Source organism: Azospirillum argentinense, assembly GCF_000632475.1.
Classification (GTDB): Bacteria; Pseudomonadota; Alphaproteobacteria; order Azospirillales; family Azospirillaceae; genus Azospirillum; species Azospirillum baldaniorum.
Genome location: NZ_CP007793.1, coordinates 2,846,282 through 3,064,393, shown reverse-complemented (window position 1 = coordinate 3,064,393; position 218,112 = coordinate 2,846,282). Strand labels below are relative to the sequence as shown.

At 69.3% G+C, this 218,112-nt stretch carries 209 protein-coding genes, 1 pseudogene and 1 riboswitch; of the genes and pseudogenes, 104 read left to right on the top strand and 106 right to left on the bottom strand.

What is annotated here, in order from left to right; translation table 11 throughout:
- Positions 1-633: 633 nt before the first annotated feature.
- From rpsT to ABAZ39_RS36155, 6 genes are all read right to left on the bottom strand, one after another.
- A complete protein-coding gene (gene rpsT, locus ABAZ39_RS14270; protein WP_014238814.1) occupies positions 634-894 on the bottom strand; it encodes a 30S ribosomal protein S20 in 261 nt (86 codons plus the stop codon).
- Between the two features lie 173 nt (positions 895-1,067).
- A complete protein-coding gene (locus ABAZ39_RS14265; RefSeq protein WP_038530361.1) occupies positions 1,068-1,844 on the bottom strand; it encodes an enoyl-CoA hydratase in 777 nt (258 codons plus the stop codon).
- 80 nt (positions 1,845-1,924) lie between these two features.
- Complete coding sequence (locus ABAZ39_RS14260; RefSeq protein ID WP_038530359.1) at positions 1,925-2,383, bottom strand: hypothetical protein; 459 nt, start codon at positions 2,381-2,383, stop codon at positions 1,925-1,927.
- A gap of 14 nt (positions 2,384-2,397) precedes the next feature.
- Complete coding sequence (gene mutM, locus ABAZ39_RS14255) at positions 2,398-3,240, bottom strand: bifunctional DNA-formamidopyrimidine glycosylase/DNA-(apurinic or apyrimidinic site) lyase (protein ID WP_038531621.1); 843 nt, start codon at positions 3,238-3,240, stop codon at positions 2,398-2,400.
- A gap of 48 nt (positions 3,241-3,288) precedes the next feature.
- On the bottom strand, positions 3,289-5,316 hold the full coding sequence (locus ABAZ39_RS14250; RefSeq protein ID WP_051658037.1) for a tetratricopeptide repeat protein: 2,028 nt from the start codon (positions 5,314-5,316) through the stop codon (positions 3,289-3,291).
- A 51-nt stretch (positions 5,317-5,367) separates the two neighbouring features.
- On the bottom strand, positions 5,368-5,505 hold the full coding sequence (locus ABAZ39_RS36155; RefSeq protein ID WP_160174827.1) for a hypothetical protein: 138 nt from the start codon (positions 5,503-5,505) through the stop codon (positions 5,368-5,370).
- Positions 5,506-5,889: 384 nt separating this feature from the next.
- On the opposite strand from ABAZ39_RS36155, the gene ABAZ39_RS14245 reads away from it, so the two are divergent.
- The 3 genes from ABAZ39_RS14245 to ABAZ39_RS14235 all read left to right on the top strand — a co-directional run bounded on the left by ABAZ39_RS14245 (position 5,890) and on the right by ABAZ39_RS14235 (position 9,113).
- Positions 5,890-6,699 (top strand): class I SAM-dependent methyltransferase, encoded by an 810-nt coding sequence (locus tag ABAZ39_RS14245; RefSeq protein ID WP_081863051.1) that lies wholly within the window; start codon positions 5,890-5,892, stop codon positions 6,697-6,699.
- A gap of 4 nt (positions 6,700-6,703) precedes the next feature.
- The gene (gene ubiB / locus ABAZ39_RS14240) at positions 6,704-8,245 is read left to right on the top strand and encodes a 2-polyprenylphenol 6-hydroxylase (protein ID WP_247881596.1); all 1,542 of its coding nucleotides are present in this window, start codon (positions 6,704-6,706) and stop codon (positions 8,243-8,245) included.
- Between the two features lie 121 nt (positions 8,246-8,366).
- A complete protein-coding gene (locus ABAZ39_RS14235) occupies positions 8,367-9,113 on the top strand; it encodes a cytidylate kinase-like family protein (RefSeq protein WP_038530356.1) in 747 nt (248 codons plus the stop codon).
- Here the strand turns inward: ABAZ39_RS14235 and ABAZ39_RS14230 are convergent.
- On the bottom strand, positions 9,068-10,876 hold the full coding sequence (locus ABAZ39_RS14230) for an extracellular solute-binding protein (protein ID WP_038530353.1): 1,809 nt from the start codon (positions 10,874-10,876) through the stop codon (positions 9,068-9,070). The two genes, ABAZ39_RS14235 and ABAZ39_RS14230, sit on opposite strands and share 46 nt — an antisense overlap.
- A 148-nt stretch (positions 10,877-11,024) precedes the next feature.
- On the opposite strand from ABAZ39_RS14230, the gene ppa reads away from it, so the two are divergent.
- Positions 11,025-11,582, top strand: coding sequence for an inorganic diphosphatase (ppa, locus tag ABAZ39_RS14225; protein WP_035670072.1), 558 nt, complete (start codon positions 11,025-11,027; stop codon positions 11,580-11,582).
- 93 nt (positions 11,583-11,675) lie between these two features.
- Here ppa and ABAZ39_RS14220 read toward each other — a convergent pair whose 3' ends face one another.
- Entirely contained in the window at positions 11,676-12,617 is a 942-nt protein-coding gene (locus tag ABAZ39_RS14220) for an L-lactate dehydrogenase (protein ID WP_038530350.1), read from the bottom strand.
- 298 nt (positions 12,618-12,915) lie between these two features.
- Here ABAZ39_RS14220 and ABAZ39_RS14215 point away from each other — a divergent pair, with 298 nt between their 5' ends.
- Together ABAZ39_RS14215 and ABAZ39_RS14210 are read left to right on the top strand one after the other, a co-directional pair.
- The gene (locus ABAZ39_RS14215) at positions 12,916-15,600 is read left to right on the top strand and encodes a bifunctional acetate--CoA ligase family protein/GNAT family N-acetyltransferase (protein ID WP_038530347.1); all 2,685 of its coding nucleotides are present in this window, start codon (positions 12,916-12,918) and stop codon (positions 15,598-15,600) included.
- A 58-nt stretch (positions 15,601-15,658) separates the two neighbouring features.
- Positions 15,659-16,213: a Uma2 family endonuclease gene (locus ABAZ39_RS14210; RefSeq protein WP_038530344.1), complete on the top strand. Its 555-nt coding sequence runs from the start codon at positions 15,659-15,661 to the stop codon at positions 16,211-16,213.
- A 23-nt stretch (positions 16,214-16,236) separates the two neighbouring features.
- Here ABAZ39_RS14210 and ABAZ39_RS14205 read toward each other — a convergent pair whose 3' ends face one another.
- Positions 16,237-17,226 (bottom strand): 2-hydroxyacid dehydrogenase, encoded by a 990-nt coding sequence (locus tag ABAZ39_RS14205; RefSeq protein WP_038530341.1) that lies wholly within the window; start codon positions 17,224-17,226, stop codon positions 16,237-16,239.
- Positions 17,227-17,456: 230 nt separating this feature from the next.
- Between ABAZ39_RS14205 and ABAZ39_RS14200 the strand changes: the two genes are divergently transcribed.
- The gene (locus tag ABAZ39_RS14200; protein WP_038530340.1) at positions 17,457-18,011 is read left to right on the top strand and encodes an SH3 domain-containing protein; all 555 of its coding nucleotides are present in this window, start codon (positions 17,457-17,459) and stop codon (positions 18,009-18,011) included.
- A 134-nt stretch (positions 18,012-18,145) separates the two neighbouring features.
- On the opposite strand, the gene ABAZ39_RS14195 is transcribed toward ABAZ39_RS14200, so the two are convergent.
- From ABAZ39_RS14195 to ABAZ39_RS14175, 5 genes are all read right to left on the bottom strand, one after another.
- Positions 18,146-18,739 carry a DUF3501 family protein gene (locus tag ABAZ39_RS14195; protein WP_038530338.1) on the bottom strand — a complete coding sequence of 198 codons (594 nt, stop codon included), beginning with the start codon at positions 18,737-18,739 and terminating at the stop codon, positions 18,146-18,148.
- Complete coding sequence (locus ABAZ39_RS14190) at positions 18,736-19,155, bottom strand: rubrerythrin family protein (RefSeq protein WP_014238831.1); 420 nt, start codon at positions 19,153-19,155, stop codon at positions 18,736-18,738. The genes ABAZ39_RS14195 and ABAZ39_RS14190 overlap by 4 nt, the downstream gene beginning before the upstream one ends.
- 185 nt (positions 19,156-19,340) lie before the next feature.
- On the bottom strand, positions 19,341-19,772 hold the full coding sequence (irrA, locus tag ABAZ39_RS14185) for an iron response transcriptional regulator IrrA (RefSeq protein WP_038531609.1): 432 nt from the start codon (positions 19,770-19,772) through the stop codon (positions 19,341-19,343).
- 137 nt (positions 19,773-19,909) lie between these two features.
- The gene (locus ABAZ39_RS14180; protein ID WP_038531606.1) at positions 19,910-21,307 is read right to left on the bottom strand and encodes an NAD(P)H-dependent flavin oxidoreductase; all 1,398 of its coding nucleotides are present in this window, start codon (positions 21,305-21,307) and stop codon (positions 19,910-19,912) included.
- 229 nt (positions 21,308-21,536) lie between these two features.
- On the bottom strand, positions 21,537-22,286 hold the full coding sequence (locus ABAZ39_RS14175) for a glycerophosphoryl diester phosphodiesterase (protein ID WP_038530335.1): 750 nt from the start codon (positions 22,284-22,286) through the stop codon (positions 21,537-21,539).
- 65 nt (positions 22,287-22,351) lie between these two features.
- On the opposite strand from ABAZ39_RS14175, the gene ABAZ39_RS14170 reads away from it, so the two are divergent.
- A complete protein-coding gene (locus ABAZ39_RS14170) occupies positions 22,352-23,386 on the top strand; it encodes a lysine-2,3-aminomutase-like protein (RefSeq protein ID WP_038530332.1) in 1,035 nt (344 codons plus the stop codon).
- On the opposite strand, the gene ABAZ39_RS14165 is transcribed toward ABAZ39_RS14170, so the two are convergent.
- The gene (locus ABAZ39_RS14165) at positions 23,387-23,941 is read right to left on the bottom strand and encodes a TspO/MBR family protein (protein WP_038530330.1); all 555 of its coding nucleotides are present in this window, start codon (positions 23,939-23,941) and stop codon (positions 23,387-23,389) included.
- Positions 23,942-24,066: 125 nt separating this feature from the next.
- Here ABAZ39_RS14165 and ypfJ point away from each other — a divergent pair, with 125 nt between their 5' ends.
- Entirely contained in the window at positions 24,067-24,972 is a 906-nt protein-coding gene (gene ypfJ, locus ABAZ39_RS14160) for a KPN_02809 family neutral zinc metallopeptidase (RefSeq protein ID WP_038530326.1), read from the top strand.
- Between the two features lie 92 nt (positions 24,973-25,064).
- Here ypfJ and pnp read toward each other — a convergent pair whose 3' ends face one another.
- From pnp to rimP, 8 genes are all read right to left on the bottom strand, one after another.
- Positions 25,065-27,185: a polyribonucleotide nucleotidyltransferase gene (gene pnp, locus ABAZ39_RS14155; protein ID WP_038530324.1), complete on the bottom strand. Its 2,121-nt coding sequence runs from the start codon at positions 27,183-27,185 to the stop codon at positions 25,065-25,067.
- Positions 27,186-27,481: 296 nt separating this feature from the next.
- Positions 27,482-27,751 (bottom strand): 30S ribosomal protein S15, encoded by a 270-nt coding sequence (rpsO, locus tag ABAZ39_RS14150; RefSeq protein ID WP_035670129.1) that lies wholly within the window; start codon positions 27,749-27,751, stop codon positions 27,482-27,484.
- 15 nt (positions 27,752-27,766) lie between these two features.
- On the bottom strand, positions 27,767-28,705 hold the full coding sequence (gene truB / locus ABAZ39_RS14145) for a tRNA pseudouridine(55) synthase TruB (protein WP_038530322.1): 939 nt from the start codon (positions 28,703-28,705) through the stop codon (positions 27,767-27,769).
- A complete protein-coding gene (gene rbfA, locus ABAZ39_RS14140; RefSeq protein WP_038530319.1) occupies positions 28,695-29,279 on the bottom strand; it encodes a 30S ribosome-binding factor RbfA in 585 nt (194 codons plus the stop codon). Before rbfA ends, truB begins: the two co-directional genes overlap by 11 nt.
- A 129-nt stretch (positions 29,280-29,408) precedes the next feature.
- The gene (infB, locus tag ABAZ39_RS14135; protein ID WP_038530317.1) at positions 29,409-32,141 is read right to left on the bottom strand and encodes a translation initiation factor IF-2; all 2,733 of its coding nucleotides are present in this window, start codon (positions 32,139-32,141) and stop codon (positions 29,409-29,411) included.
- A 14-nt stretch (positions 32,142-32,155) separates the two neighbouring features.
- Positions 32,156-32,875, bottom strand: a complete 720-nt coding sequence (locus ABAZ39_RS14130; protein WP_051658036.1) for an RNA-binding protein — start codon at positions 32,873-32,875, stop codon at positions 32,156-32,158.
- Positions 32,876-32,905: 30 nt separating this feature from the next.
- On the bottom strand, positions 32,906-34,441 hold the full coding sequence (nusA, locus tag ABAZ39_RS14125) for a transcription termination factor NusA (RefSeq protein ID WP_014238848.1): 1,536 nt from the start codon (positions 34,439-34,441) through the stop codon (positions 32,906-32,908).
- A gap of 54 nt (positions 34,442-34,495) precedes the next feature.
- Positions 34,496-34,981: a ribosome maturation factor RimP gene (rimP, locus tag ABAZ39_RS14120; protein WP_014238849.1), complete on the bottom strand. Its 486-nt coding sequence runs from the start codon at positions 34,979-34,981 to the stop codon at positions 34,496-34,498.
- 304 nt (positions 34,982-35,285) lie between these two features.
- Between rimP and ABAZ39_RS14115 the strand changes: the two genes are divergently transcribed.
- Positions 35,286-35,600, top strand: a complete 315-nt coding sequence (locus ABAZ39_RS14115; RefSeq protein WP_038530314.1) for an antibiotic biosynthesis monooxygenase family protein — start codon at positions 35,286-35,288, stop codon at positions 35,598-35,600.
- On the opposite strand, the gene trmB is transcribed toward ABAZ39_RS14115, so the two are convergent.
- The 11 genes from trmB to ABAZ39_RS14060 form a co-directional block, all read right to left on the bottom strand.
- A complete protein-coding gene (gene trmB / locus ABAZ39_RS14110) occupies positions 35,578-36,288 on the bottom strand; it encodes a tRNA (guanine(46)-N(7))-methyltransferase TrmB (protein WP_038530311.1) in 711 nt (236 codons plus the stop codon). The genes ABAZ39_RS14115 and trmB overlap by 23 nt on opposite strands.
- Positions 36,289-36,376: 88 nt before the next feature.
- Positions 36,377-37,546 (bottom strand): methionine adenosyltransferase, encoded by a 1,170-nt coding sequence (gene metK, locus ABAZ39_RS14105; RefSeq protein ID WP_038530307.1) that lies wholly within the window; start codon positions 37,544-37,546, stop codon positions 36,377-36,379.
- 253 nt (positions 37,547-37,799) lie between these two features.
- Positions 37,800-38,288, bottom strand: coding sequence for a helix-turn-helix domain-containing protein (locus tag ABAZ39_RS14100; RefSeq protein ID WP_038530305.1), 489 nt, complete (start codon positions 38,286-38,288; stop codon positions 37,800-37,802).
- A 113-nt stretch (positions 38,289-38,401) separates the two neighbouring features.
- Positions 38,402-40,003, bottom strand: a complete 1,602-nt coding sequence (gene lnt, locus ABAZ39_RS14095) for an apolipoprotein N-acyltransferase (RefSeq protein ID WP_051658035.1) — start codon at positions 40,001-40,003, stop codon at positions 38,402-38,404.
- Between the two features lie 206 nt (positions 40,004-40,209).
- Complete coding sequence (locus ABAZ39_RS14090) at positions 40,210-41,127, bottom strand: hemolysin family protein (RefSeq protein WP_038530302.1); 918 nt, start codon at positions 41,125-41,127, stop codon at positions 40,210-40,212.
- A complete protein-coding gene (gene ybeY / locus ABAZ39_RS14085; protein ID WP_014238860.1) occupies positions 41,124-41,654 on the bottom strand; it encodes an rRNA maturation RNase YbeY in 531 nt (176 codons plus the stop codon). The genes ABAZ39_RS14090 and ybeY overlap by 4 nt, the downstream gene beginning before the upstream one ends.
- Positions 41,654-42,757 carry a PhoH family protein gene (locus tag ABAZ39_RS14080; protein WP_038531595.1) on the bottom strand — a complete coding sequence of 368 codons (1,104 nt, stop codon included), beginning with the start codon at positions 42,755-42,757 and terminating at the stop codon, positions 41,654-41,656. The genes ybeY and ABAZ39_RS14080 overlap by 1 nt, the downstream gene beginning before the upstream one ends.
- A gap of 5 nt (positions 42,758-42,762) precedes the next feature.
- The gene (gene miaB / locus ABAZ39_RS14075; RefSeq protein WP_038530299.1) at positions 42,763-44,151 is read right to left on the bottom strand and encodes a tRNA (N6-isopentenyl adenosine(37)-C2)-methylthiotransferase MiaB; all 1,389 of its coding nucleotides are present in this window, start codon (positions 44,149-44,151) and stop codon (positions 42,763-42,765) included.
- 270 nt (positions 44,152-44,421) lie between these two features.
- Positions 44,422-45,255, bottom strand: coding sequence for a lysophospholipid acyltransferase family protein (locus tag ABAZ39_RS14070; protein WP_038530296.1), 834 nt, complete (start codon positions 45,253-45,255; stop codon positions 44,422-44,424).
- A 28-nt stretch (positions 45,256-45,283) separates the two neighbouring features.
- A complete protein-coding gene (locus ABAZ39_RS14065; RefSeq protein WP_014238865.1) occupies positions 45,284-46,108 on the bottom strand; it encodes a GNAT family N-acetyltransferase in 825 nt (274 codons plus the stop codon).
- Positions 46,109-46,418: 310 nt separating this feature from the next.
- Positions 46,419-46,835, bottom strand: a complete 417-nt coding sequence (locus ABAZ39_RS14060; RefSeq protein ID WP_014238866.1) for a Ros/MucR family transcriptional regulator — start codon at positions 46,833-46,835, stop codon at positions 46,419-46,421.
- Between the two features lie 55 nt (positions 46,836-46,890).
- Here ABAZ39_RS14060 and ABAZ39_RS14055 point away from each other — a divergent pair, with 55 nt between their 5' ends.
- Entirely contained in the window at positions 46,891-47,181 is a 291-nt protein-coding gene (locus tag ABAZ39_RS14055; RefSeq protein WP_014238868.1) for a sulfurtransferase TusA family protein, read from the top strand.
- A 3-nt stretch (positions 47,182-47,184) separates the two neighbouring features.
- Here the strand turns inward: ABAZ39_RS14055 and ABAZ39_RS14050 are convergent, their stop codons facing one another.
- Together ABAZ39_RS14050 and tsaB are read right to left on the bottom strand one after the other, a co-directional pair.
- Complete coding sequence (locus ABAZ39_RS14050; RefSeq protein WP_051658034.1) at positions 47,185-47,697, bottom strand: GNAT family N-acetyltransferase; 513 nt, start codon at positions 47,695-47,697, stop codon at positions 47,185-47,187.
- The gene (tsaB, locus tag ABAZ39_RS14045) at positions 47,694-48,380 is read right to left on the bottom strand and encodes a tRNA (adenosine(37)-N6)-threonylcarbamoyltransferase complex dimerization subunit type 1 TsaB (protein ID WP_038530287.1); all 687 of its coding nucleotides are present in this window, start codon (positions 48,378-48,380) and stop codon (positions 47,694-47,696) included. The genes ABAZ39_RS14050 and tsaB overlap by 4 nt, the downstream gene beginning before the upstream one ends.
- A gap of 101 nt (positions 48,381-48,481) precedes the next feature.
- On the opposite strand from tsaB, the gene ddpX reads away from it, so the two are divergent.
- Both ddpX and ABAZ39_RS14035 read left to right on the top strand, forming a co-directional pair.
- Positions 48,482-49,033 (top strand): D-alanyl-D-alanine dipeptidase, encoded by a 552-nt coding sequence (ddpX, locus tag ABAZ39_RS14040; protein WP_038530284.1) that lies wholly within the window; start codon positions 48,482-48,484, stop codon positions 49,031-49,033.
- 231 nt (positions 49,034-49,264) lie between these two features.
- Positions 49,265-50,305, top strand: coding sequence for a polysaccharide deacetylase family protein (locus tag ABAZ39_RS14035; RefSeq protein ID WP_038530280.1), 1,041 nt, complete (start codon positions 49,265-49,267; stop codon positions 50,303-50,305).
- A gap of 87 nt (positions 50,306-50,392) precedes the next feature.
- Here ABAZ39_RS14035 and ABAZ39_RS14030 read toward each other — a convergent pair whose 3' ends face one another.
- Positions 50,393-50,947, bottom strand: a complete 555-nt coding sequence (locus ABAZ39_RS14030; RefSeq protein ID WP_038530278.1) for a NifU family protein — start codon at positions 50,945-50,947, stop codon at positions 50,393-50,395.
- A 108-nt stretch (positions 50,948-51,055) separates the two neighbouring features.
- On the opposite strand from ABAZ39_RS14030, the gene ABAZ39_RS14025 reads away from it, so the two are divergent.
- Both ABAZ39_RS14025 and ABAZ39_RS14020 read left to right on the top strand, forming a co-directional pair.
- Positions 51,056-52,324, top strand: coding sequence for an adenylate/guanylate cyclase domain-containing protein (locus tag ABAZ39_RS14025; protein ID WP_038530276.1), 1,269 nt, complete (start codon positions 51,056-51,058; stop codon positions 52,322-52,324).
- A gap of 30 nt (positions 52,325-52,354) precedes the next feature.
- Positions 52,355-53,821 carry a fused MFS/spermidine synthase gene (locus ABAZ39_RS14020; RefSeq protein ID WP_038530274.1) on the top strand — a complete coding sequence of 489 codons (1,467 nt, stop codon included), beginning with the start codon at positions 52,355-52,357 and terminating at the stop codon, positions 53,819-53,821.
- Positions 53,822-53,842: 21 nt separating this feature from the next.
- Here the strand turns inward: ABAZ39_RS14020 and ABAZ39_RS14015 are convergent, their stop codons facing one another.
- The 4 genes from ABAZ39_RS14015 to ABAZ39_RS14000 all read right to left on the bottom strand — a co-directional run bounded on the left by ABAZ39_RS14015 (position 53,843) and on the right by ABAZ39_RS14000 (position 57,150).
- Entirely contained in the window at positions 53,843-54,379 is a 537-nt protein-coding gene (locus ABAZ39_RS14015; protein WP_038530273.1) for a universal stress protein, read from the bottom strand.
- Between the two features lie 3 nt (positions 54,380-54,382).
- On the bottom strand, positions 54,383-55,162 hold the full coding sequence (locus ABAZ39_RS14010) for a TIGR02186 family protein (protein WP_038530271.1): 780 nt from the start codon (positions 55,160-55,162) through the stop codon (positions 54,383-54,385).
- Positions 55,159-56,076, bottom strand: a complete 918-nt coding sequence (locus ABAZ39_RS14005; protein ID WP_014238878.1) for a sulfite exporter TauE/SafE family protein — start codon at positions 56,074-56,076, stop codon at positions 55,159-55,161. The genes ABAZ39_RS14010 and ABAZ39_RS14005 overlap by 4 nt, the downstream gene beginning before the upstream one ends.
- Positions 56,077-56,139: 63 nt before the next feature.
- Positions 56,140-57,150, bottom strand: coding sequence for an adenosine kinase (locus ABAZ39_RS14000; protein WP_038530269.1), 1,011 nt, complete (start codon positions 57,148-57,150; stop codon positions 56,140-56,142).
- 179 nt (positions 57,151-57,329) lie between these two features.
- On the opposite strand from ABAZ39_RS14000, the gene ABAZ39_RS13995 reads away from it, so the two are divergent.
- Together ABAZ39_RS13995 and ABAZ39_RS13990 are read left to right on the top strand one after the other, a co-directional pair.
- On the top strand, positions 57,330-58,022 hold the full coding sequence (locus ABAZ39_RS13995; RefSeq protein WP_038530267.1) for an EI24 domain-containing protein: 693 nt from the start codon (positions 57,330-57,332) through the stop codon (positions 58,020-58,022).
- A 192-nt stretch (positions 58,023-58,214) separates the two neighbouring features.
- On the top strand, positions 58,215-59,042 hold the full coding sequence (locus ABAZ39_RS13990; RefSeq protein ID WP_038530265.1) for a bactofilin family protein: 828 nt from the start codon (positions 58,215-58,217) through the stop codon (positions 59,040-59,042).
- A gap of 110 nt (positions 59,043-59,152) precedes the next feature.
- On the opposite strand, the gene nth is transcribed toward ABAZ39_RS13990, so the two are convergent.
- Positions 59,153-59,800 carry an endonuclease III gene (nth, locus tag ABAZ39_RS13985; protein ID WP_038531590.1) on the bottom strand — a complete coding sequence of 216 codons (648 nt, stop codon included), beginning with the start codon at positions 59,798-59,800 and terminating at the stop codon, positions 59,153-59,155.
- Positions 59,801-59,888: 88 nt separating this feature from the next.
- Between nth and ABAZ39_RS13980 the strand changes: the two genes are divergently transcribed.
- Both ABAZ39_RS13980 and ABAZ39_RS13975 read left to right on the top strand, forming a co-directional pair.
- Positions 59,889-60,401, top strand: coding sequence for a DUF2244 domain-containing protein (locus ABAZ39_RS13980; protein ID WP_247881594.1), 513 nt, complete (start codon positions 59,889-59,891; stop codon positions 60,399-60,401).
- Positions 60,402-60,489: 88 nt separating this feature from the next.
- The gene (locus tag ABAZ39_RS13975; RefSeq protein ID WP_038530261.1) at positions 60,490-61,377 is read left to right on the top strand and encodes a bifunctional transcriptional activator/DNA repair enzyme AdaA; all 888 of its coding nucleotides are present in this window, start codon (positions 60,490-60,492) and stop codon (positions 61,375-61,377) included.
- 16 nt (positions 61,378-61,393) lie between these two features.
- Here the strand turns inward: ABAZ39_RS13975 and dapB are convergent, their stop codons facing one another.
- Positions 61,394-62,191, bottom strand: a complete 798-nt coding sequence (gene dapB, locus ABAZ39_RS13970) for a 4-hydroxy-tetrahydrodipicolinate reductase (protein WP_014238885.1) — start codon at positions 62,189-62,191, stop codon at positions 61,394-61,396.
- A gap of 71 nt (positions 62,192-62,262) precedes the next feature.
- Entirely contained in the window at positions 62,263-63,255 is a 993-nt protein-coding gene (gene znuA / locus ABAZ39_RS13965; protein WP_103039962.1) for a zinc ABC transporter substrate-binding protein ZnuA, read from the bottom strand.
- 89 nt (positions 63,256-63,344) lie between these two features.
- On the opposite strand from znuA, the gene znuC reads away from it, so the two are divergent.
- Both znuC and znuB read left to right on the top strand, forming a co-directional pair.
- Positions 63,345-64,175: a zinc ABC transporter ATP-binding protein ZnuC gene (znuC, locus tag ABAZ39_RS13960; RefSeq protein ID WP_198824881.1), complete on the top strand. Its 831-nt coding sequence runs from the start codon at positions 63,345-63,347 to the stop codon at positions 64,173-64,175.
- Positions 64,168-64,956 carry a zinc ABC transporter permease subunit ZnuB gene (gene znuB / locus ABAZ39_RS13955; protein WP_038530258.1) on the top strand — a complete coding sequence of 263 codons (789 nt, stop codon included), beginning with the start codon at positions 64,168-64,170 and terminating at the stop codon, positions 64,954-64,956. The genes znuC and znuB overlap by 8 nt, the downstream gene beginning before the upstream one ends.
- A 117-nt stretch (positions 64,957-65,073) precedes the next feature.
- Here znuB and ABAZ39_RS13950 read toward each other — a convergent pair whose 3' ends face one another.
- On the bottom strand, positions 65,074-65,958 hold the full coding sequence (locus ABAZ39_RS13950; RefSeq protein WP_038530255.1) for a LysR family transcriptional regulator ArgP: 885 nt from the start codon (positions 65,956-65,958) through the stop codon (positions 65,074-65,076).
- Positions 65,959-66,064: 106 nt separating this feature from the next.
- Between ABAZ39_RS13950 and ABAZ39_RS13945 the strand changes: the two genes are divergently transcribed.
- Positions 66,065-66,664 (top strand): LysE/ArgO family amino acid transporter, encoded by a 600-nt coding sequence (locus ABAZ39_RS13945; protein WP_038530252.1) that lies wholly within the window; start codon positions 66,065-66,067, stop codon positions 66,662-66,664.
- 60 nt (positions 66,665-66,724) lie between these two features.
- On the opposite strand, the gene ABAZ39_RS37510 is transcribed toward ABAZ39_RS13945, so the two are convergent.
- Entirely contained in the window at positions 66,725-68,038 is a 1,314-nt protein-coding gene (locus ABAZ39_RS37510) for a methyl-accepting chemotaxis protein (protein ID WP_103039963.1), read from the bottom strand.
- A gap of 338 nt (positions 68,039-68,376) precedes the next feature.
- Here ABAZ39_RS37510 and ABAZ39_RS13935 point away from each other — a divergent pair, with 338 nt between their 5' ends.
- The 6 genes from ABAZ39_RS13935 (at position 68,377) to ABAZ39_RS13910 (ending at position 74,098) form a co-directional block, all read left to right on the top strand.
- Positions 68,377-69,147, top strand: coding sequence for a (Fe-S)-binding protein (locus ABAZ39_RS13935; protein WP_038530250.1), 771 nt, complete (start codon positions 68,377-68,379; stop codon positions 69,145-69,147).
- Positions 69,148-69,152: 5 nt separating this feature from the next.
- A complete protein-coding gene (locus tag ABAZ39_RS13930; protein ID WP_038530248.1) occupies positions 69,153-70,589 on the top strand; it encodes a LutB/LldF family L-lactate oxidation iron-sulfur protein in 1,437 nt (478 codons plus the stop codon).
- A gap of 2 nt (positions 70,590-70,591) precedes the next feature.
- The gene (locus tag ABAZ39_RS13925) at positions 70,592-71,278 is read left to right on the top strand and encodes a LutC/YkgG family protein (protein ID WP_038530245.1); all 687 of its coding nucleotides are present in this window, start codon (positions 70,592-70,594) and stop codon (positions 71,276-71,278) included.
- A gap of 122 nt (positions 71,279-71,400) precedes the next feature.
- Entirely contained in the window at positions 71,401-71,973 is a 573-nt protein-coding gene (locus tag ABAZ39_RS13920) for a Smr/MutS family protein (RefSeq protein ID WP_038530243.1), read from the top strand.
- 12 nt (positions 71,974-71,985) lie between these two features.
- Positions 71,986-72,390 (top strand): helix-turn-helix domain-containing protein, encoded by a 405-nt coding sequence (locus tag ABAZ39_RS13915; RefSeq protein ID WP_038530241.1) that lies wholly within the window; start codon positions 71,986-71,988, stop codon positions 72,388-72,390.
- Between the two features lie 166 nt (positions 72,391-72,556).
- Positions 72,557-74,098 (top strand): sensor histidine kinase, encoded by a 1,542-nt coding sequence (locus ABAZ39_RS13910; protein ID WP_051658033.1) that lies wholly within the window; start codon positions 72,557-72,559, stop codon positions 74,096-74,098.
- On the opposite strand, the gene ABAZ39_RS13905 is transcribed toward ABAZ39_RS13910, so the two are convergent.
- The 4 genes from ABAZ39_RS13905 to ABAZ39_RS13890 form a co-directional block, all read right to left on the bottom strand.
- A complete protein-coding gene (locus tag ABAZ39_RS13905; protein WP_038530238.1) occupies positions 74,058-75,686 on the bottom strand; it encodes an ABC-F family ATP-binding cassette domain-containing protein in 1,629 nt (542 codons plus the stop codon). The genes ABAZ39_RS13910 and ABAZ39_RS13905 overlap by 41 nt on opposite strands.
- Before the next feature lie 173 nt (positions 75,687-75,859).
- Positions 75,860-77,197 carry an ATP-dependent protease ATPase subunit HslU gene (hslU, locus tag ABAZ39_RS13900; RefSeq protein WP_038530235.1) on the bottom strand — a complete coding sequence of 446 codons (1,338 nt, stop codon included), beginning with the start codon at positions 77,195-77,197 and terminating at the stop codon, positions 75,860-75,862.
- 22 nt (positions 77,198-77,219) lie between these two features.
- Positions 77,220-77,768 carry an ATP-dependent protease subunit HslV gene (gene hslV / locus ABAZ39_RS13895; protein ID WP_014238902.1) on the bottom strand — a complete coding sequence of 183 codons (549 nt, stop codon included), beginning with the start codon at positions 77,766-77,768 and terminating at the stop codon, positions 77,220-77,222.
- Positions 77,769-77,852: 84 nt separating this feature from the next.
- On the bottom strand, positions 77,853-79,424 hold the full coding sequence (locus ABAZ39_RS13890; RefSeq protein ID WP_051658032.1) for a serine protease family protein: 1,572 nt from the start codon (positions 79,422-79,424) through the stop codon (positions 77,853-77,855).
- A 148-nt stretch (positions 79,425-79,572) separates the two neighbouring features.
- Between ABAZ39_RS13890 and hisB the strand changes: the two genes are divergently transcribed.
- Genes hisB through ABAZ39_RS13855 form a run of 7 tightly spaced genes read left to right on the top strand, consistent with a single transcriptional unit; the run spans position 79,573 to position 83,732 of the window.
- Complete coding sequence (gene hisB, locus ABAZ39_RS13885) at positions 79,573-80,196, top strand: imidazoleglycerol-phosphate dehydratase HisB (protein ID WP_038530232.1); 624 nt, start codon at positions 79,573-79,575, stop codon at positions 80,194-80,196.
- 52 nt (positions 80,197-80,248) lie between these two features.
- Positions 80,249-80,893 carry an imidazole glycerol phosphate synthase subunit HisH gene (gene hisH, locus ABAZ39_RS13880; protein WP_038530230.1) on the top strand — a complete coding sequence of 215 codons (645 nt, stop codon included), beginning with the start codon at positions 80,249-80,251 and terminating at the stop codon, positions 80,891-80,893.
- A 2-nt stretch (positions 80,894-80,895) separates the two neighbouring features.
- Positions 80,896-81,438, top strand: coding sequence for a GNAT family N-acetyltransferase (locus ABAZ39_RS13875; RefSeq protein WP_038530228.1), 543 nt, complete (start codon positions 80,896-80,898; stop codon positions 81,436-81,438).
- 14 nt (positions 81,439-81,452) lie between these two features.
- Complete coding sequence (gene hisA, locus ABAZ39_RS13870) at positions 81,453-82,202, top strand: 1-(5-phosphoribosyl)-5-[(5-phosphoribosylamino)methylideneamino]imidazole-4-carboxamide isomerase (RefSeq protein WP_038530226.1); 750 nt, start codon at positions 81,453-81,455, stop codon at positions 82,200-82,202.
- Complete coding sequence (gene hisF, locus ABAZ39_RS13865; RefSeq protein WP_014238908.1) at positions 82,202-82,999, top strand: imidazole glycerol phosphate synthase subunit HisF; 798 nt, start codon at positions 82,202-82,204, stop codon at positions 82,997-82,999. The genes hisA and hisF overlap by 1 nt, the downstream gene beginning before the upstream one ends.
- Entirely contained in the window at positions 82,992-83,333 is a 342-nt protein-coding gene (locus tag ABAZ39_RS13860) for a phosphoribosyl-ATP diphosphatase (RefSeq protein WP_038530223.1), read from the top strand. The genes hisF and ABAZ39_RS13860 overlap by 8 nt, the downstream gene beginning before the upstream one ends.
- Before the next feature lie 30 nt (positions 83,334-83,363).
- A complete protein-coding gene (locus tag ABAZ39_RS13855; protein WP_014238910.1) occupies positions 83,364-83,732 on the top strand; it encodes a histidine triad nucleotide-binding protein in 369 nt (122 codons plus the stop codon).
- Between the two features lie 108 nt (positions 83,733-83,840).
- Here ABAZ39_RS13855 and ABAZ39_RS13850 read toward each other — a convergent pair whose 3' ends face one another.
- The 3 genes from ABAZ39_RS13850 to ABAZ39_RS13840 form a co-directional block, all read right to left on the bottom strand.
- Positions 83,841-84,683, bottom strand: coding sequence for a DUF1206 domain-containing protein (locus ABAZ39_RS13850; RefSeq protein ID WP_051658031.1), 843 nt, complete (start codon positions 84,681-84,683; stop codon positions 83,841-83,843).
- Between the two features lie 121 nt (positions 84,684-84,804).
- Positions 84,805-86,010 (bottom strand): murein transglycosylase A, encoded by a 1,206-nt coding sequence (mltA, locus tag ABAZ39_RS13845; protein ID WP_038530220.1) that lies wholly within the window; start codon positions 86,008-86,010, stop codon positions 84,805-84,807.
- Positions 86,011-86,023: 13 nt separating this feature from the next.
- Positions 86,024-86,698 carry a Tim44/TimA family putative adaptor protein gene (locus ABAZ39_RS13840; RefSeq protein WP_038531572.1) on the bottom strand — a complete coding sequence of 225 codons (675 nt, stop codon included), beginning with the start codon at positions 86,696-86,698 and terminating at the stop codon, positions 86,024-86,026.
- 242 nt (positions 86,699-86,940) lie between these two features.
- Between ABAZ39_RS13840 and ABAZ39_RS13835 the strand changes: the two genes are divergently transcribed.
- Positions 86,941-87,558 carry an FxsA family protein gene (locus tag ABAZ39_RS13835; protein WP_051658030.1) on the top strand — a complete coding sequence of 206 codons (618 nt, stop codon included), beginning with the start codon at positions 86,941-86,943 and terminating at the stop codon, positions 87,556-87,558.
- Positions 87,559-87,658: 100 nt separating this feature from the next.
- The gene (gene secB / locus ABAZ39_RS13830) at positions 87,659-88,156 is read left to right on the top strand and encodes a protein-export chaperone SecB (RefSeq protein ID WP_035670309.1); all 498 of its coding nucleotides are present in this window, start codon (positions 87,659-87,661) and stop codon (positions 88,154-88,156) included.
- Positions 88,157-88,296: 140 nt separating this feature from the next.
- Here secB and rho read toward each other — a convergent pair whose 3' ends face one another.
- Positions 88,297-89,553: a transcription termination factor Rho gene (rho, locus tag ABAZ39_RS13825; RefSeq protein WP_014238917.1), complete on the bottom strand. Its 1,257-nt coding sequence runs from the start codon at positions 89,551-89,553 to the stop codon at positions 88,297-88,299.
- A 379-nt stretch (positions 89,554-89,932) separates the two neighbouring features.
- On the opposite strand from rho, the gene ABAZ39_RS13820 reads away from it, so the two are divergent.
- Positions 89,933-92,674 carry a cation-transporting P-type ATPase gene (locus tag ABAZ39_RS13820; RefSeq protein WP_081863011.1) on the top strand — a complete coding sequence of 914 codons (2,742 nt, stop codon included), beginning with the start codon at positions 89,933-89,935 and terminating at the stop codon, positions 92,672-92,674.
- A 16-nt stretch (positions 92,675-92,690) separates the two neighbouring features.
- On the opposite strand, the gene hemJ is transcribed toward ABAZ39_RS13820, so the two are convergent.
- Complete coding sequence (hemJ, locus tag ABAZ39_RS13815) at positions 92,691-93,119, bottom strand: protoporphyrinogen oxidase HemJ (protein WP_038530217.1); 429 nt, start codon at positions 93,117-93,119, stop codon at positions 92,691-92,693.
- A 48-nt stretch (positions 93,120-93,167) separates the two neighbouring features.
- Positions 93,168-94,193, bottom strand: a complete 1,026-nt coding sequence (hemE, locus tag ABAZ39_RS13810; RefSeq protein WP_103039976.1) for a uroporphyrinogen decarboxylase — start codon at positions 94,191-94,193, stop codon at positions 93,168-93,170.
- Between the two features lie 448 nt (positions 94,194-94,641).
- Here hemE and ABAZ39_RS13805 point away from each other — a divergent pair, with 448 nt between their 5' ends.
- The 5 genes from ABAZ39_RS13805 to dnaQ are packed head-to-tail and all read left to right on the top strand — an operon-like array spanning position 94,642 to position 98,255.
- Entirely contained in the window at positions 94,642-95,490 is an 849-nt protein-coding gene (locus ABAZ39_RS13805; RefSeq protein WP_038530215.1) for a pyruvate, water dikinase regulatory protein, read from the top strand.
- Positions 95,487-96,095, top strand: a complete 609-nt coding sequence (locus tag ABAZ39_RS13800; protein WP_038530212.1) for a Maf family protein — start codon at positions 95,487-95,489, stop codon at positions 96,093-96,095. Before ABAZ39_RS13805 ends, ABAZ39_RS13800 begins: the two co-directional genes overlap by 4 nt.
- Positions 96,092-96,931 (top strand): shikimate dehydrogenase, encoded by an 840-nt coding sequence (locus tag ABAZ39_RS13795; protein WP_038530210.1) that lies wholly within the window; start codon positions 96,092-96,094, stop codon positions 96,929-96,931. The genes ABAZ39_RS13800 and ABAZ39_RS13795 overlap by 4 nt, the downstream gene beginning before the upstream one ends.
- A gap of 9 nt (positions 96,932-96,940) precedes the next feature.
- On the top strand, positions 96,941-97,585 hold the full coding sequence (coaE, locus tag ABAZ39_RS13790; RefSeq protein WP_038530208.1) for a dephospho-CoA kinase: 645 nt from the start codon (positions 96,941-96,943) through the stop codon (positions 97,583-97,585).
- A complete protein-coding gene (dnaQ, locus tag ABAZ39_RS13785; RefSeq protein WP_038530206.1) occupies positions 97,578-98,255 on the top strand; it encodes a DNA polymerase III subunit epsilon in 678 nt (225 codons plus the stop codon). The genes coaE and dnaQ overlap by 8 nt, the downstream gene beginning before the upstream one ends.
- A gap of 41 nt (positions 98,256-98,296) precedes the next feature.
- On the opposite strand, the gene ABAZ39_RS13780 is transcribed toward dnaQ, so the two are convergent.
- The 3 genes from ABAZ39_RS13780 to ABAZ39_RS13770 are packed head-to-tail and all read right to left on the bottom strand — an operon-like array spanning position 98,297 to position 101,837.
- The gene (locus ABAZ39_RS13780; RefSeq protein ID WP_038530204.1) at positions 98,297-99,271 is read right to left on the bottom strand and encodes a quinone oxidoreductase family protein; all 975 of its coding nucleotides are present in this window, start codon (positions 99,269-99,271) and stop codon (positions 98,297-98,299) included.
- 21 nt (positions 99,272-99,292) lie between these two features.
- A complete protein-coding gene (locus tag ABAZ39_RS13775; protein WP_051658029.1) occupies positions 99,293-99,814 on the bottom strand; it encodes a methylated-DNA--[protein]-cysteine S-methyltransferase in 522 nt (173 codons plus the stop codon).
- 4 nt (positions 99,815-99,818) lie between these two features.
- The gene (locus ABAZ39_RS13770; RefSeq protein ID WP_038530202.1) at positions 99,819-101,837 is read right to left on the bottom strand and encodes a thioredoxin domain-containing protein; all 2,019 of its coding nucleotides are present in this window, start codon (positions 101,835-101,837) and stop codon (positions 99,819-99,821) included.
- A gap of 154 nt (positions 101,838-101,991) precedes the next feature.
- Between ABAZ39_RS13770 and ABAZ39_RS13765 the strand changes: the two genes are divergently transcribed.
- The 8 genes from ABAZ39_RS13765 to ABAZ39_RS13730 all read left to right on the top strand — a co-directional run bounded on the left by ABAZ39_RS13765 (position 101,992) and on the right by ABAZ39_RS13730 (position 109,805).
- A complete protein-coding gene (locus tag ABAZ39_RS13765; protein WP_014238933.1) occupies positions 101,992-102,243 on the top strand; it encodes a DUF6489 family protein in 252 nt (83 codons plus the stop codon).
- Positions 102,240-102,599 (top strand): (2Fe-2S) ferredoxin domain-containing protein, encoded by a 360-nt coding sequence (locus ABAZ39_RS13760; RefSeq protein ID WP_038530197.1) that lies wholly within the window; start codon positions 102,240-102,242, stop codon positions 102,597-102,599. The genes ABAZ39_RS13765 and ABAZ39_RS13760 overlap by 4 nt, the downstream gene beginning before the upstream one ends.
- A 48-nt stretch (positions 102,600-102,647) precedes the next feature.
- On the top strand, positions 102,648-103,979 hold the full coding sequence (gene mnmE, locus ABAZ39_RS13755; protein WP_038530195.1) for a tRNA uridine-5-carboxymethylaminomethyl(34) synthesis GTPase MnmE: 1,332 nt from the start codon (positions 102,648-102,650) through the stop codon (positions 103,977-103,979).
- 109 nt (positions 103,980-104,088) lie between these two features.
- Positions 104,089-105,957 (top strand): tRNA uridine-5-carboxymethylaminomethyl(34) synthesis enzyme MnmG, encoded by a 1,869-nt coding sequence (gene mnmG, locus ABAZ39_RS13750; protein WP_038530192.1) that lies wholly within the window; start codon positions 104,089-104,091, stop codon positions 105,955-105,957.
- The gene (gene rsmG, locus ABAZ39_RS13745; RefSeq protein WP_038530190.1) at positions 105,957-106,571 is read left to right on the top strand and encodes a 16S rRNA (guanine(527)-N(7))-methyltransferase RsmG; all 615 of its coding nucleotides are present in this window, start codon (positions 105,957-105,959) and stop codon (positions 106,569-106,571) included. The genes mnmG and rsmG overlap by 1 nt, the downstream gene beginning before the upstream one ends.
- 49 nt (positions 106,572-106,620) lie before the next feature.
- Positions 106,621-107,415 carry a ParA family protein gene (locus tag ABAZ39_RS13740; RefSeq protein WP_103039972.1) on the top strand — a complete coding sequence of 265 codons (795 nt, stop codon included), beginning with the start codon at positions 106,621-106,623 and terminating at the stop codon, positions 107,413-107,415.
- Positions 107,415-108,326 carry a ParB/RepB/Spo0J family partition protein gene (locus ABAZ39_RS13735; RefSeq protein ID WP_176025314.1) on the top strand — a complete coding sequence of 304 codons (912 nt, stop codon included), beginning with the start codon at positions 107,415-107,417 and terminating at the stop codon, positions 108,324-108,326. Before ABAZ39_RS13740 ends, ABAZ39_RS13735 begins: the two co-directional genes overlap by 1 nt.
- A 114-nt stretch (positions 108,327-108,440) precedes the next feature.
- Complete coding sequence (locus ABAZ39_RS13730; protein WP_038530183.1) at positions 108,441-109,805, top strand: esterase-like activity of phytase family protein; 1,365 nt, start codon at positions 108,441-108,443, stop codon at positions 109,803-109,805.
- A 26-nt stretch (positions 109,806-109,831) separates the two neighbouring features.
- On the opposite strand, the gene holA is transcribed toward ABAZ39_RS13730, so the two are convergent.
- The 4 genes from holA to ABAZ39_RS13710 all read right to left on the bottom strand — a co-directional run bounded on the left by holA (position 109,832) and on the right by ABAZ39_RS13710 (position 114,660).
- Positions 109,832-110,854: a DNA polymerase III subunit delta gene (gene holA, locus ABAZ39_RS13725; protein WP_038530181.1), complete on the bottom strand. Its 1,023-nt coding sequence runs from the start codon at positions 110,852-110,854 to the stop codon at positions 109,832-109,834.
- 48 nt (positions 110,855-110,902) lie between these two features.
- Positions 110,903-111,451, bottom strand: coding sequence for an LPS assembly lipoprotein LptE (gene lptE, locus ABAZ39_RS13720; protein WP_038530179.1), 549 nt, complete (start codon positions 111,449-111,451; stop codon positions 110,903-110,905).
- A complete protein-coding gene (gene leuS / locus ABAZ39_RS13715; protein WP_038530177.1) occupies positions 111,438-114,008 on the bottom strand; it encodes a leucine--tRNA ligase in 2,571 nt (856 codons plus the stop codon). The genes lptE and leuS overlap by 14 nt, the downstream gene beginning before the upstream one ends.
- Positions 114,009-114,120: 112 nt before the next feature.
- Positions 114,121-114,660 carry a DUF3576 domain-containing protein gene (locus ABAZ39_RS13710; protein ID WP_038531557.1) on the bottom strand — a complete coding sequence of 180 codons (540 nt, stop codon included), beginning with the start codon at positions 114,658-114,660 and terminating at the stop codon, positions 114,121-114,123.
- A gap of 343 nt (positions 114,661-115,003) precedes the next feature.
- Between ABAZ39_RS13710 and ABAZ39_RS13705 the strand changes: the two genes are divergently transcribed.
- Positions 115,004-116,173, top strand: coding sequence for a porin (locus ABAZ39_RS13705; RefSeq protein WP_038530175.1), 1,170 nt, complete (start codon positions 115,004-115,006; stop codon positions 116,171-116,173).
- Between the two features lie 374 nt (positions 116,174-116,547).
- Positions 116,548-117,675, top strand: a complete 1,128-nt coding sequence (locus ABAZ39_RS13700) for a porin (RefSeq protein WP_038530172.1) — start codon at positions 116,548-116,550, stop codon at positions 117,673-117,675.
- A 74-nt stretch (positions 117,676-117,749) separates the two neighbouring features.
- Here the strand turns inward: ABAZ39_RS13700 and ABAZ39_RS13695 are convergent, their stop codons facing one another.
- Positions 117,750-118,298: a hypothetical protein gene (locus tag ABAZ39_RS13695; protein WP_038530169.1), complete on the bottom strand. Its 549-nt coding sequence runs from the start codon at positions 118,296-118,298 to the stop codon at positions 117,750-117,752.
- Positions 118,299-118,421: 123 nt separating this feature from the next.
- On the opposite strand from ABAZ39_RS13695, the gene ABAZ39_RS13690 reads away from it, so the two are divergent.
- Entirely contained in the window at positions 118,422-119,129 is a 708-nt protein-coding gene (locus ABAZ39_RS13690) for a YggS family pyridoxal phosphate-dependent enzyme (protein ID WP_038530167.1), read from the top strand.
- A 19-nt stretch (positions 119,130-119,148) separates the two neighbouring features.
- Here ABAZ39_RS13690 and ABAZ39_RS13685 read toward each other — a convergent pair whose 3' ends face one another.
- The 3 genes from ABAZ39_RS13685 to ribA form a co-directional block, all read right to left on the bottom strand.
- Positions 119,149-119,670 (bottom strand): L,D-transpeptidase family protein, encoded by a 522-nt coding sequence (locus ABAZ39_RS13685; RefSeq protein WP_038530165.1) that lies wholly within the window; start codon positions 119,668-119,670, stop codon positions 119,149-119,151.
- 52 nt (positions 119,671-119,722) lie between these two features.
- On the bottom strand, positions 119,723-120,718 hold the full coding sequence (locus ABAZ39_RS13680; protein ID WP_038530163.1) for a hypothetical protein: 996 nt from the start codon (positions 120,716-120,718) through the stop codon (positions 119,723-119,725).
- Between the two features lie 165 nt (positions 120,719-120,883).
- Positions 120,884-122,056, bottom strand: a complete 1,173-nt coding sequence (ribA, locus tag ABAZ39_RS13675) for a GTP cyclohydrolase II (RefSeq protein WP_175428644.1) — start codon at positions 122,054-122,056, stop codon at positions 120,884-120,886.
- A gap of 265 nt (positions 122,057-122,321) precedes the next feature.
- Between ribA and ABAZ39_RS13670 the strand changes: the two genes are divergently transcribed.
- From ABAZ39_RS13670 to ABAZ39_RS13660, 3 genes are all read left to right on the top strand, one after another.
- A complete protein-coding gene (locus tag ABAZ39_RS13670; protein ID WP_038530160.1) occupies positions 122,322-123,011 on the top strand; it encodes a response regulator transcription factor in 690 nt (229 codons plus the stop codon).
- 119 nt (positions 123,012-123,130) lie between these two features.
- Positions 123,131-123,574 carry a DUF2231 domain-containing protein gene (locus ABAZ39_RS13665; protein WP_038530158.1) on the top strand — a complete coding sequence of 148 codons (444 nt, stop codon included), beginning with the start codon at positions 123,131-123,133 and terminating at the stop codon, positions 123,572-123,574.
- Complete coding sequence (locus ABAZ39_RS13660) at positions 123,571-124,932, top strand: PQQ-dependent sugar dehydrogenase (protein ID WP_038530156.1); 1,362 nt, start codon at positions 123,571-123,573, stop codon at positions 124,930-124,932. Before ABAZ39_RS13665 ends, ABAZ39_RS13660 begins: the two co-directional genes overlap by 4 nt.
- A 57-nt stretch (positions 124,933-124,989) precedes the next feature.
- On the opposite strand, the gene ABAZ39_RS13655 is transcribed toward ABAZ39_RS13660, so the two are convergent.
- Complete coding sequence (locus tag ABAZ39_RS13655) at positions 124,990-125,721, bottom strand: hypothetical protein (RefSeq protein ID WP_247881593.1); 732 nt, start codon at positions 125,719-125,721, stop codon at positions 124,990-124,992.
- Positions 125,722-125,989: 268 nt separating this feature from the next.
- Between ABAZ39_RS13655 and ABAZ39_RS13650 the strand changes: the two genes are divergently transcribed.
- Positions 125,990-126,865, top strand: coding sequence for an MBL fold metallo-hydrolase (locus ABAZ39_RS13650; RefSeq protein ID WP_038530154.1), 876 nt, complete (start codon positions 125,990-125,992; stop codon positions 126,863-126,865).
- A gap of 146 nt (positions 126,866-127,011) precedes the next feature.
- A complete protein-coding gene (locus ABAZ39_RS13645; RefSeq protein WP_038530151.1) occupies positions 127,012-127,827 on the top strand; it encodes a YcbK family protein in 816 nt (271 codons plus the stop codon).
- A gap of 3 nt (positions 127,828-127,830) precedes the next feature.
- Here ABAZ39_RS13645 and ABAZ39_RS13640 read toward each other — a convergent pair whose 3' ends face one another.
- The 9 genes from ABAZ39_RS13640 to ABAZ39_RS13600 all read right to left on the bottom strand — a co-directional run bounded on the left by ABAZ39_RS13640 (position 127,831) and on the right by ABAZ39_RS13600 (position 139,692).
- Positions 127,831-129,003, bottom strand: coding sequence for an ABC transporter permease (locus tag ABAZ39_RS13640; RefSeq protein ID WP_038530148.1), 1,173 nt, complete (start codon positions 129,001-129,003; stop codon positions 127,831-127,833).
- Positions 129,000-129,998, bottom strand: a complete 999-nt coding sequence (locus ABAZ39_RS13635) for an ABC transporter permease (protein ID WP_014238963.1) — start codon at positions 129,996-129,998, stop codon at positions 129,000-129,002. Before ABAZ39_RS13635 ends, ABAZ39_RS13640 begins: the two co-directional genes overlap by 4 nt.
- 4 nt (positions 129,999-130,002) lie before the next feature.
- On the bottom strand, positions 130,003-131,895 hold the full coding sequence (locus tag ABAZ39_RS13630; protein WP_038530145.1) for an ABC transporter substrate-binding protein: 1,893 nt from the start codon (positions 131,893-131,895) through the stop codon (positions 130,003-130,005).
- Positions 131,895-133,793 carry an ABC transporter ATP-binding protein gene (locus ABAZ39_RS13625; protein WP_038530143.1) on the bottom strand — a complete coding sequence of 633 codons (1,899 nt, stop codon included), beginning with the start codon at positions 133,791-133,793 and terminating at the stop codon, positions 131,895-131,897. The genes ABAZ39_RS13630 and ABAZ39_RS13625 overlap by 1 nt, the downstream gene beginning before the upstream one ends.
- Positions 133,790-134,362, bottom strand: coding sequence for a hypothetical protein (locus ABAZ39_RS13620; protein WP_038530141.1), 573 nt, complete (start codon positions 134,360-134,362; stop codon positions 133,790-133,792). The genes ABAZ39_RS13625 and ABAZ39_RS13620 overlap by 4 nt, the downstream gene beginning before the upstream one ends.
- 3 nt (positions 134,363-134,365) lie before the next feature.
- Positions 134,366-135,166 carry a polysaccharide deacetylase family protein gene (locus ABAZ39_RS13615; protein WP_051658028.1) on the bottom strand — a complete coding sequence of 267 codons (801 nt, stop codon included), beginning with the start codon at positions 135,164-135,166 and terminating at the stop codon, positions 134,366-134,368.
- A gap of 191 nt (positions 135,167-135,357) precedes the next feature.
- Entirely contained in the window at positions 135,358-136,515 is a 1,158-nt protein-coding gene (locus ABAZ39_RS13610) for a glycosyltransferase family protein (protein ID WP_038530139.1), read from the bottom strand.
- A gap of 53 nt (positions 136,516-136,568) precedes the next feature.
- Positions 136,569-137,024 carry a cyclic nucleotide-binding domain-containing protein gene (locus ABAZ39_RS13605; RefSeq protein ID WP_038530137.1) on the bottom strand — a complete coding sequence of 152 codons (456 nt, stop codon included), beginning with the start codon at positions 137,022-137,024 and terminating at the stop codon, positions 136,569-136,571.
- Between the two features lie 28 nt (positions 137,025-137,052).
- Entirely contained in the window at positions 137,053-139,692 is a 2,640-nt protein-coding gene (locus tag ABAZ39_RS13600; RefSeq protein ID WP_038530135.1) for an ABC transporter ATP-binding protein, read from the bottom strand.
- 193 nt (positions 139,693-139,885) lie between these two features.
- Here ABAZ39_RS13600 and ABAZ39_RS13595 point away from each other — a divergent pair, with 193 nt between their 5' ends.
- From ABAZ39_RS13595 to ABAZ39_RS13575, 6 genes and pseudogenes are all read left to right on the top strand, one after another.
- On the top strand, positions 139,886-141,142 hold the full coding sequence (locus tag ABAZ39_RS13595; RefSeq protein ID WP_038530133.1) for a glycosyltransferase family protein: 1,257 nt from the start codon (positions 139,886-139,888) through the stop codon (positions 141,140-141,142).
- A complete protein-coding gene (locus tag ABAZ39_RS36865; protein ID WP_247881592.1) occupies positions 141,139-141,423 on the top strand; it encodes a hypothetical protein in 285 nt (94 codons plus the stop codon). Before ABAZ39_RS13595 ends, ABAZ39_RS36865 begins: the two co-directional genes overlap by 4 nt.
- Positions 141,399-141,989, top strand: a pseudogene (locus ABAZ39_RS37505) (glycosyltransferase); the annotation flags it as partial. The gene ABAZ39_RS36865 and the pseudogene ABAZ39_RS37505, both read left to right, overlap by 25 nt.
- A 328-nt stretch (positions 141,990-142,317) precedes the next feature.
- On the top strand, positions 142,318-143,298 hold the full coding sequence (locus tag ABAZ39_RS33030; protein WP_051658027.1) for a GGDEF domain-containing protein: 981 nt from the start codon (positions 142,318-142,320) through the stop codon (positions 143,296-143,298).
- 31 nt (positions 143,299-143,329) lie between these two features.
- Complete coding sequence (locus ABAZ39_RS13580; protein WP_038530131.1) at positions 143,330-144,592, top strand: glycosyltransferase family 4 protein; 1,263 nt, start codon at positions 143,330-143,332, stop codon at positions 144,590-144,592.
- Positions 144,589-145,173, top strand: a complete 585-nt coding sequence (locus ABAZ39_RS13575; protein WP_038530129.1) for a histidine phosphatase family protein — start codon at positions 144,589-144,591, stop codon at positions 145,171-145,173. Before ABAZ39_RS13580 ends, ABAZ39_RS13575 begins: the two co-directional genes overlap by 4 nt.
- Positions 145,174-145,208: 35 nt before the next feature.
- Here ABAZ39_RS13575 and xth read toward each other — a convergent pair whose 3' ends face one another.
- Positions 145,209-146,003, bottom strand: a complete 795-nt coding sequence (xth, locus tag ABAZ39_RS13570; RefSeq protein ID WP_035670492.1) for an exodeoxyribonuclease III — start codon at positions 146,001-146,003, stop codon at positions 145,209-145,211.
- 25 nt (positions 146,004-146,028) lie between these two features.
- Positions 146,029-146,712, bottom strand: a complete 684-nt coding sequence (locus ABAZ39_RS13565) for a fumarylacetoacetate hydrolase family protein (RefSeq protein WP_038530126.1) — start codon at positions 146,710-146,712, stop codon at positions 146,029-146,031.
- A 397-nt stretch (positions 146,713-147,109) separates the two neighbouring features.
- Here ABAZ39_RS13565 and ABAZ39_RS13560 point away from each other — a divergent pair, with 397 nt between their 5' ends.
- Positions 147,110-147,604: a MarR family winged helix-turn-helix transcriptional regulator gene (locus tag ABAZ39_RS13560; RefSeq protein ID WP_051658026.1), complete on the top strand. Its 495-nt coding sequence runs from the start codon at positions 147,110-147,112 to the stop codon at positions 147,602-147,604.
- Positions 147,605-147,692: 88 nt separating this feature from the next.
- On the opposite strand, the gene ABAZ39_RS13555 is transcribed toward ABAZ39_RS13560, so the two are convergent.
- Positions 147,693-148,454, bottom strand: a complete 762-nt coding sequence (locus tag ABAZ39_RS13555) for a gamma-glutamyl-gamma-aminobutyrate hydrolase family protein (RefSeq protein WP_038530122.1) — start codon at positions 148,452-148,454, stop codon at positions 147,693-147,695.
- 304 nt (positions 148,455-148,758) lie between these two features.
- Here ABAZ39_RS13555 and speD point away from each other — a divergent pair, with 304 nt between their 5' ends.
- Together speD and speE are read left to right on the top strand one after the other, a co-directional pair.
- Positions 148,759-149,172: an adenosylmethionine decarboxylase gene (gene speD / locus ABAZ39_RS13550; RefSeq protein ID WP_236778146.1), complete on the top strand. Its 414-nt coding sequence runs from the start codon at positions 148,759-148,761 to the stop codon at positions 149,170-149,172.
- Complete coding sequence (speE, locus tag ABAZ39_RS13545; RefSeq protein WP_038530120.1) at positions 149,169-150,044, top strand: polyamine aminopropyltransferase; 876 nt, start codon at positions 149,169-149,171, stop codon at positions 150,042-150,044. The genes speD and speE overlap by 4 nt, the downstream gene beginning before the upstream one ends.
- A gap of 2 nt (positions 150,045-150,046) precedes the next feature.
- Here the strand turns inward: speE and ABAZ39_RS13540 are convergent, their stop codons facing one another.
- The 3 genes from ABAZ39_RS13540 to ABAZ39_RS13530 all read right to left on the bottom strand — a co-directional run bounded on the left by ABAZ39_RS13540 (position 150,047) and on the right by ABAZ39_RS13530 (position 153,888).
- Positions 150,047-151,564, bottom strand: coding sequence for an alpha/beta hydrolase (locus ABAZ39_RS13540; protein WP_038530118.1), 1,518 nt, complete (start codon positions 151,562-151,564; stop codon positions 150,047-150,049).
- A gap of 156 nt (positions 151,565-151,720) precedes the next feature.
- Entirely contained in the window at positions 151,721-152,926 is a 1,206-nt protein-coding gene (locus tag ABAZ39_RS13535) for an OpgC family protein (protein WP_051658025.1), read from the bottom strand.
- A gap of 209 nt (positions 152,927-153,135) precedes the next feature.
- The gene (locus ABAZ39_RS13530) at positions 153,136-153,888 is read right to left on the bottom strand and encodes an SDR family NAD(P)-dependent oxidoreductase (RefSeq protein WP_038530116.1); all 753 of its coding nucleotides are present in this window, start codon (positions 153,886-153,888) and stop codon (positions 153,136-153,138) included.
- Between the two features lie 148 nt (positions 153,889-154,036).
- On the opposite strand from ABAZ39_RS13530, the gene ABAZ39_RS13525 reads away from it, so the two are divergent.
- Positions 154,037-154,723, top strand: coding sequence for a TetR/AcrR family transcriptional regulator (locus ABAZ39_RS13525; protein ID WP_038530114.1), 687 nt, complete (start codon positions 154,037-154,039; stop codon positions 154,721-154,723).
- A 79-nt stretch (positions 154,724-154,802) separates the two neighbouring features.
- Here the strand turns inward: ABAZ39_RS13525 and catB are convergent, their stop codons facing one another.
- Positions 154,803-155,438 carry a type B chloramphenicol O-acetyltransferase gene (catB, locus tag ABAZ39_RS13520; protein WP_038530111.1) on the bottom strand — a complete coding sequence of 212 codons (636 nt, stop codon included), beginning with the start codon at positions 155,436-155,438 and terminating at the stop codon, positions 154,803-154,805.
- A 304-nt stretch (positions 155,439-155,742) separates the two neighbouring features.
- Between catB and ABAZ39_RS13515 the strand changes: the two genes are divergently transcribed.
- The 4 genes from ABAZ39_RS13515 (at position 155,743) to ABAZ39_RS13500 (ending at position 158,078) form a co-directional block, all read left to right on the top strand.
- Positions 155,743-155,943 carry a hypothetical protein gene (locus ABAZ39_RS13515; RefSeq protein ID WP_038530109.1) on the top strand — a complete coding sequence of 67 codons (201 nt, stop codon included), beginning with the start codon at positions 155,743-155,745 and terminating at the stop codon, positions 155,941-155,943.
- Positions 155,944-156,337: 394 nt separating this feature from the next.
- Positions 156,338-156,724: a MarR family winged helix-turn-helix transcriptional regulator gene (locus ABAZ39_RS13510; RefSeq protein ID WP_014238989.1), complete on the top strand. Its 387-nt coding sequence runs from the start codon at positions 156,338-156,340 to the stop codon at positions 156,722-156,724.
- A gap of 97 nt (positions 156,725-156,821) precedes the next feature.
- Positions 156,822-157,301 (top strand): YchJ family protein, encoded by a 480-nt coding sequence (locus ABAZ39_RS13505; protein WP_014238990.1) that lies wholly within the window; start codon positions 156,822-156,824, stop codon positions 157,299-157,301.
- Between the two features lie 15 nt (positions 157,302-157,316).
- Positions 157,317-158,078 (top strand): YkgJ family cysteine cluster protein, encoded by a 762-nt coding sequence (locus ABAZ39_RS13500; protein WP_038530107.1) that lies wholly within the window; start codon positions 157,317-157,319, stop codon positions 158,076-158,078.
- Positions 158,079-158,111: 33 nt separating this feature from the next.
- Here ABAZ39_RS13500 and ABAZ39_RS13495 read toward each other — a convergent pair whose 3' ends face one another.
- From ABAZ39_RS13495 to murJ, 3 genes are all read right to left on the bottom strand, one after another.
- Entirely contained in the window at positions 158,112-158,729 is a 618-nt protein-coding gene (locus ABAZ39_RS13495) for a pyroglutamyl-peptidase I (protein WP_038530104.1), read from the bottom strand.
- A gap of 200 nt (positions 158,730-158,929) precedes the next feature.
- Positions 158,930-159,928, bottom strand: coding sequence for a tryptophan--tRNA ligase (trpS, locus tag ABAZ39_RS13490; RefSeq protein ID WP_038530102.1), 999 nt, complete (start codon positions 159,926-159,928; stop codon positions 158,930-158,932).
- A gap of 61 nt (positions 159,929-159,989) precedes the next feature.
- A complete protein-coding gene (murJ, locus tag ABAZ39_RS13485; protein ID WP_038530099.1) occupies positions 159,990-161,564 on the bottom strand; it encodes a murein biosynthesis integral membrane protein MurJ in 1,575 nt (524 codons plus the stop codon).
- 209 nt (positions 161,565-161,773) lie between these two features.
- Here murJ and ABAZ39_RS13480 point away from each other — a divergent pair, with 209 nt between their 5' ends.
- From ABAZ39_RS13480 to ABAZ39_RS13470, 3 genes are all read left to right on the top strand, one after another.
- Positions 161,774-164,275 (top strand): ATP-binding protein, encoded by a 2,502-nt coding sequence (locus tag ABAZ39_RS13480; RefSeq protein WP_247881591.1) that lies wholly within the window; start codon positions 161,774-161,776, stop codon positions 164,273-164,275.
- A 195-nt stretch (positions 164,276-164,470) separates the two neighbouring features.
- Positions 164,471-165,583, top strand: a complete 1,113-nt coding sequence (locus ABAZ39_RS13475; RefSeq protein ID WP_038530094.1) for an ABC transporter substrate-binding protein — start codon at positions 164,471-164,473, stop codon at positions 165,581-165,583.
- A 271-nt stretch (positions 165,584-165,854) separates the two neighbouring features.
- Entirely contained in the window at positions 165,855-166,256 is a 402-nt protein-coding gene (locus tag ABAZ39_RS13470; protein ID WP_051658024.1) for a hypothetical protein, read from the top strand.
- A 111-nt stretch (positions 166,257-166,367) separates the two neighbouring features.
- On the opposite strand, the gene ABAZ39_RS13465 is transcribed toward ABAZ39_RS13470, so the two are convergent.
- The gene (locus tag ABAZ39_RS13465) at positions 166,368-167,300 is read right to left on the bottom strand and encodes a replication protein RepA (RefSeq protein ID WP_014238998.1); all 933 of its coding nucleotides are present in this window, start codon (positions 167,298-167,300) and stop codon (positions 166,368-166,370) included.
- Positions 167,301-167,852: 552 nt separating this feature from the next.
- On the opposite strand from ABAZ39_RS13465, the gene ABAZ39_RS36150 reads away from it, so the two are divergent.
- Complete coding sequence (locus ABAZ39_RS36150; protein WP_038530091.1) at positions 167,853-168,431, top strand: phosphatase PAP2 family protein; 579 nt, start codon at positions 167,853-167,855, stop codon at positions 168,429-168,431.
- Between the two features lie 10 nt (positions 168,432-168,441).
- Here the strand turns inward: ABAZ39_RS36150 and ABAZ39_RS13455 are convergent, their stop codons facing one another.
- Positions 168,442-171,243: a [protein-PII] uridylyltransferase gene (locus tag ABAZ39_RS13455; protein WP_038530088.1), complete on the bottom strand. Its 2,802-nt coding sequence runs from the start codon at positions 171,241-171,243 to the stop codon at positions 168,442-168,444.
- A 266-nt stretch (positions 171,244-171,509) separates the two neighbouring features.
- On the opposite strand from ABAZ39_RS13455, the gene ABAZ39_RS13450 reads away from it, so the two are divergent.
- Entirely contained in the window at positions 171,510-171,830 is a 321-nt protein-coding gene (locus tag ABAZ39_RS13450; protein WP_051658023.1) for a hypothetical protein, read from the top strand.
- Between the two features lie 22 nt (positions 171,831-171,852).
- Here ABAZ39_RS13450 and ABAZ39_RS13445 read toward each other — a convergent pair whose 3' ends face one another.
- Complete coding sequence (locus ABAZ39_RS13445; protein ID WP_051658022.1) at positions 171,853-172,389, bottom strand: hypothetical protein; 537 nt, start codon at positions 172,387-172,389, stop codon at positions 171,853-171,855.
- A gap of 171 nt (positions 172,390-172,560) precedes the next feature.
- Between ABAZ39_RS13445 and mutS the strand changes: the two genes are divergently transcribed.
- Positions 172,561-175,242: a DNA mismatch repair protein MutS gene (mutS, locus tag ABAZ39_RS13440; protein ID WP_051658110.1), complete on the top strand. Its 2,682-nt coding sequence runs from the start codon at positions 172,561-172,563 to the stop codon at positions 175,240-175,242.
- A gap of 376 nt (positions 175,243-175,618) precedes the next feature.
- Here the strand turns inward: mutS and ABAZ39_RS13435 are convergent, their stop codons facing one another.
- Together ABAZ39_RS13435 and ABAZ39_RS33025 are read right to left on the bottom strand one after the other, a co-directional pair.
- Complete coding sequence (locus ABAZ39_RS13435) at positions 175,619-175,816, bottom strand: hypothetical protein (RefSeq protein WP_038530083.1); 198 nt, start codon at positions 175,814-175,816, stop codon at positions 175,619-175,621.
- A gap of 77 nt (positions 175,817-175,893) precedes the next feature.
- On the bottom strand, positions 175,894-176,406 hold the full coding sequence (locus ABAZ39_RS33025; protein WP_051658021.1) for an STAS domain-containing protein: 513 nt from the start codon (positions 176,404-176,406) through the stop codon (positions 175,894-175,896).
- 126 nt (positions 176,407-176,532) lie between these two features.
- A riboswitch (SAM riboswitch) is annotated at positions 176,533-176,612 on the top strand.
- Between the two features lie 76 nt (positions 176,613-176,688).
- On the opposite strand from ABAZ39_RS33025, the gene metZ reads away from it, so the two are divergent.
- Positions 176,689-177,897 (top strand): O-succinylhomoserine sulfhydrylase, encoded by a 1,209-nt coding sequence (metZ, locus tag ABAZ39_RS13425; protein ID WP_038530080.1) that lies wholly within the window; start codon positions 176,689-176,691, stop codon positions 177,895-177,897.
- 112 nt (positions 177,898-178,009) lie between these two features.
- Complete coding sequence (locus tag ABAZ39_RS13420; RefSeq protein ID WP_014239009.1) at positions 178,010-178,525, top strand: phasin family protein; 516 nt, start codon at positions 178,010-178,012, stop codon at positions 178,523-178,525.
- Positions 178,526-178,612: 87 nt separating this feature from the next.
- Here the strand turns inward: ABAZ39_RS13420 and ABAZ39_RS13415 are convergent, their stop codons facing one another.
- Positions 178,613-179,803, bottom strand: coding sequence for a penicillin-binding protein activator (locus tag ABAZ39_RS13415; RefSeq protein WP_051658109.1), 1,191 nt, complete (start codon positions 179,801-179,803; stop codon positions 178,613-178,615).
- Between ABAZ39_RS13415 and rsmI the strand changes: the two genes are divergently transcribed.
- The 4 genes from rsmI to gshB are packed head-to-tail and all read left to right on the top strand — an operon-like array spanning position 179,797 to position 182,962.
- Positions 179,797-180,738, top strand: coding sequence for a 16S rRNA (cytidine(1402)-2'-O)-methyltransferase (gene rsmI, locus ABAZ39_RS13410; protein ID WP_372684152.1), 942 nt, complete (start codon positions 179,797-179,799; stop codon positions 180,736-180,738). The genes ABAZ39_RS13415 and rsmI overlap by 7 nt on opposite strands.
- Positions 180,735-181,103 (top strand): YraN family protein, encoded by a 369-nt coding sequence (locus ABAZ39_RS13405; protein ID WP_038530073.1) that lies wholly within the window; start codon positions 180,735-180,737, stop codon positions 181,101-181,103. The genes rsmI and ABAZ39_RS13405 overlap by 4 nt, the downstream gene beginning before the upstream one ends.
- Before the next feature lie 33 nt (positions 181,104-181,136).
- Positions 181,137-181,970: a SirB1 family protein gene (locus ABAZ39_RS13400; RefSeq protein WP_038530071.1), complete on the top strand. Its 834-nt coding sequence runs from the start codon at positions 181,137-181,139 to the stop codon at positions 181,968-181,970.
- A 35-nt stretch (positions 181,971-182,005) separates the two neighbouring features.
- Complete coding sequence (gene gshB, locus ABAZ39_RS13395) at positions 182,006-182,962, top strand: glutathione synthase (RefSeq protein WP_038530069.1); 957 nt, start codon at positions 182,006-182,008, stop codon at positions 182,960-182,962.
- A 187-nt stretch (positions 182,963-183,149) separates the two neighbouring features.
- Here the strand turns inward: gshB and ABAZ39_RS13390 are convergent, their stop codons facing one another.
- A complete protein-coding gene (locus tag ABAZ39_RS13390; protein WP_038530068.1) occupies positions 183,150-183,488 on the bottom strand; it encodes a helix-turn-helix domain-containing protein in 339 nt (112 codons plus the stop codon).
- 92 nt (positions 183,489-183,580) lie between these two features.
- On the opposite strand from ABAZ39_RS13390, the gene ABAZ39_RS13385 reads away from it, so the two are divergent.
- Positions 183,581-183,823 carry a hypothetical protein gene (locus ABAZ39_RS13385; RefSeq protein ID WP_038530066.1) on the top strand — a complete coding sequence of 81 codons (243 nt, stop codon included), beginning with the start codon at positions 183,581-183,583 and terminating at the stop codon, positions 183,821-183,823.
- Here the strand turns inward: ABAZ39_RS13385 and ABAZ39_RS13380 are convergent.
- From ABAZ39_RS13380 to rph, 5 genes are all read right to left on the bottom strand, one after another.
- Positions 183,807-184,313: a dihydrofolate reductase gene (locus ABAZ39_RS13380; protein ID WP_038530064.1), complete on the bottom strand. Its 507-nt coding sequence runs from the start codon at positions 184,311-184,313 to the stop codon at positions 183,807-183,809. The genes ABAZ39_RS13385 and ABAZ39_RS13380 overlap by 17 nt on opposite strands.
- 33 nt (positions 184,314-184,346) lie before the next feature.
- On the bottom strand, positions 184,347-186,038 hold the full coding sequence (locus ABAZ39_RS13375; protein ID WP_038530062.1) for a methyl-accepting chemotaxis protein: 1,692 nt from the start codon (positions 186,036-186,038) through the stop codon (positions 184,347-184,349).
- Positions 186,039-186,226: 188 nt separating this feature from the next.
- A complete protein-coding gene (gene hemW, locus ABAZ39_RS13370) occupies positions 186,227-187,393 on the bottom strand; it encodes a radical SAM family heme chaperone HemW (protein WP_038530060.1) in 1,167 nt (388 codons plus the stop codon).
- The gene (gene rdgB / locus ABAZ39_RS13365; RefSeq protein WP_038530057.1) at positions 187,381-187,983 is read right to left on the bottom strand and encodes an RdgB/HAM1 family non-canonical purine NTP pyrophosphatase; all 603 of its coding nucleotides are present in this window, start codon (positions 187,981-187,983) and stop codon (positions 187,381-187,383) included. The genes hemW and rdgB overlap by 13 nt, the downstream gene beginning before the upstream one ends.
- A gap of 148 nt (positions 187,984-188,131) precedes the next feature.
- Positions 188,132-188,851: a ribonuclease PH gene (gene rph, locus ABAZ39_RS13360; protein WP_035670630.1), complete on the bottom strand. Its 720-nt coding sequence runs from the start codon at positions 188,849-188,851 to the stop codon at positions 188,132-188,134.
- Between the two features lie 165 nt (positions 188,852-189,016).
- Between rph and hrcA the strand changes: the two genes are divergently transcribed.
- The 3 genes from hrcA (at position 189,017) to ABAZ39_RS13345 (ending at position 191,418) form a co-directional block, all read left to right on the top strand.
- A complete protein-coding gene (gene hrcA / locus ABAZ39_RS13355) occupies positions 189,017-190,057 on the top strand; it encodes a heat-inducible transcriptional repressor HrcA (protein ID WP_035670634.1) in 1,041 nt (346 codons plus the stop codon).
- Between the two features lie 78 nt (positions 190,058-190,135).
- Positions 190,136-190,759: a nucleotide exchange factor GrpE gene (grpE, locus tag ABAZ39_RS13350; RefSeq protein WP_038530053.1), complete on the top strand. Its 624-nt coding sequence runs from the start codon at positions 190,136-190,138 to the stop codon at positions 190,757-190,759.
- Positions 190,760-191,052: 293 nt separating this feature from the next.
- A complete protein-coding gene (locus tag ABAZ39_RS13345) occupies positions 191,053-191,418 on the top strand; it encodes a response regulator (protein WP_014239024.1) in 366 nt (121 codons plus the stop codon).
- A 33-nt stretch (positions 191,419-191,451) separates the two neighbouring features.
- Here the strand turns inward: ABAZ39_RS13345 and ABAZ39_RS13340 are convergent, their stop codons facing one another.
- Positions 191,452-192,333, bottom strand: coding sequence for a DUF1848 domain-containing protein (locus ABAZ39_RS13340; protein ID WP_038530050.1), 882 nt, complete (start codon positions 192,331-192,333; stop codon positions 191,452-191,454).
- 107 nt (positions 192,334-192,440) lie between these two features.
- Here ABAZ39_RS13340 and ABAZ39_RS13335 point away from each other — a divergent pair, with 107 nt between their 5' ends.
- Positions 192,441-192,956, top strand: coding sequence for a hypothetical protein (locus ABAZ39_RS13335; protein WP_038530048.1), 516 nt, complete (start codon positions 192,441-192,443; stop codon positions 192,954-192,956).
- A 204-nt stretch (positions 192,957-193,160) separates the two neighbouring features.
- Here ABAZ39_RS13335 and ABAZ39_RS13330 read toward each other — a convergent pair whose 3' ends face one another.
- Positions 193,161-193,364, bottom strand: a complete 204-nt coding sequence (locus ABAZ39_RS13330) for a hypothetical protein (protein WP_014239027.1) — start codon at positions 193,362-193,364, stop codon at positions 193,161-193,163.
- 298 nt (positions 193,365-193,662) lie between these two features.
- On the opposite strand from ABAZ39_RS13330, the gene dnaK reads away from it, so the two are divergent.
- The 3 genes from dnaK (at position 193,663) to ABAZ39_RS13315 (ending at position 198,557) form a co-directional block, all read left to right on the top strand.
- On the top strand, positions 193,663-195,834 hold the full coding sequence (gene dnaK, locus ABAZ39_RS13325; protein ID WP_257722215.1) for a molecular chaperone DnaK: 2,172 nt from the start codon (positions 193,663-193,665) through the stop codon (positions 195,832-195,834).
- Positions 195,835-195,995: 161 nt separating this feature from the next.
- Positions 195,996-197,138, top strand: coding sequence for a molecular chaperone DnaJ (gene dnaJ / locus ABAZ39_RS13320; RefSeq protein ID WP_014239029.1), 1,143 nt, complete (start codon positions 195,996-195,998; stop codon positions 197,136-197,138).
- A 291-nt stretch (positions 197,139-197,429) separates the two neighbouring features.
- The gene (locus tag ABAZ39_RS13315) at positions 197,430-198,557 is read left to right on the top strand and encodes a diguanylate cyclase (RefSeq protein WP_038530041.1); all 1,128 of its coding nucleotides are present in this window, start codon (positions 197,430-197,432) and stop codon (positions 198,555-198,557) included.
- A gap of 10 nt (positions 198,558-198,567) precedes the next feature.
- Here ABAZ39_RS13315 and ABAZ39_RS13310 read toward each other — a convergent pair whose 3' ends face one another.
- Both ABAZ39_RS13310 and ABAZ39_RS13305 read right to left on the bottom strand, forming a co-directional pair.
- Positions 198,568-201,093, bottom strand: coding sequence for an ABC transporter permease (locus tag ABAZ39_RS13310; protein WP_038530039.1), 2,526 nt, complete (start codon positions 201,091-201,093; stop codon positions 198,568-198,570).
- Positions 201,094-201,257: 164 nt separating this feature from the next.
- A complete protein-coding gene (locus ABAZ39_RS13305) occupies positions 201,258-201,992 on the bottom strand; it encodes an ABC transporter ATP-binding protein (protein WP_038530037.1) in 735 nt (244 codons plus the stop codon).
- A 79-nt stretch (positions 201,993-202,071) separates the two neighbouring features.
- Between ABAZ39_RS13305 and ABAZ39_RS13300 the strand changes: the two genes are divergently transcribed.
- From ABAZ39_RS13300 to thpR, 4 genes are read left to right on the top strand one after another with little or no spacing between them, the layout of a single operon-like run.
- Positions 202,072-202,734, top strand: coding sequence for an arylesterase (locus ABAZ39_RS13300; RefSeq protein WP_247881590.1), 663 nt, complete (start codon positions 202,072-202,074; stop codon positions 202,732-202,734).
- Positions 202,735-202,740: 6 nt separating this feature from the next.
- Positions 202,741-203,916, top strand: a complete 1,176-nt coding sequence (locus ABAZ39_RS13295) for an FIST signal transduction protein (RefSeq protein WP_038530032.1) — start codon at positions 202,741-202,743, stop codon at positions 203,914-203,916.
- A gap of 13 nt (positions 203,917-203,929) precedes the next feature.
- Positions 203,930-204,973 carry an NADP(H)-dependent aldo-keto reductase gene (locus tag ABAZ39_RS13290; protein WP_038530030.1) on the top strand — a complete coding sequence of 348 codons (1,044 nt, stop codon included), beginning with the start codon at positions 203,930-203,932 and terminating at the stop codon, positions 204,971-204,973.
- 16 nt (positions 204,974-204,989) lie between these two features.
- Complete coding sequence (gene thpR / locus ABAZ39_RS13285; protein ID WP_038530028.1) at positions 204,990-205,526, top strand: RNA 2',3'-cyclic phosphodiesterase; 537 nt, start codon at positions 204,990-204,992, stop codon at positions 205,524-205,526.
- A 15-nt stretch (positions 205,527-205,541) separates the two neighbouring features.
- On the opposite strand, the gene ABAZ39_RS13280 is transcribed toward thpR, so the two are convergent.
- The gene (locus ABAZ39_RS13280; protein WP_038530025.1) at positions 205,542-206,792 is read right to left on the bottom strand and encodes a UbiH/UbiF/VisC/COQ6 family ubiquinone biosynthesis hydroxylase; all 1,251 of its coding nucleotides are present in this window, start codon (positions 206,790-206,792) and stop codon (positions 205,542-205,544) included.
- A gap of 318 nt (positions 206,793-207,110) precedes the next feature.
- On the opposite strand from ABAZ39_RS13280, the gene glnK reads away from it, so the two are divergent.
- The 5 genes from glnK to ABAZ39_RS13255 all read left to right on the top strand — a co-directional run bounded on the left by glnK (position 207,111) and on the right by ABAZ39_RS13255 (position 213,282).
- Positions 207,111-207,449 (top strand): P-II family nitrogen regulator, encoded by a 339-nt coding sequence (gene glnK / locus ABAZ39_RS13275; protein ID WP_035670687.1) that lies wholly within the window; start codon positions 207,111-207,113, stop codon positions 207,447-207,449.
- A gap of 351 nt (positions 207,450-207,800) precedes the next feature.
- Positions 207,801-209,033 (top strand): aminotransferase class I/II-fold pyridoxal phosphate-dependent enzyme, encoded by a 1,233-nt coding sequence (locus ABAZ39_RS13270; protein WP_038530023.1) that lies wholly within the window; start codon positions 207,801-207,803, stop codon positions 209,031-209,033.
- A 100-nt stretch (positions 209,034-209,133) separates the two neighbouring features.
- A complete protein-coding gene (locus ABAZ39_RS13265; RefSeq protein ID WP_038530021.1) occupies positions 209,134-211,659 on the top strand; it encodes a DNA translocase FtsK in 2,526 nt (841 codons plus the stop codon).
- Between the two features lie 188 nt (positions 211,660-211,847).
- Positions 211,848-212,510, top strand: coding sequence for a LolA family protein (locus ABAZ39_RS13260; RefSeq protein WP_038530018.1), 663 nt, complete (start codon positions 211,848-211,850; stop codon positions 212,508-212,510).
- Between the two features lie 151 nt (positions 212,511-212,661).
- Complete coding sequence (locus tag ABAZ39_RS13255; RefSeq protein ID WP_038530016.1) at positions 212,662-213,282, top strand: HdeD family acid-resistance protein; 621 nt, start codon at positions 212,662-212,664, stop codon at positions 213,280-213,282.
- A gap of 4 nt (positions 213,283-213,286) precedes the next feature.
- Here the strand turns inward: ABAZ39_RS13255 and ABAZ39_RS13250 are convergent, their stop codons facing one another.
- Both ABAZ39_RS13250 and ABAZ39_RS35605 read right to left on the bottom strand, forming a co-directional pair.
- Positions 213,287-214,819, bottom strand: a complete 1,533-nt coding sequence (locus tag ABAZ39_RS13250) for a YifB family Mg chelatase-like AAA ATPase (RefSeq protein ID WP_038530014.1) — start codon at positions 214,817-214,819, stop codon at positions 213,287-213,289.
- Positions 214,820-214,935: 116 nt separating this feature from the next.
- Positions 214,936-215,466, bottom strand: a complete 531-nt coding sequence (locus ABAZ39_RS35605) for a hypothetical protein (RefSeq protein WP_144243544.1) — start codon at positions 215,464-215,466, stop codon at positions 214,936-214,938.
- 261 nt (positions 215,467-215,727) lie between these two features.
- Between ABAZ39_RS35605 and ABAZ39_RS13245 the strand changes: the two genes are divergently transcribed.
- On the top strand, positions 215,728-216,474 hold the full coding sequence (locus ABAZ39_RS13245) for a creatininase family protein (protein ID WP_038530012.1): 747 nt from the start codon (positions 215,728-215,730) through the stop codon (positions 216,472-216,474).
- An 88-nt stretch (positions 216,475-216,562) separates the two neighbouring features.
- A complete protein-coding gene (locus ABAZ39_RS13240; RefSeq protein ID WP_038530010.1) occupies positions 216,563-218,074 on the top strand; it encodes an ABC transporter substrate-binding protein in 1,512 nt (503 codons plus the stop codon).
- Positions 218,075-218,112 lie beyond the last annotated feature (38 nt).

The window sequence follows — 218,112 nt, the reverse complement described above, 5'->3', positions numbered from 1 at the left end:
GCTTCCCCTACCCCGCTCCCTTCCCCCCGGACGGCCCCGCGCCGCAGGGGGCACCATCCCGCCCGACCGAACCCGGACCCCTTAACGCAGGTCCTTTAACTTAGGCTTCCTGCCTTCAAAACGTTCCTCTCCTGAAGACTCCAACGGTGGATGCCTCCCAACTGGACGGCAATACTATCCCTTCGGCGAAGTTGGACTCCGCCTTTGCCACGTCGAGTTTTAAGAAAAGCATCGCTCCAGGAGCAACGGGTTGAGTCGAGCTTCTTGAGCGTCCCGCAACCTTGCCCGCGGCTTTGAACGTCTCCGTCCCTCAGCGAACGGCGCGTGACGTCAAAGACGACATCGGTGCGTCATTCCCAACGGAAGGAAAGTCTAATCAGCCGCCCTCGCCGTGGCAATAGGACAGAAAGCGAACGGTCCGGACTGCGGCAAAAATCACGCAGCGTTTCCGAAACCCGCCCCTGCCTTTGCCAAAGACCAGGACCACCGGAGGCGACTCGCCGTCCAGCAGCCGCGATCCCCTGCCCCACCGGAGTTCTGCCGGAGGACTCGGAAAGAACGGAGACTGTACTTACCAAAAACGCAAAAAGCCGCGCCCAGACCTGGTGCGCGGCTTTATAACGCCGAGTAAACTCAGAGAGCCTTGATGCGGGCCGACAGGCGCGACAGCTTGCGCGACACGGTGTTCTTGTGCAGAACGCCCTTGGAGGCTCCACGCATCATTTCCGGCTGCGCGGCCTTGAAAGCCTCAGCGGCTTCAGCCTTGTTGCCGGACGAGATCGCCGTCTCGACCTTCTTCACGAAGGTGCGGATACGGCTGACGCGGTTACGGTTGATCTCCGTACGACGCGCGGTTTGACGAATGCGCTTTTCAGCAGACTTATGATTGGCCATGAAAACCCTACTCCGGACGACACGCCTGTCCCAGTGCGAGGGGGCCTTATACGCTCCAGCCGAATGGGAGTCAAGGCACCGTCCAACACTGTTTTTTGGCAAAGGAAAGATTACGAGATCTTGACGGATTTCTGGTCCTCCCCCGCTAGATACGGGGGAGGAGTCGGGGGATGTCAGCGATGCTTCCAATCCGGCTGACGCTTTTCGGCGAAGGCGGCCATGCCTTCCTTCTGGTCTTCGACGGCAAAAGTGGCGTGGAAGATTCGGCGCTCGACCCGGATGCCCTCGGACATGGTGGTCTCGTAGGCGGCGTTTACGGCGTCCTTGGCCATCATGACGACCGGGCGCGAGAGCTTGGCGATCTTCTCGGCGACCTTCACCGCCTCGTCCACCAGCTCCGCCGCCGGCACGACGCGGCTGACGAGGCCGGCGCGCTCGGCCTCGGCGGCGTCCATCAGGCGGCCGGTCAGGCACATCTCCATGGCCTTGGACTTGCCGACGAAGCGGGTCAGGCGCTGCGTGCCGCCGGCGCCGGGGATGGTGCCGATGGTGATCTCCGGCTGGCCGAACTTGGCGGTGTCGGCGGCCAGGATGAAGTCGGCCATCATCGCCAACTCGCAGCCGCCGCCCAGCGCGTAGCCGGCGACCGCGGCGATGGTCGGCTTGCGGCACTTGGCCAGCCGCTCCCACTTGGCGGTGATGAAGTTGGCCTTGTAGACGTCCATGTAGGAGAAGTTCTGCATCTCCTTGATGTCGGCGCCGGCGGCGAAGGCCTTCTCCGAACCCGTGACCACGATGGCGCCGACGGAGTCGTCGGCCTCCAGCGCGTCCAGCGCCTGGCCCAGCTCGGTCACCAGCAGGTCGGACAGCGCGTTCAACGCCTTGGGCCGGTTCAGCGTGACGAGCCCGACCGGTCCGCGGGTTTCGACGAGAATGGTTTCGTACGGCATGATGCAGCAGGCTCCCGTGGTTTGCCCCCTCGCTCCGGGCGGGGGTGCTTCTGGTTTGCTCTTGGTCTCTTATTGGAGGATCAGCGCGGAATCAGCGAGAAGCGGACCACCGTGGCCGCCGCCTTCTGGACGGCGGGGGCCGGCTCGACGAATTCCAGGCGCAGCTCCTCGCCCTCCCGCAGGAAACTGGCGCTTCCGCCCGCCCGTTGCGGGGCGCGGCTCCAGCCGAGCTGCGGCATGGTCTGGTTGTAGAAGGACAGGACCGCGTTGCGGTCCATGGCCCCCGCCATGACGGACTGCGCGATGCGTCCGGCGGGCTTGTCGAAGACCAGCGGCGCCTCCTCGGCGGGGGCGAGGCCCGGCATGACCGGCACGTCCCCCATGCCTTCGACGTAACGGGCGGAGTCGGCTGCCCAAGCGGGGGCCGCCCAGGCGGACAAGGTTGCGGGCAAAGGAACCCCGGCCAGACCCGCAAGGGCGGGGCCGGCGAGGAGGAGGGCGGCGAGCGTCGCCCTCACGGTGGCCGATGGAGCCGTCATACCTTCCACCTATATCAACGCTGGCGTTGCGGACAATAGAAAGTCGAACGACCCGCCTGAACGATCCGGCGGACGCCCCCGGTCTTCGCCACGTCGCAGGTGCAGCCCGGACAGGGCGCGCCCTCGCGGTCGTAGACCGAGAACTGATGCTGGAAATAGCCGAGTTCCCCCGACGCCTGCCGGTAATCGCGCAAGGACGATCCCCCCGCGGCGATGGCCCGCTCCAGAACCGCGCGGATCGCCGTGGCCAGCCGCTCCGCCTTCGCGCCGGTCACCGTGGCGGCGATGCGCGTGGGGCTGAGGCGGGCGAGGAACAGCGCCTCCGACACGTAGATGTTGCCGAGCCCGGCGACCACGCTCTGGTCCAGCAGGGCGGCCTTGATGCTGGTCATCCGCCCGGCCAGCCGTGCGGCCAGCACCGGTCCGGAGAATTCGTTGCCCAGCGGCTCCGGCCCCAGCGCGCGCAGCAGCGGGTGCTCGGCGAGCGTCTCCGCCATGGCGAGGTCCATCAGGCCGAAGCGGCGGGCGTCGTTGAAGGTCACCACCGTCCCGACGTCGGTCTCCAGCACGACATGGTCGTGGGCGCCCCAGGCGTCGGGGCGCTCCGGTGTGATGATCATGCGGCCCGACATGCCGAGATGGGCGATCAGCACCGTCCCGTCGTCGAGATGGACCAGGATGTATTTGGCGCGGCGGCGCACCGACTCGACGCGGCGGCCGGTCAGCCGCTCGCAGAAGCCGTCCGGAAAGGGAACGCGCAGGTTGGCGCGGCGCTGGAGCACCTGGACCAGGGTCCGCCCCTCCAGATGCGGGGCGAGGCCGCGGCAGACGGTTTCGACTTCGGGAAGTTCGGGCATGATGGCAAGGAGGATGGTGGGAAGCGCCGGTTGACGCAAGGGGCGCCTTCAGCCCTCCAAACCGTCCACCAGCCTCCGCAGGGCCCGCGCCACCGCCTCCGCCGGGCCGGACCAGTCGCCGCTCCGGGTCTGGCGGAACAGCCGGGCGGTGGGGTACCAGGGGCTGTCGTCCCGTTCCATCAGCCAGCGCCAGTCCGGCGGGTGCGAAAGCACCACCCAGACCGGCACGCCCAGCGCCCCGGCCAGATGGGCCGGACCGGTGCAGGAGGAAATGACGAGGTCCAGGTTGGCCATGATCGCCGCGGTGTCGGCGACATCGGCGATGTCCGGCCCCAGGTCGGTGAAGGAGGGCGGCAGGTCCATCCCCTCCAGATCCTCCCGCCCCGGCCCCTTCTGCAGACCGAAGAAACGCACGCCCGGCACATCCAGCACCGGCCGCAGCCCGGCCAGCCGTGGCGAGCGCTGGGCGTCGCCGTGAAAGGACGGGTTGCCCGCCCAGACCAGCCCGACCCGCAGCCCACCCGTCGGTTGCCCGTCCGCCAGCCGCTCGCTCCAGGCGGCGGCGCGCCGCGGATCGGGGCGCAGATAGGGCACGCGGGCGGGGATCGCCTCCAGGCTCGGGCAGAACAGGCCGGCCAGGCTCATCAGCGGGATCTGGACGTCGGTGTCGGGCAACCCGCCCACCCCCGGAAAGTCGGAGGCCCGCGGGATCACCGTCACCCGCGCCGGGACGGTGTTGCGCTCCAGCAGGGACAGCAGCGGGCCATGCGCCTCCAGATAGACGCGCCCCGGTCCGGCCCGCAGAACCGCGTCGAGGAAGCGGACGAACTGGATGGTGTCGCCCAGCCCCTGTTCCGCGTGGATCAGGATGGTCCGCCCCGCCAGATCCGTGCCGTCCCACAGCGGTTGGCGGAAGGGCCGGCGCTGCCCGGCCAGGGCCTCGCTGCGCCAGCGCCACTCGTACTCCGCCCAGCCGGCGGCGTAATCACCCAGCCGCAGCAGCAGATGGGACAGATTCCAATGGGCGACGACCAGTTGCGGCGCCACGCGCAGAGCGCCGCGGAAGGCCTCCTCCGCGTCCCGCGGACGGTCGAGATGCACCAGGGCATCGCCGCGGACCACCTGGGCTTCGGCCAGATCCGGGGCCAGCCGCAGCGCCCGGTCGGCCAGCCGCAGGGCCTGCCCGCACTCCGTCCGGACGATCAGGGCGCCGAGGTTGGACAGGGACGGCGCATGCGCCGGATCGCAGGCCAGCGCCGCGCGCGCGGCCACCGCCGCCGCCGCCCGCCGCCCCTGGACGGCCAGCGCCAGCCCCAGCTTGGCGTGGGCCTCCGCCTCCTGCGGGGCCAAAGCGCGGGCGCGGCGGGCCAGCCGCTCCGCCGCCGCCGCGTCACCGCCGTCGAGTCGGCCCAGCGACAGGTTCCACAGCGCCATGGCCTCCGCCGGCAGAACGGCGAGCATCCCGCGCAGCAGCCGGGCGGCCTCCCCCATCCGGCCATCGCGGTAGAGGGCGGCGGCGTGGGCGGAGAGGATCGGCACGCCCACCGCCTCCGCCACCGGGCGGGTGAGCCGCGCCACCGCCCGCCCGATCTCCCCACGCTCCAGAAGCGCCCGTCCCTCCCGCTCCACCGCGCGGTCGGCGAGGTAGCGCGCCTCCAGGCTGTCGGGCTGGAGCGTCAGGAGGCGTTCCAGCACCCGCAGCGACTCGCCGTGCCGCCCGACGCTGCGGCAGGCCAGGGCGAGCTGGAACAGCGCCGCCGCGTGGTCGGGTTGAAGCGCCAGCGTCCGCCGCAGGGCGGCCACCGCCCCCTCCCCGTCCTCCAGGATCAGCCGGACGCGGGCGAGGTCGTAGCGCAGGCCCGGATTGTCGGGGACCAGCCCGATGGCCCCGACGAACAGCGCCGCGGCCAGTTTCGGCCGGTCCGTCTGGCCGTAGAGCACGCCCAGCAGATGCAGCGCGCTCGCCTGATGGGGATCGGCGTCGAGGATGCGGCCATAGAGGATCTCGGCCTCGGCCAGACGGCCGGACTCGTGATGGTCGAAGGCGATGGCCAGGGCTTCCGCGATTGTCGCCATGTGTCCGCGTGTGTCCGCGCTGGATGGTGAAAGGTGCGAAGGGTAGCAGACCTACGGGAAAAGCGCGCGCAGCCGGGCGTCGCATTCCAGCAGGCAGCCCTCCAACGCCCCTATTGATGATTGCGTCTTATCTGTTGACGATTGCGTCAACAACAGGAGCAGCGTGGCGAACATCAGCTCGTCGCCCATCCCCTGCACTCCCCAGACGAACAGCCGCCCGCCGCCCAGCGGCTGCCCGCTCCACCGCGGCTGCGGGAAGCGCCCGACGGAGCGGCACAGGGGTTCGGCGAAGCGCCCGCGACCCCGCCTCGGCCAGAGTCGCCGCAGAGCGCGTGGCCGTCGGCGAGATTGTTGCGGATGGCCGCCGACTCCGGCTGAAGCGCCCCTCCCGCTGGAGGTCGCAAGCGATCAGCTGGGCTTCCTGCAGCGTGGCCATGGTCTCCCCGTCGTGCACCTGCGGCACGATGGCGAAGGCCGGGTGCGGGGTCAAGCCCGCAAAAACCGCGCGCCGGGGGTGCGTCACGGCAACGCCCCGGCTGGCGCAAGCCCAGACCGCGCGCTATGTTGCGCGCCATGACCGATCCGCGCACCCCCTCCGCCCCGTCCCAGCCCGCAGCTCCGGCCCAGGCCACCGGCGTGTCCGCCGGGGCCGAAGGGAACTGGTTCGGCTACCGCCCCGTCGACCCCGACGCCAAGTCCGGCCTCGTCCGCGCCGTCTTCGACAGCGTGGCCGGGCGCTACGACCTGATGAACGACCTGATGTCGGGCGGCATCCACCGGCTGTGGAAGGACACGCTGATGGAGATGGTCGCCCCGCGCGCCGACATGACGCTGCTCGACGTGGCGGGCGGCACCGGCGACATCGCCTTCCGCTTCCTGGAGCGCGGGGGCGGGCGGGCCGTGGTCTGCGACATCACCGAGTCGATGGTCCGCGTCGGGCGCGACCGCTCCTACGACCGCAATCGGCTGACCGGCGTGGACTGGACGGTCGGCGACGCGGAGAAGCTGCCCATCGCCTCCCGTTCGGTGGACGCCTATACGATTGCGTTCGGCCTGCGCAACGTCACGCGCATCGACGCCGCGCTTTCCGAGGCGCGCCGCGTGTTGAAGCCCGGCGGAAAGTTCTTCTGCCTGGAGTTCAGCCACGTGGTCCTTCCGGTCCTGCGCGAGATCTACGACGTCTATTCCTTCCAGGTCCTGCCGCGGCTCGGCCGCATGGTGGCCGGGGACGAGGACAGCTACCGCTATCTGGCGGAGAGCATCCGCCGCTTCCCCGAGCAGCAGGCCATGGTCAAGCGCATCGAGGCCGCGGGCTTCGGCGCGGTGCGCGTGCGCAACCTGACGGGCGGCATCGCCGCCATCCATTCCGGCTGGCGGATCTGACCGGATGCTGTTCCGGACCGCCCGAAACATCGGCCGCCTCTTCGTGATCGGCCGCACGCTGGCGCGCTACAACGCGCTGCCGGAAACGCTGCCGCAGACCGCCCCCGGCTTCGCGCTGTTCTGGCGCTGGGTCGGCAACGCCAAGGAGCCGGGCCGCGTCGGCCAGCGGCTGGCCCGCGCGCTGGCCGACCTGGGGCCGACCTACATCAAGCTGGGGCAGTTGCTGTCCACCCGCTCCGACCTCGTCGGCGAGCGGATGGCGCTGGATCTGGCCGAGCTTCAGGACAAGCTGCCGCCCTTCCCCGGCGCCCAGGCCCGCGCCATCGTCGAGGAGGAGCTGGGCGCCCCCATCGGCAAGCTGTTCCGCAGCTTCGACGAGGTGCCGGTCGCCGCCGCCTCCATCGCGCAGGTGCATTTCGCCGTCACCGCCGACGGGCGGGAGGTCGCGGTGAAGGTGCTGCGGCCGGGCATCGAGAACGCCTTCGAGCGGGACATCGACCTGTTCTACTGGCTGGCCGAGCTGGCCGTCGCGGTCATGCCCAAGCTGAAGCGGCTGCGCCCGCGCGAGGTGGTGGACACCTTCGCCCGCACCTCCCGCCTGGAGATGGAGCTGCGGATGGAAGCCGCAGCGGCGTCGGAGCTGGGCGACAACTTCAAGGACGACCCCACCTTCAACGTCCCGGCCATCGACTGGGACCGCACGGCGCGCCGCGTCCTGACGCTGGAGCGCATCCGCGGCTTCAAGGTGGACGAGTCGGAAAGGCTCGACGCCGCCGGCTTCGACCGCGACGAGATCCTGGCCAAGGCTTCGGCCAGCTTCTTCAACCAGGTGTTCCGCGACGGCTTCTTCCACGCCGACCTGCATCCGGGCAACCTGTTCGTCACCCAGGACGGCAACATCACCGCCGTCGATTTCGGCATCATGGGCCGGCTGGACCGGGCGACGCGGACCTACCTCGCCGACATGCTCATCGGCTTCCTGACCGGCGACTACCGCCGCGTCGCGGTGGTGCATTTCGAGGCGGGCTATGTCCCCCGCCACCAGTCGATCGAGGTCTTCACCCAGGCCTGCCGCGCCATCGGCGAGCCGTTGCAGAACAAGCCGCTGAGCGAGATTTCCGTCGGCCGGCTGCTCGCCCAGCTCTTCGCGGTGACCGAGCAGTTCGAGATGGAGACCCAGCCGCAGCTCCTCCTGCTCCAGAAGAGCATGCTGACGGCGGAGGGGGTGGGCCGCATCCTGAACCCCGACATCAACATGTGGGAGCTGGCGCGCCCGCTGATCGAAGACTGGATGCGCGAGAACCGCGGGCCGGAAGCCCAGGTTCTCGACGATCTGGAGGCCGTGGTCTCGACGTTCCGCCGCCTGCCCCGTCTGGTGAACCAGGCCGAACGCGCGGCCTCCCAGCTCGCCGACGGCGGCCTGCGCCTGCACCCGCATTCGGTCAAGCACATGCTCGACCGCTGGGTGGAACGCCGGATCAGCGAGCGCATCGCCCTGTGGATCATCGTCGTCCTGCTGACGGTGATCGCGGTCCGGGTGCTGTAGGGTCTCTTTCGGCGGCGCGCGGAAGGGGTGCGACGGCGTGCCCCTCCCCCTTGGGCGCCGTTGACCCCGCCGCCGCCCGGTCGGACACTGGAACCGTCGCAACCGTTCGCGGAGGGAAGCCATGGCCCGCGACGACTTCCAGGCGCTTCTGACCTACATCCGAACCGACCAGCTCCAGCCGCACCGGCCCCGCTCCGGCCCGCTGGAGTCGCCGCCCCCCGTCGTCACCATCGCCCGCGAGCACGGCACCGGCGGCGAGGCGATCGCGGCGAAGCTCGCCAAGTCGCTGGGGGTGTCCTGCTTCGACAAGGAGATCCTCGACGCCGTGGTGGCGACGGCCACCTCCGACCCCGCGCTGATGCGCCAGCTCGACGAGAAGCTGCCGGGGCGGACGGGGATGTTCCTCTACGCCAGCCTGATGGGGCTGCACGACCCGCTGACCGAGTATCAGCGGCTGCTGACCCGCGTGGTCAACGGCATCGCCTTCCGCGGCGGGGTGATCGTCGGGCGTGGGGCGCATCTGCTGCTGCGCGGGGCGCCGCGCTTCCGCGTCCGCATCGTCGGCTCGGACGAGGTCTGCGCCGCGCGGCTGGCCGGCGGCGATCCCGCCAAGGTCGCCGACGCGCTGCATGAGGTGCAGCGGGTCAACGCCGCCCGCGCCAAGTATTTCAAGGAGTTCTTCAAGGTCTCCAACGGCGATCCGCTGCAGTACGACCTGATCGTCAACACCGACCGCTTCACCGACCTGGACGCCGTGGTCGATGTGATCCTGCACGCCCACCGGGTCCATGGCGGGCAGAATCATGGTGGACATGCGGAGGCTCAGCCGCCCTCCTCGATCCACCAGGATTCGACCAGCGGGCCGTAGAGGGGCGTCGCCTCCGGGTGCTTCAGCCGCGACCAGCGGGCCATGCGGTCCGCCGGGCTGTGGAACAGCGGCACCATGTAGTGGCCCCACAGCAGCACCCGGTCGAGCGCGCGGACGCGGGCCACGAGGTCGGCGCGCGTCCGCGCCTCGGCGATGGAGGCGGCGATGGCGTCCACCACCGGGTCGCGGATGCCGGGGTAGTTGCGGCTGCCCGGCTGGTCCGCCGCCTCGGACCCGTAATAATAAAGCTGCTCGTTGCCGGGCGAGAGGCTGGAAACCCACCAGCGCAGGGTCATGTCGAAATCGAAATGATCAAGCCGCCCCTGATACTGCGCGTTGTCCACCGTGCGCACCGTGGCGGCGATGCCCAGCCGCTCCAGCGAACGGGCGTACTCGAGCGCCACCCGCTCGTCCGCCGGGTTGCCCAGCAGGATCTCGAAGGCGAAGGGACGCCCCGCCCCGTCGGTCAGCCGCCCGCCGCTCACCCGCCAGCCGGCGTCGGCCAGCAGGCGCAGCGCCTCGCGCAGGTTGCCCCGCGCCCCCGCCGGGCCGCTGCCGTCGGTGTGCGGCAGGGTGAAGGGCTCGGTGAACAGCGCCGGCGGCAGGAGGTCGCGGAAGGGTTCCAGCACCGACAATTCCTCCGGCCCCGGCAGTCCCTCCGCCGCCAGTTCGGAGTTCGGGTAGTAGCTCGCGGTGCGGACCAGCGCGCCGTGGAACAGGGTCTTGCCGATCCAGGCGAAATCGGTGGCGAGGCCGAGCGCCCGCCGCACCCGGATGTCGTGGAACAGGGGACGCCGCGTGTTGAAGATCAGGCCGCGGGCGAACTCCGGGCGGCGGTGCGGCAATTCCTCCAGCACGATCCGCCCCGTGCGGACCGCCGGGCCGTCGTAGCCGGTGGCCCATTTGGCGGGATCGGATTCGCGCCGCACGTCGCCCTGCCCGGCCAGGAACGCCTCCAGAGCCACCGAGTCGTCGCGGTAGTAGGTGAAATCCAGCGTGTCGGCGTTGAACAGCCCGCGCCGCGCCGGCAGGTCCCGCCCCCAGTAGTCGGCCACCCGCTCGTAGACGATGCGCCGTCCGGCCTCCGCCTGTTTGACCTGGTAGGGGCCGCTGCCCAGCGGCGGGTCGAGCGTCGTCGCGGCGAAGTCCCGCCCCGCCCACCACGCCTGGGCATGGATCGGCATCAACCCCATCAGCAGCGGCATCTCGCGGTCGAAACGCCCATCCGGGCCGGGGGCGAAGATAAAGCGGACGGTGCGCTCGCCCAGTGCCGCGGCGCTCGCCACCTTGGCGTAGAACTGGCGGCGGTTCGGCGTGCCGTGAGCGCGCTGGACCTCCAGCGAGAACAGCACGTCGGCGGCGGTCACCGGCGTCCCATCGTGCCAGCGCGCGGCGGGGTTCAGGTGGAAGACGGCGGCGCCGCGGTCCTCCGGCACCTCCAGGCTCTCGGCCAGCAGACCGTAGAGCGAGAAGGGCTCGTCCCACGAGCGGGCCAGCATCGTTTCGAAGACGAAACCAAGCCCCAGCGCCGGCACGCCCTTGACCACATGGGGGTTCAGCGTGTCGAAGCCGCCGGTCACCGCCTGGCGCAGCGTGCCGCCTTTCGGTGCGTCGGGATTGACGTAGGCGAAATGCGCAAAATCCGGCGGATAGGCGGGGTCGCCATGCATGGCGATGGCGTGGACAGCCTTCGCGGGGGGGTCGGCCCGCGCCGCAAGGGGAAAAAAGGCGAGACAGAGCAGCGCAAAGAGGATGCAGGGCATGGCGAAGGCTCGTCCCTTTGCCGCACCTGCGCAAGTGGCTTTGACTTATGCCCGCATCTGCCTAAACTCCGCGCGCGCGGCGCCGGGAGCTTTGGCCCGCGTCCACAACCAAGCGCAACCCGCTTTTGCAGTCGAAGGATGGTTTTCCATGGATCTCAGCAAGGTTCCGGTCGGCAAGAACGCCCCGTGGGACGTGAACGTGGTCATCGAGATCCCGTTGCGCGGCGAGCCGGTGAAGTACGAGATCGACAAGGAGTCGGGCGCGATGTTCGTCGACCGCTTCCTGCACACCGCCATGTACTACCCCTGCAACTACGGCTTCATCCCGCACACCCTGTCGGGTGACGGCGACCCGGTGGACGTCTGCGTGGTCGGCCGCCATTCGGTCATCCCGGGCGCCGTCCTGCGCTCGCGCCCGATCGGCGTGCTGTTCATGGAGGACGAGGGCGGCGAGGACGAGAAGCTGCTGGCCGTTCCGGTCGACAAGCTGCACCCGTTCTACAGCAGCGTGAAGTCCTACAAGGACCTGCCGGAGATCACCACCGAGCAGATCGCCCACTTCTTCCAGCACTACAAGGATCTGGAAAAGGGCAAGTGGGTGAAGATCCTGCGCTGGGGCGACGAGCAGGAAGCCGCCAAGAAGATCCAGGAAGGCATGGAGCGCGCCGCTGCCGCCACCAAGGGCCAGCTCGGCCCGGTGGTCTGACGCGCCTGTCGACTGGACGGGTTGCAAGGGCCGGCTCCGCAGCGCGGGGCCGGTCCTGCAACGCGGACCGGCCCCGCTTTTTCCCTCACCCGGTCAGGGCAGCGACTTCTCCACCGAGGTCACCGCCTCCTTCAGGATGTCCGCGCTGCGCTTCAGCGCCGCCGCCTCCTCCTCCGACAGGTCGGGCATCACCGTCTCCAGGACGCCGCCCGCCCCGATCACCCGCGGCAGCGACAGCGCCACGTCCGGCACCCCCAGAACCTCGTCGTTGAGGATGGAGCAGGTCAGCACCGCCCGCTCGTCCCCGGCAATGGCCGCCACGATGCGCGACAGGCCGCCGGCGATGCCGAAGGCGGTGTGGCCCTTGCCGTCGATGATGTGATAGGCGGCCCGGCGCACGCCCTCGTCGATGGCGGCGCGGTCCTCGGCGGTCAGGGGGCGCTTCAGCCGCTCGGCGCCGCGGTCCACCGGCAGGCAGGCCACGGTGGCGCCGGACCACAGCAGGACTTCCGAATCGCCATGCTCGCCCACCACATGGGCGTGCACCGACTTCGGCGTCACCCCCAGCCGGTCGGCCAACAGCGCGCGGAACCGCGCGGTGTCGAGGATCGTGCCGGAGCCGATCACCCGCGACGGCGGCAGGCCGGAAATGCGGGTGGCGATCTGCGTCATCACGTCCAGCGGGTTGGTCGCCACCAGCAGGATGGCGTCGGGCGCCGCCGCCAGGACCGCCGGGATGATGGCGCCGAAGACGGCCGCGTTGCGCTCCAGCAGCTGCAGGCGCGTCTCGCCGGGGCGCTGCGCCACGCCGGCGGCCAGCACCACTACGCCGGCCCCGGCCAGCGCCGCGTAACCGCCGTGGCGCACCTGGGCGGCGCGGGCGAAGGGCACGGCGTGGGCGATGTCCTGCGCCTGGGCCGCCGCCAGCTTCTCGTTCATGTCGACCAGCACGACCTCGCTGGCCGCACCGCTCATCACCATGGCGAATCCCGCCGTGGCGCCCACCGCGCCGGCCCCGACGATCCCGACCTTCATGGCTCCCGCTCCCAGTTTTTTCCGTTGAAGGTCAACAGGGTGGAGCATCGCGCCCGCCCGCTCAAGCCCCGATGCGCGGCGGGGATATCCGTTCCGGAGGGGGGCGCGACAAAGGGCGCCTGTACAAAGGTATGACCAAAGTGTATGTTGCACCGCAACATGAGCGGCGATCGGTCGCGTTCCCGTCCTGCGATTGCCTCCTTACCGCTGATTGCAAGTCGATGGCCCTGGTCCGATCTTTAGCGGAATGGCGGCTGTTCGAGCCTTGCTGTGTGAGACGAACCCCCGGAACCCGGCCATGACCGTTCGCAACCTCGACCGCCTGTTCAAGCCCGCCTCCATCGCCCTGATCGGGGCGACCCGAAAGCCGAACACCATCGGCGCCGTGGTGGCCCGCAACCTGTTCAACGCCGGGTTCGACGGCCCGATCATGCCGGTGACCGGCGAGCGCGCGGTCGAGGGGGTGCTGACCTACAAGTCGGTGGACGATCTGCCGGTCACGCCGGACCTGGCGGTGATCTGCACCCCGGCCGCCACGGTGCCCGCCACCGTCGAGGCGCTGGGCAAGCGCGGGACCAAGGCGGCCATCGTCATCTCCAGCGGCTTTTCCAAGGAGCAGACCCAGACCCTGCGCGAGGCGGCGAAGCCCCACCTGATGCGCGTCCTGGGTCCCAACAGCCTGGGCATCATGGTGCCGGGCCGCGGGCTCAACGCCAGCTTCGGCCACGTCACGCCGAAGAAGGGTGACGTGGCGCTGGTGGCGCAGTCGTCCATGGTGGTGACGTCGATCGCCGACTGGGCGACGGCGCGGGGGATCGGCTTCTCCCACCTGATCTCGATGGGCGACAAGGCGGACGTCGATTTCGGCGACCTGCTGGACTATCTGGCCAGCGACGCCACCGTGCGCGCCATCCTGCTCTACATCGAGAGCATCAGCGACGCGCGGAAGTTCATGTCGGCGGCGCGCTCCGCCGCCCGCCAGAAGCCGGTGATCGTCATCAAGTCCGGCCGCACCGACGAGGCGCTGGAGGCTTCGACCTCCCACACCGGGGCGCTGGCGGTGTCCGACGCCGTCTACGACGCCGCCTTCCGCCGCGCCGGCATCCTGCGCGTCACCGGGCTGGACGAGCTGTTCGACGCGGTGGGCACGCTGGGCACCGGGTCGCCGATCACCGGCGACCGGCTGGCCATCCTGACCAACGGCGGCGGCATGGGGGTGATGGCGACCGACAGCCTGATCCTCTCCGGCGGGCGGCTGGCCCAGTTCGCGCCGGAGACGATGGACGCGCTGGAGAAGGCGCTGGGCGCCGGCAGCGCCCGCAACCCGCTGCGCATCGGCGGCGACGCCCCGCCCAAGCGCTACGCCGACGCGCTGAACGCGCTGATGGCCGACCCGAACAACGACGCCGTGCTGGTGCTGAACTGCCCGACCGCGGTGACCGACGGGCGGGCCGCGGCGCAGGCGGTGGTCGACACCATGATCGCCAACAAGACGCGCAAGCACCCGGTGCTGACGAGCTGGCTGGGCGACAACACCGCGGCGGAGGCTCGCAAGCTGTTCGCCGCCAACCGCGTCCCCACCTACGACACGCCCAGCCACGCGGTGCGCGCCTTCCTGCATCTGGTGGAATACCGCCGGAACCAGGAGCTGCTGATGGAGACGCCGCCGTCGGTGCCGGAGGATTTCCAGCCCGACGGCATCACGGTGCGCAAGATCATCTCCCGCGCCATCGCCGAGAAGCGCGACTGGCTGAGCGAGTATGAGGCCAAGCGCGTGCTCGCCGCCTACGGCGTCCCGGTGGTGGACACCCGCCGCGCCGACACGCCGGAGGAGGCCGCCCACTGCGCCGAGATGATCGGCGGGCCGCTGGCGCTGAAGATCCTGTCGCCGGACATCACCCACAAGTCGGACGTCGGCGGCGTCGCTCTGCACCTGACCGAGCCGGCGGAGGTCAAGGCCGAGGCCGAGGCCATGCTGGCCCGCGTGCGCGAGGCGGTGCCCGACGCCCGCATCGAGGGTTTCACCGTCCAGGAGATGGCGGTGCGCGCCGACGCCTACGAGCTGATCGTCGGCATGACCGAGAACGAGCTGTTCGGCCCCGTCCTGCTGTTCGGCGAGGGCGGCATCGGGGTGGAGGTGGTGGAGGACTACGCGCTCGCCCTGCCGCCACTGAACATGAAGCTGGCGACCGAGCTGATGGGCCGCACCCGCATCTGGCGCCAGCTGCAGGGCTACCGCTCGCGCGCCGCGGTCGATCTGGAGGCGGTGGCACTGACGCTGAACAAGATTTCCCAGCTCATCGTTGATTTCCCGGAGGTCGCCGAGCTGGACGTCAACCCGCTGCTCGCCGACGCGGAGGGCGTGCTGGCTCTGGACGCCCGCATCAAGGTCGGCGTCCCGGCCCTGCCCGGCGCCAAGCGTCTGGCCATCCGCCCCTATCCCAAGGGGCTGGAGGACCGGATCACCATCAAGGACGGCCGCCAGTTCCTCGTCCGCCCCATCCTGCCGGAGGACGAGCCGCTGGTACACCACATGGTGGCCAACCAGACGCAGGAAGACTTGCGACTGCGCTTCTTCGCGCCGCTGAAGCGGCTGTCGCACCAGGCCGCCGCCCGCCTGACCCAGATGGACTACGATCGCGAGATGGGTCTGGTCGCCGTCGGACCGGACCCGGAGACCGGCGACACCATCATGTACGGCGTGGTGCGCATCACCGCCGATCCCGACAATCTGCGCGCCGAATACGCCGTGATGGTGCGGTCGGACATGAAGGGCCAAGGGCTGGGCTACCAGCTGATGAACAAGATCCTGGACTACGCCCGCTCCCGCGGGATCAAGGAGGTCTACGGCGAGGTCCTGCGCGAGAACACCAGCATGCTCGGCATGTGCCGCGCGCTCGGCTTCATCCGCAAGGAGAACCTGGACGAACCCGGCGTGGTCGAGGTGCGGATCGAGCTGGGCGGCGGGCTGGCCGCGGAATAACCGCGGCGGCCCCTTGGACGGCGCCCACTTGGAAGCGACGAGGGAGAGGGCCATACTCATGGGCATGAGCGATCCGGCACCCCGCCCGATGACCGTGGATGAGTTCCTCGTCTGGAATGACGGAACGGACACCCGCTATGAACTGGACGGCGGCCAACCCGTCGCCATGGCGCCGCCGTCCGACGCGCACGCTCTTCTCGCGGCCAACATCGTCGTCGAGTTCGGGAAACGTCTCCACCTGCCCTGCCGGGCGCGGGTCGAAGCCGGCATCCACCTGCCCGATCGTGACGATGCCTGGTTCCAGGCCGATGTCGCCGTTGCGTGTGGACCGACGTCGAGCAAGCCGGGGACGGTGGACCCGACGATCATCGTTGAGATCCTGTCGCCCTCCACCGCCCAGTTCGACCGTGGCCGGAAGCTGGCAATCTATCGGGAAATCCCGTCGGTGCAGGAAATCCTGCTGCTCGACTCGACGAAGCGCCGCGCCGAGCTGTGGCACCGCGAGGATGAGCGGAGCTGGGTGGTCCGCGACGTCATCGGGGATGGAACGCTGCGCTTCCCCTCGGTCGGGATCGAGATCCCCATGGCCGTGCTGTATGAGGGCGTCCTGTAGACGCCCTCATCGACACTCCACCTTTACAGCAGCGTTTCCAGGACGCGGTCGGGCGGGGCGTGGCCGTCCGCGAAGGTCTTGATGTTGATGATGACCTTCTCGCCCATGTCGATGCGGCCCTCGATGGTGGCGGAGCCCATGTGCGGCAGCAGGACCACGTTGTCGAGCCGCAGCAGCTTCGGGTTCACCGCCGGCTCATGCTCGAACACGTCCAGGCCGGCCCCGGCGATCTCGCCCTTCGACAGCATCCGGGTCAGCGCCGTCTCGTCGATGACCTCGCCGCGCGAGGTGTTGACGATGAAGCAGTGCGGGCGCAGCAGCTTCAGCCGGCGCTCCGACAGCAGGTGGTAGGTGGCCGGGGTGTGCGGGCAGTTGATGGACACCACGTCCATGCGCGCCAGCATCTGGTCCAGGCTCTCCCAATAGGTGGCCTCAAGCTCCTGCTCGACGTCGGGATAGACGCGGCGGCGGTTGTGGTAGTGGATCGACATGCCGAAGGCGCGCGCCCGGCGCGCCAGCGCCTGCCCGATGCGGCCCATGCCGAGGATGCCCAGCCGCTTGCCCTGGATGCGGTGGCCGAGCATCGTCGTCGGCCCCCAGCCCTTCCACTGGCCGGAACGGACCAGCCGCTCGCCTTCCGCCACCCGGCGGCCGACCGCCAGCAGCAGGGCCATGGTCATGTCCGCCGTGTCCTCGGTCAGAACGCCCGGCGTGTTGGTGACGCTGATGCCGCGCTCCCGCGCCGCCTTCAGGTCGATGTGGTCGACGCCCGTGCCGAAGGAGGCGATGAGGCGGAGCTGCGGCCCGGCCTTCTCGATCACCTCGCGGTCGATCCGGTCGGTGACGGTGGGAACCAGCACGTCGGCCGTCTGCGCCACGTCGATGAGCTGCGCGTGGGTCAAGGGTTCGTCATCGGAGTTCAGCCGTGCGTCGAACAGCTCCATCATCCGCGTCTCGATGACGTCGGGCAGTTTCCGGGTGACGACGACGAGCGGCTTCTTCTTTTCGGTCATAGACGGTGCCTCCCCCATTCCGGGCCGACGCTTGTCCTATCAAGCGGTTGGTAAGCTGTCCAGATGGCAGTGACGATTCGGCGCGGCGGCCAGCCCGATGAGCCGCCCCGCCATGTGACAAGAACCGATGCCGCGCCCCGGCCCGCGCCTTGCGCTTGCTCCCGGCGGCTACCCCTAATTATAGTGCGTCCGATTCAAATCCTTCCGATCTCCACAGCACGGGGCTGCCGGTGTTGCCGTTGCCGACGACGTCTGCCATCCGCCGCGCTCTCGCCGTTCTGGCGCTGGCCATCGCAGCCTTGGCGCCGGTCACGCCGTCCACCGCCGACGCGTCGGACGGCGGGCGGCGCGAGAAGGACCCGACCCACGCCTCGGGCCTGCCGATCCCCCGCTTCGTGTCGCTGCGCTCGGGCGAGGTGAACGCGCGCACCGGCCCCAACGTGCGCTACCCCATCGAATGGGTGTTCACCCGCAAGGAAATGCCGGTGGAGATCACCCAGGAATTCGACACTTGGCGCCGCATCCGCGACTGGGAAGGCAGCGAGGGCTGGGTGCATCAGAGCATGCTGTCGGGCAAGCGCAGCATCGTCATCACCGGCGACATCCGCACCGTCCGCAAGGAGCCGCGCGGCGACGCCGCCGTCGTGGCCCGCGCCCAGCCGGGGGTGATCGGCTGGCTGCGCAAGTGCAAGGGCGAGTGGTGCGAGGTGGACCTGAAGGGCTATCGCGGCTGGATGAGCCGCGGGGAGTTCTGGGGCGCCTACAAGGACGAGACGTTCGAGTAACGGGCGGGCCGTTTGCCCCCACCCTTCCCACGGCTGGCGCCGCAGGCCCCTTCCCTCCCCCGCTTCGCAGGAGAGGGAGACAGTTCCCTCCCCTGCGAAGCGGGGAAGGGTCAGGGAGGGGGCAAGGGTCTCCCCTATCCGAAATCCCCCGCAAGCTCCGCCCGCACCGCCTCCGGCATCACCGCCATGTGGCCGTAGTGGGGATGGCCGATGCCGAGGATCACCTCCGTGCCGGGGGTGCGGAAGGCGGCGATCTGCTCCGGCGTGAAGTCGAAATGCAGGAAATGGACGGCGGACGCCTTGCCGGCCTCGTTCGTGCGCGCCACGTCCTCCTCCGGCCGGCCGGTCACCGTGTGTCCGGCGAAGCGCAGAGTCACCGTGCGCTCCACCCCTCCCAGCCGGCCGAGTTCGGCGCCGCGCCGCGCCGGGTCGGCAATCTCGAACATCACCGTGGCGACCAGTTCCGTCCCTTGCGGAATCAGGCCGTTGTAGGCGCGCAGCTCACCGGCAATCTGGTCTTCGCCGCCCCGCTCGATGAACAGCATCTCGTGGACCTGCTGCCACATCGTCTCGTAATTCTCGAAATGGACGAGGGCGTAGGGGCCGACCGCAACGCGGCGCTTTTTCTTCACGGCGACCAGCGCGCTGCGGCGGGCGGCGCGTTCGCGGGCGTAGCGGTCCAGGGGAAGGATGTCGGCGCGGGTGATCGCGATCCGGCGCGCCGTCATGACGACAGCTGGTCCAGCATCCTCTGGAACCGCCCGGCATGGCTCCGCTCGGCCTTGGCCAGCGTTTCGAACCAGTCCGCGACCTCCTCGAAGCCTTCCTCGCGGGCGGTGCGGGCCATGCCCGGGTACATGTCGGTGTATTCGTGGGTCTCGCCGGCGATGGCGGCCTTCAGGTTGCTCACCGTGTCGCCGATGGGCAGGCCGGTGATCGGGTCGCCGGCCTCCTCCAGGAATTCCAGATGGCCGTGGGCGTGGCCGGTTTCGCCCTCCGCCGTGGAGCGGAAGACGGCGGCGACCTCGTTGTGGCCTTCCACGTCGGCCTTCTGGGCGAAATAGAGATAGCGGCGGTTGGCTTGGCTCTCACCCGCGAAGGCCGCCTTGAGGTTCTGCTCGGTCTTCGTGCCCTTCAGCGACATGGCGGCGTTCTCCAGACGGGGTTCTGTCCGGCCCGGCCGCGCGCGGGCGTGGGGCCTCCGGCGGCCGAGCCTCGGCTACGGCTTATGCCATTGCTCCCAAAACGCGTCAATGTTCCGGAAATTCCCCGAAGACCCGGTCGGGAGACGGATTTTTTCCAGCAGCATCCATGAGCCGCCCGCCCCCCTCAGCGCTCCTCGCTCTGCTCCGCGCTCAGCCGGACGATCACGTCCACCCGCGCGATGCGCGTGCCCGGCGGGGCCGGCGGCAGATGCTGCACCACCACGTCGTCGCCGGGGATGTCCTCCAGCCGGCCCGTCCCTTCCAGGAAGAAATGGTGATGGTCGCTGGTGTTGGTGTCGAAATAGGATTTGCCCGCCTCCACCACCACCTCGCGCAGCAGGCCGGCGGCGGTGAACTGGTTCAGCGTGTTGTAGACCGTGGCCAGCGACACCCGCAGGTCCGCCCCCATCGCCTCGGTGTGGAGTTGCTCGGCGGTGACGTGGCGGTGCTCCCCTTCGAACAGCAGGCGGGCCAGCCCCAGACGCTGGCGCGTCGGGCGGAAGCCTGCCGTCTGCAGGCGGTCGAGGGCGCGCTTGAAGGGTCGGGTGCCGGTCATCGTCGTCTGTTCGCCGTGGTTCAGGTCACAAAGTCGGAACGCGAAACGGACCGCGGCGATCTGCCGCAGCCCGCTCACTTTAGAACGATTTCAGGTCAGGGGGCAAGTGCCCCCCGCAAAGCCGCGAACCGCCGGCGTCAGTAGCCGGTGGCGATCCGCTCGACCAGCTGCTTCACGGTCGGGATGAACCCGTCCTTGTAGTAAGGGTCCGACGCGAAGCGGAAGGCGTTGTGACCGGCGAACATGAGCTGGTTTTCGCAGTCGTCGGTGTGGCTGACCGCCTGCAGGGTCTTCTGGATGCAGTAGGAGCGCGGATCGGCGCGCTTGCCGTTCGTGCCTTCCTCGTTCTGCGCCCAGTTGGAGAAGTTGCAGGCCGACAGGCAGCCCATGCAGTCCACCTGATCGCGGTGGATGCGCTCCGCCTGCTCCGGCGTGACGAAGATGACCGTGCTGTCCGGCGTCTTCAGGCCGCTGGTGAAGCCCTGGGACAGCCAGCCCTCGGCGCGGGCCTTGTCCGTCTCGGTCACATAGACCGGGCGGCCGCGCGGGCCCAGCGGCAGCTCGGCGGAATGCTCGCCCACCGGTTTGGGCAGATAGGCCACCTGACGCTCCGAGCGGGCCATCAGGTCCATCAGGAACGGGTTCTTGACGGCGGAGGAGTAGAAGCCCGTCGGCGAGAAGCGGTTCAGGAAGACGTCGCCTTCCTTCAGTGTCAGCAGACGGTGCTTCCAGGCGTTGGAAATCGGGCTTTCCTGGGTCAGCAGCGGGCGCGTGCCGAACTGGAAGGCCACCGGGCCAAGGTCGGGGTTGTCGATCCAGTCTTCCCAGTCCGACAGCCACCAGACGCCACCAGCCATGACGATGGGGGTGTCGTTCAGGCCGAAGCTGTTCATCATCTGGCGCAGCGCCAGGACGCGGGGGAACGGGTCCTCCGGCTTCAGCGGGTCCTCGGAGTTGGACAGGCCGTTGTGGCCGCCGGCCAGCCACGGGTCCTCGTAGACCACGCCGCCCAGGTTCTCGCGGAACTTGTGATAGGCGCGCAGCCACAGGGCGCGGAAGGCGCGGGCCGAGGAGACGATGGGGTAGTAGTGCACGCCGTAGTGAACAGCGATCTCCGCCACGCGGTAGGGCATGCCGGCGCCGCAGGTGACGCCGTGGATCAGACCCTGGGAGCCTTCCAGCACGCCGTGCAGGATGTGCTCGGCGCCGCCCATCTCCCAGAGGACGTTCATGTGGATGCGGCCTTGGCCGTTCGACGCCTCGTGCGCGATGCGCGCCTGCGCGATGCCGCCCTGGATGCCGAACTTGATCAGCTCGTCGTGACGCTCGCGGCGGGTTTTGCCGTGATAGACCTGCGGCAGGAGATTCCCGTTCTCGTCGTAGCTGTCGGCGTTCACGCCCGAGAATGTTCCGATACCCCCGGCCGCCGCCCAGGCGCCCGAGCTTTCCCCGTTGGAGACGGCAATTCCCTTGCCACCCTCGACGAGCGGCAGAACCTCCCGGCCAGACATCAGCAACGGCTTAAGCGCCTTCAACGAAACCTCCAAGACCATGAGAGCGCCCGCGTGCGGGCACCCGGACAGCGCGACCCGAAAGACGACGAAAAACGCCGCCGGGAGTCGTGCCCCCGACGGCCCATGCCGCCATGAGCGATCTATATATGAGGAAATTTCCGTGCGGACGAGCGGATTCGCGGTGTTAGAAAAAAATCTGTCACGGCGACATGTCCCCAAACGTCAACCGGTGGTCCCTGGGAGAACCGCCTCACGGGGTCGTCGCGGCGGCCAGTTCCGCCGCCAGCCGGCCCGGTGCGTCGGTGAAGACACCGGCCACGCCCCAGCCGAACAGCGTCCGCGCCCGCGCCGCGTCGTTGACGGTGTAGGCCAGCACCGGACGCCCGGTGGCGCGGTAGGCGGCGACGCTCTCCGCCGTCTGGGGATCCTGATGGACGTTCAGCGTGGCCGCGCCGATGCGGTCGGCGATGGCCGCCCAGTCGGCGGGCGGGTCCCACAACAGGTAGCCGCGCGGAATCTCCGGCGCACGGTCGCGCGCCACCTCCAGGCAGGGCACCTCGAAGCTGGACACCAGCAGGGGCAGTCCGGCGGGCCACAGCCGCGTCAGCAGATCCAGCGCAACGTCTGCCGTCACCACCTCCTGGCCGGGATAGGGTTTGATCTCCAGATTCAGGCCCAGGCCCAACTTGCGGATCACGCCCAGCGCCTCTTCCAGGGTCGGCACCGTTTCGCCGGCGAAACGGGTGTCGAACCAGGAACCGGCGTCCAGCGCCTTCAGCTCCGCCAGGGTCAGGGCCGGCACCGGCCCGGCGCCGTTGGTGGTGCGCTCCAGCGTGTCGTCGTGGATCAGCACCGGCACGCGGTCGCGGGTGAGCATCACGTCCACCTCGACCCAGGCGGCACCCTGGCGGGCGGCCTCGCGCAGGCTGGCGAGGGTGTTTTCCGGCGCGCTTTCCTTGGCGCCGCGGTGGCCGATCAGGCGGGGAAGAGTCGACAGCATGGGTCCTGCGGGAGTAAGAGCGGGCCTCTCATATTAGGCGCAAAGCGGCGGATCGGGAACGAGCGATGAAGGCAGCCCACAGCGTGACCGATCTGGTGGCCGCCGGGCTGATGACGCCCGCGGCGGGCGAGGCCGTGGCCGCCGTGGCCGACCGCTACGCCATCGCCCTGACCCCGTACCTGCTGGAGACGCTGGCGGATGCCGCGCCCGGCGATCCCCTGTACGCGCAGTACGTCCCCTCTCCCAAGGAAGCGTACACCGCGCCGGAGGAGCGCGAGGACCCCATCGGCGATGTGGTGCGCAGCCCGGTGAAGGGCATCGTCCACCGCTACCCCGACCGGGTCCTGCTGAAGCCGCTGCACGCCTGCGCGGTCTATTGCCGTTTCTGCTTCCGGCGGGAAATGGTCGGTCCGGGCGGCGAGGCCCTGTCGCCCGAGGAGCTGGACGCCGCCCTGGCGTACGTGCGTGCGCATCCCGAGGTGTGGGAGGTGGTGGTGACCGGCGGCGATCCGCTGCTGCTGTCGCCGCGGCGCCTGTCGCACATCGTCCGCAGCCTGTCGGACATTCCCCATGTCGGGGTGGTCCGGCTGCACACCCGCATCCCCGTCGCCGACCCGGCGCGCGTCACCGCGGAGCTGGTCGAGGCGCTGAAGGCGCCGGAGCTGGCGACCTGGATGGCTGTCCACATCAACCACGCCGACGAATTGACGGAGCCGGCGCGCGGCGCCATCGCCCGGCTGGCCGACGCCGGCATTCCCCTGCTGGGCCAGACGGTGCTGCTGAAAGGCATCAACGACGACGCGGCGGCGCTGGAGGCGCTGTTCCGGGGATTGGTGCGCAACCGGATCAAGCCCTATTACCTGCACCATCCCGACCTTGCCGCCGGCACCAGCCATTTCCGCCCGACCCTGGCCGAGGGGCAGGCGCTGGTGAAGGGGCTGCGCGGGCGCGTCTCCGGCCTCTGCCAGCCGACCTATGTGCTGGACATCCCCGGCGGGCACGGCAAGGCCCCCGCCGCGCCGGGCTGGGTGCGGCCCGACGGGGAAGGCGGTTATGTGGCGGAGGACTTCACCGGGGCGACGCACCGCTACCGCGGCTGATCAGCGCGTCCCCAGCCCCGGCCCCAGCCCGAACAGCGGGTCCGGGTTCAGGACGACGCCATGGACGGCGACGATGGAGGCGAAGCCGGTCCACAGCACCAGCGGCAGCCAACTCGCCGCGATGGCGCGGTCGTCCGGCCAGACCAGCAGAACGCAGGTCGAGGCGATGATGAAGTAGGCGATGGTCCAGGCCGCCGCCAGGATCGGGCTGCCCATCGTGAAATAGGCGAAGCCGAAGCTGGCGTAGAGCAGCCACAGCGCCCCCTGCATGCCGATCAGCGCCGGGCGCCAGCGGATCGTCCAGGGCGCGTTCAGCAGCCGCACGCAGCCCCAGAGCTGGATCAGGCTGATGCTGAACCAGACGACGGGAAAGGCCCAACCCGCCGGCTGCAGCGGCGAGGGCTGATAGCCGGGAAACGGCTCCCCGCCCCGGTCGAATACGCCATAGGTGTTGGTGAGCAGCCAAAAGACCAGAGCCTGCCACCAATACACGCGGAAGGGCAGCGGGCCGGTGTCGGTTGCGGGTTCCGTCGGGACGAAGGAGCGGTGGTTCATGCCTTAGGAAATGGCACGGCTCCGCTTGCGGTCAAGCGCGTGTTTGGCTCATCCGGCGGAGCGCCGGAACAGCCGCGCCCCCTCGCTGGTTTTCCTCTGGCAATGCGTCGGGGGAGGATCGGGCGATGCGGTGGCAGGACGGTCGCGAGAGCGAGAATGTCGAGGACCGGCGCGGCGCGCCCGGAAGCGGCGGGTTCCGCACCGGCGGGATCGGCATTCCCATCGGGCGCGGCGGGATCGGCATCGGCGGGCTGGCGGTGATCGTCGTGGTCTCGCTCCTGCTCGGCATCAACCCGCTGGATCTTCTGCAGGGCACGGCGCCGCAGGATCAGGCCCGTTACGAGCAATCCGACGCTCCGCGCGGCGGTGGCCCGGACAACAGGGACGACGAGCTGAAGCGCTTCGTCTCGGTCGTGCTCGCCGACACGGAGGACACCTGGGCCGCGCAGTTCCAGCAGTTGGGCCGCACCTACCAGGACCCGGCGCTGGTCCTGTTCTCCGGCACGGTGGATTCGGGCTGCGGCTTCGCCCAAGCGGCGATGGGTCCCTTCTACTGCCCGCAGGACCGCAAGGTGTACATCGACCTCAGCTTCTACCGCGACCTGCGCGACCGCTTCCGCGCGCCGGGCGACTTCGCCCAGGCCTATGTGATCGCCCACGAGGTCGGCCACCATGTGCAGAACCTGCTGGGCATCTCCGACCGGGTGCAGCAGGCCCAGCGGCAAACCGGGTCCCAGGCCGAGGCCAACGGGCTGTCGGTGCGTCTGGAGCTTCAGGCCGACTGCTTCGCCGGCCTGTGGGCCAACCACGCCAACCGCGAGCGCCAGATCATCGAGCCCGGCGACGTCGAGGAGGCGCTGACGGCGGCCAGCGCCATCGGCGACGACCGTCTGCAGCGCCAGTCCCGCGGCACGGTGACGCCGGACAGCTTCACCCACGGCAGCTCCACCCAACGGGTGCAATGGTTCCGCACCGGTCTGGAGCGTGGCGAGCTGAACGCCTGCGACACGTTCCGGGCGGATCGGCTGTAGGGGGCCAGACAAAGAAAAAGGCGCCTTTCGGCGCCTTGCCCCCCGACCCTCCCCCGCTGTCGCAGGGAAGGGAGGAAGAAAAAACCTGATCGTCAGGCGGCGGGGCCGTCCTTCTTGGTCAGGTCTTCGCCGGTGGCCTGATCGACCTGCTTCATCGACAGCTTCACCTTGCCGCGGTCGTCGAAGCCGATGACCTTCACCTTCACCGAGTCACCCTGCGACACCACGTCCGACACCTTGCCGACGCGCTGCTGCGCCAGCTCGGAAATGTGGACGAGGCCGTCGCGGGAGCCCAGGAAGTTCACGAAGGCGCCGAAATCGACGACCTTCACGACCTTGCCGGTGTAGACCACGTTCATTTCCGGCTCGGCGACGATGCCCTTGATCCAGTCGATGGCGGCCTGGGCGGCCTTGGTGTCCACCGCGGCGACCTTGACCGTGCCGTCGTCCTCGATGTCGATCTTGGCGCCGGTCTGCTCCACGATCTCGCGGATCACCTTGCCGCCGGAGCCGATCACGTCGCGGATCTTCTCCTTCGGGATGTTGATCACGGTGATGCGCGGGGCGTTCTCGTTCACCGCCTCGCGGGCGCCGGTCAGGGCCTTGGACATCTCGCCCAGGATGTGCAGGCGGCCGTCCTTGGCCTGGCCCAGGGCGATCTTCATGATCTCCTCGGTGATCGAGGTGATCTTGATGTCCATCTGCAGCGCGGTGATGCCCGCGTCGGTGCCGGCCACCTTGAAGTCCATGTCGCCCAGGTGATCCTCGTCACCCAGGATGTCCGACAGGACCGCGAAGCCGTCGTCTTCCTTGATCAGGCCCATGGCGATGCCGGCCACCGGGCGCGCCAGCGGAGCGCCGGCGTCCATCAGCGACAGCGAGGTGCCGCAGACCGTCGCCATCGACGACGAGCCGTTGGACTCGGTCACTTCCGACACCACGCGCAGCGTGTAGGGGAAGTCTTCCTTCTTCGGCAGCAGCGGGTGGATGGCGCGCCACGCCAGCTTGCCGTGGCCGATCTCGCGGCGGCCCGGCGAGCCCATGCGGCCGGCCTCGCCCACCGAGTACGGAGGGAAGTTGTAGTGGAGCATGAAGTGCTCCCGGTACTCGCCCTGCAGCGCGTCGATGATCTGCTCGTCCTGGCTGGTGCCCAGCGTGGTGACGACCAGCGCCTGCGTCTCGCCGCGGGTGAACAGCGCCGAACCGTGGGCGCGCGGCAGCACGCCGACCTCCGACACGATCGGGCGGACCGTCTTGGTGTCGCGGCCGTCGATGCGGCGGCCGGTCTTCAGGACGGCGCCGCGCAGGATGTCGGCCTCCAGCTCCTTGAACTCGGTCACGATGGCCTGGGTCTCATGGGCCTCGGCCAGAGCCTCCAGCGCCTTCGCCTTGGCGGCGCCGATCTTCTCGTAGCGGACCTGCTTCACCGTCTCGGTGTAGGCGGCCTCCACGTCGGCGCCGACGGTCGCGCGCAGCTTCGCCTTCAGGGCGGCGCGGTCGTAGGCCGGCTCCGGCAGGTCCCACGGCTCCTTGGCGCACTCTTCGGCCAGATCGATGATGGCGTCGATGACCGGCTGGAAGCCGCTGTGGCCGAACATCACGGCGCCCAGCATGACCTCCTCGGACAGCTCCTTGGCTTCCGATTCGACCATCAGCACGCCGTCCTGGGTACCGGCGACCACGAGGTCGAGCGCGGAACCGTCCACGGCGTCCATGGTCGGGTTCAGGACATACTGGCCGTCGACGTAGCCGACGCGGGCCGCGCCGATCGGACCGAGGAACGGAATGCCGGAGATCGTCAGCGCAGCCGAGGTGCCGACCATCGCGACGATGTCCGGATCGTTCTCCAGATCGTGGCTCAGCACAGTGCAGATGACCTGCGTCTCGTTGCGGAAGCCATCGGCGAACAGCGGACGGATGGGACGGTCGATCAGGCGGCTGACCAGCGTCTCCTTCTCCGTCGGGCGGCCTTCACGCTTGAAGAAGCCGCCGGGAATCTTGCCGGCTGCGAAGGACTTTTCCTGGTAATTGACCGTCAGCGGAAAGAAATCGACGCCCGGCTTCGGCGACTTGGCGCCGACGACCGTGCAGAGGACCGTGGTCTCACCATAGGTGACCAGCACCGCGCCGTCGGCCTGACGGGCGATCTTGCCCGTCTCGAACGTCAGCTTGCGTCCACCCCATTCGATTTCTTTGCGGAAAACTTTGAACATGGATTCTTCCTTCCATCCGACACCTAGGCCCGCCGGATTGCTGGCCTAAGCCGGGGTCATCGGTCGTCGGACCCCGCATGTGAAAACCCAACAAAGGGCAAAACCCGAAAAGGGCTAAAAAAATCAAACGGCCGGTCCCGGAAGGTCCGGGCCGGCCGTCTGACTAGAACATACCTTCGCGAACAACCGAACGTCCCGACCGGCGCGACGCTCCTCGGTGCACCGGAACGCGGTGCGGCGGGTCGAGCGCTGATCGGGACGGATGTTCGGTCACCAGCACGGACGCCTTTTGGAAATCAGCGACGCAGGCCCAGACGCTCGATGAGCGTGGCGTAGCGGCTGTTGTCCTTCTTCTTGAGATAGTCGAGAAGACGGCGGCGCTGGCCGACCATCACCAGCAGACCACGACGGGAGTGGAAGTCCTTCTTGTGGCCCTGCAGATGCTCGGTCAGATTCCGGATGCGCTCGGACAGGATCGCGACCTGGACCTCGGGCGAACCGGTGTCGTTGGTGCCGCGCGAATAGTCCTTAATGAGTTCCTGCTTGCGATCGGGCGTGATCGACATCGGGGTCTCCATCGTTCATAGGTTGAGAACGCGCACCGGACGGACCTCCGCCCCCTCCACACGCGCCAGCGCCACCGGCTTGCCGCCGAAAAGCGCAATGACGGTGCCATCCCCACCAACATCGCCGCGCAGCGCCGTGAGGCGTTCGCGGTCCTGCCGGGTGAGGAGTGCCACCGTCTGGCCGTGCTTCAGTCGGTGCGCTTCCGCGTCCGTCAGGGCCAGCGCCGGGATGTCGTCCAGCGCGGTCTCGATCGGAAGCAGAAGTCTTTCGACCGCGGCACCTTGCTCCATCGCGGTCAGATCGTCCAGGGAAATCGCCCCGTCCAGCGTGAAGGACCCGACGCGCAGACGTCGCAAATCGCGGATGTGCCCCACCGTCCCCAACCGTTCGGCGAGGTCGCGGGCGATGGAACGGACATAGGTGCCCTTGCCGCAATCCACCTCCAGCACCGCGTGGTCGGCGTCCGGAATCTCGATCAGCTCCAGCCGGTCGATGCGCACGGTGCGCGGGGCGATGTCCACCACCTCGCCCTCGCGCGCCATGTCGTAGGCGCGCTCGCCGTTGATCTTCAGAGCGCAGTATTGCGGCGGGATCTGCTCGACGAAACCCAGAAAGCCGGGCAGAGCGGCGCGGATCGCCTCGGCGTCGGGACGCACCGCGGAGGTCTCCACCGCCGTGCCCTCGCGGTCGTCGGTGGTGGTGCGGGTGCCCCAGGCCACGGTGAAGCGGTAGGTCTTCTCGCCGTCCATGGCGTAGGAGACGGTCTTGGTCGCCTCGCCCAGCGCGATGGGCAGGATGCCCGTGGCGATGGGATCCAGCGTGCCGCCGTGCCCGGCCTTCTCCGCGTTCAGATGGCGCCGCACCTTGGACAGCGCCTGCGTCGAGGTCATCCCCGCCGGCTTGTCCAGCACGACCCAGCCGTGGATCGGCTCACCCTTGCGCTTACGAGCCACGGCGCCCCTCGCCCTCGCCGCCGTTGCCCTCATCCCCGTCGTCTTCGTCCTCGTCGTCATCCTCGTCGTCGATGTCGTCATCGCCGTCGAGGTCGTCCGTCTCGGTCTCGTCCTCCTCGTCCCAGCCGTCGTCCTCGTCGTCATGGTCGTCGTCGCCGTTCACGCGGTCGGCGAGCGTGCGGTAGCCGACGTCGCGGGCGACCGCCGGGCTGTGCAGGATATCGTCGATGCGACCGGCGTAGTCGAAGGAGGTGTCGGCCTCGAAGCTCAGCGTCGGGGCGTGGCGCAGGTTGATGGCGCGGGCGACCTGGCCGCGCAGGAAAGGGGCGGCGCGGCGCAGGGCCGACAGCGTCTCGTCCATCGGGCCGCCACCCAGCGGCGTGACGAAGGCGGTGGCGTTGCGCAGGTCCGGGCTGATCCGCACCTCGGTCACCGTGACGTTCAGTTCCGCCAGTTCGGGGTCGTGGAAGTCGCCGCGCCGGAACAGGTCCGCCAGGGCATGGCGGATTTCCTCGCCGATGCGGAGCTGGCGCTGGGACGGCGGCTTTCCGGCCAGATCGTGTTTCTTTCTCATGCTGTCGATCCCGAATGCGGTGCGGGAGGGGTCTGTCCCTCCGCGAAAACGCGACAAGGGCGCACGGGCGCCCTTGTCATCTGCAATGTCATCTGTGGCCGGTCCGAGAGCCGGGGTGCGGCGGCGGGCTTACAGCTCGCGCGCCACCTCCTCGATCTCGAAGGCTTCGATGATGTCGCCGGCCAGAATGTTGTCGTAATTCTCGAAGGCCATACCGCACTCGTAACCCTCGCGCACTTCCTTGACCTCGTCCTTGAAGCGCTTGAGCGTCTTGAGCGTGCCCTCGTGGATGACGACGTTGTCGCGCAGCAGGCGGCAGCCGGCGCCGCGCTTGACGGTGCCCTGCGTGACCATGCAACCGGCGACCTTGCCGACCTTGGTGATGTTGAACACCTCGCGGATTTCGGCGTAGCCGATGAAACGCTCGCGCAGGGTCGGCGACAGCATACCGGTGAGGGCCGCCTTCACGTCGTCGATCACGTTGTAGATGATCGAGTAGTAGCGGATCTCGACGCCGTCGCGCTTGGCCATGTCGCGGGCCTGCGGGTTGGCGCGGACGTTGAAGCCGAAGACCATCGCGTTGGAGGCGTTCGCCAGCGTGATGTCGGACTCGTTGATCGCACCCACCGACGCGTGCAGCACGCGAACCTTGACCTCGGTGTTCTCCGCCGTGAGCTTCTCCAGGGCGTTGGAGATCGCCTCGATGGAGCCCTGCACGTCGCCCTTGATGACGACCGGCAGTTCCTTGGCCTCGCCGGCCTGGATGCGGCTGAACATGTCCTGCAGCGAGCCGCGGGCCGACGCCGCGTTGGCGGCTTCGCGCTTCTTGCGCTGGCGGAACTCGGCGATCTCACGGGCGCGGGCTTCCGACTCGACGACGGTGAAGTCGTCGCCGGCGAGCGGCGTGCCGTTGAGACCGAGCACCTCGACCGGGCTGGCCGGGGCGGCCTGCTCGACGCTCTGGCCGCGGTCGTTGACCAGGGCGCGGACGCGGCCCCACTCCGACCCGGTGACGAACACGTCGCCGACCTTCAGCGTGCCGCGCTGGACCAGCACGGTGGCGACCGAACCGCGGCCGCGCTCCAGCTTGGCCTCGACCACGACACCTTCGGCGGTGCGCTCCGGGTTGGCCTTCAGCTCCAGGATTTCCGCCTGCAGGAGGATGGCCTCCTCCAGCTTGTCCAGGTTGCGCTTGGCCTTGGCCGACACTTCCACGGTCTGGATGTCGCCGCCCAGCTCTTCCACGACCAGCTCGTGCTGGAGCAGTTCCTGGCGGACGCGGTCCGGCTTGGCGTCGGGCAGGTCGATCTTATTGATGGCGACGATGATCGGAACCTTCGCGGCCTTGGCGTGATGGATCGCCTCGATCGTCTGCGGCATGACGCCGTCGTTCGCGGCGACGACCAGCACCACCACGTCCGTGACGTTGGCGCCGCGGGCGCGCATCTCGGTGAAGGCGGCGTGGCCCGGCGTGTCGATGAAGGTGATCTTCGCACCCGACTCCAGCTGCACCTGATAGGCGCCGATGTGCTGGGTGATGCCGCCGGCCTCGCGGCTGACCACGTCGGTCTGGCGCAGGGCGTCGAGCAGCGAGGTCTTGCCGTGGTCGACGTGGCCCATGATCGTGACGACCGGGGGACGCGGCACCAGCGCCGTTTCCGCATCGTCGTTGAGGCGCAGGCCGACCTCGACGTCCGCCTCCGACACACGGCGCACGCGGTGGCCGAACTCGGCGATGATCAGCTCCGCCGTGTCGGCGTCGATGGTCTGGTTGATGGTGGCCATCACGCCCATGCGCATGAGCTGCTTGATCACGTCCGCGCCGCGTTCCGCCATGCGGTTCGCCAGCTCCTGGACGGTGATGACCTCGGGCAGCACGACGTCGCGGGTCACTTTCTGCGTCTCCTGACGGCTCATCTGACGGAGCCGCTCGCGCTCACGGGCACGGCGGACGGCGGCCAGCGAGCGCGTGCGCTCACCACCCTCGTCGCTCAGCGCCTGCGAGACGGTCATCTTGGAGCCCTTGCGGCGGTCGGCGCCCGGAGCGGCCTTGCGGACCGGAGCCGGAGCCGGAGCCTTCTTGTTCCCGGGCTTGCCGCGGCGGTCGTCCTCTTCCTCGCCGAAGCGCGGAGCGGCCGGAGCCCCCGGACCACGGGCGGCCGGAGCCTCCGTGGTGGCCGCGGTGCGCGCACCAGCGCCACCGGCGGCGGGACGGGCGCCCGCGCCCTGCGGGCGGGCCTGCTCGGTGTCCTTGCGCTTGGCCTCGTCGGCCTCCTTGCGCTTGGCTTCCTCTTCCTGGCGGCGGCGCTCGGCCTCCTGGGCCTTGGCGCGCTCCGCCTCCTCGATGCCGCGCAGCTCGGCCAGCTCGCGCTGGCGCAGAGTCTCGGCGTCGAGAATCTCCGGCTCCTCCTCGACCACCTGGGCCGGCTGGGACGCCGCCTCCTCGGCGGCGCGGGCGGCGGCCTCGGCGGCCAGGACGGCGGCCTCGGCCTCCTCCTCGGCGCGGCGGCGGTTGTCTTCAGCCGCCCCCTGCAGGGCGCGGATGCGCGCCTCGCGTTCCTGGTTGGTCAGTTGACGGACGGCACCGCCGCCACCGCCGCGCTGGCGCTGGCCCGGCCCACCCCGGACGGGGATGCCCTGGGCGGCCTGACGCGCGGCGGCGCCACCGTCGGCCACGCCCGGCAGGGCGCCCTTCTCCACGGCCCGCTTACGCTTGACCTCCACGGTCACGGGCTTCGACCGGCCATGGGAGAAGCTCTGCCGGACCTGGGTCTCGACCGGCTTCTTCAGCTCCAGCTTCCCTTTGCCGGAGCCGGAGAGGTGCAAGACTTTCTTTTGGTCCTGGTCGTTGCTGTCGGTCATCGGTTCCCGAATGGTCAGACGTTGCTTACGTGGCCGGCCGGCGCAGAGCCGGCGACAAAGCCTTTGATACCCTTGAGACGCGCGGAGTCGCGTGCCAATCCCTTGGCCAGCTTCCCGCGCGCCACCACCGCGTGCACGGCGTTTTCCCGTCCCAGGGCCGCGGCCATCGCCGCGGCGTCGAACAGGTCCACGACCGGCATATCCGGCGCCAGCGCTGTGATCTTGCCCCGCTGGTCGGGCGAACCGTCGCTGGCCTCGACCAGCAGATAGGGCGGTCCGGCGCGTCCGACCTGGTTGGTCTTCAGCGCCTCGCGCACCTTTTCGTATCCGGCCAGAGCCTGCCCGGCCCGGCGCGCCAGCCCGAAGGCATCCAGGCACCGCCGCTCCAGCAGCTTCTCCAGCCGTTCCACCAGATCGGGCGGGACGCGCACCGCGCGCCGCGCCGCCTTGGCGAACATGTTCTTGGCAATGGCCTTCGTGAAGGCCGCCTTGTCCCCCGACAGCCAGAGGCCGCGGCCCGGAAGCCGTTCCTCCAGATCGGGCACGATCTCGCCGTCGGGTGATACCACGAAACGGATCATGCCGTCCTTCGACTGCACGGTGCCGGTGGCGATGCAGCGGCGCAGCGGACCCTTTTCTAGGTCCGCCGGCAGCAGCGCCTCCCCTTCGGCCGCAAGGCCGTCCGGTTCACCGTCCGCCGGAGTCTGTTCGTTCCTGTCGCTCAGCCCAACCATCCGTACCGTTTGTGCGTCCTAAGTCCCGGCTCAGCTCTGCGCCGCCTGGTCGTCCGCCGAGGGTTGCGCCGCGGTGGGCGCGCCTTCCTCGCCGTCGAACCAGTGGGCACGGGCGGCCATGATGATCTCGTTGGCCTCGTCTTCCGTCGGGGCCTCCTTGCCGAGAATGTCGCGCAGTTCGTCCGCGGCGAGGTCGGCGAGGTCGTCCATCGTCTTCACGCCGTTCTCACCCAGCTTCACCAGCAGGGTCGGGCTGAAGCCGGTGACTTCCGCCACCGCGTCCTCGACGCCGAGCGCCTGGCGCTTCTCGGTCATGCGGACGTCCTGCTCGTCGAGGAAGTTGAGGGCGCGCTGCTTCAGCTCCTCCGCCACATCCTCGTCGAAGCCTTCGATCTCGGCCAGTTCCTCGGTCTCGACGTAGGCGATCTCCTCCACGGAGGTGAAGCCTTCGGCGACCAGGAGATGGGCGATCACATCGTCCACGTCCAGCGCTTCCATGAAGAGCTGCGAGCGGGTGCGGAATTCGTCCGAGCGGCGCTCCGACTCCTCCTGCTCGGTCAGGATGTCGATGTCCCAGCCGGTGAGCTGGGTGGCGAGGCGCACGTTCTGGCCGCGGCGGCCGATGGCCAGCGACAGCTGGTCGTCGGGCACCACCACCTCGATGCGGCTGTTGTCCTCGTCCATCACGACCTTGGCGACCTCGGCCGGGGCCAGGGCGTTGACGATGAAGGTCGCCGGCTCCTGGTTCCACTGGATGATGTCGATCTTCTCGCCCTGCAGCTCGCCGACGACCGCCTGGACGCGGCTGCCGCGCATGCCAACGCAGGCGCCGACCGGGTCGATGGAGCTGTCGTTGCTGATCACCGCGATCTTGGCGCGCGAGCCCGGGTCGCGGGCGACCGCCTTGATCTCGATGATGCCGTCGTAGATCTCCGGCACTTCCTGGGCGAACAGCTTCGCCATGAACATCGGATGGGTGCGCGACAGGAAGATCTGCGGGCCGCGCGCTTCCTCGCGCACGTCGAAGATGTAGGCGCGCACACGGTCGCCGTTCTTGAAGTGCTCGCGCGGCAGCAGCTCGTCGCGGCGCAGGATCGCTTCGGCGCGGCCCAGGTCGACGGTGACGTTGCCGTATTCGACGCGCTTGACCAGACCGTTGACGATCTCGCCGGTGCGGTCCTTGTATTCGTTGAACTGGCGCTTGCGCTCCGCGTCGCGGACCTTCTGGACGATGACCTGCTTGGCCGTCTGGGCGGCGATGCGGCCGAAGTCGATGGGCGGCAGCGGATCGACCAGGAAGTCGCCGACCTGGGCGCCGGGCTTGCGGCGCTGGGCGTAGGCGAGGGTCACCTGGGTCGCCTCGTTCTCCACCGCCTCGACCACCTCCAGGTGGCGGGTCAGGTGGATGTCGCCCGTCTTGCGGTCGATGCGGGCGCGGATGTCGTGCTCGTGGCCGTACTTGGAGCGCCCGGCCTTCTGAATCGCCTGCTCCATCGCCTCCAGGACCTCGTCCCGGTCGATGTTCTTTTCGCGGGCAACCGCGTCAGCGACTTGCAGCAGTTCCATCCGTCACACTTCCTGGACTGGCGTTTGTTCTTCGAGTGAAGCCCGGAGCGGCCGTCAACCCTGGCCCTGGCTGGCGCGGATCAGTTCATCCGTCAAGACCAGCTTGGCGCGCAGGATGTTGTCGAACTCCAGCCGGGCGGCTCCCTGTTCCGATTCGATGCACACGAGGCCGTCGTCGACGCCCTTCAGCATGCCCTTGAAGCGCTTGCGGCCATCGACGGCGAGCCGGGTCTCCAGCTTGGCCTCGAAACCGGCGAAACGCTCAAAATCCTTCAGACGGGTCAGCGGCCGGTCGATGCCGGGCGAACTGACCTCCAGCGTGTAGGCGCTCTTGATCGGATCTTCAACGTCGAGCACCGCGGAGATCGCGCGGCTGATGTCGGCGCAGTCTTCGACCGTCATGGGCGCGCCGTCGGCGCGTTCCGCCATGACCTGCAGAACCATGCGCTGCCCACCGGTCAACTGCACACGCACGAGTTCGTAGCCCATGGCCTCGACCGACGGCGTGATGATCTGCTCGATACGACCGGTTGCTTCCATTCCACCTGACCCGCCCCCGCGGTCTCCCCTGGCACAGCGCCCTGGGACCAACACGGGGATTCCATACGCTGATAAAAAAATAAGTGGGCCAAGGCCCACCCGCAAAGCGTCCCGCCGGCCCGGTTTCCCGAGCCGCCGATCCGTATGGGTTCATGCGGTGAATATAGACATTCCGGAGCAGGCCGCAAGCGCTTTTCCGCAAGGTCCTATGCCCGGCGCTTGGTGAGCGGGTCCGACCCGGGTAAAGTCAAGCCCTCGGCGGCCGTCGCACCGCGCGGAAAACGCCTCCAGGAGGGAGTTCACCGTGATCCTCGAAACGGCCCTGCTGACCGTCAGACCCGGCCAGGGCCCGGCCTTCGAACGGGCGATGACCGAGGCTCAGCCCCTCATCGCCGCAACTCCGGGCTTCCTCGGGCTGGAGCTGCGGCCCTGCCTGGAGGCGCCGGACCGCTACCTTCTGCTCGTCCGCTGGGAGCGGCTGGAGGACCACACCGAAGGTTTCCGCGGGTCCGGCCGCTACGCCCGCTGGAAGTCCCTGCTCCACCACTTCTACGACCCGTTCCCGGTGGTGGAGCATTATGGAGAGTCGGTGGTGTCTACCCCCGCGCCTTGCGGATGAAGCGCATGAAGACCGGCTTTCGCCCGGCCTCGATGGCCTTCTCCTCGTAGCGGGTGGGCGGCCAGTCCGCGATGCGGTGGCGCCAGTCGGACGGGCCGCGGGCGGTCCATTCGAAATCGGGGTGCCGGACCGTGTGCTCCAGCATCCAGCGCACCAGCCCCATATCGTCGCTGGCCAGACGCAGCTCCGCCCCATCCTTCAGCACGCGCGCGAGACGCGGCAGGTTGTCCGGACCGATGAAGCGGCGTTCCCAGTGGCGCTTCTTCGGCCAGGGATCGGCGAACAGCACGAAGGCGCGCCCGATGGAGGCGTCCGGCAGGGCGTCGAGCAGCGGGCGGGCGTCGTCCGGAAGGACACGGACGTTGTCCTGAACCTTCTCGTCATCGACCAGCTTGAGCAGGCCAGCCACGCCGTTGATGAAGGGTTCGGCGCCGATCACCCCGACGTCGCGGTTGTTCGCCGCCTGCCACGCCATGTGGTGTCCGCTGCCGAAGCCGACCTCCAGCCAGACGTCGCGCATGGGTTTGGCAAACAGGGCGTGGGGGTCGATCCGGTCGCCCGGCTGCGGCACCGGGATTTCCAGCGACGGCAGGAGTCCGTCGAGCAGTTCGGTCTTGCGCTTGCGGAGCGGACGCCCCTTGCGCCGCCCGTAGAGCCTCTTGGACGAGTCCAGGAAGGAGTCGGTCATTGTGACAGCAGGGTCCCAAAACGAACGCAGGGGCCGTGTGGCCCCTGCATCCCGGACGAACGGGTCCGGTCTTGGAAGAAGCCGCTTCTTAGAAGAAAGCGGTGCGCAGGTCGTTGACGAGGTCGGTCTTCTCCCAGGAGAAGCCGCCGTCAGCCTCCGCCTCGCGGCCGAAATGGCCGTAGGCGGCGGTGCGCGCGTAAACCGGACGGTTCAGGCCCAGATGCGTGCGGATGCCGCGCGGGCTGAGGTCCACCAGCTTCTGCAGCACCTCCGACAGCTTGTCCTCGTCCACCGTGCCGGTGCCGTGGGTGTCGACATAGACCGACAGCGGCTTGGACACGCCGATGGCGTAGGAGAGCTGGATCGTGCAACGCTCGGCCAGGCCGGCGGCGACCACGTTCTTGGCGAGGTAACGCGCGGCGTAGGCGGCGGAACGGTCGACCTTGGTCGGGTCCTTGCCGGAGAAGGCGCCGCCGCCGTGCGGGGCGGCACCGCCGTAGGTGTCCACGATGATCTTGCGACCGGTCAGGCCGGCGTCGCCGTCCGGGCCGCCGATGACGAAGCGGCCGGTCGGGTTGACGTAGAAGCTCGCCTCGTCGCACATCCAGCCCGCCGGCAGGCAGTTGATGACGTGCGGACGGACGATCTCGCGCACCTCCTCCTGGGTCAGGCCGTCGGCGTGCTGGGTGGAGACGACCACCGCGGTGGCGCGCACCGGCTTGCCGTTCTCGTACTGCAGCGTCACCTGGCTCTTGGCGTCGGGGCCGAGCTGCGGGGCGGCGCCGGAGTGGCGGGCCTCGGCCAGCGACTTCAGGATGGCGTGGCTGTAGTAGATCGGCGCCGGCATCAGGGCCGGGGTCTCGTTGCAGGCGTAGCCGAACATGATGCCCTGGTCGCCGGCCCCCTCGTCCTTCTCACCGGCGGCGTCGACACCGACCGCGATGTCGGCGGACTGCGAATGGACGAAGCACTTGACGTCCATCTTCTCCCAATGGAAGCCGTCCTGCTCGTATCCGATGTCCTTCACCGCGGCGCGGGCCACCTGGACCAGCATGTCGGGGGTGATGCTTTCCGGCCCGCGCACCTCACCGGCCAGAACGATCTGGTTGGTGGTCGCCAGCGTCTCCACCGCCACGCGGGCGTAGGGATCGTGCGACAGGTACAGATCGACGATCGCGTCGGAGATGCGGTCACACACCTTGTCCGGATGGCCTTCGGACACGGACTCGCTGGTGAACACGTAGTTGAGCTTGGCCACGACGAACCTCGGCAATGGACGGGGGCTATTTTACAGAATTATAAGGGGAGACCAGCGCAGCACCCACGGAAAGCCAGTCATTTGTCGTATGTGACAAGGTTTGCGTTCCAGGTCAAGCGATCTCCCCGTGGTTGGGCAAGGGCAACAGAAATTCGCCTAAAAAAAACATCGGGGAACGGGCCGGAGGGCCACGTTCCCCAATCATCCTGCCGTCCGGATTGCTTCCGGTTGCTCGGCTCGGGTCTCTCAACCTTTATTCGGCGGCTTCGACCATGCCGGAATTGGCAACGGCCTTGGTCAGCTCGAACAGGCGCTTGCGCACCGACGGGTCGTTGATGCGGTAGTAGGCGCGCACCAGCTCCAGCGTCTCGCGCTTGGCCATCGGGTCCGGCTCGTAGCCGCCCGAACGCTCCTCGAAACCGGCGGCGGCGCCGTCCTCGTCGTCGACCGGAGCCGCGGCGGCTTCCGCCGGCATGTCGTCGAAGAAGAAGGACACCGGCACGTCCAGGACGCGGCTGAGGTCGAACAGACGCGACGCGCCGATGCGGTTGGCGCCGCGCTCGTACTTCTGCACCTGCTGGAAGGTCAGGCCGATGGCCTCACCCAGCTTTTCCTGGCTCATGCCCAGAAGGGTCCGGCGCAACCGGACGCGGGAGCCGACGTGAACGTCGATCGGGTTCGGCTTTCCCGTCTTGGGACGGCCGGCAGTGGCCCGGCGGCCCCGCGCTGGCGTTGCTTGCATTGCTCTAATTCCCTGAAACAGTTGTGCAACCTTGATACGACATATCCATGTATGCAGTCAAGGGCGCCCGAGCGCTCCCGATGCGCGTGATTGAAAAAAGAGTCTCGGATGCGCTAACTGCGATGTCGTGCGCGCAGGCCCACCGCGAAACAGGTCAAAAGAAGCAACCCAAACGCGCCATCGCCCACCCGTCCGTAGAGAGTGGGGGCGGGCAGCGCTTCCGGCAAGGCCGCATCGACCACACCCCTGTAACCAAGAGGAAGCATGGCTGTGACGCGGCCGTGGGAGTCCACCACGCCGGAGATGCCGGTGTTGGCGACACGGACCAGCGGCATCCCCTCCTCCACCGCGCGGGTCCGGGCGATGGCGAAATGCTGGTGCGGGCCGGCGGTGTTGCCGTACCAGGCGTCGTTGGTCAGGTTGAGCATCCAGCGCGGCCGTGCCGCGCCGTCCTGCGCGGCGGGCAGCACGGCGCCGGGGAAGATCACCTCGTAGCAGATCAGCGGGCTGACCGGCGGCAGGCCCTTGAGATCGAGCGACACCGGCCCCGGTCCGGCGGAGAACTCCGCCCCGTTGCCGGCGATGGCTCCGACCGGCAGCCAGCGGCGCAGCGGCATGTATTCGCCGAAGGGCACGAGGTGGAACTTGTCGAAGCGCCCCGTCACGGCGCCGCTGCCGTCCACCGCCGCCAAGCTGTTGTAATAGAGCGGCTCGCCCTCCGGCCCGGCCTCCATGCGCGGCACCCCGGTGACGAGCAGCCCGCCGGGCGGGGTGACCGACCCGAGAGCCTGACGCAGGCGGGCGTCCTGGTCGAGGAACAGGGGCACCGCGGTCTCCGCCCAGATCACATGGGTGATGGGTTCGGTGGAAGGTGCGGCGGAGAGTTCCATCTGCTGCTGGACGTTGCGCACCCGCTCGCCCGCCGCCCATTTCAGCCGCTGGTCGATGGCCGGCTGGACGAGCCGAAGCCGCACGCCGGGCACCGCCGCGTCCGACGCCCCGGCCAGCCGCAGACCGCCCCAGGCGCCCAGCGCGGCGAACAGCGCCAGCCCGATGGCCAGCGCCCCCCAGGCGCGACGGCGCGGCACCGCCGCGTCGGCCAGCACCGCCGGCAGCGACGCCACCAGCACGGTCAGCAGGCTGAGGCCATAGATGCCGATCAGCGAGACGCCCTGAAGGACCGGCAGGACGCCCGTCCAGCCATAGCCGACGAGGTTCCACGGGAAGCCGGTGAAGACATGGCCGCGCAGCCATTCGAACAGCGCCCAGGAGGCGGCGAACAGGAACACCCGGCCCAGCCCTTGGCCCAGCCCCCTTCCTTTCAGCGTCCAGACCAGCAGCGTGGCGAAGCCGGTGAACATCGCCAGCAGGATCGGCAGCCCCGCCGCGGACAGCGGCAGCGCCCACCAGAAGCGTTCGATGTCGGTGAACAGCGCCGCGCTGATCCAGTAGAGGCCGAGCAGGTGATGGCCGAAGCCGAAGAACCAGCCCACCGCGAAGGCCTGCCGCTTGGTCCGCGCCCCGTCGAGCAGCCAGAGCAGCCCCGGAAAGGCGATCAGCAGCACCGGCACCGCGTCGGCCGGCGGCAAGGCCAGCGTCGCCAGCCCGCCGAACCCCGCCGTTGCCAGCAGCCGGCGCCAACCGGTCAGCCCGGCCAGACCCGCGGACAGGCGGCCCAGCCGGGCCGGGGTGGTCGTCATGTCGGTGGCGGTCAAGGGAAGGACACTCCGGATGCGGGTGGGCCGGTAACGGCTGTCGAGACAAGCGCCGGTCTGGAAACCGATTCACCACGAAGGCACGGCGACACGAAGAGCGTCACGAAGAGGCCCCCCGCTCCGCCCGTGATTTCAGGGATGCGGTAGAGCCTCTTTGTGCCGTCTTTGTGTCCTTCGTGCCTTCGCGGTGAAAATCCCTGCCGGGCTTACCCGACCTCGGCCAGGGCGGAGTTCTCGGCGGGGGCGGTGCGGACGCGCAGCCGCTTGATGCGGCGGGGGTCGGCCTCGACGATCTCGAACTCCAGTCCGGAGGGATGGGTCAGCATTTCCCCGCGACCGGGCACGCGTCCGGCCAGCGAAACGACGAGACCGCCGAGCGTGTCGACCTCCTCGCGCTCCTCCTCGGTCAGGAAGGCGCCGACGCGGTCCTCGAAATCCTCGATGGAGACGCGGGCATCGGCGAGGATCGTGCCGTCGGGGCGCTCCACGAAATGGGGAGTCGCCTCCTCGTCGTGCTCGTCCTCGATCTCGCCGACGATCTCCTCGACGAGATCCTCGATGGTGACGAGGCCGTCGATGCCGCCGAACTCGTCGACCACCAGCGCCATGTGCTGGCGCTTCTGGCGCATCTGCACCAGCAGGTCGACCACCGGCATGCTGGGCGCGACGATGCTGAGATCGCGCACGATGTCCTTGAGTTCGACTGGCGTCCGGCTGGCCATGGCCACGAGCACGTCCTTGATGTGGACCATGCCGACGACGTCGTCGAGCGTTTCACGGAACACCGGCAGGCGGGAATGGGCTTCCTCCGCCATGCGCTGGACCAGGGCTGGGAACGGCGTGTCCACATCGACCGCCACGATGTCCGCGCGGGGCACCATCACGTCGTCGACGGTGCGATCGCGCAGCTTCAGGATGTTGGCGAGCAGGGCACGTTCGCCCGCCCCCAGCGATCCCTCGCCGCTGTCCTGATCCTCGATCAGGTCTTCGATCGTGGCGCGCAGGGTGGCGTCGTCGCGCCCCCCCAAAACGGTCCTCATCCACCCGCGAAACAGGTGGCCCAAGGATTGCTGATCTTCGGCCCCGTCTTCACGGGGCGTTCGACTGTCGGAAATCTCGCTCATCGGTCCGGCGGTTGTTCGTCCAAATTCGGCTCTCCGGGCGGAGAGCGCGTGGCAGCGTACGGATCGGCGATTCCGAGGGTCGCGAGCACGTCGGTTTCGAGCTGCTCCATCTCCTCGGCCTCGTCATCCGTCTCGTGATCATACCCGAGCAAATGAAGAACGCCATGCACCACAAGGTGGGTCATATGGTCCGAAGGTGTTTTACCCTGCTCGGCGGCTTCACGGGCGACGGTCTCCCAGGCCAGGATCACGTCGCCCAGCATGACCGGCGCGTCCTCGCCCAGTTCGGGCTCCTCCGCTTCGGTCAGGGCGAAGGACAGCACGTTGGTCGGCTTGTCCTTGCCGCGGTATTCTCGGTTCAGGCGGTGCACCAGCGCGTCGTCGGCCAGCACGACGGACAGTTCCGCCGGCCCCTCATCCTCGTCGTAGGTGACCGACAGGGCGGCGAGCGCCGCGCGTTCGCACAGCCATTCGGCGTTGTCCGCCCAATCGCCCGCTTCACGTGAAACGACGACGTCGACGGCCATCACGGTGTTCCCTCCCCGTCCGGGGCGGGCTTGCGCCGGCCGTCGGCGCGGGTGGCCCGGGCACGATCCTCCCCAGCGCGGTCGTTCTCGGCGCGGGCGCCCTCGACACGGTCATAGGCGCGGATGATGCGCGCGACCAGCGGGTGGCGCACCACGTCGGCGGCGGTGAAATGAACGAAGCGGATGCCCTCCACCCCCTCCAGGATGTCCAGCGCCTCGCGCAGGCCGGACTTGGCGCCGGCCGGCAGGTCGGTCTGGGAGATGTCGCCGGTGACCGCCATGCGGCCCCCCTCGCCCAGGCGGGTGAGGAACATCTTCATCTGCATGGGCGTGGTGTTCTGCGCCTCGTCCAGGATGACGAAGGCGTTGGCGAGCGTGCGGCCGCGCATGAAGGCGAGCGGCGCGATCTCGATCTCGCCGGACTCCAGCCGCTTCTTCACCTGCTCCGCCGGCAGCATGTCGTGCAGCGCGTCGTAGAGCGGGCGCAGATAGGGGTCCACCTTCTCCTTGAGGTCGCCGGGCAGGAAGCCCAGCCGCTCCCCCGCCTCGACGGCGGGACGCGACAGGATGATGCGGTCCACCTGGCCGGTGGTCAGCAGCGCCACCGCCTGCGCGACGGCGAGGTAGGTCTTGCCGGTGCCGGCCGGGCCGAGCCCGAAGACCATCTCGCTTTCCGCCAGCGCCTGGAGATAGGCCGCCTGCATGGGGGAACGCGGGGTGATGGCGCCCTTGCGGCGGGTGCGCACCGCGACCTCGCCCCGGCTGAGCGTCGCCAGATTCTGGTCGCGCACCGCACCGCCCACGCCGGTCGCCATGCGGACGGCGGCATCCACCTCGCCGGTGCCGACGGTCATGCCGCGCTTGAGGCGCTCATAGAGGGCGTCGATGGCCGAACGGGCGGCTTCCGACGATTCCGCCGGACCGGCGATGGTCAGCGTGTTGCCGCGGGAGATCAGGGAGACGCCGAGCTGGTTCTCGATGCGGGCGAGGTGGCGGTCATGCTCCCCGTACAGCATCGGCAGCAGCCGGTTGTCGTCGAAGTTCAGATCAATGCGTTGATCGGGACGTTGATCGGAGCGCGGGTCAGGGCGCTGATCGGGCAAGCCGTTCAAACGGTCGCCTCCACGGGTTGCGTGCCGGTGGCGGAGCTGCGGTATTCACCGGTCGCCACGCTGCCGGCAAGGCTGTTCGGATGGGCGGCGTCGACGCGCACCTCGACGATGCGGCCGAGCAGCCGCTCGCTGGCGTCGGCGTGCACCGACTGCAGATAGGGGCTCTTGCCCAGGAGCTGGCCGGCGCGCTTGCCGACGCGGTCGAACAGGACCGGCACGGTGCGCCCGACGAAGCTCTGGTTGAAGGCCTGCTGCTGCGCGTTCAGCAATTGCTGGAGCGCGGCGAGACGGGCGTCCTTGACGTCCTCCGGCAGCTGGCCATGCTCCAGCGCCGCCGGGGTGCCGGGACGCGCGCTGTACTTGAACGAATAGGCCTGGGCATAGCCGACGTCGGTGACGAGGCGCAGGGTCGCCGCGAAGTCGGCGTCGCTCTCGCCGGGGAAGCCGACGATGAAGTCGCCCGACAGCGCCAGGTCCGGCTTGGCGGCGCGCAGCCGGTCGACGATGCGGCGGTAGTCGTCCGCCGTGTGCTTGCGGTTCATCGCCGCCAGCACGCGGTCCGACCCGGCCTGCACCGGAAGATGCAGGTAGGGCATGAGCTGCGGCACCTCGGCGTGGGCGCGGATGAGGTCGTCCTCCATGTCGCGCGGGTGCGAGGTGGTGTAGCGGATGCGCTCCAGCCCGTCGATGTCCGCCAGTTCGCGGACCAGCCGCCCGAGGCCCCAGCTGGTGCCGTCCGGCCCCTCCCCATGCCAGGCGTTGACGTTCTGGCCGAGCAGGTTGATCTCGCGCGTGCCGCCGGCGACGAGGCGCCGGGCCTCCGCCACGATCTGGGCGCCGGGCCGCGAGAACTCGGCGCCGCGGGTGTAGGGCACCACGCAGAAGGTGCAGAACTTGTCGCAACCCTCCTGCACCGCCAGGAAGGCGGAAACGCCCTGGCTGGCGCTCTCGTCCGGCAGGAAGTCGAACTTGGACTCCACGGGGAAGTCGGTGTTCAGCACGCTGCCCGCCTTGCGGCTGGCCTTGGCCACCATTTCCGGCAGGGTGTGATAGGTCTGCGGCCCGAACACCATGTCCACGAAGGGGGCGCGGGCGACGATCTCCTCGCCCTCGGCCTGGGCGACGCAGCCGGCCACGGCGAGGATCATCCGGCCATCGCCGACCTCGGCCTTGACGTCCTTGAGCTGGCGCAGGCGGCCCAGTTCCGAGAACACCTTCTCGGAGGCCTTTTCGCGGATGTGGCAGGTGTTGAGGATCACCATGTCGGCGCCGTCCGGCTCGTCCACCGGCCGGTATCCCAGGGGTGCCAGGACATCCGCCATGCGGGCGGAGTCATAGACATTCATCTGGCAACCCCAGGTCTTGATGAAGAGCTTCTTACTCAACGATCCCTTCCACAGCGCTGAACGATCCGGACCAAACGTGAATTCGGCCAAATGTGTCTTGGCCAGCCGCGATCGCGACCAATGCAAAAACGCGCGCCTGGACGGCACCGGCCAAGCGGCGCAATCCGGCGCGCGACCCGCCGCGTCGCGGCATCGCACCTTGCCGATATGGTAGCACGACTGCGGGAAAACGAGTCAATCGTGCCCGCAGGCCGATCATTCATTTCGCGGCCCATTTCGCAGCCCATTTCGCGGTGTGGAACGTTTCCGTCACGCTGCGGCGGGGGGCGGCGGCTTTCCGGACACCGCGCGCTCCACGCCCCGCGCCACGGCGCGCTGGCAATGATCGGCCAGGGCCTTGCGGCTGGAGAAGCCGTCGATGGTCACCGGGGGATGGAACTCCACCTCCACCGTCATGCGGCCCAGCGTGAAGACCGTCCACAGATGGGGGGCGAGATCCATGTCGCCATACCACGCGTAACAGGGACGGAAGGCGATCCCCATCGGGATGCCGTCCAGCCGCGTCGGCGCGATGCTGACCGGCTGCACGGTCAGCGGCCGGTCCCCGATGCGCCGGGCGGCCACCGCGAACAGCGCCGTCTTGAAGGGGAGCGTGCGGTTGCCGTCGCTGGAGGTGCCCTCGGGGAACAGGATCAGGCTGTCGCCGGCGTCCAGGCGGGCGCCCAATTCGTCCCGCTGCTTCTCCACCCCGGAGCGGGCCTTGCGCTCCACGAAGACGGTCTGCTGCAGCTTCGCCAGCGCCCCGAAGAAGGGCCAGCCGGCGACCTCGCTCTTCGCCACGAAGGAGCCTGGAATGACCGACCCCAGCACCGTGATGTCGAGGTAGGAGGAATGGTTGGAAACGAACAGCACCGGCCCGTCCATGGCGCGCTCGCCGCGCACCACGACGCCGATGCCCAGGATGGCGGCGCAGACCCGGTGGTAGAACCGCGGTATCCGGAAGCGCAGCGGCGAGCGCACAGCGACGGCCAGCGCCTGCACCGGGACCAGCAGGAGCGTCCACAGCAGATAGACCGCCAGACGCAGGCCGCCGCGCACCGGCGATCCCAGGGCGCGCGCACCGGTTGCATCCACCGCCGTCATGCCACCCGTCTCCTGATGCAATCGCGGATCACGCGATCTGGGCGTCGCGGCTGCGCCGCTCGTAATGCTTGGAATACTTGTTGGTGATCAGGTCGGTCTTCACCACGATCGACACGTCGGTGGTGTTGAACTGGTGATCGATCACCGCGCCGTCGCCGATGAAGCCGCCCAGCCGCAGATAGCCCTTGATCAGCGGCGGCAGAACGGTCAGCGCGCGCTTCGGATCGATCTGCTCGCGGGGCATCAGATCCATGCCGATATAGCGTTCCGGCAGCGCCACCGGGCGCAGCTCCTCGGGGGCCAGATGGAAATGATGAAGATAGGCGAGCGGCTCGGCCATCGCCACCGGATCGGTGCCCGGCAGGCTGGCGCAGCCGAACATCACCGCGATGTCGTGGTGGAAGACATAGGCCGCGATGCCGCGCCACAGCAGCTGCATGCTGCTGCCGCGCGTGCGGTAGGCGGCGTCGACGCAGGACCGTCCCAGCTCTAGGATCTCCCCCGGATAGCTGAGCAGCCTCCCGATGTCGTACTCGTCGCTGGAATAGAAGCGCCCGGCCTTCGCCGCCGCCGGGCGGCGGATCAGCCGGTAGGTGCCGACCACGGAGTCCGGGCCGTCGCCGCGGGCGTGGTCGATAACCAGCAGATGATCGCAGATGGTGTCGAAATCGTCGAAGTCGCGATGGCGCGCGGCCATGTCCGGCGACGGCACCGCCGACATCTCCTCATAGAAGACGCGGTAGCGCAGCGCCTGCGCCCAATCGATCTCGGCGGCGCTTTCGGCCAGCCGCACTTCGAGGGAGCCCATGCGCAGATCCGAAGAGCTGCCCTGGTCCGTGCCTGTATCAGCCATACTCGACGCTTCGCTGGCGTTGTTCGGGTCGCGGCAACCGCCGGTTCTCCTTCCGGAGCCCGGTCGGGCACGGAACAGGGATAACACGAATGGCCGGTTGCCGGTCAACCGCGACGTGACGAACCCGTCCCCGGCAAGCCCGGACTCCGGGCAAGCCACAAGGTCCGGCCCCGGCGAACGGGGACGGCGGCAAGGCGGGACGGCAATGATCACGCGGGAAGGAAGAAAAGATCACATCCGGGCGATGGGGTTCCGGGGCGGACCGAACAGCGGCGGTCCGCCGGACACCAACGCGCAAGCCCGATGGATCTTAGGCCGCGCCGCGGCGGGCGCGGGTGCCGAGACCGATCTGCTTGGCCAGCGAGCTGCGCTGGCGGGCGTAGTTCGGGGCGACCATCGGATAGTCGGCCGGCAGGCCCCAGCGGTCGCGGTATTCCTCCGGCGACATGTCGTAGGCCGTCTTCAGATGGCGCTTCAGCATCTTCAGCTTCTTGCCATCCTCCAGGCATACAATGTAGTCGGGAGTGACGGACTTCTTGATGGGCACCGCGGGCTGCGGACGCTCCTCAGTCGCAACCGGCTCGGTCCCGACATTCGCGAGTGACTTGTACACCTGCTCAATCAGCGTCGGAAGATCGCCGAGAGCGACTGTATTGTTCGAGACATGCGCCGCCACGATCTCCGTGGTCAGAGACAACAGCGCGTTGGAAGGGTTACCATTGCTCATGTAAGCTTGCTCCGCAGCTTGGCGTTCCTCTCCATATAAAGAGGTTTGTGGCCGCGTGCAATATCCATCCTTTGCTCTTAAAGAGGAAGCAGTGTACGAAAAAAAATCTCCGGATTTGTTTTTGGACATCACCAGCGAGGTGTGCCCGTTAACCTTCGTCAAGACCAAGTTGTCGGTGGAGCGCATGGCGGCCGGGCAGACGCTTGAAGTCCGGCTGAACGCTGGCGAACCCTTGGAGAATGTACCCCGATCCTTAGCCGAACTGGGTCACTCCATTCTCGCCGTAACGCCCGAAAATCCGGATGAGCCGGACGGGGTGCACCGTTTGTGGATTCAGAAAGGTTAAGGTTTATTTGTCGGTGTACGAATACCGCAACACCAGGGCGGCAACCCTTCCGTCCGCCCTGCGGTAATAGCCGGGACGACGGCCAACGGCAAAGAAACCACAAGATTTATACAGGGATTGCGCCATACCATTGTCTTCGGCGACTTCAAGGAACAGCGCCGTGGCGCCCAGCGCCCGGGCGCCGTCCAGCGCCGCCGCGACCAGCCGCCGCCCGGTGCCCTGCCCCCGCGCGTCGGCCCGGACGCCGACGGCGATGATCTCGCCATCCTCCGCGGCCACCCGCGCCAGCAGGAAGCCGACCGGATCGTCGCCCTCCGCGCCCTCCCGCAAGGCCAGCGCGGCGAAGAAGCCGGGCTGGCCGATCAGGCTGGCGACCGCCTCGCCGCTCCAGGGATCGTCGGGAAAGCAGACTTGCTGCAAGGCCGCGATCACCGCGGCGTCGGCAAGGCCGGCGGCCTGAAGCCGCACCGGATGGGACGTCCGGGGGCTGGACAGCTCGGGCGGGGCCGCCGTCATGCCGTCTTCCGCGGCAGGGAGACGTCGGGCGCGCGCAGATAGAAGGGCTGGGCCGGCAGACCGACCTCCCGCCGGGCGCCCAGGGCGGCGACCACGGCGGCATCGGGCGTGCCCGGCCCGGCGGCGAAAATGGTGTCGGCACGCCCTTCCAGAAGCGGGCGCAGCGCGGCCGCCCCGTCCCCGGCGATCAGCAATGGCACGGCACCGGCTTCACCGGCGAGCAATCCGTCCAGCCAGCCCGGCACCGCGGCGGGCTCCAGCATCGCCGGTTCGCCGAACGGCGTCAGGTCCGGGTGGAAGAGTTGCAGGAACGGCTCGCTGCGGCGGGAATCCACGGCAACCAGCACCGCGCGGCCGTCCCGCTCCGCGTCCGGCAACCCATGAACGACCGCGTCGAAGCTGGTGATCCCGACCACCGGCAGCCCGGCGGCCAGGGCGAAGCCGCGCGCCGCCGCCAGCGCGATGCGCAGGCCGGTGAAGGCACCCGGCCCGACGGTCACGGCGATGCGGTCCAGCGCGTCGAAGGCGCAGCCGGCCTCCGTCATCACCGCTTGCGCCAGGGGCACCAGCGCTTCCGCCTGCCCACGCGCCATCGGCTCGCGCCGCCGCACGGTGACGGCGCCGTCGTCCCACAGCGCGGCGGAACAGCCAGAGGTCGCCGTGTCCAGTCCCAGAACTCTCATCGCCTCACACGCGTCGTCAGATCCGCCATCTTCAAAGCCCCACTTCAAGCCTGGGTCAAGAGCGTGATAGACAGCCCCGACCTTCCCTGACGGCATGGATCATGCTCACACCCATCGCACCACCGGACTTCGACGTCGACATCGAGCTGCTGTACGCCACGCCGGACAACCTGACCGGGGTCCCCATCTACCGGCACCCGCATTGCCTGCTGCACCCCGACGCGGCGGCGGCGCTGCGCGCGGCGATCCGGCTGGCCCGCGGCATCGGCTGCCGGTTGCGGCTGTACGATGCCTTCCGCCCGGTCGAGGCGCAATGGGCCTTGTGGCGGGCGCTGCCCAATCCGTCCTACATCGCCGATCCGTCGAGCGGCTCCACCCATTCCCGCGGCGTCGCGGTGGATCTGACGCTGGCCGACGGCTCCGGGCGCCCGCTGGACATGGGCACCGGCTTCGACGACATGACCGAGCAGTCCCACCATGGCCGCACCGACCTGACCACGGAGCAGCAGCGCAACCGCGCCGCCCTTCTCGGCGTCATGACGGCGGCGGGCTGGCGGCATTACAGCTGCGAGTGGTGGCACTATCAACTGCCGGACGAGCAGCGCTACCCCCTGCTGACCGACGCGGCCCTGGGCGGGCTGATGATGGGCTGATCCCTGTCGATCCGGCCCCTGGCGATCCGGCTGCGGGCACCGGCTCCGCGGCCGGACGCCATAAGGCCTAGTGTCATAGGGGTTGTTGCAAGGCTGCATCACGAAAGCACGCGAAGCACAGAGTATGTGTTGCGGACTTGTTCCCGGCGGCGTGCCTGTGCCACACCAGCCGTGGCGCAGCCCGGACCCTCGTCCGGCCGCGCGACCGTTCCGGACCCACGACAGGCCGCCATGCCGTTCCGCCGCGCCGCCACCCTCTTCGCCGTGGCCGCCGCCTGGGCCTTCCAGGCCCTGGCGGGAAGCCCCGGCGTTGCGGCAGACGGAACCGCGAACACCGCCGTCGTCTTCGCCTACGACCGGTTCGGCGAGGACCAGACCCCGTCCATCAGCATCCGGATCGACCAGTTCGAAGCCCATCTGGACGAGCTTCAGGACGGCGACTATCAGGTCCTGCCCCTGCCCCGCATCCTGGACGCGCTGCGCAGCGGCGCGCCGCTGCCCGACCGGGCGGTGGCGATCACCATCGACGAGGCCAGCCGCTCCGCCTTCCGCGAGGCGTGGCCGCGGCTGAAGGCAGCGGGTCTTCCCTTCACCCTGTTCGTGGCGACCGACGCCATCGACCGCGGGTCGCCCGCCCACATGAGCTGGGCGGAGGTGCGGCAGCTCGCCGCCGCCGGGGTCACGCTCGGTGGGCTCGGCGCCTCCACCCAGTCGCTGGTGTCCCGCCCCGCCGAGGAGGTGAAGGCGGAGCTGCGCCGCATGGCCGACCGGCTGCAGGCGGAGACCGGCCAGCGCCCCACCCTGTTCGCCTACCCGCAGGGCGAGGTGTCGTCGGCGCTGCGGACCATCGTGACGGAGCAGGGCTTCGCCGCCGCCTTCGGCCAGCAGTCGGGCGTCCTGCACCCGCAGGCCGACCGGGCGACCCTGCCCCGCTTCGTGATGAACGAGAGTTTCGGCAGCGTCGACCGCTTCCGGCTGGCCGCCAACGCGCTGCCGCTGCCGGTGACCGACCTGACGCCCGACGATCCACTGCTGACCGTCAACCCGCCGTCGATCGGCTTCACCGTGTCGGACGAGATCGGCGACATCGCGCGGCTGGCCTGCTTCGCCGCCGGCCAGGGCCGGACGGCGCTGGAGCGCGTGACGGAGGACCGGGTGGAGGTGCGCATCCGCGACCCCTTCCCGCCGGGCCGCACGCGCGTGAACTGCACCCTGCCCGCCCCCGAGGGACGATGGCGCTGGCTGGGCATGCAGTTCGTCGTTCCGGAATAAAACGGCCGGAATAAAACGGCCGGAGTAAGCGGAGAGACACGCCGGCGGGCGCGGCCTGTGCCGGCCACGCCCGTCCGGTGGACGCCGTCAGCGGACGGCGCGAACCTCGACCACCTCGGGGATGTAGTGGCGCAGCATGTTCTCGATGCCGGCCTTCAGCGTGGCGGTGGAGCTGGGGCAGCCGGAGCAGGCCCCCTTCATCTCCAGATACACCACGCCTTCCTCGAAGCCGTAGAAGGTGATGTCGCCGCCGTCCTGGGCCACCGCGGGACGCACGCGGGTGTCCAGCAGTTCCTTGATCTGGGTGACGATCTCGTCGTCGTCCGCGCTGGTGGCGTGGCCGTCTCCGGCCGCCTCTTCCAGAAGCACCGGGCGGTTGGCGGTGAAATGCTCCATGATGACGCCGAGGATCGACGGCTTCAGCAGGAACCACTCCTTGTCGCCGGCCTTGGTGATGGTCACGAAGTCGGCGCCCAGGAACACGCCCTGGACCCCGTCGATCTCGAACAGCCGCTGGGCCAGCGGCGAAGCGGCGGCACCATCGCGGGACGGGAAGTCCGCGGTGCCGCGTCCGAGCACGTCACGCCCCGGCAGGAACTTGAGAGTCGCCGGGTTGGGCGTCTGCTCGGTCTGAATGAACATGGTGATATCCTCCATCGGCGCCGAACAACACTGGCGGCGTAGGCGAAACTTGGGCAGAATCCGCCGACAGATCAAGCATCGCATCTTTATGGTTATCGATCCGTGAGCATGGCACCGCCCGTGGCCACCGCACCGGCAACCCCCTCGGCCATCCCTGGGGCCCCATCCATCGACGACGCCGCGCGGGAGGTCGTCGAATGGCTGTTGCTCGAAGGCCGGCACGCCCCCGGCTTCGAGCCGATGATGGACCGGTTCTGCCGGCGACTGATGGCGTCCGGCGTCCCGCTGCTGCGCGCGGTCTGCGCCCTGCCCCTGCTGCACCCGCAGATCCGCACCATCGCCTTCTTCTGGCGCCGCAACGCCGAGCAGGTGGAGATCGCCACCCGCGCCCACGGCACCGAGACCAGCGACGAATATCTGACCAGCCCCTTCGCCACCCTGATCGAGGACGGCGCCGACGGCTTGCGCTACCGGCTGGAGCAGATGGAGCCGCCCTACCCATACCCGGTCTTCGCCGAGCTGAAAGCGCAGGGGGCGACGGACTATGTCGCCATGACCGTGCTGTTCGCCGGGGGACGGCGCAACGTGCTGAGCTTCACCACCGACCGGCCCGGCGGCTTCTCCACCGCCGATCTGGCGCTGGTCGACGCCGTGCTGCCGGCGCTGGGCGCGGTGCTGGAGACGCTGGCGCTGCGGCGGCTGGCGACGACGGTGCTGGACACCTATGTCGGCCACCGCACCGGCGCGCGCATCCTGTCCGGCGACATCCGCCGCGGCACCGGCGCCAACGTCCGCGCCGTGCTGTGGTACTGCGACCTGCGCGGCTTCACCTCGCTGGCCGACCGGCTGCCGCGCGAGGAGCTGATCGCCCTGCTGAACGGCTATTTCGAGATCATGGGCGGCGCCGTGGAGAGCCGCGGCGGCGAGATCATGAAGTTCATCGGCGACGCCATGCTGGCCATCTTCCCGCTGGAGGAGAGCGACCCGACCGGGGCCGCCGCCTGCACCAAGGCGCTGGACGCCGCGCAGGAGGCCCTGACCGACATGGCCGCCCGCAACGCCGAACGCTCCGCCTGGGGCCAGCCGACCCTGCGCTGCGGCATCGCGCTGCACATGGGCGAGGTCATGTACGGCAACATCGGCTCCGCCAACCGGCTGGACTTCACCGTCATCGGCCCGGCGGTCAATCTTGTCAGCCGGATCGAGGGGCTGTGCAGCCGCCTGGAGCGCAACGTCCTGACCTCCGCCGAGGTGGCCGAGGCCTGCGCCAGCCGTCTCGTCTCGGTCGGCTGGCACCCGGTGAAGGGGCTGAACGACCCGATCGAGGTCTATGGGCTGAAGGAGAAGACAGGGACCAATGAAGGGACCAATGAATAGGGCGCTGCAACGAACCCCCGGTCGCCGGCCTTGAGCGGTCGCGATCCCTCCCCCGCCCGCCCGTCCCTCCACTCCTTCGCGCTGGCCGCCGCCGCCTTCTCGGCGGGCTGGTCGCTGATGATGATGGAAATCCTCGGCGGACGGCTGATGGCGCCGCATTTCGGCTACTCGGTCTATCAGTGGGGCGCCGTCATCGGCGTGGTGATGACCTTCATGGCCGCCGGCTACTGGACCGGCGGGCAGCTCGGCGACGGGCCGAAGGCGGTGCCGGCGCTGCGCGCCGCCCTGCTGGCCGGGGTCGCCGCGGCGGCGCTGACGCCCTGGCTGGGCAAGCCGATGCTGGCCGACGCCGCGGGCCGCTTCAACGCGGTCGAGGGGTCGGTCGTCGGGGCGGCGCTGATCCTCGGGCTGCCGTCCTTCGCGCTGGCCATGGTGTCGCCGATCTGCGCGGGCTTGAGCAGCCTGACCGGTGCGGCGGCGGCGGGGCGGATCTACGCGGTCGGCACGCTGGGCAGCATCGGCGGCACCTTCTTCGCCTCCTTCTACGCGATCCCGCAGGTCGGGGTGTCGGCGGGCTACGCGCTGGCGGCGGTCCTGCCGGCGCTCGCCTGCCTGTTCGTTCCGGGTGGGAAACGGGTGGCCGCCGCCGCGGCCTTGGCGGTTCCCCTGGCCTGGGCCGCCGGCCATGGCGAGGGGCAGGGCTTCGCCCTTTACCGCGAGACGCCGCACAACACGATCATGGTGCAGGAGGACGCCGAGCAGATCCGCCTGCATCTGAACGTGGCCTGGGCGACCCAGTCGCGGCTGCGCAAGGACGGCGGCCCGACCGGCCTCTATTACGACCTGTTCGCCGCCGTTCCGGCCCTGGGAAACGGCACGCGCGTCCTGGTGCTGGGGCTGGCCGGCGGGGCCGCCGCCAAGGAGATCCTCGACAGCTGGCCCGGCGCCGACATCCTGGGGGTTGAGCTGGACCCCGCGGTGGTCGAGGTGGCGCGCGAGAGGTTCGGCCTGCGGCCCGAGGTGCGCGTCGCCGTGGAGGACGCCCGCCGCCACGTCGAGCGGTCGCCGGAGCAGCACGACGTGGTGATCGTCGATCTCTATTCAACCGCGCTGATCCCCTTCTTCACGGCGACCAGGGAGTTCTTCGCGGCGGTGGAGCGGCGGGTGGCGCCGGGCGGCGTGCTGGTCATGAACGTCGCCTCTCCCATGGACCGCGACGCTCTGGTCGGGCCGCTGGCGGCGACGCAGGGGGCGGTCTTCCCGTCGGTGTACGTCGCCGACGCCGGGCGCGGGAACTATCTGCTGATCGCCACGAAGGAGGAGCGTACGCTCGAGGAGCTGAGCGTACGCCTGCGCGCCGCTCCGCCGGGTGCGGCGTACGCCGCCTCGCGCATCCTGGAGACGCTGGCCCCCGCCGAACTGGCCGGCCACCCGGTGCTGACCGACGACCGGTCCGACATCGACCAGCGCAGCCTCACCGCTCTCTACGGCCGGTGAGATGCCTCAGGTTGAGACGCCTTAGGTGATGGCGTCCAGCGCGTCGATGCCGATGCCGCCCGGCACGATGGTCAGCGGAATGCGCATCTTCGCAAGGCCGCGGTTGGTGAAGTAGGAGATCAGCGGCCCCGGCCCTTCCGGTTCGACGCCGGCGGCCAGCACGAGGATGGAGATGCTCGGCTCCTCGTCGATCAGGGCCAGCACCTCGTCGCGGCGGTTGCCTTCGCGCACGTACAGGGCCGGCAGGGTGCCGGTCAGGCGGTTGACGTCGCGGGCCAGCTTCTGCAGCTTCTGCTCCGCCTCCGCGCGCTGCTCCTCGCGCATCAGGTTCTCCAGGGCCAGCCACTGCTGCACCTCGCCCGGCTCGATGACGTAGAGCAGCGCCACCTTGCCCCCCGACTTGCGGGCGCGCAGGCAGGCGTAGCGCAGGGCGAGCTGAAGCTCCGGGCTCTCGTCCACCACGACCAGGAAGATGCGGACCGGCGGCTTGGCCGTAACCTCCGGTTCGGAAACGGCCGGATCGGACGCAGTCGGAATGGACGCAATCGGATCGGACATGGGTCACACCCTCCGGAAGATGGCGCCGGCCAGCCAGCCGGCGGCGATGGCGCCAATCACCGCGGCAACACCGTAAATCATCGGCTGGTTGCGCGCAAAGTCGTAGATTTCCGCGCTGAAGCCGACCTTGGACACCACCAGCGGCGTGGTCTGGGCGCTGACCACCTCGCCGTCGCGGATCAGCAGCGCTTCCACATTGTACAGGCCCGTCGGCACGTTGGCCGGGAAATAGATGTTGGTCCGGAACAGCCGCTCGCCGAGAAAGGCCACCTGCCCCAGCGTGATGCCGTAGAGCCCGGCCCGCTGCTTGTTGCGGATCAGGGCGGAGCGGAACAGGGCGAGCTGGTCCGGAGCCAGCTGCTCGCGCGGGCCGAGCTGGAGGTTGGGCAGGCCGATCTGGTGGCGCTCCAGCACCGGACGGCCGACGAACTGGTCCAGCGGGCGGTTCGTCGCGACCATGTAGTAACCGGGCACCTGCTCGAACCGCACGCTGCGCGCGTTGATCCAGATGCCGGCGATGCGCTCCTTGCGGCGCACCGTGACCGGGGTGCGCGGGCCGGTCACCACGATGGCGACGTCGCCCGCCCCGTCGGTGGTGCCGAACAGCACGACCTCCGTCCCGGTGAAGCCGGTGGTGATGGCGATCAGGTGGCTGGACAGGTCGGCGACGAGCTGCTGCGCCCACACCGTGGCGGCGAGGAACACCCCCGCCAGAAGCCCCACCACCCCGCCGGCGATCCGGACGGACCACAGCCGCCCGGTGCCCTTGCGGACAGCGCTCACGACATCCTCGTCGAGATGGTGAAGACGTCGTTCGGCTCGACCACCAGATCGAAAGCGAGCTTCAGCGCCACCGCGACGACCAGCGAGGCCAGCAGAAGGCGCGCCTGCTCGCCGCGCAGCCGGCCGCCGGCCTTGGTGCCGAACTGCGCGCCGACCACCCCGCCGATCAGCAGCAGCAGCGCCAGCATCACGTCCACCGTCTGGTTGGTCGCCGCCTGGAGCAGCGTCGCCATGGCCGTGGTGAAGATGATCTGGAACAGCGAGGTGCCGGCCACGAGACCGGTCGGCATGTTCAGCAGATAGATCATCGCCGGCACCAGCATGAAGCCGCCGCCGATGCCCATGATCGCCACCAGCATCCCGCCGACCGCCCCAATCCCGGCCGGCAGCAGGGCGGAGATGTAGAGCTTGGAGCGCTGGAACCGCATCTTCAGCGGCAGGCCGTGCAGCCACATGTGGCGGTGCAGCTTGCCCCGCTTGGCGGTGGGGGCGCGGCGGCGGATCAGCGCGCGGCTGGCCTCCACCATCATCATCGTGCCGATGGTGCCGAGGAAGAAGACGTAGGACAGCGTGATCGCCGCGTCGATCTGGCCGATCCGCTGCAATATGGAGAAGATCCAGACGCCGACCACCGTGCCGACCATGCCGCCCAGCAGCATGACGACGCCGAGCTTGACGTCCACGTTGCCGCGCCGCCAGTGGGCGAGCACGCCCGAGACGCTGGCGGCGACGAGCTGGTTGGCCTGGGTGCCCACCGCGATGGCGGGCGGAACGCCGATGAAGATCAGCAGCGGCGTCATCAGGAAGCCGCCGCCCACCCCGAACATGCCGGACAGAAAGCCGACGAGCCCCCCCATGCCGAGCACGAGCAGGGCGTTGACCGACATCTCGGCGATCGGCAGATAGACTTGCATGGGGGCGGAGCCGGCGGACGGGAAGGTCCGCCAGCTTATACCTCACAGGCCGTCTTGCGGCAATCAGGCCGGAACGCCTGCATCCTTCAGCAGATCCGGCAACAGATCGGCCAGCACGACGTCCGGGCGGGCGCCGACATGGCTGATGATCTCCGCAGCGGCCAGCGCGCCGATGCGGCCGCACACCGCCGGGGCCATCCCGCGGGTGAAACCGTAGAGGAAGCCGGCGGCGTAGAGGTCGCCGGCCCCCGTGGTGTCGACCACGCGGGCGACCGGAGCGGCCGGGATCTCGACCACCGCGCCGCCGGAGACGATGACGGCGCCCTTCTCGCTGCGCGTCAGGGCGGCGGTCTTGCCGAGACGCTTCACCGCTTCCAGCGCGTCCTCGAAGCGGTCGGTCTTGTAGAGGGCGGTGATCTCATGCTCGTTGGCGAACAGGATGTCGACATGGCCCTCGACGAGGTCCAGGAACTCCGCGTGGTGGCGGTGGACGCAGAAGCTGTCGGACAGCGAGAGCGACACCTTGCGCCCGGCGCCGTGGGCGGCGGACGCCGCCTTGCGGAAGGCCTCCTTGGCGCGGGGCGGGTCCCACAGATAGCCTTCCAGGTAGGTGACCTGCGAGTTGGCGATCAGCGCCTCGTCGATGTCCTCCGGCCCCAGCTCCACGCAGGCGCCGAGGAAGGTGTTCATGGAACGCTGGGCGTCCGGCGTCACCAGGATCAGGCAGCGCGCCGTCGGGGCGCCGCCATGGCCGGCCGCCGTCTCGAAATGCACGCCGGCGGCGCGGATGTCGTGGCGGAAGACCTGGCCGAGCTGGTCGCCGTGGACCTTGCCGATGTAGGCGCCTTTGCCGCCCAGCGAGGCGATGCCGGCCATGGTGTTGCCGGCGGAGCCGCCCGACACCTCGATGCCCGGACCCATGCGGCCGTACAGCTCCTCGGCGCGGGCGGCGTCGATCAGCGTCATGGCCCCCTTCTCGATGCCGTTGGCCGTGAGAAAGGCGTCGTCGGCATGGGCAATCACGTCGACGATGGCGTTGCCGATGCCGGTGACGTCGAATTCGGCCGTGGCCATGGGCGCTCCTTGAGCTGCTGGTGAAATGCGGTGTCTGGACCGCGAAGGAAAACCGGGCGCGAGTATAGCGGTCCGCCTTCACATCTCAAGCGCGGCGCAAGGCCCCCTGGAATGGAACGGCCCGCCGTCGTAGATAAGCGTCGCTTGGCCGCAACGGCCCTATCGTAGAGAGAGTCCGGATGATCCGCGCCCTGCTTCTCGCCATCGGACAGCTTTCCGACCCGGCGTCCCGCCGCGTCGTGTGGATCGGCGTGCTGTCCGCCATCGCGGCCTTCGCCCTGTTGGCCGGGGCCGTGTGGTGGGCGCTGTTCCACACGGCGCTGACCGGCTACGCCTGGGTGGACGGGGTTCTGGACGTGCTGGGCGGGCTGGCCGTGCTGGTGCTGGCCTGGGTGCTGTTTCCCGCCACGGTCGGCATGGTGTCCAGCTTCTTCCTGGACGAGGTGGTGCAGGCGGTGGAGCGTCGCCACTATCCCCAGTTGCCGCCACCCCGCCAGACCGGCCTTGGCGAAGAACTGCTGACCGCGCTGCGCTTTTTCGCCATCGTCCTGCTGGTCAATCTGTTCGCCCTGCCCCTGTATCTGATGGTGCCGGGGTTGAACCTGCTGATCTTCTACACCGCCAACGGCTATCTTCTCGGCCGCGAATATTTCGAGATGGTGGCGATCCGGCGGATGGGACGGAAGGAGGCGGGGTTTCTGCGGCGCTCCAATCCGTTGAAACCATTTTTGGCTGGTGCGGTAATTGCCTTTCTTTCGACAATTCCTTTCGTCAACCTGCTGGTGCCGGTGATCGCGAGCGCCTTCATGGTCCACATCTACCATTCCATGACGGGGTCCATGACCGGCCTTTCCCGCCGGGAAGGGCCGTGACGGACCGCGGTGCGGTGCGGCCCCGACCGTGCACCAAAGCCCACTTGCGGCCGGCCGGATGACCGTGTTACCCCGGCGGGGTGGTCTTTTGGCTGCTGTCGGTCGGGCCCGGTCATGCGACACCGCCTCCGATGACCCGACCTCGACGACCTGCCAACCTTCACGACCTGACTGACCTGGGGATCAACGTTCATGCTGTTCGGACGAAAGAATCCGCCCGTCGGTGCGCCGAAGACCCAAAGCGCCGACCCGGCCACCCCGGCCGCACCGCAGGCGGGCGCCGCCGAACCCACGGCGGCGGTGTCGCCGCTCGCCTCCCTGAGCAACCCGTCCGCGACGAATCCGCCGACCGGCCCCGCCCCGGCCGGCCGCACGCCGCAACCCGAGCCGTTTTCCTCCAAGGGACCCGAGATGAACACGAGCACCCCGAAGCCGCCGGCCGGCGCCCCGATCCCCGGTTCGAGCTACAAGCCGACGGACATTCCGCGCCGCACCGTCGACCTGCCGGGTGCCGCGCCGCGCCGTCCCGACGGGTACGGCGCCCCGGCTTCGGCGCCCGCCGCCGCCCCCGCGCCGGTCGCTCCGGCCCCGGCGCCCACCGCTCCGCTCGCCAGTGACCAGCGCCGCCTGATCGTCGGCCGCGACATCTCCCTGAACGGCGAGATCGGGTCCTGTGACGTGCTGGTCGTGGAAGGCACGGTGGAGGCCAAGCTGCGCGACGGCCGGTCCATCGAGATCGCCGAAACCGGCCTGTTCAAGGGCGCCGTGGAGATCGACGAGGCCGACATCGGCGGCCGCTTCGAGGGCGACATCATCGTGCGCGGCCGCCTGACCGTGCGCTCCACCGGCAAGATCAACGGCTCGATCAAGTATGGCGAGCTGGCGGTCGAGGCCGGCGCCCTGCTGAACGGCGAGATCGGCAAATACACCCCGGCGGCCAAGCCGGCCGCGGCCCCCGCCGTCCCGGCGGAAGCGGCCCCGGCGCCGGCTGCGCTCGACCCCATCGTGGTCGACGGCTAAACGCCGTTAAACGCGGTTTCGCGATCAAGCCCGGCGGGGATCGATCCCTCGCCGGGCTTTTTCTTTTTGCGGGGATTTCCGGCGTTTCACGGGAAACATCGCGCCGCGCCTCACACCACGGCGGCCGGCAGGACCTTGTCCTTGAAGCCGCACAGGTCGCTGACCGGGCAGACGAGGCAGTCGGGCTTGCGGGCCTTGCAGACGTAGCGGCCGTGCAGGATCAGCCAGTGGTGGGCGTGCCGGCGGTAGGCTTTGGGAACCACCTTCAGCAGCTTGGCCTCCACCGCGTCGGGCGTCTTGCCGGGGGCAAGGCCGGTGCGGTTGCCGACGCGGAAGATGTGGGTGTCCACCGCGATGGTCTCCTCGCCGAAGGCGACGTTCAGCACCACGTTGGCGGTCTTGCGCCCGACCCCGGGCAGGGTTTCCAGCGCCTCGCGGTCGCGCGGCACCTCGCCGCCATACTGGGCGATCAGGATTTCCGACAGCCGGATGACGTTCTTGGCCTTGGTGTTGAACAGGCCGATGGTCTTGATGTAGCCGCGCAGCCGCTCCTCCCCCAAATCGACCATCTGCTGCGGCGTGGTGACGATTTGGAACAGCGGGCCGGTGGCCTTGTTGACGCCGACATCGGTGGCCTGCGCCGACAGCACGACGGCGACCAGCAGGGTGTAGGGATTGATGTATTCCAGCTCGCTCTTCGGCTCCGGGTTGGCGGCGCTGAGGCGGCGGAAGAATTCCTGGACGGCGGCGGGCTTCATGGCGCGCAGCATAGCGGGACCCTGGCCGTCCATGCAAACAGGACGGCTGGAACCCGCGCCCAAGCCACACCAGTTTGTGTGCATGACCATGGCCCGTCATAATCTGCCCCCGGCTTCCCGCGTCTTCTTCGACGCGATCCTGCACCCGCACCGCAGTCTGGGTCGGCACGGGTTCCGTGTCCTGATGGGCGTGGTGATTCTCGTCAACCTGCTGATCGCCGGCATCTTCGCCGCCAACGGGGCGTGGCCGGTGGTGCCCTTCTGCGGGCTGGACGTGTTGATCCTCTGGCTGGCCTTCCGCGTCAACAACCGTGCCGCCCAACTGTACGAGCGGGTGCGCCTGACCGACGCCGACCTGACCGTCCAGCGCGTCGTCTGGAACAAGCCGGAGCGGCGCTGGAGCCTTCAGCCCAACTGGCTGCGCGTCACCCTGGACGGCCCACCCCGGCACGGCGGCCGGGTGACCCTCACCTCGCACGGGCAGTCGGTGACCGTCGGCGCCTTCCTGACGCCGGACGAGCGGGCGGACTTCGCCAAGGCGCTGCGTGGCGCGCTGGCCCTGTGGCGCCGTGCCCCCTGCCATCCCGAACCGGTGCCCTGACCGCGAGGCGCGTTGCGCAAGAAACGGGTTGGTCGGCCCGCTCCGACGGCGCATCCTGCGCCGGTCATGGAGCCTGGGAGAGAACGCCATGCCGTGCCTGAACCCCGCCGAAGACCCAGTCGACGCGCGGCGCCACCGTGCCATCGCCACCGCCATCCGCCATCTCGTGGACCACTGGCAGGACCAGCCGGGGCTGGACGAGCTGGCCGCGGTCGCCGGCATGAGCCCCTTCCATTTCCAGCGGCTGTTCACCCAATGGGCGGGGATCAGCCCGAAGCGCTTCCTGCAGTTCCTGACGCTGGACAACGCCAAGCGTCTGCTCGCCGCGAACCAGAGCGTGCTGGACGTGGCGCTGGACGTCGGCCTGTCCGGCCCGTCGCGGTTGCACGACCTGTTCGTCGCCTGCGAGGCGATGACGCCGGGCGAGTACAAGGCGCTGGGCGGCGGACTGACCATCCGCTGGGGCCTGCACCCGACCCCCTTCGGCCCGTCGCTGGTCGCCGCCACCGAGCGCGGCGTCTGCTGGCTGAGCTTCGCCGAGGAGGAGGACGGGCGCGACGCGCTGGCCGAGATGGCCGCCGCCTGGCCGGCCGCCCGTCTGGTCGAGGACGCCGACGCCACCCGCCCGGTCGCCGCCCGCGCCTTCCGCTGGGACGGTTCCGCAGGAGGCGAGCCTATGCGCCTGCTGATGAAGGGCACCAATTTCCAGATCAAGGTGTGGGAGGCGCTGCTGCGCATCCCCTCCGGCGCCGTCGTGTCCTATGAGGACGTGGCCCGCGCCATCGGCCAGCCGACCGCCATGCGGGCGGTGGGGGCCGCGGTGGGGCGCAACCCGGTCTGCGTGCTGATCCCCTGCCACCGGGTGATCCAGAAGTCGGGGATCATCCACAACTACCGCTACGGCGTCCCCCGCAAGCGCGCCCTGCTCGCCTGGGAGCAGGGGCACGCCATGCCGGAGGACGAGGCGGCCGCTTGAGGGGCAGCCTGACCGGTCAGAGACCCAGCACGTCCTTCATGCTGTAGAGGCCCGGCTGCTTGTCGTTGGCCCACAGCGCCGCGCGGACGGCGCCCTTGGCGTAGATCTGGCGGCCCGACGCCTTGTGGGTCAGCTCGACCCGCTCGCCTTCGGCGGCGAAAACCACGGTGTGGTCGCCGATCACGTCGCCGCCGCGCAACGTGGCGAAGCCGATCTCGCCGCGCGGGCGGACACCGGTGTGGCCGTCGCGGACCTTCTGCCAGACATCCTCCAGCGCCACCCCGCGCCCCGCCGCCGCCGCCCGGCCGAGGCCGAGCGCGGTGCCCGAGGGCGCGTCCACCTTGTTGCGGTGGTGCATCTCCAGGATGTCGATGTCGTAGTCGTCGCCCAGCGCCCGGCCGACCTGCTCGACCAGCGCCAGCAGCAGGTTGACGCCCAGCGACATGTTCGGCGACTGGACGATGGGAGTGTGGGTGGCGGCCTGGGCGATGGCCTCCTGCTGGGCCGGGCCGATGCCGGTCGTGCCGATGACCAGCACCGTTTCCGACTGGGCGGCCAGCGCCGCGTGCCGGACGCTGGCGTCGGGGCTGGTGAAGTCGATCACCGCATCGGCCTCAGCGAACAGCGCCGCCGTGTCCTCAATGGCGACGACGCCCAGCGGTTCGAGGCCGGCGAGGACACCGATGTCCTTGCCGAGCGCGGGGCCGCCCACCCGCTCCGTGCCGCCGGCCAGCGTGCAGCCCGGCGTGGCGGCGATCTCGCGCACCAGCATCTGCCCCATGCGCCCCGCGCACCCGACGACCCCGATCTTCATGCCTGCCTCCCTGGGAGAATTCCGACACGGGTCTAGCACAGCCGGGGGCAAGGCTTAAGCGCCGAGACGCGTCAGGACCCCAGGCAATCCTTCAGCGAGGCGGCGATGTTGCGCATCAGCGCGGGGTAGAGGCCGGGGCCGTCCTTCAGGTCCGCCCCTTCGGGGTCGAGCACGCCCTTCTTCGCCGGGGTGCCCTCGACGATGGTGTTGACCAGCGCCGGCTCGAACTGCGGTTCGGCGAAGACACAGGCGGCGCCGAGGCCGCCGATCTTGGCGCGGATCTCCGACAGCCGCTTGGCTGAGGGGCGGCGTTCCGGGTTGACGGTGATGGCGCCGACGCCGTTCAGGCCGTACTGCGCCTCGAAATACTGATAGGCGTCGTGGAAGACGACGAAGGGCTTGCCGGCCACCGGAGCCAGCGTTGCCTTCAGCTCCGCGTCGAGCGCGTCGATGGAGCGGGTGGTGCGCTCGGCGTTGGCGGTGTAGGCGGCGGCGTTGGCCGGGTCCTTGGCCGCCAGAGCCTCGGCGATCGCCGCGACCATGGCGCGGGCGTTGGCGGGGGAAAGCCAGATGTGGGTGTTCACCTCGTCATGCCCGTGCTCGTCCTCATGGTCGTGCTTGTCGTCATGCTTATGGTCGTGCCCGTGATCGTGCTTGTGCTCATGCCCATGGTCGTGGGCCTCCCAGGCGCCGCCCTCGCGGGCGTCGAGCAGGGTGACGCCCGGCGCCTCCAGAAGCGTAACGGACGTGGCCTTCTTCGCGGTCGCCGTCACCGGCTTGTCGAGGAATCCCTCCAGCTCCGGCCCGATCCAGAAGACGAGGTCGGCGGCGGCCAGCGCCTTCGCGTCCGACGGCTTCATGGCGTAGGTGTGGGGGGACGCCGCGCCACGCACGATCAGCGTCGGCTCCGCCACCCCCTCCATCACCGCGGCGACCAGGGAATGGACCGGCTTGATCGAGGCGACGACCTTCGGCGCTTCGGCCAGCGCCGGGCTGGCGGAAAGGGCGGCGGCGAGGGTTGCAGCAAGGGCAAGGAGCGGCAGGGGGCGCATCGCGGCACGCATGGGTGGGTTCCTCATCGTCTGACTGGACAGCCGGGTCTTTCCGGCGCATAGCTGTCTTCGTTTCCAGCAATGTCACGTTATAACATAACATGTCAATCCATCATGGAGCCCATCACGCGGCCCCCCACGCGGCGCGTTCGTCAGTCTCGTCCCCGGCCCTGGCCCCTCCCCTGGTCGACACCAAGGGCCTGACGGTGCGGCTGGGCGGGCGGACGATCCTCGACCGCGTGGATCTGGAGGTGCGGCCCGGTGAGATCGTCACGCTGATTGGCCCCAACGGCGCCGGCAAGACGACGCTGGTGCGCGCCGTGCTGGGCCTCGTCCGCGCCTCGTCCGGGGTGGTGGAGCGCCGCCGGGGCCTGCGCATCGGCTACATGCCGCAGCGCCTGACCGTCGACGCGACCCTGCCGCTGACCGTCCGCCGCTTCCTGGCGCTGTGGCGCCCGGTGACCGAGGCGCGCATCACCGCGGCGCTGGAGGAGGCCGGCGTCTCCCATCTCGCCGCCAGCCCGGTCCAGACGGTGTCCGGCGGGGAGATGCAGCGGGTGCTGCTGGCCCGCGCCCTGCTGGGCGATCCCGAGCTTCTCGTCCTCGACGAGCCCGACCAGGCGGTGGACGTCCATGGGCAGGCCGAGCTGTTCGGGCGCATCGAGACGCTGCGCCGCACCCGCGGCTGCGGCGTGCTGTTGGTCAGCCACGACCTGCACACGGTGATGGCCCGCACCGACCGCGTGCTCTGCCTCAACGGCCATGTCTGCTGCCAGGGCGCGCCGGAGGATGTGCGGCGCCACCCGGAATACCGCGCGCTGTTCGGCGGCCACGCCGACGCGCTGGCCGTCTATGTCCACCACCACGACCACGCGCACGCCAGCGACGGCGCCGTGGTGCCCGGCCATGACGGGGATTGCTGCCATGGATGATTTCGTTCTGCGCGCGCTGGCCGCCGGCTGCGGCATCGCGCTGGTCGCCGGCCCGCTGGGGTCCTTCGTGGTGTGGCGGCGCATGGCCTATTTCGGCGACACGCTGGCCCATTCCGCCCTGCTGGGGGTGGCGCTGGGCTTCCTGCTGGGCGTCAACCCGCTGATCGGCGTGGTCGGCGTCTGCGTCGCGCTGGCGCTGGCGCTGGTCGGGCTGCAGCGGCGCCGCGCGCTGGCCACGGACACCGTGCTGGGCATCCTGTCGCATTCGTCGCTGTCGCTGGGCCTCGTCGCCATCGCCTTCCTGGAGACGCTGCGCGTCGATCTGGTCGCCTATCTGTTCGGCGACATCCTGAGCGTCACCACCGGCGATCTGGCCTGGATCTACACCGGCGGCGCGGCGGCGCTGGGCGGGCTGCTGCTGCTGTGGCGGCGGCTGCTGGCGGTGACGGTGGACGAGGATCTGGCGCGGGTCGAGGGCATGCCGGTGGAGGCGCTGCGGCTGGCCTTCATGCTGCTGATCGCGCTGGTCATCGCGGCGGCGATGAAGATCGTCGGCATCCTGCTGATCACCTCGCTCCTCATCATCCCGGCGGCGGCGGCCCGGCGCTTCTCCCGCACGCCGGAGGCGATGGCCGCCCTGGCCTCGGTCTTTGGGATCGCCGCGGTGCTGGGCGGCCTGCTCTCCTCGCTGAACTGGGACCTGCCGGGCGGGCCGAGCATCGTGGTCGCCGCCGCCGCCCTCTTCCTGGCGAGCATGATGGTGCCGGCGGCGAACCGCTAAAGCGAACTTCCGTTCGCTTTAGCGGTTCACATCGCCTCATTCGCCGGCGGGCTCCGGTCGCATGTGCGACCGGGACCGCAGTCGCGGTCCAAAGCGGATCGCAATCCGCTTCAGGCGTCACACTTGCGTCAACTGGGCGCGCGCCGTCGTCAACACCGAGCGCGTGATGTCGGCCAGGGTGCGGCTGGCGATGCGGCTGCGCTGCCAGAACAGCGGCACGTCGAGCGGCTGGTCGGGCACCAGCGCCACCAGCCGCCCGTCGCGCAGAGCCTCGGCGACCAGCGGCTCCGGATTCATGCCCCAGCCGAGCCCGGCCAGCGCCGCGTCCACGAAGGCGTGGGTGGAGGGCATCCAGTGGGTCGGCGAGGCGATCTCCACCCCGAAGGCCTGCCGGGTCCACTGCGTCTGCAGCCGGTCCTTGCTGTTGTAGGTCAGACGCGGCGCGCGCGCCAAAGCCGCCGCCTCCACCCCGTCCGGGAAATGCCGGCGCAGGAAGTCCGGGCTGGCCGTCGCCACGTAGCGCAAGGCACCCAGCGGGGTGCTGTCGCAGCCCTGCACCGGCTGGGCGCCGGACGTCACCGCCGCCAGCACCTCCCCCCGGCGCAGCCAGTCGGCGCTGTGCTCCTGGTCGTCGAGGACGAGGTCGAACAGCACGTCCGGCGTCCCGGCCATGGCGGCGACGAACCACGTGGCGAGGCTGTCGGCGTTGACCGCCATGCGCACGGTGACCGCCGGCCCGTCCTGCGGCACGCCGGGAAGCCCGTCGCGCAGCTCGCTCTCCAGCAGGGCCACCCGCTCCGCGTGCTGGCTCAGCCGCAGGCCGGCGGGGGTGCCGGTGCAGGGCGATCCGCGCACCACCAGAATCGTCCCCATCCGCTCCTCCAGCAGCTTCACCCGCTGCGACACGGCGGAGGGGGTAACGTGGAGCTGCTGCGCCGCCCGCTCGAAACTGCCGGTGCGAACCACCGCGGCCAGCGCGGCGAGCAGGGCGTAGTCCAGCAAGATTAGCGTTCCTTAATCAGGATAAGGGACTTTAGTTATTCTAATCCGGGCGGCGATGGTAGGGGAACGGCCTCCACCACCGATATCGCCAACGAATGGGGCCGCCATGCTCACCGCCTTCCTTCCCGGCCTTCTGCTGGGTCTCAGCCTGATCGTCGCCATCGGCGCGCAGAACGCCTTCGTGCTGCGCCAGGGCCTGCGCGGGGAGCATGTGCTGGCCGTCTGCGCGACCTGCGCGGTCTCGGACGCCCTGCTGATCCTGGCCGGGGTCGGCGGCTTCGCCCAGGCCGCCCAGTGGCTGCCCTGGCTGGAGACGGCGACCCGCTACGCCGGGGCGGCCTTCCTGCTGGTCTACGGGCTGCGCAGCTTCCGCTCGGCTTGGCGGGCGGGCGGCGCGCTGGACCCGGCTTCGGCGGTTCCGGCGGGGTTCGGCGCGACACTGGCGACCTGCCTTGCGCTGACCTGGCTGAACCCGCACGTCTATCTGGACACGGTGGTGCTGGTCGGGTCGGTGTCCACCCAGTTCGCCGAGGGCAAGCACGCCTTCGCGCTGGGGGCGATGACCGCGTCCCTCCTGTTCTTCTTCGCGCTGGGTTTTGGTGCGCGCCTGCTGCGGCCCGTCTTCGCCCGGCCCGGCGCGTGGCGGGCGCTCGACACCGGCATCGGCGTCGTCATGTGCACGATTGCGGTGACCCTGGTGGCCTGAACAATGGGACGTCGATAGAGGGCCGGCGCAGGGAACCCCCTTCCCCGCGCCGGCTGTCCGTCAGGACGCCTTCAGCGCCTGCAGGAAGGTCTCGACCTGATGCTTCAGGCTGTCGGACTGGCCGGACAAATCGGAGGAGGAGCGGATGACGAGGGTGGAGGCCTGCGCCGTCTCGTTCGCCGCCACGCTCACCGCCTCGATGCTGCGGGCGATCTCGTCGGTGCCGCGGGCGGCCTGGGCGACGTTGTTGGAGATCTCCTGGGTCGCCGCCGCCTGCTCCTGCACGGCCGAGGCGATGGTGGTGGAGATCTCGTTGATCGACCGGATCGTCTCGCCGATGCCCTGGATGGCGCCGATCGTCTGGTTGGTCGCCGCCTGGATGCCGGCGATCTGGGCGGAGATGTCCTCGGTCGCCTTGGCGGTCTGGTTGGCGAGGCTCTTCACTTCGCTCGCCACCACGGCGAAGCCCTTGCCGGCCTCGCCGGCCCGCGCCGCCTCGATGGTGGCGTTCAGCGCCAGCAGGTTGGTCTGGCCGGCGATGCCCTGGATCAGCTTGACCACGTCGCCGATGAGCTGCGCCGACTGGGCGAGGCTGTCGGCGGTGCCGCCGATCTGCTCGGTGCGCGACACCGCCTCGCGGGCGATGGCGACCGACCGCTCGACCTGCTGGCCGATTTCCCCGATGGAGGCGGAGAGCTGCTCGGCGGCGGCCGCCACCGCCTGGACGTTGGACGCCGCCTGGGCGGTGGCGGCAGCGGCCTCCGCGCTCTGGCGGGTCGACCGTTCCGACAGGGCGCCGAGCTGGCGCGACACGCCCTGCATGTCGGCCGAGCTGCCGGACACCGCCTGCACCACGCTCTTGACCTTCACGTCGAAGTCGGCGGCGAGGGAGCCGGCGCGCTGGCGCATCTCCTCCTCCTCCTGGACGTCGATCAGCGAGCCGCAGGCGCGCAGCGCCACGCCGGCCGCGTTGCGCCGACAGCCGCCGATGGCGCGGAACCAGCGGTAGGAGCCGTCGCGCATCTTGACGCGGTAGCGCACGTTGAAGGGCGTGCGGCCGCTGGCGTCGGCCAGGAAGGCGCCGAAGGAGGCGAAGGTGCGGGCGCTGTCGTCCGGGTGCAGGCGGTCCGACCAGGAGGTCATCAGGTTCGGGAAATCCTGCTCGCCCTCGAAGCCGAGCAGGCGGCGGAACTGCCCGGACCAGGTCCAGCGGCTCTGCGGATGCGCCGGGTCGCCGTTGTGGAACACCGCGTCCCACAGGCCGACGCCGGCGTGGTTGCCGTAGAGGTCGAGCGCTTCGGTCAGCTCGGCCAGTTCAGCGCCGCGCCCGTTGCCGTCCTTGGACCCACCCCGGAAAAATCCCATCAGACTCATCGACTTCCCCCTCCCCTCACACGATAATCGCTACAACTTCCAGACGATCCCCATGACCGAATTGATCGGCCGGTCTGTTTTCGTATACGGATGATATGTGAATTTAGATTTCATTTTGGTAAAAACGTTTTCCATCTTTTTGAAACAGAAAGCATGCCTGCCCCATTGTTTGTTTCGCTTTCTGTATGTTCGACCGTTTTACTTTTGGTTGTGCAGAGGCCCTTCGACCAGCGGCGTACCGCGACCGGACGCCGCCGGTCCGGCCCGTTGCCATCCCCAACAGGACGACCTACAGTCGCCAGCGTGAGGGGATAAGCACACAAGAAGAACAGGACACCATGGCCGACACCCGCCCCGCCCCCCGAGTGGGGCTGTTCGTCACCTGCCTCGTCGATGTCTACCGCCCGACGGTCGGCTTCGCCGCGGTGAAGCTGCTGGAGGACGCCGGCTGCACGGTCGAGGTGCCCGCGTCCCAGACCTGCTGCGGCCAGCCCGCCTTCAACGCCGGCGACCGCGCCACCGCCCGCGACCTCGCCCGCAGCACCATCGCCGCCTTCGAGGGGTTCGATCACGTGGTCGTCCCCTCCGGCTCCTGCGCCGGGCAGATCCGCAAGCATTACCCGGAGCTTCTGGCCGACGATCCGGCCTGGGCGGGGCGGGCGCAGCACCTGTCGGCACGCACGCACGAGCTGGTGTCCTTCCTGACCGACGTGCTGGGGGTGACGGACACCGGCGCGCGCTACGACGGCACGATCACCTACCACGACAGCTGCTCCGGCCTGCGCGAGCTGGGCGTCAAGGAGCAGCCGCGCCGCCTGCTGGCCAAGGTCGAGGGGCTGACGCTGAACGAGCTTCCGGGGGCGGAGGTCTGCTGCGGCTTCGGCGGCACCTTCTGCGTCAAGTACCCGGACATCTCCAACCGCATGGTCGAGGCCAAGACCGCGGACATCAAGGAGACGAAGGCCGACACGCTGCTGGCCGGCGACATGGGCTGCCTGCTGAACATGGCGGGCAAGCTGAAGCGCGAAGGCTCCGCCATCCGCGTCCGCCATGTCGCGGAGGTGCTGGCCGGCGTCACCGACACCCCTCCCATCGGCGAGAAGGCGTGAAGAGGATGCAACCGACCACCCACGCCTTCCCCGAGAACGCCCGCAAGGCGCTGAGCGACGAGCGGCTTCAGAAGGTCCTGGCCATCGCGCCGGCCGGTTTCGTCAACCGCCGCAAACAGGCCGCCGACCGGCTGCCGGAGTTCGAGGCGCTGCGCGACCAGGGCCGCGACCTGAAGAACCATGTCCTGGCCAACCTCGACACCTATCTGGAGGCCTTCGAGGGCAAGGTCATCGAGCAGGGCGGCCATGTGCACTGGTGCCGCACCGACCAGGAGGCGCGCGACGCCATCCTGGGCATCTGCCGCAAGGTCGGGGCGAAGACCGTCACCAAGGGCAAGTCGATGATCTCGGAGGAGATCGGGATCAACGACTATCTGGAAGCCAACGGCCTGACCCCCATCGAGACGGATCTGGGCGAATACATCATCCAGCTCCGCCGCGAGCCGCCCAGCCACATCATCGCCCCGGCCTTCCACCTGTCCAAGGCGGACGTGGAGGGCACCTTCCGCCAGGCCCACACCGACCTGCCGGCGGACCGCGTCTTGGACGAGCCCAAGGTGCTGATCGCCGAAGCGCGGCAGGTGCTGCGCCGCAAGTTCCAGCAGGCCGACGTCGGCATCACCGGCGCCAACATCATGGTGGCGGAGACCGGCTCGACCGTCATCGTCACCAACGAGGGCAACGGCGACCTGACCCAGATCCTGCCGCGCGTCCATGTGGTGATCGCCACCATCGACAAGGTGGTGCCGACGCTGGAGGACGCGGCGCTGGTGCTGCGCCTGCTGGCGCGCTCCGCGACGGGCCAAGAGGCGTCGGCCTACACCACCTTCTCCACCGGGCCGCGCCGCCCCGGCGACCTCGACGGGCCGGAGGAGTTCCACGTCGTGCTGCTCGACAACGGGCGGTCGGCGCTGCTCGGCACCGAGTTCCAGGACGTGCTGCGCTGCATCCGCTGCGGCGCCTGCATGAACCACTGTCCGGTCTACGGCGCGGTCGGCGGCCACGCCTACGGCTGGGTCTATCCGGGACCGATCGGGTCGGTGATGCAGCCGGCGTTGCTGGGGGTGAAGGAAGCCGGGCATTTGCCCAACGCCTCCACCTTCTGCGGGCGGTGCGAGGCGGTCTGCCCGATGCGCATCCCCCTGCCCAAGATGATGCGCCACTGGCGGGAAAAGGAGTTCGAACAGAATCTCCAGCCCGCCGCCATGCGCCGGGGGTTGGCCCTGTGGGGCTGGTTCGCCCGGCGCCCGGCGCTGTACCACGCCGCCACTCGTATGGCGGTGCGGGCGTTGGGGATGCTGGGCCGCGGCAAGGGACGCTTCGCCCGCCTGCCGCTGGCCCAGGGCTGGACGCAGCACCGCGACATGCCGGCGCCGGAGGGCAGGACCTTCCAGCAGATGTGGGCCGAAAGGAAAGCGGCCGAAAAGAAGGGGATGCGCTGACCATGGCCGACACCGGCTCCGCCCGCGCCCAGATCCTGGGCGGCATCCGCAAGGCGCTGAACTCCGCCGAGGGGTCGGAGGAGGCGCGCCAGAGGCTCGCCACCCACCCGCGCAACCTGATCCCGGCCCGCGCCCAGCGTCCCCACGACGAGCAGGTCGAGCTGTTCGCCGCCATGGCGACGGAAGTGTCCGCCACCGTCGAGCTTCTGGGCGGAATGGCCGAGGTGCCGGGGGCGGTGGCCGACTATCTGGCCGGGCTGAATCTGCCCGCCGAGGTCCGCGTCGCCCCGGACGCCGCCCTGGACGCCATCCCCTGGGACCAGCGCCCGACCCTGACCGTGACCAAGGGGCGGGCCCGCGACAGCGACGGGGCGTCGCTGACCGGCGCCTTCGCCGGGGTGGCGGAAACCGGCACGCTGATGCTGCTGTCCGGGGCCGAGCGGCCGACCACGCTGAACTTCCTGCCCGACACCCACATCGTCGTGCTGCGGCGCGGCCAGATCGTCGGCACCATGGAGGACGCCTGGGACCGGCTGCGCGCCGCCGGGGCGACGGATGGCGGAAAGGGCGCCCTGCCCCGCACCGTCAACTTCATCACCGGCCCGTCGCGGACCGGCGACATCGAGATGCGGATCGAGCTGGGCGCCCACGGGCCGCGGCGCCTTCACATTCTGCTGGTGGAGGATTGACACGGCTGAGCGTTCAAGGGTTTATCGGAGCGTTGTCCGTGCCGGAACCCGTGTTTCACCGTGTTTGATCCGCCCTGCCCTTCGACCCGCGCGCCCGGACGGGCCGCGCCGAGGTCCCCGTCATGAGCCGCCGCCGCTCGGTCTCCACCGAGGAACGGCGGTTGTGGCGGATCGCCATGCGCGACGCGGAGCCGATGCCGGGCCGGACCGTCGAGGACCCCGATCCTCCCGCCGCCCCCACGGGCGAGCCGGAACCGGTCGCCACCACCGCCTCCCCACCCCCCACCCTGCCGCCACGCGGCGGTGTGCCGAAGGGCGGGCGCCCGTCGCAGCCGCCGCTGAAGGTCGGCAATCTCGACAACATCGACCGCCGCACCGCCGACCGCTTCGCGCGCGGCGAGATGGAGATCGACGGGCGGATCGACCTGCACGGGATGAGTCAGGACCAGGCCCACGGCGCGCTGTCCGGCTTCGTCCGCCGCGCCTGGCACGAGGGGCGGCGCTGCGTGCTGGTCATCACCGGCAAGGGGACCTACACCGGCGGGGTCGGCGTGCTGCGCCAGTCGGTGCCGCGCTGGCTGGCCGACGCCTCCCTGCGCCCGATGGTGCTGGCGGTGCGCCCGGCGCAGCCCCGGCACGGCGGCGAAGGGGCGCTGTACGTCCTCGTCAAACGGCGGCGCGACCATCATCGGTAGGACGGGGCCGCGATGACACCCTTCGGCGAACGGGTCCGCGCCCTGCGCGAGGGCAAGAGCGTGACGCTCAAGCAGATGGCGGCCGACCTGCACATCTCCTCGGCCTATCTGTCGGCGCTGGAGCATGGCAAGCGCGGCCAGCCCTCCGCCCAGCTCGTCCGGCAGATCTGCGCCTATTTCGGCATCATCTGGGACGAGGCGGAGGAGCTGGAACGGCTGGCCGACCTGTCGCACCCGCGGGTGACGGTGGACACCGCCGGGCTCAACCCGAAAGCGACCGAGCTGGCGAACCGGCTGGCCGAACGCATCCACGACCTGGACGACGGCACGCTGGACCGGCTGCTCCTTCTGCTGGACGAGGCGCCGGCCCGCGGCGGTGCGGCGGTGCGGCGGCGGGTGGCTCCCCGGCGGCGGTAGAACGGTCGGCAGAAGCGTCGCAACGTCCTGATTTGCCTTGTGGGTTAATCGGTCGCACCTTCGGCTTCGGCAACCGGACGTTTCGCGTTCGCTTTCGCCACGCCGAATCCCTTACCATCCAGCCTGGGTTGCCCCGAAGCCAGGCTTGACCAGACGGGATTATCGTATGACCGCCGAGGTCGGGTCCGTGATGCCCCAGGATGGCGTGACGGACGCCCTGTTCCGCACCATCTTCGACAGCGCGTCGGTCGGCATGGTCGTGGCCGCACCGGACGGGCGCATTCTGGCCGCCAACCCCGCCTTCGCCCGCAGCCTGGGATACAGCCCGCAGGACATGGCCGGCCGGCATCTGGCCGACGTCACCCACCCGGAGGACTGGGCCTGGGAAAGCCTGCGCTTCGGCCGGGTGATGCGGGGGGAAGCGGCGCCGGACCCCTTCGAAAAGCGCTTCCTGCGCGCCGACGGCGGGGTGATGCGCGCCGCCATGCGCCCGTCCTGCCTGCACGGCCCCGACGGGCGGGTGCGCGCTCTCGCCGCGGTGATCGAGGATGTGACGACCGCCCGCGCCGCCGATGAGGAACTCCAGCGCAGCGAGGCGCGCAACCGCGCCATCGTGGAGCAGGCGGTCGAAACCATCCTGACCGTGGACGCCCGCGGCATCATCCTGGCCGCCAACCAAGCGGCGGAACTGCTCCTCGGCTACAGCCCGGACGAGCTGACCGGCCGGCACATCACCATCCTGATGCCGCCGGAGGAGGCCGCGCAGCACGCCTCCTACATGCGCCGTTACAAGGAGACGGGGGTGCGGCAGGTCATCGGCGTCGGACGGGAGGTGACGGCGATCCGGCGGGACGGCACCGTCATCGTCGTCTGGCTGTCCCTGTCGGAGATCGACCTGCCGGGATTCCACGTCTTCGTCGCGATGCTGCGCGACCTCAGCGCCTTCAAGGCCGCCGAGCAGGCGCTGATCGAGGCCAAGGAGGCGGCGGAGCTGGCCAACCGCGCCAAGACCGCCTTCCTCGCCAACATGAGCCACGAGCTGCGCACGCCGCTGAATGGAATCCTGGGCTTCGCCGACGTGATCCACCAGCAGATGCTGGGGTCGCTGGAAAACCCCATGTACGTCAACTTCGCGGCGGAGATCAAACGGTCGGGCGAGCTGCTGCTTGCCAACATCAACGACCTGCTGGAGATGGCCACCATCGAGGCCGGCCAGGTCGGTCTGGAGGAGTCGCTCTGCGACTTCCGCGACGTGGTGGTGTCCTGCGTCCGTCTCGTCGCCAAGCGGGCGGAGCGCGGCAAGCTGCAGGTCGAAGCCGACATCGCCAGCGAGCTGCCGCCCCTGCTCGCCGACCCGCGGGCGCTGAAGCAGGTGTTGCTGCACCTCCTGTCCAACGCCATCAAGTTCACGCCGGAAGGCGGGCGCATCGGCGTGTCGGCCCGCGTCGATTCCGCGGGCGCCCTGGTGGCCGAGGTGTTCGACAGCGGCGTCGGCATCCCGGAGGACCGCTTGGAAACCGTTTTCCAACCCTTCTTCCAGGGCGATTCCTCGCTGGCCCGCCGGTTCGAGGGGATCGGGCTCGGCCTGTCCATCGCCAAGTCCCTGGTGGAACGCCACGGCGGCCGGCTGGAGATCCGCTCGCTGGAGGGGACCGGCACGTCGGTGGTCATCCACCTGCCGAAGGAGCGTTTCCTGACGGACTGGTGAGGTCCAGCCGGCGCGTGAGTCCGATGGCGTCGAGGAAGGCCTCGTCGTGGCTGACCACCAGCAGCGCCCCGTCATAGGCGCGCAGCCCGGCTTCCACCGCTTCGATGGACTCGATGTCCAGGTGGTTGGTCGGCTCGTCCAGGATCAGCAGGGGCGGCGGAACGGCGCCGCCGAGGACGCAGGCGAGGCCGGCGCGCAGCGTCTGCCCGCCGCTGAGGGTCGACACGCGCTGTAAGGCGGCGTCGGCGCGGAACATGAAGCGGGCCAGCGACGCCCGGCAGGCGTTCTCCCCTTCCCGCGGGTTGAGGCGCCGGAAATTGTCCAGGATCGTTTCCGACGGATCGAGCAGGCTCACCCGCTGGTCGAGCATCACCGCACCGGCAACGACGCGGACCGTCCCCGACCAGGGGGCGCGATGGCCGGCGACGAGCGCCAGCAGCGTCGTCTTGCCGGACCCGTTGGGTCCGGTGACGGCGACGCGCTCCGGCCCGGTGATGGTGAGGGACAGGTCGCGGACGACCGGCCTTCCCGGTTCATAGCCGGCGGTGACGGCGTCGAGCGTCAGCACGGTCCGGCCGGGCGGAAGGCCGGTGGGCGGCAGCACGACCGACAGAGGCTGAAGGACTTCGATGCGCGCGCGGGCGGTGGTCACGGCGCCGAGCGCGTCGGACTTCTGCTGGGCCGCGCGGCGGGCGTTGTCGCCGCCAGTGGCCTCACTGCGCTCTTTCCGTCCGCCGAGGAGGATGCGCGGCAGATCGCCTTTCGCCGCCTTCCGCTGGCCCGCCCGGTCCTTGCGCGCCTTCCGTTCGGCGGTGGCCTGCGCCGTCCGGGCCGCCTCCGCCACGCGTTTCTCGGCATCCGCCAGATCGTGGCGGGCGGCGTCGAGGGCCAGCGCCCGGGCGGCGCGGTAATGGCTCCAGTTTCCGCCGTAGCGGGTGGCGCCGAGGGTGGTCAGCTCGACGATGGCGTCCATGCGGTCGAGCAGGTCGCGGTCGTGGCTGACCACCACCGCCCCGGCCCGCCAGGCGGCCAGCAACCCGACGACCGCCTCCCGCCCCTCGCGGTCGAGATCGTTGGTCGGCTCGTCCAGCAGCAGGACATCGGGCTCCGGAAAGATCGCCGCCGCCAGGGCGGCGCGCGTGCGCTGCCCGCCCGACAGGCATGTCAGCGGCGTCTCCGGCTCCGCCTCCAGCCCCACCCGGCCGAGCGCCGACCGGATGCGGCCTTCCAGCGTCCAATCCACCTCGGCCAGCGCGTCGGCGTCCGCATCGCCCCGTTCGGCGCGGCGCAGCAGGTCCAGCATGGCGGCCGCGCCGAACAGCCCGGCCACCGTGTCGTCCGGTCTCACCGACAGGTTCTGATTCAGGATTCCCAGGCTGCCGCGGACGGACACCGTCCCGGATTGCGGGCTCAGCGCGCCCGTCATCAGCTTGAGAAGGGTCGATTTCCCGGTGCCGTTGCGTCCGACGAGCCCGGTCCGTTCAAGGCCGAACCCGAGGCTGATGTCGGAAAGGACGGAACGCCCGTCAGGCGTGGACCAGGACAGGTTCGCCAGGGTGATGGCGGGCAGTGTGATGGAAGCAGGCATGGACGCGGATTTCCCCGAAGACGAAACGAACGGACGTTGCGGTCGGGTTGAAATCCATCGTTCTGCGCATCCTGCTGTGGTGAGACGCCGGCCATCCTAAGGCCAGCCGGGCCGCCGATCAAGGCGGGCGAGGAAAAGCGCCGCGGGGGACCCCCGCGGCACCGTATGGCGGTTTACAGAATGAACTTCGACAGGTCGGCATTCTTGGCAAGGCCGCCCACCTGGGCGCGGACAGTCTCCGCGTCGATGGTGACGGTCTGGCCGGCCTTGTCGCTGGCGGTGAAGCTGATGTCCTCCAGCAGCCTTTCCAGGACGGTGTGCAGGCGCCGCGCCCCGATGTTCTCCACCGTGGCGTTGATTTCGGTGGCGAGGCGGGCCAGCTCGTCGATGGCGTCGTCGGTGAAGACGAGATCGACCTCCTCGGTCTTCAGCAGCGCCTTGTACTGCTTGATCAGGCTGGCTTCCGGCTCGGTCAGGATGCGGCGGAAATCCTCCTGCTCCAGCGCCTTCAGCTCGACGCGGATCGGCAGGCGGCCCTGCAGCTCCGGCAGAAGGTCCGACGGCTTGGACAGGTGGAAGGCGCCCGACGCGATGAACAGGATATGGTCGGTCTTCACCGCGCCATGCTTGGTGCTGACGGTCGTGCCCTCAATCAGCGGCAGCAGGTCGCGCTGCACGCCCTCGCGGCTGACATCGGCGCCGCCCTTGTAGTCGGAGCGGGCGGAAATCTTGTCGATCTCGTCGAGGAAGACGATGCCGTTCTGCTCGACCGCCTGGATCGCTTCCGAAACGACCTTCTCCTGGTCCAGCAGCTTGTCCGACTCTTCCGCCATCAGGACGGTGTAGCTTTCGGCGACGGACATGCGTCGGGACTTGGTGCGCCCGCCCATCGCCTTGCCGAAGAGGTCGTTCAGGTTCAGCATGCCCATCTGGGCACCCGGCATGCCGGGGATGTCGAAGGTCGGCAGGCCGCCGGCGGTGTCGGCCACCTGGATTTCGATCTCGCGGTCGTTCAGCGTGCCCTCGCGCAGCATCTTGCGGAACTTCTGCCGCGTCTCCGGGCTGGCGTTCTCGCCGCACAGCGCATCGACCACGCGCTCCTCGGCGCGCAGCTCGGCCTTGGCGGCGACCTCCTTGCGCAGCCGCTCCTTGGTCAGGCCGATGGCGGCCTCCACCAGATCGCGGACGATCTGCTCGACGTCGCGGCCAACATAGCCGACCTCGGTGAACTTGGTCGCCTCGACCTTCAGGAAGGGCGCCTGGGCCAGCTTCGCCAGACGGCGGGCGATCTCCGTCTTGCCGACGCCGGTCGGGCCGATCATCAGGATGTTCTTGGGCAGAACCTCCTCGCGCAGCCCCTCGGGGAGCTGCTGGCGGCGCCAGCGGTTGCGCAACGCGATGGCGACCGCGCGCTTGGCCTCATGCTGGCCGACGATGTAGCGGTCGAGTTCGGAGACGATCTCGCGCGGGCTGAAGGCGGCGGTGGCGGCGGCGATGCTGGGGGCAGTCATGGTGGCGGACCCGGTCTGAGGGTTAGAGCTTTTCGAGCGTGACGTTCTCGTTGGTGTAGACGCAGATGCCGGCGGCGATCTTCATCGCCTTGCGGGCCACGGCCTCCGCGTCCAGACCATCGACGTCGACCAGCGCGCGTGCCGCCGACAGGGCGTAGGCGCCGCCGGAGCCGATGCCGATCAGCCCGTCCTCCGGCTCCAGCACGTCGCCGTTGCCGGTCAGGATCAGGCTGACGTTGCGGTCGGCCACGGCCATCATGGCCTCCAGCCGGCGCAGATAGCGGTCGGTGCGCCAGTCCTTGGCCATCTCCACGCAGGCGCGCAGCAGCTGGCCCGGGTGCTTCTCCAGCTTGGTCTCCAGCCGCTCGAACAGGGTCAGCGCGTCGGCGGTGGCGCCGGCGAAGCCGCCCATCACCGTGCCGCCGGCGAGCCAGCGCACCTTGCGGGCGTTCGATTTCATGACCGTCTGGCCGACGGACACCTGGCCGTCGCCGGCAATCACCACCTGTCCGTTCTTGCGGACCGAGAGGATGGTGGTGCCGTGCCACTGGATGGGATCGTGGGAAGTCATCGGGACCGTGGTCTAAGGAAGAGGCGCCCGTGCCCGAACGGCCCGGCGCGACGCCGGCCGACATAGGCACATCGGAACACGGGTCTATGTGGGGGGACGGCGGGTCCCGTCAAGTCTGGCGTCATGGGCGGGTCTGCCACGTGACGGAATTGGCCGGGGGGCGAGCTGCGTCACCTCCACCCCCAGGCGGGCCAGCGCCTCCATCACCGGGACGAAGGCGGACAGGCCGTGCCCGCCGCTCGGCAGCGGACCGGAACGGGCGATGCCCAGCAGATTGCCCGCCTCGTCCACCAGCGGGTCGCCCGGCGCCGGGTCCGGCCCGGCCAAATCGGCCTGGAGCAGCGTTGCCTCCACCTCCGGCGCGGCTTGCAGATCGGCGCGCCGGGCCGCCAGGATTCCCGGCGCCGTGTCGTCGCCCCGCTCCAGAACCGCCATCACCGGCTCGCTGACCGCCGGAACGTCCAGACGCAGCGGCGCCGCGCGCAGCCGGGCCGGCACGCGGACCAGGGCGATCCCGCCGGAGCGGTCCCGCGCCATCACCGTTCCGTCCAGCGACACCCCACGGGACGGCGCGACGGTGACAGTGACGTCCAGCCCGGCGTCGAGCGTCAGCAGAAGCGATTGGCCGTCCAGTTCGCCCAGCACGATCCCCCGGCCTTTGCGCTCGTCCGGTCCGACGCGAACCGTGGCGGCGGACACACGGGCGGCGGGATCGTCGGCGTAGCCCTGGAGCGGGTCGGCGATGCGCAAGATCAAGGTCGGGGAGCGGGCCTCCTCCAGGAAGGGAGCCGGTCCGGCGGAGGCACCGCCGGGATCGACCGTCGCCGTTTCGACCGCCGCGGTTGACACCACGGCCGGGCCACTTGACGCACCCAGGGGCGCACTTGACACTCCCGCCACCCCACTTGACACTACCGGGGCCGCACTTGACGCTCCCAGGGGGGCGGTTGACACTCCTCCCCGGCCACTTGACACTATGGCGGAGCCACTTGACGCTATCGCCCCGCCCCGCGACACCGCGGCGCGGAAGCCGGGGTCGGCGCCCAGCGCCTCCACCGCCGTGGCGAAGGCCTCCTCGATCAGCAGAACGTCGCCCTGCGGCACGCCGCTGTCCTTGCGGGCCACCCCCGTGGTGGTGACGCGGTGGACGAGCCGGCCCGTCACGGCGTCGTAGACCGCCCAGTCAACCCGCAGGCTGCCGATGCCGGACACCCCCTCGCTGCCGCCCGTCAGCCAGCTTCGGCGGCGGCACAGGTCGCTGTTCACCGCGCGCAGGTCGCCGCGCAGGATGTAGCGGGCGCGCTTGCGGTCGAACTCCGCCTCGTAGTCGCTGCCCTGGACGCCCGCCACGTCGTAGCCGGCGTCGGCCAGAACCTCGGCGAAGCGTTCCTGAAAGGTGGAGTTCTCGTGCAGGCTGCGCCCGCTGGTCCAATAGACGTCCTCGTAGGGCGGCCAGCACTCCAGCGCCCAGACATAGCGCCCCGTCACCATGCCCCGCCGCATCGAGCCCAGCGACAGGCCGTCGAAGCGGATCGGCTCCGTCGAACCGCGGGCGACGGGCGGGGATTTGCGGGTCTGCGGCAGGTCTCCGCCCATGCAGGCGGCCAGCGCCAGCAGGGCCGCGAGGGCCAGGAAGAGGCGTCCGGGCGTCGGCATGTCCGGTGGCATATCCCATTATGCTCGTTGAGCGTGCGCACGACCATGCACACACACGCATTATGAGGCATCGCGGCCGACGGTCATAGGCGTTTTCGGAGGCTGCGCCTCTGGCGCGCCCGCGCGCTTCCTGATAAAACCCGGACTCATGGACCAGAGCCTTGCCAATGGCGTCCGCCGCGCCTCGATCGAGCGGAACACCACCGAAACCCGGATCCGGGTCGCCGTGAATCTGGACGGCACCGGCGTCTATGACGTGAAGACCGGCGTCGGCTTCCTCGACCACATGCTGGAGCAGCTGTCGCGCCACAGCCTGATGGACCTGTCGGTGGCGGCGGAGGGCGATCTGCACATCGACGCCCACCACACGACCGAGGACAGCGGCATCGCCATCGGCCAAGCGGTGGCGAAGGCGCTGGGCGACCGCAAGGGCATCCAGCGCTACGGCCACGCCTACATCCCGATGGACGAAACGCTGACCCGCGTCGCGCTGGACTTCTCCAACCGGCCCTACCTGATCTGGAAAGTGTCCTTCAGCCGCGACAAGATCGGCGACATGGACACCGAGCTGTTCCGCGAGTGGTTCCAGGCCTTCGCCATGGCCGCGGGCGTGACGCTGCACGTCGAATGCCTCTATGGCGAGAACAACCACCACATCGTGGAAAGCTGCTACAAGGCGCTTGCCCGCGCGCTGCGGGCCGGGATCGAAATCGACCCGCGCAAGCGCGATGCCGTGCCCTCCACCAAGGGGACGCTGGGCGGCTCCCTCTAAAAAAACCGGCGGCTTCGACAAGGCCGGCGCTCTGTCACAAGGTCCTCGTTTCATGGAAACCGTTGCGCTGATCGATTACGGCTCCGGCAACCTGCGTTCCGCCGCCAAGGCTCTGGAGCGCGCGGCGGCGGGGTGCCACGCCTCCTTCCAGGTCCTGGTGACCTCCGACGCCGACGCCGTGCGCAAGGCCGACCGCATCGTCCTGCCGGGCGTGGGCGCCTTCGCCGACTGCAAGCGCGGCCTGTCGGAGGTTCCCGGCATGCTCGACGCGCTGGACGAGGTGGTGCACGGCAAGGGCCGCCCCTTCCTGGGCATCTGCGTCGGCATGCAGCTGATGGCGGAGCGCGGGCGCGAATACGGCGTGACCGAGGGGCTGGGCTGGATCAAGGGCGAGGTGGTGAAGCTGGAGCCCGCCGATCCCACCCTGAAGATCCCGCACATGGGGTGGAACGAGCTGGACGTGCGCCGGGAGCATCCGGTGCTGGCCGGCCTGCCGGAGCGGGCGCACGCGTATTTCGTCCACTCCTACCGCTTCGCCGTGGAGCGGCCGGAGGACGTGATCGCCAGCGCCGATTACGGCGGCGCCTTCGCCGCGGTGGTTGGGCGGGACAATCTGGTCGGCACCCAGTTCCACCCGGAAAAGAGCCAGGAGACCGGGCTCGCCCTGGTCGCCAACTTCCTGACCTGGCGGGTCTGACGATGACCGACGTCACGGTCGAGCGCATCGACGCACTGAAGACCGGCGACCTGCACGACCTGTGCGACGCCGCCGACGACGCCGTAAAGGCCGGCGGCGGCTTCGGCTGGGTCGCGCCGCCCGCCCGCGAGATCATGGAACGCTACTGGAAGGGCGTTCTGGTGGTGCCGGAGCGCATCCTGTTCGTCGGCCGGCTGGACGGCGTCATCGCCGGCTCCGCCCAGCTGGTGAAGCCGGCCCGCAACAACGAGGCGCAGGCCCACGCCGCCACCCTGACCACCAGCTTCGTCGCCCCCTGGGCGCGCGGCCATGGCCTCGCCCGCCGCCTGACCGTGGCGGTCGAGGAGGAGGCGCGGGCGTCCGGCTTCCGCGTGCTGAACCTCGACGTGCGCGAGACGCAGACCGCGGCCATCGCGCTCTACGAGGACCTCGGCTTCCGCCGCTGGGGCACGCATCCCTTCTATGCGCTGGTGGACGGCAAAAGGCTGGCCGGACATTTCTATGTGAAAGACCTCACCCCCGACACGCTTCACGACACGCCATAGGACGAGACACCGCGATGATCATCTATCCCGCCATCGACCTCAAAGACGGTGCCTGCGTTCGGCTGCTGCGCGGCGAGATGAGCCAGGCGACCGTCTTCAACACCGAACCCGCCGACCAGGCCCGCCTGTTCGAAAGCCAGGGCTTCGAATGGCTGCATCTGGTCGATCTGAACGGCGCCTTCGAGGGCAAGCCGGTCAACGGCAAGGCGGTCGAGAGCATCCTGGGCGCCGTGACCATTCCGGTGCAGCTGGGCGGCGGCATCCGCGACCTGAAGACCATCGCCCACTGGCTTGAGAAGGGCGTCAGCCGGGTCATCCTCGGCACCGTCGCCCTGCGCGAGCCGGAGCTGGTCCGTGAAGCCTGCCGCGAGTTCCCCGGCAAGGTCGCCGTCGGCATCGACGCGCGCGAGGGTTACGTGGCCGTTGCCGGCTGGGCCGAGACCTCGACCATCAAGGCGCTGGATCTGGCGCTGAAGTTCGAGGACAGCGGCGTGGCCGCGATCATCTACACCGACATCAACCGCGACGGCGCCATGGGCGGCGTGAACGTCGAGGCGACCTCCGACCTCGCCTTCCACCTGACCACCCCGGTGATCGCGTCGGGCGGCGTCTCCTCCATCGACGATCTGATCGCGTTGAAGAAGGAGGAGGACACCGGCATCGAGGGCGTCATCTGCGGCCGTGCGCTCTACGACGGGCGCATCGACCCGAAGACGGCCTTGGACCTGCTCTCCCCCGCTCCCGTCACCGGAAAGGCCGGCTGATGCTCAAGATGCGCGTCATCCCCTGCCTGGACGTCAAGGATGGGCGGGTCGTCAAGGGGGTCAACTTCGTCGATCTGATCGACGCCGGCGACCCCGTGGAGCAGGCCCGCGTCTATGACCGGGAGGGGGCGGACGAGCTGACCTTCCTCGACATCACGGCCAGCCACGAGAACCGCGACACCATCTACGACGTGGTGCGCCGCACCGCCGAGCAGGTGTTCATGCCGCTGACCGTCGGCGGCGGCGTGCGCACGGTCGAGGACATCCGCAAGCTGCTGCTGGCCGGCGCCGACAAGGTGTCGATCAACACCGCGGCCATCCACCGTCCGGAGTTCGTGCAAGAGGCGGCGGAAAAGTTCGGCGCCCAGTGCATCGTCGTCGCCATCGACGCCAAGCAGGTCGAGCCGGGCCGCTGGGAGATCTTCACCCACGGCGGGCGCAAGGCGACGGGCATCGACGCCATCGAGTGGGCCAAGCGCATGGAGTCCTACGGGGCCGGCGAGATCCTGCTGACCTCGATGGACCGCGACGGCACCAAGAGCGGCTTCGACCTCGCCCTGACCCGCAAGGTGGCCGATGGCCTGCGCATCCCGGTCATCGCCTCGGGCGGCGTCGGCACGCTGGACCATCTGGTGGAGGGCATCCGCGAGGGCCACGCCACGGCGGTGCTGGCGGCCTCCATCTTCCATTTCGGCACCTACACCATCGGGCAGGCCAAGGCGGCGCTCGCCGACGCCGGCATCCCGGTGCGCCCGGCGCGGCCAGTGTCTTCCACGGCGGAGGCCGCTCATGTCTGACGATAAGGCGGCCGCCACCGCCGCGGTGCTGGACCGGCTCTACGCCACTGTGCAGGCGCGCAAGGGCGCCGATCCGGAGACCTCCTATACCGCCAAGCTGTTCCACCGCGGCACCGCCAAGATCGCCCAGAAGGTCGGCGAGGAGGCGGTGGAGACGGTCATCGAGGCGGTGCGTGGCGACAAGGCGGCGGTGGCCTCGGAATCGGCGGACCTGCTCTATCACCTGATGGTGCTGTGGGCCGACGCCGGGCTGGAGCCCGCCGCGGTGTGGGAGAAGCTGGCCCAGCGCGAGGGCACCAGCGGCATCGCTGAGAAGAACGCGCGCAAGGCTTGAATCGATAAAGGTGGAAGGGGAAACGACGCGATGGCCAAGACCTACGATCCGAACAACGTCTTCGCCCGCATCCTGCGCGGCGAAATCCCGTGCAAGAAGGTTCTGGAGACCGAGCACGCGCTGGCCTTCCACGACATCAACCCGCAGGCCCCGACGCACATCCTGGTGATCCCGAAGGGCGCCTACGTCGACATGGACGATTTCAGCGCCCGCGCGACGGAGGCTGAGATCGCCGGCCTGTTCCGCGCGGTCGGCGAGGTGGCGCGCGGCGCCGGAGCCGCCGAGCCCGGTTACCGCATCCTGTCCAACTGCGGCGAGGACGCGAACCAGGAGGTTCCGCACCTGCACATCCACGTCTTCGCCGGCCGCCGCCTGGGCCCGATGATTACCAAGGGGTGATCACCAAAGGGTGAGCCTCGGCGTGGCGATCCACGTGAAACATTGTCTCGAATGGAAAGGGCGCCGGGGAAACCCTCGGCGCCCTTTTCTTTCGGTCCCGTGCCGCGCTCACACCATGGCGCGGATCTGCCGCTCCGCCGCTTCGCCGTCAATGCGGCAGTAGACGGCCTGGACGACGCTGAAGGCGCCGAAGGCGAACAGCCCGGCGGCCACCACCCCGAGCAGCCAGGGGCCGTAGGGCTGCTGCTGGAGGAACTGCAGCGCCTTGAGCAGCCCGCCGGACTCCGACGAGTCCGACTGCCACGCCGCGACCATGAAGAAGCTGCCGACCACCGCGAAGACCAGACCCTTGGCGGCGAAGCCGAAGCGGCCGATCGGGCAGATCACCTTCATGGTGTTCGGATCGGCGTCCAGCTCACGGCGGAAGCTGGCCTTGTAGGCCTTGACGGCGTGGGCGATGGCTGCGCCGATGATGGCGACCCCGACCGCGGCGACCAGGACGCGGCCCATCGGCTTGGTGAGCAGCCACGCCGTCCAGTCATGCGCCGCGGCCTCGCCATCGCCGCTGCCTCCGCCGCGCCCGGCCAGGAGCTTGATGGCGAAGACCGCCAGACCGGCGTGGATCACCCCGGCGACGATGAAGCCGGCGCGGACCACCAGCCCCTTGGGCGAGGTTCCGACATGGTCGACGTCCAGCACCGCCTGCATGACCCGCCACAGCGCGTATCCGGCCAGACCGAGCGCGGTCAGCGCCAGCAGGACCGAGCCGAAGGGGTTCTGGAACAGTTCGATCAGCGCGCCCTTGGTGTCGGTCGGCCGGTTGCTGCCATAGGCCGCCGTGACGGCGAACCAGCCGACGATCAGATAAACGAGGCCGCGCGCGGCGTAGCCGAGCCGCGCCAGCCCTTCGATTTCGTTGAGCCTGTCGATTTGCCGTTGCAGCGGGGTCATGGCCCCCTCCCCCCGTGTGTCAACCAAAGCCGCCGTTGGCCAGAACGACCAGGATCGGCGGTGGTTGACACAACCAAAGCCGCTGCGCTTCGGTTCCTCGACGGGGGGAAAGAGGCGGTGGTCAGCTCGCCGGGGCGACGGTCTTCGGCAGCAGGACGTAATACTCCCCGGCGCTCTTCATCACGCCGGCCTTCTCCTCCGCCTCCGGACCGTGGCCCCAGAAGACGTCGCCGCGGACTGGGCCGCGGATGGCCCCGCCGGTGTCCTGGGCGATCAGCAGGCGGCGCAGCCGCGCCTGGGCATCCAGCGGGTCCTCGGCGTCCAGCCAGACCGGCACGCCGTAGGGCAGGAACTTGGAATCGACGGCGAGGCTGCGCCCCGGCGTCAGGGCGACGTTCTGGGCGCCGTTCGGCCCCTCCCCCTTCAGCTCCTGGAAGAAGACGTAGGAGGGGTTCTTGTTCATCAGCGCCGCCGCCTCGCCGGGGTTGGCCTGCAGCCAGGCGCGGATGGTCTGGAGCGACACCTCCTCGCGCTTCAGGGCGCCGCGGTCGATCAGCTCGCGCCCGATGGCGACGTATTTGTGGCCGTTCTGGGCGGCGTAGCCGACGCGCGTCTCCGTTCCGTCGGGGAAGCTGACCCGGCCCGACCCCTGAATGTGCAGGAAGAAGGTGGCGATGGGGTCCTGCAGCCAGACCAGCTCCAGCCCCTTGCCGCTCAGCGCCCCGGCCTCGATGGCCGCGCGGTCCTCGAAGGGCTTCAGCCGGCCGGCGGTGACGCGCCCGGCGATGCGCTCACCCCTCCAGCGGTCGGCGAACTCGCCGAGGTCGACCATCACCAGATCGGCGGGACGCTTGTAGAGCGGCACCGGAAAGGCCGGGTCCGGCGTCCGGCTGCCCTTCAGCTCGACCTCGTAATAGCCGGTGAAGAGGCCGCGCCGCTCGGCGTTGTTGGCCGCGGCGTAGGGGGTGAACCACGTCTCGAAATAGGCGCGGGCCGCCATGTCGTCGCCGGGTGGCAGCTTGGCCAGCTCGGCGCAGGGGCCCTGCCAGTCGGCCGCCTTGCCGCCGACCCCGTCCGGGCCGATGGAGCGGTCGGCGGCCAGCGCCTTGACCTTCGCGCAGGAACGCTGGAAGGCCGGGACGGCCTCCGCCACGCGGTCGGCGCTCCAGCCGGGCAGCGCCGTGAAGGCGACGGGGGTGAGGACCAGCTTCTCGGGCGGCGGAGGCGGCGGCGCCTTGGCCTCCTCCTCCTTCCGCTCGCAGCCAATGAGAAACGCCGCGGCAAGGACTGCCGCGGCGCTGAGACGAACAACCGGATGAGAGAGCATCAGAACCGATCGGTCATTGGGGGGTGCGGGTTTCGACGAGCGCCCAGTTCGGGTCGCCGGCGCGCGTGTTGCGGGCGAAGGTCCAGACGTCCACGGCCTCGACCACGCTGTTCGGATCGCCGTCCACCACGGCACCGGCGCTGTTGCGCACGACGTTCATCTGCTCCGAGACGAACTTCACGGTGACCAGGGCGGTGCGGCCGTCCATGCGGGCCTCCACCACGTCGGCGTCGGTGATCGTCTCGATGCGGGTCTCCAGCGTCTCGCCGGCCGCTTGGCGCTCACGCACCGCCCGGGCGAAGTTATCGTAGACCTCGTCCGACAGCAGGGGGCGCAGCGTGGCCGTGTCGCCCTTGGCGAAGGCCTCCACGATCATCTGGAAGGCGCCGCGGGCACCCTGAAGGAAATACTTCTCGTCGAAGCTGGGGTCGGCGGCCTTGATCTGTTCCAGCGCGGTGGCCAGCGACACCGGCTCGTCGGGCGACGGCGCGGCGTTCGGCACGGGCCGCTCGCGGTTGGGCATCGCCACCACGTTGTCCGGCTGGTTGTTGGGGCGGGCCGTGAAGGGGTTCGGCCGCTGGCGTTCCTCACCGGTGCGGCGGCCGAGCACGCTGCGCAGCCGGTACACGAGAAACGCCGCGATCATCGCGAAGATCAGGATCTCGACGAACACAAACCCATCTCCCATCATCCATCCTTCCGGGTGACTGAAGGCCGGCCCCGAAATCACCGGCCCCGCTTGATCCACTACTGGACCCTCCGGCGGGTGAGCATTAAGTGTACCGGAACGGTGCCGGGACCAAGTCCCTGCTCGCTCTCTCCGCCGAGGATTCCACCCGATGACCCGTGCCGGAGCTGTTCTTCCAACCAAAGATCGGGTGCGTACCCTGGTGTAGATAGGCCCTTGGGGTTGAAAGAGCAAGGACGGCCATGAATCCACTGTTGCTGTTGTTCCTTCTGCTGCCGATCGCGGAAATCGCAACCTTCATCGAGGTCGGCGACTGGATCGGCGCCGGCCCGACGGTCGGGCTGGTCATCCTGTCCGCCATCCTCGGGTCCGTCCTGATCCGCTGGCAGGGCCTGTCCGTGCTGAAGCGCGCGCAGCAGGCGGCGGAGCGCGGCGAGAGCCCGGTCGGGGCCGTGTTCGAGGGATTCTGCGTCGTCGTCGCCGGCCTGCTGCTGATCATCCCCGGCTTCCTCACGGACTTCGTCGGAATCCTTCTGTTCGTGCGCCCGGTCCGCAACGCTCTGGGCCGCTGGCTGTTCGACCGTATGAAGGGCGCCGCCTCCTTCCAGATGCACGGCCGCATGGGCGGTCAGACGGGCAATCGGAGTTGGAGCGCCGGCGATCCGAACGGCCCCCATGGTGGGCCGGGCAACCGCCCGCCGCCGGGGGTGATCGACGTCGATTACCAGGAGGTCGACCCCGACGGCGGCCGTCCGGGAAATGCCGGTCCGGCGGACCGCGACGGGCCGGACGACATGCCCAAGCTCGGTGACTCCCGCTGGGCGCCGCCCGGTTCGCCCCACCGCAACGACCGCGGGTGAAACGCACCGGTTTCACTTTGTGGAGCCAGCGGTTCCGTGCTAGCCAGCGGGTCTTGAAGACCTTTCCATCGTGATGCCGCCCCGCGGCCAGGAGTTGTCCATGTCCGATCAGCAGATCAACGGTCAAGATCAGGAAGCCGCCTCGTCGCTGCCGATGCATGTGCTGGCGCAGTATGTGAAGGACCTGTCCTTCGAGAACCCCAACGCCCCGCAGAGCCTGCTGCCCGGCCAGCCGCAGCCGCAGGTCAACATCGGCGTGGACGTGCAGGTTCAGCCGATGGGCGAGGACGTCTACGAGGTCGTGCTGAAGCTGCATTGCGAGGCCAAGCAGGCCGAGGCGACCGCCTTCCTGGTCGAGGTGGCCTATGGCGGCCTGTTCCAGCTTCCGGGCCTGCCGCAGGAGCATCACCGCCCGGTGCTGCTGATCGAGGCGCCGCGGATGCTGTTCCCGTTCGCCCGCGCCATCGTGGCCGGCTGCACCCAGGACGGCGGCTTCCCGCCGCTGATGATCAACCCGATCGACTTCGTCGACCTGTACCGCCGCCAGACCGCCGGCCAGCAGGCCCAGGCCGAAGAGGCGCCGCAGTCGCCGTTCTGATACGGCGGTTCTGACGGCAGCGTTCTGATCCGGGCAATCGGTTTCGGACAAACAAAAAGGCGGGAGGCTCCACCGGGGCCTCCCGCCTTTTTTGTGCCCTCCCCCGCCCTTCGATCGGACGGGGCAGGCGCGGTTCCGAACTATTGGTTCATGGACTCGAAGAATTCCGAGTTCGACTTGGTGTGCTTCAGCTTGTCGACCAGGAAGTCCACCGCGTCGGTCACGCCCATCGGCATCAGGATGCGGCGCAGAATCCACATCTTGGAGATGGTGCCCTTGTCGACCAGCAGCTCCTCCTTGCGGGTGCCCGACTTGGAGATGTCGATGGCCGGGAAGGTGCGCTTGTCGGAGAGCTTGCGGTCCAGCACGATCTCCGAGTTGCCGGTGCCCTTGAACTCTTCGAAGATCACCTCGTCCATGCGGCTGCCGGTGTCGATCAGCGCGGTCGCGATGATGGTCAGCGAGCCACCCTCCTCGATGTTGCGGGCCGCACCGAAGAAGCGCTTCGGGCGTTGCAGCGCGTTGGCGTCGACGCCGCCGGTCAGCACCTTGCCCGAGGAGGGAACGACGGTGTTGTAGGCGCGGGCCAGACGGGTGATGGAGTCCAGCAGGATGACCACGTCGCGCTTGTGCTCGACCAGCCGCTTGGCCTTCTCGATGACCATCTCGGCGACCTGGACGTGGCGCGTCGCCGGCTCGTCGAAGGTGGAGCTGATGACCTCGCCCCGCACGGAGCGGGCCATGTCGGTCACCTCTTCCGGACGCTCGTCGATCAGCAGGACGATCAGATAGGCTTCCGGGTGGTTCGTCGCGATGGAATGGGCGATGTTCTGCAGCATCACGGTCTTGCCCGTGCGCGGCGGGGCGACGATCAGCCCGCGCTGGCCCTTGCCCAGCGGCGCCACGAGGTCGATGATGCGGCCGGTGTAGTTCTTCTTGGTCGGGTCGTCGACTTCCATGCGCAGCCGCTCTTCCGGGTAGAGCGGGGTCAGGTTGTCGAAGTTGATGCGGTGGCGGACCTTGTCCGGCGCATCGAAGTTGATCGTGTTGACCTTGAGAAGGGCGAAGTAGCGCTCGCCGTCCTTGGGCGCGCGGATCTGCCCCTCGACCGTGTCGCCGGTGCGCAGGCTGAAGCGGCGCACCTGGCTGGGGCTGACGTAGATGTCGTCGGGGCCGGGAAGATAGTTGGCCTCCGGCGAGCGCAGGAATCCGAAGCCGTCCTGAAGAACCTCGAGCACGCCGTCGCCGTAGATCGGAACATCGTTTTCCGCCAACTGCTTGAGGATGGCGAACATCATGTCCTGCTTGCGCAGCGTGCTGGCGTTCTCGATCTGCAGTTCCTCCGCGAACGCCAGCAGTTCGGCGGGGCTCTTGCACTTCAGCTCTTGGAGATGCATGGGGGTGCCTTAAGGGAATCGGTCATGCGAGGGGGAGTGCCAGAGGTCCCGGGCCGGCGCAGGGTGCGTCGGTTGAGCGTCGAACGGCGCTGAAGGCTGGGAATGCCTGTCGGACGTCGCGCCCAGATCGTTGGGGAGGGACGGAACGGCGGATGTGGGATGGGTGCCCGCGAGGCTTGCCGCCCCGTGGTGGGAAAGATGGTTAGCGGAACGCCGTCTGCAAGTCAAATGAAAGCGAATTCTTGGAAACGGAGTGGATTCTTGCGCGTCTTCGTCCGGGTCACGATGCCGCATCCCCTGTTATCCAGGCCACCGGGCCACGACCTGGACGTTCAGGACAGAAGCGGTTTGGCAGGACAGAAACGGTTAGATTGACATCATGAGCCCGCATGACCGTTCCGGACCCGGAACCATCGTTGCTCCCGAAGCTTCCACCGACCCCCTGCCCTGGCACGCCCAGCCCCCGGACCAAGCCTTGGCCGCGCTGGACAGCCCCGACGACGGGCTGACGCCCGATGAGGCGGCGGAGCGCCGGCGGCGGTACGGCCCCAACCGGCTGACCCCGCCGCCCCGCCGGTCGGCGCTGATGCGCTTTCTGGCGCAGTTCGACAATCTGCTGATCTACGTGCTGATCGGCGCGGGAGTCGTCACGGTCTTGCTCGGCGAGTTCGTAGACGCCGCGGTGATCGCCGGCGTCGTGCTGATCAACGCCGCCATCGGCTATGTCCAGGAAGGCAAGGCAGAGCAGGCGCTGGACGCCATCCGCAGCATGCTGTCGCCGCAGGCGGTGGTTCTGCGCGGCGGCCATCAGGTCACCGTTCCGGCGGAGGAGCTGGTGCCCGGCGACCGCGTCCTGCTGGCCTCGGGCGACAAGGTTCCGGCGGACCTGCGGCTGGTCCGCGTCAAGGGCCTGCGCGTGCAAGAGGCGGCGCTGACCGGGGAATCCATGCCGGTCGCCAAGAGCGCCGACGCCGTGGCGGCGGACGCTCCCCTGGCGGAGCGCGGCGGCATGGCCTATTCCGGCACGCTGGTGGCCCAGGGACAGGCCACCGGCGTCGTGGTGGCCACGGGGGACCGGACGGAGCTGGGCCGCATCGGCACGCTCCTGGCGGGCGTGGAGGAGCTGACCACGCCGCTGCTCGCCCAGATGGCCGTCTTCGGGCGCTGGCTGACCATCGGCATCCTGGCGCTGACCGCGCTGACCTTCCTCTACGGTTCGCTGGTCCAGGGGGAGCCGTGGCCGGAGATGGTCATGGCCGCGGTCGGTCTGGCGGTGGCGGCGATTCCGGAAGGGCTGCCGGCGGTGATGACGATCACGCTGGCCATCGGCGTCACCCGCATGGCCCGGCGCAATGCCATCATCCGCCGCCTGCCGGCGGTGGAGACGCTGGGTTCGGTCGGGATCATCTGCTCTGACAAGACCGGCACGCTGACCCGCAACGAACTGGTCGTGCAGACCGTGGTGACCACGGCGGGTGATTGCGCGGTGACCGGCACCGGCTACCGCCCCGAGGGCGAGTTCCGCCGCGACGGCAAGGCCCTGGACCCCTCCGCCAACCCCTTGCTGACCGAGCTGGCCCGCGCCGCCCTGCTGTGCAACGACGCCGAGCTTCAGCGCGGTGAGGAGGGCTGGACGGTGGCCGGCGACCCGACCGACGGCGCCCTGCTGGCGCTCGGCATGAAGGCCGGGCTGGACGCGCGGGAGGAGGCCGTCCGTCGCCCACGTACGGACGTCATCCCCTTCGAATCCGAACACAAGTACATGGCCACCCTGCACCACGACCATGAGGGGCACGGGCTGCTGTACGTCAAGGGCGCGCCGGAGCGTGTGCTGTCCATGTGCGCGCACGTACGGGCCGCGGACGGTGGCAGCGCGCCGCTCGACGCCGCCCACTGGCTGGCGCGGGTGGAGGAACTGGCGGCGCGCGGCCAGCGCGTCCTGGCGCTCGCCGCCCGCCCCGCTTTGCCCGGCCAGACCATGCTGGACATGGACGACGTGCAGGAGGGGCTGACCCTGCTCGGCCTGTGCGGCTTCATCGATCCGGCGCGCGAGGAGGCCGTGGCGGCGGTGGCCGAGTGCCAGGCGGCGGGAATCCGGGTGAAGATGATCACCGGTGACCACGCCGGCACCGCCCAGGCCATCGGGCGGCAATTCAACCTGTCGGGCGACGCGGTGTCGGGCACCGAGCTGGACCGGCTGGACGACGCGGCGCTGGTCGCCGTGGCACGCGACGCCGACGTCTTCGCCCGCACCACGCCGGAGCACAAGCTGCGCCTCGTCCGCGCGCTCCAGACGGCGGGCTACACGGTCGCGATGACCGGCGACGGGGTGAACGACGCGCCCGCCCTGAAGCGCGCCGACGTCGGCGTCGCCATGGGCTGCAAGGGCACGGAGGCCGCGAAGGAAGCCGCCAGCATGGTGCTGGCCGACGACAACTTCGCCTCCATCGCCCACGCCGTGGAGGAAGGGCGGACCGTCTACGACAATCTGCGCAAGACGATCCTGTTCATGCTGCCGACCAACGGCGCCCAGGCGCTGGTGATCCTGGTCGCCGTGCTGGCCGGCTACACGCTGCCGATCACCCCGGTCCAGATTCTCTGGGTCAACATGGTGACCGCGGTGACGCTGGGCCTGGCGCTGGCCTTCGAGCCGCCGGAGGCCGCGGTGATGAAGCGCCCGCCCCGCCCGCAGGACGAACCGATCCTGCCCGGCTTCCTGATCGGGCGCATGGTGCTGGTGATGGCGCTCCTGGTCGCCACCAGCTTCGGTTTCTTCCTGCTGCACGAGGGCCACGGCGACCCGACGCCGGTCGCCCGCACCATGGCCGTCAACGCGCTGGTGATGGGGGAGATCTTCTTCCTGCTGAACGCCCGGTCGGTCACCGCCTCGGTGATGAACCGGCGGGGGCTGTTCGGCAGCCGCCCGGTGTGGATCTCCATCGGGCTGATGCTGGTCTTCCAGCTCGCCTTCACCTACGCCCCGCCCCTGCAGAGCCTGTTCGGCACGGCGGCGGTGGACTGGACCCAGTGGGTGGCCATGACGGCGGCCGGTCTGGCGATCTTCCTGGCGGTGGAGGCGGAGAAGGCGGTCACCCGCCGGGTGATGGGACGGCGGGGCTGACCGCCGCCCCGTCCCCTCAGAACGGCTTAACGATCACGAAGATGACGATGCCGATCATCAGCAGGGTCGGCGCCTCGTTCCACATGCGGAAGAAGCGCTGCGGGCGGGTGTTGCGGTCCGCCTCGAAGTCCTTGCGCCAGCGCGCCATCATCATGTGCGTGCCAGTCAAAGCGAGGACGAACAGCAGCTTGGCGTGCAGCCAGCCCTGCTTCATCCAGGCCGGCTCCATCACGATCATCGCGATTCCGAACAGATAAGCGGCGCCCATCGCCGGATTCATGATGGCGCGCAGCAGGCGGCGCTCCATCACCTTGAACCGCTCCGAGGATTCGGAGCCCGGCGCCGTCTCGCAATGATAGACGAACAGCCGCGGCAGATACAGAAGCCCGGCCATCCAGGCGATGATGCTGATGACGTGCAGAGCCTTGACCCAGAGATAAAGCACTGGAATCCCCTTCCCTTCCCGTTGCGCGTTTTTTTACCGTCCGGTGTCTCAGCCGCGGTTCGGCCAGTCCTTGATCAGACGGGCCAGCTCGGCGACGTGGTCTGGCGGCGTGGTCTGGATCACCCCATGGCCCAGGTTGAAGATGAAGGGCTTGCCGGCGAGCGTCTCCAGAATCTCCGACGCGGCGGTGCGCAGGGCATCGCCACCGGCGGCGAGCATGATCGGGTCGAGGTTGCCCTGCACCGGCAATCTGGATTGCAGATTCCCGGCCGCCCAAGCCACCGGGACAGTGGTGTCGAGCCCGACGGCATCCACCCCACTGCCCACCACGTACTCCTCATAGGAGAGGCCCGCACCGCGCGGGAAACCGATGACCGGAATCGCGGGGTGGCGCGCCTTGATGAGATCCACGATCCGCCGCGTCGGCTCGATCACCCAGCGGCGGAATTCCCCAGCCGGCAGAACACCCGCCCAGCTGTCGAACAGCTGCACCACCTCGGCCCCGGCCTCGATCTGGGTGCACAGGTAATCGGCGGTCACCTCGACCAGCAGATCCATCAGCGCGCCGAACCCGGCGGGATCGCCGTAGGCCCAGCGCTTGACGTGCGCGTACTCCTTGGACCCCGCCCCCTCGACCATGTAGCAGGCAATGGTCCAGGGCGCCCCGGCAAAGCCGATCAGCGTGGTGTGCGCCGGAATCGCGCTGGAGAGACGGCGGACGGTCTCGTAGACCGGTTCCAGCCGCTCGTGGAAGCGGTCGCGGGAGAGGCGCTTGAGGTCTTCCACGCTTCTCACAGGGTCGAGCTTCGGCCCCTCGCCCTCCAGGAAGGCCAATGGCTGGCCCAGGGCGTGCGGCACCACCAGGATGTCGGAGAACAGAATCGCCGCGTCCATGTCGTAGCGGCGCAGCGGCTGCAGGGTCACCTCGACCGCGTGATCGGGGTTGTAGCACATGTCCAGGAAGCTGCCGGCCTTGGCGCGCAATTCCCGATATTCCGGCAGGTAACGGCCGGCCTGGCGCATGAGCCAGAAGGGCGGGCGCGGACGCACCTCGCCGGCAAGGGCGGCGAGCATCGGCTTGGCAATCTTGGACACGGCCTCGGACACGGCGGATCGTTCCCCTATGAGTGAATCGGGTCTGCGGGTTGTCTCCCCTCTACTCAGTATTCTTTTTAAAGAGAGAAAGGAAGAAGGGGTGGTGGGTGCCTGTGGAAAACGGGAATCCCCGCTTTGCGCAGAATCGTCCACAGGCTGGACGGCGTGCTGTGGACGAAAATCGGATTCTGTGGACGACTCCGGACGCTTTCGCCGGAAACGGCGGAAATGCTATATCGGGAAGTCTGGGAATCCCGTGGATAACATGGTCCGCGGGAGTCATTGTACCCATGTTCCGGAGAGGGCGCGCGGATTGTCCCGAAGGGGGCGCCAGCGGGGGCGACGAGTCCCGCCCGGAGGGACAGAATCCAGGAGATCCCCGTTGTCCACAGATTCGGACGGGTTCTCCACAACACGTTGGGGACGGATGAGACAGTTCCACCTGCATCTTGTGTCGGACGCGACCGGCGAGACGATCAACAGCGTCGCCCGCGCCTGCGTCATCCAGTTCGACGATGTTCGCCCGGTCGAGCATTTCTGGAATCTCGTGCGGACCGAGCGTCAGCTCGACATGGTTCTGGAGGGCGTCCAGGAGAATCGTGGCCTCGTCATGTTCACGCTGGTCGACGAGAAGCTGCGCCGCCGCCTCCAGGACTTCTGCCGCGAGGTGCAGGTTCCCTGCATCCCGGTGCTCGACCCGCTGATCAACGCGCTGGCCGCCTTCCTCGGCGTGGAATCGCAGCGCCAGCCCGGCCGCCAGCACGCTTTGGACGCCGAGTATTTCGGGCGCATGGACGCGATGGACTTCGCGCTGGCGCACGACGACGGCCAGTCGAGCTGGGACCTGCACGAGGCCGACGTGATCCTGATGGGGGTGTCGCGCACGTCGAAGACGCCGACCTGCATCTATCTGGCGAACCGCGGCATCAAGGCGGCGAACATCCCAATCGTTCCCGGATGCCCGATGCCGCCAGAGATCGAGAAGCTGACCCGGCCGCTGGTCGTTGGCCTGACCAAGGACCCGGACCGTCTGGTGCAGATCCGCCGCAACCGGCTGAAGCTGCTGAACCAGAACGAGTCCTCGACCTACGTCGATCCCGAGGTGGTGCGCGCCGAGGTCACCGACGCGCGGCGCATGTTCACCCGCCGCGGCTGGCCGGTGATCGACGTGTCGCGCCGCTCCATCGAGGAGACGGCGGCGGAAATCATGATGCTGCTCGCCCGCCGTCAGACCGGCGGCCTGCCCGGCCTTCCGCCCGAAGGATCGATCACGTGAGCGCAGCGGTTCCCACGGTCGTCCTCGCCTCCGGCTCCCGCACGCGGGCGGAGATGCTGGAGCGCGCCGGGGTGCGCGTCACGCTTGCCCCCGCCGCGGTGGACGAGGAGGAGATCAAGCTGGCCGCCCGTGCCGAGGGCGCCCCGGTCGAGGACGTGGCCGAGACGCTGGCCGAGCTGAAGGCGCAACGCGTCACCCGCAAGCATCCCGGCGCCCTGGTGATCGGCGCCGACCAGATGCTGGAGTGCGAGGGCCGGTGGTTCGACAAGCCGGCGGACCGCGACGCCGCCCGTGCCCAGTTGCAGGACCTGCGCGGCAAGACACACCGGCTGGTGAGCTGCGCCGTGGTGATCCGTGACGGCGAGCGGCTGTGGCACCATGTGGACCGCGCCCGGCTGACCATGCGCCCCTTCAGCGACGCCTTCCTCGACTCCTACCTGAACGCGGCGGGCGACGACGTGTTGGGGTCGGTCGGCGCCTATCATCTCGAAGGCTTGGGCGCGCAGCTCTTCCACCGGGTGGACGGCGACTTCTTCACGATCCTCGGGCTGCCGCTGCTGCCGCTGCTCGGGTTCCTGCGGGTGCATGGGGTGATTGCGGAATGACGATCAGCGGCAAGGCGAGGCTGGCCGGTGTGATGGGCTGGCCGATCGGCCATTCGCGCTCGCCCCGGCTGCACGGCTATTGGCTGGAGCAGTATGGCATCGACGGCGCCTATGTGCCGCTGGCCGTGCCGCCCGACCGCATCGAGCAGGCCATGCGTGCCCTGCCCGCGCTCGGCTTCCGCGGCTGCAACGTCACGGTGCCGCACAAGGAGGCCGCCTACCGCACGGTCGATCGGCTGGACGCCACCGCCAAGCGGATGGGCGCCGTCAACACCATCGTGGTGGGGGAGGACGGGTCTCTGGAGGGCCGCAACACCGACGGCTTCGGCTTCATCGAGAACCTGAGGAGCGGCGCACCGGGCTGGTCTGCTGCGGACGGTCCGGCGCTGGTCATCGGGGCCGGTGGCGCGGCGCGGGCCGTCGTCGCCTCGCTCCTCGACGAAGGGGCGCCGCGGGTTTGGCTGGTCAACCGCACGCGGGCGCGGGCGGACGAGTTGGCAGCCGACATCGGAGGCGCCATCGAGACCGCCGATTGGGTTTCACGTGAAACGCTTCTCGAAGGCGTGGCGCTGGTGGTGAACACGACGACACAGGGCATGGCGGGCCAGCCGCCGCTGGAGCTGGACCTGCGCGCCCTGCCCGGTTCGGCCGTCGTCACCGACATCGTCTACACGCCCCTGATGACCCCGCTGCTGGCCGCGGCGCAGGCCCGCGGCAACCGCGTGGTGGACGGCGTCGGCATGCTGCTCCACCAGGCCCGCCCCGGCTTCGCCGCCTGGTTCGGCCGGGAGCCGGAGGTGACCGAGGGGCTGAAGGCCGCCGTTCTCCAGGGCTGAGGTCGTGCGATGATCGTCTTGGGATTGACCGGCTCCATCGGCATGGGCAAGAGCACGGCGGCGCGCATGCTGAAGCGCATGGGCGCGCCGGTCTGCGACAGCGACGCCGTGGTGCATGGTCTGCTGGGGCGTCACGGCGCCGCGGTGCCGGCTATCGACGAGGCCTTCCCCGGCGTGGTCGTGGACGGTGCGGTGGACCGGCGGGCGCTGGGTGCTGCGGTCTTCGGCAACCCGGCGGCGCTGAAGCGGCTGGAGGCGATCCTCCACCCGGCGGTGCAGGCGGCACAGCGGCGCTTCCTGAAGCAGGCGGCGCGCCGCCGCGTCCGGGTGGCGGTGCTGGACATCCCCCTGCTGTTCGAGACCGGCGGGGAGCGCAAGGTGGACCGCAGCGTGGTGGTCACCGCCCCCTTCCTGGTGCAGAAGTCACGGGTGCTGGCACGGCCGGGCATGACGCCGGACAAGTTCGCCGCTATTCTGGCCCGGCAGATGCCCGACGCAGAGAAGCGGCGGCGCGCCGACCACGTCGTCAACACCGGCGACGGACGGCGGGCCACCCGGCGGGCGCTGCGCAACATCCTCGCCGACGTGAAGCGGCGCCGCGGACGGCAATGGCCGCCGCGGGGATATCAGCCCGGACAGGTGGTTCATGCGTGAGATCGTCCTCGATACGGAAACGACCGGCTTCAAGCCCGAGGAAGGGCACCGGCTGATCGAAATCGGCTGCGTCGAGCTGCACAACCACGTCGCCACCGGCAAGACCTTCCATTGCTACGTGAACCCGGAGCGCGACGTGCCGCCGGACGCCGTGGCGGTGCACGGGCTGACGACGGAGTTCCTGGCGGATAAGCCGCTGTTCAACGACGTGGTGGCGGAATTCGTGGCCTTCATCGGCGACGCGCCGCTGGTGATCCATAACGCGGCCTTCGACATGCACTTCCTGAACTGGGAGCTGCGGATCGCCGGCTATCCGGTGATGCCGAAGGACCGGGCCATCGACACGCTGCTGATGGCGCGGCAGAAGTTCCCCGGTGCGCCGGCCACCCTGGACGCGCTCTGCAAGCGCTTCGGCGTCGACAATTCCAGCCGCACCTACCACGGCGCGCTTCTCGATGCTCAGCTTCTGGCCGAGGTGTATCTGGAGCTGCGCGGCGGGCGGCAGGCCGGTCTGGCGCTGGCCTCCGGCCCGGCAACGGGCGGCCCCGCGGCGATCCGCATCGACCGCCCCTACCGCGCCCCGCGCGCCCACGCCCCGAGCGAGGAGGAGCTGGCGGCCCATGCGGAGCTTCTCAAGAAGCTGAAGAACCCGCTCTGGGCCGCCGAGTGAGCTGTCATTCCCTCTCCCGTCCCGGGAGAGGGCTTTGAACCTTACGGCAGCAGCACGGTGGACCCGGTCGTGGCGCGGGACTCCAGCGCCCGGTGGGCCTCGGCCGCGTCGCGCAGCGCGAAGGCCTGGCCGACGTTGATGGTCACCCCGCCGGTATGCACCACCTCGAACAGGTCGGCGGCGCTGGCCATCAGGTCGTCGCGCTTGGAAACGTAGCTGAACAGGGTCGGGCGCGTGACGTAGAGCGAGCCTTTGGCTGCCAGCACCTGGAGATCCAGTGGCGGGACCGGCCCGGACGCCGCGCCGAACAGCACCATGAAGCCGCGGGGACGCAGGCAGTCCAGGCTGTCCATGAAGGTCGTCTTGCCGACGCCGTCATAGACCACCGGCACGCCCTGTCCGTCGGTCAGGTCCTTCACGCGGTTCACGAAATTCTCGCGCGTGTAGACGATGGGATGGTCGCAGCCGGCAGCGCGGGCCAGTTCCGCCTTCTCGTCGCTGCTGACCGTGCCGATCACGGTGGCGCCCAGATGCTTCGCCCACTGGCAGAGGATCTGGCCGACGCCACCCGCGGCGGCCTGGACCAGGATGGTGTCGCCCGGCTGCACCGCGTAGGTGGAGCGCAGGAGGAACTGCGCGGTCATGCCCTGGAGCAGCATGGCGGCGGCCTGCCGGTCCTCGATCCAGCTCGGCAGCGGAATCAGCCGGTCGGCGGGGGCGAGGCGGGATTCGGCGTAGGCGCCGATCAGCGGCGCGTAGCCGACCCGGTCGCCGGGCTTCAGCGTCGTCACGTCCGGCCCCACGGCCTCGACCACGCCGGCGCCCTCGGTCCCGATGATGGCGGGAAGCTGCGGCAGCTTGTAGGCGCCGGAGCGATGGTAGGTGTCGATGTAGTTCAGCCCGACGGCGGTCTGGCGCAGCCGCACCTGACCGGGGCCGGGGTCGCCCACCTCGATCTCGTCCCAGCGCAGCGCTTCGGGTCCGCCGTAGTCGTGGATGCGGATCGCGTGAACCATGGTGGTTGGTCCCTTCCCTTTTTATAGAAGCTGAAGCTCCAGCGTATCGCCGGCCTGTTCCGCTGTCACCCGGTACCGCCGCTCGTGGCGGAGCAGCCAATCCTTGGTCCGCAGGCCGCCCATGCCGGAATAGCCGCCGGGCGCCCCGCCGCCCCCGACGATGCGGTGACAGGGGATGATCACCGGGATCGGGTTGGCCCCGCAGGCCCCGCCGACGGCCCGCGGCGCCGTGTCCAGCAGCCGCGCGACGTCGCCGTAGGTCAGGACGCCGCCGTAGGGAATGGCCTGCATCGCCGCCCAGACCTTCTGCCGGAAGGCCGTCCCGCGGGGGGACAGCGGCAGGTCGAAATCCAACCGCGTCCCGGCGAAATAGTCGCGGAGCTGGCGCGCCGCCTCCTCCAGCACAGGGTCCGGCCGGTCGTCGCCCAGCCTGCCCCAGTCGAGCGCCACGATGGCGCCGGCGGCGCTGGTCAGGGTCAGCAGACCCAGCGGGCTGTCGACGGTCAGGCTGCCGGTGGCCGGGTTTTTGAGGGTCTGCGTCATGAAGTCATCTCCGGGTCAGAGCGGCGGCCAGCGCGTCGGGCGTGGTCACCGGGGGGGAGCAGGTCATGCCGGTGCAGACATAGGCGGTCGCCACCCCGCCCTGCATGCCCTTGCCGTGCGCCGGGTGCCCGGTGGGCAGATCGGTCCCCGGCGGCAGGACGCTGAGGATGCGGTCGGGAATCGGTCGGTCGAGCACCGTCCGGCGCAGCGCCGCGGTGTCCGACGCCTGCGGGTCGCCGACGATGACGATCTGCTGGGCCTTCTGGAGAAGCTCCGCCGCGTTCAGATAGGTCGGCAGCGGGAAGAAATTGCGGCTCAGCTCGCCGGAGAAGGCGGCGGCCAACGCGTCCGCCCGCTCGCGGTAGGCGGCCTCGCCGGTGCGGTGGTGCAGGGTTGCCAGGACGGCCAGCATGGTGCCGTTGCCGCTGGGCGTCGCCGCGTCGCCGGCCGACTTGGTGCGGACGATCAGGTCGTCGGCGTCGTCCGCCGTGTAGAAATAGCCGCCGGCCTGGGCGTCCCAGAAATGCGCGTCGAGCACCCGCACCCAGGCCCGCGCCTGTTCCAGCGCGCCGGCGTCGCCGGTCGCCTCGTGCAAGGCGAGCGCCGCGCGCGCCATGTGGGCGTAGTCGTCCAGCGTCGCCCGGTGCTTGAGCTGCCCGGCCCGCCAGCTGTGCAGCAGACGCCCGCCCTCGGTCATGCGGTCGCGGACAAAGGCGTAGGCGCGCCGCGCGGCCGCGATCCACGCCGGCTCGTCGAAGACCATGCCGGCCTGGGCGAGGGCCGCGATCATCAGGCCGTTCCAGTCGGCCAGCACCTTGTCGTCCCAGCCCGGCTTGATCCGCTTCTCGCGTTCCCGCCAGAGGACCGCCCGCTGTTCGGCCAGCACCGCCTCGGTCTCGGCGTCCAGCGCCTCGATGCGGTGCAGCCGGTTGAGGATGGTCGCCCCCTCCCAGTTGCCCTGCGGCGTGACGCCGTAGGCGCGCTTGAAGACCTCCGCGCCGGGGCCGAGGAGCCGGTCGATCTCCTCCTCGTTCCAGATGTAGAAGAGGCCCTCCTCGCCCTCGCTGTCGGCGTCCTGGGTAGCGGCGAAGCCGCCGCCCTCGGCGATCATCTCGCGCAGCACCCACCCCACCGTTTCACGGATGCGCGTCTCGAACAGCGGCTCCCGCTCCGCCTGCCAGACCAGCGTCATCAGGTCGAGGAGCTGGGCGTTGTCGTAGAGCATCTTCTCGAAATGCGGCACCAGCCACATCTCGTCCACCGAGTAGCGGGCGAAGCCGCCGCCCAGATGGTCGTAGATGCCGCCCTGGCTCATATGGGCCAGCGTGTTGGTGACCGCCTCGCGGTAGGGCTCCTTGCCGGTGCGCAGCCAGGCCCGCCACAGCAAGGTGAAGATCGGCACCTGGGGGAATTTCGGGGCGTGGCCGATGCCGCCGTGGAAGGGATCGACCTCGCGGACCAGCCGGTCGGCGATCTGGTCCAGCATGGCGAGGTCGACTTCCCCCGCCGCCCGGTTCTCGGCCAGCTTGCCCAGCGCGTCCTTCAGCGCGGCGACGTTGCGGGTCACGTTCTCCGGCTTGTTGCGGTAGGTTTCCGCCACGCCGCGCAGCACGTCGGGAAAGCCGGGACGCCCGTAGCGCGAGGCCGGCGGGAAGTAGGTGCCGCCCCAGAAGGGCTCGGCCTCCGGCGTCAGGAACATGGTCAGCGGCCAGCCGCCCTGCTGCCCCAGCATGGCCAGGGCCGACTGGTAGATCTGGTCGACGTCGGGCCGCTCCTCCCGGTCCACCTTGATGTTGACGAACAGCTCGTTCATCAGCCCGGCGATCTCCGGGTTCTCGAAGCTCTCGTGCGCCATCACGTGGCACCAGTGGCAGGCGGCGTAGCCGACCGACAGCAGCACCGGCTTGTTCTCGCGCTTGGCCCGTTCGAAGGCGTCGCGGCCCCAGGCCATCCAATGGACGGGGTTGTCCTTGTGCTGAAGCAGGTAGGGGCTGGTCTCCCGGCCAAGCAGGTTCGCGGGCATGGCAGGCGTTTCCGGTCTGTGGCGTGGTTGGGAATAAACTGGCGCGGCGGTGCCGTTGCGCCAGGGCTTCCTATCTGTATAGTGGGGCATGAGCCGAAGCGGCGCTCAACCCTTAATTTCCCGCGCACCGCGCGCCTTCCAAGGAAATGGGGCCATGAAGATCACCATCGACATCGACTGCACACCCGAGGAGGCGCGCCACTTCCTGGGCCTTCCCGACGTGAAGCCCATGCAGGACGCCATGATGCAGGAGATCCAGGACCGGATGCAGGCCTCCCTGCTCGCCATGGACCCGGAGACGATGATGAAGACGTGGCTGCCGGCGGGAATTCAGGGCATGGAGCAGCTTCAGAAAATGTTTTGGTCCCAGATGGCCGCCGCCATGGGACAGGATGGACGCAAGTGACCGATCCGAAGCCCTACTTCGAAGCCCATGTTTTCTCCTGCACCAACCGCCGCCCCGACGGCAACAAGCGCGGCTCCTGCGCCGCCCGTGGTTCCGAAAAGCTCCGCGACTACATGAAGGCGCGTGCCCGCGAACTGGGTCTGGACGGCCGTGTGCGCATCAACGCCGCCGGTTGCCTGGACCGCTGCGAGCTGGGTCCGGTGCTGGTCGTCTATCCGGAGGGCGTCTGGTACACCTACCACTCCTTCGCCGATGTCGACGCGATCCTGGAAACGCATGTGATCGGTGGTGGCCGTGTGGAGCGGCTCATGCTGAAGCCGGAACAAAAAGAATTGCTGCCGGAACAGGTCGGCTGATCGTTCCGGAACCGGCACGATAATATTGGCACGATGACATTTGGCACGATGATCCCGACCATCTTCGCCCTCGCCACCGCCCCCGGCCGCGCCGGTGTGGCGGTGGTTCGCGTTTCGGGCCCGGCTTCCGGCGACGCCCTCGCCGCCTTGACCGGCAAGCCGCTGCCCGAACCCCGCATGGCCACACTCGTCCGGCTGCGCGATCCCAAGACCGGGGAGGCGCTGGACGATGCCCTCGTGCTGCGCTTCACCGCCCCCCGCAGCTTCACCGGCGAGGACGTTGTCGAGCTGCACCTGCATGGCGGGCGCGCCGTGGTGGCCGGCGTGGCGGAGGCGCTGTCCGCCCTGCCCGATCTGCGCGTCGCCGAGCCCGGCGAGTTCACCCGCCGCGCCTTCGAGAACGGCAAGCTCGACCTGACCGAGGCCGAGGCGGTCGCCGACCTTGTGGACGCCGAGACCTCCGCCCAGCGCCGTCAGGCCCTGCGCCAGATGGAAGGCGCGCTCGGTAAACTCTATGACGGTTGGCGGGAGCGGCTGACCCGGTCGCTCGCCCACATCGAAGCCGACATCGACTTTCCCGACGAGGATCTGCCCTCCGGTGTGTCCGATGCCGCGCGTCCTGTGCTGGACACCCTCGCCGCCGAGATCGACGACCATCTCGACGACCGCGGCCGTGGGGAACGGCTGCGCGAGGGTCTTCACATCGCCATCGTCGGCGCGCCCAACGCCGGCAAGTCGAGCCTGCTGAACGCCCTCGCCCGCCGTGAGGCCGCCATCGTCTCGGCCCGCGCCGGCACCACCCGTGACGTGATCGAAGTCCATCTTGACCTCGGCGGCTACCCGGTGGTGCTGGCCGACACGGCGGGCCTGCGCGAGGCGGCCGCCGACGAGGTCGAGGAGGAAGGCATCCGCCGCGCCCTCGACCGCGCCGCCCGCGCCGACGTGAAGGTCGCCGTGTTCGATGCCACCGCCCTACCCACACTCGATCCGGCGACGGTCGCCTTGCTCGACAAGGACACGGTGGTGGTCCTGAACAAGACGGACGTGGTCGATGCCGCGGTGCCGACGGTCGGCGGCTGGGAGGCGGTTGCCGTCTCGGCCCGGACCGGTGTCGGCCTGCCCGAGTTGGAGCGGCGTTTGACGGCGTTTACCGCCGACCGGCTGGCCGGAAGCGGTGCGCCAGCCCTGACCCGTGCCCGCCACCGCTCCGCCTTGGAGGAGTGCCGGGATGCCCTGTGCCGCGCCTTGATTGCCCCCCTGCCGGAGCTGATGGCCGAAGACGTGCGTCTGGCGAGCCGCGCTCTTGGCCGCATCACCGGGCGTGTCGATGTCGAAGACCTGCTGGACGTGATCTTCCGGGATTTCTGCATCGGCAAGTGAGCCGAGGATGGCGTGACAAAGGCGCCGCGCCGCTCTGTTTCACGTGAAACACGGGCTTTGCTGCGTCGCCGCGCTTGGCGTCCGACGCTGACTCGGCTATGGTCCGGCCATGCGAACGTTCGACGTCATTGTTGTCGGCGGAGGCCACGCCGGTTGCGAGGCTGCCGCCGCTGCGGCGCGCATGGGTGCGCGCACCCTGCTGCTCACCCACAAGCTGGACACCATCGGTGAGATGTCCTGCAACCCGGCCATCGGCGGGTTGGCAAAAGGGCATCTGGTGCGCGAGATCGACGCGCTCGATGGCGTCATGGCCCGCGCCATCGACCGGGGCGGCATCCAGTTCCGCATCCTGAACCGCAGCAAGGGACCGGCCGTCCGCGGCCCGCGCGCCCAGGCCGACCGCAAGCTCTATCGGCAGGCGGTGCAGGCGATCCTCGCGGAGCAGCCGAACCTGTCCATCGAGGCCGGCGGCGCCGAGGACTTGACCATCAGCGAGGATGGACGGGTCACCGGTGTTGTGACCGGTTCTGGCGAGACCCTCGCGGCGGGAAGCGTGGTGCTGACCACGGGCACCTTCCTGCGCGGCCTGATCCACATCGGCGAGGAAACCACCCCGGCGGGCCGCGTCGGCGAGGCGCCGTCCATTGGCCTGTCCGACACGCTGGCGCGTCTGGGCTTCCCGCTTGGCCGTTTGAAGACCGGCACCCCGCCGCGGCTCGATGGCAAGACCATCGATTGGGCCGCTCTGGAGAAGCAGCCGGGCGACACCCCGCCCCCGCCCTTCTCCTACCTGACCGACCGCATCGACACCCCGCAGATCGACTGCGCGATCACCTGGACGACGCCGGAGATGCACGCGCTGATCCGCGGCAACCTCCACCGCGCGCCGATGTACTCCGGCCAAATCCAGAGCACCGGCCCGCGCTATTGCCCGTCCATCGAGGACAAGGTGGTGCGCTTCGCCGACAAGGAGCGCCACCAGATCTTCCTGGAGCCGGAGGGGCTGGACGACGACACGGTCTACCCGAATGGCATCTCGACCTCCCTGCCCCGCGACGTTCAGCTTGGCTTCCTGAAGACCATGCCGGGCCTGGAGCGTGCGGTGATGATCCGCCCCGGCTACGCCATCGAGTATGACTTCGTGGACCCGCGGGAGCTGAAGCCGACGTTGGAGACCCGCCGGACCCCCGGCCTGTTCTTCGCCGGCCAGATCAACGGCACCACCGGCTACGAGGAAGCGGCAGCGCAGGGCTTAATGGCCGGCATCAACGCTGCTCTGTTGGCTGGCGGCTCGGCGGAGGGCTTCGTGCTCGACCGTGCCGACGCCTACATCGGGGTTCTGGTCGATGACCTGATCACCCGCGGGACCAACGAGCCCTACCGGATGTTCACCTCGCGCGCCGAGTATCGGTTGATTCTGCGCGCCGACAACGCCGACCAGCGGCTGACGCCGAAGGGCCTCGCGATCGGCTGCGTCGGGTCGGCGCGGCGCGACGCCTTCACGGCGAAGGCTGAGGCGCTGTCCGCCGGTCGCACTCTGGTGCACGCCCTCCAGGCCACCCCGGCGGAGCTGCAGCGGCAGGGCATTGCGGTCAACCAGGACGGTGTGCGCCGGACCGCTGCCGACCTGCTGCGCTACCCGGACCTCGACCTTGCCACCCTTGCCCGGCTGTGGCCAGAGCTGTCGACGATCCCCGCCGATGTTGTCGAGCAGCTGGAGATCGATGGGAAATACGCTGGCTATCTCGACCGGCAGGAGGCTGACATCCGCGCCTTCCGTAAGGATGAGGCGCTGGAGCTTCCTGATGATCTTGATCCCGACACCATCGGCAGTCTGTCCGCGGAGATCCGGCAGAAGCTGCGGCAGGCCCGTCCAGCGACCTTGGGGGCAGCGGCCCGCATTCCCGGCATGACCCCGGCGGCGCTGGTCGCCCTGCTCCGCCACGTGAAACGGCGCGACGTGAAGGTGGCCGTCTGATGAGCCTGTTCGATGCCGCGGCCTTCCAGGCGGAGACCGGTGTTTCACGTGAAACGCTGGACCGACTTGCCGCTTACGAGGCGACGCTGCGCAAGTGGCAACCGAAGATCAACCTCGTCGGCCCCTCCACCCTGCCCGACGCTTGGCGCCGGCACTTCCTCGACTCCGCCCAACTTTTCCCGCTGCTGCCCGAAGGCGCTCGGGTGCTGGTCGATCTCGGCAGCGGCGCCGGCTTCCCCGGCTTGGTCCTCGCCATCATGGGCGTGCCGGAGGTGCATCTGGTCGAGAGCGACTCCCGCAAATGCGCCTTCCTGCGCGAGGCGGCGCGGGTGGCCGGAGCGCCGGTCACCGTGCACAACAAGCGGATCGAAGCGGTGCCGCCGATCGCCGCCGACGTGGTAACCGCCCGCGCCCTGGCGCCGCTGAACGATCTGCTGAATTGGGCCCACCCCTTCCTCCAGGATCGGGGTGCGGCACTGTTTCCCAAGGGGCAAAATGTGGCGGACGAATTGACCGATACCACCAAATATTGGAAGATACGGATCGAGCGCTTCGACAGCCGCACCGACCCCACCGGAACCATCCTGCGTGTGAGTGGTATCGCCCGTGTCTAAGACCGCGACCCTGATGCATTCCCGTTCCGAGGCTTCCCGCGAGGCTGACATGCCCTCCGCCCTTCCCTCTGCTCGCGTCATATCGATTGCCAATCAGAAAGGCGGCGTGGGCAAGACCACGACCACCATCAATCTGGCAACCGCTCTGGCGGCCATCGGCAAGCGCGTCCTGGTGATCGATCTCGATCCCCAGGGCAACGCCTCCACCGGTCTCGGCATCCCACGTGCCGAGCGTCGTGTCGGCATCTACGACGTGCTGTTCGACGGCATGCCGCTGGAGGATGCCGCGACGGTGTCGACGGTGCCGAACCTGTCGATCATCACCTCTTCCGTCGATCTCTCCGGCGCCGAGGTCGAGCTGGTCACTTCAGAGCGGCGCGAGTTCCGGCTGCGCGAGGCGGTGGACAAGAGCGCGCTGGAATACGACTACGTGCTGATCGATTGCCCGCCGGCGCTCGGCCTGCTGACGCTGAACGCGCTGGTCGCCTCCCACGCCGTGATGGTGCCGCTGCAGTGCGAGTTCTACGCGCTGGAGGGTCTCAGCCACCTCGTCCGCACCATCGAGCGGGTGAAGCGCGCCTTCAACCCCGACCTCGACATCCACGGCGTCGTGCTGACCATGTTCGACAAGCGCAACAACCTGTCCGACATGGTGGCCGCCGACGTCCGCGGCTTCTTCGGGGAGAAGGTCTACGACACCGTCATCCCGCGGAACGTGAAGGTGTCGGAGGCGCCGTCCCACGGCAAGCCGGTGCTGATCTACGACATGCGCTGCCCTGGGTCGCAGGCATACATCCATCTGGCGGGCGAGGTGCTGCGCCGTGAGAAGAGGCTGAGCGCGTGATGGAGGATACCAAACGTTCGGACGGCGGTGCCCGCCGCGCCAGCCTCGGCCGCGGCTTGTCCGCCCTGTTCGGCGAGGCGGCGGAGGACTATTCGGCGCTCGACAAGGTGCGCCAGTCCAAGCAGGTGCCCATCGAGTTCATCCATCCCGGCAAGTACCAGCCGCGCCGCACCTTCGATGACGAGGCGCTGCAGGGGCTGGTCGAGTCGATCCGCGACAAGGGCATCCTTCAGCCCCTGCTCGTCCGCCGGGACCCGGAGACGACCAACTCCTATGAGCTGATCGCTGGCGAGCGCCGCTGGCGTGCCGCGCAGATCGCCGGCCTGCACGAGGTGCCGGTCGTCATCCGCGAACTGTCGGACCGTGAGGCGCTGGAAATCGCGCTGATCGAGAACATCCAGCGCCAGGACCTGACGCCGCTCGAAGAGGCCGAAGGCTACAAGCGCCTGATGGAGGAGTTCGAGCACACGCAGGAGGATCTGGCGCGCTCGGTCGGCAAAAGCCGCAGCCACGTCGCCAACATGATGCGCCTGCTCGCCCTGCCCGACCCGGTCAAGGGCATGGTGCAGGAGGGGGCGCTCAGCGCCGGCCATGCCCGCGCGCTGCTCACCTCCTCCGATCCGGTGTCGGTGGCGCGCGAGGTGGTCAAGCGTGGGCTGAACGTCCGCCAGACCGAAGACCTGATGCGCGGCAGCGCGCCGGTCAAGGCCAAGAAGGCCGGCGGGCGTGGTGGTGCCGCCACCGACCCGACGCTCAAGGACGTCGATCTGGTGAATCTGGAGGAAGAGATCTCCGCCCGCATTGGGCTGAAGGTTGCCATCACGCCGCAGGGCAAGGGCGGCTCCATCACCATCCATTACCAGACGCTCGACCAGCTTGACGACGTGCTGCGCCGGCTTGGTGGAGAGTAGGACGTCGCGGAACCAAACTGTCACTTTAGTGAAACGGCACTAACATGATCTCCCCCTAAACAGGGTCGTCCGGCCGCAGCGACGCGGCCGGAGCCGACACAGAGGGGGAAATTTATGAAGCCCATCCACGGCCTGTGCCTCGCCGGCCTCACCGCGGCCCTGATTGCTGGGCCGGCTCTCGCAGACCAGAAATTCCCGGCGGAGCTGGCCGGGCACGGCGTCATCGAGGCGGCGACCTTCGTGGCGCCGCCCGCCGATGCGCCGGATCTCTTCCGCACCTCCGGCAAGTTTACGGCCGCCGACCGCAAGCGCGTCGACCAGCCCCGCAGCATCGACGGCACGTCCTTCCTGTCGGCGCCCAACGCGCCGCGCGCCACCGGCATGGCGTTGCCTTTCGAGGGCCAGCCGGTCCAGGGCTTCTCCGGCATCAAGGCGCTGGGCGACGGAAGCTTCCTGGTGCTGACCGACAACGGTTTCGGCAGCAAGGGCAACTCCGCCGACGCGATGCTGACGGTGCACCGGCTGACCATCAATTGGAAGACCGGCGCGGCGGCGGTGGCCGAGACGCTGTTCCTGCGCGATCCCGACCGCAAGGTGCCCTTCCCCATCGTCACCGAGGCGACCAGGGAACGCTACCTGACGGGTGCCGACTTCGACGTCGAGAGCGTGCAGATCATTGGCGACCGGATGTATTTCGGCGACGAGTTCGGCCCCTACATCCTGGTGACCGACCGGACCGGCAAACTGCTGTCCCTGCATGAAAGCACGGTGGACGGCAAGCCCGTGCGCTCTCCCGACCATTACGCGGTGTCCACCCCGGCGGTGCCGGGCGCCGTCGGCTTCGAGGTGCGGCGCTCGCGTGGTTTTGAAGGGATGGCGGCATCGAAAGACGGCCGGTTCCTCTACCCACTGTTCGAAGGTCCGCTGTGGACGGGGAGTGCCTGGGAGACCAAGGACGGGCGGGAGTATCTGCGCATCGCCGAATTCGATGTCGCTAAGGGCGACTTTACCGGCCGCAGCTTCGAGTACCTGCTGGAGGCCAACGGGAACAACATCGGCGACTTCAACATGATCGACGCCACCACCGGCCTGATCATCGAGCGCGACAACGGCGAGGGCAACCCGGCCCAGGGCTGCGCCGGCCAACCCACCCCGGACTGCTTCAACGTCCCGGCCCAGTTCAAGCGCGTTTACAAGATCGACCTCGCCCAGGCCGACGCGGAGGGCTTCGTGAAGAAGGTGGGTTATGTCGACCTGATGGACATCGACGATCCGAAGGGCGTTGCCCGGCTCGGCGGCGACAAGGGCAAGTTCACCTTTCCCTTCGTGACCATCGAGAATGTCGATGTGGTCGATGCCGAACACATCGTCGTTGGCAACGACAACAACCTACCCTACTCGTCGGGCCGCGCGCTGGGCAAGCAGGACCACAACGAGCTGATCCTGCTCCGCGTGCCGCAGTTCCTGGCCGCGAAATAAGGGGGCCGCGAAGTAAGGAGAAACGGTCAGCGCCGCGCCAGCGAGGCGAGCTGGAAGAGGACGCGGGCGCAGAGCGTCTGGTCGGGCATGTTGGTGCGCTTGCAGTCCGCCTCGGCCTCGACCAGACGTTCCAGCGCCTGCCGCACCAGCGGCGCCGGCCAGCGGCGGGCCTGACCGGTCAGCCGCGGCTTCATCTTGAAGAACACCGGCGGGCGCAGCGCCTCCACCGCGGCGTCCGCCGACTTGCCCGCCGCCACCTGCCCGGCGACCAGTTGCAGACGCTGGAAATGGCGCTGGGCGGCGCGCAGGATCGGCACCGGGGACATGCCTTCGGCGAACAAGCGGGCCAGCGACCGGTCGAGCGTCGCGAAGTCGCCTTCGGCCGCCGCCCAGATCGGCTCGTCGAGTGACAGGGCCGCGCTGTCGCCCACGCAGGCCTGGGCGTCCTCCAGCCGGACGCGCGTCTCCGCTCCCATGTAGAGCGCCAGCTTCTCCATCTCGCCGCGCGCCACCATGCGGTCCCCGACCAGGTTGCCGGCGAGGAAGGTCAGCGCGTCGGGGTCGGCGGTCAGGCCATGACCATGCAGGATGTCGGCGATGACCCGGCCGAGCGCCGCCTCCTCCTCCACATAGCAGGGAATGGCGACGGCGCCGTCCGCCCCCTCGAACAGGGTGCGCAGCTTCGACCGGTTGCCGAGATCGCCCGCTTCGATGACGACCAAGCTGTCGCCGGGCGTCCGGTTGGCCAGGAAGGCGGTGAAGGCGGCGGTGACGTTGTCCTCCGCCTCGCGCACGCGGATCAGGCGGCGGCCCCCGGTGAAGGACAGGGCGGCGGCCTCGTCGGCCAGACGCGCCGGATCGTCGGCGACGGCGCGGCCCAGCATCTCGGTCACCCGGAAGGGGTCCGACAGGTCGGCGACCACGGTGCGGCCCAGGCCCATGGCGCGGTCGCGCACCAGACCGGTGTCCGGACCGTAGAGCAGGACCGCGCGGATCTTGGGATCGGGGCTGCGCAGGAAGCCGTCGATCGCCCGGGCTTGCAGCTTCACGAAGACACCGTCGGTGGCGGAGGCATGGCCTCCGTTATCCAGTGTGAATCAGGTCTTGCGACCGAGTTCGGCGGCCACGCGGATCGTCATCTCGTTGGAGATTTCCAGAATGGCGCGGTCGTAGGCGTTCTCGACCGCGGCCAGCGCGCCGTATTGCTGCTCCAGCACGTTGTAGCTGATAAAGGAGCGCGCGTTGGCTTGGAACAGGATCTTTCCCGTCGTCGCGTCGATCAGCCGGTAAGGGGCGAGCACGACGAGCTGGGCGCGGGTGGCGGTCGCGTCCTTCTGGATGGACAGTTTCTGCTCCGACGCGGTCAGCGTGGTCTCCAGCCGGTAGAGCGTGGCGGCCGGCCGGCCGTCGGCATAGAAGCGGTCGATCAGGAGGTTGCGCAGCTTCTGGCCGTAGCGGTCCGGGATGACCCCGATGTCCACCTGCTGAAGCTGGGCGGTGCCGATGCTGTTGGTCCCGAGGTTCCCATACATCGGCTGGAAACCGCAGGCCGCCGTGGCCAGCACCGCCGGCGCCAGCAGGGCGAGGGCGACAAGCCCCCGCCGCCGGACGCCGGCTTTGCCGTTGTGATGCTCAGACGACGACATTGATCACCCGGTTCGGGACGACGATGACCTTGCGCACCGGCTTACCCTCCAGGGCGCGCTGGACGTTGGGATCGGCCAGGGCGGCCTGCTCCGCGGCGTCCTTCGCCATGTCGCGCGGCAGCTCCAGCGTGGCGCGCAGCTTGCCGTTGACCTGGACCGCCATGGTGACCGAGTCCTCGACCACCAGGGCCGCGTCGGCCTGCGGCCAGGGCTGGTTCACCAGCAGCGTGGCGTGGCCAAGCTGCGCCCACAGCTCCTCGGCCAGATGGGGCATCATCGGGGCGATCAGGCGGACGGTGGCCTCGAAGCCTTCGCGCAGCACCCAGGCTTCGCCCTCGCCCGTGCCGTCCAGCTCGGCCAGGGCGTTGGACAGTTCGCGCACGCGGGCCACCGCCTTGTTGAAGCGGAACTTCTCCAGGTCTTCCGAGATGCCGGCGATGGCCTTGTGGACCATCCGGCGGGTGGCTTCGGCCTTGGCGCCAAGGGCGTCCGGCTTCGGCGCGCCGGCGGGCGGCAGCGCGACGGGCGATTCCGTCACCATCCGCCACAGGCGGTTGATGTAGCGCCAGGCGCCGTCGATGCCGGCTTCCGTCCATTCCAGGTCGCGTTCCGGCGGGCTGTCGGACAGCATGAACAGGCGGGCGGCGTCGGCGCCGTAGGTGCCGATGATGTGCGCCGGGTCCACCACGTTCTTCTTGGACTTGGACATCTTCTCGACACGGCCGACCGTCACCGGGCCGTCGTTGTCGTTGCGGATGTAGTCGCCGAGATCGTTCTTGCGGATGTCGGTCGGGGCCAGCCAGGCGCCGGTGCCGGAGTCCTTGTAGGTCTCGTGGTTGACCATGCCCTGGGTGAAGAGGCCGGCGAAGGGCTCCTCCACGTTCAGGTAGCCGCACTGCTTCATCGCCCGCGTCCAGAAGCGGGAATAGAGCAGATGCAGCACGGCATGCTCGATGCCGCCGATGTACTGGTCCACGGCCAGCCAATAGTCCACCGCCTCGCGCGTGAAGGCGATGTCCTCGGCCTTGGGCGAGCAGAAGCGGGCGAAATACCAGCTCGACTCGATGAAGGTGTCGAAGGTGTCGGTCTCGCGCACCGCCGGCTTGCCGCAGTTCGGGCAGCTCGTGTGCTTCCAGGTCGGGTGGTGGTCCAGCGGGTTGCCGGGCTTGTCGAAGGTCACGTCCTCCGGCAGAACGACCGGCAGATCCTGCTCCGGCACCGGAACGATGCCGCAGCTCTCGCAATGGACGACCGGGATCGGGCAGCCCCAGTAACGCTGGCGGGAGACGCCCCAGTCGCGCAGGCGGTACTGGGTGGTGCGCTCGCCCTGCCCCTGCTCCTCCAGACGCTTGCCGACCTCCTGCTTGGCCGGCTCGACCTCCAGCCCGTCGAGAAAGCGGGAATTGCGCAGCAGGCCGGGGCCGGTGTAGGCCTCGTCGCCGACGGTGAAGGTGGCGGGATCGGCGTCCGCCGGAACGACCACCGGCGTGACCGGCAGGCCGTACTTGCGGGCGAAGTCCAGGTCGCGCTGGTCATGGGCCGGGCAGCCGAAGATGGCGCCGGTGCCGTAGTCCATCAGCACGAAGTTGGCGACGTAGACCGGCAGTTCCCAGGACGGGTCGAAGGGATGCGCCACCCGCAGCCCGGTGTCGAAGCCGCGCTTCTCGGCGGTCTCGATCGCCTCCTCGCTGGTGCCCAGGCGGTTGCACTCGGCGATGAACTCGGCCAGCGCGGGGTTGCCGGCGGCCAGCTCGGCGGCCAGCGGGTGGTTGGCGGAGATCGCCGCGAAGGAAGCGCCGAACAGCGTGTCGGGCCGGGTCGTGAAGACCTCCAGCTTGTCCGCCCGCCCGACGAGGTCGAAGCGGAAGCGCACGCCGGTGGACTTGCCGATCCAGTTCTCCTGCATCAGACGCACGCGTTCCGGCCAGCGGTCCAGCGTGTCCAGCCCCTTCAGCAGCTCGTCGGCGTAGGCGGTGATCTTGAGGAACCACTGCGACAGCTTGCGCTTCTCGACCAGCGCGCCGGTGCGCCAGCCGCGGCCGTCGATCACCTGCTCGTTGGCGAGGACCGTGTTGTCGACCGGGTCCCAGTTGACCCAGGACTCCTTGCGGTAGGCCAGGCCTTCCTTGAGGAAATCCAGGAACATCTTCTGCTCGTGGCGGTAATACTCCACGTCGCAGGTGGCGATTTCGCGGTCCCAGTCGATGGACAGGCCCATGGTCTTCAGCTGGGCGCGCATGGCCGCGATGTTCTCGCGGGTCCATGTCGCCGGGTGGGTCTTCTTCTCCAGCGCGGCGTTCTCCGCCGGCAGGCCGAAGGCGTCCCAACCCATCGGGTGCAGCACGTTGAAGCCGCGGGCGCGCTTGTAGCGCGCGATCACGTCGCCGATGGTGTAGTTGCGGACGTGCCCCATGTGGATGCGCCCCGACGGGTAGGGGAACATCTCCAGCACGTAATACTTCTCACGGGAAGCGTCCTCGCGCGCGGTGAAGCAGCCCTGCCGCTCCCACTCGCCCTGCCACTTCGCTTCGGTTTCCTTGACATTGTAACGCGACATGACCGCAGACGCCGTTCCGTGAATTTCGTGGATCCAGACACATAAGGCGCCGATGGCGGGGTTAACAGGCGGCGGACCGATGCCCGCGCCCCACCCCGCCCGGCGCCTGCGCTCAGCGCGCCGCGGCCTGCTGGGCGACGCGGATCTGGCGGGCGCGGGTCAGCACCGCGTCCTCCAGCGTCGACGCCGTCTCCGGCCCGACCGCGCTGTCGCGCCAGTCCGACCCGGCGCGCTGCTGCTTGAACACCGATACCCGCACGCCGTCGGCGCGGAGCTGGCGGTCCATGATGTACAGGTTGACCTTGAAGCGCTCGTTCGGGGTGTCCGGCGGCGTGTACCAGTCGGTCAGGATGACGCCGCCGAACGGGTCGGCGGAGACGATCGGCATGAAGGACAGCGTGTCCAGCGAGGCGCGCCACAGGAAGCTGTTGACGCCGATGCCGTTGGGGTCGCCCTGCTCGGCGCCGTTGCGCTTGTTCTTGCCGAACAGGCTGAAGCCGCCGTCGGTGCCGAGAAGGCTGCCGAACTTGTATTCCTTCTTGATCTGCTCATCGACGGTTTCCGTCTGGCCGCCCCAGCTGGAGCAACCGGCCACGGCGAGCGACGCCGCGAGCACGACGGGGGCAAGGCGAAGGACACGGGAACGGCGCATGGTCGGAACCTGGATCAATAAATTCGGGGTACCGCGCACGATACCGCGGCGGATGCGGCTGAAAAGACCATAAAAGCCCGCCCGCGGCAACAGCCGATGCGGGGCTCCGCCTGTGCCTTTGCTGTGTTCGGGTCCGGGACCGGAACGCTGCAACGGGTCTGTGTGCACCGCGGAATCCCGACGGCGGCGCACAATCAAGGTGTGTTCCGTCGGACACACTGTTCCTTCATTGCTGCAACTTTTCGATTTCCGGCTTGCTGGCGTCCCTGCATCTGCGTACCACAGAGCCAGCCAGGACGTTAACCGGGCTGAAAATTCTGCTGCCAGGATGGAGGCAACAATCATGAACCGTTATCTGCTCGCGGGCTGCGCCGCTGCCGCTCTGGCTCTGGGTGCCGGCGCCGCCAACGCCCAGGCCAAGTTTGAAGTCAAGGTCGGCGGCGACGCCTACTTCGAAGGCGGCTGGGTCGACCAGGACCGTGACACCAACCTGCGTTCGGTTGAGTTCCGCAACCGCTTCCGCGTCATCGTGACCCCGACCGCCAAGGCGGACAACGGTCTGGAGTACGGCGGTCGCATCCGCATGCGCGCCAATGCCGGTTCCGCTGCCTCTGGCCGCACGATGGACGCCGACCGCGGCTACATCTTCGCGCAGGGCGCCTTCGGTCAGGTCCAGATGGGCGTGACCAACTCCTTCAACGACGCCACCTACGTCACCGCCCCGCAGGATTACCTGCCGCTGGCGATCTATGACGGCGTGACCGCTTGGATCGGTGGCAACGCTGTTGCCGGTGCGGACATCGGCGGTGGTCTGGCTGGCCTGAACGGCTCGATCCTGAACCAGTCGCTGGTCGTCGAGAACAACTCGACCAAGATCGTGTACTTCTCGCCGCGCTTCGCCGGCCTGCAGCTCGGTGCCAGCTACACCCCGCGCAACGACAGCTCGGCTGGCGATGTCAATCGCATTGAGCCGACCGCTGGTGTTGCCGGCAGCTTCTCCACCACGTTCCAGGACATGGTCGAAGTTGGCGCCAACTACAGCAACACCTTCGGTGGCGTTGCTGTGAAGGCCAGCGCCGGCTACTACTGGGGTGATGCCGCCAACGCCACTGTTGCCGGCACCAGCGTCGAAGACCTGAACGCTTGGCAGGTCGGTGCGCAGGTCGGCTACGCCGGCTTCGCGATCGGTGGTTCGTACACCGACTTCGGCGAGTCGGGCCAGGTCCAGGGCCTCGGTACGAACAACGACAAGAGCCGCGTGTGGGTTGTCGGCGCTCAGTACACCGCGGGCCCGATCGTGGTCGGCGCGAACTACAAGAACGGCCAGGACGCCGGCTCTCTCCTCACCCCGGGCAAGCGTAAGCTCGAGGTCTACGAGGTTGGCGCGGGCTACACCGTTGCTCCGGGCCTGACCCTGCAGGCTCAGTACGACTACTTCGAGGCCAAGTCCGACCTGGTCAACCGCGACGACGAAGGTCACGTGGTCCTGGTCCGTACGGTCCTGGCGTTCTAATCTGCGGTCATCCGTGGATGAAGGGGGCGGTGGCTTCGGCCACCGCCCTTTTTCTTTGTTCATTTTTCCGTGTCCATAATGCTGCATCATTCACCTTCCAGCGCGCTGTCGAGAGGACGCATTTTCGTGCGCAAAGTTTGTTCACTGCGCTCAAAATCTGGCCAAGTAATGTGCTATTTTTGCGGCATACGGGAAAAACCATTTCCCTTCAATTACTTATGACTGTGTCGGAATAGCAACTGTGTTACAGTTGAACCGGTTTCCCTGTTGAATCACCCTTGCCGGGTAAGAGAACGGGTGGCTTAGTAGTTGGTGGGAAGCACAACCGCACGGCTCCAGTCTCTTTGGGGGCCTGCTAGAAGGATGGACCATCAATGAAGCGTTCTCTTGTTACGGGCTGCGCAGCCATCGCGATCATCGCCTGCAGCGGCGTGGCTTCCGCCCAGACCAAGTTCGAGGTCAAGATCGGCGGCGACGCGTTCTTCCAGGGCGCCTACGTTGAACAGGATCGTGACCAGGACACCCGCTCGACGGAGTTCGCCAACCGCTTCCGCGTGATCGTCACGCCGGTCGCCACGGCCGACAACGGGCTGGAGTATGGTGGCCGCATCCGCATGCGCGCCTTCAACGGTGCTGGCAACGTCCGCACCATGGACGCCGACCGCGCCTTCATCTTCGTGAACAGCAGCTTCGGCACGCTGCAGGCCGGCACGATCAACGGTCTGTCGGACGAGTTCGGCATCATCGGCCCGAACGTCGAAGGCATCGCCGGCGGTCCGGACAACAACACGGTCGAGTTCCTCAACGGCTCTTCGACCTACGACCTGCTGCCGAGCACCACCAACAACTTCCGTGCCCTCGCCTCGGGCGATGTCGGCACCAAGATCATCTACCTGACCCCGACCATCGCGGGCTTCCAGGGCGGCGTCTCCTACATGCCGCGCAGCGGCGACTCGCACACCTCGATCAACCGTCGTCAGGACAACGGCGGCTTCCAGGATGTCGTCGAGGTCGGCGGCACCTACACCAACGAGTTCGGCGGCTTCAGCGTCGCGGCCAGCGCTTTCTACCAGTTCGGCGATGCCGTTGATGACGGCGTCGGCGCCGCGGCCACCCGCTTCGAAAAGCTGAGCTCGGTTCACGCCGGCCTGAACCTCGGTTACGGCAACTTCAAGATCGGCGGCAGCTACGCCTACAGCGGTGATAGCGGCTACGACAAGTCGGTCACGACGAAGGAAAAGCAGGACATCTGGATCGTCGGCGCCCAGTACACCGCCGGTCCGCTCATCCTGGCCGCCAACTACTCGCATTCGCGCGGCAACGACGTTGCGACCGGCACGACTCCGGCCAAGGCTGACCTCTATCAGGGCGGCGTGACCTACACCGTCGCGCCGGGTCTGACGACGGGCCTGGAGTACAGCTATCTCGATCTGAAGACCGACGCTGTCGGGCTCGACGACCGTGCCCACATCATCATGATCGACACCCGTCTGGCCTTCTGATCGGCCTTGCGGCAAATCTAACGGAAACGGCGGCGGATACCCATCCGCCGCCGTTTTCCTTTGGGCATTGCCCCTTACTTCTTGGTGGCTTGCGCCGCTTCGGTCTCGCAAAGCAGCAGGATCGCCGCATCCTCCATCGGCGTCCAGACCGCGAGCAGGCGCTGTTTGGCCTTCTCCGCCATGTAGGCGGTGGTTCCCGGATCGCGAATGGAGCGAACCTTCACTTCGCCCAGCTTCCAACCAGCCTTTCGGAAGCCGCCCAGGGTGGATTCCAGGATCTGGTCGCGGCGGGCGTCGTCGTCCTTTTTGAACACCCAACCATAATTCTCCTGCTTGGTGCAGCGCCGGTTGAGGTCGGCGGCGGCGGCGCCCAGGAACTCCTTGTAGGTGCCGTCGTCCTGCAACGGGAACGGCTGTTCGGCGAAGGGCGCCTGGGCGATGGCCGATCCCGCCGCCGTCTTGGGGGCCTCCTTCGGGGCTTCCTTTCCCGCCGCTTCCTTGCCGGCGGCGGGCTTCCCGCCATTCTGGCTTCCGGCGTTCTGGGCGAGGGCGCTGCCGGCCGTGAACGGCGCGGCCCCCAGAATCAGCGCCGACAGGATCAGGGGACGCATCCAACCACGCATGCCGTGTTCTCCTCGGGGTGCTTGCGTTTCGTCGGTCCGTCCGTTACCACGCCCTCCGGTTCCTGTACAGGCAGGCACCGCAGAAGGGGCCGCACAAGGGGGCCGCAAAGGGGGAGAACCGGCATGTCCGCTTCGCACACCGACACATCAGACGGCAGCGTCACGACCCGGCTGGAGGCCGTCCGCCGGTCCATCCAGGACGGCTGCGCCGCCGGCGGGCGGGCTCCCGGCGCGGTGACGCTGGTCGCCGTCTCCAAGACCCACCCGGTGGAGGCGATCGAGGAAGCCCTGGCCGCCGGCCAGCGCGTCTTTGGCGAGAACCGCGTGCAGGAGGCCAAGGCGAAGTTCCCCGCGTTGCGCGAGCGCTTCCCGGACCTGGAACTGCACCTGATCGGCCCGCTCCAGACCAACAAGGTCAAGGACGCGGTGGCCCTGTTCGACGTGATCCAGACGGTGGACCGGCCCAAGCTGGCCGAGGCGCTCGCCGAGGAGATGGCGCGCAGCGGGCGCCGCCCGCGCTGCCTGATCGAGGTCAACACCGGCGAGGAGCCGCAGAAGGCCGGCATTCCCCCGGCGGAGCTGGACGCCTTCCTGGCCGCTTGCCGCGACACCTGGAACCTGCCGGTGGCCGGCCTGATGTGCATCCCGCCGGTGGACGAGGAGCCGGCGATGCATTTCGCCCTGCTCGCCGACATGGCGCGCCGCGCCGGCCTGCCCGAGGTCAGCATGGGGATGAGCGGCGATTACGAGACGGCCATCCGCTTCGGCGCCACCCACGTACGCGTCGGCACGGCGATCTTCGGCGCGCGCCCCACCCCCGCCGCCGGATAACAGCGGTCAAGCCGCAGCGCTATTCCGCGGGCACCGAGACGGTCAGCGCGGTGCCCGGCGCGCAATCCTTGAGAAGCCGCAGAAGGTCCGGCAGGGGCAGCGCGACGCAGCCCGCCGTCGGCGCCCGGTCGGGCCGCGCCACATGCATGAACACGGCGCTGCCCAGACCCGGCACCACCGGATCGTCGTTGTGCCCCATCACCACGATGACGTCATAGACATGGTCCTCGCGCCACAGCTCCTCGTGGCTGGCGGCGTAGGGGCGCTTGACCGGGCGGTTGTAGGCGGGGTCCGTAGGATCGTCGCACCAGCCGTCGTCGGGCGCGATGGGGGACGCCGGCAGGACGGTTTCGGGCTGCGGCAGCCGGTCGGCGCGCCACAGGACGCGGCGCAGCGCAAAGCGGCCGACCGGGGTGGCGCCGTCGCCCTCCCGCTTGTCGGAACGGATGCCGCCGCGGCCCAGCACGCAGCGGAACGACCCGCCCGGCCAGTCGAGGCGGCCTTCGGACGGCGGGTCCTCAAGACGAACCGTGATCTCCATCGCCCCTACCCTCACCCGCATCCGCGCCGCCCATGTCCCGGGTCACCGGCGTTCAGCCCGACACCCTCAGGCTGGGCGCGGGGGCCTGCGCGGCCCGCCGGCCCTGCTCGTACTTGGCCAGATTGCGCATCATCGTCTCAGACAGCATGTCCGGTGTCACGGGCGCGAAGGCGTTGCTGTTGGCGGCGGCCGGGGTGGCGTTCGCCTGCGCGGATGCGTTGGTCGACGCATTCGCGGCCCCGGCTGCGGCCCCGGTTGCAGCGGCCGGTTGGGCCGTGGTCGCCTGGGCTTCTCCGGCCTTCGGCGCGCCGGAGGGAGCCGCCGTGGCGGCGAAACCGACGGTGGAGGGATGCGGCTTGGCGGCGGCGTATCTGGCCATCATGCTGTTCGCCAGCGGGGTGTCGCGCGCCGGCATCCGCGAGGGGTGCGGCGTGTCCGTCAGGCCGTCGCGCCCGGACCCGCTCACCGGTCCGCCCCCACCCCATGGGGACGGCGCTGTGGGCCGCTTGGCGTCGGGCAACTCCGCCGTGACGGTGCGGGCCGGCTGGGCGGACGGCGCCGCAGCGGCCGCAGCGGCCGCAGCTGGCGCGGAGGTGCCGGCGGCGGAGTCCGGCAGGGCGGCGACCGCGGTGGCTCCGGAGGTGCCGGCAGGCGGATGGCCGGCGGCGGCGTCCCCGTCGAAGCCGAGCGAGGCCATGATCTGCCCGCCGATGTCCTTGCCCTGGGCCTGTTCCACCACCGCGTTGGCGATGGACGCCATGCCGCCCAGTGGGCCGCCGAACAGGATGCCGCCGATGACCTTGGACGACGGCTTGATCGTGTCGCCGGTGATCTCGCGATAGATGGTGTTGACGATGGGGATGTGCTGAAGCGGGTTGATGATGTCCAGGAAGTCGCCGAAGGACATTTCGGCCTCGGCCTCGTAGCGGTCGGGGCTGTCCCGGCTTTCCATGGCCGTCAAGGGGGGCGCCGCTTGGGCCGGTGACCGCTCGCGCTGCACCGGCCGCGAAGCGGCGGCGGCGTCGATGGTGGTGGCGTCGATGGCCATGGGCGGTCTCCCGTCGCGGTGTCCAGCCCTACCCTAAGCAACCGGCGTGCCAGTCCCTCGGGCTGAAATCCCGCCCCCTCGGGCGCGTTCGGTCTCGGATGCGACCCGCGACCCGGCAAGAGCTGCCGGGCAAGAGGCGTTTCCTGCCTCCCGAAGAATCGACTCTCAGAACATGTGACCGCTGCGCTCCGCCTTGGTGCGCAGATAGCCTTCGTTGTGGCCGTTGGACGGGAAGATGTGGGGAACGCGCTCGACCACCTCGATCCCGCAGCGGGCGAGCTGACGCAGCTTTTCCGGGTTGTTGGTCATCAGCCGCACGGCGGTGAAGCCCAATTGCCGCAGCATCTCCGCCGCCGGCAGATAGACCCGCTCGTCCGCCTCGAATCCCAGGATCTCGTTGGCGTCCACCGTGTCGAAGCCGCGGTCCTGGATGCGGTAGGCGCGCAGCTTGTTGACGAGGCCGATCCCCCGCCCTTCCTGCGCCAGATAGAGCAGAACGCCGCTGCCCTGCCGGGCGATCTCGGCGATGGCGCCGCGCAGCTGCTGGCCGCAGTCGCAGCGCAAGCTGCCCAGCAGGTCGCCGGTGAAGCATTCCGAATGCAGGCGGGCCAGCACCGGCTCGCCGGCCACCGGGTTGCCGACGATGATCGCCAGATGCTCCGGCCCGCCGTCGATGGGGCGGAAGGCGGCGATGCTGGTGTTCTCGGCGCCGGACAGCGGGACGCGGGCCTCGGCCACCCGGCGCAGCGTGCGCACCACATGGACGCGGTAATCGGCGATGTCGCGGGCGCGGACCAGAAGAAGGTCGTGCTTCGCCGCCCATTCCGCGGCGCTGCCGCTGTGGCCGGCAGTCGTGTGTCCCGTAGCGGGGGCGACGATGGCCGCCGGCAGCAGCCGCGCCAGCCGGGCGAGGTCCACCGCCGCGGTCTCGCGCGAGCCGGGATCCATGGCCGTGGCGGTCAGGCCCTCCGGCATCGCTCCGTCCGGGCGGTGTTCGGGGTCGGCCAGCGCGTGGGCCTCGTCCGCGGTCAGGCAGCGGGGAAGCGACAGGGCGACGACGCCCGTCCCCTCGCCCATCAGCTTCAGCACGGTGGCGCGGCGGCGGGTGACGGCCAGGACCGGCGCGGCGCCGGTCAGCTGCACCAGCCGCTGCACGGCGTCGATCGCCACGGATTCCACCGACACCGCGGCGCCGACGCTGCCGTCGGCGGTCTCGATGGCGACGGCCTCGCCCCGGCGCAGGGCGGCCGTGGCCCGGTCCACCGCGCGCATGGCGGCTTCGTCCATGGGCAGGACGGCTTCGGGCGGGGCGGAGTCGGAAGGGGCGTCGGCGTACATAACGGAGGCTTCGCGTGCTGCGCCCCGAAGGGCGAAAGATCCCGACATGGGTCGGAGAGCGCGGGAAGCAAAGCGCAGGTGGCGCACCCCTGTCCAGCAAATCCCGCGCGCCACACCGTTGCCGGCGGTGCAACGGTGGTGCAAACCGCTGCCGGTGCGGGCGAATCCGGGTTGCGCTATGCTCAGGTCCTTCCGATAAGTCTAGGGCAATCCCGCGCGGGCCATGATAAGTTCCGCGCCCGGAGCCACCGGTGAACGCCCCCGAATGACGCTTGCGAAACGCATCCTTCTGATTGACGACGACACCGCCCTCCGGCAGTCCCTCGCCGAGCAGCTCCAGCTCTTGGAGGAATTCGAGACGGTGGAGGCCGGGGACGGCGCCTCGGCGCTGGCCGTGGCGCGGGAGGGCGGCTTCGCCGCCATCCTGCTCGACGTCGGGTTGCCGGACATGGACGGGCGCGACCTCTGCCGCCTGCTGCGGCGCGAGGGGGTGCGCTGCCCGATCATCATGCTGACTGCGGCGGCGTCCGACGCCGACACCATCCTCGGGCTCGATTCCGGGGCCAGCGACTATGTCACCAAGCCCTTCCGCATGGGGGTGCTGCTGGCCCGGCTGCGCGCCCAGCTCCGCGTCCACGAGCAGAGCGAGGACGCTGTCTTCGTTATCGGCCCCTACAGCTTCCGCCCGGCGGGCAAGCTGCTCCTGGCCGACGGCGGCGCCCGGAAGATCCGCCTGACCGAGAAGGAGACGGCGATCCTGAAATACCTGTACCGGGCCGGCGGTGCGGTGATCGGGCGGGAGACGCTGCTCGGCGAAGTGTGGGGCTACAACGCCGGGGTCACCACCCACACGCTGGAAACCCACGTCTACCGCCTGCGCCAGAAGATCGAGCGCGACCCGTCCAACGCCGAAATCCTGGTGACGGAGCCCGGCGGCTACCGGCTGGTGCCCTGATCCCCGGCCGGCGGCTGCCAGCCCACCGCAGCGCGGAACCATCCTCATCCCTGCCCATTGAAAAGATTGATTTCCGCGCCGCGTCGGCACGGACCCCCGTCGGGCAAGGAGATGACGTCTTGGTAGCCATCGTCGATCACGGCAGACCGGCAAGGGCCATCCATCCCTTGCACGCGGTGCTGCTTGCCGCCTCCCTTCCGCTGTTCCTGGGCGGCCTGCTCTGCGACATCGCCTATTCCAGGAGCTTCGAAATCCAGTGGAGCAACTTCGCCGCCTGGCTGATCGCCGGCGGCATGGTCTTCGCCGGCTTCTCGCTCCTCTGGGCCTTCATCGACCTGTTCCGCGCCGGCCGGCGCCGTGGCCGCGGGCTCGTCTACTTCGTCCTGCTGCTCGTCACCGTCGCGCTTGGCCTCGTCAATGCCTTCGTGCATGCGCGGGATGCGTGGGGAATCATGCCCGAGGGCATGATCCTGTCGGCGGCCGTCGCCGTGACCGCCCTCCTGGCGACTTGGTTCGGCTTCTCCAGCTTCGGCATGAGCCGCCGGATGGGAGAGACGCGATGACACGCTCCAGCCTGCTGGCCGCCGCAGCACTCGTCGCCCTGCTGACCGCCTGCGACGACAACAACCCGTCGCAGCCCGTGTACGGCGCCAACCCGCCTCTGCCGGAACAGCAGTACGGCCTGCTGCCCAGCATGAAGATCGCCAACCCCGCCTCCTGGGGCGACCGGAAACCGACCGTTCCGGAGGGCTTCACCGTCACGGCGATCGCCACCGACCTCGGCATCCCGCGCCAGACCCTCGTCCTTCCCAACGGCGACATCCTGGTCGCCGAAGGCCGGGGCGGTTCGGCCCCGCCGCTGCGGCCCAAGGATTTCATTGCGGGCATCATCAAGGCCAAGGGCACGACCTCGGTCCCCAGCGGCAACCGCATCACCCTGCTGCGCGACGCCGACGGCGACGGGAAGTACGAGGAGCGCACGGTCTTCGCCGACCAGCTGAACGCCCCCTACGGGCTGGCCTTCGTGAACGGCCAGATCTACGTCGCGAACCAGGACGCGCTGGTGCGCTTCCCCTACCGCGAGGGCCAGACCCGCGCCGAGGGGCCGCCGGAGAAGGTCGCCGACCTGCCCTCCTACATCAACCATCACTGGACCAAGTCGCTGGCCGCCAGCCCGGACGGGCGCTTCCTCTATGTCGGCATCGGCTCCAACAGCAACATCACCGAACGCGGGATGCCCGCCGAGGCCGACCGCGCGATGGTCTGGGAGATCGACGCGCAGACGGGCGCGCACCGACCCTACGCCACAGGCTTGCGCAACCCCACCGCGCTCGCCATCCAGCCGGGAACCGGCACGCTGTGGGCGGTGGTCAACGAGCGCGACGAGCTTGGCCCCAACCTCGTTCCCGACTACCTGACCTCGGTCCGCGAGGGCGCCTTCTACGGCTGGCCCTACAGCTACTGGGGCCAGAACGTCGATCCGCGCGCCCAGCCGCAGAAGCCGGAGCTGGTCGCCGCGGCGATCAAGCCGGACTATGCCCTGGGCTCGCACGTCGCGGCCCTCGGCGTGGCCTTCTCCTCGCCGGTGATGGGCGAGCGCTTCGCCGACGGCGTGTTCGTCGGCGAGCATGGCAGCTGGAACCGCAGCGTGCCCAGCGGCTACAAGGTGATCTTCGTCCCCTTCCGCGACGGCGCCCCCGCCGGCGATCCGGTCGAGGTGGTGACCGGCTTCATGGGCGAGGACGGCCACACCTACGGCCGGCCGGTCGGCGTCACGGTGGACCCCAAGGGCGCGCTGATCATCGCCGACGACCTGTCGAACACGGTCTGGCGCGTCGCGGTGACCGATCGCTCGCCCAGCGCGGAAGGACCGGCGGATCTGGGCAGCGCGACGACCGATGGGAACGGATCGTCCAACTGAAACGGGCCAACTGAAACGGGCCAACTGAAACGGGCCAACTGAAACGGGAACACCGTGTCAGGGCCGCTTGCCGAGCGGTCCTGACCGGTCCGAGATGGTGACGGCGACCGGATAGCCCATCCAGCGCTGGCGCTTGTTCTCCAGGGCCGCGCTGCCGCGCGCCGGACCGGCCGGACGCCCGCCGCCCCACAGGCCGCGGCCGCGCGGCACCACGGGCAGCAGCCGGATCTTGCGCCCGACGATGGCCAGCCGGCGGCGCCAGTGGGCGACCAGCTTGGGCGAGGTGCCGACCCGCCGCGCGATCTCGTGGTCGGCCAGCAGGGCGCTGTTGGGGTCCTGCAACAGGTCGAGGATGGCGCGGCGCTTGTCCAGGCTGGTGTGGCGGCTGTGCTTGCGCTCCAGCGCCTTGCCGAGGTCCCAGAGCTTCTCGGCGGTTTCGCGGGCGAGGCCGCGCCAGCGGTCGGCCTCCTCGCGCTGGCGCTCCATGTCGCCGTTGCTCTTCTCAAGCTGACGCTTCAACCCGGCCACCTCCAGCTCCAGATCGCGCACCTGACGGCGCAAGCCCTGGACGAGCTGGTCGGGCGGCGGCGGACGGTCGGGCGGCGGGGCGCTGGCGGCGGGCGGCGGTTCCGGGGTGGTGGAGACCGGACGGGCACCGCGGGCAAGATCGCGGAACGACAGGCCGGCCCTCGACAGCATGATGCGCGCGGCGCGCAGAGCGGACTGGGCCTCGCCCTGATGCTCCGACTCGGCCATGGCGAGGACTTTGGCGAGTTTGTCTGGGTCCATCCGAGGGGTCGGGGTCCGGAGGCGATTTTTCGCGTCGATGGGCGAACGGGCGCAAACTACCACATCTTATTGGATTGGGCATCTCCACATCTTGGCGGTGCGGCACGCCTTTTCCTCTTACCCCCGTCTTGTGCCGTCCCCCCTTCTATCGAGGCGGAATGTCTGCCTGCCTGCCGTCGGACCGGCCTATGGACGCGCCGGAGGGTCGTTTCGTGAAACAACCTTTTCACTCGACTCGCGAGGGTCCTACCGCCAAATTGTCGGTACCATGACGGCACGAACCGTTTCCGACGCCTGTTCCGGTGCGCCCGACACCCCGCCGGACTTCACCGTCCGCTTCTGGGGCGTGCGTGGCAGCATCGCCTCCCCGGGGCCGGACACGGTCCGCTACGGCGGCAACACCCCCTGCGTCGAGCTGCGCTGCGGGGACGCTCTTCTGGTTCTCGACGCCGGCACCGGCCTTCGTCCGCTGGGCGAGGCGCTGATGCGCCAGGGGGAGCCGGTGGACGTCGATCTGCTGCTGACCCACAGCCATCTCGACCACATCTGCGGCCTGCCCTTCTTCGCGCCGGCCTTCGACGCGGCCAGCCGTGTGCGGATCAGGGCCGGCCATCTGGAGCGGGAGCGGACGATGCGCTCCGTCCTGGAATGCATGATGTCGGCACCGCTGTTCCCGGTCCCGGTGGAGATCTTCCGGGCCGACTGCACCTTCCACGATTTCGTCAGCGGCGAAACGCTGGCGGTCAAGCCGGGCGTCACCGTGCGCACCACCGCGCTGAACCACCCGGACGGGGCCACCGGCTACCGCGTGGAGTTCGCCGGGCGCAGCCTGTGCTACGTCACCGACACCGAACACCCCGCCGCCGGGCGCGACCCCGCCGTGATGGAGCTGGTGCGCGGCAGCGACCTGCTGATCTACGACTGCACCTACACCGACGCCGAATACGCCGCCCGCGTCGGCTGGGGCCATTCGACCTGGGAGGAGTGCCTGCGCATCGCCGACGAGGCCGATGTGAAGCGCGCGGTCATCTTCCACCACGATCCCCGGCGCACCGACGCTGAGCTGGATGTGATCGCCACCGCCGCCGAGGCCCGGCGCCCCGGCACGCTGGTCGCCCGCGAAGGCATGGCGCTTCCCCTCTGATCGGCAACTATCCCCTTGGACAGTGATGCGCCGATGACACGGCCAAGCCTCCGTTCGCGTCCCGTGGCCCGTTGTCACTGCCGGATCGTGTGACAATTATGGTATGAAAACCGCCTGCAACCGCAGAGAGAACTCTGGGGAGACGCATGCGGCATCTTCTGCGCTTATCGTTGCTGGGCCTGCTCGCCGGCGGAATGCTCGCCGGCTGTGCTTCCACTCCGGGTCCCCAGGCCTCGTTCGATGGCGGCCCCCGCTCGATCGTCCTGCACCATCCCGCCAGCGGCGAGACGGTCAGCGTCACCTACCGCCGCGCCGACGGCTATGACCCGCAGGCCCTGGACCGCATCGCCACCCTGTTCCGCGACCGCCGCACCGGCGAGACGGTGCCCGTCGATCCCACGCTGGTGGAGCTTCTGGCCGACCTGCGGGATCGCTGCGGCGCCGACGCCGACACGCCGGTCCACATCACCTCGGGCTACCGCTCGCCGCTGACCAACGTCACGCTGGCGCGCAGCAACCCGAACGTGGCGGAGAACAGCTATCACCTGCGCGGGCAGGCCGCCGACATCTCCATCCCCGGCGTCCCGCCCCGCCGCCTCGCCGACGAGGCCGCGGCCCTGCAGCGCGGCGGCTACGCGCTCTATCCCCACACCGGCCACGTCCATGTGGACACCGGCCCGGTCCGTACCTGGAGCCCGAAGGGCGGCGACCCCCGCATCCTGGAGGCCAGGGCGACTCCCGCGAAGGCCGCGTCGGGCAAGGCGGTCGCCGCCAAACCGGCACCCGCCGCCCCGCGGACGCAGGTCGCGGCGGCCGAGCCCGCCCCGCCGAAGCGCCCCCCGGCCAAGGCCGCGCCCGCCTCCGCCCCGGCGAAGGGCAACGACGCCGACCTCGCCCGCGTCCGCATGGTGCTGGCCTCCCTCAAGGAGCAGCCGGAGCCTGCGGCGAAGAAGAAGCCCTGAGGGTTACCGATACGGGTCCGCGGCGTCCCGCAGGCCGTCGCCGAGAAAGTTGAAGCTCAGCACGGTCACGATCACCGGCAGCACCGGCAGCATCAGCCAGGGGTACAGCGCCACCACGTTGATGTTCTGCGCCTCGGTCAGCAGCACCCCCCAGCTGGTGATCGGCGGGCGCAGGCCGAGGCCGAGGAAGCTCAGCGCCGTCTCGCCCAGGATCATGCCGGGGATGGCCAGCGTCGCCGAGGCGATCAGGTGGCTCATGAAGCTGGGCAGCAGGTGCCGGCCGATGATGCGGGCCGGGCTGGCGCCCATCAGCTGGGCGGCGGTGGTGAAGTCCTCCTCGCGCAGGGCCAGCAGCTTGGAGCGCACGGCGCGGGCGAGGCCGGTCCATTCCAGAAGGCCGAGGATCACCGTGATCCCGAAATAGATGAAGATCGGGTTCCAGGTGACGGGCAGGGCGGCGGACAGGGCCATCCACAGCGGCAGTTCGGGGAAGGAGCGGATGATCTCGATCAGCCGCTGGATCAGGTTGTCCACCCAGCCGCCGTAATAGCCGGCGATACCGCCGATCACGATGCCCAGCACGAAGCTGACCGCGACGCCGATCAGCCCGATGGTCAGCGAGATGCGCGTCCCATAGATCATCCGCGACAGCAGGTCCCGCCCCAGCCGGTCGGTCCCCATGAGGAACAGCGTCCCGCCGTCGGCCGGGCAGGCGAGGTGCCAGTCGCTCTCCACCAGCCCCCAGAACGCGTAACGGTCGCCGCGGCAGAGGAAGCGGATCGGTTGCACCTTCGTGGGGTCCGGCGTGTAGTCCCGCTTCAGGATCTCCATGTCCAGCCGATAGCTGTAACCGTAGACGAACGGGCCGACGAACTGCCCCTCGTGGAACAGATGCACGGTCTGCGGCGGGGCGTGGATGAAGTGGGAATTGCGGCTGTCCACCGCGTAGGGGGCCAGGATCTCGCTGACCAGGGTCGAGGCGTAGAGCAGCAGCAGCACGATGCCCGAGGCCACCGCCAGCTTGTGCTGCCGCAGCTTCCACCAGACCATCCGCCATTGTGAGGCGGTGGTGAAGCGCTCCTGCTCGGGCGACAGCCGCTCGACCTCGTCGGGGTCCCAGGGGGCGGTGTCGACGGTGTGGGGCAGGGGGGGTGCAGGGGGCAGGGTGGCGCTCATCGGCTGGCTCCCCCGCTCAGGCGGATGCGCGGGTCGAGCGCGGCCAGCGCCAGATCGGACAGGAAGACCCCGATCACCGTCAGCACGGCCAGGAACATCAGGAAGGACCCGGCCAGATACATGTCCTGGCTGCGCAGCGCCTGGAGCAGCATCGGCCCCGTCGTCGGCAGCGACATCACCACCGACACGATGGCGGCACCGGAGACGACCTGCGGCAGCAGGTTGCCGATGTCCGACACGAAGGGGTTCAGCGCCACCCGCAGCGGGTATTTCACCAGCGCCCGGCCCGGCGGCAGGCCCTTGGCCCGCGCGGTGACGACGTAGGGCTTGTGCAGCTCGTCCAGCAGGTTGGCGCGCAGGCGGCGGATCATCGCGGCGGTGCCGGCGGTGCCGATGACGATCACCGGAATCCACATGTGCTCGAACACGCTCATCGCCTTGCCCCAGCTCCAGGGCTGGCCGATGTAGCGCGGGTCCATCAGCCCGCCGATCGAGGTGCCGAACCACACGTTGGCGAAATACAGCATGACCAGCGCCAGAAGGAAGCTGGGCGTCGCCAGCCCGAGGAAGCCGAGGAAGGTCAGAACGTAGTCGCCCAGGCTGTACTGCCGCGTCGCCGAATAGATGCCGATGGGGAAGGACACCACCCAGATGAACAGGATGGTCGCGAAGGACACGATGGCGGTCAGCGACAGCCGGTCGCCCACCACGTCGGCCACCGGCAGGTTGTATTCGAAGGAATAGCCGAAGTCCCCGCGCAGCATGCCGGCCAGCCACAGCGCGTACTGTTCGTACATCGGCCGGTCGAGTCCGTAGGTCTCGCGCAGCATGGCCAGCCGGCCCTGGTCCATGCTCTCGCCCCGGCTCTGCATCTCGTTGACCAGCGTGGTCAGATAGTCGCCGGGGGGAAGCTGGATGATGACGAAGGTGATGACGCTGATCGCCAGCAGCGTCGGGATCATGATGAGGATGCGGCGGATCACGTAGCCCAGCATGGCCTCACCCCTTCTCGTCGAACCAGAAGCCGTCGGGCCGGTACAGCCCGAAATGCGCGCCGGGGTCGTAGTTGAACAGACCCTCCTCCGGCACGTTGCGCAGGGCGCGGCGCGCCACCACCGGCTGCGGCACCCCGGCCACCGTGCCGATGGTGAAGACCTGCTCGGCGTTGAGCGTCAGGATGCGCGTCCAGGCCGCCGCCCGACCCGCCTCGTCCGGGGCGTCGCGCCAGGCGCGGAAGGCCTCCAGCAGGTCGCGCGCCTCGGGCATGTCGGGGCGCTCGCCATCCTTGCCCATGGTCTGGAAGAACTGGCCCCATTTCGGCCACTGGTACTTGGCCTGATCGACCGGCACCAGCTCGGCGGGGCTCATGTCCGCTGTGGCGATGGCGTTGTCCAGCCCGCGCGAAATCGACATGCAGGTGTCGCCGGCGAAGATGCGGTTGCGGAACACGTCGAGCTGCGAGGAGCGGATGTAGAGCCGCGCCCCGATGCGCCGCCAGCCGTCGGCGATCAGCTCCAGCGCGTCCGTCTCCTCCGTGCTTTCCCCGGCTGTTTCCACCACGATCTCCAACGGGCGGCCGTCGGGCAGCAGGCGGACGCCGTTGACGTCGCGCTTGGTCAGGCCGATCTCGTCGAGCAGCCGGTTGGCCTGCCGGACGTCGAACTGCGCCCAGCGGTCGTGGTAGGCCGGCACCCACAGGGGCGAGACCTCCAGCAGCGTGTTGTTGGTCGGGATGGCGAGGCCGTAATAGATGACCTGGTTCATCTCCTCGCGGTCGATGGCCAGCGACAGGGCGCGGCGGTAGCGCACGTCGCGGTTCAGCGCGCGCCACACCGGGTCGTTGCAGTTCAGGTTGGGAAACAGCGCCATCTGCGCCCCGATGCCGGTGCGCCACAGCGTGACCCGTTGGTCGTTGCGCTTCGCCCCCTGCTTCAGGAAGGTGTAGTTGTCGAACCGCAGGTAACGCGCCTGGAGGTCGCTCTCGCCGGCTCCCGTCTTGGCCGGGATGATCTTGGCGTCGGCCACCGTCATGATGACCCGGTCGATGTAGGGCAACTGCCGCCCCGCCGGGTCGACCCGATGGAAATAGGGGTTCCTTACGAAGATGAAACGTTCCGCGGGCGGAGCGGTCGTCGGCACCCAGGGCTGCAGGGTCGGCAGGTCCGGGTTGTCGAACTCGGTCAGATTGTCCTTGCGGTTGTGAAGCTGCTGCCAGCTTTTCTGCCGCTCCGCTTCCACCCGCTGCTTCAGTTCCAGCGGTTCGGTGAAGCGCGGGTGGAAGCGCCGCAGGTAATGGGCCGGGGCGTAGATCTCCACCGGCTTGGCTCCGGCCAGCATGGGCAGGAAGAAGGGGTTGGGGCGCGACCACGTGTAGCGCACCGCCGCGGCGTCCAGCACCTCGAACTTGGGCGCTTCCCCGGCCACCATCATCTCCGGCGGCGGTCCGCCGGGGGAGCGTTTGGCGTTGTTGGCCATGTCCTCCCACCAGTAGCGGAAGTCCTCCGCCGTGAAGGGATGGCCGTCCGACCAGCGGTGGCCGCGGCGCAGCGTGAAGGTGAAGATCCGCCCCTCCTCGACATCCACCCGCTCCAGGATGTCGGGGACGATGCGCAGGCTCGGGGTCAGCGCGACCAGCCGGGCGTAGCTGTAGACGTAGATCAGTCGCGTGTCCTTGGTCCGCGCCATCAGCAGGCGCAGGTCGCCGCCATGGCGCCCCGGCGACTGCCAGGGCCGGTCCATCGGCTCGACCAGCGGGGTGAGCGGCAGCCGCTTCTCCACCGGCGGCAGCGACCCGGCGCCCACCGCGTTCTCCAGCATCGGCGTCTCGACCGCGTCGAAGGCGCTGAGTGCCAGGAAGGCGAGGAGGAGCAGGGCAGGGCGGGCCAGCCTCATCACGCCACCTCCCGCACGCGGATGGCGGCGTCGGCGCGCACGCAATGGCCGCCGCCGAGATCGACCAGATGGGGCTGATGGTCGTCGTCGATGGTGAAGGGGGCGGGCCAGCGCGCGGGGTCGGAGGCGCGGCCCTCCTCCAGGTCGGTCAGCGACAGCGGGCGGCTGGGGTCCGGTTCCGGCACAGCGGTCAGCAGGGCACGGGTGTAGGGGTGGACCGGGTTGCGGAACAGCGCCTCGCGCGGCGCCGACTCGACGATCCGGCCACGGCACATCACCAGGATGCGGTCGGCCATGTAGTCCACCACGGCCAGATTGTGGCTGACGAACAGGTAGGTCAGACCGAGCCGTTCCTTCAGGTCTTTCAGCAAGTTCAGCACCTGGGCCTGGATCGACACGTCGAGCGCCGACACCGGCTCGTCGAGCAGCAGAAGCTCGGGCCGCAGGGCCAGCGCGCGGGCGATGCCGATGCGCTGGCGCTGGCCGCCGGAGAAGCTGTGCGGGTAGCGGCGCAGATGCCGCGCGTCCAGCCCGACCAGCCCCATCAGTTCCTTCACCCGCGCGGCGCGCTCCGCCTCGTCGCCGATGCCGTGGATGACCAGCGGTTCGGCGATGATGTCGAAGACGGTCATCCGCGGGTTCAGGGAACCGAAGGGGTCCTGGAAGACGAACTGGACCTTGCGGCGGAAGGCGGTCAGCGCGTCGCCCTGCAACCCCAGCACGTCGACGATCCGGCCATGGTCGTTGAAGCGCACGTCTCCGGCGTCCGGAGTCAGGGCGCGCATCAGGATCTTCGACAGGGTGGTCTTGCCGCAGCCCGACTCGCCGACCAGCCCGACGCATTCGCCGCGCGCGATGGCGAAGCTGACATCGTCCACCGCCAGCGTGCCCGCCCCGGCCTTGGCGCCGAACCAGCCGGCCTTGCGCGCGCCGTAGCGCTTGCGCACCCCCTCCACCGCCAGCAGCGGCCCCGCCGCATCGGCGCCGGGCGGCCAGGGCTGGTGATCCTTCTCCAGCAGGCTGCCGCCCTGCGACGTGATGGAGCGGATCGGCACCAGCCGTTCCCCCGGCGCCATGTGGAAGCGCGGAACGGCGCGCAGCAGCGCCTTGAGATAGGGGTGGCGCGGATCGGCGAAGATGTCTTCGCGCGTGCCGGATTCCATGATCCGCCCACGGTGCATCACCACCACCTCGTCGGCGAGGTTGGCGACCACCCCCAGGTCGTGGGTGATGAGCAGGACGGCCATCCCGAGATCGGCCTGGAGGTCCTTGATCAGCTTCAGGATCTGCGCCTGGATGGTGACGTCCAGCGCGGTCGTCGGCTCGTCGGCGATCAGCAGGGCGGGGCGGCAGACCAGCGCCATGGCGATCATCGCGCGCTGGCGCAGGCCGCCCGACAGCTCGAACGGGTAGGTGTCCAACGCCCGCTTCGGGTCGGGGAATCGCACCCGGCGCAGCATGTCCTCGGCTTGCGCGCGGGCCTGCCGGGCGGTCACCCGCTGGTGCAGCCGCACCGCTTCGCTTACCTGATCGCCCACCGTGTGCAGGGGCGACAGCGAGGTCATCGGTTCCTGGAAGATGATCGAAATGCGGCCGCCGCGCAGCGCCCGCATCGCCGTGCCGTCGGCCTTCAGCCCGGCGATGTCGACGGGGCCGGCGCCTTCGTTGACTATGCCGTCGTCGAACAGGATGCGCCCGTCCGCGATGGCGGCGTTGCGGGGCAGGATGCGCAGGATTGACTGCGCCGCCACCGACTTGCCCGAGCCGGATTCCCCGACCAGGGCGACGGTGGACCCCGCCCGCACCCGGAAGGACACGCCGCGCACCGCGTGGACCACGCCGCCCGGCACCTGGAAATCGACCTTCAGGTCCTCCACCCGGAGCAGCGTGCGGCTCATGGCGCCGGCCTCGTTTCGTTGGGGTCTTTTTCATTGGGATCTGCCGGCGGCTCGATGCCGAGGGCGATCAGATTGTCCACCGTCACCGGGGTCAGCGCCACGCCGTTGCGCCCGGCGGCGAGGGCGGCCTGTTCGATCACCGCGTCGAAGCCCTCCAGATTGCTGTCGAAGCGCAGGGTCGTGCCGCCACCGCTCAGCGCCGCCTGCATCCAGCCGTCGTCGCGCCCCCGCTTGGTCGCGTAGTAGCGCAGCTTCAGCCCGGACAGCGCGTCCCAGCGGATGGCGCCGCCCAGCGGCCCGTCGGCCCGCAGGCCCTCGCCGTCCATGGTCAGGCGGGTCAGCTGGCGTTGCAGGGTGCGCGCCGCGAAGACCGCGAACAGCAGCGCGCAGGCCGCCAGCGGCACGGCGATCCAGGGGGTGACGGGCAGGAAGGCCAGCGGCAGCACCGTCAGCGCCAGCCCCGCCCCGGCCCGCGCATAGTCGCCGGCCAGCGCCCCGGCGGGGTAGCGCATCTCCGCGACGGTCGGCGTCTCTCCGGTCGAGGGTCGGGCCATGGGCAGCTCGGCCATGTCTCAGCGAAGTCCTTCTGCGGCGAACAAGGTATCAGCAGCCAACCAACGAGCCGCCGGATGGCGGCGGGTCACGGTCAGGAAACGCTCGGTGAAGGCCCAGGTTTCGCCGTCCATGACCAAATGATGCGTCAGCAGGCCGGTCGCCTCCGCCGCGTCCACCGCGCCCAGCCGCCTAGCGCGCAGATGGGCGACCGCCATGCCCAGCGACTCCGCGTCGCTGAGGAAGCGCTTGCCGTTCTTCCAGGCCACCGGGTCGATGTGTGTATTGACACACATCATGTTGACGGTTGACACACGTCGCGGCCCGAAAACCGACAGGCCGCTGAAGCCCGCACCGGGCAGACCCGCCGTCGCGCCGGGCGCGATGCGGTTCCAAGGCGGCACCAGAACGGGCAGGGCGCGCTGCCCGAACCGACGGTCCAGCACGCTCCGCCCCTCGGCCAGCTCTGCCAGCACGGCGATGGTGGGCCGGTCCGCGCCAAGCTCCGCCTTCTTCGCGGGGGGAGCGGCGTGGTTGGTGTGCGACCAGCCGTGCTGAAGCACCGTGACGGTGGGGGCCGCGTCCACAACGGGGGCGAGGGCGTCCGTGACGCCCGCTGGAATGACCGCCAGGGCCAGCGGCGCGCCGATCTCGACGGACAGGGCGATCATCCGGTCGAGGTCAGGCGTCGGCTCGACGGCGTCGTCGTCGCGCCACCAGAGGGTGGCGGTGCGCCCGGCGGCGGCCCAGGCGTCCAACTCGGCGGTCAGCGCGTCCCAACCGGCGCGCGGCGGGCTGTCGGAAGGGGCAGTTGCGGTCATCGCCTGTTCTGTTCCCTCTCCCCTCTGGGGAGAGGGTTAGGGTGAGGGGGTTGCGCGTGTGCCGGACATACCGCCTTGCGCAACCCCCTCACCCTCCCCTCTCCCCAGAGGGGAGAGGGTTAGAAGGACAGCGAACGCGGTGACCGTCAGCATGGCCCTCGCACCGGAAAAATCCAAGCGCCTTGATTGGTTTAGCGGCTGTTGCCTTGGCGGTAGGCCACCGCGTCCCGCAGCAGGCGGGCGGTGGTGGCGGCGCCGTCCAGGCGCAGCGGGATGGCCGGCGGCGGGGGCAGGGCGAGCGCCTTGGCAACGCCCGCGGCCAGGGTGTCCGGGGTCAGGGTGGCTTCGTCGACCACGGCCAGCCGGCCCCGCTCCTCCAGCAGATGGGCGCGGGTGGCCTGCTCGGTCTCGCTCCCCGCGGCGAAGGGGACGACCACCGCCCGGCAGCCGGCCTGAAGCACGTCGAGCACGGTGTTGTAGCCGGCCTGGCTGATCGACAGGCGGCAGCGGCGGAGCAGGGCGGGGAAGTCGGGCCGCGCCCGCTCCACGATGGTTCCCGGCGGGGCCGCGGCGGCGAGGGCGCGGAACTCCGCCTCCGGCACGTCCGGCCCGGCCAGCAGGCGCCACGGTGCGTCAAGTCCGGGGAGAGTTGACGCACGCACCGCCAGCGCCGCCCGCAGCAGCGGCAGGCCGACCGCTCCGCCGCCCACCGACACGATCACCTCGCCGGTGCCGTCGGCGCCGGTCGCCGCGCCGCCTTGCGGGGCCGCGACATAGCCGGTGTAGCGGATGCGGTCGGCGATTCGCGCGGCGGCGGGGAAGGTCGCCGAGAAGGGGATCAGGTCCGGGTCGCCATGGACCAGCACATGGTCGAACAGCCGTTCCACCGTCGAAACGGTTTCTTCCAGCCGCTCCGGCTTGCCCTTGGTCACCAGGATGTCGCGCACCGACGCGGCGGTGACCGCCCCGCCGGCCTTGGCGGTCTCCAGCAGCGGCAGAAGCTCGAACCGGAAGGCGCGGCGCCCGAAGGGGAAGGATTCGACCAGCAGCGCGTCGGGCCGCACCCGCTCATGAACCTCCAGAACCGTGGCGCGGCGCCGGGCGCGCCACGCGTCGTCGATGGGCCGGTCGTGCTCGTCCAGCAGGGTCTTGAAGCTGCTGTCGGCGGCGCGGGCGGGGGGAAGCTGGACGATGTCCGCCGCCGGGCCGTAATCGATTCCCGGCACCGGATGCCCGCCGCGCAGCACGGTGACGGCGACGCCCGCCTCGGCCAGCCCACGGGTGATCAGCGCGGCGCGGCGGTCGTGGCCGATGCCCAGCAGATGCTGGACGTGGAAGAGAACGCGCATGGGTCGTCCGGTCGCCAGAATATCAAATTGCCAGAATATCAAACGGCTGGAATTCAAGTGGCCTGGGCGGCCAGGACTTCGCGCAGGCGCACGGTCGTCTGTTCCAGGCGGTGGGCCAGCGAGCGCATGATCTCCAGCCCCATCTGCGGGAAGTCGGCGATCATCTGGAGGAAATGGTCCTTCGGCACGCACAGCGCCTCCAGGTCGGTGCTGGCGCGCACGGTGGCGGTGCGCGGCACGTCGCACAGGATGGCGATCTCGCCGACGATCTCGTTGGACCCCAGCGTCGCGACGGCCAGCGGCCCGCCGGGGCCGGTGATGATCACCTCGGCCTCCCCGCGCAGCAGGATATAGGCGCAGGTGCCCATCTCGTCCTGCTCGAACAGGATGTCGCCCGCCCGGAAGCTCAACCGCTCGCTGGTGAAGGCGAGAAGCTTGAGCTTGGAAGTGTCGATGTTGGCGAACAGGGGAATCCTGCGCAGGCAATTGACTTCTTCGGCGATGCTCATGCCGTCTGCCTCCTCAACGCCGCCGGCTTTATTCGGCGGCTATCAACTCATGCAACAACGTACCGGGCTTGTTCAACTCGTCGAAGCGTCCATGCTCGGCGATTCGACCGTCCTTCATCACAATGACTCGCTCGAACGCCCGTGCCAAGCCGGCACGCTGCAGAACCCACACAAGACCACACCCTTTGCGTTCCCCCAGGATCGCGGAATGCACCTTGCTCTGGCTGCTGGTGTCCAGGCCGCTGGTCGCCTCGCTCAGCACCAGCAGGTCCGGGCGCTTCAGCAGGGCGCGGGCCAGCGCCGCCTTCTGGCGCTGCGCGGCGGACAGGCGCGACCCCGCCACCCCCACCGGATGGTCCAGCCCGACCTCTACGATGGTGTCGCGCAGGTGGAGCTGGTCCACCAGCTCCGCCACGATGCGGCCCACCTTGGATTGCACCTGGGCCTGTCCGTAGACCATCCTGCCGAACAGGATGTTGTCCTGGATGCTGGCCGCCGCGTTGTAGGCGTCCGGGTCGAAGAAGGCGACGGCGTGCTTCAGGTCGGCCGGCAGGTCGCTGGCGAACAGGTGCCGCGCCTGCAGCAGCTTCTTCTCCAGGTCCGGGGTCATCAGACCCAGACGGTGGCGGGCGCCGATCAGCTTGAAGGGCAGGGTCATCAGCCGCGTCCGCTCCTCGGGCCGCAGCGCGCCCAGCCCCTCCTTCGCGGTGCGCGCCAGGATGCCCTGGTATTCCGGCAGCTCGGCAAAGCCGATGAAGGAGAAGCGCTCGAAGAACTCGTGGCCGGGCGGCAGGCCGGCGAACAGTTCGACCATGGTCTCCGCCACCTTGTGGCCGGTCTCCAGAATGGTGTCCGTCAGCCCCACCTTGTCCAGCACATGCAACATATAGGGATTGGAGGCCAGCGCGTCAGTCTGGAAGATCGGCCCGACCGGCGTTCCGAACAGCAGATTTTCCGCCAGCGTGGCGTTCACGGTGTAGCGGTCGGGGTCGAAGCGCTCCACCAGACGCCCCAGGTCCGGGTTGTTCAGCATCATGGCGCGCATGGCGTCGCGCGCCTCCATCACGCGGGTGGCCACGTCGGGGCGAAGCTCCGGATCGACGGTGCGGTTGAGACCCATGCCGTACACGTCGTCCTGAAGCGAAACCATTGTCACCACGCGCAGGATGCGGGCCTTCAGGTCCTCCGGCCCGTCGCAGCCGGCGGCGGCGTAGTCGATCCAGTCGGCGTGCACGTCCTCGGTGGCGTTGCCGGACAGCACCGACTCGGTCATCCGGCTCTTGCGATGCTCCTCGGCTTCCTCGCTTTCGCCATTCTCGCGCAGCGGCCGGTGGCGCAGCCCGTAGACGAGGTTGTCGTAGAGCGAGGCCGAGAACAGATAGGGGGAGGCCCCGACATAGGCGGCGCGCCGCCCGGTCACGCTCTCCGGCAGTTCCGCGTAATCGTGCTCGCCCAGCCGGATCTGGCCCGAGGAGGGCAGCAGCACGCGCGCGGCGAGCTGCGCCAGCTCGTCCCGCCCGGAGCCGACGCCGATCAGCGCGGTGTGGCCGTCCAGCGGGATGTCGCAGGTCACCCCCTCCAGAATGGGCGAGCCGCCGTCCTCGCCGAACCCGACGTTGTGGAAGGACAGGCTGCCCTTGAAGGGGACGTCCTCCTCCTCGCGCAGCAGGCGTTCGGCCAGCAGGTCGGGGACGTGGAACTGCTCCACCACCTGCTCGTACTTGATCCGGTTGTCCTCCTTCTGCTGGTACCAGTCGAGGAGTTCCTTCCAAGGGGCGGCCAAGTCCTTGTAGGCCGCCAGCACCGCGACCAGAGCACCGAAGGACAATTGGCCGTGGATCACCAGATAACCACCGATCGAATAGAAGAAGAACGGCGTCAGCTGGTTTATGAAGTTGTTGAGAAATTTGACAAAGAACTTTCTTTGGTAAATCTCGAAACGGATGCGGTACACGTCGCCCAGGCGGTGGCTGAGATCGGCGAGATGCCAGGACGCCGTGTTGTGGGTGTGGACCTCCTGGATGCCGGACACCGTCTCGCCGATGCGGTCGGCGATCTGGCGCATGGCACGTACGCGCTGTTTGCCAAGCTGATTGACCTTGCGCTGAAGCCGTGGGATGAGCCAGCCTTGGAACGGGTACAGCGACACCGCCGCCGCCCCCAGCACCGGGTCCTGGACGAAGATGAAGACGATGTAGACCAGCAGGGTGCCGCCCTGGAACACCGGGATGGCGATGGCGTCCCCGATGAAGCCGCCCAGCGGTTCCACCTCCGCCGTGATCATGGGGATGATCTCCCCGGACGACATCTTGCGGAAGCGGGGCAGGGGGAAGCGCAGGACGCGCACATACAGTTCGTAGCGCAGGCGGCGGAGCATCCGCTCGCCCAGGCGGCCCTTGTAGGTGTTTATGACGTACTTGAACGCGCCGTTGACCAGCACCAAAGTCAGGAACAGGCCGCATAGGACGAACAGGTAAGTCACCTGATCGAGATGGAATCCGAGGAAGGACTCAGGCAGCTTCTTCCCGGCAATCGCCTCGTTGACGATCCGTTTCGGGAGGTCGAGCGAGGCGTAAAGGAAGGGGAAGGACGCCAGGGTCATCAGGGTCAGCACGATCTGCTGACGGACGCTGTGCCGAAGGATGAATCGGAAAATGCTGGATTCCATAGCGCCATTCTACGCAAGGGGACGCCGGTGCCGGGAGCAGGCAGAAACCTTACCCCCTCTGCCGCTTGGCCGCTGAGGATATGGTGAGCCCGCAAGCGGTCCGCCGCCATCCCGGCGGCGGCACGGCGCACACCCGTTCATCGGCCAAGCCGCGGCCGGACACAAGAGGCCAATCGGGAGAGGTAGGAAGTCTATGAGCGAACGTCCGACCTCGGGCCGCGTGCTCATCTACAGCCATGACACGTTCGGCCTCGGCCATCTCCGCCGCTGCCGGGCCATCGCTCATGCGCTGGTGGAGCGCTACAGCAACCTGTCCGTGCTGATCCTGTCCGGCTCGCCGATCGTCGGCAGCTTCGACTTCCGCACGCGGGTGGACTTCGTGCGCATCCCCGGCGTCATCAAGCTGCGCAACGGCGAATACACGGCGCTGAACCTGCATCTGGACATCGACGAGATCCTGTCCATGCGGGCCTCGCTGATCCGCCACACGGCGGAGATCTACCAGCCCGACCTGTTCATCGTGGACAAGGAACCGCTCGGCCTGCGCGGCGAGGTGCGGGAGACGCTGGAGCTTCTGAAGGGCCGCGGCGTGCCGCTGGTGCTCGGCCTGCGCGACGTGATGGACGAGCCGGCCCTGCTCGCCCCGGAGTGGGAGCGCAAGAAGGTCCTGCCGGCGCTGGAAAACCTCTACGACGAGCTGTGGGTCTACGGCCTGCCGCAGATCTGCGATCCGCTGGAGGGCATCGACATGCCCGGCCCGGTGCGCGACAAGATGGTCTACACCGGTTACCTGCACCGCACCGTGCCCCCGGCTGTCCCGCATGGCCCCGGCCTGCCGGACGAGCCCTACATCCTGGTCACCCCCGGCGGCGGTGGCGACGGCGAGGCGCTGATCGACTGGGTGCTGCGCGCCTACGAGAGCGATCCCGGCATCCCCTACCGCGCGGTGCTGGTGTTCGGCCCCTTCATGCAGCCGGACCTCCAGGCCGAGTTCCTGGCCCGCGCCGACGCCCTGCCCAACGTCGAGGCCACCGCCTTTGAGGCGCGGATCGAGCGGCTGATGCAGGGGGCGGTCGGGGTGGTCGCCATGGGCGGCTACAACACCTTCTGCGAGATCCTGTCCTTCGACAAGAAGGCGCTGATCGTCCCGCGCGAGGTGCCGCGGCGCGAGCAGACCATCCGCGCCGCCCGCGCGCAGGAGCTGGGTCTGGTCTCCGTCCTGATGGACGACGGGGTGCGCGACGCCGCGGCCATGGCGGCGGCGCTGCGCCGGCTGCCCTGGCAGGCGCCGCCTTCCTCGGTGGTGGTGCCGGGTCTGCTCGGCGGGCTGGAGAGCGTCAACCGCCTGTCGGCCCGCTACCTGCCGGCCTCGGTCTCGGCCCCGAGCCTGGGCCCGTCGCAGCCCCCGTGCGCCCCGGAACGCCAGATGGCCGCCGGGGACGCCGCGTGACCATTGCCGTCATCGTCAAGGGCTGGCCCCGCCTGTCGGAAACCTTCATCGCGCAGGAGATTCTGGGGCTGGAGCGGCGGGGGTTGCGTCAACTGATCGTCAGTCTGCGTCAACCGACCGACAAGGCGGTGCACGAGCTGAACCGCCGCGTCACCGCCCCGGTGACCTATCTGCCCGAATATCTGCACGACGCGCCGGCCCGCCTGCTGCGCGCCCTGGCCGCGGCGCCACCCACTTCCTGCACACCCCGGCCAGCGTGGCGCGCTACGCGGCCCTGCTGACCGGCCTGCCCTGGAGCTTTTCCGCCCACGCCAAGGATATCTGGACCTCGCCCGACTGGGACCTGCGCGACAAGCTGGCCGAGGCGCGCTGGGGCGTCACCTGCACCGCGCTCGGCCTCGCCCGGCTGCGCGCGTTGGCGCCGGAGCCGGAACGGGTGAACCTGCTCTACCACGGCCTGGACTTCAGCCGCTTCCCCGACCCGCCGGAGGCGCGCCCGGCGCGCGACGGGTCCGACTCCGCCGACCCGGTGCGGCTGCTGTCGGTCGGTCGGGCGGTGGAGAAGAAGGGCTTCGACCTGCTGCTCGACGCGCTGGCCCGCCTGCCCGCCGGGCTGCACTGGCGCTGGACCCACATCGGCGGCGGCGACCGGCTGCCCGCGCTGAAGGCGCAGGCGGCGGCGCTGGGGCTGGAGGGGCGGATCGACTGGCAGGGGGCGAAGGCCCAGGACGCGGTGATCGCCCAGTACCGCCGCGCCGACCTGTTCGTCCTGCCCTGCCGCACCGCGCGCGACGGCGACCGCGACGGGCTGCCCAACGTGCTGATGGAGGCGCAGAGCCAGGGGCTGGCCTGCCTGTCCACCCGCGCCGCCGCGGTGGCGGAGCTGATCGAGGATGGGGTTACCGGCGACGCTGGTGGACCCCGAGGACTCCGTCGGCACTGGCCGGCGCGCTCGAGTCGCTGCTCCGCGACCCGGCCCGCCGGGCGGCGCTGGGCGCGGCGGGCGCCGCGCGGGTGCGCCGCGACTTCGGCAGCGATTCGGGCATCGACCGGCTGCATGACCGCTTCGCAACCAAAAATAGCGATGCTTCTCTTCTGCCCTTGGGAGGATGCTGTGCATTGCACGGCGGCTGACGACGGGATAGAGTGCGGCTTTGCTCCACCTGTGCGACGTTATGTCGAGTCTCTACGCCTCTTCCGAACCGGACACCCTTTCCTTTATCGACTTCGACGACGACAGGGACGCCGTGGCGACCAGCCACGAGCTGTCGCTGACGCGCAGCAAGCTGGGCAACATGCTCGACCTGCTGCCCGCCGGGCTGCTGATCCATCAGGAAATGGGCATCGTCTTCGCCAACCAGGAGGCCGCGCGCATTCTGGGCCAGAGCGGCGACGCCCTGGTCGGGCGCCATTTCCTGGACTTCGTCGAGGAATCGGGCATCGACGACCAGCGGGACGCCTTCCTGCGCTGCCTGCGCCAGCGGGAGCTGGTGCGGTGCCAGGACGGGGTGATGATGTCCGCCGACGGTCAGCGCACTTGCGTCCAGGTCAGCATGTCGCCCCTCCCCTGGGACGGGCTGCCGGTCATCTACGTCCTGATCAACGACGTGACGGCGCTGAAGGAGTCGGAGGAGCGGCTGCGCCGGCTCTCGATCACCGACTCGCTGACCGGCGTGTCCAACCGCCGCCATTTCGTCGAGGCGGCGGAGCAGGAGCTGGCCCGCGCCCGCCGCTATGGCCGGCCGGTCACCCTGCTGATGCTCGACCTCGACCATTTCAAGAGCATCAACGACACCCACGGCCACGCCGTGGGGGACGAGGCGCTGCGGACCTTCACCGCCGCCTGCCGCGCCCTGCTGCGGGAGAACGACCTGCTGGGCCGCACCGGCGGGGAGGAGTTCGCCATCCTGCTGCCGGAGACCGACATCGCCGGGGCGCGCATGGTGGCGGAGCGCATCCGCCGCCGCACGGCGGAACTGACGGTACCATCGGGCAGGGAGACGGTGCGCTTCACCGTGTCGATCGGCGTGGCCTGCTGCGCGGCCGGGACGCGCGACGTGGACGCCATGCTGTCCAGCGCGGACGAGGCGCTGTACCGCGCCAAGGCCGCCGGGCGGAACCGGGTCGTCTGCGCCCTGGAACCGACCCCCTTCTGAGCATCCTTCCCACCATGACACCGGGGCCGCGATGCGCATCGCCTTCTACGCCCCGCTGAAATCCCCGACCCACCCGGTGCCCTCGGGCGACCGGCGCATGGCCCGGCTGCTGATGGCCGCGCTGGAGGGGGCCGGGCACGCGGTGACCCTGGCCTGCACCTTGCGCAGCTGGGACGACGGGCGCCGTCCGGGCCGGGCGGAGCGTCTGGCGGCGCTGGGGGCGCGCTGCGCCGACCGCCTGACGGCACGCTGGCGGGACGACCCGCCGGACCTTTGGTTCACCTATCACCTCTACCACAAGGCGCCGGACTGGATCGGCCCGGCGGTCTGCCGCCGTTTCGGCATCCCCTATGTGGTGGCGGAGGCGTCCTTCGCGGGGAAGCGGGCCACCGGCCCCTTCGCCGCCGGCCACCGCGCCGCCGAGGCGGCGATCCGGCAAGCGGCGGCGGTCGTCAACCTCGCCGGCCACGACGCGGAGGGGGTGTTGCCGTTGCTCCGGTCGCCGGACCGGCTGGTGCGGCTGCGGCCCTTCCTCGACACGCGCCCCTTCGCGGCCGCCGCCGCGGAGCGCGACCGGCACCGGGCGGCGCTGGCCGAGCGTTACGGTCTGAATCCGGGCGTTCCCTGGCTGCTGGCCGTCGGCATGATGCGCGGCGGTGACAAGGAGCGCTCCTACGAGATTTTGGCGAAAGCCCTCCCTCCCTCCCCCGCCCCGCGGGGGAGGGTTGGGGTGGGGGCAAGCGGTTCGCATCTGCTGATCGCCGGCGATGGCCCCGCCCGCGCTCGGATTGAGGTGATGTTCGGGGGAGGCGCACTTGCCCCCACCCCAACTCTCCCCCGCTCTCGGCGGACCGAAGGTCCGCCTGCCGCGTCAGCGCAAACCTTTGGTTTGCGCGAGAGCTGGGCAGGGCAGGGAGTTGTGTTCCTCGGCCAGCAAGATTCGGACGCCCTCACCGCCCTCTACGCCGCCGCCGACCTGATGGTCTGGCCGGCGGTGAACGAGGCTTACGGCATGGCCCTGCTGGAGGCCCAGGCCGCCGGGCTGCCGGTGGTGGCGGGGCGGACCGGGGGGGTGCCGGACGTGGTGCGCGACGGGGTGACCGGCCTGCTGCCGCCGGTGGGTGACGCGGAGGCCTTCGCCGCCGCCGTCCGGGCGCTGCTCGACGACCACGAGAAACGCCGCTGTTTCGGCGAGGCGGCGCGCCGCATCGCCGAAGCGGAGCACGATCTGACCAACGCGATGGAGGTTCTGGACACCGTCGTCCGGTGCGCCGCGCGGAAAGGGAACCCATGACCGACCTCATCATCCTGCGCCACGGGCCGACCGCCTGGAACGCCGCGCACCGTCTCCAGGGCGGCATCGACGAGCCGCTGTCCGACGAGGGCCGCGCCCGAGTCGCCACCTGGAGGCTGCCGCCGGACGTTCTGGGCTACCGCTGGGTTGCCAGCCCGAAGCGGCGCGCCTGGGAAACCGCCCGGCTGCTCGGCCTCGACCCGTCGCTCGAACCGCGTCTGGTCGAGATGGGCTGGGGGGAGTGGGAAGGCCGTCTGCTGGAGGAACTGCGGGCGAGCGGCGCCCTGACCGCGGACCGCGAGCGGATGGGGCTCGACTTCCGGGCGCCGGGCGGGGAGAGCCCGCGCGACGTGCAGAGCCGGCTGATCCCCTGGCTGGCCGAGGTGGGTGCCGGGGGCGTGCCGACCGGGGCGGTGGCCCACAACGGGGTGATGCGGGCGCTCTACGCGCTGGCCACCGGCTGGGACATGGTGGGCAAGCCGGCCCACCGCCTGACCGACGGCTGCGCCCACCGCTTCCGGGTCGCGGAGGATGGGACGCCGTCGGTCGTGGCGATGAACGTGCCGCTCACGGACCGGTGAGTCAGCGGATCACGCGTCAAGGTCACACATCGAGATCATACGGCGAGATCGACCATCACCGGAACATGGTCGGACGGCTTCGGCTCCCAGCCGCGGGCCTCGCGCAGGACGCGGTGGCCGGTCAGCGCGTCCTTCAGCGGCGGGGTGACCCAGATGTGGTCCAGCCGCCGGCCGCGGTCGGAGGCCGCCCAGTCCTTCGCGCGGTAGCTCCACCAGGTGTAGAGCTTTTCCGTGGGCGGAACGAAATGGCGCAGCGCGTCGACCCAGCCGATGGACGCCTGCATCGCCGTCAGCTTCGCCACCTCCACCGGGGTGTGGGAAACGATCTTCAGAAGCTCCTTGTGGCTCCAGACGTCGTTCTCCAGCGGCGCGATGTTCAGGTCGCCGACCATGACCATGCGGCGGTCCGGGCTGCGCCGGGTCGTCCACCACTCGGTCATTTCGTCCACGAACTGAAGCTTGTGGGCGAACTTGTCGTTCTGTTCCGGGTCCGGAATGTCCCCGCCCGCCGGGATGTAGACGCTGTGCAGCTCGATCCCGCCGGGCAGTTCGGCGAAGACGTGGCGGCAGTCCTGCTTGCCGCACCAGTGCTGCACGTCGCGCGACGCGAAGGGCAGCTTCGACAGGATGGCGACGCCGTTGTAGCTCTTCATCCCGTGGATGTGGGCGTGGACGTAGCCCTTCTCGGCCAGCGGGGCCATCGGGAAGTCGGTGTCGACGACCTTGGTCTCCTGCAGGCAGATGACGTCCGGCTGCGTCTCGTCGATGAGACGCAGCAGCAGGTCCATCCGCATGCGGACGGAGTTGATGTTCCAGGTGGCGATGCGCATCGTCCGGTTGTCCGTATTCCCGATGTCAGGCGATGGTGACGGCGATGGAGCCGACGCCCTCGACCGCGCCTTCCAGCCGGTCGCCGGCGACCACCGGGCCGACGCCCTCCGGCGTGCCGGTGTAGATCAGGTCGCCCGACTGCAGCTCGACCAGACCCGACAGGTAGGAAATCGTTTCGGACACGGACCAGATCAGGTCCGCCAGATCGCCCTTCTGGCGCAGCTCGCCGTTGACCGACAGCGTCACCGAACCCTTGTCGGGGTGGCCGATGTCGGCGGCGCGGCGCAGCGTGCCGCAGGGGGCGGACTGGTCGAAGCCCTTGCCCATGTCCCAGGGCTTGCCTTCCTTCTTCGCCGCGTTCTGCAGGTCGCGGCGGGTCATGTCCAACCCCACGCCATAGCCGTAGACATGGTCCAGCGCGCGCTCCACCGGGATGTTGCGCCCGCCGGTGCCGATGGCCACGACCAGCTCGATCTCATGGTGCAGGTTGGCGGTCCGGGGCGGGTAGGGGATGGCGGTGCCGTCGGCGACGATGGCGTCGGCGGGCTTCATGAAGAAGAACGGCGGCTCGCGGTCCGGATCGGCGCCCATCTCGCGCGCGTGGGCGGCGTAGTTGCGGCCGACGCAGTAGATGCGGCGGACCGGGAACGGATCGCCGCCGGCGACCGGAACGGTGGGCTGGGGCCACAGGGGAATGGCGTAGGCCATGGCGCGCCTTTCTTTCGGAGGGGTGCGGTTCGGGCAACCACCCTACCGGAAAGAGCACCAGAAAAAAGCCCCAGCCGTTGGGCCGGGGCTTTGGCGCGAAGACGCCCGGTCTGGGGGGGACCGGGCGTCGGAAGCTCCGTGTTCGGAACCCGTCTGCGGCAGGGGAATGAACCGTCGGCGGGCAACCGCGCCGGCATGCCTGTTTCCGGGGGGTCCGGGGTCAGGAGCGCGATCACTTCTTAGGGCTAGAGGTGGAGCCGCATCCGGGCGGAACCAATGCGTAACGGGAATGGGTGCTATGCATACGAGGCGGATTGTGTGGTTCTTGCTGACAAAATCGGCACCTGCCTGCATTTTACACGACCAATAGACTAGTCAATAAACGACGGCTTTCACGTTGACCGACATCGACCGCCCCACCCCCTCGGACCGGCGCACCCGCCAGCGTCCGAGCAAGACCGGAAAGATGGCCCTCGGCCCTCTGCCGGAGCTCGTCGGCTACAATCTGCGCAAGGCGCAGGTGGCCGTGTTCCAGAGCTTCCAGAACGCCGTGTCGCCCCACGACATGACGCCGGGACAGTTCGGCGTCCTGATCATGATCAAGGAGAACGAGGGCTTGTCGCAGTCCGACCTGGGCTCGGCGGTGGGCATCGACCGTTCGACCATGGTCGCGGTCATCGACCGGCTCGAGTCGCGCGGCCTCGTCATCCGGGCGCCCTCGCCCAACGACCGCCGCTCCTACGCCCTCCGCCTGTCCCCGGAAGGGGAGAAGCTGCTGGACGAGCTGATTCCGCGCATCCAGGCCCATGACAAGGCCATGGTGAAGGATCTCTCGGCCGAGGAGCAGGCGCAGCTCATCGACTTCCTCCGCCGCATCTCGCGGGCCGGCTGACGCCGTTGGGTTGAGGGCGGCGTGCTCAAGATTTGGGCACGCGGCACCCGCCGATTGTTGACCTAATCTATTGTCCTGAAACCATCTTTCAGGAAAGGCGCCGCCGCGCCCGGTCGGCGGCGGCGCTTCCGAAGGCGCGCAGGATCGCCGCCGACAGCGGGTTCTCCCAGAACCGCCATTCCGGGTGCCACTGCACGGCCAGCGCGAAGGCCGGCGCCCCCGCCACGCGCACCGCTTCGACCAGCCCGTCCTCGGCCATCGCCTCCACGATCAGCCCATCGGCCAGCCGGTCGACGCCCTGCCCGTGCAGGGAGTTGACGGTCACCGCCGCCTCGCCGCCGGCCAGCCTTTCCAGCACGCCGCCGGGGGTCAGCCGCACGCTGTGCGACGGCCCGTACTGCACGGCCAGCGGCGCCTCCTTGTCCTCGCGGTGGTTGGCGTAGCCCGGCACCTCGTGCACCCGCTGGTGCAGCGTGCCGCCCAGCGCCACGTTCAGTTCCTGGAAGCCGCGGCAGATGCCCAGCAGCGGCACGCCCATCTCCAGCGCGGCGCGGATCAGCGGCAGGGTGGTGTCGTCGCGCTCCGGGTCGTGCAGGGTGCCCGGCTCGCTGGGCGACCCGCCGTAGCGGTGCGGCTCGACGTTCGACGGGCTTCCGGTGACCAGCAACCCGTCGAGCCGTCCGGCCACGTCGTCCATGTCCAGCGCCGTCCCCAGCGCCGGGATCAGCAGCGGCATGCCGCCGGCCCCGTCCGACACTGCGCGCACATACTTGTCGCCGACGACGTGGAAGGGATGCTCCCCCATCATGCGGGCGCAGGCGGGAACGCCGATCAGCGGCTTGCGGTTCATGACAATGAACTCCAGACAGGATTCCGGACCGCTCCGGAAGGCGGCGGCCGGGCGATTATGCGCCGCCGCCGCGCGCCGCGCCAGAGGCCCGCCGCCAAGCACAAAGGGGACGGAGGGACAGAATTGTGTTGATTCGCATGCGAATTTGTCCCATATGCCCCCCTCCTCCGCGCCATTTGCGCGGAACATCTGCTGATGGGGGAGAACGATGGCGAAGACCGCTTCTCTCTTCCAATTGGGGATGGACTTGGGAAGCGATCCAAGGAAAGCCCAAACGGAAGGTCAAATCTCCAACCGGACCAACGTGACTTCTGGTCCCTGGAGGGAATCTCAAGACGACCGCAAGGACCATTTCATCGTCCGCGATGGCAAGGTCTGCGCCGGCACCCACCTGATCGTCGATCTGTGGGGCGCCGAACGTCTGGACGAGCTGGACCATGTCCGTTCCACGCTGATCGAGTCCGTGGAGGTGGCGGGGGCGACGCTCCTGCACATCCACCTGCATCATTTCACGCCGAACGGCGGCATTTCCGGCGTGGCGGTGCTCGCCGAGTCGCACATCAGCATCCACACCTGGCCGGAACGCGGTTACGCCGCGCTGGACATCTTCATGTGCGGCGACGCCCAGCCCATGAAGGCCATTCCGGTGCTGGAGCGCGCCTTCAAGCCCACCGGCGTGAAGTGCGACGAGCTGCTGCGCGGCGAAACCGGGTCATGAGCGACTCCGGCTCCGGCTGGTACGACGAGACGCTGCATAAGGACGTGGCCCAGCGCTTGCGCATGGGCCGCGTCCTGCACCGCGACCGCACCGGCCTCCAGGACTTGGTGATCTTCGAGAACCCGGTGCTGGGCCGCGTGATGGCGCTCGACGGCGTCGTCCAGACCACCGAAGGCGACGAGTTCGTCTATCACGAGATGCTGACCCATGTGCCGATCCTGGCGCATGGGCGCGTCCGTCGCGTGTTGATCGTCGGCGGCGGCGACGGCGGCATGCTGCGCCGCTGCTTGGAGCACAAGGCGGTGGAGCGGGTGACGATGGTGGAGATCGACCGCTCGGTGGTCGACCTGTCCATCGCCCATCTGCCGTCGATCAGCGCCGGCGCCTTCGACGATCCGCGCACCGATCTGGTGATCGCCGACGGCTGCGCCTTCGTAAAAAATAAGGGCGTGAAGGAGACGGCGGAGCGGTTCGACGTCATCATCGTCGATTCCACCGACCCCCACGGGCCGGGCGCCGTCCTCTTCACCGAGGAGTTCTACGCCGACTGCAAGGCCCGGCTGACCCCCGGCGGGGTGATGGTCACCCAGAACGGCGTGCCGTTCCTCCAGCCGGGCGAGTTGAAGGACAGCCACCGGCGGCTGGGCCGGCTGTTCGGCGACGCCGGCTTCTTCGTGGCACCGGTGCCCAGCTACTACGGCGGCTTCATGGCCTTCGGCTGGGCCACCGACGACGCGGCGTTGCGCCGCCAGTCGGCGGAGGCGATCCGCCCGCGCTTCGAGGCGGCGGGGCTGACCACCCGCTACTACACGCCCGACATCCACGTCGCCAGCTTCGCCCTGCCGGCCTTCATGCTGGACGCGCTGAAGTAGGGTTATGGCGGCTGGAACCCTGGCGGCTTGGCCGCCGCCGGGCAGGCGTTGGCGGGCAGGCTTTCCGAATCCACGAACTGGGCGGCGACGGCGACGGCGCAGTCGTCCGACGCGGTGACCAGATGCCCGGCGCTGCGGAAGACCAGATGCCGACTTTTCGGCAGCGTCGTCGCGGCGCGCTCCGCCCATTCCGGCGGGGTCAGCGGGTCGTAGGCGCCGGACAGAAGAAGCACCGGCACCGGACTGGCCACCGGCAGCCGCTCCGACGCCTCCTGCGCGGCGGCGGGCCATTGGGCGCAGACACGCCGGCCGGGATCGTCGGCGGTGACGGCGCCGTAGGGGGCGAAGCGGCGCGCGGCGTCGGCCAGCCGCAGCGGGTCGGCGGGATTCACCGTCTCCCGGCATTCGATGGAGAAGGCCATGCCCTCCGCCGAGTCGGGGTCGCCCAGCCAGGGGGCGGGGACCCAGTCGGTCAGGCGGTCGTACCGCCCGCGCCACGCCCGTTCGATCAGGGCGGGCAGGCGGGGCACGCTCTCGCCCTCGGCCATCGCCTCCAGCAGGGCCGACAGGGCGGCGGCGCTGTCCAACCGCACCCAGCGCGGAATCTCCGGATCGCCCACCGGCACGTCCACCGGGGCCTTGCCCAGCCGCTCCACCAGCTCCAGCAGATGGCGCTCCAGGTCCGGGTAGGCGGCGCGGCACACGCGGTTGGCCGCGCAATCGTCGAACAGCCGCTTGAACGCCCGGTGCACCAGCCAGGGCGCCTCCTCCGTTGCGTTGACGTCGGGCGGGTAGATGGAATCGAGCACCGCCGTGCGCACCCGCCCGCCATGGCGCCGCAGGATCTCCAGCGCCACCCGCGTGCCGTAGGACACGGCGAACAGGTTGACCCGCGGCGCGCCCAGCGCCGCGGCGACGTCCATGGCGTCGTCGGCGGCGATGGGGGTGGTGAACATGGCGCCGTCCAGCCCGTTGGCGGTGAAGCGGTCGCGGCAGGCGGCGATGGCCGTGCGCTCCAGCGTGGCGCGGCGGTCCCGCGACACCGGGCGCAGGCGGGGAGAGGCGCCCAGCACGTCCAGCTCCGGGCAGTCGGTGTCCGGCTCGGCCCGCCCGGCGCCGCGCGGGTCGAACAGCACGACGTGGCGCGACCGGCGGAACCCGGCGGTCAGCGACCACCACACCTCCATCCGCTCCTCCACCGCCTCGCCGCTGCCGAAGGGGGAGGCGCCGGGGCCGCCCTCCAGGAACAGGACCGGGTCGGGGGACGGCTGCTTGGCGGTGGACAGCAGGACGACGACCGGCAGACGGAAGGCCCGGGTTGCCGGCCGGTCGCGCCGGTCGGGCACGCCGACGGTCCCGCACAGCGCGGCCTCGCCCTCCGGTACGGAGAACCAGCAGGGGCCGGGCACGAAGCGGGGGTCGGCCTTGGCCGGCGCCGGGACCAGCGACGGCGCCAGCACCACCGCCAGCAGGGCGGCGGCCAGGGTTCCGAACCACCGATGATGGGCGCGTCTCGTCACGCGGGTCGATCGTCCTCAGCAGCGAAAGGGCGGGCGGGGATCGGCCGGGCGATGGCCCATCCACCGGTCCCACCACTTTTGATGCTTTCTCTTTGACCCAGCGGGGCGGGCTTGTCCAGGACAAGACGGGTCCTGTTCGTCCGCGCCCTCGCACCATCAGCCCCGGGACGAGCCCATCCGGACGGCGCCCCGCTCCGCCGGCTTGGCGCGGCTCCGCTCGCGCCACAGGGCGGGGATGGCGAGGCTGGCGACGCTGGTGAGCAGCAGGACCGCCTTGGTGAGCTGGTTGAAGGGGCCGCCGAACAGGTCGATCAGCAGGATCGCGTAGGCGACCAGGACGTGGAACAGGTAGACCTGCAGCGAGTGCCGCCCCAGCAGCCGGAGGAAGGGCAGGTTGAACAGCGCGGTGAGCAGCCGGGCGGTGCCGGCGGCGACCGGGTGGGACGACCGCGGCCCGGCGATGAGCAGCCAGGACACGGCATAGGCCAGCGCCGCGAAGTTCGCGAGGTAGACGAGGCTGAACTCGGTGCGGTCGACGTAGCGCAGGAAACGCTCGCCGACGATCGGGCTGACCAGCTCATGGACGAAGGACAGGTGCCAGGCCGCGCAGACCACCACGGTGACCAGCGCCGGAACCAGCCAGGGCGGCCGCTCGACCGGGAACCAGCGGTCGGTGTCGAAGCGGCCCCGCTGCACGGCGCTGCCGATCAGCAGCCCGGCGACGTAGAGCACCTGCCAGGCGAGCGGGTTGAACGGCCCGCGCACCGCCAGCCCGTCGCTGAGCCGCCCCAGGCCAGCGTCGAGCGCGCTCAGCACCGGCACATGCAGGCCCATCTGCACGGCGGCCCACAGCGCGGCGCTGCCCAGCGCGACCTTGCGGGCGTGGCCGTCGAGGATCAGGCGGAGCAGCAGCGGCGTCGCCGCAAGGTAGAGGATGTACTGGATCAGCAGATCCGTGAAGGTCGGGGAATGCAGCAGGAGCGCGCTCGCCAGCAGGGTGCCGGGCTCCAGCCAGGCCAGATGCCCGAGGAAGCCGCCCAGCGGCTCCCGCGCGCCGGGGACCAGCACCACCATGGCGGTGACCAGCGCGATCACCAGCATGGTCGAGACGTACAGCTCGCGGGCGCGGGCGAACAGGCGCCGCCGGGCCGCCTCGGGCGACCGCTGGGTCCAGACGCGGGTGTAATACATCCCGGCGACGATGCCCGACAGCAGCACGAAGCCCTGGGCGTCCTGCACATAGCCGAGTTCGGCGTGGTTGACCTTGGCGAGCAGCACGCCGCCGGCCAGCACCACATGGTTCACCATCATGAAGACGAGGAAATAACCCCGCAGCCCGTCGAGCGTCGCGGAGCGGCTCATCGGGCGACGCTCCGCCGCGGCGGCCGGGTTGCGGGGGAAACGGCCGTTTTCATCGGTGCGTGGCGCATCTGTCGCGTCTCCGTCGCTGGTGTTGGCGCTCCTCGGGTCGCCCCATATTCGTCGTTAACGGATCGTTAATCCTTGGCCGAAGCCGTCCGGGAGAGCCTTTTCGAACAAAGGCTTTCCCGGACCGGTTCCGGATTCAGGCTTCAGGCGTTCAGGCCGCCGTCCACCGTCAGGGTGGCCCCGGAGATCTGCCGCGCCGCCGGGCTCGCCAGGAAGGCGACGGCTGCCGCCACGTCCTCCGGCTGGCCGTAGCGGCCAAGCGGCGTCTGCGAGCGCAGGATTTCGGCATGGGCGCCATCGGCGGGATTCATGTCGGTGTTGGTCGCCCCCGGCTGGACCAGATTGACCGTGATGTCGCGCGGGCCGAGTTCGCGGGCGAGGCCGTGCGTCAGGGCGATCTGCGCCGACTTGGTCATCGAATAGACGGTGACGCCCGGGGCGGTGATGCGGTCGGCGAGGCACGACCCGATGAAGACGATGCGCCCCCCGTCCTTGAGATGCGGGATGGCCGCCTGCGCCACCAGCACCGCCGCGCGCACGTTGACGTTCAGAAGCGCGTCGATGTCGGCGAGGCTCATCTCCGCGACCATGCCCTGGCGGGCGATGCCGGCGTTGTTGATCAGGATGTCGAGGCCGCCGAGCGCTTCCACCGTCCGGCCGACCAGGGCCGTCATGGCCGCCGGATCGGCACTGTCGGCCTGGATGGCGACCGCGCGCCGGCCCTTCGCCTCGATCGCCCGGACCACCTCGGTGGCGCGCTCGGCCGACCGCTCGTAGGAGATCGCCACATCCGCGCCCTTGTCGGCGAGCGCCAGCGCGATGGCGGCGCCGATGCCCCGCGAACCGCCCGTCACCAGGGCGCGCTTGCCAACCAACTCACCACTCGGCTCAACCATGATCCGTCCTTTCTGTGTCGTTCGATACAAAAACAGCTAGAGGCGTTCGGCGCCTCGGTCAATGTTTTTTGTATTGATCGACACAAAAATAGAACGCCGCTGTCCGACGCCATTGCCCCCACGCGGCGGCGGGATTAAATAGTGATCGATGCAGAAATCACGCCCGACCCCGCCCCCCGACGACAGGACCACCCAGACGGCCGGCACGCCGCCCACCCGTGGGCGTGGACGGCCGCGGGCCTTCGACCGCGAGGCCGCCCTGACCCAGGCGACCCGCCTGTTCTGGAGCAAGGGCTACGAGGCGACCTCCATTGCCGACCTGACGGAGGCCATGGGGATCGGCTCGCCCAGCCTCTACGCCGCCTTCGGATCGAAGGAGGCGCTCTACGTCGAGGCGGTGAACCATTACCGCAAGAGTTACGAGGGGCTGGTCTGGGGGCGCTTCTTCACCGCCGGCACCGCCCGCGAGGCGGTCATGGGCCTGCTGATGGACTCGGCCGCGGCGCTCACCGGCTGCCGCGGCGACATCCCGCGCGGCTGCATGGTGACGCTCTCGGCGGTCGGCAGCGAGGGGCACGCCGAACTGGGCGAGGTGGTCCGGTCGGCACGCGCCTCGGCGGTCGACATCCTGACGGAGCGTATGGCGCGCGCCGTGGCCGAGGGCGAGATTCCGGCCTCGGTCGATCTCCACGCGCTCGCCCGTTTCGTGCAGACGGTGCAGGCCGGCATGTCGATCCTCGCCCGCGACGGCGCGGAGCGCGCCGAACTGGAGGCCGTGGCCGAGGTCGCGATGCTGGGCTGGGACGCTCGCGTCGGCGGCCGCCCGGCCCCCTGAGCGTTCCGGACGCGTCCGGCGTCGCTCAAGGGGGTCGGCTTCGCCTGCAAGCGAACAGGCGAAGCCGACATGGTTGCCGTCAGGTGTGCTTGATCACGTCCTGCCAGTGGCGGTGCAGGAGCGCGACGTCGCCGCTGGTCAGGATCGGCATGGCGCCCTGCAACTGGTCATCGGACCAATCCCACCACCTCATCTCAAGCAGCAGCGCGATGAGATCGTCATCGAAGCGCTTGCGGATCACCCGGGCGGGGTTGCCACCCACGATCGCGTAGGGTTCGACGTCCCGCGTCACCAGCGCCCTCGTGCCGATCACGGCGCCATCACCGATGGTGACGCCGGGCATGACGATGGCCTCCGACCCGATCCAGACGTCGTTGCCGATCACCGTGTCACCGGCTGGTCGATAGCCGTTCCGGGCGCCGGCGAACGACGACACCTCGGGCATCCAGAAGAAGGGAAAGGTGCTGATCCAGTCGTTCCGGTGGCCTTGGTTGCCCGCCATGATGAAGGCCGCACCGGACCCGATCGAGCAGAAGCTGCCGATCACCAACCGGTCGACGCCCTCGTCCGGAAGAAGAAACCGGGCGCAGTCGTCGAAGCTGTGGCCATGATAATAGCCCGAATAATAGCTGTAGCGGCCAACGACGATGTTCGGGTTGGTGACCTGCTTGTCCAGCAACATGCCCTTGAACGGGCTTTCGAAGACGTTTTCCATCAAACCACTCACGGCTTGTGAGCCGCCGATCCGGCGGCTTTTTGCCTGCGCGTGGGCGCAAGCAGACACCGCACGCTCCCCTCCAGGGCGCGTGCGTTCAGGCTCTGCGCGTCGGACGCGTCAGAGCAGGATGCCGGTGGTACTTGGGGTCGCCTTCATGACGGGACTCTATACGGCGGGAACGGTGGATCGCCAAGGGCGAAGGCGGAGCAGCCCAACCGCTTGGTCCGGCAGGAAGGAATCACGCTTGACGGAAATCATCCGATAGCGGATTAATTGCTCCTCTGCACCAAGGAGAGGAGTCATGCAGACCTTGTGGAACGCCCTGCTGCGGCAGTGGCTGGACCGCGACGGCGACGATGCCGGCGTGGAGACCCTGAGCGCCCATCTGCGGCGCGACATCGGGCTGGACGGAACCGAAGCGGGCTCTGTTCCGGCTCAACACATCCGGGAGCGGAACTTTTCGGAAGCCCGGTCATTTTTGACGTTGCAAGCGTATCGCTGACAGGCGATACCCGATCCTGCGGTTTCCCTTCGGGGCCGCGCCTTCCTTCAACCCCTGCCTTTCTTCAACCCACGGAGACCACGATGAAAGCCATCGTACCCACCACCCCGAATCGCCGACAGGGCGATTGGTCCGCCCATACCACCCAGCGAGCTAACGGCTCCCTTCTTCAACCCAGCGCATTGGAACGCGAATTCCGGATATCGAGAGGAAGCCATGTGTGTCTTTTTGGGGTTTTGCGGTCGTTCGGTCTTCGTTGAGCACGCCCACTGGGCCTCTCCGGATCGTTTTTTCGACGCCCGGCGGGATAACGGGGAATTCGTGATATGGCTTAGACGCCTGAACATCATCTACACACCGGCCCGATGGGGTCCTCGCTCGGGGAGGGTCGCTGATGCCGGCCCACGTTCGCCCTGACGAGGTGACCACCGTCGTCCATGTGCTCGAGGCGTTTCGCAAGCTCGATCCCGACCTGCCGATCCAGTACGCGCTGTCCTTCATGACGATCGCGCAGAACGAAGGGATTTCCATCGGCGAGCTTGCGGAACGCCTGGGCATCGCCCAATCCTCCGCGTCGCGCAACGTCGCCGCACTCAGCCGCTGGCACAGCTTCGGGAAGGCCGGACTCGACCTCGTCCAGGCCCAGGAAGACCCGCGCGAACGCCGCCGCAAGATCGTCACGCTCACCGACACCGGCCGCGCCTTCCTCGAGGAGCTGCGCGCCATCGTGAAGCCGGCGGTCCACACCCCGTCCGAACCGCGCCGCGCCCGTTCGGCCTGACCTCACCTGTCCGTCCGTTGTGTTTGGTCCGCAGCGCTTGACCGGGGTGGCCCATCCTGCCACACCAGCCCCGGACCCACCGACGGACCCGCGCGCCATGACCTCCTCCGCCTGCCCCTGCTGTTCCGGCCTTTCCTTCGAGACCTGCTGCGGCCCGATCCTGGCCGGCGCGCCCGCTGCGACGGCCGAGGCGCTGATGCGGTCGCGTTACACCGCCTTCGTGCGCCATGACCTCGACCATGTGGAGCGCACACACGCGCCGGAGATCCGCGAGGACTTCAACCGTGCCGAGGCGGAGCGGGTGGCCGACGAGTGCGACTGGCAGCGGCTCGACGTGCTGCGCGCGACGGAGGAGGGTGACGAGGGCACCGTCGAATTCCTCATCCAGTTCCGTCGCGACGGCCAGGACATGCGCCACCACGAGCGCGCCTCCTTCCGCCGCATCGACGGCCAGTGGTTCTACAGCGCCGGCGAAGTGAACCCGAAGGGCGAGCCGCGCCGGGTCGTCAAGGTGGGCCGCAACGAGCCCTGCCCCTGCGGGTCGGGGAAGAAGTTCAAGGCCTGCTGCGGCCGCTGAGGGCGGACCCGGATCATGGAACCGCGCTTCGCCTGCACCGCCTGCGGAAAATGCTGCCACGGGCTGCTGCCGCTGACGCTCACGGATGCGGTGGCCCACGCCGTCCGCTTCCCGCTGGCGCTGGTCTGGACGGTGGTGCGGTCGAACGCGAAATCCTACGACCTCGCCACCCGGCTGGGCACCAGCGTGCGGCTGCCCAACCGCAAGACGGTGGCGGTGCTGATCCAGCCCACCGCCTATCTGCCGAACCATTTTCCCTGCCCGGCGCTCCAGCCGGACAACCTCTGCGGCATCCACGCCGACAAGCCGTCGCGCTGCCGGACCATGCCCTTCTACCCCTACCGCGAGGAAAAGGATCAGGCCGATCTGCTGGTTCCGCGCAAGGGCTGGGAGTGCGACGTCTCGGTGGAGGCGCCGGTCGTCTACCGCAACCACGCCATCCTCGACCGTGCGGACTTCGACCGCGAGCGCGCCGAGCTGCTGGAGCAGGCGCCGGTCATGCGCACCTACGCCGACTATGTGCTGAAATACATGCCGTGGATCGTCAACGATCTGGCGAAGATGGCCGCGGCCCCGGCGGGGGGAAAGCTGGTGACCAGTCTGTCCTCCTTCCTGACGGCGACCCGGCGCACCGACGCGCGGGAGCTGGCGGCGGCCCAGGCGCCGCTGATGCAGGCGATGGCCGAGCGCACCCGGAACGACCCGGCGCTGGCCGATTTCCACAAGAACTACGCGGGCTGGGCGAAAGAGATGGAGCGGCTGGCGCAGCGCCCCTGATCGCGGCCCCCTGATCGCAGCGGCGCCGCCGGGTCAGGCGGCGATCCCCAGCCCCTGGCGCAGCAGCCCGACCAGCACGCGCAGCGCCCGTTCCTGCTGGTCCAGCGTCAGGCCGGAGCGGCCCGGCTGGTCGGCGACCTGCTCCGGCAGCGGCGGCAGGTGGACGAAGCCCATGGGAACGTCGAGGTCCGCCGTCTCGATCAGGTGGCGGGCGCGGTAGAACAGGTGGTTGCAGACGAAGCCGCCGGCATGGTCGCTAAAGGTCACCGGCAGGCCGGCGATGGCCAGCTCGCGGACCAGCGTGGGGACGGGCAGGGTGGAGCCGTAGGCAGTCGGCCCGTCCGGCTCGATGGCGTCGTCGGTGCGCACCACCCCGGCGTTGTCGGCCTGCTCGCTCTCGTCGCGGTTCCAGGCCAGCCGCTCGATCTTGATGTATTCGGACCCGGCGGCCAGCCCGAAGCACAGGGCGGCGGCGGGCTGGTGCTCCTCCAGCAGTGCGGCGAAGGCCGCGCCGCAGGCGTCGTATTCGACGGGCAGGACCGCGGTGACGATCCCCGGCTCGCCGGCCAGCCGCTCCATGAGGAGCGCCGTCGGGTTGACGGCGTGATCCCCGAAGGGCTGGAACCCGGTGAGTAGGATGGGAGCCGTCACAGCGGACACCTTTCGGTCGGTGGGGCAGGGACCAAAACTATCGCGTTACAAATCCCCTCTCCCCTCTGGGGAGAGGGGTTAGGGTGAGGGGGGGCGCGTGTCGATATGTCCGGCAAAAGCGCAACCCCCTCACCGGCCCTTCGGGCCACCCTCTCCCCAGAGGGGAGAGGGCTAAGGAGGCTGAACCCGATCACTTTGGCTCAGGGACGCAGAAGGCCGATGATGTCCTTCACGCCGTTCAGGTTCGTCTCGGCGATGGCCGCCGCGCGCTCGCCGCCGCGGCGCAGCAGGCGGTCGATTTCCGCCTTGTCGTCCAGCAGCTCCTTCATGCGGGTGGTCATCGGGGCCAGCTTGGCGACCGACAGGTCGACCAGCGCCGCCTTGAAACCGGAGAACTGGGCGCCCGCAAACTGCTGCACCGTCTGCTCGCGTGTCTGGCCGGACAGGGCGGCGTAGATGGTCACGAGGTTGTCGGCCTCCGGACGCTTCTCCAGGTCGGCGACGGTGTCCGGCAGCGGCTCCGGATCGGTCTTGGCCTTGCGGATCTTCGTCGCGATGGTGTCGGCGTCGTCGGTCATGTTGATGCGCGAATATTCGGACTCGTCCGACTTGCTCATCTTCTTGGTGCCGTCGCGCAGGGACATCACACGCGTCGCCTCGCCGAGGATCTGCGGCTCGGGCAGCGGGAAGAACTCGGTGTCGTAGCGGCGGTTGAAGGCGCCGGCGATGTCGCGGGCCAGCTCCAGATGCTGCTTCTGGTCCTCGCCCACCGGGACGTGGGTGGCCTTGTAGAGCAGGATGTCGGCGGCCATCAGCACCGGGTAGGAGTAGAGGCCGAGGTTCGCCATGTCCTTCTGCTTGCCGGCCTTCTCCTTGAACTGCGTCATGCGGTTCAGCCAGCCGAGCGGCGTGTGGCAGGAGAGGATCCAGGCCAGCTCCGAATGGGCCGGGACGAAGGACTGGTTGAAGAGGATGTTCTTCTCCGGGTCGATGCCGGCGGCGATGTAGGCTGCGGTGACCTCGCGGATGTTGTTGCGCAGGACTTCCGCGTCCTGGTCGATGGTCAGCGCGTGCAGGTCGACGACGCAGAAGATGCACTCGTAGCTGTTCTGCAGCTCGACCCAGTTGCGCAGCGCCCCCAGATAGTTGCCGAGGTGAAGCTGCCGGGTCGGCTGCATGCCGGAGAAGATGCGGTTCACGGGAGGACTCTCGCTCGAAACTTCTGGAAGGCGGCTGTTATCGCGCCGGAACCGGGCGGGGTCAAGACACGGGCGGCTCCAATTCCGGAGTGTCCTTGCGCAGGAAGCCCTTCAGGTCGGCCAGATCGGTGGCCCCGGTCAGCTGCGCCAGCGTCCCGAACACCGCCACGCCGCCGCCGACCAGCAGGGCCAGCGCGCCGAAGCGGACCAGGGTGGACGCCGCCTCAAGCCCCGGCGCCAAGGCCGACGCGCCGGCCAGGAGCGCCGCCCCCATGCCCAGCGCCGCCGCGACGATGCGCGGCGCGCGGCCGAGGAAGCGCCCGTCCAGCTGCAGGAAGCCGCGGCGGTGCAGCGCGTGGGCCAGCAGGGCGAGGTTCAGCCAGGCGGTCAGCCCGGTGGCCAGCGCGATCCCGACATGCCCCAGCACCGGCATCAGCGCGATGCCCAGCGCCAGGTTGGCCACCGTCACCACCACGGCGACGCGCACCGGGGTCGCCGTGTCCTGGCGGGCGAAGAAGGCGGCGTTCAGCGCCTTGACGATCACATGGGCGGGGATGCCGATGGCGTAGGCGGCCAGCGCCCAGGCCGTCGCCTGCGCCTCCGCCGGGCCGAAGGCGCCGCGCTCGAACAGCACCGAGACGATGGGCGCCCCGGCCACGCCCAGCGCCACCGCCGCCGGCAGGCCGAGCAGCAGGCTGAACTCCAAAGCGCGGCTGAGGTAGTGGCGGACCATCCGCTCGTCCCCCGCCGCGGCGTGGCGGGCGAGCACGGGCAGCAGCGCGGTTCCGATGGCGATGCCGATCACGCCCAGCGGCATCTGGTTCAGCCGGTCGGCGTAATAGAGGAAGGACACCGCGCCCGACGGCAGCAGCGAGGCCAGGACGACGTTCAGGAACAGGTTGATCTGCATGACCCCGGCGCCGATGGCCCCGGGTCCGACCAGCCGGAACAGGCGGCGCATCCCCTCGGTCAGCCGCGGCGCGGTCAGGCGCAGCGTCACCCCCGCCGCCCGGCAGGCCCAGCCCATCCAGACGAGTTGCACGACGCCCGACAGGGTCACCGCCGCGGCCATCGCCCGCCCCGGCTCCAGCCCCAGCCGCGGCGCGGTCAGCAATGCGGCGATCAGCGTCAGGTTGAAGGCGATGGGGGCGGCGGCGAAGGGCCCGAAGCGGTCCAGCGCGTTCAGCACGCCGCCCAGCAGCGCCACCAGCGAAATCAGCGTCAGATAGGGAAAGGTCAGCCGCGCCATGTCCACGGCCAGCGCGAACTTCGCCGGCTCGTCCACGAAGCCCGGCGCCAGGACGTGCATCAGCGCGGGCATCCCCAGTATGGCCAGGGCGGTGAAGGGCAGCAGCACGGTCAGCAGGATCGCCAGCGCCTGCTCGGCGAAGGCCACCGCGGCGGCGCGGCCGTTGCGCTGAAGCTCCGCCGCGAACAGCGGGACGAAGGCGACGCTGAAGGCCCCCTCCGCGAACAGGCGGCGGAAGAAGTTGGGCAGCTTCAGCGCCACGAAGAAGGCGTCGGCCACCGGCCCGGCGCCGAGCACCGCCGCGGTCAGGATGTCGCGGGCGAAGCCGGCCAGCCGGCTCAGCATCGTCAGGCTGCCGACGGTGGCGATGGCGCGGGCGAAACTCATCCGCCGACCGTCCCGTTCGGCGCCGATCCCCGCGACAGCGATGCCAAAGAACCCGCAAAAGTTTGATTATTCTCTACTTTCTGTATCATTTGCCGCCGCTTTGTCCATTGAAGGGAGAAGTCTTCTGGCGCATAATGCTCATTAGGCAGTGTTTGAGGTCGGCAGTGCGACGATGGATCGCTTTTTCGCGGGGGATGGAGGCCCGTCTCGTGCTTCCCGCCGTTGCGGTCGCCGTCGCCATCGCGGCGCTGTGGTGGACGCTGCTGACCCGCATCGAGCGTGAGGAACGTTTCCTCGACCAGACGACCCGCCAGCATACGGCGGCGATGGCGCAGCTGGTCGAGGAACAGGCCATCGCCACCTTCCGCCGGCTGGACGATCTTCTGGTCGACGTCGCCTCCCATGTCGAAAAGGACATTCCGCTCCTGATTCCCACCCGGCGGTCGTTCGCGGAAGGCTTGGCCGCCTCCATCCGGATTTACGATGCGAACAGCTGGCTGTCCATGGGCTTGGGGCGGACCACCACCCGCAACCCCGTGCTGGAGTGGGAGGAGTTCGCCCGGCATAAGTCGAACGCCCACCGGAAGGGGAACCAGAAGGGCTTCGTCATCGGCCTGCCCTTCGTCAGTCCGGGCACGACAGACGTGTTCATTCCGGTGTCGCGTCGGCTGGAGGGGTCGGACGGGACGTTCCGCGGCGTGGCCGTGATCGACGTACCGGCTGAGATCTTCTCCCGTTTCTATGGCCGTCTGGACCTGCCGCACGACAGCGCGGTCGCCATCGCCCGCGCGGACGGCCCCTTGCTGGCCCGTCAAGCCCTTCAAGATCAGGTGTTCGGCCGCAGCTTCCGCAATCCGGAACTCTGGCCGGAGGCGGGGAGCGGAACGGTCCGGCACCACCGCATCGTCAGTCCGGTGGACGGGGTGGAGCGCATCTACGCCTTGCGCGCTTCCGCCGACTACCCGCTCATGACGGTGGTCGGGGAGTCGGTGGAGACGGTGTTCGGCGCGTGGCGGCAGAACCGCTTCTATTCCATCGTCTGGGCCGCCGCCACCACCGCGGTGATCCTGCTGTTCACCACCGCCTTCCTCGTGGAGCTTCAGCGGCGGCGCCACGGCGACCGGGCGCTGCGCATCCGCAACCGGGCGATGGAATGGAGCGGCGACGGCATCCTGATCGCCGACGCCACCCGGCCGGGCGTGCCGGTGGTCTACACAAACCCCGCCTTTTCCCGGCTGATGGGGATCGGCCCCGGCGCCGCCGACGGGCGTGCCGCGCGAGAGGTGCTGGCCGGGCTGATGGGGGACGAGGCGGGGCTGGGCCCGCTGTGCGACGGTGCCGGGGACGCCGGGGACATGAGCGCGGAGTTCCTGCGTCCCGGTTTCAGTTCGGGCGGCGCTGCGGGTCCCGGTGCGTCGGAGGTCTGGCTGGAGCTGCGCGCCTCGCCGGTGCGCGGCGCCGGGGGGAGGCTGGTCAGCGTGATCGCCACCGTCCGCGACATCACCGAGCACAAGACCGCCCAGGCCGCGCTGGCCGAGGCGCGGCGGGAGGCCGACCGTGCCAACATCGGCAAGTCGAAGTTCCTGGCGGCGGCCAGCCACGACCTGCGCCAGCCCGTGCAGTCGCTGATGCTGCTGATGGAGGCGCTGTCCACCCGTGCCACCGACCCCGCCATGCGCAAGATCCTCACCACCATGGACCGCGCGCTGGGCGCCCTGAAGATGCTTCTCGACGGGCTGCTCGACGTGTCGCGGCTGGAGGCCGGGGCGGTCGAGCCGAAGCGCGTGGTCTTCCCGGTGACCGAGCTGCTGGACCGCATCGCCGCCAACAGCCGCCCGGTGGCGGTGCGCAAGGGGCTGCTGCTGCACATCATGCCCTGCGGCGCCTATGTGGACAGCGACCCGATGCTGCTCGGCCGCATCCTGCAGAACTTCGTGGAGAACGCGCTGCGCTACACCAACCGCGGGCGCATCCTGGTCGGCTGTCGGCGGCGCGGCGCGGTGCTGCGGATCGAGGTGTGGGACACCGGCATCGGCATCCCGACCGACCGGCAGGAGGACATCTTCCAGGAGTTCGTGCAGGTCGGGAACGCCAGCCGCGACCGCGACCAGGGGCTGGGGCTCGGCCTCGCCGTGGTGCGCCGGCTGGCCGGCATGCTGGACCACCCGGTCAGCCTGCGCTCCGAACCGGGGCGTGGGTCGGTGTTCCGGGTGGAGGTGCCGCTCGCCGATCCCCCCGCCCCGGCCGAGACGCTGCCGGAGGACTTCCCTGTGACCGCCCGCATGCGGGCCGGCGCCCGCGTGCTGGTCGTCGAGGACGACCCCATCGTGCGCGAGGGGCTGTGCGCGATGATCCGGCAATGGGGGCACGAGGCGTTTCCCGCCGCCAGCTTCGGCGAGGCGGTGGAGGCGCTGCGCCGCCACCCCGATCCCGACGTGATCGTCGCCGATTACCGGCTGGGCGAGGGGCACACCGGCACCGAAACCATCCGCGAGGTGCGGCGGCGGTCGAAGCGCCCGATCCCCGGCATCCTGGTGACCGGCGACACCGCCCCGGAGCGTCTGGCCGAGGCCGAGGCCGGCAAGTTCAGCATCCTGCACAAGCCCGTCCTGGCCGACGACCTGCGCCGGGCCATCGCCCTCGCCCTGGCCCCGGCCGCGCTGGCCCCACCGGCGCCGTCCGGCGCAGCGCCGCGCGAATTGGTCGACTGAGTTGGTCGACCGAACCGGCCCTTCGCCATCCTGAAAACCGTGTCATGCGCCGGGCGTGCGGCTGCCTGTGCCTGTTTGCCCATTGCGCTGGACTCGTCCCTTTGCTTGTTTGCCTGTTTCGGAGGCGGCGTCCGCGGTCTCCGACCCGAAAGCGTTCGATAAAAAGAACCTGTTCCCGGAGAGAGGAATCCACCCATGATCCGTGCGAAGCTGGCTGTGACCGCCGCCGTCGTCACCCTGGGGGCCGGCCTGTGGGCCGGGGCCGCCCAGGCCGACATCACCATCGCGCTGGCCGGTCCGATGACCGGCGCCGCCGCCGCCTATGGCGAGCAGACCCGCGCCGGCGTCGAGGCCGCCGTGGCCGACATCAACGCCAAGGGCGGGCTGCTCGGCCAGAAGCTGGTCCTGACCATCGCCGACGACGCCTGCGACGCCAAGCAGGCGGTGGCCGCCGCCAACAAGCTGGTGAGCCAGAACGTCGCCGCGGTGATCGGCCATGTCTGCTCCGGCGCCTCCATCGCCGCTTCCAACGTCTACGGCGAGGAGGGGATCGTGATGATCTCCCCCACCGCGACCAGCCCGCAGCTCACCGACCGCGGCCTGAAGAACGTCTTCCGCGTCTGCGGCCGCGACGACCAGCAGGGCGAGGTGGCGGCCAAGCTGATCGCCGACCGCTACAAGGGCAAGAAGGTCGCCATCGTCCACGACAAGCAGGCCTACGGCCAGGGCCTCGCCGACGACGTGAAGCGCCGCCTGAACGCCGCCGGCATCACCGAGGCCGCCTTCACCAGCATCACCGCCGGCGAGAAGGACTATTCCGCGCTCATCACCCGCCTGAAGTCGGACGGCGTGGACGTGCTCTACTACGGTGGTTACGACCAGGAGCTGGGCCTGATCGCCCGCCAGGCGGCCGACCAGCAGTTCCGCCCGCAGATCATCGGCGCCGACGGCATCCAGCCTCAGTCCTACTGGAACATCGCCGGCGACACGGCGGAAGGCACGCTGTTCACCTTCTCGCCCGACCCGCAGCGCAACCCCGCCGCCAAGCCGGTGGTGGAGGCCCTGCAGGCCAAGAACATCCGCACCGACGGCTTCACGCTGTTCGCCTACGCCGCGGTGCAGACCTACGCCGAGGCCGTGCAGAAGGCCAACAGCGCCAAGCCCGACGCCGTGGCGAAGGCGCTGCGCGCCGGCCCGTCCTTCGACACGGTGGTCGGGTCGCTGTCCTTCGACGACAAGGGCGACCTGAAGCAGCCGGGCTACGTGTTCTGGGCCTGGAAGAACGGCGAGAAGGTCCAGGTGGACTGAGGCCATCCGGCCGATTCGGAAAGGGCCGATTCGGAAAGGAAGGAAGGCGGGGCCGCCGTGCCCCGCCTTTTTTCTGCCCACCTGATTCCCGGCCCGCCCGATTCTTCAAAGGGTCGGCGATTGCCAAGGACCGGCACGAACCTTTTTCCCCGCCGCCGTGTTTGCGCAGAGGTAACCACACACCGCTACCACACACCGCTACCACACACCGCTACCAGACACCGCCACCAGACACCGCCACCAGACACCGCCATTGAGCAGGGAGGCCGCGATGCATCGCCACGCCGGACGCCGTTCGCGCAATCGCAGGACCGCCGGGATCATCCTGTGCGCCGGCCTTCTCGGCCTCGGCGCCTGCGCCGGTCTCGCTCCGCCGCGCACCGCGGAGCCCGCCCCCGGAGCGGTGGAGGCGTTGAACGGCTTGGTGCAGAGAACCTGCAATCGTCAGGTCGCGTCCGTCCTGGCGGGTGAGGGGATTCCGGTGGAGCAGTTCCGGGCCGCGGTCTATAGCGAATTGCGCACCGGACCGGGTGGGCGGGTGTCGCAATACGAAATCTGGCTGTACGCGAAGGACAAACCCGGCGTGCTCATCGTCAATACGGACGAGACATGCCGTCCGATGCAGATCTACACGCGGGAAGGCGGCAGTCTGCAAGCCTTCAAGGCGAGGTAGGCGAAGCTCCGCTCGTCCGCGTTGGGAGGATGCCGCTCCATCCTCTGGCAATCGCCGACTCCGATTCCGGGGCCGGGCGGGTTGGCAATCGCCGACTGACCCGCCACCAACTCACCCGCGCGCGGCGGGCAGGATCTTGCGCTCCGGAATCGGCGGGGGCGACGGGTAAAGCAGGACGCCGGTGTCGGAGAACTCCACCCGCGCCGCCTCGTAAACGGCCAGCGCCAAGTCCAGCGCGACGCGGAACTCCGGCTTGAAGTGCTTCAGCTCCTTGTAGCCGCCGCCGAATTGGGTGAAGAGCGCCTTCCAGGTCACCGGAATCGGGTCGCGCAGCACGTGCAGCCGGTAGGCCAGCCAGACATAGACGTCGATCGCCATCGAGCAGCCGCCGATGTGGCGGATCGCCGGCTCCCAGATCGGGACGGGGGAGCGCTTCAGCGCGGCGAAGAAGGTTTCCGACAGCTGCACCGTCTCGCGCCACAGCGTGCCCTGGCCGTCGTCGTCGCGCAGGCGGATGCCGCCGTTGACGATGTTCTCCTTGGCGAAGCCCTCGGCCCCGTCCTTGTCCCAGAAGAAGGTCAGGCGGCACAGGTTGATGCGGGTCGCCTGCTCCTGCACCGCCTTGTAGGTGGAACCGCCGGCCGACACGCCCATGCGGTCGAGCCAGTCGTTCATCGAGCGGCCAAGCTCGATCTCGCGGCTGTTGTCCTGGATGGCGCGGGTCTGGAGATAGAGGAGGATCAGCCGCGCCTTGGCGCCGTAGGGCACGCCGACCGGCATCAGGCTGCCGTCGCGCTTGCGCTCCTTGCCCGGCTCGACCAGCAGGGTGACGCGGCCCTGGTCGCGGCGCCATTCGGCGTCCGGCGCCAGCTTCCGGTGGGGCAGGCTGGTCAGGCAAAAGCCGGAGTAGGTGATGCCCAGCGCGTTGGACTCGTCCTCCAGCACCGCCGCCGCGACATCGACGACGCTGGCCCGCTTCGGATCCACGAGGTTCCGCGCCTCGCGCCGGCCATGCGTCATGATGAGTTGGTGCACGTCGCCCATAGGTCCCCCCGTCCATTCTGCCTGCAGTCGATCATGCACCGCCGGGAGAGTCCATTTGGCGATCGCCGACGAGGCTAATTGAGACCTAATTGCTGGAGTCTATTTGCTAGGTCGGCGATTGCCTGGGGACGACTCGGGGGTGCGTCGGCGATTGCCAGAAGACTCGTCGGCGTTCGCCAAGGGGCCATGTGGGAATCATCGGAGACTCGGCCCAGACTTAAGGCGACTCGGGCATTGGTCGGCGATTGCCAAGGCGGGGCGGGACGGACGAGTCGCGACTCGGGAATTCATGGGGTGGTCTTGGCGATGTCTGGCCGGGACCGCTGGATGGTCGGCGATTGCCAAGGCGCCACGGCGGGCCGGTTTGGCAATCGCCGACTCCTCCCTCTCCCGCCCCGGGAGAGGGACGTTGGAACGGTCGGCGATTGCCAAGGCGACTCCCCTCATGCCGGGCACTCCTGCCTTGCGGGACCATGCGGGCACGAAACGCCAGCGCGGCTGTTTACGCTTGGCCTCCGCGGTGATGGGGGCGTGCTTTGGGAGATCCGCGAGATGAGCGACGAGGATTTCACGGACCGCGTTCTGGACGGCGTGAACGGGCTGGACGGAACCGCCCGCCGCAAGGCCGTCGCCCTGGGCGCGGAGGTGCCGGCCCTGCGCGACGGGCTTCAGGTGCCCAGCTCCCGCATGGTGCTGATGCCGGCCCTGGGCGCTCTGTGGGCCGCCGGGCTGGGCATGGAGAAGCCGGGCTGGTCACGCCTCGCCCGGCAGGGGCTGCTCGCCATCGCGCTGGGGACGGTGGCCGGCAAGGGGATCAAGCGCGTCGTCTGCCGCGCCCGCCCGAACGAGGGCCGCGACCCCAGCCGCTGGGGCAAGGCGGACGGCAAGCACGCCTCCTTCCCCTCCGGCCACGCCATCAACGTGTCGGCGCTGACCACGGCGGTCGGGCTGAACCGCGGCCTCTCTCCGGCCACCATAGTCAGCCTGGGTTTTGCCGCGGCGGTGGGCTGGTCGAGCCTCGCCACCGAGCGGCACTGGGCGTCCGACTACGCCGCCGGCATGGCGACCGGCGTTCTGGCCGGTCTGGCCGCCAAGGCGCTGGACGGCTGGGCCGAGGATCGCCTGTCCTAAGAGGTGGGCTTCACCCCGCCGGATCGGCGAGCGCGTGCAGCAGCCGCTCGCGGATCTGGGCCAGCTTGCTTTCGTGGGTGACTTTCAGGCCGAAGACGTCCTTCACATAGAAGACGTCGATGGCCTTTTCCCCATAGGTCGAGATCTTCGCCGAGGAGATCTGCAGGGTCAGGTTGGTCAGCGCGCGGGTCAGGTCGTAGAGCAGGCCGGGGCGGTCGCGCCCGTTGACCTCGATCACCGTGTGGGTGGTGGAGGCGTTGTTGTCGATCAGCACGCGCGGCGGCACGTGGAAGACGCGGGTGCGGCTGGCGTGCGGGGCCTTGCGCTTGGCCAAGTCGTGCAGCGGCTTCAACTGGCCGGACAGCACCTTCTCGATCATCACCGACAGCTTGGCGAGCTTGTCGCCGCTCTCGAAGGCGCCGCCGCCCGCCGCGTCCTGCACGGTGAAGACGTCCAGCGCCATGCCGTTGGTCATGGTGAAGATGCGGGCGTCCACGATGTCCGCCCCCGCCGCCGCCAGCGCCCCGGCGAGGCGGGAGAACAGGCCGTGGTGGTCGGTGGCGAAGATCGTCACCTCGGTGATCGCCCGGCTGCGGTCGATGCGCGTGTTGACGGTCAGCGGCCGTTCGTCGCGCAGCGCCTCGCGGACCAGCCGCGCCTGCCGGCCCAGCGTCTCCGCGTCGAAGGCCAGCCAGTAGGCGGGGTAGCCGAGCGCGAGATGTTGCTCGAAATCGGCGTCGTCGAAGTCGGACAGCTCGGCGCGCAGCGCCGCCTGGGCGGCCTGGATGCGGCGCCCGCGCCCTTCGACCGACAGGCCGCCGGACATCACCTCTTCCGACCGGTTGTACAGCTCGCGCAGCAGCGTGGCCTTCCAATTGTTCCAGCGCTGCGGCCCGACCGCCCGGATGTCCGCCACCGTCAGCACCAGCAGCAGGCGCAGCCGCTCCGGCGACTGGACGAGCGAGACGAAGTCGCGCACCGTCTTGTCGTCCTCCAGATCGCGCTTGAAGGCGGTGTAGGACATGGCGAGGTGCCAGCGCACCAGCCAGGCGACCGTCTCCGTCTCCTCCGCCGTCAGGCCGAGCCGCGGGCACAGCTTCTCCGCCACCCGCGCGCCGAGGATGGAATGGTCGCCGCCGCGGCCCTTGGCGATGTCGTGCAGCAGCACCGCGACGTAGAGCGCGCGCCGCGACACCACCTTGTGGATCACCTCCGACGACAGCGGCAGCTCGTCGGTCAGCTCGCCCATCTCGATCTTGTGCAGGATGCCGAGAGCGAACAGCGTGTGCTCGTCCACGGTGTAGACGTGGTACATGTCGTACTGCATCTGCGCGACCACCCGGCCGAAGTCGGGGATGAAGCGGGCCAGCACCCCGGCCTCGTTCATGCGGCGCAGCGTGATCTCCGGGTCCTTGCGGCCGGTCAGGATCTCCAGGAACAGCCGGTTGGCCTCCGCGTCCGCGCGCAGTTTAGGCCCCACCACCGACAGCGAGCGCGTGATGGCGCGCAGCGCGTTGGGGTGGATGTCGATGTCGTTCTGCTGGGCGGTGTGGAACAGCCGGATCATGTCCAGCGGCTCGTCCTTGAACTGGCGGTCGCTGCGGACGTTCAGCCGCTCGCCGTCCACCACGAAGCCGTCCACGTCCTTGCGGCGGGCCAGGGCTGCCAGCCGCAGGATGTTGAACTTGGGCGGGCGCTTCGATTCCGCCTCCAGCGCCGCACAGAAGATGCGGGTCAGGTCGCCCACGTCCTTGGCGACCAGGAAGTAATGCTTCATGAAGCGTTCCACGCCCTTGGTCCCGGCGTGGTCGGTGTAGCCCATGCGGGTGCCGATCGACGTCTGCACGTCGAAGGTCATCCGGTCCTCCATGCGCCCGGTCAGGTAGTGCAGGTGGCAGCGCGCGGTCCACAGGAAATTCTGCGCCTTGGCGAAGCGCTGCGCCTCCTCCGGCAGAAGCACCTTCTTGCCGACCAGATCGTCGACGTCCTCGACCCGGTACAGGTACTTGGCGATCCAGAACAGGGTCTGCAGGTCGCGCAGGCCCCCCTTGCCGTCCTTCAGGTTGGGTTCCAGCACGTAGCGGCTGTCGCCCAGCTTCAGGTGGCGGTTGTCGCGCTCGGCCAGCTTGGCCTCGACGAATTCCGGCCCGGTGCCGGCCACCACCTCGCGGTCGAAGCGGCGGCGCAGTTCGGTGAACAGCTTGCGCGGACCCCAGAGATAGCGGGACTCCAGGATGGCGGTGCGGATGGTCACGTCGGCCTTGGACTGGCGGATGCAGTCGTCGACGCTGCGCACCGCGTGGCCGACCTTCAGCCCGAGGTCCCACAGGATGTAGAGCATGTACTCGACCACCTGCTCCACCCGCGGGGTGCGCTTGTAGGGCAGCAGGAACAGCAGGTCGATGTCGGAGAAGGGCGCCAGCTCGCCCCGGCCGTAGCCACCGGTGGCGACGATGTCGAACACCTCGCCGGAGGTCGGGTTGGGCGAGGGGAAGATGTGGGTGACCGTCAGGTCGGCCAGCGAACGCACCACCCCGTCGGCGAGGTAGCAGTTCTGCCGCACGCAGTCCTCGCCCGACCCCTTCGCCTCGAAGCGGGCGCGCACCTCCGCCCGTCCGTCGTTCAGCGCGCCGCGCAGCCGGGCGATCAGCGCGGGGCGCAGCTTGTCGCCGGTGCCATGCTCCGCCACCAGCTTCTCCAGGTCCTCCGCCAGCTTGCGCCGGGACAGGATCGCGCGCTTGTTGGGGATGTTGGCGGTGCCGGCGTCCTTGGCGTCGGACGCGTCGGCGGAGGCGGCGCGGGTGGAGAGCATCGACAAAACGTGAGCCTTCCCAGGGATGCGAGGGGTGCGACGAACCGTGCGGCGTCCCGACTATAACGGGAAAGAGGATAATTCGCACGCGGCACACCAAAAGAGGCTGCCGTCTGTTTCCTGCATGATCCCATTCGGAGCGCCGCGGGGACGGCAGTGCGGGGACGGCTGTGCTGAGACGGCCGTGCTGTGATGGCCGTCACTGACGCGCTCCATTCCAAAGAGGTAAGGAGTCGTCCGTGAGACACGCGCGAGGGAGGCCATTGATGATCCCGAACCCCGGAACGGCACGGCGGGAGCTGGCGAACCTCGGGAACGCCCTGACCCTGGCGGAGCGCGGTCTGCCGCGTCATACCCCGGCCGAGCTGATGGCTTGGCTGGTGCACGCCCTGGCGCTGTGCCCCGGCTCCATCGGCGACGCGCTGCTGTTCGAGATTTGCGGCACCGCCACCGACGCCAAGGCCTCCGACGCCGTCAAGGTCGCCCAGATCCGCAAGGGCTGGGCCGCGGTGGTGCGGGCGCAGTTCCGCCTGCGCGGGCTGACCGTGGTCGGCGGCGGAGGCGACTGGCGCGCCTGCGCCGCCTGACGGCCGGCGTTTCCTTCTCCGCCTACTCCTCGCGCACCGACAGGTGGATGTTGGCGCCGCCATTGCCTTCGAGAATCTCGGCAGCCTCGACCTCGTCCTCCACCTCGGCGGTGCGCACCCACAGGATGACGCCGCCGGCCTCCAGCGCGCGGCTGAACTCGTCGGTGTCGGGGTGGCTGGTCAGCTCGTCCAGGTAATCCTTGATGGCGACGCCGCCCAGGCCGGCGGCGACGATGGCCGCCAGCGGCGCGGCGATCGGTCCGCCGACGATGGCGAGAAGCCCGGCGGTGGTCAGCGGGAAGGCGTATTTCAGCTCGCCCACCAAGCCGGTCAGGGCCTCGTCCGACGGGGCCGGCGGGCGCTGGTCGGCGGCCTCCAGCGAGGTGTGGCTGGCCAGAACCGACAGGTCGTCGCGGTCGAAGCCGGCGTCCAGAAGGGCGGCCACGGCCTTGTCGAACGCCTCGCGGGTCTTGAACAGGGCGACGACCTCGCGCACCTCCCGGACGGTGTCCTGGCCGTCCGTGGTCCGGCCATCAGTGTTGTCGGGCGCTTGCGTCACGGCGGTCTCCTTCAGCTTCGGCTTGCTCGTTCTGCTTGCTCGCTCTACGGGCATCGAACAGTCTAACGAAGCGGTCATCGCGGCACCAGCGCGGGCGTGCTAGGGTGCCGGCCCGACCTTGCCCGACACAACGCAACCGGTTGAAGACCCGTGTCCGACGCGCCCGCCACCATGTCGCCCATCACCATTCCCCCCGACGCCACTCCGATGATGGCGCAGTATCTGGAGATCAAGCAGGCCCATCCCGACTGCCTGCTGTTCTACCGGATGGGCGATTTCTACGAGATGTTCTTCGAGGACGCGGTGAACGCCGCCCGGACGCTGGACATCGCGCTGACCAAGCGCGGCCAGCATCTGGGCGAGGACATCCCGATGTGCGGCGTCCCGGTCCACAGCCATGAATCCTACCTGCAGCGCCTGATCCGCCAGGGCTTCCGCGTCGCCATCTGCGAGCAGATGGAGGACCCGGCGGAGGCCAAGAAGCGCGGCTCCAAGTCGGTGGTGAAGCGCGGCGTCATCCGCATCGTCACCCCCGGCACGCTGACCGAGGACAGCCTGCTCGACTCCCGCGCCTCCAACTGGCTGGCCGCGGTGGCGGAAGCGGCGGGCGGGCTCGGGCTGGCCTGGCTGGAGCTGTCCACCGGCGAACTGGTGGTGCAGCCGGTGGAACGCGCCGGGCTGGGCGCGGCGCTCGGCCGCCTCGACCCGCAGGAGGTTCTGGTCTCCGAGAAGCTGTGCCAGAGCCCCGACCTCTACGAGCTGTGGGGCGAGTGGAAGTCCCGCCTGACCGTGCAGCCGACCCCGCGCTTCGACAGCGAGAACGGGCGGCAGCGGCTGCTCACCCTCTACGGCGTCGGCACGCTGGACGCCTACGGCCAGTTCTCCCGCGCCGAGGTGGCGGCGGCCGGCGCTCTGGTCGCCTATGTGGAACTGACGCAGAAGGGCCGCGTGCCGCGCCTGTCGCCGCCGCGCCGGCTCGGCCCCGGCGCCGTCATGGAGATCGACGCGGCGACCCGCCGCAACCTGGAGCTGACTCGCACCCTGACCGGCGACCGGCGCGGCAGCCTGCTCGCCACCATCGACCGCACGGTCACCGGGGCGGGCGCGCGTCTGCTCGCCGCCCAGCTCTCGGCGCCGCTGACCAACCCCGCGGCCATCGCCAAACGGCTGGACATGGTCGAGTTCGCTCTGAACGAGGAGCGGCTGCGCGGCGACCTGCGCGAAGCGCTGCGCCGCTGCCCGGACCTGGAGCGCGCCCTGTCCCGCCTGACGCTGGGGCGCGGCGGTCCACGCGACCTCGCGGCGGTGCGCGACGGTCTGGCCCAGGCCTCGGCCATCCGCCTGCTGCTCAACGGCCATCCCGGCGGCCCGCTGCCCGACGGGCTGGGCGCCGTGGCCAAGGGGCTGGGCGAGCACAGCGAGCTGGTCAATCAGTTGACCCAGGCGCTGGCGCCGGAGCTGCCGCTGCTCGCCCGCGACGGCGGCTTCATCGCGCGCGACTATTCCTACGCGCTGGACGAGCTGGTGACCCTGCGCGACGAGAGCCGACGGCTGATCGCCGGGCTTCAGGTCAAATACGCCGGCATCGCCGGGGTGCCGGCGCTGAAGATCAAGCACAACAACGTGCTGGGTTATCACATCGAGGTGACGGCGACCCACGCGGACAAGCTGATGTCCGAGAAGGGGCGTGAGGTTTTCATGCACCGCCAGACCATGGCGAACGCCGTGCGCTTCGGCACGGTCGAGCTGTCGGACCTGGAGCGCCGCATCTCCGAGGCCGCCGACAAGGCGCTGGCCGTGGAGCTGGAGCTGTTCAACGACCTCGTGGAGGAGGTGACCAGCCGCGCCGAGGCCATCGCCCAGGCCGCCCACGCGCTGGCCGCGCTGGACGTCGCCGCCTCGCTGGCCGAGCTGGCGGCGGAGCGGCGCTACCGCCGGCCGATGGTGGACGGCAGCCTCGCCTTCTCGATCAAGGGCGGGCGGCACCCGGTGGTGGAGGCGGTGCTGGACGCCGGCAACGCTGGGCCCTTCGTCGCCAACGACTGCGACCTCGCCCCGGACAACCGGCTGTGGCTGCTGACCGGTCCGAACATGGCCGGTAAATCGACCTTCCTGCGCCAGAACGCGCTGATCGCCGTGCTGGCCCAGATGGGCGGTTTCGTGCCGGCGGAGAGCGCCCACATCGGGGTGGTGGACCGGCTCTACAGCCGCGTGGGTGCTGCCGACGATCTGGCGCGCGGCCGCTCCACCTTCATGGTGGAGATGGTGGAGACGGCGGCCATCCTGAACCAGTCCGGCGAGCGCGCGCTGGTCATTCTGGACGAGATCGGGCGCGGCACGGCGACCTTCGACGGCCTGTCGATCGCCTGGGCCTGCGTGGAGCATCTGCACGACGTCAACCGCTGCCGCGCGCTGTTCGCCACCCACTACCACGAGCTGACCATGCTGGCCGGCAAGCTGCCGGGCCTGTCCTGCCACACCATGCGCATCAAGGAATGGCAGGGCGACGTCGTCTTCCTGCACGAGGTGACGGCGGGGGCGGCGGACCGCAGCTACGGCATCCATGTGGCGAAGCTGGCCGGCCTGCCCGGCGCCGTGGTGGGCCGCGCCGAGGAGGTGCTGACCATCCTGGAATCGGGCGACCAGAACGCCGCCATCCACCGTCTGGCCGAGGATCTGCCGCTGTTCAGCGCCGCCCTGAAGCGTCCGCCGTCGGCCCCCGCGGTGTCGGCGCCCGCCGCCCCGCCGGAACCGTCGCGGGTGGAGGAGGCGCTGAAGTCCATCGACCCGGACAGCATGACGCCGCGTCAAGCGCTCGACGAGTTGTATCGTCTGCGGGGATTGCTCTCCTAAACGGGAATATTTGCGAAGAGATGCACGCCATTGTATGAAAACCCGCCGCCGCAGCGTCCCGTGCCATGGGCAAGGGGCGTTGTCATCCAAGCGGCGGAAAGGGGGTGTGTTTATTGACCCCTGGTAAGGTGCTGGTGATCTGCACGGTCATTCAGACGGTCGTCGCGATCCTCGCGCTGCTCGTCGCCGTGCTGTAACCCAGACGACGGAGGGGCGGCGTAGCAGCGCCGCCCCTCTTTTCGTGTGCACGCTGTTCCGGCCATTGGCCTTTCCGAGCGCGCGGTACCGGAGGTGTCGTCTATTGACCACTGGTACGGGAAATATAGCGCTGAACCACAGCCGCCGCAATCCCATCCCCAGGGTCATCCCATGGGCGCTACGCCCGTTCCACGGCGTCCTCGTCCATCGGGGCGCCGCGGTCGCGGATGGGGGTGACATGACGTTGGGCAGCGGGGCGTTGCGCGTGGCGCAGCTTCTCCTCCACCGCCTCGTTTACGAACTGGTCGAGCGAGCGGCCCTCCCGCTCGGCGGCCTTGGACGCTTCTGATTCCAGCGACTTGTGCAGATGAACCATTCGGTGCCTCCCCCAACGCGGAACGGACTCTGTCCGATGCTTCAGATGGGAAGCCCGCGCCCGCGCTGCGAGCCGCCTTACCCGGAAGCGCCGTCCCGGTCGGAAGCGTCCGGCGGGGCGCTCGCGGGCGGCAGGACCGGCTTGGCGTGCAGCGCGCGGGCGGCGACGGCCATGGGGTCCTCGCCCGGCGCGCAGGGATGGGTGGCGGCCAGCAGGGCCTCGGGCACGCTGGCGGCGATATAATCGGTCACCGTCTCGTGCACCGGGATGATCATGGCGATGCGGGTCAGGTCGACCACCTTGCGCACCTGCCCGGAGGCGCAGAGCAGAGACAGGGCCTTGCCCGCCGACAGGGCCTCCCCGTTCATCACCAGCAGCAGGCCGACGCCCGTGCTGTCGATGAACTCAAGCCCGGTCAGATCGAGGAGGTGGCGGCGCTCCGGCCCGCCCGTCACGTCGGCGATGGCCTGCCGCACCGGGCCGGCGTCCTGGCTGGTGAAGCGCCCGGTGAACACCAGACGGGTGAAGTGCCGCTCCTGCTCCTTGCGATACTGCACGGTCCGCACCCCTTCCTGACGTCCGGCGGCCATGATCCGGTCCGGGCCTTCCCTGGGCAAGCGGTCGGCGGCTTGCGGTCCTGCGCGATGTTGACGCAGGGTGCCCCCTTTTTGTCACGGCCCCTTGTCCCTTGACGCCGCGCCGCGGCGGTCCTACAAGCGGGGGTACGTGGTGATTTGGTCGACCGGCTTGCGGGCCACGTAAAACAACCCGCTAAAAAGGTCCGAGCCGCGTCCGCGCCTCGACCCGATCGGTCGGGGCGTTTTTTGTTGTGCCGGTCTGCCCCGCCGGCGGACACAGGAGACAAAGCGGCCATGGCGCGCACCGATCATCGCAATCCCAACGTCGCGGGGCTTCGCCCGCGTTCCCGTCTGGTCCATGGCGGCGTCCGCCGCTCGTCCTTCGACGAGACGTGCGAGGCGCTCTACCAGACCTCCGGCTTCGTCTACGGCTCGGCGGAGGAGGCGGAGAGCGCCTTCATCAACGACGGCTCCCGCCACGTCTATTCGCGCTTCCGCAACCCGACCACGGCGATGTTCGAGGACCGGCTGTGCGAGTATGAGGGAGCGGCCTGGGCCTACGCCACGACCAGCGGCATGGCCGCGGTGCACGGCGCCCTGTGGTCGAACCTGCGCACCGGCGACCGCATCGTGGCGCCCCGCTCGCTGTTCATCTCCTGCTACTGGGTGATCAAGGAGCTGTCGGCCCGCTTCGGGGTCGAGGCGGTCTTCGTCGACGGCACCGACCTGTCCCAGTGGGAAGAGGCGCTGGCCAAGCCGACCAAGGTCGTCTTCCTGGAGACGCCCAGCAACCCGGGGCTGGAGGTCGTCGACCTGCGCGCGGTCAGTGCTCTCGCCCATAAGGCCGGGGCCAAGGTGGTGGTCGACAACGCCTTCGCCACGCCGGTGCTGCAGCGCCCGTTCGAGATGGGGGCCGACGTCGTCATCTATTCGGCGACCAAGCACATCGACGGCCAGGGCCGCTGTCTGGGCGGCATCATCCTGACCAACGACAAGCAGTACGGGTCGGACGTGATCCATCCCTATTTGCGCCACACCGGCCCGACCATTTCGCCCTTCAACGCCTGGCTGCTGCTGAAGGGGCTGGAGACGCTGGAGCTGCGCGTGTCGGCGCAGAGCGCGGCGGCCCTGACGGTGGCGGAGTTCCTGGAAGGCCACGCGAAGGTGGAGCGGGTGCTCTATCCGGGTCTGGCCAGCCACCCGCAGCACGACCTCGTCCGCAGCCAGATGACCGGCGGCGGCACCATGCTGTCGATCTTCCTGAAGGGCGGCAAGGAGGAGGCCTTCCGCGCCCTGAACGACCTGCGGATGGTGATGATCTCCAACAACCTGGGCGATTCCAAGAGCCTGATCACCCACCCCGACACCACCACCCACTCCAAGCTGACGGTCGAGGAGAAGGCGGCGGCGAACATCCGTCCGAACCTGCTCCGCCTGTCCGTCGGGCTGGAGGACGCCCAGGACATCGTTGAAGATCTCGACCGCGCGCTCGCTTCCCTGTAAAGACTGGACCCGGAACCAAATGCTGCAGTGCAGCGTTGGCGTCCGGGTCACGGTTTTTTTCGGCCCGGCCGGGGCCTTTGCTCCGGTCGGGTCCTTTGGTGAGGTGGAGCGAATGGCGAGACGCAAGGCCGGCAACGGCGAACCGACGCAGCGCTTTCTGACGGTGGCGGGCGATCTGACCCGGACCGGCGTCAAGACGGGCGAGATGGGGGTGGCGGCGGCCCAGACGATCGGCTACCGAACCGCGATGATGGCGGCGGCGATGAATAACCCCATCGACCTCGCCAACCCGGAGTTCGTCCGGATGGGCTCCGAGAAGGTGGAGGCGATGGTGGAGGCCACCCACGCCGTCGCCAAGGGCATCGGAGAAATGCAGCAGGCCTGGATGACCCTGATGCAGGGCCAGCTTCAGGCGGCCATGGTGATGGTGACCGGCCTCGGCCAGTGCCGCAACCCCGTCGACCTGATGGAACTGCAACGCCGCACCGTCACCGAGACGGTCGAGGCCGGCATCCACGCCGCGCTCTACATGGTCGAGTCGGCCACGGCCCTGACCCAGGCCGGCATGACTCCCGCCTACCGCACCGTCCGCGCCAACGCCCGCCGTCTGGCGAAGCAGCACGGTTAAGTTCGCGGTTCACCGCGACGGCCCAAGACACAATCTCTTTCGTGCATTGCGCCGCCGCGGTCGAACACTCTTTTCAGCGCCTTGCGGTCACTGCCCCAGCACGTCGAAGCTGGACGGGGCGGGATCGATCACGCGGGGACCGCTCGGGGTGACCTCCAGAACGGCCAGTCCGCGTTCCACGACGCCGTCCGCGCGCAGGCGGAAGACGCCGTCCATGCCTTCGAAACCGTTGGGGTTGTTCAGCGCCGCGCGGTCGAAGCGGCCCGCCGCGTCGGGCATCTTGGCCAGCACCGCGGCGATGGCCGTGGCGTCGTAGGACAGGGTGGCGATGCGCGGCGGCTTGCGCCCGTAGGTCCTCTCGAAGCGCGCCTCGAAGTCGGCGCGGCTCTGCGGGGACGGGGCGGCGAACCAGGCGCCGGCCAAAGCGGGCTCCTGGCCCAGGCCGGGCTCGTCCCACAGGCCGGTGCCGAGCAGCTTGACCTGCTGGGTGTTCAGCCCGTTGGCCGACAGCGCCGACGCCAGACCCTGGGCGCGCGGCCCGCCTTCGGCCAGCATGACCGCCTGCGGCTGAACGCCGGCCTGGGTCACCTGCCGCGCCGGCTGGGCGAGGTCGGTCACCGCCGGGTCGTAGCGCTCCACCTGCGCCACCTGCCCGCCGAACTGGCGCGAGGCGGCCTGCACGGCGTTGACCACGGCGTCGCCGTAGGCGGTGCGCGGGGCCAGCGCGACGTAGCGCGTCGCACCGCGCGAGCGGGCGAAGCCGATCACGCGGGTGACCTGATCGGCGGGCACGAAGCCCAGCACATAAGTGCCGTTGCCGGCCTGGGTCCAGTCGTTGGTGAAGGCCAGAACGTCCACGCCCGCGGACTGGGCGACCGGCTTCACCGCGGCCACGTCGGCGGCGAACAGCGGGCCGAGGATCAGGCTCGCCCCCTCGGCGATGGCCTGCCGCGCCGCGTCGGCGGCGCCGGTGGGCGTACCCTTGGTGTCGCGGGGCAGCAGCTCGAACCGGTCGCCGGCCAGATCGAACAGCGCCATCTGCGCCGACTCCAGCATGGCCTGCCCGATGGCGGCGCTGGACCCGGACAGCGGCAGCAGGATCGCCACCTTCAAGGTCTGCGGGGCGGCCGGAACGGCGGCGACGGGCGCTTGCGGCGCTTGAGTCGGCGGCGCCGGGGCCTTTACAGTCGAGCAGGCCGAAAGCGTGCCGACAACCAACAGGGCGGCGGCAGCCTGCTGCCCCCAAGCGCGCGAGAAAGGTGTCGTCAAGCGTGCCACCAACGATCTCCACATCCGGTCCGGCGCCCGAGCCCGTTTCCGGGCCCGGCGTCTCTGGTGACGCTGAAGGTAGCGAGCCGAGGGCCGCAAGTAAACTCGGCGCCGGCCTTTATGTGGTCGCCACCCCCATCGGCAACGCCGCCGACATCACGCTGCGCGCGCTCGACACGCTGCGCCGCGCCGACGCCATCGCCTGCGAGGACACGCGGGTGACGGCGAAGCTGATGGGCATCCATGGCATCCACACGCCCTTCGTCTCCTATCATGAACACAACGCGGCAAAGATGCGTCCGGTCCTCATCGGCCGCATGAAAGCGGGCGAGTCCATCGCGCTGGTCACCGACGCTGGCACGCCGCTGGTCTCCGACCCCGGCTACAAGCTGGTGCGCGAGTGCGTGGCGGAGGGAGTGGCGGTCACCACGCTGCCCGGCGCCTCCGCCCCGCTGGCGGCGCTGGTGCTGTCCGGCCTGCCGACCGACCGCTTCCTGTTCGCCGGCTTCCTGCCCAACAAGAGCAGCGCGCGGCGCGCCACCGCCGGGGAACTGAAGAGCGTTCCGGCCACGCTGGTCTTCTTCGAGTCGCCGCAGCGCCTGCCCGAGTCGCTGGCCGACCTCGCCGACATCCTGGGCGCGCGGGAGGCCGCGGTGGCGCGGGAACTGACCAAGCTCTACGAGGAGGTGCGGCGCGGCACCCTGCCGGAGCTGGCCGCCCACTACGCCGAGGCCGGCCCGCCGAAGGGCGAGGTCGTGCTGGTCATCGGCCCGCCCGGCGAGGAGCCCACCCCGACCGAGGCCGATGTCGACGCCCTGCTGCGCGAGGCGCTGGCCCGCCTGTCGGTCCGCGACGCCGCCGCCGACGTGGCCGCCCGCACCGGCCAGAACAAGCGCGCCGTCTACGCCCGCGCGCTGGAGCTGTCGCGGGAGGGGAAACCATGAGCGCCCCGGACGCCCTGCGCCGCCGGGCCGAGAATTACGGCCGCTACGCCGAGCAGCTCTGCCGGCTGGCGCTGCGGCTGAAGGGTTACCGCATCCTGGAAAGCCGCCTGCGCACACCCATGGGAGAGATCGACATCGTGGCCCGGCGGGGCGACACTCTGGCGATCGTCGAGGTCAAGGCCCGCGGCGACTGGGACACCGCGAACGAGGCGGTCAACGCCCGCCAGCGGGGCCGCCTCGCCCGCGCCGCCCACGCCTATCTGGGGGCCAACCCCCACTATGCCGGCTATGTCTTGCGCTTCGACGTCATGCTCGTTACCCCTTGGTCCTGGCCGCGCCACGTCCCGGACGCGTGGCGGGCCTGACGCGAAGGCTGAAGAAGAGGAAGGACGCCGCCCGTGACCAGCCGCGCCGAGGCCCGTGACATCCTGCGCCGCGTGGGGCAGCAGCCGGACGAGCAGATCGATCTGGCCGAAGCCGCCCTCGCGCTGGGCGCGCTGGAGGTGCCGGGCGCCGCGCTGGCCGACTACCGCCGTCACCTCGCCGACATCGCCCACGATCTGGCGGAGCGTGTCTCGCCCACCCTCGACGGGCTGGAGGCCCGCATCTCCTGGCTGCACGAGGTCATCGTGGAGCGGCACGGCTACGCCGGCGACCAGGAAACCTACGACGACCTGCAGAACGCCAACCTGCTGCGCGTCATCGACCGCCGCCGCGGCCTGCCGGTGGCGCTGGGCATCCTGTACCTGCACGCCGCCCGCTCGCAGGGCTGGACGATGCTGGGGCTGAACTTCCCCGGCCATTTCCTGGTGCGGTTGGAGGCCGACGGCGCCCGCGCCATCCTCGACCCCTTCAACGAGGGGCAGGTGCGCACCGCCGTGGACCTGCGTGACCTGCTGAAGGCCACTGCCGGCAGCGCCGCGGAGCTGGAGCCCGGCCATTACCAGACGGTGTCCAACCGCGAGATTCTGTTGCGGCTCCAGAACAACATCAAGCTGCGCCACCTCTCCGCCCGCGACGTGCCGCGCGCGCTGGAGGTGCTGGAGGCGATGCGGCTGTTCGCCCCGGCCGAGGCGTCGCTGTGGCGGGAGACCGGCCTCCTTGAGGCCCACAACGGCAACCTCGCCGCCGCCATCGCCGCGCTGGAAACCTTCCTGGAGCTGACCGCCAGCGAACGGCACCGCCATCAGGTCGCCGCGCTGATCCAGCAGCTCAAGAACCAACTGAACTGACCCCACTTCAAAAGCCCGTTTCGGAGACCCGCAGGATGAGCCTCGCCGTCGCCTTCCAGATGGACCCCATCGAGTCCATCAACATCGACACCGACTCGAGCTTCATGATGGCGCTTGAGGCGCAGAAGCGCGGGCACACGCTCTACCACTACCACCCGCGCGACCTCAGCCTGACCGGCAACGTCCTGACCGCCCGTGTGCGCGAGATGACCGTGGTCCGCCAGAAGGGCGCCCACTACACGCTGGGCGAGCCGCGGATCGTCGACCTGTCGACCATGGACGTGGTGCTGATGCGCCAGGACCCGCCCTTCGACATGGCCTACATCACCGCCACCCACATGCTGGAGCACATCCAGCCCAAGGTGCTGGTGCTGAACGACCCGGCGGAGGTGCGCAATGCCCCGGAAAAGCTGTTCGTCACCCATTTCCCCGACCTGATGCCGCCGACGCTGATCACCAGCGACAAGCAGGCCGTCCTGGACTTCCGGGCGCAGCACAAGGACATCATCGTCAAGCCGCTGTTCGGCAACGGCGGGGCCGGCGTCTTCCACCTGAAGCCGGACGACGAAAACCTGGGCTCGCTGCTGGAGCTGTTCACCCAGCTCTACCGCGAGCCGGTGATCGTGCAGAAGTACCTGCCGGAGATCCGCCAGGGCGACAAGCGCATCATCCTGATCGACGGCGAGCCCGCCGGCGCCGTCAGCCGCATGCCCCAGGAGGGCGAGGCCCGCGCCAACTTCCACGCCGGCGGCAGCGCCAAGAAGACGGAGCTGACCCCGCGCGAGCAGGAGATCTGCAAGGCCATCGGCCCGGTGCTGCGCGAGAAGGGGCTGGTCTTTGTCGGGATCGACGTGATCGGCGACTACATGACCGAGATCAACGTGACCTCGCCCACCGGCATCCAGGAGATCAACCGCCTCGACGGGTCGGCGCTGGAGGCCACCCTGTGGGACGCCATCGAGCGCCGGCATCGGGAGAACAAGGGAGCTTAAGCTATTCCATTTAAAATGGAAATCCCCTCTCCCCTCTGGGGAGAGGGTTAGGGTGAGGGGGTTGCGCTTCTGCCGGACGCACCACCACGCACATCCCCCTCACCGGCCCTGCGGGCCACCCTCTCCCCAGAGGGGCGAGGGTTATCAAGGGCGTTGCAATGGCCTGACGGTACTCGCGGACAAAAGGCTAATCGCCCTTCGGAAACGCCTCGATCTGTTTCAGAGCGATTTCCAGATCGCGGGTCGTAAGCTGGCGTGCCCGCTCTGAAAGCGCCGATTCCAAAGCCACACGCTTGCTGTTGGCATTGACCGCTGGATCGAGCGCGTCGGCCAATTCGCGCAATGGAATGCCGAGGTTCTCACTCAGCCGGATCAGTGTCTCCACGCTCGGCAGGCTGACGCCGCGTTCCATGTTGGACACGGCCTCGGTCGTGCGGTCGAGTAATTCGGCAAATTGTTCTTGGGTCAAAGCGCGCGCCTTACGGATTGCCCGAAGCCGCAGCCCAAATGCGTGTTTCCGATCCATAACCGGACTTTCCTCCGGGTATGAACGGTTGACCATGCAAGAGAATTCGTTTTAATCATCGAAATGCAGAGTTTACTTCATAGGAGACAGACATGCTGCCATTCGATCCATTCTATCTGCTGGGCCGGCTGATGGTCGTGTGGGGCGTGATGATGCCGGTCATGGCATTCCCGATGATGAACGGCTACCAGCCCTCGCTCGGGGTGCTTGGGAGCCTGAACCAGATGCACTTGTATCTGGAAGTGGTGGATTTGCGATTCGACGCCATTGTGAGCATGGGGCTGGCGCTGTTGTGGGGCGGGCTGTCGATCGTCGCGCTCACGCCCCAGCGCTGACGGGGCGCCGTACGAGGTCCAGGTACCGGTAATCCAGACCGTTCTCGGTCAGCAGCGGGCCGCGCTCCGTCTCCACCCACTCCGGCCCCAGCGGGGGCATGACGGTGTCGCCCTCCACATCCTGTTCGACGCGGGTCAGGTGGACGATGTCGGCGAGCGGCAGGGTTTCGCGGAACAGCTCGGCGCCGCCGATCACGCAGACCTCCAGGACGCCGCGGTCGCGGCACCAGTCCAGCGCCGCGTCGAGGCCGCCGAACCAGCGCGCGCCGTCCCGCTCGCCCGCTGGGACGCTGCGGCTGACCACGAGGTTGTCGCGGCCGGGCAGGGGCTTGCGGGGGAGCGACTCCCAGGTGCGCCGGCCCATCAGGACCGGCTTGCCCATCGTCAGCTCCCGGAAGCGCTTGAGGTCGCCGGGCAGGGACCAGGGCAGGGTGCCGTTGCGGCCGATCACGCCGTTGCGCGCCGCGGCCACCACCAGACTGATGCGCATCCCAACCCCTTTCCCCGTCCCGTTCACCCAACCTTACGCCGCGCGGAGCTGCTGAAGGAAGCCCCCGACCTCGCGGTGCAGCGTGTCGAGCTGGTGGCCGAGCTGGCGCGACATCTCCAGAACGTCGCGGGCGGTGGCGCCGCTCCGGGTCGCCGCACCGGTGACGCCGCTGATATTGGCCGATACCTCCTGCGTGCCGCCCGCCGCCTCCTGGACGTTGCGGCTGATCTCGCGGGTCGCCGCCCCCTGCTCCTCGACCGCGGAAGCGATGGAGGTCGCGATCTCGTTCACCCGCAGGATCACCTGGGTCACGCCCTGGATTTCGCCGACCGCGTCGCCGGTCACGGACTGGATGTTGGCGACCTGGGCGGCGATCTCCTCGGTGGCCTTGGCGGTCTGGTTGGCCAGAGCCTTGACCTCGCTCGCCACCACGGCGAAGCCCTTGCCGGCCTCGCCGGCGCGGGCCGCCTCGATGGTCGCGTTCAGCGCCAGCAGGTTGGTCTGGCTGGCGATGTCGTTGATGAGCTGGACGACCGCGCCGATCTTCTGCACCGCCTCGGCCAGCCCGCCGACCTTGCCGTTGGCCCGCCCGCTGAGGGTCACCGCCTCGCCCGCGATGCGCGACGACTCGGCGACCTGACGGCTGATCTCCTGGATCGAACTGGCCAGCTCCTCCGACGCCGCCGCCACGGTCTGTACGTTGGCGGAGGTCTGCTCGGTCGCCGCGGCCACGGAGGTCGCCAGCTCGTCGGTCTGGGCGGCGGCGCGGCTCATCTCGGCCGCGCGCTCCTCCATCGTCGCCGCCGCGTCGGAGACGGTGCGGACGACGGCGCCGATGCTCTGTTCGAAGCTGGCGGCCAGCGCCAGCATGGCGCGGCGCTTCTCCTCCTCGGCGCGTTGGGCCGAGGCGGCCTGCTCGGCCTCCAGCCGCTGCTTGTCGCGGGCGTTGGTCTGGAAGACCAGCACGGCCTTGGCCATGGCGCCGATCTCGTCGCCGCGCTCCGCCTCCGGAAAGCGGGTGTTCAGGTCGCCGTCGGCCAGCGAGCGCATCTTGGCGCCCAGCCCGCGCAGCACCCGGCTGATGTCGGTGCCGACCCAGGCGATCAGGCCGACGGCCGGCACCGCCAGCGCCAGGATGACGAAGGCCAGCGTCCGCAGCTGGTCCAGGAAGGCGGCCCGGATGTCGTCGATGAAGATGCCGGTGCCGATGAAGATGTTCCACGGCTCGAAGCCGCGGACATAGCCCAGCTTCACCGCCAGATCGCTGCCGCCGACCGTGCGCGGCCAGTCGTATTCCAGCAGGCCGTCGCCGGTGGCGCGGACCATGCGGATGAACTCCACGATCATGTGGACGCCGTTGGCCGACTTCAGCGGCTTGACGTCGGCGCCGATCAGCTTGGCGTTGACGTGGGCGAAGCCGTAGCCGTCCATGGTGTGGGCGAAGAGATACTCCTTGCCGCCGGCGTAGCGGATGCCGGCCACCGCCGCCTTGAAACGGGCTTGCGCCTCCTCGCGGGTGATCTTGCCGGCGGCGGCGTCCGCCTCCAGCGTGGTGGCCAGGGTGACCCCGGTTTCCACGATGCTGTGCAGCGTGTCCAGCCGGTCGGCGTGCATTCGGCTGTAATTGAGATAAAGGCCGGCACCGGCGATGGCGAAGGATGCGACCGAAGCCGCGACGACGAGCGCCCACAGCTTGGCCCGAATGGAAAGCTTCGTGAGGGTCATGGGATGTCTGCCTGCAACTGTCTGCCCTGTCCCGCGTCCCGGCAAGCGGCGGTTGTTTGCCCTTGTCTTTGCCGGAACTCCAAGAATGATCGACAGTCACAGGAAACTTATAAACGGATGTATAAAAATGCGGGGCGCACCGGGCACTGGGCGCCTTTGTCACACCACATTTGCGGGTATTGGCGCGGTCAGGCCAGAAGGGCCCCCAGCACGGCGTTCAACCGCTGCCGCCCCTCATGCGTGGCGCGCAACGTGTCCTTGCCGACCTCCAGGAATCCGCCGGCCACCAGACGCTCCAGCGCGGCGGGATCGACCAGCCCGTCGAGGTCGCGGCCGGTCTCCTCGACCAGCCGGGCGCGGGCCACCCCCTCGCGCAGGCGCAACCCCATCATCAGCAGCTCCGAGCCGCGGGACTCGCGGGCGACCGGCTCGGGCGCGGCGGCGCCGTGGCCGTCGCGCTCCACCCGCTCCAGCCAGATTTCCGGGGCGCGGTGGGCGCGGGTGGCGAATTTCTCGCCGTCCAGCGTCAGCCGGCCGTGGGCGCCGGGACCGACGCCGACGTAATCGCCGTAGCGCCAGTAGGTCAGGTTGTGGCGGCTCTCCTCGCCGGGGCGGGCGTGGTTGGAAATCTCGTAGGCGGGCAGCCCGGCGCGGTCGAGCAGGCTCTGCGTCGCCTCGTAGAGGTCGCCGGCCAGATCCTCGTCGGGCAGCACCAGATCGCCCCGCGCGTGCAGGGGGAAGAAGGCCGTGCCCTCCTCGATGGTCAGCTGGTAGACCGACAGATGGCCGACCGCGTGGTCGAGCGCACGGGTCAGCTCCGCCTCCCACGCCGCGACGGACTGGCCGGGGCGGGCGTAGATCAGGTCGAAGCTGAAGCGGGGGAAGGTCCGAGCGGCCAGCGCGATGGCACCGGTCGCCTCCGCCGCGCTGTGCTGGCGGCCGAGGAACTTCAGCGCGGCGTCGTCCAGCGCCTGGATGCCCATCGACAGGCGGTTGACCCCGGCGGCGCGGAAGGCGCGGAACTTGTCGGCCTCGACCGAGGTCGGGTTGGCCTCCAGCGACACTTCCAAATCGCTGCCCACCGTCCAGCGGGCGGCGATGCGCTCCAGCACGGCGCCGACCGTCGCCGGCTCCATCAGCGACGGCGTGCCGCCCCCGAAGAAGACGGAGGTGACCCGGCGGCCGGGTGTTGCGTCTGCGTAATGATCCAGCTCCCGCACCAGCGCGGCGCGCCAGCGGTCATGCTCGACCCGGTCGCGGACGTGGCTGTTGAAGTCGCAGTACGGGCACTTCGCCTTGCAGAAGGGCCAGTGGATGTAGATCCCGAAGCCAGGATCAGGAATCACTTGAAGCATCGCTCCACAAGCTGGCGGAAGGCGTCGGCCCGGTGGCTCATCTCGTGCTTCTTGGCCGGGTCCATCTCGCCGAAGGTGATGTCGTAGCCGTCCGGCCTGAACATCGGATCGTAACCGAAACCATGCGCGCCGCGCGGCGGCCAGACCAGCGTGCCGGGGCAGCGGCCCTCGACCGTCTCGACATGGCCGTCCGGCCAGGCGAGCGACAGGGCGCAGACGAACCAGGCGCGGCGGTCGGTCTGGCCCTTCAGCCCGTCCTCGACCTTGCCCATGGCCATCTGGAAGTCCTTTTCCGGCCCGGCCCAGCGGGCGGAGTAGATGCCGGGATCGCCGTTCAGCGCCGGCACCACCATCCCGCTGTCGTCGGCCAGCGCGACGTGCCCCGCCTTGGCGGCGGCCAGGGCCTTCAGCTCGGCGTTCGCGACGAAGCTGGTCCCCGTCTCCTCCGGCTCCGGCAGGCCAAGTTCGCCCGCGGACACGAAGGAGGCGGCGTAGGGGCCGAGCAGCGCCGCGATCTCGCGGACCTTGCCCTTGTTGTGGCTGGCGATCACCAGCGTGCCGCCCGTGAAGCGGCGGGGAGGCGTGGTCATGGGGGAGTTCCTTCTGTCACAGCGGGTTGCCCCCACCCTCCCGCTTCGCGGGTCCCTCCCTCCCCCGCTTCGCAGGGGACGGGACGGCCGTACTTCCCGTCCGTACGGACGGAAGGCGGGTAGGGAGGGGGCAAGCGCAACCGCGCCTTTACTTCACCGCGATCGCCGCCTTCTGCAAGGCCACCAGCTCATCGATGCCCTTGCGGGCGAGCGCCAGCAGCTCCATGAACTGCGGCTCGCTGAAGGGGCGCTCCTCGGCGGTGCCCTGCACCTCGACGATGCCGCCCTGGCCGGTCAGCACGAAGTTGGCGTCTGCCTGCGCCGTCGAATCCTCGGCGTAGTCGAGGTCGAGCACGCTGGTGTTCTTGTAGATGCCGCAGGAGACGGCGGCCACATGGTCGGTCAGCGGCATGGTCTTGAGCGCGCCGATCTGCATCAGGTGCTGGAAGGCCAGATGCAGGGCGACGAAGCTGCCGGTGATGGCGGCGGTGCGGGTGCCGCCGTCGGCCTGGATGACGTCGCAGTCGATCTTGATCTGCTTCTCGCCCATGGCGGCGCGGTCGGTGACGGCGCGCAGCGCGCGGCCGATCAGGCGCTGGATCTCCTGGGTGCGGCCCGACTGCTTGCCCTTGGCGGCCTCGCGGTCGGTGCGGCTGTGGGTGGAGCGCGGCAGCATGCCGTATTCGGCGGTGACCCAGCCGAGGCCGGTGTTCTTCAGGAAGCGGGGAACGCCCTCGTCCACGCTGGCGGTGCACAGGACGTGCGTGTCGCCGAACCGCACCAGGCAGGACCCCTCGGCGTGCTTGCTGAAATGGGGCTCAAGGGAAATGGTGCGCAACTGGTCGTGGGCGCGGCCGGAGGGACGCATCGGGCATGATCCGCGAATCTGTTGAAATCGGCGGCAAGCTAGCGCCCGCGGCCCCCGCCGTCCAGCGCGCAACCGGGGCGCACGTTGATTCGGCGCGGACACCTGCCTAAATTCGGGACGCCCCTTATCCGTGCCCCAACAGCATCGTCCGGTCCCCGCCCCGCCATGATCACCGAGCTGAACCAACGGTCCCGCGAGATCTTCCGGCTGATCGTCGACGCCTATGTGGCGACCGGCGAGCCGGTGGGCTCGCGCACGATCTCGCGGAGGCTCGGCATGGCCCTGTCGCCCGCGACCATCCGCAACGTCATGGCCGACCTGGAGGAGCAGGGGCTGCTCTACGCCCCCCACACCTCCGCCGGCCGCATCCCGACCGAGGCCGGGCTGCGCCTGTTCGTCAACGGCCTGCTGGAGATCGGCAGCCTGAGCGAGGACGAGCGCGGCTCCATCGAGGCCAAATGCGCCTCCTCCGGGCGGTCGCTGCAGGACGTGCTGGGCGAGGCGTCCACCCTGCTGTCGGGCCTGTCGCACTGCGCCGGGCTGGTGGTGGCGCCGAAGACCGACCGGCCGCTGAAGCACATCGAGTTCGTCTCGCTGGCCCCCGGCCGGGCGCTGGTCGTGCTGGTCAACGAGGACGGGCTGGTCGAGAACCGCGTCATCGAGGTTCCGGTCGGCGTGCCCGCCGCGACGCTGCAGATGGTCTCCAACTTCCTCAGCGCGAAGCTGGTCGGCCGCACGCTGGACGAGGCGCGGCAGGCCGTCCTGCGCGAGATCGAGGACCAGAAGACCGAGCTGGACGAATTGTCGCAGCGTGTGGTCTCCGCCGGTCTCGCCACCTGGGCGGGCAGCGGCGGGCAGAACAGCGGCCAGCTCATCGTGCGCGGCCAGGCGAAGCTGCTGGAGGACGTCACCGCCCTATCGGACCTGGAGCGCGTGCGCGCCCTGTTCGAGGCGCTGGAGACCAAGGAGACCATGCTGCGCCTGCTCGACGCCACCGGGAAGGGCGACGGGGTGCAGATCTTCATCGGCGCGGAGAATGTGCTGTTCGGCCATTCCGGCTGTTCGCTGATCATCTCGCCGTTCCAGAACAGCCGCGAGCAGGTGATCGGCGCCATCGGCGTGATCGGCCCGACCCGCATCAATTATGCCCGGATCATCCCGCTTGTGGATTATACAGCCAAGGTCATCAGCCGCCTTGTCGGGTGACGCCCCTGGCAACGCTTCACCCATTCCCCACCAGACCCCTTTCATCAGACGACGACCCAAGACGACAACGAGAGAGCCATGAGCGAAGAGCAGAACAAGCCCGCCGAAGCCGAGGTGGAGCAGACCGAAGCCGTCCAGGACAAGGCTGCCCAGGACAAGGCCGCCCAGGACAAGGCTGCGGACGCCGGTGCCGGGGATCGCGTGGCCCAGCTTGAGGCCGAGGTTGCCAGCCTGAAGGACCAGCTCCTGCGCCAGATGGCCGAGGTGGAGAACACCCGCCGCCGCGCCCAGCGCGACCGCGAGGACGCCAGCAAGTTCGCCGTGTCCAGCTTCGCCAAGGAGTTGGTGACGGTGGCCGACAACCTGCGCCGCGCGCTGGAGGCCGTCCCCGCCGAGGGCCGCGAGAACGACGACGTGCTGAAGGGCCTCTCCGTGGGCGTGGAGGCGACGGAGCGCCAGCTCATCTCCGCCTTCGAGCGTGCGGGCATCAAGAAGATCGACCCGACCGGCGAGCTGTTCGACCCGAACTTCCATCAGGTGATGTTCGAGATCGAGAACACCGGCAAGCCCGCCGGCACCGTCGTGCAGGTGCTCCAGCCCGGCTACACCATCCACGGCCGCCTGCTGCGCGAGGCCATGGTGGGCGTCGCCAAGGCCGGTCCTCACGAAATGGGCGGCCAGCACGTCGATACGAAAGCCTGACCGTCCTTTGGACGAATAGCCCGACCCTCCTCTGGAGGGATGGAACGGCCGCTCTCCGGATGGCAGGCGGCACGTCTCTTGCGGCGGCGCGGCGGCATGGTCCGCCGCGCCGCTTTTTTTTCGTCCGGCGGTTTCCGAATGAGTGTCCGCCCGCGATCCTTTGCGTACCGAAGGGCTTGCGCCGGGCTGGTCCTTCGCCTATTCGCATCGGAACCCCGATCCGCGTCGGGGAGTCTCGCGGCGCCCCGTGAATTGCCCGTTCCGGGCGGCCGCTCATTCAGGGAACCGGACCCGTGGCCAAGACCATTCTGACCGTCGACGATTCCAAGACCATCCGCGACATGGTCGCCTTCACGCTGCGCAACGCCGGCTATGGCGTCACCGAGGCGGCGGACGGCACCGCCGGTCTGGCGGAGGTCAACCGTCAGAAGTTCGACTGCATCATCACCGACCTGAACATGCCGGGCATGGACGGTCTGGCCCTGACCCGGGCCATCCGCGGCAGCGCGCTCAACCGCGCGACTCCCGTGCTGCTGTTGACCACCGAGGCCGACCCCGCCAAGAAGACCGCCGGCCGCGAGGCCGGGGCCACAGGCTGGCTGGTCAAGCCCTTCAACCCGGACAAGCTGGTCGAGACCGTGAAGAAGGTCTGCCCGTAACCGGGAAGGCGACGAGACGGCGGGCCGGGTGCCTTACCCCGCCCGCTCCCGCGTGAACAGGAACTCCCCCTCTGGATCGTGAGCGGCGAAGCGCCGTTGCGCCGTGTTGCGGTTGGCGACGGCGTAGCAGTAGACGCAGCCGTGCGGGCAGGTGTCGTACTCCCCGATGTCGCGGCTTTCCGCGCACAGGCAGCCGGCGCGGTTGCCCTTCTCCCTGGCCGCGACGGGCTGCCCGGCGACGTCGGACAGTCGTTGCGCGTCGACGCAGCGGGCCGGCGCCGTGCCGGGAACACCGGCCAGTTCCGGCTGGGTGCACAGCGTCAGCGTCATGCCGTGGTCCGCGGCGATGTCGGCCAGATCGGCCAGAAGGGCGCGCTTCTCCTCCGGGTCCGGGTCGCGCCAGGGCACACCGGCGGCGTCCAGATTGCGCGCCGTCTTGCGGTAAGGCTGGAGGAAGGAGACCACCGCCTCGTCGGTCAGGCCGCGCATCCGGCCGGCCAGCCGGGCGAAGGTTTCGCGGTGCCAGGACGGCGGTGTGGCGTCTGCTGTGACGATGGGGTCGTAGCGCCAGACGGCGGCGCGCGGCCCCCAGCGGTCGCACAGCCGGGCCATATGCTCCACCGCGCGCTCCGCGTCGGGGACGGAGCGCTCCAGAGCGGTGGGCAGGCCGGTGATGCTGTACTGGACGACGAAGGGAAAGCCGCGTTCCGACACCTCCTCCAGCGCCGGCAGGAAGGGGCCGAGATTCTTGGTCCAGAAGACGAAGCCGTCGACCTCCGCGCGGCTCAGCCCGATGCGGTAGGTCTGGCCGCCATAGGGGTTGACCATGCGGCAGTGCCCGGCCTCAAGCCGGTTCAGGAACCAACGCCCGTAGAAGGCGGGGATGTCCGTCTTGTAGCTGGCGGAAATGATCATCGCCGGACCATGGTGGCTCGGCGGGCCGCGATCAAGGCTGGATTCGCCGGTGCTTCGGCCTAAAGTGCCGGCACAGGATCAGGGGTACAGGATCAGGGGAGGATGCCGTGACGGGCGGACAGGACGGCCACAGCGTGGGCAACGGTGCGGGCCACAGCGTGGAGTGGGAAGGGGTGGTGCGGTTCCGGTTGCCGGACGGCTGGCGCCCGGAGGTCGAGGAGCACGAGGGCCACGCCGTGGCCGCCTTCCACCCGCCGGCCCCGGCGGGGGGCGTGCTGCGGCTGGTCACCGACCGGGTGGCGCCCAAGGACGGGCCTGACGGCGCCGTGGCGGTGCTGCGCGAGATGGCTCTGCGCTTCGTGCGCCCCGACGACCAGCGCGCCAGCGACCGGATCGTCGAGCCCTGGGGCGACGAAGGCGTCTTGGCCCAGGCCGTGATGATGACGGAGGAGGACGGCCACACCGACGCCCATTACCTCTGGCTGGTCGGGGCGGAGCGGGACGGCAAGGCGGCGGCGGCCATGTTCAGCTACCGCCTGCCCATGGTCATGGACGGGGACGAGTCCTGCGCCGGCACGCTGGCCCTGCTCGACGGGGCGATTCGCGCGGCGGAGATCCTGTAAAAGGACTTCGGGACGTGTCCGGAAACAGGAAAGCCGCCCCGTCGAGGGCGGCTTTTTCTTTTCCGGTTCTTTTGCGGCCTGACTGTTCGAGCCCGAAGTCACCGGCGTTCCCGCGCCGGCTCAGGCGGTCAGCATTCAGGCGGTCAAGACCCGGGCGCCCAAGACCCAGGCGTTCAGCGTTCAATGAGGTCAGGATTCCGGAGGTCAGCAGTGGCCGGCGCCGCCGGACATCAGGGCCTTCAACTGCGCCGCCTTCGGATCGAAGGCCATGGCCGCCTCTTCCGCCGCCAGGGCGGCCAGGCTGATGAAGCGCGCCAGATCGTCCAGGTCGCACTTCGTCGCGTCGTCCATAAGGCTGTCGAGGCAGGACTTGATGGCCAATGCCATGTCGCGCCGTTCGTCCATCATCTTGATCCCCCTATGGAATGCTGCACACGGTCCCGCTTCGGAAGGCCATATCCGCTGGCAAGAGCGGCCCCTTGACCAGTGAGGGATATATCATATTTCCTTCGATTCTCCACTATTAGAATCTTCGGACAACAAAGAAACAAGGCAACCGGCAATTGATTGTGCACTGTAATGCACACCATTACTTGTTAATGAAAAGTTAACATGGCTGGGTTGCGACCGTTTTGCTTGTGTTAAAGCCCTGTAACAGACCGCTTTCGGCACGGTCGGGGGATAAAGGGAGGCGGTTGCACGCCTTATGCTTCTGAATACCCCAGTATTCACTTGCGGCGCGAAGCCGCAGGCGCGACGATATGCCTCGGCGTGCGCGTCACCTTTTGGTCTTTTGACGGTTGGCGGATTGACCAGGACGTTGCAGCCCGAAACGCACCTGCCTATATCTCCGGCGACAGACGTTATTCCACCCAACCGTTCCACCGACCCCAAGGGGATCGCGGCGGTGCCGGACCAAACGGGCCGCCACGCATCTGCCGAACAACAGAGGCTGAACATGAGCAAAGTCATTGGCATCGACCTCGGCACCACGAACTCCTGCGTGGCCGTCATGGAAGGCTCCAGCGCCAAGGTGATCGAGAACGCCGAAGGCACGCGCACCACGCCGTCCATGGTCGCCTTCGCGCAGAACGCGGAGCGTCTGGTCGGCCAGCCGGCCAAGCGTCAGGCGGTGACGAACCCCGAGAACACCCTCTTCGCGATCAAGCGTCTGATCGGCCGCCGCTACGACGATCCGCTGACCAAGAAGGACCAGGGCCTCGTCCCCTACAAGATCATTCCCGGCGACAACGGCGACGCCTGGGTGGAAGCCGTCGGCAAGAAGTACAGCCCGTCGCAGATCAGCGCCTTCATCCTGCAGAAGATGAAGGAGACGGCTGAGAACTATCTGGGCGAGAAGGTGACCCAGGCGGTCATCACCGTCCCGGCCTACTTCAACGACAGCCAGCGCCAGGCGACCAAGGACGCCGGCAAGATCGCCGGCCTGGAAGTGCTGCGCATCATCAACGAGCCGACGGCGGCCGCCCTGGCCTACGGCATGGAGAAGAAGGGCGCCGGCACCATCGCCGTGTACGACCTCGGCGGCGGCACCTTCGACGTCTCCGTGCTGGAGATCGGCGACGGCGTGTTCGAGGTGAAGTCGACCAACGGCGACACCTTCCTCGGCGGTGAGGACTTCGATGCCCGCATCATCGACTACCTCGCCGACGAGTTCCAGAAGGAGCAGGGCATCGACCTGCGCAAGGACCGTCTGGCCCTGCAGCGCCTGAAGGAAGCCGCCGAGAAGGCGAAGATCGAGCTGTCCTCGGCCATGCAGACCGAGGTCAACCTGCCCTTCATCACCGCCGACCAGTCCGGCCCGAAGCACCTGAACGTCAAGCTGACCCGCGCCAAGCTGGAAGCCCTGGTCGACGAGCTGGTCGCCCGCACGATCGAGCCCTGCAAGGCCGCTCTGCGCGACGCCGGCCTGAAGGCCAACGAGATCGACGAGGTGATCCTGGTCGGCGGCATGACCCGCATGCCCAAGGTCATCGAGGCGGTGAAGCAGTTCTTCGGCCGTGAGCCGCACCGCGGCGTGAACCCGGACGAGGTGGTCGCCATCGGCGCCGCCATCCAGGGCGGCGTGCTGAAGGGCGAGGTCAAGGACGTCCTGCTGCTCGACGTCACCCCGCTCAGCCTGGGCATCGAGACGCTGGGCGGCGTGTTCACCCGCCTGATCGACCGCAACACGACGATCCCGACCAAGAAGTCCCAGACCTTCTCGACCGCTGAGGACAACCAGAACGCGGTGACCATCCGCGTCTTCCAGGGCGAACGCGAGATGGCCGCGGACAACAAGCTGCTCGGCCAGTTCGACCTCGTCGGTATCCCGCCGGCCCCGCGCGGCGTGCCGCAGGTCGAGGTGACCTTCGACATCGACGCCAACGGCATCGTCAGCGTCACGGCGAAGGACAAGGCCACCGGCAAGGAGCAGCAGATCCGCATCCAGGCGTCGGGCGGCCTGTCGGACGCCGACATCAACAAGATGGTGAAGGACGCCGAGGCCCATGCCGCGGACGACAAGAAGCGCCGCGAGCTGGTGGACGCCCGCAACCACGCGGACGCGCTGATCCACACCACCGAGCGGACGATCAAGGAGAACGGCGACAAGATCCCGGCCGCCGACAAGACCGCCGCGGAGGCCGCCGTGGCCGAGCTGAAGTCGGTGCTGGACGGCGAGGATCTGGAGGCCGTGAAGGCGAAGACCGAGGCGCTGGCCCAGGTGTCGATGAAGCTGGGCGAGGCCATGTACAAGGCCGGCCAGGGCGAGGCCCCGGGCGCCGGTGCCGCCGGTGCGGCGGGCGCCGCCCCGAACGAGCCGGGCGTGGTCGACGCCGACTTCGAGGAAGTGGACGACGACAAGAAGAAGTCGGCCTAAGCGTTCGGAACCGGAGGCAATCGTTGGGCAGCCGCCCGTTGCCTCCGGTGTCACAGCCGGGAGAACCCGGCGCCATGCAGTATCGTCCGGCCCGTCATCCGTCCTGCGGTGGCGGGCCGGAGATATGATTGGTCTATTGTATGTGAAGGCGGTCGGGGCCCATGGCGAAACAGGACTATTACGAGCTGCTCGGGGTGGCGAAGGGCGCCAGCGCGGACGAGATCAAAAAAGCGTACCGCAAGATGGCGATGCAGTATCACCCGGACCGCAACCAGGGTGACAAGGACGCCGAGCACAAGTTCAAGGAAATCAGCGAAGCCTACGACGTCCTGAAGGACGAGCAGAAGCGCGCGGCCTACGACCGCTTCGGCCACGGCGCCTTCGAGAACGGGCGCGGCGGCGGTGGCGGCTTCGGCGGCTTCGATTTCGGCGGCGGTGGCGGCGGCTTCGCCGACATCTTCGACGAGATGTTCGGGGAGTTCATGGGCGGGCGCCGCGGCGGCGGCGGCGCGTCGGGCCGCGGCCAGGACCTGCGCTACAATCTGGAGATCGGGCTGGAGGAGGCCTTCAAGGGCACCACGGCCAACGTCCGCGTCCCCTCCACCGTCGCCTGCGATTCCTGCAGCGGCTCCGGGGCGGCGGCGGGAACCCAGCCGGTCACCTGCCCGACCTGCCAGGGCCATGGCAAGGTGCGCGCCCAGCAGGGCTTCTTTACCATCGAGCGCACCTGCCCGGCCTGCCACGGCCAGGGCCGCGTCATCAAGGACCCCTGCAAGAGCTGCGGCGGCGCCGGGCGCCTGCGCAAGGAGAAGACCCTCCAGGTCAACATCCCCGCGGGCGTGGAGGACGGCACCCGCATCCGTCTGGCCGGAGAGGGCGAGGCGGGGTTGCGCGGCGCGCCGCCGGGCGACCTCTACATCTTCCTGGCCATCGCGCCGCACCCGATCTTCCAGCGCGACGGCGCCAACATCCACTGCCGGGTGCCGATCCCGATGACCACCGCGGCGCTGGGCGGCACGGTGGAGGTGCCGACCATCGAGGGCAGCCGCACCAAGGTGACGGTCCCACCGGGCACCCAGTCCGGCCATCAGTTCCGCATCAAGGGCAAGGGCATGTCGGTGCTGCGCAGCCAGCAGCGCGGCGACATGTACATCCAGGCCGTCGTCGAGACTCCGGTCAACCTGACCAAGAAGCAGCAGGAGCTTCTGCGCGAGTTCGACACCGCCGGCAAGGAAGGCTCCCACCCGCAGTCCGAAGGCTTCTTCGCCAAGGTGAAGGAGCTGTGGGAAGACCTGAAGGACTGAGTGCCTTCCCTTCGTTCCGCCCCGTGAGAAAGGCCCGGCCGCCAGCCGGGCCTTTTTTATGCGCGCCGCGTTCTTTTGCCCCAGTGGTATGACCACTCCGGCGTTGACAGCGGCGGGCGGCGGGAAGACTGTCCCGGCAAATCACGTACAAATGCGTTGATGCCACAGGCCGCGCCGCATACGCACGTATCCCTGGAAATCACAGCAATTGCCGTTGCCGATGGGGGGCATCGCGTGTATCAACAAGCGCTTAATCTCCTCAGGCGGTTCGCGGAGAGGGCATTCCAGGCGGTGAGCGGCGATCTCTCCTTCGAGCAGTTGCGCGACCTGATGCATCCGGGCGGACACACCCCGATCATCCAGCGTCGCCGGGCCGTGCTGATCCATTCCCGCGTCCGCATGGTCGCGGCGGTCTTTGCGGTGCTGACGCCGCTGTGGATCGTCATCGACGTCTTCATCTTCCCCTGGCCGCTGTGGGGCTATCTGGCCGGCCTGCGGCTGGTGTCCAGCTTCGCCTTCGGCGCGCTGGCGCTCGGCTACCGGATCTGCGACGACATGGGCAGCGCGTGGCGGGGACTGGCCCTGCTGCTGGCGGTGCCGACGATCTTCTTCCTCGCCTCGCACCCCATGCTGAACGAGGACATGATCGCGGGAAGCGCGCTGGCGGTGGCCGCCGGCTACGCCTTCCTGCCCTTCGTGATGGTGGCGGGGCTCAGCGTCTTCCCGCTGACCGCGCTGGAGGGTCTGGCCTTCGCGACGCCGATGCTGGCGGCGCACATGCTGGCCGGGGTCTACGGCTCGCTGGTCTTCCCCTTCCCCTCTTATCTGGGCGCCCTGTGGCTGCTGGTGCTCATCATGGTGGTGGCGACGCTGGCGGCGATGAGCCAGCTGCACTTCATGATGGCCCTGGTCGATCAGGCGTCGCACGACGGGCTGACCGGCGCCTTCTCCCGCCGCATCGGGGAGGAGCTTCTGCGGCTGCAGTTCGCCCACGCCCAGCGCTCGGACCATCCGCTGTCGGTGATCTTCTTCGATCTGGACAATTTCAAGTCGATCAACGACCGCTTCGGCCACGACCAGGGGGATAAGCAGCTCGGACGGTCGGCGGAGGCGATACGCGCCATGCTGCGCCAATCCGACGTGCTGGTCCGCTGGGGCGGCGAGGAGTTCGTGGTCATCATGCCCAACACCGGCCGTCAGGGCGCCCTGACCGCGGTGGAGCGGCTGCACGAGCGGGGCCTGGGCAAGCGTCCGGACGGAACCCTGCAGACCGCCAGCATTGGCGTCGCCGAATACCTCCACGACCGCCCGTTGGACTGGGAAAGGCTGGTCGATCTGGCCGACCAGCGCATGTACGCGGCCAAGCAGTCCGGCAAGAACCGCATCGTCGCCGACGACCGCGTCCCCGAACCCGCCTGACCGCCTTCCATCAGTCGTTGCGCAGCAGCGGGGCGGAGGGCTGGCCGAGCGCCCGCCATGTCCCGAGGAAGCCGAAGGCCAGCGTGATGGCGGTGCTGAGCAGCGCCGTGGTCAGCACGGCCGACGGCAGGAAGGTCCAGTCCCAGCGCATCAGGAAGGTCATCACCGCCCAGGCCGTGATGGTGCCGATGACCCCGGCAATGGCCGCGGTCAGGATGCCGAGCAGCCCGTATTCCAGCAGGAACGCCTTCAGCACGTCGGCCCGCGTGGCGCCCAGCACCTTCAGCACCACCGCGTCGTAGACCCGGCGGCGGTGCCCGGCGGCGACCGCCCCGGCCAGCACCAGCGTGCCGGCGGCCAGCGTGATGCCCGCGGTGATGCGCACCGCCGTGCCGATGTGGCCGAGCATGGTGCCCACCGTGTCCAGCGCGTCCTTCACCCGCACCAGCGTCACGTTGGGGAAGCGCTGCAGGACGGAGCGCTGAACCTCCGGCTCCGCCGCCGGGGTGCTGCGGACGGTGGCGATCCAGGTCTGCGGCGCCCGCTCCAGCGTGCCCGGCGCGAAGACCAGGGCGAAGTTGATGGCCAGCGTCGAGAAGTCGGCGGCGCGCACGTTGCCCACCGTCGCCTCGATGGTGCGGCCCAGGACGTTGATCCCCATGGTGGCACCAGGACCGATGCCGAAGGCGCTCGCCACGTTCTGGTGGATGGAGATCAGCGGCGCCCCCTTGTAGTCCTCCGGCCACCAGGAGCCGGCGACGATCTCCGAATGCTCCGGCAGCTTTGCCGAATAGGTGATGCCGCGGTCGCCGGACAGCACCCAGGACTGCTCGGGGTTGACCAACGCCTTTTCCGCCGGCTGGCCGTTCACCGTCTCGATCCGCCCGCGCAAGGACGGCACCGCCTCGAACCCGCTGGTGCCGGGCAGGGCGGAGACCATCTGCTTCAGCGGCTCGAACTGGTCGGGCTGGATGTCCACGAAGAAGAAGCTGGGCGCGTCCTTCGGGATCGTCTCGTTGACCCGGCGGGAGAAGTTGCCCTCGATCAGCGCGATGGCGACGAGAACCGTCAGGCCGAGGCCGAGCGACAGCACCACCGCCCCGGTCGGGTTGCCCGGCCGATGCAGGTTGGCGAGCGCCAGCCGCAGCCCCGGACGGCGCGGGCGCCCCGCCGCCGCGGCCCCGCGCACCACCAGCCAAGCGGCCACGCGGAAGGCGATGAAGGTGGCGATGGAGCCGCCGACGAACCAGGCGGCGAACATTTTGTTGTGCGCGGTGGCGACGGCCAGCCCGGCCAGAGCCGCAACGGTCAGCGCCATCGCCGCCAGATAGACCGCGCGCGGGCGGCCCCCGGCGGGGGCGACCACGTCGCGGAACTGCGCCGCCGCCGGCACCTCCCGCGCCCGGCCCAACGGCCACAGCGAGAAGGTCAGCGCGGTCAGCAGGCCGTAGAGCGCGGCCAGAGCCAGGGCGCTCGGGTAGACGCCGATCCGGGTGGGCACCGGCAGCACCTGATCGAGCAGCGACCCCAGACCCAGCGGCGCCACCGCGCCGAGCAGCAGCCCCAGCAGGATGCCCAGCCCGGACAAGGCGAGGATCTGCAGCAGATAGACCTGGAAGACCAGATCGCCCGGCGCGCCCAGGCATTTCAGCGTGGCGATGGTGCGGGCGCGCGAATCGAGATGGCTGCGCACCGCGTTGCCCACCCCGACCCCGCCGACCAGCAGGGCGGTCAGCCCGACCAGCGTCAGGAACAGCGTCATGCGGTCGATGAAGCGCTCGATCTGCGGGGAGGCGTTGGTGAAGTCGCGGACCCGCCAGCCGGCGTCGGGGAAGCGCGCCGTCAGCGCCGTCTGCCACGCCGCCACGTCGGTGCCCGGCGGCAGGGCCAGCTTGGCGGTCCAATAGACGATGCTGCCGGGCTGGAGCAGGCCGGTGCCCTCCAGCGACGGCAGGCCGATCATCACCCGCGGCCCCAGCGAGAAGGCGCCGTTGGACGCCCGGTCCGGCTCCCGCGTCAGCACGCCGCGCACGGCGAACTCGCCCTCGCCCAGGCGCAGCGTGTCGCCGGTCTTCAGCCCCAGCCGGTCGAGCAGCCCGTCCTCGACCAGCGCGCCCCAGCGCCCGTCGCGGTTGGCCAGCGCCGTGTGCAGGTCGCCCTCCGGCGCCAGGGCCACGGAGCCGTAGAGCGGGTAGACGCCGTCCACCGCCTTCATCTCGACCAGCGTGGACCGCTGGTCGTCGGCGGAGCGGGCCATGGCGCGCATCTCCACCGACTGCGACAGGCGCCCGGCCTGTTCCAGCCAGGAGCGCTGCTCGTCGGTCGGCGGTGCGTAGATCTGCCGCAGCGCGACGTCGCCGCCCAGGATCGCCCGCCCGTCCGCCTGCAGGCCCGACAGCACGCCGCCGGACACGGAGTTGACCGCGGCGATGGCCGCGACGCCGAGCGTCAGGCAGGCGAGGAAGATGCGGAATCCCTTCAGTCCCCCGCGCAGCTCGCGGCGGGCCAGACGGAAGGCGAGGGCGAGGTTGGTCATCGGTGCGTCCGGCGAGGGTGTGTGGTTGGTGGCGGGAGGTGGTCGCGTCGGGCCCCCACCCAACCCTCCCCCGCTTTCGCAGGGGAGGGCTTTATCTCCTCCCCCTGCGAAGCGGGGGGAGGTCGGGAGGGGGGGCGCAACGCGACCACTCCCTCGAAGGACGCTCAGTCCCCCGCCACGCGCTCGCGCTCGGCGCGGGCGGCCGTGCCGTCGTCGACGATGCGCCCGTCCATCAGGCGCACGGTCCGGTCGCAGCGGTCGGCCAGGGACGGGTCGTGGGTGATCAGCACCAGCGTCGTGCCCCGCCGCTCGGCAAGGTCGAACAAAAGCTCCACGATGGTGGCGCCGGTGCCGATGTCGAGGTTGCCGGTCGGCTCGTCGGCCAGCAGCAGCGACGGCTCGGCGACGAAGGCGCGGGCCAGGGCGACGCGCTGCTGCTCGCCGCCGGAGAGCTGGCCCGGATAGTGGCTCAGCCGGTGGCCCAGCCCGACCGCCTCCAGCCCGGAGCGCGCGCGGTCGAAGGCGTCGGCGGCCCCGGCGAATTCCAGGGGGATGGCGACGTTCTCCAGCGCGGTCATCGTCGGCACGAGGTGGAAAGCCTGGAAGACGATCCCCACATGGTCGCGGCGGAAGCGCGCAAGCCCGTCCTCGTCCAGCCGGCCCAGATCCTGTCCGGCGACACGCACGGTCCCGCCCGTGGGGCGTTCCAGCCCGGCCATGACCATCATCATGGTCGATTTGCCGGAGCCCGACGGGCCGACCACGCCGACCCGTTCACCGGGCCGGATGCGGAGATTCAAGCCTCTCAGGATGTTGACGGGTCCGGCCGCGCTGTCCAATCTCAGATGCACCTCGTCGAGATCGACGATGGTGGACTCAACGGAATCGGGTCGGGACATTGGCATGCGTCTCTGGAACGGGCGGGGAAATGGGCGGGAAAACCTCACGCCATATGGCATGGTGCGCCGCCATTTCAACATGGCCCTCCTTCGGTCGGGGCTGGCCGCTCTCGCCGTCGTTGCGGGAATCGGCGTGACCGCGCCCGCGTCCGCCCAGACGGATGCGGGGAAAGGCCCCTACACCCTTCTGGCGCTCGGCGACAGCCTGACCGCCGGCTACGGCCTTCCCGAAGCGCAGTCCTTCACTCCCCAGTTGCAGGCGGCGCTGAGGGAGAAAGGCTACGACGTCACCGTCGTCAACGCCGGCGTGTCGGGCGACACCACGGCTGGCGGTCTGTCGCGGCTCGACTGGGCGCTGGCCGACAAGCCGGACGCCGTGCTGGTGGAACTTGGGGCGAACGACATGCTGCGCGGGCTCGACCCCACCGCTGCGCGCGCCAACCTCGACGCCATCCTGAAGCGGCTGACCGGCGAGAAGCTGCCCGTGCTGCTGGCCGGCATGTACGCGTCGCCCAGCCTGGGCCGCGCGTACGGGGACCGCTTCAACGCCATCTACCCGGATCTGGCGAAGACGTACGACGTACAGCTCTACCCGTTCTTCCTGGACGGCGTGGCGGCCGACGCCGCGCTGAACCAGCCTGACGGCATCCATCCCAATGCGGCCGGCGTGAAGGTGATCGTGGAGCGCATCACGCCCCACGTCGCCCGCCTTCTGGACGGCATCGCCAAAAACGGAGGCTGAAGACCCATGGCGACCCTGGCCGGCGACACCGCCACCACCGAGAGCTTCTTCAAGGCCGCATCGGCCACCGGCACCGAATGGGGCGCCGTCGTCAAGTCCTGCCTGGACGAATTGGGGGCCGTGGAGGGCTGCAACCTCGGTTTCCTCTACATCACCGACGCGCTGGCCGAGCACGCGACGAGCATGGTCACGCTGCTGCGCGGCGTCACCGGCATCCGCGACTGGGTGGGCACGGTCGGCATCGGCGTCTGCGCCAACGACGAGGAAATCTTCGACAAGCCGGGCATCGCCGTGATGGTGGCCCGCCTTCCGCCGGAGGGCTTCCGCCTGTTCCCGGTGGTGTCGGGCGACATGGAGCCGCTGCGCCGCATGGCCGGCGGCTGGCTGGACAAGCACGGCGCCATGCTGGCGCTCGCCCACGCCGACCCGCGCCACCAGGACTTGGCCGGTCTGGTTGTTTCGCTGGCGGAATCAACCGGGGCCTTCCTGGTCGGCGGCCTGTCGGCCTCCCGCTCGGAGTTCCCGCAATTCACCATCCCCGGCAACACCGCCACGATGACCGCCGGGCCGGTGGCCGACGGCGGCGTGTCGGGCGTGCTGTTCGCGCCGCAGGTGCCGGTCGCCACCGGCCTCAGCCAGGGCTGCACGCCCATCGGACCGGTGCGCACCATCACCGCGGCGGACGACAACGTCGTCCTGGAGATCGACGGGCGCCCGGCGCTGGAGGTCTTCAAGGAGGACATCGGCGAGTTGCTGGCCCGCGACCTCAAGCGGGTGTCCGGCTACATCTTCGCCGGCCTGCCGATCGCCGGCAGCGACACGGCGGACTATCTGGTCCGCGACCTGATCGCCATCGACCCGCGCGCCGGCTGGATCGCCGTCGCCCACCATGTGCAGAGCGGCCAGCCCATCCTGTTCACCCGCCGCGACCAGCAGAGCGCCGAAGCCGACATGCGCCGCATGCTGGCCAATCTGAAGAAGCGCGTGAAGACCACCCCGAAGGGCGCCCTCTACGTCAGCTGCATCGCCCGCGGCCCCAGCCTGTTCGGCGAGGGCAGCCAGGAGCTGGCGCTGATCCGCGAAACCTTCGGCGACATCCCGCTGGCCGGATTCTTCGCCAGCGGCGAGATCTCCAACGCCCGCCTGTACGGATACACCGGCGTGCTCACCCTGTTCCTTTAAGGATCATAGACAAATGCAATACCGTCCGCTCGGCCGCACCGGCCTGTCGGTCAGCGCCATCGGCCTGGGCACCATGACCTGGGGCCGCCAGAACAGCGAGGCCGAGGGCCACGCCCAGATGGATTACGCGCTCGGCGAGGGCGTCAATTTCTGGGACACGGCGGAGATGTACGCCATCCCCCCGACCGCCGACACGTACGGACGTACGGAGGAGGTGATCGGCACCTGGTTCAAGGCGACCGGCAAGCGCGATCAGGTGATCCTGGCGAGCAAGGTCGTCGGCGCCAGCGACGGCGGCTTCGCCTGGGTGCGCAACGGCGAGGCGAAGCTCGACCGCGCCAACATTTTCGCGGCGGTGGAGGCCAGCCTGCGCCGGCTCCAGACCGACTACATCGACCTGTACCAGCTCCATTGGCCCGACCGTGCGACCAACCGCTTCGGGGCGCGCAACTACGTCCACCGGCCGGAGAAGGACGGCACGCCCATCGAGGAGACTCTGTCGGCGCTCGACGAGCTGGTGACGTCCGGCAAGGTCCGCCACATCGGCGTGTCGAACGAGTCGCCCTGGGGGGTGATGCAGTTCCTCAAGCTGGCGGAGGACAAGGGCCTGCCGCGCATCGCCTCGATCCAGAACGCCTACAACCTGCTGAACCGGACCTTCGAGCAGGGTCTGGCCGAGGTGTCGCTGCGCGAGGATGTCGGGCTTCTGGCTTACTCGCCGCTGGCCGCCGGCACGCTGACCGGCAAGTATCTGGACGGCGCCGTTCCCGCCGGCACCCGCCGTGCGCTGGATCACCGCAAGTCGCGCTATGCCACCGTCAACGCCGACGTGGCCACCCGCGAGTATCTGGACGTCGCCCGGCGCCACGGCCTGTCGCCGACCCAGATGGCCATCGCCTTCACCCTGCAACAGCCCTTCGTGGCGTCCTCGCTGATCGGCGCGACCACCATGGAGGACCTCAAGTCCAACATCGCGGCGGCGGAGGTCACGCTGTCGGACGAGGTGATGAAGGACATCGAGGCGGTCAACGCCCGCTATCCCGACCCCTGCCCGTAACCGTTCCGGAAAGCCAATGATCCGTCTCTTCGTCGCCCTCGATTTTCCGGAGGATGTGCGCCGGCGTCTGGCGGGGCTGGGCGGCGGCGTGCCCGGCGCCCGCTGGACCGACGCGGACAACCTGCACCTGACGCTCCGCTTCATCGGGGAGGTGCCGGAGGATCAGGCGGCGGAGATCGACGAGTCGCTGGCGCAGATCGCGGCGCCGGCCTTCGATCTGGTTCTGGACGGCGTGGGCGTGTACGGCAGCGGCCGCAACGCCCGTGTCCTCTGGGCCGGGGTGGAGCGCAGCGACGCCTTGTCGCACCTCCAGTCCAAGGTCGAGTCGGCGCTGGTCCGCTGCGGCCTGCCGGCAGAGGAGCGCAAATTCTCGCCCCACGTCACGCTCGCCCGGCTGAAGGACGCGCCGAAGGACCGGATCGGGCGCTTCGTCGAGGAGCGCGGGATGTTCCGCGCCGGTCCGATCCGGATGGAGCACTTCACGCTCTACCGCAGCCACCTGGGCAAGGGGGCCGCGGTGTACGAGGCGCTGTCGGAATATGGGTTGGGGTGACGGGCGGGCGGCGCCTTACAGCGGCACGCCCTTGATCATCCGCGGCAGTTCGCCGACCACACCCATGGCGTGCCGCATGAAGAAGCGCTTCAGCGGCGGTAGGCGGTTCACGACGGCCATGCCGACGTCGCGGGCCAGCTTGATCGGCGGGATGTTGTTGGAGAACAGGTGCACAAGACCGTCGCAGACCACGGCCAGCAGCACCGTGTCGAAGCGGCGCCAGCGCTGGAAGCGGGCCAGCACCTCCGGCGAGCCGACGTCCAGCCCCAGCCGGTGGGCGTCCACGATCACCTCGGCGAGCGCCGCCACGTCGCGCAGGCCCAGGTTCAGCCCTTGCCCGGCGATGGGGTGGATGGCGTGGGCCGCCTCGCCGATCAGGGCGACGCGCTCCGCGATGAAGCGCTCGGCCAGAAGGACCGACAGCGGCCAGGCGTCGCGCCGGGTCACCAGCTCGATGTCGCCCAGATAGCCGCCCGACCGGCGGGTCAGCTCGTCGATGAACTGGTCCTCGGGCAGCTTCAGATACATGTCGACCAGCGACCGCTTCTCGCTCCACACGATGGAGGAGCGGTTCCCGGTCATCGGCAGCACGGCGAAGGGGCCATTGGGCAGGAAATGCTCCACCGCCACGCCATTGTGCGGCTCCGAATGGCGGATCGTGCAGATGATCGCAGTCTGGTCGTAGGCCCAAGTGCGCAGCTTGATCCCGGCGCTCTCCCGCGCCAGCGAGCGGCGGCCGTCGGCCCCGACCACCAGCCGCGCCTTGACCACCCGCCCGTCGGCCAGCGTCACCGTGGCGCCGGCGCGGGTGCGCTCGATCGACACCGCCTGGGCCGGGGCCAGATGGTGCAGGCCGGGCAGTTCCTTGGCGCGGGCGAACAGGGCGCGGCGCATGTCCTTGTTGTCGAGAATCCAGCCGAAGGGCTGGTTCTTGCCGTCCCAGGTCAGCTCCGTGTGGTCGTAATGGACAAACAGGGGCGAGAACTGGTCGGCCACCCGGATGTCCAGGATCGGGCCGGCGTAGGGCTCCATGTGCTTCCACACGCCCGCCCCCTCCAGCACCTTCATCGAGGCGTAGGCGACCGCCGTGGTGCGGATGTCGAAGTCGTCCCCCGCCTGCCGGTCCGGGCTGTCGCGGTCGATGCAGACGACCGGAACACCCGCGGTGGCCAGGGCCGCCGCCATGCTGAGTCCGGCCAGTCCGCCGCCCAACACGACGACGTCGGTCGTGATCTCCTGCGCTGCGGTGGTGCCCGATTCGGTCATGATGGCGCTGCCCTTCGATCAGTGTAGACGGGTACGAACAATCGTTCCGCTTGGTCCGGATGTCCAGCGGCGCTGCGTCGCGGCCCACGAATTGCGTAATTGTTAGGCATAGCTTGCCCAATCGATCGGCGAAACAGCCAAAAACCGCTGAAAAGGGCCGATTCTGCAACCGGCACGATTTTTGAAGACATTGCTTTTTATGGTCGAGGCGAACACGCTCGAGTCACGTTCGGAAAACCCGCCGCCATGGCGGGATCGGCCGAGGGGGGACCGGGCGACCGCAAGGGCCCGCAAACACGCATACCAAGGGGAAGCCACATGAAACTGGTTATGGCCATCATCAAGCCGTTCAAGCTCGACGAAGTGCGCGAGGCGCTGACATCGCTCGGGATCCAGGGCCTGACGGTGAGCGAGGTGAAGGGCTTCGGACGCCAGAAGGGTCAGACCGAGATCTACCGCGGCGCCGAGTATTCCGTGAGCTTCCTGCCCAAGGTGAAGGTGGAGGTCGCGGTGTCCGACGACCAGTACGAGCAGGTGGTCGAGGCGATCCAGAAGGCCGCCAACACCGGCCGCATCGGCGACGGCAAGATCTTCGTGCTGGACATCGCCCAGGCCGTGCGCATCCGCACCGGCGAGACCAACACCGAAGCTCTCTGAGGCGTCCTGGAGGAAGCGGACCGGGCGGGGCATCATCGCCCGGCCCCTCCCGCGAGGGGGGAAGGCGCGTCCGCTTTTTCTTGCCGCGGGGCATCGATGATCTGCCCGGTGACTTGAGGCCGGGAACGCCAGTCTTTCCACCGTGGCGCCAAGGCCGCCGGAACGGGCGGCGTATGCTTTCCCTTGACCGGGCTTCGTCCGGTTTTGTGCCCTTGTGCCGGGACTCCACCGCCGGTAGGATCGTTTCCGTTTCGTATCGGGCAGAGGCCCCCAGAGGCCACTGACGGGCCGTGCCCCTCGGGGCCGGCCCGGCCTTCTCGGGCCGTCCTCATGGAAAGGATTCTCGGCGGCATGTCGCTCCCGGACCTCGGCACCTTCGCTCTCGTCAACGACCGGCTCGACCGGCTCTCGGACTACCCCTTCACCCGGCTGGCGGCCCTGCTGTCCGGGGTGACGCCGCGCGCCAACGCCGAGCCGATCATGATGTCGGTGGGCGAGCCGCAGCACCAGCCGCCGGCCATCATCGACGAGACGTTGCGCGCCAACGCCCATCTGTGGGGCAAATACCCGCCGGTCGGCGGCACGCCGGAGTTCCGCGAGGCGGTGGGCGCTTGGCTGACCCGCCGCTACGCCCTGCCGGACGGGCTGTTCGATGCTGAAAAGTCGGTCCTGCCGGTGTCTGGCACGCGCGAAGCGCTGTTCCTCCTCGCCCTGCTGGCCGTGCCGCCGTCCAAGGTGGGACGCCAGCCGGCGGTGCTGATGCCCAACCCCTTCTACGCGCCCTACGAGGGAGCGGCCCTGCTGGCGGGGGCGGAGCCGGTGTTCCTGCCCTCCACCCGCGAGACCGGCTTCCTGCCCGACCTCGACGCGCTGACGCCGGAACTGCTGGAACGCACGGCGCTGTTCTACCTCTGCACCCCGGCCAACCCGCAGGGGGCGGCGGCGGACGCCGCCTATCTGGAGCGGGCGATCGGGCTGGCGCGGCGCTACGGCTTCATCCTGGCGGTGGACGAGTGCTACGCCGAGATCTACCTGGACAAGCCGCCGGTCGGCGCGCTCCAGGTCGCGTCGGGGCTGGTCCATGACGGGAAGCCCTGGGCGAACATCCTGGTCTTCCATTCCCTGTCCAAGCGGTCGAGCGCCGCCGGGCTGCGGTCGGGCTTCGTGGCCGGCGATCCGGAGCTGATGTCCCGCTTCACCCGCCTGCGCAGCTACTCCAACGCCGGAATGCCGCTGCCGGTGCTGGCGGCCAGCGCCGCCCTGTGGCGGGACGAGGCCCATGTCGAGGAGAACCGCGCGCTCTACCGCGCCAAGTTCGACGCGGCGGAGGCTTCGCTGAAGGGGCGCTACGGCTACTACCGGCCCGACGGCGGCTTCTTCCTGTGGCTGGAGGTCGGCGACGGCGAGGAGGCGACGCGCCGCCTGTGGGCGGAGGGCGGCATCCGCGTGCTGCCCGGCGCCTACCTGACCCGCAGCAATCCCGGCGAGGCCAACCCCGGCGCCCCCTTCATCCGCATCGCGCTGGTGAACGACGCCGAGACGGTCGCCCACGCCTGCAGCACCATCGCCCGCATCCTGGGATAAGAGCCGCCCGGTTCGGCCCAACCCGGTTCGGCCCAAGTCACCCCGGTCTTTCGCCCGAAGGACGGGTCCGGTTCAGCACGTTCTTGAGGACCTTCTGCCCATGGCACGACCCGCAAGCCCCCGCAGCGGAAGCGGCAAAAGCGCCGGAGCACGGCCCGCCGGAGCGCGGCCGGAAAAGCCGCCCTTCTTCTCGCCCGCCACGCGCGCCTTCGTGGTGGCGCGGGCACGCGAGCTGGCGGGCTTCGCGCTGGGCGTGGTCGGTCTGGTGCTGATGGTCATCCTGGGCAGCTACAACCCGGCCGACCCCTCGTGGAACGCCGTTCCGGCGGCGAACACCCACATCCACAACCTGTTCGGTCGGTTCGGCGCCCATCTGGCGGACGTCCTGATCCAGTCGCTGGGCTGGGCGGCCTATCTGCTGGCCCTGGTCCCGATGATGTGGGGCTGGCGGCTCAGCCTGCAGAAGAGCATCCGCCATCCGCTGTTCCGCAGCGTGCTGGCGGTGTGGGGCGTGCTTCTGGTCGCCATGTTCCTGGCCGGGATGGGCGGCGGGGGCGAGGACCCGCTGAACGGCCATCCCGGCGGCAGCTTCGGCATCGTGCTGCTGGACGGGGTCAGCAAGCTGCTGTTCGGCGGCCCCGGCAATCCGCTGGTCGGCACCGTGGCCGGCGTGGCCGGCGGGCTGATCCTGTTCGTCGCCATGGGCCTGTCGATCCGCGAATGGGCGGCCAGCCTGCGCGAGACCGCCGCCGGCCTCGCCCGCCTCGGGCGGGGCGCGCGGGCCGGCGTGTCCTTCATGCGCGACAAGGGCGCGGAGGCCGCGCGCAACGCCGCGCGCCAGACCGGTGGCCTGCTGCGCCGGGAGCCCAGCCTCGCCACCGCGGACAAGAAGGCCGTCGCCCCGACTCTCGACGACACACCCGACGAGGACGGCGCCGCCATCACCCTGCGCGCCGCGCCGCGCGGCCGGCTGTCCGACTCCATCAGCGTCGAGCCGCGCGTGGAGGCCAAGACCCGCGCCGTTCCGGTGGTCACCCCGCCCGCCGGGGGCAAGACGAAGGCCGCCGACCAGGGGCGCCCGTCCAAGCAGGCCGCCCTCAATCTGGAGGAGGCGGACGGCTACGAGCTGCCGCCGCTCGACCTGCTCCAGATCGTCCCGACCAGCGTGCGCGGCGAGAAGGTGGACGAGGCGGCGCTGCGCGAGAACGCGGTGAAGCTGGAAGGCGTGCTGTCCGACTTCGGCGTGCGCGGCGAGGTGCAGAAGGTCCATCCCGGCCCGGTCGTCACCCTCTACGAGCTGGAGCCGGCCCCCGGCACCAAGTCGTCCCGTGTCATCGGTCTGGCCGACGACATCGCCCGCTCGATGAGCGCGGTGTCCGTGCGTGTCGCCGTGGTGCCGGGCCGCAACGTCATCGGCATCGAGTTGCCCAACGCCAAGCGCGAGACGGTGCTGCTGCGCGAGCTGCTGGCCGGCGACGTCTTCGACAAGACGGCGGGCAAGCTGCTGCTGGCGCTCGGCAAGGACATCGGCGGCCAGTCGGTGGTGGCCGACCTCGCTCGCTTCCCGCACCTGCTGGTCGCCGGCACGACGGGCTCGGGCAAATCGGTGGCGATCAACACGATGATCCTGTCGCTGCTCTACCGCCTGCCGCCCGACCGCTGCCGCTTCATCATGATCGACCCCAAGATGCTGGAGCTGTCGGTCTATGAGGGCATCCCCCATCTGCTGACGCCGGTCGTCACCGACCCGAAGAAGGCGGTGGTCGCCCTGAAATGGACGGTGCGGGAGATGGAGGACCGCTACCGCAACATGTCCAAGCTGGGCGTGCGCAACATCGAGGGCTACAACGCCCGCCTGCGCGAGGCCCGCGCCGACGGCGAGCTGCTGACCCGCCGCGTCCAGACCGGCTTCGACCCCGACACCGGCAAGCCGATCTTCGAGGAGCAGCCGCTCGACCTGAAGGAGCTGCCCTACATCGTCGTGATCGTCGACGAGATGGCCGACCTGATGCTGGTGGCGGGCAAGGACATCGAGGCGGCGATCCAGCGGCTGGCCCAGATGGCCCGCGCCGCCGGCATCCACCTGATCATGGCGACGCAGCGCCCGTCGGTGGACGTCATCACCGGCACCATCAAGGCCAACTTCCCGACCCGCATCAGCTTCCAGGTCACCTCCAAGATCGACAGCCGCACCATCCTCGGCGAGCAGGGGGCGGAGCAGCTCCTCGGCCAGGGCGACATGCTCTACATGGCCGGCGGCGGCCGAATCACCCGCGTCCACGGCCCCTTCGTCGCCGACGGCGAGGTCGAGCAGGTGGTGAAGTTCCTGAAGACCCAGGGCGAGCCGAGCTACGTCGACGCCATCACCGAGGAGGACGACGAGGACGGCGGTTCCTTCGACGACGGGTCGGGCGCCGGCGGCGGGTCGGGCGACGACCTCTACGACAAGGCGGTGGCGGTGGTCTGCCGCGAGCGCAAGGCGTCGACCAGCTTCATCCAGCGCCAGCTCCGCATCGGCTACAACTCCGCCGCCCGTCTGATCGAGCGGATGGAGACCGAAGGCGTGGTCAGCAAGCCCAACCACGCCGGCAAGCGCGAAGTCCTGGCCCGCAACATCGAGGAGTGAGCGGGGGCTTTCGCCCCTCCCTAACCCTCCCCCGCTCTCGCAGGGGAGGGAACTGCCGCCGCTTCGCCCAAGCCCCCTCTCCCTCGAAGAGGGGGAGGGTTGGGGAGGGGTAGAGCGCTCTTTCTCCTTGGAACCACCACCGCCGCGCCCCATTTCCGCCCGGAACGTCCGGTTACCTAGCAGGCATCATGAAGATCCCGTTCTGCCGCATTCTGGCTGCCGCTGCCGTCGCTCTGTCCGTCACCACGGCGGGAGCGGTCCTCGACCCCGCGCTCGCCGCTCCCCGCGCCGCCGCCCTGTCCACCCAGGACCAGGCGCTGGTGGCCCAGGCGGAAAGCTACCTGAACGGCATCGGCACGCTGCAATCTAAGTTCGTGCAGGTCGCCCCGAACGGGCACCAGACCACCGGCACCTTCTACCTCGCGCGTCCCGGCCGGATGCGGCTGGAGTACGACGCGCCGGTGAAGGACTTCGTCGTCGCCGACGGCGCCTTCATCTTCTATTGGGACGGGGAGATGCGGCAGCAGTCCAGCGCCCCCATCGGCAGCACGCTGGCCGACTTCATCCTGCGCAAGAACATCCGGCTGTCCGGCGACGTGACGGTGACCGGCGTCTATCAGGCGCCGGGGCTGGTGGAAATCAGCCTGACCGAGACCAAGGACCCCGGCAAGGGCACCCTGACGCTGGTCTTCGAGGATCGGCCCTTCCAGCTCCGCAAATGGCGGGTGCTGGACGCCCAGGGGCTGACGACCGAGGTGGCGCTGATGAATCCGCGCGAGGGCATGCAGTTCGACTCAAAGCTCTTCTACTTTATCGAACCCAGCAAGGGCGACTACGGCCGCAGCAACTGATCCGCCCCGGCGGGTTTGCACGGAAGTCGCGCGAATCCCGCCGCTGCGACAACCCGCCGCCGCAACGAAGTCCTCCTGATCCTGTTGCCGTGATGTATCGGGGGCGCTCACCCGCCCCCGGTGCACTCGAACGGATGAGGGGAGACGAGACATGGCTACGGAGGCGATGTACGAGGCCCGGCGGATCCAGGGCATGAACGATCTGCTGGCGCGCAACTGGTGGGCGCTGGCGTTGCGCGGTGCCGGGGCGGTGATGCTCGGCCTGCTGGCTTTCCTTCTGCCGGGGGCGACGGTTGCCACCCTGGCGGTTCTGCTCGCGGCCTACCTGCTGATGGACGGACTGTTCGCCATCATCGGCGGCGTCCGCGCCGCCCAGGCGCAGGAGCGCAGCCTGCCCTTCATTCTCGACGGCGTGGTCAGTCTGGTGGCGGGCGCCGTAGCCCTGCTGTGGCCGGAGGCGAGCCTGTTCGCGCTGATCTTCGTGATCGCCGCCTGGTCGGTCATCACCGGCTTCGCCAAGATCATGACCGCGTGGCGCATGCACCGCACCCATGGCAAATGGGCTTGGGGCGTGGCCGGCGCCCTGTCGGTGCTGTTCGGTTTCGGCATGTGGGTCCTGCCGTCGCTGGGCCTGCTGGCCGTGGCGCTGGGTGTGGGCAGCTATCTGATCGCCTATGGCGCGCTGGCCATCATCACCGCCGTCCGCCTGCGCCGCTGCCTGCACGACCGGAATCATCATTCCAACCACGGCAACGCCGTGGCGGCGGAGTAAAAGCTTATCGTCCGGGGGCGATGCGGCGGTAGCCGAGCGCCTCCGCGATGTGCGGGCGGCGCACGCCGCCCCCGCCATCCAAGTCGGCCAGCGTGCGGGCGACGCGCATGACCCGGTGATAGCCGCGGGCCGAGAGCTTCAGCCGCTCCGCCGCTTCGGTCAGCAGGGCTCGGCCCGGCTGGTCGGGGGCGGCGGCCTTCTCCAGCAGTTCGCCATCTGCCTCGGCGTTGGTGCGCACCGCCCGGCCCTCGGGAAAGGGGCCGAAACCGGCGTAGCGCTCCGCCTGGACGGCGCGAGCCACCGCCACGCGGGCGGCCACGTCGGCGCTCCCCTCTGCGGGCGGCGGCAGGCTGAGGTCGGCGGGGCTGACGGCGGGCACGTCGATGTGCAGGTCGATGCGGTCGAACAGCGGCCCGCTTATTTTGGACTGGTAGTCGGCGGCGCATTTCGGCGCGCGGGCGCAGGCCAGCGACGGGTCGTCGAGATGCCCGCAGCGGCAGGGGTTCATGGCGGCGATCAACTGCACCCGCGCCGGGTAGGTCACATGGTGGTTCACCCGGCTGACGACGGCCTTGCCGGTTTCCAAGGGCTGGCGCAGCGCCTCCAGCGTGCCGCGCGGGAATTCGGGAAGCTCGTCGAGAAACAGAACGCCCTTGTGGGCGAGCGAAATCTCGCCGGGCTTGGCGCGCGACCCGCCGCCGACCAGGGCGGGCAGGCTGGCCGACTGGTGCGGCGACCGGTAGGGGCGCTGGCGCAGCAGTTTGCCGCCTTCCAGCAACCCGGCGACGCTGTGGATCATCGAGACCTCCAGCGCCTCCGCCGGGTCGAGCGGCGGCAGCAGGCCCGGCAGCCTTGCGGCCAGCATCGACTTGCCGGAGCCGGGCGGCCCGATCATCAGCAGATTGTGCGATCCGGCGGCGGCGACCTCCAGCGCGCGTTTGGCCGTCTCGTTGCCCTTGACGTCGCGCAGGTCGAGCGGCGCCCCGGCGCTCTCCTGGATGCGCGGACGGGGGCGGGTCAGCACCTGCTGGCCGCGGAAATGGTTGATGAGCGCGAGCAGCGTCGCGGGTGCCAGCACGTCCAGCCCCTCGCCCGCCCAGGCGGCCTCCCCGCCGCAGGCCTCGGGACAGATCAGCCCGCGGTCGTGGGCCAGCGCGTTGATCGCCGCCGGCAGCACCCCGGCCACCGGAGTCAGCGCCCCGTCCAGCGCCAGTTCGCCCAGCGCGCAATAGCGGCTCATCTCCAGATCGGGCAGCACGCCCATGACGGTCAGCAGGGCCAGCGCGATGGGCAGGTCGAAATGGCTCCCCTCCTTCAGCACGTCCGCCGGGGCGAGGTTGACGGTGATCCGCTTGGCCGGCAGGGCGAGGCCGAGCGCGTGCAGCGCCGCCCGCACCCGTTCCCGGCTCTCCGCCACCGCCTTGTCGGGCAGGCCGACCACGGTGAAGGCGACGATGCCGCCGGACATCTGCACCTGAACGTCGATGTCCAGAACCTCGATGCCCTGGAACGCAACCGTGTTAATCCGCGCAACCATGCCAGACGCCATTCCTTGGGAAATGCACGCAAGTGTATGGTCCGCTCGTTTATTTTGCCAGGATAACGCGTTTGGTGAGGCGGAGCCGGCTCCTACGCTTGCGCGCGTCAGCCGGCCTACGTGTCTGTTGCATCCGATTCGATGTGCCAGAGCAGGGCGGGAACGCGGGCCTTCAGAACCCGTCGAATGTCCGCTCCGGAGGCGGTGGTGCCGAAGCTGCTCAATCTCAGAACCCGCCCCGTATAGAAATTGGCGCGGCTTGGCTGGATGAGGTACCGGCTGTCCTTTGAGACTCTCAAAACATACATGGATGGCGCGCGTTTTTCTCCCCAAAGACTACCATGTTCAGCCGATGCGATGTCTTCCCATCGTATGGGGGATACGGTTTGCCCATAAATGAACAAGCCAGTCTCGTCCGCTTTGATAAGTGGCCCCTTGTAGGGCACCGTGGCCAGAACCACCATGAATTCATGGCTTGCTACAACAATCACGGCGATGCCTATCCAGGCACGGACCTGGGTCAAGTCGAACGAGATAATCAAATATAAACCATACGAAGCCAAGCACGCGGCAGCTGCTAATAGGCAAAGTTGCTGGGTTTTTGAGGAGTAGGCGATGAGCGTGTCATCATTCTTTTCGCTTCTCATCAATTGCATACCCATTATAATTTATGATTTTTTTTCAAAAATGCTTTGGCATCAGCATGATAAGAATGGGTTGCATTTTTGCGATTCCGCCGATCGAAAAATGGCAATACCAATCGCTGCGATTTTTCAAGGTATAGAAACTATCGTGAAATTCAACGCGTCCGTTCCGCGCTCCGCAGGAGCGCCGGCAACGGATTTTTGGGAAGCCAACCGATCTGCCCTATCTTTGGCGGAGACCACACCGAACAAGGAACCGGGACCGTGCAGCTTCTTCTCAGCACCTGGGCCGAGGCCGAGGCTTACCTGAAGACCTCCAAGGGCATCATCCTGCCCATCGGCTCCACCGAGCAGCATGGGCCGAACGGCCTGATCGGCACCGACGCCATCTGCGCCGAGGTCGTGGCCCGCGGCGTCGGCGACGCCACCGGGGCCATGGTCGGGCCGACCATCCCGGTCGGCATGGCCGTGCACCACATGGATTTCGCCGGCTCGATGACGCTGAAGCCCTCCACCCTGATCGCCCTGCTGCGCGACTATGTGATGTCGCTGGCCGAGCATGGGTTCGAGCGCTTCTTCTTCGTCAACGGCCATGGCGGCAACGTCGCGTCGGTCCGCGCCGCCTTCTACGAGATCTACGCGGAGAACCGCGCCCTGCGCGGCCGGCAGGCGCCGGAGCTGCGCTGCACCCTGGTCAACTGGTGGGAGAACCAGGAGATCGGCCGCCTGTCGCGGGAGCTGTTCGGCGGCAAGGAGGGCTCCCACGCCACGCCCAGCGAGGTGTCGCTGACCCAGTACGCCTATCCCGAGTCGATCAAGACGGCGGCGATGGACCCGGAGACCGCGTCGCCCGGCGGCTTCTACGACGCCCGCGACTTCCGGCGCCGCCACCCCGACGGGCGCATCGGCTCCGCCCCCGGCCTCGCCTCGCCGGAGCACGGCAAGCGCCTGTTCGACACCGCGGTGGAGGCGATTTCCCGCCAGTACAGCGCCTTCCTGGCGGAGGCGTGAGCGGAAAAGCCTGCCTGCGGTCTTGAACTCGGGCGGGGCTTCACCGCATCATCCCGCGCCGAGACAACGATTGGGGGAAACAGCCGTCATGCCGAACCGCCAGAGGCGCGCCGCGCTCGCCATCACCATGGGAGCGTTCCTCGGGCTGGCCGGCGCGCTGGCCGCCGGTCCGGTCCTCGCGCAGGCGGCCCCCCGTACTGACTTGGTGGTCGGGATGCGGCTGGAACCGCCGCACCTCGACCCCACGGCGGGTGCGGCGGCGGCCATCGACGAGGTGACCTACGCCAACCTGTTCGAGCCGCTGACCCGCATCGACGCCGAAGGCAAGGTGGTGCCGGGCCTCGCCGAGAAGTGGGAGGTGTCGGCGGACGGGCTGACCTACACCTTCCACCTGCGCAAGGGGGCGAAGTTCCACGACGGCACCGACGCCGATTCGGCGGACGTGAAGTTCTCGCTCGACCGCGCGCGCGGCGCCGAGTCGGTCAACGCGCAGAAGGGCTATTTCGCCGCCATCGCCGGTGTCGAGGCGCCGGACGCGCGGACCGTGGTCATCACCCTGTCGCGGCCGGACGGGCTGTTCCTCTTCCACATGGCATCGGGCGACGCCGCCATCGTCGCGCCGGAATCGGCGGGCACCAACAAGCAGACCCCGGTCGGCACCGGCCCCTTCAAGTTCGAGCGCTGGGTGGCCGGCGACCGGGTGGTGCTGGTGCGCAACCCCGACTATGACGGGCCGAAGCCGGCGCTGGAGCGCGTCACCTTCCGTTTCATCAGCGATCCCGCGGCCCAGGTTGCCGCGCTGAAAGCCGGCGACATCGACAGTTTCCCGCAGTTCGACACTTATGAGGCGCTGCCCCAGTTCCGCGACGACGGGGCCTTCACCGTCATGGTCGGCACAACGGAGGGGGAGACGATCCTCGGCACCAACAACGCCCGCAAGCCCTTCGACGACGTGCGGGTGCGCCGGGCCATGGCCCACGCCATCGACCGCAAGACGCTGATCGACGGCGTACTGTTCGGCAACGGGGCGGCCATCGGCAGCCACTTCCCGCCGCACCGCGCCGGCTACGTCGACCTGACCGGCCTCTACCCCTACGACCCGGACAAGGCCAAGGCGCTGCTCGCCGAGGCCGGCCTTCCGGACGGGTTCGAGACGACGCTGCGCCTGCCGCCGCCGATTTACGCCCGCCGCTCCGGCGAGCTGATCGCCGCCATGCTGGCCGAGGTCGGCATCCGCGTGACGATCGAGCCAATGGAATGGGCGCCCTGGCTTGAAAAGGTGTTCAAGGGCAAGGATTACGACCTGACCCTGATCGCCCACACCGAGCCGCTGGACATCGACATCTACGGGCGCCCCGACTACTACTTCAACTACCGCAGCGAGCGCTTCAACGCCGTGGGGGCGGAACTGGACCGCACCCAGGACAGCACCAAGCGCAACGCCCTCTACGGCGAGCAGCAGCGCATCCTGGCCGAGGACGCGGTGAACGGCTTCCTCTTCATGCTGCCCTCGGCCACCGTGCAGAAGTCGGCGGTGCAGGGCATGTGGGTCAACCGCCCGATCCAGGCCAACGACGTGACGGGCGTCCGGTGGAAGTGATCCGGCGCGGCCGGACCGGACCCCGCGGGGGCTGACCC

Coding starts and splice junctions, on each gene's coding strand:
- rpsT (WP_014238814.1), bottom strand. CDS start 894: ATGGCCAATCATAAGTCTGCTGAAAAGCGCATTCGTCAAACCGCGCGT.
- ABAZ39_RS14265 (WP_038530361.1), bottom strand. CDS start 1,844: ATGCCGTACGAAACCATTCTCGTCGAAACCCGCGGACCGGTCGGGCTC.
- ABAZ39_RS14260 (WP_038530359.1), bottom strand. CDS start 2,383: ATGACGGCTCCATCGGCCACCGTGAGGGCGACGCTCGCCGCCCTCCTC.
- mutM (WP_038531621.1), bottom strand. CDS start 3,240: ATGCCCGAACTTCCCGAAGTCGAAACCGTCTGCCGCGGCCTCGCCCCG.
- ABAZ39_RS14250 (WP_051658037.1), bottom strand. CDS start 5,316: ATGGCGACAATCGCGGAAGCCCTGGCCATCGCCTTCGACCATCACGAG.
- ABAZ39_RS36155 (WP_160174827.1), bottom strand. CDS start 5,505: ATGGGCGACGAGCTGATGTTCGCCACGCTGCTCCTGTTGTTGACGCAA.
- ABAZ39_RS14245 (WP_081863051.1), top strand. CDS start 5,890: ATGACCGATCCGCGCACCCCCTCCGCCCCGTCCCAGCCCGCAGCTCCG.
- ubiB (WP_247881596.1), top strand. CDS start 6,704: ATGCTGTTCCGGACCGCCCGAAACATCGGCCGCCTCTTCGTGATCGGC.
- ABAZ39_RS14235 (WP_038530356.1), top strand. CDS start 8,367: ATGGCCCGCGACGACTTCCAGGCGCTTCTGACCTACATCCGAACCGAC.
- ABAZ39_RS14230 (WP_038530353.1), bottom strand. CDS start 10,876: ATGCCCTGCATCCTCTTTGCGCTGCTCTGTCTCGCCTTTTTTCCCCTT.
- ppa (WP_035670072.1), top strand. CDS start 11,025: ATGGATCTCAGCAAGGTTCCGGTCGGCAAGAACGCCCCGTGGGACGTG.
- ABAZ39_RS14220 (WP_038530350.1), bottom strand. CDS start 12,617: ATGAAGGTCGGGATCGTCGGGGCCGGCGCGGTGGGCGCCACGGCGGGA.
- ABAZ39_RS14215 (WP_038530347.1), top strand. CDS start 12,916: ATGACCGTTCGCAACCTCGACCGCCTGTTCAAGCCCGCCTCCATCGCC.
- ABAZ39_RS14210 (WP_038530344.1), top strand. CDS start 15,659: ATGGGCATGAGCGATCCGGCACCCCGCCCGATGACCGTGGATGAGTTC.
- ABAZ39_RS14205 (WP_038530341.1), bottom strand. CDS start 17,226: ATGACCGAAAAGAAGAAGCCGCTCGTCGTCGTCACCCGGAAACTGCCC.
- ABAZ39_RS14195 (WP_038530338.1), bottom strand. CDS start 18,739: ATGACGGCGCGCCGGATCGCGATCACCCGCGCCGACATCCTTCCCCTG.
- ABAZ39_RS14190 (WP_014238831.1), bottom strand. CDS start 19,155: ATGTCGCTGAAGGGCACGAAGACCGAGCAGAACCTCAAGGCGGCCTTC.
- irrA (WP_038531609.1), bottom strand. CDS start 19,772: ATGACCGGCACCCGACCCTTCAAGCGCGCCCTCGACCGCCTGCAGACG.
- ABAZ39_RS14175 (WP_038530335.1), bottom strand. CDS start 22,286: ATGCTGTCGACTCTTCCCCGCCTGATCGGCCACCGCGGCGCCAAGGAA.
- ABAZ39_RS14170 (WP_038530332.1), top strand. CDS start 22,352: ATGAAGGCAGCCCACAGCGTGACCGATCTGGTGGCCGCCGGGCTGATG.
- ABAZ39_RS14165 (WP_038530330.1), bottom strand. CDS start 23,941: ATGAACCACCGCTCCTTCGTCCCGACGGAACCCGCAACCGACACCGGC.
- ypfJ (WP_038530326.1), top strand. CDS start 24,067: ATGCGGTGGCAGGACGGTCGCGAGAGCGAGAATGTCGAGGACCGGCGC.
- pnp (WP_038530324.1), bottom strand. CDS start 27,185: ATGTTCAAAGTTTTCCGCAAAGAAATCGAATGGGGTGGACGCAAGCTG.
- rpsO (WP_035670129.1), bottom strand. CDS start 27,751: ATGTCGATCACGCCCGATCGCAAGCAGGAACTCATTAAGGACTATTCG.
- rbfA (WP_038530319.1), bottom strand. CDS start 29,279: ATGAGAAAGAAACACGATCTGGCCGGAAAGCCGCCGTCCCAGCGCCAG.
- infB (WP_038530317.1), bottom strand. CDS start 32,141: ATGACCGACAGCAACGACCAGGACCAAAAGAAAGTCTTGCACCTCTCC.
- ABAZ39_RS14130 (WP_051658036.1), bottom strand. CDS start 32,875: ATGGTTGGGCTGAGCGACAGGAACGAACAGACTCCGGCGGACGGTGAA.
- nusA (WP_014238848.1), bottom strand. CDS start 34,441: ATGGAACTGCTGCAAGTCGCTGACGCGGTTGCCCGCGAAAAGAACATC.
- rimP (WP_014238849.1), bottom strand. CDS start 34,981: ATGGAAGCAACCGGTCGTATCGAGCAGATCATCACGCCGTCGGTCGAG.
- trmB (WP_038530311.1), bottom strand. CDS start 36,288: ATGACCGACTCCTTCCTGGACTCGTCCAAGAGGCTCTACGGGCGGCGC.
- ABAZ39_RS14100 (WP_038530305.1), bottom strand. CDS start 38,288: ATGCAAGCAACGCCAGCGCGGGGCCGCCGGGCCACTGCCGGCCGTCCC.
- ABAZ39_RS14090 (WP_038530302.1), bottom strand. CDS start 41,127: ATGAGCGAGATTTCCGACAGTCGAACGCCCCGTGAAGACGGGGCCGAA.
- ybeY (WP_014238860.1), bottom strand. CDS start 41,654: ATGGCCGTCGACGTCGTCGTTTCACGTGAAGCGGGCGATTGGGCGGAC.
- ABAZ39_RS14070 (WP_038530296.1), bottom strand. CDS start 45,255: ATGACGGCGGTGGATGCAACCGGTGCGCGCGCCCTGGGATCGCCGGTG.
- ABAZ39_RS14065 (WP_014238865.1), bottom strand. CDS start 46,108: ATGGCTGATACAGGCACGGACCAGGGCAGCTCTTCGGATCTGCGCATG.
- ABAZ39_RS14060 (WP_014238866.1), bottom strand. CDS start 46,835: ATGAGCAATGGTAACCCTTCCAACGCGCTGTTGTCTCTGACCACGGAG.
- ABAZ39_RS14050 (WP_051658034.1), bottom strand. CDS start 47,697: ATGACGGCGGCCCCGCCCGAGCTGTCCAGCCCCCGGACGTCCCATCCG.
- tsaB (WP_038530287.1), bottom strand. CDS start 48,380: ATGAGAGTTCTGGGACTGGACACGGCGACCTCTGGCTGTTCCGCCGCG.
- ddpX (WP_038530284.1), top strand. CDS start 48,482: ATGCTCACACCCATCGCACCACCGGACTTCGACGTCGACATCGAGCTG.
- ABAZ39_RS14035 (WP_038530280.1), top strand. CDS start 49,265: ATGCCGTTCCGCCGCGCCGCCACCCTCTTCGCCGTGGCCGCCGCCTGG.
- ABAZ39_RS14030 (WP_038530278.1), bottom strand. CDS start 50,947: ATGTTCATTCAGACCGAGCAGACGCCCAACCCGGCGACTCTCAAGTTC.
- ABAZ39_RS14025 (WP_038530276.1), top strand. CDS start 51,056: ATGGCACCGCCCGTGGCCACCGCACCGGCAACCCCCTCGGCCATCCCT.
- ABAZ39_RS14015 (WP_038530273.1), bottom strand. CDS start 54,379: ATGTCCGATCCGATTGCGTCCATTCCGACTGCGTCCGATCCGGCCGTT.
- ABAZ39_RS14005 (WP_014238878.1), bottom strand. CDS start 56,076: ATGCAAGTCTATCTGCCGATCGCCGAGATGTCGGTCAACGCCCTGCTC.
- ABAZ39_RS14000 (WP_038530269.1), bottom strand. CDS start 57,150: ATGGCCACGGCCGAATTCGACGTCACCGGCATCGGCAACGCCATCGTC.
- ABAZ39_RS13995 (WP_038530267.1), top strand. CDS start 57,330: ATGATCCGCGCCCTGCTTCTCGCCATCGGACAGCTTTCCGACCCGGCG.
- ABAZ39_RS13990 (WP_038530265.1), top strand. CDS start 58,215: ATGCTGTTCGGACGAAAGAATCCGCCCGTCGGTGCGCCGAAGACCCAA.
- nth (WP_038531590.1), bottom strand. CDS start 59,800: ATGAAGCCCGCCGCCGTCCAGGAATTCTTCCGCCGCCTCAGCGCCGCC.
- ABAZ39_RS13980 (WP_247881594.1), top strand. CDS start 59,889: ATGGCCCGTCATAATCTGCCCCCGGCTTCCCGCGTCTTCTTCGACGCG.
- ABAZ39_RS13975 (WP_038530261.1), top strand. CDS start 60,490: ATGCCGTGCCTGAACCCCGCCGAAGACCCAGTCGACGCGCGGCGCCAC.
- dapB (WP_014238885.1), bottom strand. CDS start 62,191: ATGAAGATCGGGGTCGTCGGGTGCGCGGGGCGCATGGGGCAGATGCTG.
- znuA (WP_103039962.1), bottom strand. CDS start 63,255: ATGCGTGCCGCGATGCGCCCCCTGCCGCTCCTTGCCCTTGCTGCAACC.
- znuC (WP_198824881.1), top strand. CDS start 63,345: ATGTCAATCCATCATGGAGCCCATCACGCGGCCCCCCACGCGGCGCGT.
- znuB (WP_038530258.1), top strand. CDS start 64,168: ATGGATGATTTCGTTCTGCGCGCGCTGGCCGCCGGCTGCGGCATCGCG.
- ABAZ39_RS13945 (WP_038530252.1), top strand. CDS start 66,065: ATGCTCACCGCCTTCCTTCCCGGCCTTCTGCTGGGTCTCAGCCTGATC.
- ABAZ39_RS37510 (WP_103039963.1), bottom strand. CDS start 68,038: ATGAGTCTGATGGGATTTTTCCGGGGTGGGTCCAAGGACGGCAACGGG.
- ABAZ39_RS13935 (WP_038530250.1), top strand. CDS start 68,377: ATGGCCGACACCCGCCCCGCCCCCCGAGTGGGGCTGTTCGTCACCTGC.
- ABAZ39_RS13930 (WP_038530248.1), top strand. CDS start 69,153: ATGCAACCGACCACCCACGCCTTCCCCGAGAACGCCCGCAAGGCGCTG.
- ABAZ39_RS13925 (WP_038530245.1), top strand. CDS start 70,592: ATGGCCGACACCGGCTCCGCCCGCGCCCAGATCCTGGGCGGCATCCGC.
- ABAZ39_RS13920 (WP_038530243.1), top strand. CDS start 71,401: ATGAGCCGCCGCCGCTCGGTCTCCACCGAGGAACGGCGGTTGTGGCGG.
- ABAZ39_RS13915 (WP_038530241.1), top strand. CDS start 71,986: ATGACACCCTTCGGCGAACGGGTCCGCGCCCTGCGCGAGGGCAAGAGC.
- ABAZ39_RS13910 (WP_051658033.1), top strand. CDS start 72,557: ATGACCGCCGAGGTCGGGTCCGTGATGCCCCAGGATGGCGTGACGGAC.
- ABAZ39_RS13905 (WP_038530238.1), bottom strand. CDS start 75,686: ATGCCTGCTTCCATCACACTGCCCGCCATCACCCTGGCGAACCTGTCC.
- hslU (WP_038530235.1), bottom strand. CDS start 77,197: ATGACTGCCCCCAGCATCGCCGCCGCCACCGCCGCCTTCAGCCCGCGC.
- hslV (WP_014238902.1), bottom strand. CDS start 77,768: ATGACTTCCCACGATCCCATCCAGTGGCACGGCACCACCATCCTCTCG.
- ABAZ39_RS13890 (WP_051658032.1), bottom strand. CDS start 79,424: ATGCCGACGCCCGGACGCCTCTTCCTGGCCCTCGCGGCCCTGCTGGCG.
- hisB (WP_038530232.1), top strand. CDS start 79,573: ATGGACCAGAGCCTTGCCAATGGCGTCCGCCGCGCCTCGATCGAGCGG.
- hisH (WP_038530230.1), top strand. CDS start 80,249: ATGGAAACCGTTGCGCTGATCGATTACGGCTCCGGCAACCTGCGTTCC.
- ABAZ39_RS13875 (WP_038530228.1), top strand. CDS start 80,896: ATGACCGACGTCACGGTCGAGCGCATCGACGCACTGAAGACCGGCGAC.
- hisA (WP_038530226.1), top strand. CDS start 81,453: ATGATCATCTATCCCGCCATCGACCTCAAAGACGGTGCCTGCGTTCGG.
- hisF (WP_014238908.1), top strand. CDS start 82,202: ATGCTCAAGATGCGCGTCATCCCCTGCCTGGACGTCAAGGATGGGCGG.
- ABAZ39_RS13860 (WP_038530223.1), top strand. CDS start 82,992: ATGTCTGACGATAAGGCGGCCGCCACCGCCGCGGTGCTGGACCGGCTC.
- ABAZ39_RS13855 (WP_014238910.1), top strand. CDS start 83,364: ATGGCCAAGACCTACGATCCGAACAACGTCTTCGCCCGCATCCTGCGC.
- ABAZ39_RS13850 (WP_051658031.1), bottom strand. CDS start 84,683: ATGACCCCGCTGCAACGGCAAATCGACAGGCTCAACGAAATCGAAGGG.
- mltA (WP_038530220.1), bottom strand. CDS start 86,010: ATGCTCTCTCATCCGGTTGTTCGTCTCAGCGCCGCGGCAGTCCTTGCC.
- ABAZ39_RS13840 (WP_038531572.1), bottom strand. CDS start 86,698: ATGGGAGATGGGTTTGTGTTCGTCGAGATCCTGATCTTCGCGATGATC.
- ABAZ39_RS13835 (WP_051658030.1), top strand. CDS start 86,941: ATGAATCCACTGTTGCTGTTGTTCCTTCTGCTGCCGATCGCGGAAATC.
- secB (WP_035670309.1), top strand. CDS start 87,659: ATGTCCGATCAGCAGATCAACGGTCAAGATCAGGAAGCCGCCTCGTCG.
- rho (WP_014238917.1), bottom strand. CDS start 89,553: ATGCATCTCCAAGAGCTGAAGTGCAAGAGCCCCGCCGAACTGCTGGCG.
- ABAZ39_RS13820 (WP_081863011.1), top strand. CDS start 89,933: ATGAGCCCGCATGACCGTTCCGGACCCGGAACCATCGTTGCTCCCGAA.
- hemE (WP_103039976.1), bottom strand. CDS start 94,193: ATGCTCGCCGCCCTTGCCGGCGAGGTGCGTCCGCGCCCGCCCTTCTGG.
- ABAZ39_RS13805 (WP_038530215.1), top strand. CDS start 94,642: ATGAGACAGTTCCACCTGCATCTTGTGTCGGACGCGACCGGCGAGACG.
- ABAZ39_RS13795 (WP_038530210.1), top strand. CDS start 96,092: ATGACGATCAGCGGCAAGGCGAGGCTGGCCGGTGTGATGGGCTGGCCG.
- coaE (WP_038530208.1), top strand. CDS start 96,941: ATGATCGTCTTGGGATTGACCGGCTCCATCGGCATGGGCAAGAGCACG.
- dnaQ (WP_038530206.1), top strand. CDS start 97,578: ATGCGTGAGATCGTCCTCGATACGGAAACGACCGGCTTCAAGCCCGAG.
- ABAZ39_RS13780 (WP_038530204.1), bottom strand. CDS start 99,271: ATGGTTCACGCGATCCGCATCCACGACTACGGCGGACCCGAAGCGCTG.
- ABAZ39_RS13775 (WP_051658029.1), bottom strand. CDS start 99,814: ATGACGCAGACCCTCAAAAACCCGGCCACCGGCAGCCTGACCGTCGAC.
- ABAZ39_RS13770 (WP_038530202.1), bottom strand. CDS start 101,837: ATGCCCGCGAACCTGCTTGGCCGGGAGACCAGCCCCTACCTGCTTCAG.
- ABAZ39_RS13765 (WP_014238933.1), top strand. CDS start 101,992: ATGAAGATCACCATCGACATCGACTGCACACCCGAGGAGGCGCGCCAC.
- mnmE (WP_038530195.1), top strand. CDS start 102,648: ATGATCCCGACCATCTTCGCCCTCGCCACCGCCCCCGGCCGCGCCGGT.
- mnmG (WP_038530192.1), top strand. CDS start 104,089: ATGCGAACGTTCGACGTCATTGTTGTCGGCGGAGGCCACGCCGGTTGC.
- rsmG (WP_038530190.1), top strand. CDS start 105,957: ATGAGCCTGTTCGATGCCGCGGCCTTCCAGGCGGAGACCGGTGTTTCA.
- ABAZ39_RS13740 (WP_103039972.1), top strand. CDS start 106,621: ATGCCCTCCGCCCTTCCCTCTGCTCGCGTCATATCGATTGCCAATCAG.
- ABAZ39_RS13735 (WP_176025314.1), top strand. CDS start 107,415: ATGGAGGATACCAAACGTTCGGACGGCGGTGCCCGCCGCGCCAGCCTC.
- ABAZ39_RS13730 (WP_038530183.1), top strand. CDS start 108,441: ATGAAGCCCATCCACGGCCTGTGCCTCGCCGGCCTCACCGCGGCCCTG.
- lptE (WP_038530179.1), bottom strand. CDS start 111,451: ATGTCGTCGTCTGAGCATCACAACGGCAAAGCCGGCGTCCGGCGGCGG.
- leuS (WP_038530177.1), bottom strand. CDS start 114,008: ATGTCGCGTTACAATGTCAAGGAAACCGAAGCGAAGTGGCAGGGCGAG.
- ABAZ39_RS13710 (WP_038531557.1), bottom strand. CDS start 114,660: ATGCGCCGTTCCCGTGTCCTTCGCCTTGCCCCCGTCGTGCTCGCGGCG.
- ABAZ39_RS13705 (WP_038530175.1), top strand. CDS start 115,004: ATGAACCGTTATCTGCTCGCGGGCTGCGCCGCTGCCGCTCTGGCTCTG.
- ABAZ39_RS13700 (WP_038530172.1), top strand. CDS start 116,548: ATGAAGCGTTCTCTTGTTACGGGCTGCGCAGCCATCGCGATCATCGCC.
- ABAZ39_RS13695 (WP_038530169.1), bottom strand. CDS start 118,298: ATGCGTGGTTGGATGCGTCCCCTGATCCTGTCGGCGCTGATTCTGGGG.
- ABAZ39_RS13690 (WP_038530167.1), top strand. CDS start 118,422: ATGTCCGCTTCGCACACCGACACATCAGACGGCAGCGTCACGACCCGG.
- ABAZ39_RS13685 (WP_038530165.1), bottom strand. CDS start 119,670: ATGGAGATCACGGTTCGTCTTGAGGACCCGCCGTCCGAAGGCCGCCTC.
- ABAZ39_RS13680 (WP_038530163.1), bottom strand. CDS start 120,718: ATGGCCATCGACGCCACCACCATCGACGCCGCCGCCGCTTCGCGGCCG.
- ribA (WP_175428644.1), bottom strand. CDS start 122,056: ATGTACGCCGACGCCCCTTCCGACTCCGCCCCGCCCGAAGCCGTCCTG.
- ABAZ39_RS13670 (WP_038530160.1), top strand. CDS start 122,322: ATGACGCTTGCGAAACGCATCCTTCTGATTGACGACGACACCGCCCTC.
- ABAZ39_RS13660 (WP_038530156.1), top strand. CDS start 123,571: ATGACACGCTCCAGCCTGCTGGCCGCCGCAGCACTCGTCGCCCTGCTG.
- ABAZ39_RS13655 (WP_247881593.1), bottom strand. CDS start 125,721: ATGGACCCAGACAAACTCGCCAAAGTCCTCGCCATGGCCGAGTCGGAG.
- ABAZ39_RS13650 (WP_038530154.1), top strand. CDS start 125,990: ATGACGGCACGAACCGTTTCCGACGCCTGTTCCGGTGCGCCCGACACC.
- ABAZ39_RS13645 (WP_038530151.1), top strand. CDS start 127,012: ATGCGGCATCTTCTGCGCTTATCGTTGCTGGGCCTGCTCGCCGGCGGA.
- ABAZ39_RS13640 (WP_038530148.1), bottom strand. CDS start 129,003: ATGAGCGCCACCCTGCCCCCTGCACCCCCCCTGCCCCACACCGTCGAC.
- ABAZ39_RS13635 (WP_014238963.1), bottom strand. CDS start 129,998: ATGCTGGGCTACGTGATCCGCCGCATCCTCATCATGATCCCGACGCTG.
- ABAZ39_RS13630 (WP_038530145.1), bottom strand. CDS start 131,895: ATGAGGCTGGCCCGCCCTGCCCTGCTCCTCCTCGCCTTCCTGGCACTC.
- ABAZ39_RS13625 (WP_038530143.1), bottom strand. CDS start 133,793: ATGAGCCGCACGCTGCTCCGGGTGGAGGACCTGAAGGTCGATTTCCAG.
- ABAZ39_RS13620 (WP_038530141.1), bottom strand. CDS start 134,362: ATGGCCGAGCTGCCCATGGCCCGACCCTCGACCGGAGAGACGCCGACC.
- ABAZ39_RS13615 (WP_051658028.1), bottom strand. CDS start 135,166: ATGACCGCAACTGCCCCTTCCGACAGCCCGCCGCGCGCCGGTTGGGAC.
- ABAZ39_RS13610 (WP_038530139.1), bottom strand. CDS start 136,515: ATGCGCGTTCTCTTCCACGTCCAGCATCTGCTGGGCATCGGCCACGAC.
- ABAZ39_RS13605 (WP_038530137.1), bottom strand. CDS start 137,024: ATGAGCATCGCCGAAGAAGTCAATTGCCTGCGCAGGATTCCCCTGTTC.
- ABAZ39_RS13600 (WP_038530135.1), bottom strand. CDS start 139,692: ATGGAATCCAGCATTTTCCGATTCATCCTTCGGCACAGCGTCCGTCAG.
- ABAZ39_RS13595 (WP_038530133.1), top strand. CDS start 139,886: ATGAGCGAACGTCCGACCTCGGGCCGCGTGCTCATCTACAGCCATGAC.
- ABAZ39_RS33030 (WP_051658027.1), top strand. CDS start 142,318: ATGTCGAGTCTCTACGCCTCTTCCGAACCGGACACCCTTTCCTTTATC.
- ABAZ39_RS13580 (WP_038530131.1), top strand. CDS start 143,330: ATGCGCATCGCCTTCTACGCCCCGCTGAAATCCCCGACCCACCCGGTG.
- ABAZ39_RS13575 (WP_038530129.1), top strand. CDS start 144,589: ATGACCGACCTCATCATCCTGCGCCACGGGCCGACCGCCTGGAACGCC.
- xth (WP_035670492.1), bottom strand. CDS start 146,003: ATGCGCATCGCCACCTGGAACATCAACTCCGTCCGCATGCGGATGGAC.
- ABAZ39_RS13565 (WP_038530126.1), bottom strand. CDS start 146,712: ATGGCCTACGCCATTCCCCTGTGGCCCCAGCCCACCGTTCCGGTCGCC.
- ABAZ39_RS13555 (WP_038530122.1), bottom strand. CDS start 148,454: ATGAACCGCAAGCCGCTGATCGGCGTTCCCGCCTGCGCCCGCATGATG.
- speE (WP_038530120.1), top strand. CDS start 149,169: ATGAGCGACTCCGGCTCCGGCTGGTACGACGAGACGCTGCATAAGGAC.
- ABAZ39_RS13535 (WP_051658025.1), bottom strand. CDS start 152,926: ATGAGCCGCTCCGCGACGCTCGACGGGCTGCGGGGTTATTTCCTCGTC.
- ABAZ39_RS13530 (WP_038530116.1), bottom strand. CDS start 153,888: ATGGTTGAGCCGAGTGGTGAGTTGGTTGGCAAGCGCGCCCTGGTGACG.
- ABAZ39_RS13525 (WP_038530114.1), top strand. CDS start 154,037: ATGCAGAAATCACGCCCGACCCCGCCCCCCGACGACAGGACCACCCAG.
- catB (WP_038530111.1), bottom strand. CDS start 155,438: ATGGAAAACGTCTTCGAAAGCCCGTTCAAGGGCATGTTGCTGGACAAG.
- ABAZ39_RS13515 (WP_038530109.1), top strand. CDS start 155,743: ATGCAGACCTTGTGGAACGCCCTGCTGCGGCAGTGGCTGGACCGCGAC.
- ABAZ39_RS13510 (WP_014238989.1), top strand. CDS start 156,338: ATGCCGGCCCACGTTCGCCCTGACGAGGTGACCACCGTCGTCCATGTG.
- ABAZ39_RS13505 (WP_014238990.1), top strand. CDS start 156,822: ATGACCTCCTCCGCCTGCCCCTGCTGTTCCGGCCTTTCCTTCGAGACC.
- ABAZ39_RS13500 (WP_038530107.1), top strand. CDS start 157,317: ATGGAACCGCGCTTCGCCTGCACCGCCTGCGGAAAATGCTGCCACGGG.
- murJ (WP_038530099.1), bottom strand. CDS start 161,564: ATGAGTTTCGCCCGCGCCATCGCCACCGTCGGCAGCCTGACGATGCTG.
- ABAZ39_RS13475 (WP_038530094.1), top strand. CDS start 164,471: ATGATCCGTGCGAAGCTGGCTGTGACCGCCGCCGTCGTCACCCTGGGG.
- ABAZ39_RS13470 (WP_051658024.1), top strand. CDS start 165,855: ATGCATCGCCACGCCGGACGCCGTTCGCGCAATCGCAGGACCGCCGGG.
- ABAZ39_RS13465 (WP_014238998.1), bottom strand. CDS start 167,300: ATGGGCGACGTGCACCAACTCATCATGACGCATGGCCGGCGCGAGGCG.
- ABAZ39_RS36150 (WP_038530091.1), top strand. CDS start 167,853: ATGAGCGACGAGGATTTCACGGACCGCGTTCTGGACGGCGTGAACGGG.
- ABAZ39_RS13455 (WP_038530088.1), bottom strand. CDS start 171,243: ATGCTCTCCACCCGCGCCGCCTCCGCCGACGCGTCCGACGCCAAGGAC.
- ABAZ39_RS13450 (WP_051658023.1), top strand. CDS start 171,510: ATGATCCCGAACCCCGGAACGGCACGGCGGGAGCTGGCGAACCTCGGG.
- mutS (WP_051658110.1), top strand. CDS start 172,561: ATGTCGCCCATCACCATTCCCCCCGACGCCACTCCGATGATGGCGCAG.
- ABAZ39_RS13435 (WP_038530083.1), bottom strand. CDS start 175,816: ATGGTTCATCTGCACAAGTCGCTGGAATCAGAAGCGTCCAAGGCCGCC.
- ABAZ39_RS33025 (WP_051658021.1), bottom strand. CDS start 176,406: ATGGCCGCCGGACGTCAGGAAGGGGTGCGGACCGTGCAGTATCGCAAG.
- metZ (WP_038530080.1), top strand. CDS start 176,689: ATGGCGCGCACCGATCATCGCAATCCCAACGTCGCGGGGCTTCGCCCG.
- ABAZ39_RS13420 (WP_014239009.1), top strand. CDS start 178,010: ATGGCGAGACGCAAGGCCGGCAACGGCGAACCGACGCAGCGCTTTCTG.
- ABAZ39_RS13405 (WP_038530073.1), top strand. CDS start 180,735: ATGAGCGCCCCGGACGCCCTGCGCCGCCGGGCCGAGAATTACGGCCGC.
- gshB (WP_038530069.1), top strand. CDS start 182,006: ATGAGCCTCGCCGTCGCCTTCCAGATGGACCCCATCGAGTCCATCAAC.
- ABAZ39_RS13390 (WP_038530068.1), bottom strand. CDS start 183,488: ATGGATCGGAAACACGCATTTGGGCTGCGGCTTCGGGCAATCCGTAAG.
- ABAZ39_RS13385 (WP_038530066.1), top strand. CDS start 183,581: ATGCTGCCATTCGATCCATTCTATCTGCTGGGCCGGCTGATGGTCGTG.
- ABAZ39_RS13380 (WP_038530064.1), bottom strand. CDS start 184,313: ATGCGCATCAGTCTGGTGGTGGCCGCGGCGCGCAACGGCGTGATCGGC.
- ABAZ39_RS13375 (WP_038530062.1), bottom strand. CDS start 186,038: ATGACCCTCACGAAGCTTTCCATTCGGGCCAAGCTGTGGGCGCTCGTC.
- hemW (WP_038530060.1), bottom strand. CDS start 187,393: ATGCTTCAAGTGATTCCTGATCCTGGCTTCGGGATCTACATCCACTGG.
- rdgB (WP_038530057.1), bottom strand. CDS start 187,983: ATGACCACGCCTCCCCGCCGCTTCACGGGCGGCACGCTGGTGATCGCC.
- rph (WP_035670630.1), bottom strand. CDS start 188,851: ATGCGTCCCTCCGGCCGCGCCCACGACCAGTTGCGCACCATTTCCCTT.
- hrcA (WP_035670634.1), top strand. CDS start 189,017: ATGATCACCGAGCTGAACCAACGGTCCCGCGAGATCTTCCGGCTGATC.
- grpE (WP_038530053.1), top strand. CDS start 190,136: ATGAGCGAAGAGCAGAACAAGCCCGCCGAAGCCGAGGTGGAGCAGACC.
- ABAZ39_RS13340 (WP_038530050.1), bottom strand. CDS start 192,333: ATGATCATTTCCGCCAGCTACAAGACGGACATCCCCGCCTTCTACGGG.
- ABAZ39_RS13330 (WP_014239027.1), bottom strand. CDS start 193,364: ATGATGGACGAACGGCGCGACATGGCATTGGCCATCAAGTCCTGCCTC.
- dnaK (WP_257722215.1), top strand. CDS start 193,663: ATGCTTCTGAATACCCCAGTATTCACTTGCGGCGCGAAGCCGCAGGCG.
- dnaJ (WP_014239029.1), top strand. CDS start 195,996: ATGGCGAAACAGGACTATTACGAGCTGCTCGGGGTGGCGAAGGGCGCC.
- ABAZ39_RS13310 (WP_038530039.1), bottom strand. CDS start 201,093: ATGACCAACCTCGCCCTCGCCTTCCGTCTGGCCCGCCGCGAGCTGCGC.
- ABAZ39_RS13305 (WP_038530037.1), bottom strand. CDS start 201,992: ATGTCCCGACCCGATTCCGTTGAGTCCACCATCGTCGATCTCGACGAG.
- ABAZ39_RS13300 (WP_247881590.1), top strand. CDS start 202,072: ATGGCCCTCCTTCGGTCGGGGCTGGCCGCTCTCGCCGTCGTTGCGGGA.
- ABAZ39_RS13295 (WP_038530032.1), top strand. CDS start 202,741: ATGGCGACCCTGGCCGGCGACACCGCCACCACCGAGAGCTTCTTCAAG.
- ABAZ39_RS13290 (WP_038530030.1), top strand. CDS start 203,930: ATGCAATACCGTCCGCTCGGCCGCACCGGCCTGTCGGTCAGCGCCATC.
- thpR (WP_038530028.1), top strand. CDS start 204,990: ATGATCCGTCTCTTCGTCGCCCTCGATTTTCCGGAGGATGTGCGCCGG.
- ABAZ39_RS13280 (WP_038530025.1), bottom strand. CDS start 206,792: ATGACCGAATCGGGCACCACCGCAGCGCAGGAGATCACGACCGACGTC.
- glnK (WP_035670687.1), top strand. CDS start 207,111: ATGAAACTGGTTATGGCCATCATCAAGCCGTTCAAGCTCGACGAAGTG.
- ABAZ39_RS13270 (WP_038530023.1), top strand. CDS start 207,801: ATGTCGCTCCCGGACCTCGGCACCTTCGCTCTCGTCAACGACCGGCTC.
- ABAZ39_RS13265 (WP_038530021.1), top strand. CDS start 209,134: ATGGCACGACCCGCAAGCCCCCGCAGCGGAAGCGGCAAAAGCGCCGGA.
- ABAZ39_RS13260 (WP_038530018.1), top strand. CDS start 211,848: ATGAAGATCCCGTTCTGCCGCATTCTGGCTGCCGCTGCCGTCGCTCTG.
- ABAZ39_RS13255 (WP_038530016.1), top strand. CDS start 212,662: ATGGCTACGGAGGCGATGTACGAGGCCCGGCGGATCCAGGGCATGAAC.
- ABAZ39_RS13250 (WP_038530014.1), bottom strand. CDS start 214,819: ATGGTTGCGCGGATTAACACGGTTGCGTTCCAGGGCATCGAGGTTCTG.
- ABAZ39_RS35605 (WP_144243544.1), bottom strand. CDS start 215,466: ATGAGAAGCGAAAAGAATGATGACACGCTCATCGCCTACTCCTCAAAA.
- ABAZ39_RS13240 (WP_038530010.1), top strand. CDS start 216,563: ATGCCGAACCGCCAGAGGCGCGCCGCGCTCGCCATCACCATGGGAGCG.